Below are 195,083 nucleotides of genomic sequence, written 5' to 3' on the forward strand. Positions count from 1 at the left end.
CGAGCTCGACGACCGCCCACGACAGGGCGGGCAGGCGCAGGCGCGCGATGCCGCCGTCGACCGTGACGCCGGTCAGCGGGACGAGCCCCACGGTGTCTTGCGCCTGCTCGGTGTTGGACGAGAAGCGGTCGCCGCCCTCGGGGACGGCCAGGACCTCGGCGCGGGTGACGCGTCCGCCGCTGAAGCCGCGCAGGGCGACCTCGACGTCGGCGGCCTCGTCGAGACCGCGGTTCGCGAGGAAGAACGCGACCGTGCCGGCCTCCTCGTCGTAGGTCGCGCTGACGTCGACCAGGTCGGCGTCGCCGTACTTCTCGGTGTCGACCTTGTCGCTCGTGACGAGGGTGCGCAGGATCTGCCCGGTCGCGAGCGCCGCCATGCGGGCGAACGGCCAGAAGATCGACTGGCGCCACGCGGGCCCGCCGGCCTCGCTGCGGATCGGCGCGATGACGTTGACGAGCTGCGCCTGGTTCGCGATCTTGACCCGGTCGCCGTGACGCAGCAACGAGTTGAGGAAGGTGCCGACCACGACCGCGTCGGTGACGTTGTACTGGTCCTCGATCAGGCGGGGGTGCTCGCGCCAGCCCTTCGACACGTTGTGCGGCTGGTCGTCCGAATCGAGGCCCGTCTGGTACCAGACGTTCCACTCGTCGAACGAGATGTCGACCTGCTTCGTGTGCTTGCCGGCGGCCTTGACCCCGTCGATGGTCGACACGACCTCCTCGATGAACGCGTCCATGTCGACGGCCGTCGCGAGGAAGCTTTTCGCGTCGCCGTCGTGCTCCTGGTAGTACGCGTGCATCGAGACGTAGTCGACCTCGTCGTACGCGTGCGTGAGGACCTCGTGCTCCCAGGTGCCGAAGGTGGGCATGCCGCGGCCCGAGCTGCCGACCGCGACCAGCTCGATCGAGTCGTCGACGAACTTCATGGCCTTGGCGGCCTCCTGGGCGAGGCGGCCGTACTCGGTGGCGGTCTTGTGGCCGATCTGCCACGGGCCGTCGAGTTCGTTGCCGAGGCACCAGAGCTTGATGTCGAAGGGGTCCTTCGCGCCGTTGGCGATGCGCCGGTCGCTGAGTGCCGTGCCACCGGGGTGGTTGGCGTACTCGACGAGCTCGCGGGCGGCGTCGACGCCGCGGGTGCCGAGGTTGACGGCCTCCATCACCTCGGTGCCGGCGAGCTTCGACCAGGCGACGAACTCGTGCAGGCCGAAGGCGTTGGTCTCGACCGTGTGCCAGGCGCCGTCGAGGCGACGCGGGCGCTGGTCGACCGGCCCGACGCCGTCCTCCCAGTTGTAGCCCGACACGAAGTTGCCGCCGGGGTAGCGGATGACGGTCGCGCCGAGCTCCTTGGTGAGGTCGAGGACGTCCTGACGGAAGCCGTTCTCGTCGGCGGTGGGGTGACCGGGTTCGTAGATGCCGGTGTAGACGCAACGGCCCATGTGCTCGACGAACGAGCCGAACAGGCGGCGCGGGACCGGGCCGATGGTGAACTCGCGGTCGACGGTGATGCGGGCGGTGGACATGGATCTCCTAGGTGAGGGGAACGGCGTGCGTGTGATGGGGACGGGGACGAGGAGGCGCGGTGCGGCAGGGCGGTCGCGTCCGGGGCGGTCGGATCACTGACCCCCGAACCCGGTGGTCGAGATGCCCTTGATGATCTGGCGCTGGAAGAACAGGAACACCAGGATCAGCGGCAGGGCCGCGAGGACCGCTGCGGCCATGTTCTGCGCGTACTGGATGCCGTAGGCGCTCTCGATGGTCTGCAGGCCGACCGGCAGGGTGAGCAGGGACGCGTCGTTCGTGACGATGAACGGCCACAGGAAGTTGTTCCAGGCGCCGATGAACACGAAGATCGACACCGCGCCGAGGATGGGGCGCGACAGCGGCAGCAGGATCGTGAAGAAGACCCGGATGCGCCCGGCGCCGTCGACGCGGGCGGCGTCCTCGAGCTCGATCGGCACCTGGTCGAAGAACTTCTTCAGGACGAAGACCATGGCCGGGGCGATGGCCTGCGGCAGGATGATGCCCCAGTACGTGTCGACCATGTCGAAGGCGAGCATCTGGTAGAACAACGGCACGATCAGCACCTGCGGCGGGATGATGATCGACGCGATCGTCGCGACGTACAGCCACTTCTTGCCCCGGAAGTCCAGGCGCGAGAAGGCGTAGGCGACGAGGGCCGAGGTGGCCACGACGATCAGCGTGATGACGATCGAGGTGAACAGGCTGTTGAACAGCCACACCGGGATGTTGCCCTGTTCGAGCACCCCTCGGTAGGCGTCGAGGGTGAAGCCGCCGGCCGGGATCCAGGTCTGCGGCGTCGCCGCGGCGTCGGTCTCGCTCTTGAACGAGGTCGCGAGCGACCACAGGAACGGCAGCAGCCAGAGGACGGCGAGCACGACCAGGATGACCACGCTGAGGACGGCCATCGGGCCGAACGGCTTCTGGCCGGGCTTGTGGCCCTTCCGGCCGCGGTCGGCCGTGGGGGCGCGCAGGTCGGACGTCGGGGCGAGGGCGGGGGCGGTCATTTCTGGGCTCCCTTGCGGTTGCGGGCCGTGATGCTGAACTGTGCGACCGAGATGACGACGATCACCGCGAAGAAGATGTACGAGATCGCCGACGAGTAGCCGAAGCGGTAGCCGGTGAACCCGGTGTCGAAGATGTACTGCACGGCCGAGCGGGTGCTGCCCGCCGGTCCGCCGGTGGTCATCTGGTAGATCTGGTCGAAGACCTTCAGCGAGGCGAGCACCTGCAGGATGACGATCAGGCCGGTGGTCGGGCCGAGCTGCGGGATGGTGATCGACAGCAGTGACCGCCAGCGTCCGGCGCCGTCGAGCGACGCGGCCTCGTACTGCTGGTCGGGGATGTTCTGCAGGGCGGCGAGGTACAGCAGGAAGTTGAAGCCGACCGTCCACCAGACGGTGGTCGCGACCACGGCGATCATGGCGGTGTCGGGGTCCTGCAGCCAGGCGGGCTGCGGCAGCCCGAGCGTGCCGAGCACGTTGTTGATCGGACCGAGGGTCGGGCTGTAGAGCTGGATCCAGAACAGCGAGACGACCGTCGAGGCGAGCAGGTACGGCAGGAAGAAGCTCAGCCGCCAGAGCCACTGCCCCGGCAGCCCGGTGTTGACGAGGATGGCGAGCACGAGGGCGACGACGACGAGCGGGATCGTGCTGAGCACCGTGAACCACAGGGTGTTGAGCATCGAACGCCACATGTCGCCGTCGGCGAAGGCCTCGGCGTAGTTGGCGACGCCGATCAGCTCGCCGCCCTGGCCGGTCAGGCTCTGGCCGGTGAAGCTCAGGTAGAAGCCGTGCAGCAGCGGCCAGACCAGGAACACCGCGAAGAGCACGGTGAACGGGGCGGCGAACCCCCAGCCGATGCGGTTGTCGGACGGGCCGGTCCGCTTGCGGGAGGCGCGGCTGCGGTCGGTCGCGCGGGCGTCGGACCGCGCGCGTTCGGCGGTGGCCCGGGGGGCCTTGACCGTGGTGGAGGTCACAGATCGACTCCTTCGTCGTCGTGATGGTCGGGTCGTGCGGAGGGGGAGGAGGGCGGTGTCGGGCGGACGGTGCGGCGGTGTCGTGCCGGGGTGAGGGCGTGCACGGTGGTCACACCGGGGCCGGGCGCGACAGCTGGGTGTTCACCCGCGCGACGAACCGCCGCATGCCGTCGGCCGCGTCGTCCTTGGCGAGGATCACCGACTGGATCGAGTCGAGGAAGTACGTCTGGAAGTCCGAGCCCGAGCCCGTGAACCAGGCGGGCGGGTCGTAGTTGAGGTAGTCGGCGGCTTCGGCGTAGTTCGCCTGCGGTCGCAGCTCGGCGTACTCGGGACTCTCGACGATCGGCAGGTAGGCCGGGATGTGCCCGGCCGCGGCCCAGGAGATGGAGTCCTTCAGGATGGTCGAGACCATCTTGTAGACGTCCTCGCGCTTGACGTCGTCGACCTCGCTCTGCCGCGGCAGGACGAACGCGTGCGAGTCGGCGTAGACGGCCGGCGTGCCGAACAGCGTCGGGATGATGCTGCCGTCGAACGGGATGCCCGCGTTCTCGGCGCTCGGGACCTCCCACACGCCGGTGAAGAGCATGCCGCTCTCGCCGCTGACGAACTCGGCGATGCCCGACTGGATGTCGCTGGCCGTGGCCATCGCCGTGCCGTCGGTGAGCTGCTGCATGAACTCGAGCGCGGTCACGGCGGCCTGCTCGTCGTACTCGACCGTCCCGCCCTCTTTCAGCACCATGTCGGCGCCCTGCTGCTTGTAGAAGGTGTAGAACATGCGCCACAGCTGGGCTCCGTCGTTGAGGTATCCCCACGAGGCGCCGTGCTTGCCGGTCACCTGCTGCATGGCGTTCGCGACCTCGAGGAACTGCTCGGGGCTGGTGATCTCGACGAGCTTGCCGTCGGGGCCGAGGGCACCCGCCTGGGCGGCGATGTCGGTGTTGTACAAGAGGATGAACGGGTGCGAGTCGAGCGCGACCGAGTACAGGTCGCCGCCGTTGAAGCCCTTCTTCCAGACCGCCTCGGCGAAGTCCTGTTCGCGGACGCCGTACGACGCGAGCTTCTCGACGTCCCACGGGTCGAGCAGGCCGCCGGGGGCGTAGCCGGGCACGCGCGAGGCGTGCATGATCGCGACGTCGGGCGCGCGCCCACCGGCCGAGGCCATGGCTAGCTTCGTGTAGTACGGGGTGCCCCAGGCGAGCACGGTCTGCGTCGCGTGGAACTCGGGGTTCTGCTCGTTGGCCTGGTCGATCAGCGCCGACATCTTGATGCCGTCACCGCCGCTGAGCAGGTGCCAGAACTTCAACTGCGCGACGTCCGTGCCCGAGCCGGTGACGGCACCGGGCGCACAGCCCGACAGGCCCGTGGCGACGAACGCCCCGCCGACGAGGGCCGCCGAGCCGAGCAACATGCTGCGGCGGCTGAGGCCGCGGGGGGTGGCGGTGCCGGGGGTGGTGCCCGGTCGCGGTACCGGGGTCGTCCGATGGTTCTCGGTCATCTTCACTCCTTTGTGATGTGTGACGAGAACGACTATTCCATCGTTGTAACGGAATCGCAAGGGGCGTGAGTCGGCGAGCCGCGCCTCCTCGCTTCCCGCCTGACGGGCTGCCGGCGGTGCCGGAGCCACACACCGCCACGAAGTACACACGCCGCCACCTTTTTGCGTGGCGCCGTGTTTACTCCGTGGCGGGATGGCGGGATGGCGGGGTGGTGGCGTGGCGGGGTGGCTCGATGGCGGCGTGGCGTGGCGTGGTGTGGCGTGGCGGGTCGGGATCAGGCGCGGGCGCCGCTGCTGGCGCGCACGACGATCTCGTGCGGGATCAGCACCAGCTCGGCCGCGCCCTGGCGGTCGGCGATGCGGGCCGCGAGCAACTCGAGGGTGCGGTCGACGAACAGTCGTTTGTCGAAGGTGACGGTCGTCAGCGGTGGCACGGAGAACCTCCCGTCGACGATGTCGTCGAAGCCGGCCACCGCGACGTCGTCGGGGACGCGCAGGCCCGCCGAGCTCAGCGCGCTGACGGCGCCGATCGCGAGCGAGTCGGTGAAGCAGAAGATCGCGTCGGGCCGGTCGCCGCGATCGATCGCGGCGCGCACGACGGCGAAGGCGTCGGCCGACGTCCATTCGGGGCAGGAGTACTGCAGGGCGCGGTCGACGGGCAGCCCGGCCTCGGCCATGGCCTGCTCGAAGCCGCGGGTGCGGGCGCGGGCCGTCGCCGTGTCGAACTCGCCGGCCGAGTCGCCCAGGGTCGCGATGCGGCGGTGTCCGGCCGAGATCAGGTGGGCCGTCATGTCGCGGGCCGCGGCGACGCTGTCGACCCGCACCTGATCGACGAGGGTCTGCTCGACCTCGCCGATCACGACGACGGGTGGCAGCGAGTCGGTGGCGGCGCCGGTGCCCGTGCCGGCGGACGACAGGGCGCTGGCGTCGAGCGTGATGGGGTTAAGGACGAGGCCGTCGACGAGGTGCTCCTTGCCCCGCGAGAGCAGCTCGCCCTCGCGCTCGGGCCGCGAACCGGTCTGCTCGAGCTGGATCGACCAGCCGCGCTCGTGCGCCTGCTCGACGAACCAGTGCGTCATCTCGGCGCTGTACGGGGTGCTCAGGTCGGGGAAGGCCAGCGCGATCGATCCGGTGCGCCCGGTGCGCAGGCCGCGCGCGCTGAGGTTCGGCACGTAGTCGAGCTCGGCGAGCGCGCTCTCGACCCGCGTGCGGGTGTCGGGTCGCACGAAGACGACGCCGTTGATCACGTTCGAGACGGTCTTCGGCGACACCCCGGCGAGTGCCGCCACGTCCTTCACCGTCGCGCGCATTGTCACAGGCTAGTGGCGGCCACGAGACCCCGGGGCACCACTCAGGCGGAGGCGAGCACCTTCACGATGCGCGGCAGCGAGACGCTCTCGCTCGGGCGCAGGTCTTGGGCGAACAGGCTGAGGCGGAACTCCTCGATCATCCATCGGGCACGGACGAGCGCAGGAGGCGCGGTGTCGGTCGGCGGGAAGGTCCCGCCCGCGGCCTCGTACCGCTCGGTCGCCTGCTGCACCTCGCTCAGCCAGACGCGGTCACGCCCGGGGTTCTCGAGCAGCTTCGCCGTGCGCTTCGTGATGCCCACGAGGTACACCGGCACGCGCTGCAGCTGCTGGAGCCCGGTCTGCGACACGAAGCCCGGACGGATCAGCCGGTCGCGTTGCTGGCGCATGTCGGTCAGTGCGGCGAGGAGGGTCATCGACGTCGCACCCTTCATCGCCTTGTCGGCGTCGCGGGCGGCGGTCAGCGTGCGGGCGACGAGCGAGACGGTCTGGAACATCTGGTCCATGACGGCCCCCGAGACCCGGTCGCGCGTCGAGAGGAACTCTTTCTTGGTCATCACCATGCCGTCGGGCTTGACCCGGAAGAGCACGTCGTCGACGACGGCCACGAGACAGTCCGCGAAGAGCGCCGACGTGTTCTGGTACGGGCTCGTCGCCAGGATGAGCTTCTCGGCGCTCGTCAGGTGCTGCTGCACGTAGGCCACGGGCGACGGGGTCGCCAGCATCAGCAGGCGCCGCACGCCCTTGGGCGTCGCGAGGGCCTGGTCGGCGGGCGTCGCCATCAACGTGATCGAGACCGAGTCGCCGTGGTCGACCAGGGCCGGGTAGGCCCGGATCACCGTGTCGCCGTGGCGGGTGTCGACGACGGCGGGGAGCTCGTCGAAGTCCCACGACGTCAGGCCCTCGCGCTCGATCGAGCTCGTGGGGCGGGGCGCGACCGGCGTGGTGTCGCCACCCGCGCCTCCTCGTCCGCGACCCCGGCCCCGGCCGCGCTCGTCGCGCCCGCCGCCCTGCGTGACGCGCGCGACGCTGTCGCGCGTGGCGTCGCGCAGCCGGTGCTGGAGCGCGTCGAGGTCCTTGTCGGCCCCGACCGTGCGGCCCCGCTCGTCGACCACGGCGTACGTGACCCGCAGGTGCGCGGGCACGCGGTGCAGGTCGAAGTCGTCGGTCGTGACGGGCGTGTAGGTGAGCTTCTTGATCGCCGCGGCCACGGTCGCCGTGAACGGCTCGTCGACGTCGGCCGGTGGTGCGTCGGGCAGCTCGTCCGTGATCTTCGAGGCCCAGTCGGCGGCGGGCACCACGTTCTTGCGGATCTGCTTCGGCAGCGACTTGATGAGCGACGTGACGAGCTCGTCGCGCAACCCCGGCACCTGCCAGTCAAAGCCGACCGGACGGAGGCGCGGCAGCAGCGGCAGCGGAACGATCACGGTCACGCCGTCGTCGTCGGCCCCCGGCTCGAACTTGTAGCGCAGGGTCAACGTCTGGTCGCCCTGCTGCCACGTGCTCGGGAAGCCCTGTTCGTCGACGTCGGGTTCGTCGTCCCCGAGCAGGTCGGCGGCGGTCATGGTGAGCAGGTCGGGGGTGTCGACCTTCGCCTTGCGCCACCAGCCCTCGAAGTCGCGCATGCTGGCGACGTCGGCCGGGATGCGCCGCTGGAAGAACTCGAACGCGGCGTCGCCGTCGACCAGGATGTCGCGCCGACGCGTCCTCTCTTCGACCTCGGTCAGCTCGCGGATCAGCTGTTGGTTCTTCTGCTCGAAGGCCTGGTGCCCCTCCCAGTCGCCCTCGACGAGCGCGTGCCGGATGAACAACTCGCGGGCGTAGGCGGGGTCGATGCGCGAGAACTGGATGCGCCGACGCTCGACGATCGGCACGCCGTAGAGCGTGACGCGCTCGTAGGCGACGACGGCGCCCTGCTTCTTCTCCCAGTGGGGCTCGCCGTAGCTGCGCTTGACCAGGTCGGGTGCGAGCGGTTCGGCCCAGGCCGGGTCGATCGAGCCGGCGACGCGGGCGAACAGGCGGCTGGTCTCGACGAGTTCGGCGGTCATCACGGCCGCCGGTGGCTTCTTCGCGAGGCTGCTGCCCGGGAAGATCAGGAACCTCGTCTGGCGGGCGCCGACGAAGTCCTTCTTCTGCGGGTCGAACAGGCCGATCTGGCTGAGCAGGCCGGCCAGCAGGCTGCGGTGCACGCCATCGGGGTTGGCGCTGCGCTCGCCGATGTGCAGGCCGAGCGGCCGGGCGGCCCGGCTGAGCTGGCGGTAGACGTCCTGCCACTCGCGGATGCGCAGGTAGTTGAGGAACTCGTCGCGGCACAGGCGCTTGAAGGCGTTGCCGCTGAGCTCCTTCTGCTTGTCCTCGAGGTACTCGAACAAGTTGAGCAGGGTGAGGAAGTCGCCCTTGGGGTCGCGGAAGCGCGAGTGCTTCTCGTCGGCCTGGGCGCGTCGTTCGAGCGGGCGCTCGCGAGGGTCCTGGATGCTCAGCGCCGAGACGATGGCGAGCACCTCGCGCGTCGTGCCCTGCGTCTTCGACTCGACGACCATGCGGGCGAGGCGCGGGTCGATCGGCAGCCGCGTGAGCTGCTTGCCGACGCGCGTGATCTGGCCGCCCTGGGTGACGGCGCCGAGCTCGCGCAACAGGTCGAGGCCGTCCTTGATGCCGCGCGAGTCGGGCGGCTGCAGGAAGGGGAACGCGGCGATGTCGCCGAGGTCCAACGAGATCATCTGCAGGATGACCGCGGCGAGGTTGGTCCGCAGGATCTCGGGCTCGGTGAACTCGGGACGCTTCTCGAAGTCGGTCTCGCTGTAGAGGCGGATCGCGATGCCGCTGCTCGTGCGACCGGAGCGACCGGACCGCTGGTTGGCGCTCGCCTGCGAGATGGCCTCGATCGGCAGGCGCTGCACCTTGGCCCGGGTCGAGTAGCGGCTGATGCGGGCCGTGCCGGCGTCGATCACGTACTTGATGCCCGGCACGGTCAGGCTGGTCTCGGCGACGTTGGTCGCGAGGACGATGCGGCGCCGGGTGCCCGCGGTCGTGCTGGGCTGGAAGACCCGGTGCTGATCGGCGGCGCTCAGCCGTCCGTAGAGGGGCAGCACCTCGGTGTACGGGAGGTTGCGGCCCCGGATGCTCTCTTCGGCGTCGCGGATCTCGTTCTCGCCGCTGAGGAAGACGAGGACGTCGCCGCTCGACTCCCGGGCGAGTTCGTCGAGGGCCTCGTTGATGCCTTGGAGGTAGTCCTTGTCGTCGGCGCGCTGCCTGCGGTCGCCCGCCCGCGCCTCCGGCCGGTCGCCCGACCGGCCCGAGGGGCGCTCGTCGTCGTCGAGGTCGCCGTCGTCGTCGCTCGTGGTGTCGTCGGCGACGAGCGGCCGGTAGCGGACCTCGACCGGGTAGGTGCGGCCCGAGACCTCGACGATGGGCGCGTCGCCGAAGTGCTTCGAGAACGACTCGGGGTCGATCGTGGCGCTGGTGATGATCAGCTTGAGGTCGGGGCGTCGGGGCAGCAGCTGCTTGAGGTAGCCGAGCAGGAAGTCGATGGTGAGGCTGCGCTCGTGGGCCTCGTCGATGATGATCGTGTCGTAGCGCTCGAGCTCGCGGTCGAAGTGGATCTCGTTGAGCAGGATGCCGTCGGTCATCAGCTTGATCTGCGTGTCGGCGCCGACCTTGTCGGTGAACCGCACCTGGTAGCCGACCACGCCGCCGACCTCGTCGCCGAGTTCTTCGGCGATGCGTTCGCTGATCGTGCGGGCCGCGATGCGCCGGGGCTGGGTGTGGCCGATCTTGGTGCGACCGAGCTCGAGGCAGATCTTGGGCAGCTGCGTCGTCTTGCCCGAGCCGGTGGCGCCGGCGACGATGACGACCTGGTTGTCACGGATCGCCGCGGCGATGTCGTCGCGCCTCTGACTGACCGGCAGCTCGGCGGGATACGTGATGGTGGGGATCATGAGCCCTCCATCGTAAGCCGCCCGGGCTGGTCGGGGGCCGCGCCGGTCGTGTCGCCCCCGGCGGCGTCTCCGTGTCGGTCCTAGACAGGTCGAGTGGTGAGGGACGAGGAGGCGCCGGTCGGCGACAACCCACGGCGACGGGTCGCCGGCCGGCACGAGCCCGGCGGGGCATGCTCCCCGCACCCGGTGACGCCTTCGCCAGTACAGGAGGCGCGGGCTGGGCGGGTCGTCGGGTGTCGCGTCGTAGGATCGCGGCAGACTGCACGTCAACGGAGACGGAGAAGACACAGATGTCATCAGCACCCAGCCCCCGGGGCCACGCCACCGCGTCGGTCGCGGCCATCCTCGCCGAGTCGGCCGCCCGTCACCCCGACGACGTCGCCGTGATCGTCGGACCCACCTCGACCACCTACGCCGAGCTCTGGCAGCAGACGTTGGCCTACGCCGGCGCCCTCCGCGCCCGCGGCGTCGGCCCCGGCGACCGGGTCGCCATGCTCGTCCCGAACGTCGCGGACTTCCCCCGCGTCTACTACGCGACGCTCGCGCTCGGTGCGGTCGCCGTCCCCGTGCACGCCCTGCTCAAACGGCACGAGATCGAGTACGTGCTGCGCGACAGCGGCTCCCGCCTGCTTGTCTGTGCCGCACCGCTGCTCGGCGAAGGGGGTGCGGGAGGGCAGCTGGCCGGGGTCGACGTCCTCACCGTGCTCGCGCCTCCTGCCGGTCAGGACGAAGAAGCGCCCGACCGACTCGAAGACCTGGCCACGGCCGCCGAACCGCTCGACACCTACGTGCCCCGCGACCCGTTCGACACCGCCACGATCCTCTACACGAGCGGCACCACCGGTCAGCCCAAGGGCGCCGAGGGGTCGCACCTCGCCCTGATCGAGCAGGTCAACACCAACCTGATGACGACGTTCGACATGCACCGCGGCGACGTGCTGCTCGGGGCGCTGCCGCTGTTCCACACGTTCGGGCAGACCTGCACGATGAACACCGGGTTCCGGGTCGGCGCGACCATCGTCATGCTGCCGAAGTTCGACGGCGACGCGGCGCTCGCCGCGATGGTCGAGCACGGCTGCGAGGTGTTCATGGGCGTGCCCACGATGTACATGGCCCTCATCGCCGCCGCCACCCGCAGCGAGGCCCGTCCGCCGCTGCGCTACGCCGTCTCGGGCGGGGCGTCCCTGCCGCTCGCGGTGCTCGAGAAGTTCCAGCAGGTGTACGACGCACCGATCCACGAGGGCTACGGCCTGACCGAGACCTCGCCCGTCGCCACCTTCAACCACGTCGGGGTGCCGCCGCGGCCCGGCACCATCGGCACGCCGATCTGGGGCGTCGACGTCGAGATCGCCGATCAGCACGTCGAGGACTCGATCGTGCTGCTGCCGCACGGCGAGATCGGTGAGCTCGTCATCCGTGGCCACAACCTGATGAACGGCTACCTCGACCGCCCCGACGACACCGCGAAGGCGATCGTCGACGGCTGGTTCCGCACCGGCGACCTCGGCACGAAGGACGACGACGGCTACCTGACGATCGTCGACCGCACGAAGGACATGATCATCCGCAACGGCTACAACGTGTACCCGCGGCAGGTCGAAGAGGTGCTCGCGCAGCACCCCGACGTCACGATGGCGGCCGTCTTCGGCGTGCCGCACGAGCTGCACGGGCAAGAGATCGAGGCGGCCGTCGTCCTGCGCGACGGCGCCACGGCGACGCCCGACGAGCTGGTCGCGTTCGTCTCCGACGAGATCGCGGCCTACAAGTTCCCCCGCGTCGTCCACGTCCTCGACGCCCTGCCCCTCGGGCCCAGCGGCAAGGTGCTCAAGCGCGAGCTCGTCGAGCGCTTCGGGTCGCCGCAGGAGGCGCGCCAGAGCAGCTGACGCCGGGTCGCGTCGACCCCGAGCCCCTCCCGGCCGGGAGCGGTCGCGACCTAGAGTGGAGCCTCGACGAACGTGTCGTGGCCCCCGGCCACGCACGACCGGCCCGTCCCGGCGGGCCCGCCTCATCACGAAGGAGTGACATGAGCGACACCATCACCGCACCCGCCCCGGCCGCCTCCGACGGCCCCGAGATCCACAAGGGCCTGGCCGGCGTCACGGTCGACCGGACGGCGGTCTCGAAGGTCGACGCGGCCAGCAACTCCCTGCTCTACCGCGGCTACCCGGTGCAGCAGCTCGCCGCCGAGCGGGACGTCGAGGACGTCGCCTGGCTGCTGCTGCACGGCGAGCTGCCGACCGCCGACGAACGGCGTGACTTCGACGTCGAACTCCGCGCGCACCGCTCGCTCGCGCCCGGGCTGCAGCACCTGATCGACCTGATCCCGACCTCGGCCCACCCGATGGACGTGGTCCGCACCGCGGTCAGCGCCATCGGGGCCGCCCGGCCCGAACCGACCACGGGTGCGGGTGCCTACGACGTCGCCGACGCCCGTCGACTCGCCACGCACCTGTTCGCCGTGCTGCCCGCCGTCATCGCCTACGACCAGCGGCGCCGCCACGACCTGCCGCCGGTGCCGCCGCGCGACGACCTCGGCTACAGCGCCGACTTCCTGCACCAGGTGTTCGACCGCGAGCCCGACGCGCTCGACGTCGACGCGTTCGACACCTCGATGACCCTCTACGCCGAGCACTCGTTCAACGCCTCCACCTTCACCGCGCGGGTGATCGCCTCGACGCTGTCCGACCTGCACTCGTCGATCGTCGGCGCGATCGGCGCCCTCAAGGGCCCGTTGCACGGCGGCGCGAACGAGGCCGCGCTCGAGCTGCTCGACCGGGTCGGCCCCGCCGACGGGGCCGCGGCCTGGCTCGACGACGCGTTCGCCCGCAAGGAGAAGATCATGGGCTTCGGGCACCGGGTCTACAAGAACGGCGACAGCCGCGTGCCCACGATGGAGGACGCCCTGGGCCGCCTCGTCGACCGGGCCCGCGAGCAGGGCGACGACCGGGTCGACGGGCTCAAGGAGACCTACGACGTCGTCGCCGCGACGGTGTTCGAGCGCAAGGGCCTCAAGCCCAACGTCGACTACCCGTCCGGGCTGGCGTACCACCTGATGGGCTTCGAGACGCCGGTCTTCACGCCGCTCTTCGTCGCGTCGCGCGTCCTCGGCTGGAGCGCCCACGTCATCGAGCAGCGCGAGGCCAACTCGCTGATCCGCCCCCTCAGCGAGTACGACGGCGCACCCCTGAGGGACGTCCCCGCGCGCTGACGCCTACCGTGGCCCGCATGCCGAACCAGCTGCGAGACGCCGTCAGCCCCTACCTCAGGTCGCACGCCGACAACCCGGTCGAGTGGCGCGCCTGGGGGCCGGGGCCGTTCGCCGAGGCCGTCGAGCGGGACGTGCCCGTGATGGTCTCGATCGGCTACTCGACCTGCCACTGGTGCCACGTCATGGCGCGCGAGAGCTTCTCCGACCCCGAGGTCGCGGCGCAACTCTCGGCCGGGTTCGTCTCGGTGAAGGTCGACCGCGAGGAGCACCCCGACGTCGACTCGAGCTACCTGGCCGCCGCGTCGGCCTTCACCGAGGGGCTGGGCTGGCCGCTGACCGTCTTCGTCACGCCCGAGGGTCGTCCGTTCTACGCCGGCACGTACTTCCCGCCGGTGCCCGTGCAGGGTCGACCGTCGTTCCGACAGGTGCTCGACGCCGTCACCGACGCCTGGACCACCAGGCGGACCGAGGTCGACGCGACCGCGTCGGCGGTGCAGGAGGCGCTGGCCGCGGGACCCGCGTCGGTCACCGGCACCGCGCCTCCTGGTCCCGGTGCCGGGGTCGCCCTGCCGGGGCGCCCCGAACTCGCCCACGCCGTCGCCCGGCTCGCCGCCCACGAGGACCGTGAGCACGGAGGTTTCGGCGGGGCCCCGAAGTTCCCGACGGCGCCGGCCCAGCTGGCGCTGCTCGCCCTCGGCGCCGGGGGAGACGACGGTGCGCTCGAACTCGTGTCGCGGACGCTCACCCGGATGGCCGCGTCGTCGCTGCGCGACCCGGTCGAGGGCGGGTTCTTCCGGTACGCGGTGCGCCGAAACTGGTCCGAGCCGCACTACGAGCGCATGCTCTACGACAACGCGCAGCTGCTGCTGGCCTACTCGCGGCTCGCGGTGCTCGACGCGGGCCAGGACGCCACCACCGCCCCGGCCGGCCCGGCCGCTCCTGCCGCCACGGGCACCGCGCCGACGTCGGCAACTCAGGAGATCGACACGCTTCCGGCCCGGGTCGCCGCCGGGGTCGCCGATTTCCTGAGTTCCCGACTGCGCACGGCCGACGGCGCCTTCGGCTCGGCGCAGGACAGCGAGAGCACGATCGACGGCGTCCGTGACGAGGGGGGCTACTACCGGCGGGACGCCGCGGGCCGCGCGGCCCTCGACCCGCCGCCCGTCGACGACAAGGTGCTCACCGGCTGGAACGGCCTGGCGATCGCGGCGCTCGCCGAGGCGGGGGCGCGACACGTCCGGCCCGAGTGGGTCGGGACGGCGCGGGGCGCGGCCGACCTGCTGCTCGCGCGTCACGTGACCGACGACGGTCGTCTGCTGCGCGCCTCCGTCGGGTCGACCGTGTCGGACGCCGTGGCGACCCTCGAGGACCACGGTCTGTTCGCGTCCGGCCTGCTGGCCCTCTCGCTCGCGACGGGCGAGGCCCGGTACGCCGTCGCCGCGCGGTCGTTCGTCGACGCCTGCCTGCTCGACGACGACGACGACCCGAGGATCGTCGCGGCGCCGTCGGGCGGCGACCCGGTGTTGGTCTCGCAGGGCGTGGCCCTGTCGAGCGACCCGAGCGAGGGCGCCTATCCGTCGGGACGCAGTGCGGTCGCGGCGGCCGCGCTCACGCTGCACCAGCTCACCGGGGAGGCGCGCTACCGGTCCGTCGCCGAGCGGCTCGTCGCCGAGGTGGCCGGTTCGGCCCTCGACAACCCGCTCGCGTACGGCGCGGCCTTCGGGCTGCTCGTCGAGCTCGAGGCCCCGCTGATGCAGCTGGTCGTGGTCGAGCCGTCACCGTCGGCCCGCGCCGACGGTGCCGACGACGGTCTCGCCCGGCGCGCGCGGGGCCTCGTCCGTCCCGGCAGCGTCGTCGCCGTGCTGGACGAGGAGGCGCTGGTCGCGTTCGAGCTCGCGGGCTTCGAGTTGTTCGCGGGTCGCTCGGCTCCCGGGCGCGTGCCCACCGCGTACCTGTGCCGCGACTTCGTCTGCCGACTGCCGGTCACGACCGGCGACGACCTCGACGGGCTGCTGCTCGGGGGGTGACGGCACGGCCGCGTCGGTCGCCGAGGCTCAGGCGTCGCACCGGGGGAGGGGCGGCCGTCGGGGCGCCGGAGAGGGGCACCGTGCGGGCTGTCGGATGGGGGAGTCAGGCGGCGGCGGGGACGAGCGGTGCGGCCGGGTCGGCGACCCACTCGGCGAGCGAACCGTCGTACACCGCGACGTCGGGGCGGCCGAGGACGGCGAAGGCGAGGGCGTCGACGCTGGCCGACACCCCCGAGGCGCAGTAGACGACCGTGCGCGGTTCGTCGGGCACGACGGCGAGGCGGTCGCGGAGCACCGGGTCGCGGGCGAGGGTGCCGTCGTCGGCGAGGAGCGTCTCGGCCGGCACGTTGACGCTGCCGGGGATGTGCCCGGCGCGGGTGAGCGGGCTCGACGTGCCGTCGAACTCGTCGCGGGGCGAACCGGAGACGAGCGCTGCTCTCTCGTCGCCCGCCACCACGGACTCGACGAAGGCCTTGTCGACCCAGTGGTCGGGACGTTCGGTCGCGACGAACGGGGCGGGCGTCGGCAGGACGTCACCGAGGTCGTACGGCTTGCCCTGCGCGAGCCACTGCGACCACCCGCCGTCGAGCACCGCCACGGCGTCGTGCCCGTAGGCGCGGAACAGCCACCACAGGCGGGACGCCCAGCGGCCGTCGACCGTGTCGTAGACCACGACGGTGCTGTCGTTCGAGACGCCCAGGGCGGCGACCGCGGCCTGGAAGCGCGCGGCGCCGGGACGGGTGAAGGGCAGGCCCGAGTCGGGGTCGCTGAACTCCGCGACCAGATCGGCCAGGACCGCCCCGGGGACGTGCCCGTCGTGCTCGAACCCGTCCCGGCCGGTGGCGTAGGCGACGGATGCGTGGTCGGTGTCGCCGTCGAGTCCGAGGTCGACGAGAACGGTCGCGTCGACGATCGTCAGGTCGTCGGCCCCGAGGTGGTCGGCCAACCACTGGGTCGAGACGACGGGTGAGGTGAGGACGGGTGCCATGCGGGCCACGCTAACTCCGACAGGTGACATCGGACCCTGAGTCCGCAACGAATCGTCACAGGGTCTGCGCCGGAACAGCCGGGGAGACCGTCACGGGCCCCGACGGACGTGTCAGCGACCGGCCTTCTTCGCGGTGATCACACCGGTGTCGAAGCCCATGAGGTTGAGCCCGCCGTTGAACCGGGCGTGCTCGACCTTCATGCAGCGGTCCATGACGACGGTGAGCCCCTGTTCTTCGCCGTAGCGGGCGGCCTCTTCGTCGTAGATGCCGAGCTGCACCCAGATCGTCTTCGCGCCGATCGCCAGGACGTCGTCGACGACCGACCGGATGTCGGAGGCCTTGCGGAACACGTCGACGACGTCGGGGACCTCGGGCAGCGAGGCCAGGTCGGGGTAGGCCTTCTGGCCGAGGATCGTGTCGGCGCGGGGGTTGACGAAGTAGACGCGCAGATCGGTCGACTGCTGCAGGTACGTGCCGACGAACGAGCTGGACCGGCTGGGGTTCGGTGAGGCGCCGACGACGGCGACGCTCTTCGCCGACCGCAGGATCGCCTGCCGCTCGCGGGCCGACGGCCCGACCCAGGTGCGTTGCGACTTCAGCAGCTTGGCGAGGGGAGACGACGAGGGCAGCTCGCAGGTCAGCCCGTTGGTCAGCTGCGTGGTGACGGTGTCGGTCACGTCGGGTCACTCGCCTTTCGTCGCCGCGGCCAGCGCCTGGTCGAGGTCGTGGATGATGTCGTCGGGGTCTTCGATGCCGACACTGATGCGCACCGAGCCGGGCAGCACGCCCGCGTCGACGAGCTGCTGCTCGCTGAGCTGGGCGTGGGTGGTCGAGCCCGGGTGGATGACGAGCGTCTTCGCGTCGCCGATGTTGGCGAGGTGGCTGGCGAGCTCGACCGACTCGATGAAGGTCTTGCCGGCCGGACGACCGCCCTTCAGCTCGAAGGTGAAGACCGAGCCGGGGCCCTTCGGCAGGTACTTCGCCGCACGCTCGTGGTGCGGGTGCCCGGGCAGCCCGGCCCAGCGGACGCGCTCGATGCGCGGGTCGGCGTCGAGCCACTCGGCGACCTGGCGGGCGTTGTCGACGTGGGCCTGCATGCGGAACGGCAGGGTCTCGACGCCCTGGGCGAGCAGGAAGGCCGAGTGGGGAGCGAGGGCCGGCCCGATGTCGCGCAGCTGCTCGGCGCGCAACCGGGTGAGGAAGGCGTACTCGCCGAAGTTGCCGGACCAGTTCAGCCCGCCGTAGCTCGGCACGGGCTGGTCGAAGAGCGGGAAGCGCTCGCTGTCCCAGTCGAAGCGCCCGGACTCGACGACGACGCCGCCGAGGGTGGTGCCGTGCCCGCCGAGGAACTTCGTGGCCGAGTGCACGACGACGTCGGCACCCCACTCGATCGGCCGGTTGAGGTAGGGCGTGGCGATGGTCGAGTCGACGATCAACGGCAGGCCGTGCGCGTGGGCGACGTCGGCGAGGCGCTCGAGGTCGGCGACCTCGCCGGACGGGTTGGCGACCGTCTCGACGAACACCAGCTTCGTCTCGGGTCGGATCGCGGCGGCGTAGTCCGCCGGGTCGGAGGACTGCACGAAGGTCGTCTCGACGCCGAAGCGACGCAGCGTGACGTCGAGCTGGGTGATCGACCCGCCGTAGAGGTTCGCGCTGGCGACGATGTGGTCGCCCGCGCCGGCCAGCGAGGCGAAGGTGACGAACTGGGCGCTGAGCCCGCTCGCCGTGGCGACGGCACCGAGGCCGCCCTCGAGGCTGGCGACGCGCTCCTCGAAGGAGGCGGTGGTCGGGTTGGCGAGGCGGCTGTAGATGTTGCCGTACTTCTGCAGGGCGAACCGCGCCGCCGCGTCGTCCGTGTCGTCGAACACGAAGGCGCTGGTCTGGTAGATGGGCAGCGCCCGCGCTCCCGTCGCCGCGTCGGGGATGTTGCCCGCGTGGATCGCCCGCGTGCGGAAGCCGTACTCACGATCTGCCATGCCCCCACGCTAGCCGCTGGGCGTCACGCGGGGACCCGGGACGTCACACGGCGGAACACGGCCGACCCGCGCCTCCTACGGGGGAGGAGACGTCGGTCAGCCGCGGGCCACGACCCGGGCGTAGACCTCGACGGCGTCGTCGGCGTGCTGCGCCGCGCGATCGCGCTCGGCCACCATGACGGCGCTCGCCGCGCCGAGGGCGTCCGGTTCGCGCACCAGCCGGCGGACTTCGTCGACGATGCCGTCGACGTCGGGCGTCGGGGTGACGAAGCCACCGCCGGACGGCACCACCTCGGCGAGGTCGGGGTCGCAGTACAGGACGGGCAGTCCCGTCGCCATCGCCTCGAGCATCACCATGGGCTGGTTGTCGAAGTCGACCGAGCTCGAGACGAGCAGGTGGCTCCGGCGCATCGCGGCGAGCACCTCGGCGTGGGGGACGGCTCCGTGCAGCGTCACGGGCCCGCCCAGCCGCTCGAGCGCGCGCCGCTCGGGGCCGTCGCCGTACACGTCCACCCGCACAGCCGACCCGAGTCGGAGCGCGGCCTCGACCAGCGCCGCGGGCCTCTTCTCTCGCGAGAGGCGCCCCACCCAGACGACGGTCACCGTCTCGCCGGGGACGAGGAGGCGCGGGGCGGGTTCACCGATCGCCGCCAGCACCGACGGCTCGAGTCCGTTCGAGGACACGCTGACCGGGGTCGTCACGCCCTGGGCGACGAGCTTGCGGGCGAAGTGGGCCGAGGGGACGAAGACGTGGGCGCTGGCCCGGGACTGGGCGAGCATGAGCCGCCACATCCGGCGGGCCGAGACGGTCGCGGTGTACGGCGTCCCGGGCTCGACCCGGAGCCCCCGCCGGCTCACGTGTCGGGCGTGGAGGGCGCCGAGCAGTGCCGTCGTCACCGCGGGCAGGGGCAGGGCGTGAGCCGTGTAGACGTCGACCCGGCCGTGCATCGTGTGGACGACGGGCAGACCGAGCGACCGGGCCGCCGTGATGGCGCCCAGGGCGGCGAACATCTCGGAGTGCGTGTGCACCACCTCGATGCGACGGTCGACGAACTCGCGGCGCAGCCGGTCGGCGACGCGGCGCGGCGACCAGGCGAACGGGTAGCCGTCGGGGCGGAACCACCTCGCCACCGGCAGCGCGACCACCCCGGCGTCGTCGGACGGCCCGGCCAGGGGGCAGAACACCGTGACCTCGTGTCCGGCGGCCGCGAGGGCCTCGGCGAGCGCCTTCACCGCGGTCTGCACCCCGCCGAGCGTGGGCGGGTAGTAGTCGGTCACGAGAGCGATGCGCACGGTCCGATCCTAGGGACCGATCCGTCTAGCATTCGGGCATGGACTCCTACCTCGTCACCGGTGCCAGCGGGTTCGTGGGGGGTCACGTCGTCCGCGACCTGCGCCGCCGTGGCCACGACGTCGTCGCGGCGGGCCGTCGGGCCGACCGGCTGCCGACCGGGGGCGAGACCTTCGTGGGCGACCTCGACGACCTGGCCCGCGCCTCCCACCGGGTCGACGTCGTCGTGCACTGCGCGGCGCTCTCGTCGCCGTGGGGTCGCCGGACCGAGTTCGAGCACGCCAACGTGACCGGCACGGCGCGCGTGCTCGACTTCGCCCGGCGGGTGGGCGCTCGGCGTCTCGTGCACCTGTCGTCGCCGGGGATCTACGCGGCACCCCGCGACCGGGTGGGCATCCGCGAGGACGAGGTCGACGCGCGACGCCCCATGAACGAGTACATCCGCTCCAAGCTCGCGGCCGAGGCGTTGTTGTCGGCCGCCGCCGCCCGGTCGGACGCGCCCGAGATCGTCGTGCTGAGGCCGCGCGGCATCGTCGGGCCGGGCGACCCGAGCCTCGTCCCGCGCCTGCTGCGCGTCCACGCCCGGGTCGGGGTGCCGCTGATGCGGGGCGGCCGCGGGCTCGTCGATCTGACGTCGGTCGAGAACGTCGCACTCGCGATCCGGCTGGCGGCCACGGCCGAGGGGGTGCACGGTGAGGCGTTCAACGTCACGAACGGCGATCCCCGTCCCTTCGGCGAGGTCCTCGAGCAGCTGCTGCGCGGCCTCGACCTGCCCCTGCGGGGCCGCCCCGTCCCGGCGCGGGCCGCCTACGCCCTCGCCGGCGCGCTCGAGGGCGTCTGCTCGGTGCTGCCGGGGCGCCCCGAGCCGCCGATGACCCGGTACACCGTCACGACCATCGCGCACTCGCAGACCCTGGACATCTCGAAGGCGCGGCGACTGCTCGGCTACGAGCCCGAGGTGACCCTCGACGAGAGCCTCGCGGGGTACGCGCGTGCGTGACCGCGACGCACCGGGGGCCGACGCGCCAGGGGGCGACGTGCCGGGGGCCGACGCGCCCGACTCGACGGCGACCCGCCTCGAGTACTTCGCCTGCGGCGAGACCGGCCACGACATGGGCCTGCTGACGCGGGGAGGCGCCCGGGGGCGACGGGTCTTCCCGTCGGGGGCGTTCCTCTGGACGTCCGCCACCCGGCGGGTCCTCTTCGACACCGGCTACGCCCCGCTGCCCTGGCGGGCCGGGCCCGCGGCCTGGGCGTACCGGCGCCTCCTGCCGCCGACCGTGCCCGCCGGCGCCACGATCGCCGAACAGGTCGACCCCGCCACGGTCACCCACGTCGTGCTGTCGCACCTGCACCCCGACCACGTCGGCGGCCTGCGGTCCTTCCCGCACGCGACGCTCGTCCTCAGCGAGGGTCTGGCCCGCACCCTCGGCCGGCCGCGGCTGCGCGACGGCGTGCTGCGCCGTCTGCTGCCCGACGGGTTCGACGTCGGCCGGGCGACGGTGGTGTCCGACTTCGCCGAGGGGCCGTTCGGGCTGCGCGTCGCCGACCCCTTCGACGACGACCGCTACCTGCTCGTCGACCTGCCGGGTCACGCCCGGGGTCACCTGGGAGCCCTCGTCGAGGGGCGGGTCGTGCTCGCCGGCGACGCGGCCTGGGGACGTGACCTGCTGGGCCAGGAGGCCCGCCTCCGTGCGGTGCCCCGCCTGGTGGCCCACGACGGTGCCGCACAGGCCCGCACGGCCCGGTCGCTCCTGGCGGCCGAACGGTCCGGCGCGCGGTTGCTGCTCGCCCACGACCCGCACCCGACCCGGACGGACCTACTCTGAGGAGCGCACCGGCGGGGGTCCGGTGCGCGTCGACACGAGGGGGACGACCATGAAGAACTGCCAGATCGCCGGTTGGGGCACCTATCTGCCCGACGAGGTGGTGACCTTCGGGTCCCAGACCCGGTACCGGATCGCCGACCACACCTCGCAGCTCGACATGCTCGCGGCGGCCGCCGAACAGGCCCTCGAGCGTGCGGGCCTGCGCCCTGACGACGTCGACTGCGTCATCGCGGCCTGCGCCGCCGGCGTCCAGCCCATCCCGTGCACCGCCGCACTGGTCATGGAGCGGGTCGCACCGGGCGCGGCGGCCGCGGCGTTCGACGTCAACTCGACCTGCACCAGCTTCGTCACGGCCGTCGACGTCGCCTCCCGCTACCTGGCCGACGGCGAGTACGAGAACGTGCTGATCGTCTCGGGCGACGTCGGCTCGAGGTTCCTCGACCCCGGCCAGCGCGAGAGCTTCGAGTTGTTCTCGGACGCGGCGGCCGCGGTGGTCCTCACCCGCGGCGCCGACGATCCCGAGGGGCCGGGCGTCATCGCGAGCCTGCAGCGCACCTGGCCGGAGCACGCGCACGACACCGAGCTCCGCGGCGGGCTGTCGCGGCACCCGGCGCAGGCCTACGCCGACGGCGACCCGAGGGACTACCTCTTCGACATGAACGGTCGGCGGGCGCTCATGGGGATGCTCGCCGTGCTGCCGGGCTTCTTCGCGTCGTTCTTCGAGAAGGCCGGCCTCGGCCTCGACGACGTCGACCTCGTGGTGCCGCACCAGGCGAGCGGAGCGCTGGGCATCGCCATGCGCCGGCTCGGCATGGCGCCCGGGACGTACGTCGACGCCGTGGCCGAGTACGGCAACATGGTCTCGGCGTCCGTGCCGTACACGCTGGCCCGCTGTCTCGACGACGGCCGCCTGGGTCGCGGCGACACCGTCCTGCTCTGCGGCACGGCGGCCGGTCTCACCGCGAACGCACTCGCCCTGCGGCTCTAGGCGACGGCGACGGCCGGGCCCCCGCGTCTACTTCCAGCTGGGGATCCAGTAGTGCAACCGGATGAACTCCCAGTCCTCGAGCTGCGCCGTCCACAAGGGGTAGAAGAAGACCGACACGGCGACGGCGACGACGACCACGATCGCCGTGACGCCGATGCCGCTCAGTCGACGGGACCGATCGTCGGTGCGTCGTCCGAGGACGATGCCGAGCACCGCGGCCAGGCCGAGCACGAGGTAGGGCTCGAACGCGATCGTGTAGAACTGGAACACCGTCCGGTCGGTGAACGCCAGCCACGGCAGGTAGGCCGCCGCGACGCCGACGAGGATCGCCCCGTACCGCCATTCGCGGTACCGCGCGACGCGGTAGACGAGGTAGAGGCAGGCCGCGACCGCCGCGTACCAGATCAGCGGGTTCGCGACCGAGGTGATCGCCTCGCCGCACCGGGCCACGTCGCAGCCACCCTGGCCCTCGTCGAACCCCTGGTAGTACATGCTCGTCGGCCGCAGCATCAGCAGCCAGGTGAGCGGGTTCGCCTGGTAGGCGTGGGGGGTGTGCAGACCGACGTTGAACCCGTAGACGCCCGCCTGGTAGTGCCAGAAGTTCTGCACGACGTCGGGCACCCACGCCAGGGCGCCCGTCCACCGCGTGCCGCCGTCCTCGACCCAGCTGCGGTAGTAACCGCCCGACGTCACGAACCAACCGGTCCAGCTCGCCAGGTAGGCCACCACGGCGACGGGCACGGTCAGCAGGAAGCTCACCGGTGCCTGCTTGAAGAGCGTGCCGGACAGCCAGAACTCCACGCCGGCCCGGCGGCGCGCCACCATGTCGACGATCACCGTGTAGACCGCGAAGAACGCCAGGAAGTACAGGCCGTTCCACTTGACGGCCGTCGCCAGTCCGCAGAGGAGGCCGGCCGTGACGAGCCAGGGACGCGCCCACAGGGCAGGGCCCCAGGCGATGTCGCGACCGGCACCGCGCCTCCTCGCCCGCCAGGCCTCGAGCCGCCGGGCGCTCTGCCGGCGGTCCAGCAGCACCGCCCCGAAGGCCAGCAGGCCGAAGAACATCACGAAGTTGTCGAGCAGGGCCACCCGTGACATGACGATCGCGTGCCCGTCGATCGCGAGGAAGAACCCCGCCAGCGTGCCGAGCAGCGTCGACCGCAGCAGCAGCGACCCGATGACCGCGACCAGGGCGACGGCGAGGATGCCCACGACGGCCGTGCTGATGCGCCAGCTCGCCGGGTTCTCCGGGCCGACCGCCGCCATGCCGAGGCCGATCAGCCACTTGCCGAGGGGTGGGTGCGCCACGAACGACGGTGCGGCGAGGAACCCGTCGACCCCGCCGGCGGCGAAGGTCGGGTCGTAGTCGGCCGGCCACGACCCCTCGTAGCCGAGGTTGAACAGCGACCAGGCGTCCTTGACGTAGTACGTCTCGTCGAACACGAGCGTCGCGGGCGAGTTGAGGTGCCACAGCCGCAGCACCGCGGCCAGCAGCGTGACCGCGAGCGGGCCCGCCCAGGCCCAGACGCGCCTCCTGACCGGGGTGCGCAGCACGCGACCCCACCAGGCGTCCAGCCGGGTCGGGGGAGCCTCGCGGGCGTGGGCCGCGCTCGCGTCCTCGACCGGCGTGCCGACGTCCGGGACGATCGCCCGGCCGGCGAGCGGACCGGCCGGCACGAGGGCCGGCTCGCCCGCCACCGGACGGGCAGGAGGCGCGGTGTCGGTCTCGACGAGCGCGTCGAATTCGCGCTCGGGCCCGGTCGTCATCGGGCCATCGTAAGTGGGCGGTCCGGGGCCGGGGGACAATGGGCGGGTGATCGTGCTCGCCGCCACCCCCATCGGAAACCTCGGCGACGCCAGCCGCCGCCTGATCGAGACGCTCTCGAACGCCGAGGTCGTCGCCGCCGAGGACACGCGCACCGCGATCCACCTCATGCGTGCCCTGGGCGTCGAGAACCGCCCCCGCCTGATCGCCCTGCACGAGCACAACGAGCGCGAGAAGGCGGGCGAGATCGTCGAGCTGGCCCGCTCCTCCGACGTGGTCGTGCTCACCGACGCCGGCATGCCCGCCATCAGCGACCCCGGGTTCCCGCTCGTCGAGGCGGCCGCGGCCGCGGGAGTCACCGTCACGGCGATCCCCGGCCCGTCCGCGGTGCTCACCGCGCTCGCCGTCTCGGGGCTGCCCACCGACCGCTTCAGCTTCGAGGGCTTCCTTCCGCGGAAGCAGGGCGACCGGCTGCGCGTGCTGGGCGCGCTCGCCGACGAGCGGCGCACCATGGTGTTCTTCGAGTCGCCGCACCGCCTGGCCGATTCGCTCGGTGACCTCGTGACGGCCCTCGGGGCCTCGCGTCGCGTCGTCGTCTGCCGCGAGCTGACCAAACTGCACGAAGAGGTGCGCCGCGGCAGCGCGGCCGAGCTCGCCGAGTGGGCGGCCGAAGGCGTCCGAGGCGAGATCTGCCTCGTGGTCGAGGGCGCCCCCGAGCGCGTCGTCGACCTCGCCGCCGGGCTCGTGCAGGTGCAGGCCCTCGTCGCCGACGGCACCCGCCTCAAAGAGGCCACCGCCGACGTGGCCGCCGCCACGGGTCTGTCGAGGCGCGACCTCTACCAGGCCGCCCTCGCCGCCCGCCCGCCCCGCGCGTAGGGCGTGGCGTACCCCGCCCAGCCCGGCGGGTGCAAGCTCGGAGGAGGCGCGTGCCCGGCGGAGGCGCGGCCCACCACGAGCAGGAGGTACGACATGAAGGCGGTCCGTTTCGAGCAGTACGGCGACATCGACGAGCTGAAGGTCGAGCAGGTGGCGAAGCCCGAGGCGGGTGCCGGCCAGGTCGTGGTCGCCGTCAAGGCGGCGGGCCTGAACCCCGGTGAGGCGGCCATCCGCGCCGGACTGATGCACGACGCGTTCCCCGCGGCGTTCCCGTCGGGGCAGGGGACCGACTTCGCCGGCGTGGTCGACGAGGTCGGCGCGGGCGTCGACGAGTGGTCCGTCGGTGACGAGGTCGTCGGGTGGGCGAACCGGTCCTCGCACGCCGAGTTCGTCGTCGTCGACCACGACGAACTCGTGGCGAAGCCCGAGAACGTGCCGTGGGAGGTCGCGGGCAGCATCAGCGTGACCGGACCCACCGCCTACGCCGCGCTGCGTGCCGTGCAGGCCACCGAGGGCGACACGATCGTCGTCTCCGCCGCGGCCGGCGGCGTCGGCGTGATGGTGTCGCAGCTCGCCGTCCTCGGCGGGCTCACCGTGATCGGCACGGCGAGCGAGCGCAACCACGACTTCCTGCGGCAGCTCGGCGTCACGCCCGTGGAGTACGGCGACGGCGTCGTCGACCGCATCCGCGAGGCCGCCCCCCAGGGCGTGGACGCGTTCGTGGACTGCTTCGGCCAGGGAAACGTCGGGTACGCCCTCGAGCTCGGCGTCGCGCCGCAGCGCATCGACACGATCATCGACTTCGCTGCCGTCGAGCAGCACGGCGTCAAGGCCGAGGGCAGCGCCCAGGCGACGTCGCAGGCCGTGCTGTCCGAGCTGCTCGAGCTGATCTCGACCAACAAGATCATGGTGCCGATCGACGGGATCTTCCCCCTCGACGACGTCAAGGACGCCTACCGCGACCTCGAGGACGGCCACGCCCGGGGCAAGTACGTGCTCGGCATGGACGTCGTCGAGTACCCGGGCGAGCACGCCGGCGAGCGGGCCGGCTCCGACGACCGCACCGAGGAGCACGACGCGACCTGACCGGTCGACGCGACCCGCGCCTCCTCGTCCCCGACGGCGGACGCAGGAGGCGCGGGTCGCGTCATCACGTCGGTGCCCCCACCTAAGATGGTCCCCATGCCCGCCGGCGACTCCTTCTTCATCGCAACGCCCATCTTCTACGTCAACGACGTGCCGCACATCGGTCACGCCTACACCGAGGTCGCAGCCGACGTGCTCGCCCGGTGGCACCGTCAGCGGGGTGACGACGCCTGGCTGCTGACCGGCACCGACGAGCACGGTCAGAAGATCCTGCGCACCGCCACGAGCCACGGCGTGACTCCGCAAGAGTGGGCCGACAAGCTCGTCACCGAGTCCTGGAAGCCCCTGCTGAAGACCGTCGACATCGCCAACGACGACTTCATCCGCACGACCGACGCCCGCCACGAGGCCGGCGTGCAGAAGTTCCTGCAGAAGCTCTACGACGACGGCTTCATCTACCAGGGCGAGTTCGAGGGCTTCTACTGCGTCGGCTGCGAAGAGTACAAGCAGCCGAGCGACCTGGTGCCCGGCACCGGCGCCTACGAGGGCGAGCAGGTCTGCGCGATCCACAGCATCCCGGTCGAGGTGCTGCAAGAGAGCAACTACTTCTTCCGCATGAGCGACTTCGAGCAGCGACTGCTCGACCTCTACGAGGCCCAGCCCGACTTCGTGCAGCCCGACTCGGTGCGCAACGAGGTCGTCTCGTTCGTCAAGCAGGGTCTGCGCGACCTCTCGATCTCGCGACAGAGCTTCGACTGGGGCGTCAAGGTGCCCTGGGACGAGAAGCACGTCGTCTACGTGTGGTTCGACGCCCTGCTCAACTACGTCACGGCGATCGGCTACGGCGTCGACGACGACGAGTTCCAGCGGCGCTGGCCGGCGGTGCAGCTCGTCGGGAAAGACATCGTGCGGTTCCACGCCGTCATCTGGCCCGCCATGCTCATGGCGGCCGGGCTGCCGGTGCCGAAGAACGTCTTCGGTCACGGCTGGCTGCTGGTCGGCGGCGAGAAGATGTCGAAGTCGAAGCTCACGGGCATCGCCCCGCAGCAGATCACCGACGTCTTCGGGGCCGACGCGTTCCGCTACTACTTCATGCGCGCCATCACCTTCGGCCAGGACGGCAACTTCAGCTGGGAAGACATCGCGGCCCGCTACCAGGCCGAGCTGGCCAACGGGTTCGGCAACCTGGCCTCGCGCGTCGTGGCCATGATCACCCGGTACTTCGACGGCACCGTCCCCGTCGCCGGCGACCTGACCGAGGCCGACCTCGCCGTGCGCGAGACCGAGCTGCGCGTCACGGCCGAGGCCGACGCGGCGATCGACCGCTTCGCCATCAACGAGGCCTTGGCCTCCATCTGGCAGCTCGTCGACCAGCTGAACGGCTACATCACCGAGCAAGAGCCCTGGGCCATCGCGAAGGACTCGTCGCAGCGCGAGCGTCTCGCGACCGTCCTCGCCACGGCCCTGCGGGGTCTCGGCACCCTCACCGTGCTGCTGTCGCCCTTCATCCCGACGGCCACGCACACCCTGTGGCAGTCGATCGGCCAGGGCGAGCTGACCAGCCAGCCCGTCGACCGGGCGGCCGAGTGGTCCAGCGCTCCCGAGGTCCAGCCGCTCGCCGCCGGACTCTTCCCGCGCATCGAACAGCCCGAGCCCGCGGCATGAGCGACGACACGTCAGGTGACGGCGTGACCGGCGGCCCGGGCGGCGGAGGCGCGACCGCAGGTGGCCCGGCGGCGCACGTCCGACACCGCTCGTCGGGCGCGGACGGCCAGAAGCGCGACCTGACCTACCCCGCGCCTCCTCAGCCCCTCGTCGTCCCGGTCTACGACAACCACACGCACCTCGAGATCGCCGACGGCGTCGGAGACGACGGTGACGGCCCCCTCGACTACCGCGAGCACCTCGACCGGGCCTCGGCCGTCGGCGTCCGCGGCGTCGTGCAGGTCGGCACCGACCTCGAGACGTCCCGCTGGTCGGCCGAGATCGCCAGCCGCGAGCCCCGCGTGCTCGCCGCCGTCGCGATCCACCCGAACGAGGCGCCGGCCCTCGCCGCCGCGGGCACCCTCGACGACGCCCTCACCGAGCTCGACGGGCTCGCCGCCCGCCCACGCGTCCGCGCCGTCGGCGAGACCGGCCTCGACTTCTTCCGCACCGGCGACGACGGTCGCGCGGCCCAGCTCGAGGCCTTCCGCGGCCACATCGAGATCGCCAAGCGCCACGGCCTGGCGCTGCAGATCCACGACCGCGACGCCCACGACGACGTGGTCGACCTGCTGCTCGAGGTGGGCGCTCCCGAACGCACCGTGTTCCACTGCTTCAGCGGCGGGCCCGAGCTGGCGAGCATCCTCGCCGAGAACGGCTGGTACGCGTCCTTCGCCGGCACGGTGACGTTCAAGAACGCCCAGCCCCTGCGTGACGCCCTGGTGCAGCTGCCTCGCAGCCTGATCATGGTCGAGACCGACGCGCCCTACCTGACGCCGGTGCCCTACCGTGGTCGGCCCAACGCGCCGTACCTCATCCCGTTCACGCTGCGGTCGATGGCCGAGACGATCGGCACCGACGTGTCGATGCTCGCCGCCCAGATCTCGTCGACGACCGAGCTCGTCTACGGCACCTGGGACAGCGAACCCGTGACGGTCGAGGGCTGATGTCGCGCGCCACCCTGCTCGGCCCCGCCGAGATCCGCGACCTCGCCGATCTGCTGGGCGTGCAGCCGACCAAGAAGCTCGGGCAGAACTTCGTCCACGACGCCAACACCGTGCGCCGCATCGTTGCCGCGTCGGGCGTCTCGGCCGGCATGACCGTCGTCGAGATCGGCCCCGGTCTCGGCTCGCTCACCCTCGGCCTGCTCGAGGCGGGTGCCAAGGTGGTGGCCGTCGAGATCGACAAGCGCCTCGCCGAGCAGTTGCCGAAGACCGTCGCACAGCTGCAGCCGGCGGCCGACCTCACCGTCGTGGTCGACGACGCCCTGCGCGTGACGACCCTGCCCGACGAGCCCACCCACCTCGTGGCGAACCTGCCGTACAACGTCAGCGTGCCGGTGCTGCTGCACTTCCTCGAACACTTCGGCGGGCTCGAGCACGGGCTCGTCATGGTGCAGTCCGAGGTCGGTCTGCGTCTCGCCGCCGAGCCCGGCTCGAAGGTCTACGGCGGCCCGAGCATCAAGGCCGCGTGGTACGGCGAATTCCGTGCCGCGGGTCAGGTCAGCCGCCAGGTGTTCTGGCCGGTGCCCAACGTCGACAGCATCCTCGTCGCCTTCGACCGCAAGCCGGCCCGGGGCAGCGAACTCGAACGTCGGGCGACGTTCGCCCTCGTCGACGCCGCGTTCCAGCAGCGTCGCAAGATGCTGCGCCAGTCGCTGTCGTCCCTCTACGGTTCGTCCGCCGCGGCGTCCGAGGCCCTCGAGCGAGCCGGTCTCGCTCCGACGCAGCGGGGCGAGCAACTCACCGTCGACGACTTCCTCGCCGTTGCCCGGGTCAGCGATGTCGACGCCCTCGCCGGGGCGTCCGTCGCCGCCGTGCTGCACGCCGACGAGGGCGAGGCCCACGAGGGCGAGGCCCACGAGGGCGAGGCCGACTGAGCCGTGCCCCGACGCAAGAACGGCTCCGGCGGCGTGCCACCCGGCACGGGCGGGGTCGGGCGTGGGCGCGACGAACAGCGGCTCAGCGACGCCCGACTCGGGTCGGGCACGGGGCGCAGTGCGGCCGAGTGGTTCGCGCTGCTCGACGCCGCGGGGGCGGCGCGACTGTCCCACGATCAGATCTCGCGCCTCCTGGTCGACGAGTTCGAGGTCGTGCCGTGGTGGGCCGAGGGGATCACGGTGCGCTACGAACAAGAACACGGCGTCGAGCCGCCGGGGCGTCAGCCCGACGGCAGCTACGCGGTCACCGTCGGCCGCAGCCTTAGGGGTGCACCGCTCGAACTGTTCGACCTCGCCGTCGACCGGTTCGCCCGGTACGCCGGCGGCCCGCCCGAGGTCGTCGCCCGGTCCGCGACGCGTCCGACCGCAGACTGGACCCTCGCGCACGGGGACACGCTGCGCCTCCGGGTGGTGTCGACCGCCGGTCCGAAGTGCTCGGTGTCGTTGACGCAGGGCAGCTTGCGCCTGCCCGAACGGGTGCAGCCCGTGAAAGAGGGGTTGACGCGGGCCTTCGGCGTCATGAGTGATCGCCAGAACTGACTAGGTTGGACGCATGACGTCCGTGGCCGCCCCGACCGTGGTCCACACGCGTGCACCGGGCAAGATCAACGTCTTCCTCGCCGTCGGCGACCTGCAGGACGACGGCTACCACGACCTCGCGACCGCCTACCAGGCCGTGTCGCTCTACGAAGACGTGCGCGCGCGTCACGCCGACGGCTTCACGGTCAGCGTCGCGGGCGGTCCGTCGATCGACGTGTCGGGCGTGCCCACCGACGGGTCCAACCTGGCGATCAAGGCCGCCCGCCTGCTGGCCGAGACGACCGGCTACACGGGCGGCGTCGCACTGACCGTCGACAAGGCGGTGCCCGTGGCCGGCGGCATGGGGGGCGGTTCGGCCGACGCCGCCGCCACGCTGCTCGCGTGCGACACCCTCTGGGGCACCGGCGTCGGTCGTGACGAACTCCTGCGGCTCTCGGCCCGACTCGGGGCCGACGTCCCGTTCGCCTTCGCCGGGGGCACCGCGATCGGCACCGGCCGCGGCGACGAACTCAGCCCGGCCCTGGCGAAGGGGCAGTTCCAGTGGGTCCTGGCCGTGGCCGACGTCGGCCTCTCGACGCCCCGCGTCTACGACGAACTCGACGCCCACCGGCTGCGGCACCAGGGCGAGATCCGGTCGGTGCGGCACCCCGTCGTCGACGCCGGCGTCCTGCAGGCCCTCCGCGCGGGTGACCCGGGTATGCTCGCCGACGCCATGCACAACGACCTCCAGGCGCCCGCCCTGCACCTCCAGCCGGGCCTGGCCGACGTCCTCGAGCTCGGCGAGGGAAACGGCGCCCTGGCGGGCATCGTGTCGGGTTCCGGCCCGACCGTGGCGTTCCTCGCGCCCGACCTCGACGGCGCCCTCGAACTCCAGATCGCCCTGAGCGCCGCCCGCCTCACGGTGGTGCGCGCGACGGGTCCCGTGCACGGCGCCCGCGTCGTCACCGATTGACTCGTTCGCCGCGGGCCCCGAGACCCTAAGAAGTCGCCGAGACCCCCGCGCGCGCACGGGGGTCTCGGCGACTTCGCGGGGTCTCGGTGACTCGCGGGGGTCTCGCGGGCTCAGCGCTCGTACTTGAGCACGTTCGTGCGGGTGAGGTGCCACTCGTCGGCGACGTGGAAGCCCTTCGCGGCGAGGTCGGCGGTGACGCGGGGGCGCCAGTCCTGCTTGTCGCTCGTGATCAGCCAGACGACGTCGAGGTCGTCGGTGCGGTCGATGACGTCCTCGAGCGGGTGCTGGACCTCCCACAGGCCGCCGGTCTCGGCCGCGGGGGTCTCGAGCGTGAAGTCGGACATGCCCTCGAACGCCGCGGGGTAGGTGTTCTCGATGATGCGCGACGTGGCCTTCGGGTGTCGACGCACGGGGCCGAAGACGACGCCCTCGGTCGTTCCGGCGGGCTCGAGGGCGCGCTGCTCGGCGACGAGGTCGGCCACCTGGTTCCAGGCGGCGGAGTCCTTCGCCTCGGGCTGTCGCTGACGCTCCCAGGTCGGGGCGGTGAGCACCAGGGCGAGCAGCAGCACGAGCGCGATGACCCGCCGCCAGGGGATGGCGGCCACCGCGACGGCCATCATGATCGCGACCGCCGGGGTGCCGAAGGTCAGGTAGCGCGGCGAGTAGAGCGGTTCGGTCACGAGCGAGACGCCCACGAGGCCGACCGTGGGCACGATCATCCAGGGCAGGACGACCTCGGCGAGACCCCGGGCGCGGGGCACGAGACCGGCGGCCACGACGACCAGGCTGGCGACCACGAGCATCCAGCCGAAGACGGCGAAACGGTCGTTCTGGTAGAACCACTGCGTCGCCAGCACCTGGTTGATCGTGGCGAAGCTCGGTCGGTCGAGCCAGCCGACCTGGCCGCTCTGCTCGGACGTGAAGTACACGACGGGCAGGCTCGCGAGACCGGCGACGGCCGCGCCGGCGAACCAGCCGAGGAACGAGCCGCGCGCGCCGTGCGGTCCGCCGACGAGCGGGGGCGGGGCCGCGGCGTCGTGCGACCGCGCCACCGACCCGGAGGAGGCGCGGAGGCGGCGCTCCCGTCGCCACTGCACCAGCATGGTGACGCCGTGCCCCACCACGACGAAGGCCACGTACAGGAAGAACAGCACCGAGACGACGGCAAGCACCGCGTAGAGGACCCACCAGCGCACCGCCGACGCCCGGGTGCGGGTCTCGCCCACCTGGGCGGTGCGGCGCGCGGCGGTGACGAGCACGAGGGTCAGGACGACGGCGAACATCGCCGAGAAGGCGTACGAACGGCCCTCGCCGCCCATCCAGGTCACGCGGGGGATCAGGCAGAACAGCAGGCCGGCGACCACGGCCGTCCGGCGGTCGGCCAGGGTGCGCGCCAACACGACCGTGAACGCGGCCGCCAGCCCGGTGACGATCGTGCTGGGCACGCGCAGCGACACGGGTGAGTACGGGAACACGTCGAACCAGAGGTGCATGAACGCGTAGTAGGTGGCGTGCACCAGGTCGACGGTCTGGACCATCTGCCAGAGCTGGCCCCAGCTGCGGGTCGCCGAGATGACCGTCGCGGCCTCGTCGTACCAGACCGAGGGCACCCACAGGAAGGCACCCGAGATCACCGCGGCCAGCAGCCCGATCAGCAGGGCGTCGAGGTGACGCCAGTGCCGGAGGCGCGCGAGGGTCGTGCCCCGACCGGTGTCGGACGTCGTGGGTACAGTGGGCGCGGTCGAACGACGGTCGGCCGGATTCAGGAGGTTCGTCATGTCGTCTCTTCCCCCTCTCGGCGGATCTCGCGCGCGACACGGTGGTGACGCGCACGGGGCGGCCGTGCGCGACGGTGGCGTGCACGGTGCCGACGTGCGCGACGGCGGACACGGCGGCGACCCCGCCGAGGGCGAACGCTACTCGCGAAGCGTGCGCCTGCCGGGGTTCGGTCTGGGCTCCCAGGGGCGCCTGGCGGCGTCGAGGGTGCTGGTGGTCGGGGCCGGCGGGCTGGGCGCGCCGGTCATCCAATATCTCGCAGCCTCGGGTGTGGGAACCCTGGGAATCGTCGACGACGATGCCGTCGATCTGTCGAACCTACAACGCCAGGTGCTGTTCCGCCCCGACCAGCTGGGCTTCCCGAAGGCCCGTGCCGCCGCCGACTGGGTGCGCGCCGCGAACCCCGACGTGACCGTCGTCGCCCACCCGTTCCGCCTGAGCGAACGCACCGCCGACCTGCTCGACGACTACGACCTCGTGGTCGACGGCAGCGACTCGTTCGACACCTGCTACCTCGTGGCCGACGCCGCGGCCGCCCGTGGCCTGCCGGTCGTCTGGGGCAGCGTCAACCGCTGGGACGGCCAGTTCAGCGTCTTCTGGGACGACGCCCCCGACGGCCGGGCGGTCGACTACCGCGACCTCCACCCCGCCCCGCCCGCCTCGGGCTGGGACGAGTCCTGTGCCGACGTCGGCGTGCTGGGGCCGCTGTGCGGCACGGTGGGCACGGGCATGGCGAGCGAGGTCGTCAAGCTGCTGACCGGTCTGGGCGAGCCGTTGCTCGGCCGGGTCGTGACCGTCGACGCCCTGGGCGGCACGTGGCGCGAGAGCCGGTTGGCCCGTGCCCCGCACCGGGTCGAGGCCCGGGCCACGGTGAACGACGCGCGCCGCGCCTCCTCGTCCTCGGTCCCGGGGACGTCGGCGACCACCACCGAGGCACCGGTGCGCGGCCGTCGCGTCGGCCCCGACGTCGACGCCGACGAGCTGTCGACCCTGCTCGGGGCGCGCGCGGCCGGCGACGCCGATTTCACCTTGCTCGACGTGCGCGAGGTCGACGAGCACGACTTCGCCCACATCACCGGTGACGTGCAGGCTCCCGGGTACGGCACGCGCACCCGTCAGCGGCCGGAGCTCGACCCGGCGCAGCGGGTGGTCGTCTACTGCGCCCGAGGTCCCCGGGCCCGCGCCGCGGCCGACCTGCTGGCGGGCGAGGGCTTCGACGTGTCGGTGCTGCACGGCGGCATGCTCGGGTGGCAGCTCGCGCAGGGGGCGCCCACGCGGCCCTAGGTGGGCTGCCGTCAGCCGCCGGCGAAGGGCGGCATGACGTCGATCACCGTGCCGTCGGGGACGAGCTGCTCGCGGTCGCGCGTGGTCAGGCCGTCGACGAGGAACGAGCAGCGCAGCAGCACGTCGCGGAAGTCCGCGGCCGACACGCCCTCGACCGGGCGGACCTCGGTCAGCAGGCGTCCGATGGTCGGGCGTTCGCCCGCGGGCACCTCGACGCGCTGGTCGTCGCGGCCCACGGCGGTGCGGGCGGCGGCGAAGAACCGCAGCGTCGCCGAGACGGGGGTCGAGGCGGCCTCGCCGACGGTGGGGGCGGGGTTCGTGGTCGTCATCTCAGCCTCCGATGGCGCTCATGGTGCGTTCGGGCTGGACGAAGTCCGGGTCGTCGATGCCGTGGCCCGATGGCTTGGCCCACATGGCACCGCGCCAGGCGTCGGCCAGTTCGAGGTCGCTCGCCCCGCTGCGCAGCAGGTCGCGCAGGCCGGTCTCGCCGCCGCTGAAGAGGCAGCTGCGGATGCCGCCCTCGGCAGTCATGCGAGTGCGTCGGCAGTCGGCGCAGAACGGTTCGCTGACCGAGGCGATGATGCCGACCCGCCCGGTCAGGCCGGCGTCGTCGCCGCGGCCGACGGCGTCGAACAGCTCGGCGGGGGCGCCGTCACGCAGGACGTCGGCGGGGCTGAGGTCGAAGCGCGTGGCGATCAGCGAGTGGATGTCCCGAGAGGTGACGAAGGAGGCGCGGTCCCAGCTGCGGTCGGCGTCCAACGGCATCTGCTCGATGAAGCGCAGCTCGTGGCCGCCGCGCAGGGCCCAGGCGAGCAGGTCGGGCGCCTCGTGGTCGTTGATGCCCGGCAGCAGCACCGCGTTGATCTTGACCGGGGTGAGGCCTGCCGCCGCCGCGGCGTCGACCCCGGCGAGCACCTTGTCGAGGAACGGTCGACGCGAGACCTTCATGAACGTCTCGGCGTGCAGCGAGTCGAGCGACACGTTGACCCGGTCGAGGCCGGCGTCGGCGAGGGCCTGGGCGCGGTGAGCCAGGCCGATGGCGTTCGTGGTGAGCGACACCTCGGGCCGCGGGTCGATCGCGGCGACCCGTCGCACGATGTCGATCAGGTCGGCACGCAGCAGCGGCTCGCCACCGGTGAAGCGCACCTGCCGGATGCCGAGGTCACGGACGCCGATGCCGACCAGCCGCACGATCTCGTCGGCGTCCAGCGCCTGTTCACGGGGGAGCGCCGGCAGGCCCTCGGCCGGCATGCAGTACGTGCAGCGCAGGTTGCACTTGTCGGTCAGCGAGACCCGCAGATCGGTCGCGGTCCGACCGAAGCGGTCGAGCAGTCCGGGTGCCACGTCGTTCGTCGGCCGCGGGGGCAGCAGGGCGTCGGCGGAGGCCCGGCCGGGCATGGTGGGCAGTCCGAGCGAGACGGTCATCCGTCGAGGTTAAGCCCGCGAGGCCGAACGTGCGGTGTCCGGGGGAGGCGACCCGCGCCTCCGTTCGCTCACCGGCGCACGGCGCCCGGCGTCGGAGGCTCGTTCGACGACGTCCGCCGGGGGCGCGCGTCCGCGCATTCGGAACTAGGCTCGCTCTCATGACGCAGATACGGATCAAGGATGCCGCGGCGTTCCTCGGCGTGAGCGACGACACGGTGCGTCGCTGGATCGACCTCGGACTGCTCGAGAGCGTGAAGGACGACGCCGGGCGCGGCGTGGTCGACGGCCTCGCGCTCGCGACGCTCGCCCGGAAGAACGCCGTCCTGCCCGCCGACCCGTCCGAGGTGGGGCGCTCGGCACGCAACCGCCTGGTGGGCGTCGTCACCGAGATCACGGCGGACCGGGTCATGGCCCAGGTCGAACTGCAGTGCGGACCCCACCGCATCGTCTCGCTGATGAGCAGCGAGGCCGTCCGCGAGCTGGGCCTCGAGCCCGGCTCGGTGGCCATCGCCGTCGTCAAGGCCACGACGGTCATCATCGAGACCCCCGGCGGGAAGGCCTGACCCATGAGAAGAATCCCCTCGAACGTCACGACGCTCGCCGGAACCCTCGCGGTGGCGACGGCCCTCGCCCTGACGGGCTGCTCGGGTGCGAGCGTCGATCCGGCGACCAGCGCGACCCCGACGGCCGCCGGCTCGGCGCTCGACGGGTCGATCACCGTCTACGCCGCTGCCTCGCTCAAGACCACGTTCACCGAGTTGGCCGACGAGTTCGAGGAGGCCCACCCCGGCACGACCGTCGAGCTGACCTTCGCGGGGTCGTCCGATCTCGTCACGCAGATCACCGAGGGCGCCCCCGCGGACGTCTTCGCCTCGGCCGACGAGAAAAACATGGCCGAGCTGACCGACGCCGGTCTCGTCGACCCGTCGGCGTCCGAGGACTTCGCCACGAACGTCCTCACCATCGCCGTGCCGCCGTCGAACCCTGCCAGGGTCTCCGACTTCGCCGACCTCGCGAAGCCCGACGTGAAGACCGTGATCTGCGCGGCCCAGGTGCCCTGCGGGGCGGCCACGAAGACCGTCGAGGAGGCCACCGGCGTCACGATCTCGCCGGTCAGCGAGGAGTCGTCGGTGACCGACGTGCTCGGCAAGGTCACCTCGGGTGAGGCCGACGCCGGGCTGGTCTACGTCACCGACGTCGAGGGCGCCGGCGACGACGTCGAGGGCATCGACTTCCCCGAGGCGGACCAGGCCGTCAACACCTACCCGATCGCCCCCGTGGTCGACACGTCGAACCCGGAGGTGGCCGAGGCGTTCGTCGCCTTCGTCACCGGCGAGGTCGGGCAGGGCGTGCTGCGGTCCGCCGGCTTCGGCAGTCCGTGACCTCGACCGTCAGGCCCGGGCCCTCCGCCCGCCTCCTCCGTCGACGTCGCCGGGCGTACGCGAGCGTCCCGGCCTGGGTCGCGGTGGTCGCGGTGCTCGGTGCCGCCTTCGTGCTGCTGCCTCTCGTCGCCATGGTGTCTAGGGTCGACTGGGCCGAGTTCGTGCCGCTGGTCACGTCCGAGTCCTCGGTCGCCGCGTTCTGGCTCAGCCTCCGCACCTCGGTCGCGGCCACCCTGATCTGCGTCGTGCTGGGCGTCCCGATGGCCGTCGTGCTGGCCCGCACCGAGTTCCGCGGCCAGAAGGTCCTGCGGTCGCTCGTGCTGCTGCCGCTGGTGCTACCGCCCGTCGTCGGGGGCATCGCGTTGCTCTACACCTTCGGGCGCCGCGGCCTGCTCGGCCAGACCTTCGACGCGCTCGGCGTCACCATCGCGTTCTCGACGACGGCGGTCGTGCTGGCCCAGACCTTCGTCGCCCTCCCCTTCCTGGTGCTGAGCCTCGAGGGCGCCCTCCGCACGGTGGGCACGCGCTACGAGGCCGTCGCCTCGACCCTGGGGGCGCGACCCACGACCGTGCTGCGGCGGGTCACCCTGCCGCTCGTGCTGCCCGCCCTCGTCTCGGGAGCCGTGTTGTCGTTCGCACGCGCCCTCGGCGAGTTCGGGGCGACGCTGACCTTCGCCGGGTCGCTGCAGGGCGTCACGCGCACCCTGCCGCTCGAGATCTACCTGCAACGCGAGACCGACCCCGACGCCGCCGTGGCGCTGTCGCTCGTGCTCGTCCTCGTGGCGGTCGTCGTCGTCGCCCTCGCGCATCAGGCCGGCCAGTCCTCCGGTGCCGCCACGAGGAGGCGCGGGTCGTGACGCTCGAGTTCGCGGCGGTCGTCGAGGACCGCGGCTTCGACGTCGAGTTGACCGTCGCCGAGGGCGAGACGGTGGCCGTCCTCGGCCCGAACGGTGCGGGCAAGTCGACGCTGCTGGCGTTGATCGCGGGCCTGCTGCGACCCGACCACGGCACGGCCCGGCTGGGTGGCCACGTGCTCTTCGACGTCGACGACCGAGGGCGGGGGCCTGCGCTGCGCCCGCACGAGCGTGGCGTCTCGATGCTCGCGCAGGACGCCCTGCTCTTCCCCCACCTCAGTGCCCTCGACAACGTCGCGTTCGGCCCGCGCAGCGCCGGCGTGCGGCGCCGCGAGGCCGGCCGACGTGCCGCCGACTGGCTCGCCCGGGTCGACGCGACGGGGCTCGCCGACCGCCGGCCGGCGCAGCTCTCGGGCGGCCAGGCGCAGCGCGTCGCCGTCGCTCGCGCCCTGGCGGCGGGTCCCGACCTGCTTCTGCTCGACGAGCCGATGGCCGCCCTGGACGTGTCGGTCGCTCCCGCCCTGCGACGGACCCTCCGCGACGTCCTGGCCGACCGCACGGCGATCGTCGTCACGCACGACGTCCTCGACGCCTTCACCCTGGCCGACCGGGTCGTCGTGCTCGAGGGCGGTCGGGTCGTCGACGCCGGACCGACGCACGACGTCCTCGAACGCCCGACCACGCCGTTCGCGGCCGGGCTCGCGGGCCTCGACCTGTTGACCGGCACGGCTCACGGGGGAGGCGTCCGGCTGGAGGACGGCACCCTGCTGACCGCCCGGTCCGCCGACGGGCTCCCGGCGGGTGCGGCGGGCGCGGCGGCCGCGGTGGCCGTGCGACCGAGCGCCGTGCGCGTGTCGACCGGGTCCCCTGCGAGTCCGACGCCGTCCGAGAACGTCCTCGACGTCGTCGTCACGGACCTCGAGCCCCGCGGGGACGTCGTCCGGGTCCGGGCCGGCGACGTGTCGGCCGACGTCCCGCCCGGCCTGGTCGCCGGCCTCGACCTCGTGCCGGGCAGCGCCGTCCGGTTCTCGTTCGACGCCGGGGACGCCGTCGCCTACCTGGTCTGAGCGGGCCCGGGGGCCGACGAGGGGGCGGACCGTCGGCGGCCGACGACCCGACGCAGCCGGTCGACGTCGTGCCCGACGGCGTCGAGCAACCGGTCGGTGAAGCCGGGGCCGGCCCGCCAGAGCGTCACGAGCAGGATGACGAGCACGGCCGAGGCGAGCGACGCCCGCTGCAGCGCCATGCCCGGCTCGAGTTGCCGGACGAGCAGGGCGAGCGGGATCGCCAGCCACTCCACCCGCCCGGTCAGCGCGACGAACGGCACGAGCAGCAGCGCGTACCAGGGGTAGCGCGGGCTGACCGTGACGAGCGTGACGCCGATCATCACGAGCTGTCCGAGCCACGGGTCGTGTGCCGGGGTCCTGACCCACACGAGCACCGCCGTGACGCCGACGATCAGCACGGCGACCGGTGTCGTCCACGCGTCCGGCATGAAGGCCGACAGGAACACGAAGCGCGACCCGTCCTCGTAGCCCTCTTCGGTCAGATAGCCCGGCAGGTACCCGAGCACGCCCCACCCGGTCATGGCGACGTAGGGAACGTAGAGCACGGCGAAGGTGACGACGGAGGCGCTGATCACCTTCCAGGGCTGCCCGCGCAGCAGGGCGGGTGCCGCGATCACCGGGATCAACTTGGTCGCGATCGCGGCCCCGAGCGCGATGCCGCCGCGGAGACGTCGACCGGTCGCGACGAGCAACGACGCGGCGACCACGAGCACGGCGCCCAGGAGGTCGACGTGGGAGTTCGTGACGCCCTCGCCGACCACGAGCGGGCACCAGCCCCACAGCGCGGCCCAGCGGGGGTCGAGACCGCGACGGCGCAGGGTCGCCAGCAGGGCCAGGGTCGTCCCCAGCACGAGCACGAAGCCCATGGCCTGCAGCGGGAAGAACCCGGCGTCGGGACCGACCACGGCCGAGACCGCCCAGAAGTACAGCTCGGCCATCGGCGGGTAGATGGTCGGCACGTCGGGCCGGTTGATCAACGTGCAGACGACGTCACCGGTCTGGCTGTCGTAGGCGCGGTGCACCTGGCGGTCGGGCTCGCCGCAGCGTTCGCCGATCGTGCCGTCGTCGCGGGTGAACGGCGTCGACTCGGGGAAGATCCACGCCGGTCTCAGGTCGCGCAACTCGCCCGCGTCGGGCGTGTACTCGTACGGCGAGACGCCGGCGGTCTGCACGATGCCGTCCCAGGCGTAGCGCGCCGGGTCGGTGCTCGTGTTGGGCACGCCGGTCAGACCCGCCCCGCCGACCAGGGCCGTGCCCGCCACGACGAGAGCGGTGACGTGTCGCACGGGCACCCGTCGCAGCAGCACCACCGCCAGGGCGAACAGCGCCCAGCACACGGCGGTCCAGACGACGAAGTCGGTCCGCAGTTCTTTCATGAGGAACCCGACGTTCACGACTCCCCAGGCGATCGCCCCGGCCAATCCGAGGACGGCCACGGCCGCGAACACAGTACGCACGCCCCCAGTCTGGCCGAATCGGCCCTGGGAGTCGTGCACATCGGAGATGATGAGCCACATGAGACGACCGACACCATGAGGCGCCTGCTGTACGAGGCGCGCCGCGCCGCCTCGTCGCCGAACCGCAACGCCCGGTCGGCGACCGTCTTCGGTCGCCTCCTCGGCGCCGCGTTCGTCATCTGCCTGCTGACCGGGCTCTACAGCCACTTCCTGCAGGAACCGCTCGACGGGATGCGGTTCCCGACGAGCCCCGTCTGGCTCTACCAGGTGAGCCAGGGCATCCACATCACCGCCGGGATCGCCTGCATCCCCCTGCTGCTGGCGAAGCTGCACTCGGTGTTCCCGCAGCTCTTCCAGCACCCGCCGATCAAGCACCCGGTCGACGTGCTCGAGCGCGCCTCCATCGCCCTGTTCGTCGCGGCGACGATCCTGCAGCTCGTCACCGGCCTGCTGAACACGTACCAGTACTACCCGTGGCCGTTCCCGTTCAAGCAGGTGCACTTCGCCCTGTCGTTCGTCATCATCGGCTCGCTCGCCGTCCACATCGCGGTGAAGCTGCCGCTGATCACCCGCTACTGGCGGGCGCGTGACAGCTACGACGCCGAGGGGCGTTTCGTCGAGCCGTCGGCCGAGCTCGACGAGGCCCGTGCCGCGTTCGTGGGTGAGACCGAGGCGACCGCCGAGCTCGCCCGCTTCCGTGCCGTGCGCGACGCCGACGGGACGCGACGCGACCGTGATCCGCAGGCCGCACCTCCTGCTCCCGCCCGGGGCCTCACCGGCCGCGTGACGCGCTGGATCGACTCCGCGCACGACGTCGACCGCGAGCCGGGTCGCGCCCGGGTGTCGCGCCGTGGCTTCTTCACCGCCGCCGGCGTCGCCACCGGGGGAGTCGTCGCGCTGACGGCCGGGCAGTCCTTCGCCCCCTTCTCGCCGCTCAACGCCTTCGCTCCGCGGCAGCGCGGGCTCGGACCGAACGACCTGCCGATCAACCGCACGGCCGCCGCGGCCCAGGTGCTCGAGACGGCCATGGACCCCGACTGGCGGCTCGACGTCGTCGTCGGCGGCGTCGCGACCTCGTTCACGCTCGACACCCTGCGCGGGTTCGACGGGGCCGACGAGCGCCTGCCGATCGCCTGCGTCGAGGGCTGGAGCCAGACCGGCGCCTGGCGCGGGGTCCGCCTCGTCGACCTGCTGGCCGCCGCCGGAGCCCCGACCGACCACCGTCTGCGGCTCACCAGCCTCGAGAAGAAGGGTGGCTACCGCGTGACCGAGATGGGCCCCGAGTACGCCTCCGACCCGCGCACCCTCGTCGCCCTCGAGCTGAACGGCGAGCCGCTCAGCATCGACCACGGCTACCCGGCGCGCATGATCGCCCCGGGGCGCCCCGGCGTGCTGCAGACCAAGTGGCTCAGCTCGATCGAGGTGCTCTCGTGACCGCGCGCGTCCCCTCGGCCGCGTCGAGCGCAGGAGGCGCGGGCACGTCGCGCACCGTCCGCGTCGTGCGGGGGGTGCTGATCGCCCTCGGCATCGCCCTGATCGGCCTCGGCGGCTGGGTGCTCACCGACACGGTCAACCCGAACCGGTACGGCGGCCTGCTGCTCTGGCTGGTCGGCTCGGTCGTCGTCCACGACGCCGTGCTCGCCCCCGTCGTGGCCGTCGTCTCGCTGGTCGTGCGACGGACCGGGCGTCGCGTCCGACCTGCCGTCCTCTGGATCGTGCAGGGCGCGGTCGTCGTCGGGGCGATCCTCTCGCTGATCGTGGTGCCCGAGATCGTCGCGAAGACGAAGGGCCCGAAGAACGACACGGTGCTGCCGTTCGACTACGGCCTGCGCCTGGCCGTGCTCTGGCTCGTGATCGCGGCGGTGGCCGCCGGCCTCGTGGCGCTCTACCTGGCGCGCAGGCGGCAGAAGGTGCGTCCGTCGACCGACCAGGTCTGAGCGACTCGCAGGCCCGACCGCTTGGCGTGGCGGTGCAGGGCCTCGCGGCCGACCTCGGCCCAGGGGAAGGTCGCGCTGGCGTGCCCCTGGTCGTCGACCACGTGGGCTTCGTAGCTGTCGTCCAGCGACGCCTCGGGGGCGGTCTCGACGACGATCGAGCCGGTCGCCGTGAGGATCTCGGCGCAGCGGGTCAGCAGCGCCGTCGGGTCGCCGCCGATGCCGACGTTGCCGTCGAGCAGCAGGGCGAGGTTCCACTGGCCCTCGCGGGGCAGCGGGTCGAAGACCGAACCGCCGGCCACGGGCAGGCCGGCCTCGCGGGCCATCGCGACGGCCGTGGGCGAGACGTCCAGGCCGAGCACGGTCAGGCCGCGGTCGACGGCGGCACGCACCATGCGGGCGGGCCCGCAGCCGATGTCGAGCACCGGGCCGGTCTCGTCGTCGAGGGTCGTGAGGTCGGCGGCGTCGGCGTCGGCGCTCCAGCGCGCGACGTCGAACGCTTCGTCGGCGTCGCCCGCGGCAGGGGGCGACGCCGGGCGTCCGGCACCGCCGGTCACGCGGACGAGTTGCAGGAGTCCTTCGTGACGCAGGGCGCGGGCGTACGGCTCCGCGCCTCCTGATCCAAAGGTGGCGGGTCGGTCGGGGGCGATGGTCACGAGGTGACCCCTTCTGTGGCGGGATCGGTCGTGCGGGCGACGCCGTTCGTGGTGGTGGTGGCAGTGGCCTCGGCGTGCCGCAGGGCCGCCGCGAACCGGCTGTCGGGTGCTGTGGCCGCGACGAGGCGGGCGTCGTCGATGGTGTCGACGTCGACGAGTTCGGGCAGCATGCGCACGCTGAGGCCGGCGTCGGCGAGCCGACGGAGCTGGTGGGCGCCCGTGTCGTCCCGCGACATCGGCACGCCGCGCAGCAGGTCGCCGGTCGGTCGGGCGAGGCCCAGGGCCCAGAATCCGCCGTCGTTCGCCGGCCCGAACCAGGCGTCGACGTCGTCGGTCCACGCGTCGAAGACGGGTGCGAGGGCCTCGACCGTCACCTGGGGGGTGTCCATGCCGATCAGCACGGTCTTCGCGTCGACCTCGTCGAAGAGGGCGCCGAGGCGCGCGTCGAGGTCGCCACCGATCTGAGGGATCACATCGAAGTCTTCGGAGCCGACGGGCCTCCGGTTGCCGTCGAACAGCAACACGCGCCGCGTGGCCGGCAGGCGGCGAGCCACGTCGAGGGTGTCCTGGATGGCGGCGGCGGCCACGTCGGCGGCCTGCTCGAGGCTGAGCGGGGGGTGCAGGCGCGTCTTGACCTTGCCCGGGATCGTCTCCTTCGCGATCACCACGAGGGTCGTCATCGGCCGACCTCCCGCAGCAGGCGGGACATGTCCTTGATCGCGACGGACGTGCCGCGGATGGTGCCGGTCACCTTGCTCCGGCCGACCCGGGGCGAGTACGGGGCGTCCTGCTCGACGATGCGCCAGCCGGCCTCGCTGGCGCGCAGCACCATCTCGAGCGGGTAGCCGCTGCGGCGGTCCTTCAGGTCGAGGTCGAGCAGTGCCCGGCGCCGGGCCACGCGCATGGGGCCGAGGTCGTGCAGGGCGACGCCGCTGGCGCGCCGCATGAGGTGCGAGAGGGCGAGGTTGGCGAGGCGGGCGTGCACCGGCCAGGCGCCCCGGGTGGTCGGGCGGCGACGGCCGAGGACGAGATCGGCGTCACCGGCCATCACGGGGGCGGCGAGGGCGACGAGGTCGGCGGGGTCCATCGAGGCGTCGGCGTCGCAGAACGCCACGTAGTCGGCCGTGGCCGCCTCGAGACCGGCGTGGGCGGCGCTGCCGAAGCCGCGCCGCGCCTCCTGCACGACGGTCGCGCCGTGCTCGGCGGCGACGCGGGCGGAGTCGTCGGTCGAGCCGTTGTCGACGACGATGGCGTGCCAGCCCTCGGGCAGGCGGCCGAGCACCCACGGCAACGCGCCTTCTTCGTCGAGACAGGGAAGCACGACGTCGACTCGGGGGCTGCTCATCCTGTCGACTGTACGGATGCGATCCCATGAAGGTGATGGGAACGGGCGGCCCGCGCCCCGAACGGGGGGAGCGGCCCCTCCCGCCTACCGGACGACCGCGGCGCGCAGCGGGGCCGTGGCGAACTCGTGCATGCCCTGCTCGAAGGTCACGCTGGGTCGCCAGCCCAGCTCGCCCTGCAACCGGGCCGACGACGCGGTGACGTGCCTCACGTCGCCCGCACGGTACTCGCCCGTGACGACGGGCACGGGACCACCGGCCTCGCGGGCCAGGGCCTCGGCCATCTCGCCGATGGTGTGCACCGTGCCGCTGCCGACGTTGAACGCTCGGAACGTGTCGGTCGGCTGGTCGGCCGTCCACTCGAGGGCCGCGAGGTTGGCGGACGCGATGTCGCGGACGTGGACGAAGTCGCGCCGTTGGGCACCGTCCTCGAAGACGCGAGGTGCCTCGCCGCGTTCGAGCGCCGAGCGGAAGAGCGAGGCCACGCCGGCGTAGGGCGTGTTCTGCGGCATGCCCGGACCGTAGACGTTGTGGTAGCGCAGGGCGGCGGCCCGACCGCCAGTGCTGCGTGCCCACGAGGTCGACAGGTGTTCCTGGGTCAGCTTCGTGATGGCGTAGACGTTGCGGGGGTCGAGCGGGGCCTCCTCGCCGATCAGCTGCGGCTCGAGCAGCTCACCCGCCTCGTCACGCGGGTCGAAGACGCCGGCGTCGAGGTCGGCGATCCGGCGGGGGGCCGGGCGCTCGGTCGCGCCGGACGAGGTGCGGTAGCTGCCCTCGCCGTAGACGACCATCGACGAGGCCACGACGAGGCGGTCGACGCCGGCGCGGTCCATCGCCGCGAGCACGACGGCCGTGCCGAGCTCGTTCGTCGAGACGTAGTCGGGCGCGTCCTGGAAGTCCACGCCGAGCCCGACCTTGGCCGCCTGGTGGCAGACCGCGTCGACGCCCACGAGTGCCCGGTCGACGGTCTCGGCGTCCCGCACGTCGCCGTGCACGAAGTCGACGCGCGGGTCGACCGTCGGCTCGCCGCCGTGCACGTCGGGCCGCAGCGAGTCGAGCACGCGCACCCGCCAGCCGCCCTCGAGCGCGAGGTCGACGATCGCCGACCCGATGAAGCCGGCCCCGCCGGTGACGAGCAGCAGGCCGGGAGCGTCGGCGGACGCAGCGGGGGCAGCTGACGAGGAGGCGCGGGCCGCGTTCACAGCGCGGCCTTCCGAGCCGAGACGGGCCGCGAGAGCACCTCGGCCACCGCCTCGGGCGGCATCAGCTCGCGCGGCGAGTAGTCGTCGGGCATCGCGGCGACGATCGACTCGATGGCCGCGACGATGCGCGGCTGGGCGGCCGCGAGCCGTTCGAAGACGAGCGAGGCGCTCACCGCGTCGGCGTCGGGCGCGTCGCCCTCGGCCGGGGCCAGACCGGCGTCGCTGTCGGTCACGTACGAGAGGTTGACGGCCCCCATGCCGAGTTCGAGGGTGAGCGGGATCTCGGGGTACATCGTCATGTTGACCGTGTGCGCCCCCGCGGCACGGAACCAGAGGGACTCGGCCCTGGTCGAGAACCGCGGCCCCTGGATCACGACGCAGGTGCCGGTCGGGGCGAACGGCTCGCCCTGCGCCTCGAGGGCCGCGATCGCGGCGGCCCGGAGCGCGGGGTCGAACGGGTCGGCGGCGATCAGGTGCTGCACGTGCCCCTCGACGTCGAAGAACGTGTCGCGGCGTCCCCAGGTGCGGTCGATGAACTGGTCGGTGACGACCATCGTGCCCGGGGCGACGTCGGGGCTGACCCCGCCGACCGCCGAGGACGACACGATGGCCTTCGCGCCGAGCGACGCGAGCGCCCACACATTGGCCCGGTAGTCGATCAGGTGCGGCGCGACCGCGTGGCCCGCGCCGTGCCGGGTGAGGAACGCCACCCGCTTGCCGCCCAGCTCGCCGATCGTCACCTCGCTCGAGGTCGGGCCGTAGGGAGTCTCGACGACGTGCCGGGTCGCCTCGCCCTCGGCGAAGAGCGAGTACAACCCCGATCCGCCGATGACGGCGACGTCGACGGGCGGCGGCCCCGAGGAGGCGCGGGTGGGCTGAGGGACGTCGGTCTCGGTCGCGGGGTCGGTCACCCCCGATACGCTACTGACCATCGCCCGAGAGGAACCGCGTGCGCACCATCGAGACCCACCTCGCCGAGGTCACGGCCGTCGTCGAGGCCGCCGTGCGGGCCCGACCGGTCGATGCACTCGTGGTCAGCCCCGAGGCGCTCGCCTCGCACTCCGACCGGTACCGCGACCGGGTGCTCGCCGTCGACGTCGTCGCCCCGATCGACCTGCCGCCCTTCGCCAACTCGCAGATGGACGGCTACGCCGTCTCGACCGCCGGGCTCGACCCGGCCGGTCCCACCAGCTTCCGGGTCGCGGCGCGCATCCCCGCCGGCCGGGCCGCCCCCGACCTGGTCGCCGGCACCGCCGCCCCGATCATGACCGGTGCGGCCGTCCCCGCCGGCGCCGACGCGATCGTGCCCATCGAGAAGGTCTCGCCCGACGCGTTCCCTCCCGTCGGGGTCGACGCCGTCGTCGAGGTGCCGGCCGGCGTCTCCGCCGGGGCCTTCGTCCGGGCCGCGGGCAGCGACGTCGTCGCGGGTTCCGTGCTGTTCGCGGCCGGGACGCGACTGACGCCCGCTCGGTGGGGCGTGCTCGCCGCTGCCGGGATCGACGCGGTCGAGGTACGGAGCCGCCCGCGCCTCCTGCTGGTCTCCACCGGCGAAGAGCTCGCCGCACCCGGTGCCCCGCTCGGGCCCGGCCAGATCCACGACGCGAACGGCGTCGCGCTGGCCGCCGCGATCGCCGAGGTCGGCGTGATCGTCACGACCGCCCGGGTGACCGACGACGCGGCTGCCCTGCTCGCCGTCGTCGCCCGCCACGCCGACGAGGTCGACCTCGTGCTGACGAGCGGCGGGGTGAGCGCCGGCGCCTACGAAGTCGTGCGCGACGCGTTCGAGGGCTCGGGCGTCAGCTTCGGCTCGGTGGCGATGCAGCCCGGCGGGCCGCAGGGCTGGGGCAGCGTCCTCGTGCGCGATCGCGAGCTGCCCGTCGTCTGCTTCCCCGGCAACCCCGTCAGCTCACTCGTGTCGTTCGAGGCCTTCCTGCGTCCCGCGCTGGGCGGCGTCACGGGGGTCGGCCTGCCCCGACGGCGGTGGACCGTGCCCATGGCGCACCCCCTGGACTCGCCGGTCGGCAAGCACCAGCTGCGTCGCGGGCGGGTCGACGTCGACGGGCGCGCCCACGTCGTCGGCGGGCCCAGCTCGCACCTGCTCGCCGCCCACGCCGAGGCCACCGTGCTCGTCTCCGTCCCCGTCGGGGTCGACCGCGTCGACGAGGGCGACCGGGTCGAGGTCTGGGCGCTCGACGACTCCGCCCCCCACGAGAAGGCCGACCGATGACCGAGAACCCGCCGCCCGACGTGCCGCTGTCCGACACCCCGTTGGCCGACACTCCGCGGGCGGACACCGCGCTGTCCGACGCCCCGCTCTCGCACGTCCGCGACGACGGCACCGCGCACATGGTCGACGTGACCGGCAAGACCGAGACGAAGCGCGTCGCGACGGCCCAGGCCGTGCTGACCACGCGGCCCGACGTGATCGCGCGACTGGTCGACGGCTCGCTGCCCAAGGGTGAGGCACTCGGCACCGCCCGCATCGCCGGCATCCTGGCCGCCAAGCAGACTCCGACGCTCATCCCGCTCTGCCACCCGTTGCCGCTCGGCGCGATCACCGTCGACTTCGAGACCGCGGAGGCGCAGGTCACCGTGATCGCGCGCGTCTCGACCCGCGGGGTCACCGGGGTCGAGATGGAGGCCCTGACCGCCGCGTCGGTCGCGGCCCTCACCCTCTTCGACATGATCAAGGCGGTCGACGCGCTCGCCGTCATCGGCGAAATCAAGGTGCTCGACAAGCAGGGCGGCAAGTCGGGGGACTGGTCGCGATGAGCGACGCCACCGTCGCTCCGGGTCCCACCGTGCCGGACGGCCCGACCCCCTCGGGCTCGTCCGACCGGCGCCGGGCCGTCGTCGTCGTCGCCTCGACCCGCGCGGCCGCCGGCACGGCCGACGACACGACCGGCCCCGTCATCCGCGACTGGTTCGCGGGGCGCGGCTGGCTGGTCGAGGGTCCCGTCGTCGTGGCCGACGGCGAACCGGTCGGCGCGGTGCTCGAGGCGGCGCTCGAGTGGGGCGTCGACGCCGTCGTCACCACCGGTGGCACGGGCGTCTCGCCGACCGACGCGACGCCCGAGATGACCCTGCCCCTGCTCGACCGCGAGCTGCCCGGCATCGCCGAAGAGCTCAGGAGGCGCGGCGCGGCCTCGACGCCCCTGGCCGTCCTCTCCCGTGGGCTCGCGGGCGTGGCCGGCGGCACCTTCGTCGTCAACCTGCCCGGTTCGCGCGGCGGGGTGCGCGACGGGCTCGCCGTCCTCGAGGACGTCCTCGACCACGTGGTCGACCAGTTGCACGGGGTCGACCACGCCCAGAACCGCCATCCCAGTCCCGAGGGGGCCGCATGACCGCCGACGATCCGACCCTCCTGCCCGGCGGGGAGTCCGCCCGGGAGGCCGGCGCCACCCCGGTCTCCGGCGTGCCGACCGCACCCGCCGCCGCACCCGCCTCCGAGCGCGTGCTGCTCGCCCGCGTCGTCGACGTGACCGTGTCGGTGGCCGAGTGCTCCGCGCTCGTGACGAGCCGCGCCTCCGGGGCGGTCGTGACGTTCGAGGGGGTCGTGCGCGACCACGACGAGGGGCGTGGCGTCGAGGCGCTGCACTACGAGGCGCACCCGACCGCGACCGAGGTGATCCGTGAGGTCGCGCTGGCCGTGGCCGAGGCACACCCCGAGGTCGCGATCGCGGTCGAGCACCGGTACGGCGACCTCGTCGTGGGCGACGTCGCCCTGGCCTGCGCCGTGTCGTCGGCCCACCGCGCCGAGGCGTTCGCGGCCTGCGCCGCCCTCGTCGACGAGGTCAAGGCCCGCACCCCGATCTGGAAGCGCCAGGAGTTCACCGACGGCTCGGACGAGTGGGTGGCGTCGCTGGGCTGACACCGGCCGTGCGCCGCCGAGTCGGCCGCCCGGCCCGGGCCGTCTACGCTTCTGTGGTGGCTCATCTACTCGGCGCAGAAAACCTCCGTCTCGAATTCCCGACCAAGGTCGTCCTCGACGGGGTGACCCTCGGCATCGACGAGGGCTCCCGCATCGGTGTCGTCGGCCGCAACGGCGACGGCAAGTCGACGCTCATGTCGGTGCTCGCCGGCCGGCTCGAACCGGACGACGGCCGCGTGACGACCCGCCGCGGCCTGACGATCGGCATGCTCGACCAGCGCGACGTGCTCCCCGAGGGCGCCACGGTCGGCAGCCTGATCGTCGGCGACCGCGACGAGCACGAATGGGCCGGCGACGCGCGCATCCGCGACGTCATCTCGGGCCTCGCCACCGACATCCCGTGGGAGGCGCGGGTCGAGGACCTCTCGGGCGGCCAGCGTCGACGCGTGGCCCTCGCCACGCTGCTGGTCGGCGACTGGGACGTCCTGTTCCTCGACGAGCCCACCAACCACCTCGACGTCGAGGGCGTCGCGTGGCTGGCCCAGCACCTCTCACGCCGCTGGTCGCCCAACTCGGGCGCCCTCGTCGTCGTGACCCACGACCGGTGGTTCCTCGACGAGGTCTCGACCGACACGTGGGAGGTCCACGACGGCATCGTCGAGCCCTTCGAAGGGGGTTACGCGGCGTACGTGCTGCAGCGGGTCGAGCGCGACCGCATGGCGTCGGCCTCCGAGTCCAAGCGCCAGAACCTGATGCGCAAAGAGCTCGCCTGGCTGCGACGCGGCGCCCCGGCGCGCTCGACCAAGCCCAAGTTCCGCATCGACGCGGCCAACGAGCTGATCGCGGACGAGCCGCCCGTGCGCGACGCGGTCCAGCTGTCGCAGATGGCGACCGCGCGACTCGGCAAGGACGTCGTCGACCTCGTCGAGGTCGGTGTCTCGTTCGGTGACAAGCGCGTCCTGCAGGACGTCGAGTGGCGCATCGCTCCCGGCGAGCGCACCGGCGTCCTCGGAGTCAACGGCGCCGGCAAGTCGACGCTGCTCAAGGTCGTCACCGGGGCCATCACGCCCACCGAGGGGCGCGTCAAGCAGGGCAAGACGGTCAAGTTCGCGATCCTCGACCAGCAGCTCGCCGACCTGCACGAGGTCGCCCACGAGCGGGTCAACGACGTCATCGGGCGACAGCGCACCTCGTACGTCACCGGCGGCAAGGAGATGACGCCCGGGCAGCTGCTCGAGCGCCTCGGCTTCACCAGTGCCCAGCTGCAGACGCCGATCAAGGACCTGTCCGGTGGCCAGAAGCGCCGCCTGCAGTTCCTGCTCATCCTGCTGAACGAGCCGAACGTGCTGATCCTCGACGAGCCCACCAACGACCTCGACACCGACATGCTCGCCGCGATGGAGGACCTCCTCGACGGTTGGCCCGGCACCCTGCTCGTCGTCTCGCACGACCGGTACCTGCTCGAGCGCGTGACCGACCAGCAGTACGCCGTGCTCGAGGGCCGCTTCCGGCACCTGCCCGGCGGTGTCGACCAGTACCTCCAGCTGCGTCGCGAGGCGACCCAGAACCAAGGAGGCGCGACCGACCGCCCGACGGCCGTCCAGGGGGCCTCGGCGTCGGTCGCGGCCTCGGCCGCCGCCTCGGGCCTGTCGGGAGCCGAGAAGCGCAACGCCGAGAAAGAGCTCGGCTCGATCGACCGCAAGCTCGCCAAGGCCGCGGGCGAGCGCGAGACCCTGTTGGCCCAGTTCGCCTCGTTCGACCAGTCCGACTTCGACGGCCTGGCCGCGTTGCAGGCGAAGCTGACGGCGCTCGACCACAAGACGGGCGAACTCGAGGTGCGCTGGCTCGAGCTGAGCGAGCTGCTGGCGTAGGGGGCCGGGCCGACGTGCTCCGTCGGTCGCCCGACTCAGCCGCCGAGCGTCAGGCTCAGCGTGCGCAGCAGGTCGGTCAACCGGAGGCGGTCGTCGTCGCTGAGGTCGCTGAGCAGGGCGTCCTCGGCCGTGACGAGTCGTTCGATCGCGGCGTCGACGGCGCGGCGCCCCTCGGGCGTCATCGTGACCAGGATGCCCCGGCCGTCGTTCGGGTCGGTGCGGCGTTCGACCAGGCCCCGCGCGACCAGCCGGTCGATGCGGTTGGTCATCGCGCCGCTCGAGACGAGGGTCTGCTGCAGCAGCGTCTTGGGGCTCAGCTGGTAGGAGCCGCCGGCCCGACGCAGCGCCGAGAGCACGTCGAACTCCCACGACTCGAGGGCGCTGGCGTGGAAGGCCTCGCGTCGCGCCCGGTCGAGGTGCTTCGAGAGCCGACCCACGCGCGAGAGCACGTGGAGCGGCGCGAAGTCGAGGTCGGGTCGCTCGTGGCGCCACGCCTCGACGATCCGGTCGACCTCGTCCTGCTCGGGCATCCGCCCATCATGCCCGAGGCCGTCCTCGGACGCGGGAGGCGCGGTGCGGCCCGGCGGGCACGTCACCCCTCGCGGTCACCTCGGTCGAGTCGCGGTCTGGCAGAATGGTCCGGCGCGCACGCGCGGTCCGCCATGGTGTAACGGCAGCACGACAGCCTTTGGAGCTGTTAGGTCTAGGTTCGAATCCTGGTGGCGGAGCCCCGAGCGTCGCAGGTCGCGGTCGGCTCGTCGGTCCCGTCCCGCTCCCGATCGTGGGCGCCCCGGCGTCCGCCTGACGACGAGGACTCCCGTCATGTCGAAGACCGACTCCCTGCCGCCCCTCCTCCGTGCCGCCCTGCTCGGCGTCCTCAGCGGATCACGTTCGGCGACGCCACTCGCCGTCCTGGCCCTGAACCACGACGCCCGGGAGGCGCGAGGCCCCTGGCAGCGCTGGCGCCTGTTCCGCTCACCCCTCGGTCGTGGTGCCCTGGTGGCCGCGGGCGTGGGTGAGCTCGTCGGCGACAAGCTGCCGGCCACGCCGAGTCGGGTCGGTGCCGGCCCGCTGTTCGGTCGCGCGGTCTCCGGTGCCGCCGCGGGGATCGCGATGGCCGGCACCGGCCGTCGGGGCACCCCTGTGGCCGCAGCGCTCGCCGGGGCGTCCGGCGCCCTCGTCGGCAGCTGGTTCTTCTACCGGGCACGGAAGGCCGTCGTCGAGAAGACCGGGTTGCCCGACGTCGCCGTCGCGCTCGTCGAGGACGTCGTCGCGGTCTCGGGCTCGGTCGCCGTCGTCCGCTCCCGCTGACTCCTCCCCACCTCGTCTCGGCCTCGGCGACGTCCCCACGCCGGGCGGGTGACCCGCGGCCGCGTCGCCTCCCGTGGGAGGATCGGCGGTGATCACGCGCCACCCCTCACCAAGGAGCACCATGCCCGAACGCCAGCTCGCCGTCGTCGTCCTCGCCGCAGGGCAGGGCACCCGCATGAAGTCCTCGACCCCGAAGGTCCTGCACCGCCTGGCCGGGCTGCCGCTGATCCAGCACGTGCTCGAGAGCGCCGGCGCGCTCCGGCCCGACCACCTCGTCGCCGTGGTGCGGCACGAGCGCGACCTGGTCGTCGCGAGCGTGCTCGACACCGCCCCGCACGCGCTCGTCGTCGACCAGGACGACGTCCCCGGCACCGGTCGAGCCGTCGAACAAGCGGTGGAGGCGCTGCCCGCCGAGTTCACCGGCGACGTCGTGGTCGTCAGCGCCGACGTGCCCTTCCTCGACCACGCGACGCTCACCGCCCTGCTCGACCAGCACCGTGCCGCCTCCGCCTCGGCGACGCTGCTGAGCGCCGTGCTGCCCGACGCCACCGGCTACGGGCGGGTCGTCCGCCGCGAGTCGGGCGACGTCGACCGCATCGTCGAGCACAAGGACGCCACCGACGACGAACGTGCCGTGCGCGAGATCAACTCGGGCACCTACGTGTTCACGGTCGCCGCCCTGCGCACCCACCTGCCCCGCATCGGGTCGGCCAACGCGCAGAACGAGAAGTACGTCACCGACATGGTCGGCCTGCTCACCGGGGCCGGCGAGGTCGTCGCCGCCCGGGCGATCGACGAGACCTGGCGCCTCGAGGGCATCAACGACCGCGTGCAGCTCGCCGCCGCGGCCCGTCGCCTGAACGACCGCATCGTCGAGCACTGGCAGCGCGAGGGCGTCTCGATCGTCGACCCGCAGACCACCTGGATCGACCGCGACGTCTCCCTCAGCCCCGACGTCGAACTGCTGCCGGGCACCCAGCTCCGCGGGGCGACGTACATCGCCCCGGGCGCGGTCGTCGGGCCCGACACCACCCTCGTCGACACCGAGGTGGGCGAGGGGGCGACCGTCAAGCGCACGGACGCGACGCTCGCCGTCATCGGTGCCCGCGCCTCCGTGGGCCCGTTCGCGTACCTGCGGCCCAACACCCTGCTCTCGGCCGACGGCAAGATCGGCACGTTCGTCGAGACCAAGAACGTGCAGATCGGCGCCGGGTCGAAGGTGCCGCACCTCAGCTACGTGGGCGACACCGAGGTGGGCGAGGGGTCGAACATCGGCGCCGGCACCATCACGGCCAACTACGACGGGGTGAACAAGCACCGCACCGAGGTCGGGTCGCACGTCCGCACCGGGTCGCACAACGTCTTCGTCGCCCCCGTTAGGATTGGCGACGGAGCGTACACAGGCGCCGGAACGATCGTCCGCAAAGACGTGCCGGCCGGTGCCCTGGCCTTGAGCATCGCTCCACAGCGCAATGCGAGCGGATGGGTCGAGGCGAACCGCCCCGGCTCGGCGGCTGCCGAGGCCGCCGCTCGCGCCGAACGAACGACCGACTGAACCCGGTCGGGTTGGCCCCTCGGGGCCGGAGAGCGAGTGACGTGTCCGGAATCAAGATCACCGGCGAGAACCGACTCGTTCTGATCTCGGGGCGTGCGCACCCCGAACTGGCCAACCAGATCGCCGCCGAGCTCGGCAGCGAACTGATCCCGACCGACGCCCGCACCTTCGCGAACGGCGAGCTCTACGCCCGCTTCGACGAGAGCGTCCGTGGCTCGGACGCCTTCGTCATCCAGTCCCACTCGGCGCCGATCAACGAATGGCTGATGGAACAGCTGATCATGGTCGACGCGCTGAAGCGGGCCTCGGCCAAGCGCATCACCGTCGTGGCGCCGTTCTACCCGTACGCCCGGCAAGACAAGAAGGGTCGTGGCCGCGAGCCGATCTCGGCCCGGCTCGTCGCCGACCTCTTCAAGGCAGCGGGCGCGCACCGCATCATGAGCGTCGACCTGCACGCGCCGCAGATCCAGGGCTTCTTCGACGGCCCGGTCGACCACCTCTTCGCCATGCCCGTGCTGCTCGAACACTTCCGCGCCAAGCTCGACAACACCACCCTCACCGTGGTCTCGCCCGACATGGGCCGCGTCCGCGTCGCCGACATCTGGAGCGAGAAGCTCGACGCCCCCCTGGCGATCATCCACAAGCGTCGTGACCCGCTGGTGCCGAACCAGGTCACCGTCCACGAGATCGTCGGCGACGTCTCGGGTCGCGTGTGCCTGCTGGTCGACGACCTGATCGACACCGGTCGCACCATCGTCAAGGCCGCCGAGGCGCTCAAGGCCGCCGGCGCGATCGGCGTCGTGGTCGCCGCGACCCACGCGGTCTTCAGCGACCCCGCCCCCGAGATCCTCAACAGCGAGTTCATCGACTCGGTCGTCGTCACCGACACCCTGCCGCTCACCGAGCACCAGAAGTTCGACAAGCTCGAGATCCTGCCCATCGCCCCGCTGATCGCCCGGGCCATCCACGAGGTCTTCGACAACGGCTCGGTCACCTCGATGTTCGACGGCGCCGCCTAGCCCCACCCGCCCGTCGCGGCGTCGCGCGCCCGGCGCCCGACGGCGCGACCTCGTCCGCCCGGGCGCCCGACGGCGCGACCTCGCCCCCCGCTCGAGCGTCCGACGGCGCGGCCTCGCCCCCCGCCCGGGCGCCCGACGGCGCGACCTCGCTCCCCCCGCGCGCGCGCCCGGCGGCCCCGCCGTGACCGCACTCCCACCCCGGGCTTCTCCGCCGGCCCCGCCCCGCCCTACCCCGCCCGCTCGTCTGCGGTCGGCAACTCCGGAGTTCGGCTGCGCCGCGCCTCCTGCGGGCCGCTCCGGTGGTCGTTCTCCCGAGTTGCCGACGTGGGCGGGGTGACGTCGGGCTGCGAGGGGCGTGACCCGGCCCGGTCCGGCACGTCCCGGCCCTGCCCGCCCCTGCCCGTCCCGGCCCCGCCCCGCCCCGCCCGGCCCTGCCCGCTCGTCTGCGGTCGGCAACTCCGGAGTTCGGCTGCGCCGCGCCTCCTGCGGGCCGTTCCGGTGGTCGTTCTCCTGAGCTGCCGACGTGGGCGGGGTGACGTCGGGCTGCGAGGGGCGTGACCCGGCCCGGTCCGGCACGGCCCCGCCTGGCACGGCCCTGCCCGCTCGTCTGCGGTCGGCAACTCGGGAGTTCGGTTGCGTCGCGCCTCCTGCGGGCCGTTCCGGTGGTCGTTCACCTGAGTTGCCGACGTGGGCGGGGTGACGTCGGGCTGCGAGGGGCGTGACCCGGCCCGGTCCGGCAGGCACGGTCCAGCACGTCCCGGTGGCGGTGGCGGTGGCGGTAATGGTCGGGTTCGGCTCGCGATGCCGCTCGTCTGCGGTCGGCAACTCCGGAGTTCGGTTGCGCCGCGCCTCCTGCGGGCCGTTCCGGTGGTCGTTCTCCCGAGTTGCCGACGGAGAAGGCGCGACCTCGCGAAGAGCCGAGGTCCCCTCCGGCGGGCGACGAACGGGCGTGCCCGCCGACGCCGGCCGCCGCAGCGGCACCGCATCGACGGGCACGCCCGTCAGAACGCAGGAGGCGCGGTGAGCGCCCCCCTGGCGCTCGTCAGTGGGTCGACGGCTCCGTCTCGATCTCGGAGCGGTCGCCCGACCAGAGGGTGTGGAACGTGCCCTCCTCGTCGACGCGCTGATAGGTGTGGGCGCCGAAGAAGTCGCGCTGTCCCTGGATGAGCGAGGCGGGCAGACGTTCGGACGCGAGCGAGTCGTAGTACGACAGCGCCGAAGCGAACCCGGGCACGGGGATGCCCGAGAGGGCGGCCTTGGCGACGACGCGGCGCCAGGCCTCTTCGCCGTCGCGGACGGCCGCGGCGAAGTAGTCGTCCTCGAGCAGGGTCGCGATCGACGCGTCCTTCTCGTAGGCGTCGACGATGCGGTTGAGGAACTGTGCGCGGATGATGCAGCCGCCGCGCCAGATCTTGGCGATGGCGCCCTTGTCGATGTCCCAGTCGTACTCGTCGGCACCGGCGATGATGGCGTCGAAGCCCTGGGCGTAGGCGACGATCTTCGAGGCGTAGAGCGCCTTCTGCACGTCGTCCTCGAAGCCGTCGCCGGCCTCCTGGATCGTGGGTCGCCCCTGCAGGGTCTTCTGCACCGCCGTGCGCTGGGCGGGCTTCGACGACACGGCGCGGGCGAAGACGGCCTCGGCGATGCCGCCGACCGGCACGCCCAACCCGACGCTGTTCTGAACGGTCCAGACGCCCGTGCCCTTCGAGCCGGCCTGGTCGACGATGGAGTCGACGAGCGGGCCGTCGGTCTTGGCGTCGGTCTGGCGCAGCACCTCGGCCGTGATCTCGATCAGGTACGACTCGAGCTCGCCCTTGTTCCACTCCTCGAAGACCGAGGCGATGGCGGCGGGCTCGTGGCCGCCGACCCGGCGCAGCAGGTCGTACGACTCGGCGATGAGTTGCATGTCGGCGTACTCGATGCCGTTGTGGATCATCTTGACGAAGTGGCCCGCGCCGTCGGCTCCGACGTGCGTGACACAGGGTTCGCCCTCTGCGACCGCCGCGATCGACGCCAGGATCGGGCCGAGCGTCTCGTAGGCCTCCTTCGAGCCGCCGGGCATGATGGACGGACCCTTCAGGGCCCCCTCCTCGCCGCCCGAGATGCCGGCACCCACGAAGTTGAGTCCGCGCTCCTTGAGGGCGGCCTCGCGCCGGCGCGTGTCCTGGAAGTTCGCGTTGCCGCCGTCGACGATGATGTCGCCCTCGTCGAACACGTCGGCGAGCTGGTCGATGACGGCGTCGGTGCCGCGACCGGCCTGCACCATGATGATCGCGGTGCGCGGCTTCTGCAGCGAGGCCGCGAAGTCCTCGATCGACTTCGAGGGGACGAACCCCGCGTCGCCGTGCTCGTCCATCAGGGTGTCGGTGCGTTCGGGGGAACGGTTGTAGACCGCGACCGTGTTGCCTTCGCGGCTGGCGAGGTTGCGAGCCAGGTTCGAGCCCATGACGGCCAGGCCGACGACTCCGATGTTCGCCTTGGCGGTGGACTGCGCTGCTTCTCCGTGTTCGGTCACGGTGCCTCCTTCTCGGTCGATGGTGATCGCAGACTATGCCTCGGTGCCGAGCGTCCGACAGGCACCGTCCGTACCCCTCCCGGACGGCTCGCCTAGGGTTGACGCGACCGTGTTCCCGATCGAAGGCCGTCCGTGACCGACCAGCCCCACCCCGCTCCCTTCCCACCCGTCGTCGTGATGGGGGTCTCCGGATCGGGCAAGTCGACCGTGGGCGAGCTGCTGGCAGAGACCCTCGGCATCCCGTTCGTCGACGCCGACGACCTGCACCCCGAGGCGAACCGCCGCAAGATGGCCGAGGGGCACCCGCTCGACGACGACGACCGGTGGCCGTGGCTCCGCATCGTCGCCGACCGCATCACCGCCGCGGGCGACGACTCGGTCGTCGTGGCCTGCTCGTCGTTGAAGAGGGCGTACCGCGACGTCCTGCGCGAAGGCGACCCGCGCCTCCGGTTCGTGCACCTGACCGGCGTGCGCGACCTCGTCGCCCGTCGCCAGCGGGAGCGCAAGGGGCACTTCATGCCGCCCGGGCTGATGGAGTCGCAGTTCGCCACCCTCGAGCCGCTGGCCGACGACGAGGCCGGGTTCGAGGTCGACGTGCGTCCCGGCCCGGACGACGTCGTGGCGACGGTCGTGGCCCATCTCGAGGCCGTGCGACGAGGCGAGCTCGAACACTGACCGTGCGCCCTCGGGGGCGGACGAACCAACTGACCGTGCGCCCTCGCGGGCGGACGGACCAGAGGAGGCGCGGGTTGGCGACACGCCCGGCCGACGTGTAACCTGGGCAGCTGAACCTCGGCGAGGGGTGCTCCGGCACCCGTGATCGACGCGGTAGGCAGGCGCTCGGTGCTCAGGCACCACTCGTGCAGCGGTGATCGTCCTTCGGGCGGCGCCCCTCGGGTTGCGGGTCCTTCCTCACGCGATGCGCGTTCGAGTTGACACCGACCACACACCCCCGGGCCGTCCGCGGCCCCTGCAAGGAGACGACATGTCCGACCAGAACACCCTCAGCGCCCTCGTGCGCACCAGCTTCGGCAAGGGCGCGGCCCGCAAGATCCGCGCGAACGACCAGATCCCCGCGGTCATCTACGGCCACGGCACCGACCCCCAGCACGTCACGCTGCCCGGTCACGAGACCATGCTGATCACGCGTCGCGCCAACGCCGTCATCACGCTCGACATCGAGGGCACGAACCAGCTCGCCCTCGTCAAGGACATCCAGCGCGACCCGGTCAAGCAGACCATCGAGCACATCGACCTGATCGTCGTCCGCCAGGGCGAGAAGGTCACCGTCCAGGTCCCCGTGCACGTCGAGGGCGAGTCGGCTCCCGGCACGATCCACGTCGTCGAGCTCAACGTCGTCGAGCTCGAGGTCGAGGCCACGCACATCCCGCAGAGCGTCGTCGTCTCGATCGAGGGCCTCGAAGAGGGCGCCCAGATCTCGGCCGCCGACCTCGCCCTGCCCAAGGGCGCCACCCTGGTCAGCGAGCCCGAGACCCTCGTGCTCGCCGTCTCGGTGCCCCAGCTCGACCTGACGACCGACGCGGTCTCCGACGAGGACGGCGAGGCCGCCGAGGCCGAGGGCGACGTCGACTCCATCGAGGACGAAGAGCGCTCCGAGTAACACGGCACACCCCGAACACCCTGCCGGCGCAGATCCACTGAGAGAACGACGACCACGACGATGGCACTCGACGACCAGTGGCTCGTGGTCGGGCTCGGCAACCCCGGGCCCGGCTACGCCGGCAACAGGCACAACGTGGGGCAGATGGTGTTGGCCGAACTGGCCGACCGTCTGTCCGCCGGCTTCAAGAACCACCGCACGAACGCGACGGTCGCCGAGGGGCGTACCGCTCCCGGCGGCCCTCGCTTCGTGTTGGCCAAGCCCGCCACGTACATGAACGTCTCGGGCGGTCCGACGCAGGCGCTCCTGCGGTACTACGACCTCGACGTGTCGCGGCTGATCGTCGTCCACGACGAGCTCGACATCGACTTCGACGTCGTCCGGCTGAAGCACGGTGGTGGCCACGGCGGCCACAACGGCATCCGCGACATCATCGCCGCCACCGGCTCGAACGAGTTCACCCGGGTGCGGGTCGGCATCGGCCGTCCCCCCGGCAGGCAACCCGCCGCCGACTTCGTCCTCAAGGACTTCTCGTCCACCGAGCGCAAAGAGCTGCCGTTCCTGATCGGTGACGCGGCCGACGCCGTCGAGATGATCGCGACCGACGGGCTCACGGCAGCCCAGCTGAAGTTCCACACCGCGAAGAGCTGACCGGCTCGCCGCACGCCGACCGCCGCGGGCCCGGGGCCGGTGTCGCCGTCAGCGAACCCCGGCCGCGGTGTCGGTGGTGCCGCGTAACATCGTGCGGGTGATACTCGCGGGCTTGATCCAGGCGCTCTCGCGCGCCTCCACCTTCTCTGCCGCCCTCGACCGGGCCGCACGCAGCACCGACTTCTCGGTCGTCGACGGCCTCCGCGTCCCGTTGCTCGCGGGGCTGCTCGACCGTCGCGAGGGTCCGCAGGCGATGCTGGTCGTCACCGCCACGGGCCGCGAGTCCGAGGCGGTCCGGGGGTCGCTCGACAGTTACCTGCCCGACGCCGAGATCATCGAGTTCCCGGCGTGGGAGACCCTGCCGCACGAACGCCTCAGCCCCAGCGCCGAGACGGTCGGCAAGCGCATCCACGCCCTGCGACGCCTCGCCACGTGGCAGCGCGAGGCGGCCGAGGCGCCCGGCTCCGTGCGGCCGATCGTCGTCGTCGCGGGCGTGCGTGCCGCGCTCCAGCCGCTCAGTGACAACCTCGTCGAGCTCGACCCCGTGCGTCTCACGGTCGGCGAACGCGGGCACGACCTCTCGGGCATCGCCGTGCACCTCGTCGATCTGGCGTACGCCCGGGTCGACATGGTCACCCGTCGGGGCGAGTTCGCCGTCCGCGGTGGCATCCTCGACGTCTTCCCCCCCACGGCCGAGCACCCCGTCCGCGTCGACTTCTTCGGCGACGAGGTCGATCAGATCCGTCGCTTCTCGGTGGCCGACCAGCGCAGCCTCGACGGCGAGGTCCCCTCGGTCGAGCTGCCGCCGAGCCGCGAGATGCTGCTGACCGAGGCGGTCCGCCAACGGGCACGAGAGATGCAGCACGAGTTCCCCAGCCTCTCCCAGATGCTCGCGAAGATCGCCGAGGGCATCCCGGTCGAGGGCATGGAGAGCCTGGCGCCCGCGCTCGTGCACCGGCTGGTGCCGGTGACGCACTATCTGCCGGCCGGCGCCTCCGTCGTCGTCCTCTCGCCCGAGCGGGTGGTGTCGCGCGCGCAGAGTCTGGCCGAGACCAACCGCGAGTTCCTGTCGGCCGCCTGGAACGCCGCGACCGCCGGTGCCGAAGCGCCGATCGACCTCGACTCGGGCGACTTCCTCAGCCTCCGCGACCTGCGCGAGGCGGCCGGCGACAGGTCCTGGTTCACGATGAGCGGCTTCGACTCGGGCGAGGTCCTGTCCGACGACGAGGCCGTCGCGTCGGCCGGTGACTACGTGCGGGTCGACGCCGCCGTCGTGCCGAGCTTCAGCGGCCACGCCGAGGGAGCCCTCGAGCACGTCGTCGAGCGCGTGCGTGACGGCTGGTCCGTCGTCGTCACGGCACGCGGCGTGGGCCTCGTCGAACGGGCCCGCGACGTGCTCGCCGAGCGCGAGGTCGCCGCCCGACTCGAAGAGAACCTGCCCGACAGGCTCGAACCCGGCGTCGTCCATCTCGTGGCCGGTGGCGTCGAGGCCGGATTCGAGCTGTTCGAGTCCAAGATCGCCGTCCTCGGCGAGTCCGACTTCTACGGCCGTTCGGCCAACTACGACTCGCGCCAGGTCAAGAAGCTCGCCACCCGACGCAAGAACGTCGTCGACCCCTTGCAGCTCAAGCCGGGCGACGTCGTCGTGCACTCGACCCACGGCATCGGCAAGTTCCTCGAACTCACGAGTCGCGAGGTGTCGAGCGGCGGGAAGAACGCCGTCAAGCACTCCCGCGAGTACCTCGTCCTCGAGTACGCACCCTCGAAGCGCGGCTATCCCGGCGACAAGCTCTACGTCCCGACCGATCAGCTCGACCTGCTCAGCCGTTACGTGGGTGGTGAAGCCCCGTCGCTCAGCAAGATGGGCGGCGGTGACTGGGCGGCCGCCAAGGGCAAGGCGCGCAAGGCCGTCCGCGACATCGCCGTCGAGCTCGTCAAGCTGTACTCGGCCCGCATGGCGAGCAAGGGTCACGCGTTCCCACCCGACACCCCCTGGCAGCGCGAGCTCGAAGAGGCCTTCCCGTTCGCCGAGACCCCCGACCAGCTCACGACCATCGACGAGATCAAGGCCGACATGGAGCGCCCGATCCCGATGGACCGCCTGCTCTCGGGTGACGTCGGCTACGGCAAGACCGAGGTGGCCGTCCGTGCCGCGTTCAAGGCGATCCAGGACGGGAAACAGGTCGTGATGCTCGTGCCGACGACCCTGCTCGTGAAGCAGCACTTCGACACGTTCACCGACCGCTTCGCCGGGTTCCCCGTGCACCTCCGCAGCCTGAGCCGGTTCCAGACCGCGAAGGAGTCGAAAGAGACGATCGCCGGGCTCGGTGACGGCACGGTCGACATGGTCATCGGCACGCACCGGCTGCTCAGCGAGAGCATCTCGTACAAGGACGTGGGCCTCGTCATCATCGACGAAGAGCAGCGTTTCGGCGTCGAGCACAAGGACGCCCTCAAGAAGCTCAAGACGAACGTGGACATCCTGGCCATGTCGGCGACCCCGATCCCGCGGTCGCTCGAGATGGCCGTGACGGGCATCCGCGAGATGTCGACCCTGGCCACGCCGCCCGAGGACCGCCACCCGATCCTCACCTTCGTCGGCCCCGAGAGCGACCGCCAGAAAGCCGCGGCGATCCGGCGCGAGTTGCTGCGCGAGGGACAGGTGTTCTACGTGCACAACCGCGTGTCGAGCATCAACCGCATCGCGGCGCAGATCGCCGAGCTGGTGCCCGAGGCCCGCGTCGCCGTCGCCCACGGTCAGATGGCCGAGTCGACGCTCGAGCAGGTCATGGTCGACTTCTGGGAGCGCAAGTTCGACGTCCTCGTCTCGACCACCATCATCGAGACCGGCCTCGACATCGCCAACGCGAACACGTTGATCATCGACCGGGCCGACAAGTACGGCCTGAGTCAGTTGCACCAGCTCCGAGGTCGCGTCGGCCGAGGCCGGGAGCGCGGCTACGCGTACTTCCTCTACGACGCCGACAAGCCGCTCAGCGAGACCGCGCAAGACCGGCTCGAGACGATCGCCGCCAACAACGAGCTCGGCGCGGGCATGCAGGTCGCCCTGAAAGACCTCGAGATCCGCGGCGCCGGCAACCTGCTCGGCGGCGAGCAGTCCGGGCACATCGCCGGTGTCGGCTTCGACCTGTACCTGCGCATGATCGGCGAGGCCGTCAGCTCGTTCCGCGGCGACGTCGCCGAGGGACAGACCGAGCTGCGCCTCGAACTGCCGGTCGACGCCCACGTGCCCGAAGAGTACGTCGAGAGCGAGCGACTGCGCCTCGAGGCCTACCAGAAGCTCTCGACGGCGAGTTCGCCCACCTCGACCGACGAGCAGATCGATTCGGTGCTCGACGAGCTCACCGACCGCTACGGCGAGCCCCCGGCGCCCGTGCTGGCCCTCATCGAGGTCTCGCGTCTGCGCCGTGCGGCCCAGAAGGCCGGGCTCAGCGAGGTGGTCGTCATGGGCAGCAACCTGCGCGTCGCGGGCATCGACCTGCCCGACAGCATGCAGGTGCGCCTGCAGCGCATGTACCCGGGTGCGCGGTGGTTCGCGCAGGCGAACGCCGTCAGCGTGCCCTTGCCGCGCGCTCACGGGCAGTCGCCGAGCGACGACGAGCTGATCGTCTGGGTCGAGCAGCTGCTGTCGGCGATCTACTCCGCCCCGGTCGCCCGTCCGGCGACCGACACGGCCGCGGCGAACTGACCGTGTCGGCCCGGCGGGCGGGCGGCGCCCCGGACGACCAGGCGCGGGGCGGCCTCGAGCCCGGGGCAGGTGTCCGGCTCGACGAGCTCGTCGGCGTGGTCGACGCCCTCCTCGCCGACGAGGGCGGGTGCGCCTGGAACAGGGCGCAGACCCCTCGATCCCTCGTGACCTATCTCGTCGAAGAGACCTATGAGCTCGTCGAGGCGATCGAGGACGGCACCGTGGACGACCTCCGGGAAGAGCTCGGGGACGTGCTCTACCAGGTGGTCTTGCACAGCGCTCTGGCTGCGCGCGCCTCCTCGGGGTCGTTCGAACTCGCCGACGTCGTCCGCGACGTCGCCGAGAAGGTCGTCCGGCGTCATCCTCACGTGTTCGGGGCGGACCGGGCCGACGGCGTCGACGACATCGTCCGTCTCTGGTCGGCGGCGAAGGCGGTCGAGAAGTCGCAGCGGACGAGTGCCTACGACGGTGTCCCGGTCGGGCAGCCGGCTCTCGCCCGGGCTCAGAAGCTCGACGCGCGTCGGGCCTCCGCGGGCGCGGCACGGCCTGCGTCGGATCATGCGCCGACGGTGACGTCGGGCACGGACGTCCCCGTCGCCCGGGCCGAGTCGAGTGAGCTCGCGTGGGGCAGGGCGCTGCTCGCCCGGGTCGACGAGGCCACCGATCACGGCATCGACGCCGAGCGTGCCCTCCGGGCGGCCGTGCGCGAACGCGAGACACTGCTTCGGCGAGATGAGGCGGGACCAGCCCGAGAAGGACGGGCCGAGGGGTGACGGGCCCGAGGGGAACGGGCCGAGAACGGATCGTCCGAGAACGGATCGTCCGAGCACGGGGCGTCTGACGCAGCCCCGGTCGAGCAGGTGCCCCCTCAACCCGAATGAGGGGGCACCTCGGCGTCGCCTGCTCAACCCGAATGAGCGGCGAGGCCGGCGCTCGTCCACCAGCGGATCGGCCCGAGGGGCAGCGACCCGGCGGAGATCGAGTGTTGTCCTCAATGTAGAGGGTGATTGCTGACATGTCAAAAGACGACATGTCGGTCTACTCGTCGTCCGGTTCGACGGTGTTCGGCGGGGCAGCGAGACCGTCGATCGGCCGACCGGTCGGCCACGGCAGACGTCTGTTATGGTCCACTACGACGACGGCGACCGCGCAGGGCGAGTACGACTCGTCGGCACGAAGGAGCGGCACCATGCCTCGCAAGCCTGACCCCACCCGCAAGCCCGAACTGCTCGGTCAGATCCTCGAGCACCTCCGGGGTCGCTCCCTCGCCACCGTGTCCTTCCGAACCCTTGCCGAGGCCCTCGGGGTCAGCACGTACGTCTTCGTCTACCACTTCGGCAACCGGGCCGAGCTCGTCGCCGAGATCGTCCGTGCCGTCGTCGCCCGCAACGACGGACTGCTCGCGGTCGCGGTCTCCGAGCTCGATCGTGAGGCGTTCGGCAAACACCTGGCGAAGGTCTGGCACGACGTCTCCACCGAACGGGGACGCGACCTGCATCGCCTCGAGCTCGAGGCGGCCCTGCTCGAGACCGTGGCGGGCGAGGCCGATGGCACTGCGCGCGGGACCGTCGGCCGGTGGGTCGACCACGTCGCCGACTGGCTCTCGGCGAACGGAGTCGCGGCAGCCGAGGCCAAGGTCGCGGCGCGGGTCTTCGTCGACGCGTTCTTCGGTCTGCAGTACGACGCCATCGTCTCGGGTGACGGGCGTCGAGCGTCTGCGGCCTACAAGGAGTCGGTCGAGACCCTGGTCTCTCGCGTTCCTCGCGACTGACCCAGCCTGGCGTGGGTCTCGGTCGGGGTCTCCGGTGAGGCGGAGCCGGGCCGAACGCATGGCGCCCGACCCGGCCCGGGCCCTCACCGCAGGGAAGGGAGGGCCTCGAGGTGTGACCGGCACGCAACCCGATTCGCGCCGACCACCCGAGAAAACCATAACGTAGAATGTGACATGCCTGCAAATCGGCACGACCTCGGGGGCTCGGCGTCTCTGGGATGATGTCCTCATGCCGACCCCCGTCAACCCGCCGCGCGGCATGCGCGACCACCTGCCCGCCGACAAGAGGCGCCGCGAGGGCGTCCTCTCGGTCATCCGGGGCGTCTACCGCTCCTACGGCTTCGACGAGATCGAGACCCCCGTCGTCGAAGAGAGCTCGCGCCTCCATTCGGGTCTGGGGGGCGACAACGAGAAGCAGGTCTTCGCCGTGCTCCGGCGCGGCCTCGACCTCGACGACCTGCGGTCGGCCGAGAGCGTGCTCGGACTCGCCGATCTGGGGCTCCGTTTCGACCTCACGGTGCCGCTCGCACGCTTCTACGCGTCACACCGAGCCGAGCTCCCGACGGTCTTCCGCTCCGTGCAGATCGCTCCGGTGTGGCGGGCCGAGCGTCCGCAGAGGGGGCGCTACCGCCAGTTCGTCCAGTGCGACATCGACGTCCTGGGCGAGGCCGGGCCCCTGGCCGAGATCGAACTGATCCAGGCCACGACCGCCGTGCTCGACGCCCTCGGTCTCACCGGGACGACGATCCGCGTGAACGACCGCCGCATCCTGCTGGCGATGCTCGCGCACTGGGCCGTGCCCGAGGCGCTCACCGACCAGGCGCTGATCGTCGTCGACAAGCTCGACAAGATCGGCGTCGACGGAGTCGTGGCCGAACTCGTCGACCTCGGCGTCACCACTCCCGGTCTCGGCGAGGCGCTCACCCAGCTGGCCGACGCGTCCTGGGCCACCGGCGAGGCCGACGACGCTCCGTGGCTCGACCGCGCGGCCTTCGCCGACCTGGTCGCGCTGCGCGAGGCACTGCCGGGATCGACCCTCGAGTTCGATCCGACCCTGGTCCGTGGCATGGGCTACTACACGGGCACGATCTTCGAGATCGCCCACCCCGACGTGCCCTACTCGCTCGGCGGTGGCGGTCGCTACGACGGCATGATCGGCCGCTTCCTCGGCAGCGACGTGCCCGCGGCCGGTTTCTCACTGGGATTCGAACGCCTCGTCGACCTGGTGACGCTCGAGGCCGACGGCGACGAGGGTCTCGCGCTGGTCTACGACAAGAAGGTCGAACCGGTCGAGCTGCTCGCCCTCCAGCGTGCGCTCCTGGCGGGCGGTGAGCGACGCGTACGCCTCGAGAAGAAGGCCAAGAACTTCACCAACCAGCTCGACGGCCTGGCGGCGGCGGGCTTCGGCCGGTTCGTGACCGTGCGCGGGGGCGAGTCGGTCGCCGACCTCGAGGTCCGCACGATCGGCTGACCGCCTCCCACCGCTCCTCGCCACGAACCAGAGCAGGAGGCGCGGCTAAGCTGGGCCGCGGACCTCGCGTCCCCAGACGAACGACTACTAAGGAGCTCTCCAGTGGCAGCAATCGACGCCGTAGGCGCCCGCGAAATCCTCGACTCGCGGGGCAACCCCACCGTCGAGGTCGAGGTCTTGCTCGAGGACGGCACGGTGTCGCGTGCGGCCGTCCCCTCGGGTGCATCGACCGGGGCCTTCGAGGCCTACGAGCTGCGTGACGGCGACAAGAGCCGTTACCTCGGCAAGGGCGTGCTCAAGGCCGTCGCCGCCGTCATCGACGAGATCGGCCCCGAGGTCGAGGGTCTCGACGCCACGGACCAGCGCCTGATCGACCAGGCCATGATCGAGCTCGACGGCACCGACAACAAGAAGCGCCTCGGCGCGAACGCCATCCTCGGCGTCTCGCTGGCCGTGGCCCGTGCGGCGGCCGACTCGGCCGACCTGCCCCTGTTCCGCTACCTCGGCGGGCCGAACGCGCACACGCTGCCCGTCCCGATGCTCAACGTGATCAACGGCGGTTCGCACGCCGACAGCAACGTCGACATCCAGGAGTTCATGATCCTGCCGGTCGGCGCGTCCTCGTTCGCCGAGGCGCTGCAGTGGGGTGCCGAGACGTACCACGCCCTCAAGAGCGAGCTCAAGGCCAAGGGCCTCTCGACCGGGCTGGGCGACGAGGGTGGCTTCGCGCCGAACCTGGACAGCAACCGCGCCGCGCTCGACCTGCTGGTCGAGGCCATCACCAAGGCCGGCTTCACCCCCGGCAAGGACCTCGCCCTGGGACTCGACGTGGCGTCGAGCGAGTTCTACTCCGACGGCAGCTACACCTTCGAGGGCGAGAAGCGCGACTCGGCCTTCCTCGCGAACTACTACGCCGACCTCGTCGCGTCGTACCCCCTCGTCACCATCGAGGACCCGCTCGACGAGGACGACTGGGAGGGCTGGGCCCACCTGACGAGCGAGATCGGCTCGAAGACGCAGATCGTCGGTGACGACCTCTTCGTCACGAACCCCGAGCGCCTCGCCAAGGGCATCAAGGCCGGCGCCGCCAACTCGATCCTCGTCAAGGTCAACCAGATCGGCACGCTGACCGAATCGCTCGACGCGGTGGCGCTCGCCCAGCGCAGCGGCTACACGACCGTCCTCTCGCACCGTTCGGGTGAGACCGAGGACACCACGATCGCCGACCTCGCCGTCGCGACCGACGCGGGCCAGATCAAGACCGGCGCACCCGCCCGCAGCGAGCGCGTCGCGAAGTACAACCAGCTCCTCCGCATCGAGGAAGAACTCGGCGACGCCGCGGTCTACGCCGGGTACAGCGCTTTCCCGCGCTTCTCCGCCTGACGCGACCCGCGCCTCCTCGGGGCCCGTCCTGCTCGTGCGGGGCGGGCCTCCGTCGTTCCCCAGAGACGTCGTTTAGGCTCGTCGCATGCCCCGTGAGACCGCGAACCGCCGTGTGCCGGTGACCCTGCCGACCGGCGAGACGCCGACGGGCCACTGGCTGCGCTCCATCCGGTTCTCGGGATTCAGCGTGCTCATGCTGGTCATCCTCGTCATGTTCGTCGTCATCCTCGCCCCCTCGCTGCGCACCCTGATCCAGCAGCAGCAGCAGATCGCCGCCCTTCAGGACGACGTCCGGCAGCAAGAGCAGTCCGTCGACGAGTTGAAAGAGGACGTCGCGCGGTGGAGCGACCCGGCGTACATCGAGGCGCAGGCGCGTGATCGCCTGCTCTACGTCTATCCCGGCGAGTACAGCTACCTCGTGATGGGCGACGACGCGGCTCAGACCTCCGGCACGGCTCCGGGCACCGGTACGACGATCAGCGATTCGCTGCAGACGCCCCAGGTCGACTGGGTGGCGGCCATGACGGCCTCGGTGCTCGACGCCGGCCTGAGCGACGAACCCGCGACCGAACTCGTGGCCCCCGACATCAGCGGCAGCCAGGTGCCCGCCCCGACCTCCGAGCAGACAGGTGGCACGCCGTGACCACGCCCCCCTTCGACCCCGTCACCGACCACGACGTCCGCGTCGTGACGGCCCAGCTCGGGCGTCCCGCGCGCGACGTGATCGGCATCGCCGCGCGCTGCGTCTGCGGTGCACCCACCGTCGTGGCGACGAGACCTCGTCTGACCGACGGCACGCCCTTCCCGACGCTGTACTACCTGTGCCACCCCGGTGCCACGGCTGCCGTGTCGACCCTCGAGGCCACCGGGGTGATGGCCGAGTTCACCGACCTCCTCGACTCCGACCCCGCACTACGGAGCCGGTACCAGGCCGCACACGAGGCCTACCTGGCCGACCGTGAGGGCATCGAGCACGTCGACGAGATCGATCACGTCACGGCGGGCGGCATGCCCGAGCGGATCAAGTGCCTGCACGCCCTCGTCGGCCACTCGTTGGCCGCCGGGCCGGGCGTCAATCCGTTCGGAGACCTCGCCCTCGAGCGCGCGTCGTGGAGTCCCGACGTGTGCCGGTGCCCCGACTTCCTGGCCGACGACCAACCGTCCGTCGCCGCTTCCGCGATCCGCGGGGGAGCCTGACGCGCGTGCGCCGTTCCGGGGGGTTCGTGGTGGCGATCGTGCTGGGGGCCCTGGTCGCCGCCGTCGTGCCGGCGTCGGCCGCGTCGGCCGATCAGGTGCGAGACGCCGAGTACTGGCTGGCCGACTACGGCATCCAGCGGGCGTGGCAGACGACACGTGGTGCGGGGACGACCGTGGCGGTGATCGACACCGGTGTCGATTCGTCGGTGCGTGAACTCCAGGGCGCCGTCGTCGGCGGCACGGACGTCTCGGGGCTCGGCTCGCCCGACGGCCAGACGCCGGTCGGCGAGGACCCCAACCACGGCACGCTGGTCGGATCGATGGTCGCGGGCCGCGGCACCGGGTCGGGCGACGGTGTGATCGGTGTCGCGCCCGAGGCCGACCTGCTCTCGGTGTCGGTGGGCTTCGGCTCGACGGCCGTGGACTCCGACGACCAGATCGCCCGCGCCGTGCGCTGGGCGGTCGATGCCGGGGCGGACGTCATCAACATGTCCCTCACCCGCAACACGCTCGACTGGCCGACCAGTTGGGACGACGCCTTCCTCTACGCCATGCAGCACGACGTCGTCGTCGTCGCGGCGGCCGGCAACCGCGGCAGCGGGACGACCGAGGTGGGTGCACCGGCGACGATGCCGGGCGTCCTGACCGTCGCCGGGGTGGACCGGCAAGGAACGGCGAGCTTCGACGCGTCGAGTCAGGGCATCACGATCGGCGTGGCCGCTCCCAGCGAAGACCTGGTGGGTGTCGGTCCCGGCGACGTCCACTACAGCTGGAGCGGCACGAGCGGGGCCACCCCCCTCGTCGCGGGCATCGTCGCGCTCGTGCGCAGTGCCCACCCCGAGCTCGACGCCGACGACGTCATCAACCGAGTGGTGGCGACGGCCACCCCGAAGGGCACCACGACCCCCGACCCCCTGTACGGCTACGGGCTCGTCGACGCCGCGGCGGCCGTCACCGCCTCGGTGCCGACGGTCGCCGAGAACCCGATGGGCGACCTGGCCGAGTGGATCAGGGTGCACCGGCGAGCGGACGTGCCGGCGCCGTCGGCGCAGGCGTCGAACCCGGCCGTGGAGGCGCCCGTACCGACGCCGGTGACCGATCCGGGTCAGCCGTTGGCGGTCCTGCTGCCCACCGTCGAGACCATGAGGTCCACGGGCATCCCCTTGATCGTGTTCACGGTCTTCGGCGGAGCGGCCGTGCTCGTCGCCGTCGGCGCGGTCCGCCAGTTCAGGCGTGCGCGGCGGTCGGGGTAAGGTCGTCTGCGACACCCCCACCTCAAGGAGACATTCGCCGTGCCCAAAATCCTGATCGTCGGCGGCGGCTACGCCGGTTTCTACACCGCCTGGAAGCTCGAGAAATGGCTGCGCGCGGGTGAGGCCGAGGTCACGATCGTCGACCCGTTGCCCTACATGACGTACCAGCCGTTCCTGCCCGAGGTGGCCGCCGGCTCGATCGAGCCGCGCCACGCGGTCGTCGCCCTCCGACGCCACCTCAAGAAGACGAACGTCGTCACGGCGAAGGTCACCGGCGTGGACCACGCTTCGCGGACCGCCACCATCACGCCCGAGGTGGGCGACGCCTGGACGATGCAGTACGACCAGATCGTCATGACGGCCGGTGCCGTGTCCCGCACCTTCCCGATCCCGGGCGTGGCCGACGAGGCCATCGGCCTCAAGACCATCGAAGAGGCCGCCGCGATCCGCGACAAGGTGCTCACGAACTTCCAGAAGGCGGCGAACCTGCCGGCCGGTCCCGAGCGAGACCGTCTGCTCACGGTCGTCGTCGTCGGCGGCGGCTTCGCCGGCATCGAGGTCTTCGCAGAACTGCGCAGCTTCGCCAGCGACCTGCTCAAGAACTACCCCGACCTCACCATCGACGACACGCACTTCCACCTCGTCGAGGCGATGGGCCGCATCATGCCCGAGGTCTCGCTCGAGACGAGCCACTGGGTGCTCAAGAACCTCGCCGAACGCGCCGCCACGGTCCACCTCGACACGCAGCTGCAGTCGGCGGTCGGCGGCAAGATCGAACTCTCCACCGGTGAGTCGTTCGAGTCCGACCTCATCGTCTGGACGGCCGGCGTCATGGCCAACCCGATGGTCCGCGGCACCGACTTCCCGCTCGAGCAGCGCGGACGCATCACCGTCAAGGCCGACCTGCGCATCGTCGACGGCGAGACCGTCGTCCCCGACGCCTGGGCCTGTGGCGACGTCGCCGCCACCCCCGACCTCACCGGGAAGGGCGTGGGCGGGTTCTGCGTCCCGAACGCCCAGCACGCCGTCCGCATGGGCAAGCGCCTCGCGAAGAACATCGTCGCGTCGCTCCGCGGTGAGGGGCTCGTCGACTACAAGCACGAGAACCTCGGTGCCGTCGCCGGCCTCGGTCTGAACGTCGGGGTCTTCCAGAGCGGCAAGTTCGCCATGAAGGGTTTCCCGGCCTGGGCCGCCCACCGTGGGTACCACGGCATGGCCATGCCGTCGTTCGAGCGCAAGTTCCGCGTCGTGGGCGGCTGGTGGAACAACTTCTGGTTGGGGCGCGACATCGTGTCGCTCGACAACCGTGAGCGTCCCCGCGCGGCCTTCGAAGAGTTCGCCTCGCGTCCCAAGCCGGCCGTCGAGACGCCCGCCGAGGCGACCGCTCCCGCATCCGTCGGTGCCGGCCAGCCCGCCGGCGAGGCCGGTCCCGCGTACGCGAACCCGGTCGAGGACGACGGCACGGCGAAGAAGGGCACGGCCGAAGGGGTCGAGGCCGCTGCGAAGGCTCCTCGCAAGACCCCCGCCCGCAAGCCCGCCGCCAAGAAGACGGCGACCGGCGAGACCGCGGCAACCGACGGAGCAACCGCCTCCGAGTGACCCTCGAGCACGTTCGAGACGCCCGCCCGCTGCCTGCAGCGTGGCGGGCGTCCGCGTCTCGTAGGCTGGTCGTTCGGGCCCCCGTAGCCCAATCGGCAGAGGCAGGCGACTTAAAATCGCTTCAGTCAGGGTTCGAGTCCCTGCGGGGGCACCTGCAACCTGTGGCTGCACGGGGCACCTGCCCCCGAGGTGGCACGAGGACCTGTGCCCTGAGGCTGGGGGCCCGCCCGCGCCTCCGTCCCCTTGTGGAACGCAGCCTCTCGTCGTCGACCCCGCCCGCGCCTCCTGATCTCGGCCGCGCCTGTCGCCCCGCCGCGACCTGATGCGTCAGCCCCCGCCTCTTCAGCGTCGCGCCTCGCAGGCGCCTCGGCGCGCGTCGGCAACTCAGGAGATCGGCATGCTGGTGCGCGCGCAGCGCCCGCCGCGGTGTCGTTCTGCTGAGTTGTCGTCTGCGGTCGGGGCTCTGTCCGCCGGCCGGGACAACCGTCTCGCCCGCTTCGCCGCGCCGCTCCCGCCCCGGCCGCCTCGCCTCGCCTCGCCTCGCCTGGCCTCGCCTCGCCTCGCCTGGCCTCGCCTCGCCTGGCCTGGCTTGGCCTCGCCATGCTCTGCCTGCGGGTCGTCGGCAACTCAGGAGATCGGCACCTTCGCGGGGCAGGCGAGCCTGTTCGTGCGTCGTCCACCTGACGTGCCGACGACGGCCGTCGCAAGAGGCGCGGCGCGATCCAGGACTGCAGTCGGGGGCATCGCAGTCAGGGGGGTGGCAGTCGGCAGGATCACCGTCGGCCGGACCGCAGTCGGCGGTCTGGCGCCCGGCCGGGCCACGGCACGCGTGGCCACCGCCAAGGGGCGCGTCGGGTCAGGCGTCGTCGGGAGTGATCTCGACGAACGACGTCCAGAGCCACACGGCGAGGCAGAGCCCTGCCGTGACGGCGGCGGCCACGACCGCCCCTCCGACGGGGAACGACGACGAACCGCCCGTCAGCACGGCGGCCGCCGCAGCCACGCCGACCACGCTGAGTCCGACGTGCAGCGGGCGCGACCAGGCCCAGATCCGCCGACCCGGCAGGGAGCTCAGGGGGACGAGTGCCAGCACGAGGGACCCGAGCCCGGTCAGGCAGACCGTCGCGCTCGTCTCGAGGGCCAGCTCGGTGACGAACCCCCCGGTGGCGGGCAAGGCCCCGTGGACGGCCCAGGCCGCGGCCGACACGGCCACCAGGGTGACGACCTGGACGAGCGCCAGCAGCCCTGCCTCGCGATCGTCCACCGCGTCGGTGCGGCCGTGGCGCGCCGGCGACCGCGGTGCTGCGGCGAGGCTGCCGACGAGCACCACGCCGAGCACGAGGGGCGGGTCGAGGCCGAGCAGCCGCGTGACCGCGCACGCGACGACGGCGACGAGAAGGAGGCGCGGTGACATGCGGACGTGCCCCTCGCGTTCTCGGGCACGCCCCATCAGCCGGGTGGGGACGACGACGACGAGCAGGTTGACCAGGGCGACCCCGATGACGATCCCGGCGAACAGGCGCGCGTAGCGGACCTCGTCGTCGAGGCCGGCCGCCAGCGCGACCACGGCGGCTCCGGCGGTGACGGTCAATGCGGCGGCGAGGCGGGGGTCGAGCGTGGCGGTCGAGAACGAGGTGGGGAGCTCGCGGCGACGATTGCGGCCGGTGAGCCGTGGGCCACGAGGCGCCAGTCGGCCCCTGAGTGCCGTGGCCAGCAGTCGTGCCGGGGCGACGACGAGCAGCACGAACGCGGCTGCCAGGCCGAGAGCGAGCAACCACCCCGTGCCGCCCATCGTCTGGCCGAGCGAGGGCAGGTCGCGGCCGAAGGTCGTCGCGACGGCCCAGGAGTCGGTCGTCGGCGTGGCCGCCTCGGGCCGGCCCCCGCCGCCGTCGCCCGGTGTGCCTCCCGAGCCGTCTCCGGGCACCGTCCCCCCGGGCGTCCCGGGAGTCGGCTCGGTCGGGACGGCAGGACCCCCGGACGCGCCGGGCCCCGGTGTCGGTGCCGGTGCGGCCGAGGACGACGGAGGCGCGGGTTGCGCGGCCGACGACGTCACCGTGATCGAGATGCCCGCGCTGGGCGGCCCGACGTTCACCGACGAGTCGATCTGGGCGGCCTGGACCACGTGCTCTCCGTCGGAGAGAGCGGCGTCGGAGGACGTGCAGCCCCATGCGCCGTCGGCGACGGTGGCCTGGCAGACGGGGGTGCTGTCGACGTAGGCGGTGACGGTCGCGCCGTCTTCTCCCGTCCCCGAGAAGGTGAGGGGTTGCGTGGCGAACCGTTCGCCGGCCCGGGGCGAGAGGACGGCCGGCGCGGCGGGTGGGTCGCGGTCGATCGTGACGGTGACGCCGGTGGAGGTCGAGGACCGGGGCACGGCGGGAACGGATCCCGAGGACTGGGACGCGGTGACCGTGTACCGGCCGGTCGGCCAGGTCGTCGACGGGAGCACCGCCGACCAGGCCCCGGATGCGTCGGCCGTCACCGAGACCGACGCCGCGCCTCCGTCGAGGGTCACGCGGGCACCCGCGAAGGCGGTGCCCGCGACCTTGCCGCCGACGGCGGGTCCGCCCTGGACCGTCGGCGGACCGAGCACCGAGAACGGAGCGCTGATCGCGTCGCCGACCACGGCCGAGTTCGTGACGTCGCGGACCGTGAGGGTCTGGTCGGCACCGTCCTCGAGTGTCACCGTGCACGACCAGGGGACGCCGGTCGTGCCTCCGGTGGGCAGGGTGACCTCGCAGAGGGCCCGACTGGGGACGCGGGGGTCGAGCACCCTCACGGTGGCTCCGGACGTGCCCGTGCCGCCGACCACGACGGTGTTCACGTCCTGATCGCCGACGTCGCGGATGGTCGGTGTGACCGGAACGGGACCGGGCTGGCCGTTCGACGGGACGGGTGTGGGTGTACCCGAGGGGTTGCCCGCGGCATGGGCGCCGACGCCGACCCACAGGACCAGCGAGAGACCGAGCACGACCGCCGCGAGGGTCGACACGATGCGTCGCCCGCGTCGCGGCACGACCAGGAGCCGTTCGTCGACCGAGGTCGACGGACGCGTCGGATGCAGGGTCGGCGACTCGAACACTGTCACCCATTCAGCACGTTCTCGGGGTACAAGTCAATCCGTTGCGCGGGGGAGACGCCCGGACGAGTGCCGGTCGGGAGTCTGCTCCGAGATCTCCCGACGGGCAGGGAGCCCACATGCAGCGCATTTATAGTGTCCAACGGGCTCCCGACGACCCGACCCAGGTCGCGGGCGACCATCCGGCGCCCGCCGTCATCGGTCCACCACCTAGGAGTGACACGTCATGCAACCGGCCACGATCGGCATCTTGGTAGCAGCAGGGATCATCGTCCTGCTCGCGGTCATCATCGGCATCTACCTCTGGGCCACCTACAACTCGTTGGTGACCCTGAAGGTGCGCGTCGACGAGGCGTGGAGCGACATCACGATCCAGCTCAAACGCCGGGCCGACCTGATCCCCAACATCATCGAGGCGGTCAAGGGATACGCCTCGCACGAGTCGTCGGTGTTCCAGAACGTGACAGCGGCCCGTGCCGAGACCATCGGGGCCGGCACACCGGCCGAGGCATCGGCTGCCGAGGGGCACATGCAGACCGCCCTGAAGAGCATCTTCGCCGTGGCCGAGGCCTACCCACAGCTCCAGGCGAGCCAGAACTTCTTGCAGTTGCAGTCCGAGTTGGTCGACACCGAGGACAAGATCCAGGCCGCCCGCCGCTTCTACAACGGCGGCGTTCGCGAGTTCAACACCAAGAACCGCGTCTTCCCCAACTCCCTCTTCGCCAAGCGGCTGGGTTTCAGCGAGCGGGACTTCTTCGAGGTCTCCGAGCCGTCGGCGATCGCCGAACCGCCGCGCGTCCAGTTCTGATCCAGCCCGAGTCGTCCTCGACACCGTGTACTCCGCGATCTCGCGCAACAAGCGCAACACCGTCTTCATCGTCCTGATCTTCCTGGTGATCGTCGGGGCTCTCGGGTTCGCCGCGAGCGCCATCTGGAACAACGGGTCGATCGGTTTCCTGGTGCTCGGCGGTGCCGCGGTGTACGCCGTGATCCAGTACTTCGCGGCCAGCGGGCAGGCACTCTCGATGAGCAACGCCCAGCAGGTCGACGGTGTGACGGCTCCGCGGCTGTACCGCACGGTCGAGAACCTCAGCATCACGATGGGCATGCCGATGCCCAAGGTCTACGTCGTGGTCGATCCGGCTCCCAACGCCTTCGCCACGGGGCGCGACCCGGAACACGCCGTGGTCGCCGCCACGACCGGCCTGCTCGAGATCATGGACGACAGCGAGCTCCAGGGCGTGATGGCTCACGAGCTCGGCCACGTGAAGAACTACGACATCCGTGTGTCGACGATGGTGTTCGGCCTCGTCGTGGCCGTGGGATTCCTCGCCGACATCCTGTTGCGCATGTCGTTCTTCAGCGCGTTGTCCGGGGGGAACCGCAACTCGAACAACAACGGTGGGGGCGGCGGGAACCCGGTCTTCCTGGTGCTCGGTCTGGTGGCCATGATCATCGCGCCTCTCGCCGCCGCGGGTGTCCAGGCGGCCGTCTCGCGTCAGCGCGAGTACCTCGCCGATGCCACCGGGGCGTTGACGACGCGGTACCCCGAAGGTCTCGCCCGAGCCCTCGAGAAGCTCGGTGCCCAGGGGCGGCCCATGCGGCAGCAGAACACCTCGATGTCGCACCTCTGGATCAGTGATCCGATGAAGCCCGGCATGATGGACCGACTCTTCAGCACGCACCCTCCGCTCGCCGATCGCATCCAGCGTCTGCGACAGAACGCGGGGACCTTCTAGTCGAGGCGGCGGACCGCGACGTCGGCGTCTGACTCGGCGTGGCCGGCCAGGGGCGCTCGGAGGGCTCCTGCCAGGTCCCCGCGGTCGGCGACCTCGACCGCGCCCAACCCTTGCCAGGCGGCTGCTCGGCGCAGCGTCGTCGCGAGCCGCTCGACGTCGATGGGGAGGTCGCGCTCGCGCCACGCCGACTGCACCCGCAGGACGCCCGCCTGACGATCGCTCTTGAGGTCGACCCGCCCCACGAGCTGGTCGTCTTGCAGGACGGGCAGCACGTAGTAGCCGTGCACTCGCTTCTCGCGGGGGGTGTAGATCTCGATGCGATAGCGGAAGCCGAAGAGGCGCTCCGCCCGGGGCCGGTACCAGACCACGGGGTCGAACGGCGACAGCACGGCGTCGGCCTCGAGCCGACGGGGTACGCGGGCGTCACGGTGCAGCCACGCGGTCGCACCCCAGCCCGGCACGACCACGGGCTCGACGACTCCTTCGTCGTGCAACTCGCGCAGGGCGGGCACGACGTCGGCGACCTTGAGGCGGAAGTAGTCGACGAGGTCGGCGGCCGTCGCCACCCCGGAGGCGCGGGCCGCGTGGGCGACGAGGCGCCGGTGGGCCTCGTGACGGTCGACGTCGACGGCCAGGATCTCGGCCGGCAGCACCTGTTCGGGAAGTGCGTAGACGCGCTCGAATCGACGGCGACCGGCGCTGACCAGGGCGCCGGTGCGGAACAGCGATTCGAGACCGCGCTTCACGTCGCCCCACCCCCACCACGGGCCCGTCCGGTCGGGCTGGGGGAAGAGGGCGGCGTCGGCCTCGACCAGGCTGGCAGGCAGAGGCCCCTTGTCACGGATCTCGTCGAGCAGCCAGCGTTCCATGCGCGGACTCGTGGACAGCCACGACGAGGCGTCCCCCCGCCACTTCACGTCGTAGTCGCGCATGCGCCACCGCAACAGGGGCCAGGTCGACACCGGGACGATGGCCGCCTCGTGGGCCCAGTACTCGACGTACCGCCCGCGGGGAGCGAAGGTGAGACGGTCGAGGGTCGCGCGGTCGTACGCGCCCAGGCGTGCGAACGCGGGCAGGTAGTGGCTGCGCTCGAACACGTTCACCGAGTCGATCTGCAGCAGTCCGAGACGATCGACGAGGCCGTTCAACTGCCGCGTCCCCGGGCGGGCGTGGCCACCGACGGGCCTCCCGAAGCCCTGGGCCGCCAGGGCGACACGACGGGCCTGGGCGGGGGAGAGCTGCTGACGTGGCACGCGGACGACTGTAGCCACGGCCACCGACAGGCGCCGCGCCTCCTGCCGTCGACTGGTCCCCGTCGACACATGCGCGCAACGGCATGTGGAGGGGTAGGTGACCGGCCCCGCAGGGCCATAAACTGACGCGATGATCTGGCGGAACCGCCCCACGCGCGGCGACGAGGTGCTGGGTGACGCGACGAGCGGTCGCGCGGCCGGTGTCGTCGCCGATCCGTCGGTGCCGCGGGGCATGGTCATCGCCGGGGCCTGGTCCTGGCGCATCCTGCTGATCGTGGCCGTGGCCGGCGTGTTCATCTGGCTGGTCACCCAGCTGCGGGTCATCGTCATCCCCTTCCTGGTGGCCCTGCTGATCTCCGCCCTGCTCGTCCCGCTGTCGGGGTGGTTGCAGCGGCACGGCTGGCCCAAGAGGCTGGCGGTCGTGTCGGTCCTGGTCGGGTTCCTCGTCTCGGTCTCCGGACTCCTGCTGCTCGTCGTGCTCCAGATCGTCGACGGCTGGCCCTCGTTGCGCGATCGGTCGATCGCTTCGTACGGCGACTTCAAGGCCTTCCTGCTCACCTCGCCCTTGCACCTGACCGAGGCGCAGATCAACGGGTACGTGTCCGACGCCGTCGCGGCCGTCCAGCAAGACAGCCAGCCGCTCGTGCGCGGTGCCCTCTCGGTCGGGTCGACGGCGGGGCACGTGGGTGCGGGGCTCGTGCTCGGGCTCTTCGCGACGATCTTCCTGCTCATCGGAGGGGCCGAGATCTGGCGATGGGTCGTCAGGCTCTTCCCCCGCGTCTCGCGTCCGGCGATCGACGGGGCGGGCCGTGCCGGGTGGCTCACGCTGACGAACTTCGTCAAGGTGCAGATCTTCGTCGCGTTCGTCGACGCCGTGGGCATCGGCTTGGGGGCGTTCTTCCTCGGCCTGCCCCTGGTGGCGCCGATCGCGATCGCGGTGTTCCTCGGGTCGTTCGTTCCCGTCGTCGGCGCCGTCGCGACCGGGGCCGTCGCCGTCGTCATCGCCCTCGTCTACAACGGCTGGGTCGTGGCCCTGCTCATGCTCGCCGTGGTGATCCTCGTGCAGCAGATCGAGGGGCACCTGCTGCAGCCGTTCGTCATGGGCAGCGCCGTCAAGGTGCACCCGTTGGCCGTCGTCTTCGCCGTCGCGGCCGGCACCCTGGTCGCCGGGATCCCCGGCGCCCTCTTCGCGGTCCCGTTCGTGGCCGTGCTGAACGTCATGATCACCTACGTCGCGAGGGGCACGTGGCGAGAGAAGCCGCGACCCGTCGAGCACGACGTCACGCAGCCCGGAGGCCTCACCGATGTCTGAACGCACCCTGGCCGGTCCCACCCTCGTCGAGATCGAGGAGGCGCGCGATCGCGTCTCGCAGGTCGTCCGCGTCACCCCGATGGAGACCTCGCACTACCTCGCCGAGGTGCTCGGCTCGCGGGTGCACCTCAAGTGCGAGAACCTGCAGCGCACCGGGTCGTACAAGATCCGAGGCGCCTACAACCGCCTGACCCAGTTGAGCGACGACGAGAAGGAGCGCGGGGTCGTCGCCGCCTCGGCCGGCAACCATGCGCAGGGCGTCGCCCTGGCGGCCCGTGAACTCGGCATCGTGGCCACGATCTTCATGCCCGTCGGCGTGGCCCTGCCCAAGCTCCAGGCGACCCGGCACTACGGCGCCGACGTCGTCCTCCGAGGGCACACGGTCGAGCAGTCGCTGCGAGCCGCGCAAGAGTTCGCCGACACGACCGGCGCCGTCTTCATCCCCCCGTTCGACCACGCCGACGTCGTCGCGGGCCAGGGCACGCTCGGGCTCGAGATCCTCGAACAGGTGCCCGACGTCGACACCGTGATCGTGCCCGTCGGCGGGGGTGGGCTGGCAGCCGGTGTGGCCAGTGCCCTGAAGCAGAGCGCGGCACGCATCGGGCGCGACGTCCGCATCATCGGCGTGCAGGCGGCCAACGCCGCCCCCTACGCCGTCTCGATGAAACTCGGCGTCCGGACCGACATCGACGCCCAGCCCACGATCGCCGACGGCATCGCCGTGGCGAAACCCGGCGTGCTCAACTTCGAGATCATCCGCGACACGGTCGACGAGATCGTCACGGTCAGCGACGACGACACGGCCCGGGCGATGCTCGTGCTGCTCGAGCGTGCGAAGCTCGTCGTCGAGGCCGCGGGTGCCGTGGGCATCGCGGCCATCCTCACCGAGCAGGTGCGCGACCTCGGCACGACCGTGGTGATCCTCAGCGGCGGCAACATCGACCCGCTGATGATGGAGCGCGTGATCGGTCGTGGCCTCGCGGCCGCCGCCCGCTACGTCAAGCTGCGCATCGGCATGCCCGACCGCCCCGGCCAGCTGACCCGCGTCAGCGAGGTGCTGTCCGACGCCAACGCGAACGTGGTCGAGGTGCTGCACACCCGCCACGGTCGCGGGCTCCAGATCAGCGAGGTCGAGCTCGAACTCAGCGTCGAGACGCGCGGCCCCGACCACGTCGAAGAGGTGCTGCAGCGGCTCCGCGACGCCGGGTACGAGCCCAACGTCGACTTCTGAGCCGCCCCTCCCCGACGTGACGCGTTCCTCCTGACGTGACGCGCGCCTCCTGACGTGACCTGCGCCTCCTGACCCGGCCCGTACCTCCTGATCCGGCCCGCGCCTCCTGACCCGGCCCGCGCCTCCTGACCCGGCCCGTGCCTCCTGCGGGCTCGTGTCCCGGTCGGCAAGTCAGGAGAACGACGACCCGCAGGGCGCGGGACGGGCGTTCCGCACGTCGTCCTCCGGAGTCGCCGACACCCGCGTCGGCAGTCGCCGCCAGCAGGCCCCGGGGACGACGAAGGCCCCCGCTCCGATCGAGCGGGGGCCTTCGAGTCGGTCGACCTACGGCTGGTAGGTCTCGACGTTCGTGATCGAGACCGAGATCTCTTTGCCGTTCGGGGCGGTGTAGCTGGTCGTCGTGCCGACCTTCAGGCCGTTGATGGCCTGTCCCAGCGGGCTGGTCTCGCTGTAGACCGACAGGTCGCTGCCCGCGGCGATGATCTCGCGGTTGCCGAGCAGGAACGTGCTCTCGTCGCCGGCGATGGTCGCCGTGACGACGGTGCCGGGGCCGACGATGCCGTCGGCGGCCGTCGAGTCGCCGACCGTCGCGTGCTTCAGCAGGTTGATGAGCGTGCGGATGCGCGCCTCCATCTTGCCCTGCTCGTCCTTGGCCGCGTGGTAGCCGCCGTTCTCCTTCAGGTCGCCCTCTTCGCGGGCGGCCTCGATGCGTGACGCGATCTCGCGACGTCCCTCGCCGCTGAGGGTGTCGAGCTCGGCCTGCAGACGGTCGTGGGCGTCCGTCGTGAGCCAGGTGGTCTCGTTGTCAGTGCTCATGGTGTCTCCGTTTCGTGCGGCGGCCGAACCCGGTCGGGCGTATCGAGCCGAGGAGGCGCGGTGCCGGGAGCCGGGGCGAGGTCGCCCACCGAAAAAAGGAGACCGGCCGAGTGGCCGGTCTCGTCGTGCGATTTCGAGCAGTCTAGGGAAGCCAGCACCGGTAGATCAAGCCCGTGACCGCCCGTTCCGACGTCGCGAGCGAGGTCGTGTAGGTCACCGAACGCCGCTCGGAGGCGGGCAGGTGCACGATCTTCCAGCCGACGACCGCGAAGCCGCTGTTCTGGGCCTCGACCGCACAGTCGACGGCCTCGCCCGCGTCCGCGGTGACCGTGTACTGGACCTCGACGGCCCGGTCGGAGGTGACCTGGTAGCCCACGTCGGCGGATTCGAGCTTCGACGAGGTCCCGTCGAAGGCGGCGAAGACGACCCACGCCGCGAAGACGACGACGAAGGCGACGGCGACGGACAGGCCCACGACGAGGCGTCTGCGCCGACCCCGCGGCGAACGCCCGTACCGTGCGTCGAGGCGCGACGAGGGCGAGGTGACACGGGGCGTGGACGTCACGCGGATCTCCGTCCGATTAAGCTGTCCCCAGGGTAGCAACGTCTGCCCGGCACACATTGCGAGGAAGAATTGACCCTGCGCCTGCTGGCGGTCCACGCCCACCCCGACGACGAGTCCAGCAAGGGCTCGGCGACCTACGCCTACTACCGCAGCCTCGGCGTCGACGTCCTCGTCGTCAGCTGCACCGGCGGCGAGCAGGGGTCGATCCTCAACGAGCAGCTCGAGGCCCGTGCTCACGCCGAGCGCGACATCGCGGGCCTGCGCGTGCACGAGATGGCGGCCGCCCAGGCGGCCATGGGCATCGAGCACCTCTGGCTCGGCTACGCCGACTCGGGGCTTCCGGCCGAGGGAGAATCGGTCGCGGTGAACTCGTTCTCGACCATCCCGCTCGAGATCAGCGCCGAGCCGCTCGTCGCGATCATCCGCCGGTTCAAGCCGCAGGTTCTGGTGACCTACGACGAGAACGGCGGGTACCCGCACCCCGACCACATCCGCACGCACGAGATCTCGATGGCGGCCCACCGCGACGCCGCCGACCCCGAGCGTTACCCGGCGACCGGCGACGCCTGGCAGATCGACAAGGTGTACTACGACCGCATGTTCAGTGCCGGACGCATCGGCGCGATGATCACGCACCTGCGCGAGAGCGACCCCGAGTCGCCCCTCATCGAGTCGTTGACCGAGATGCTGGCCCGCTTCAGCGACCGTCCCGACCTGGCCACGACCCGCGTGCCGGTCTCCGACTTCTTCCCCGTGCGCGACGCCGCCCTCCGGTCGCATGCCAGTCAGGTGCCGCTCGACAGCGCTTTCTTCTTCTGGCCTCACGACCTGCAGGTGGCCGCCTGGCCCACCGAGGACTTCCAGCTGGTCGAGTCGAACGTCGAGTCCGACGTGCCCGAGGACGACCTGTTCGCGGGCGTCGTCGACCCCGACACCGGCCTCGTCGGAGTGCAGCGATGAGCGCGCTCTCCGACTCGGTGCTCACGGTCACGACCCGTCTGCTCGCCCAGCCGCAGACGCCCGATCCGACCCTGCCGCCGTCGACCATCCCCGACGAGGCGGTCACGCCCGGCGTCTGGGGTTTCGTCGCCATCGCGTTCGTCGCGATCGCGACGGTGCTGATCGTCGTCGACATGACCCGTCGGGTCCGACGCACCCGCTACCGAGGCGAGGTGCGCGAGCGCATCCAGGCCGAGCGTGACGAGGCGACCCTGGCCGCCGCGGCTCTCGACGACGAAGAACTCCCCGGAGACGCCGACCGACGGGCTCGCCCCGTCGAGGGCGACCTCGACGACGACGCCGACCGCAGGAGGCGCGAGGGCGACTCGTGACCGACGCGACCGGTGCCGGGGCGGCGACCCGCGCCTCCTCGGCTCGGGTGACCTCGCCCTAGAAGGTCGGTGGGTCCAGGGCCACGAGCAGGATGCCCGTCCAGTGGCAGAGGTACGCCAGCACCGTCATGGTGTGGAACAGCTCGTGGAATCCGAAGTGCCCCGGTACGGGGTTCGGCCTCTTGATTCCGTAGAACACGGCGCCCGCGATGTAGAGGGCGCCGCCGACCAACACGAGCACCATCATCGCGACGTTCGCGTCGAGCAGGTCGACGATGAAGCCCAACGCGCCGACACCCAGCAAGACGTAGAGCGGCACGTACAACCAGCGTGGCGCGTTCAGGAAGAACACCCTGAAGAGGATGCCCAGCACGGCGCCCGTCCAGACGAGCACGAGCAGCGTGACGCCCTTGGACGGCGGCAGGGCGATGACCGCGATCGGCGTGTAGGTGCCGGCGATCAGCAGGAAGATGTTGGCGTGGTCGAGGCGCTTCAGGAAGCGTTTCGCGTTCGGGCTCCACGGGAAGCGGTGGTAGGTCGCCGAGATGCCGAAGAGCAGGAGCGACGTGGTCATGAACACGGCACAGGCCCAGGTCGCCGCCACGCCCTGCGCGAGGACCAGGAGCACCACTCCGGTCGCGATCGCGACCGGGAAGGTGGCCGCATGGATCCAGCCGCGCCAACTCGGTTTGCGCTCGATGCCGGGGTAGGCGAGGGCGTCGTCGAGCAACGGCAGGTTCGGGATGTCGGCCCCGTCGGATCGATCGGCCCGGTCGACCTCGTCGGCCTGGAGGCCCGCGCGATCTCCGTCGGTGTGGCTGCTCATGGGGCCGAGCCTAGGGGAGCGTCCGAGAAGGCGGGCTGAGAATCGTTTGCTCTGTGGAGGGCCCGCCGTGGGCTACCGTAGCCCTGTGAAAAAGCGCCGTCCTTCTCCCCTCGCCAGGGGAGTCCTGTACGGCCTCTACCAGAACCGCATCCGCCGCAGCCTCGACGGTCAAGAGTTGCCGCACCACGTCGCCATGATCGTCGACGGCAACCGGCGCTGGGCCAAGCAGCGCATGCTCGAGACCGCCGCCCACGGGCACCGCGCGGGTGCGGCGAAGATCAGCGAGTTCCTCACCTGGTGCGACGACCTCGGCATCAAGGTGGTCACGCTGTACCTGCTCTCCGCCGACAACCTCGGCAACCGCCAGTCCGACGAGTTGACCGAGCTCTTCGGCATCATCGGCGACGTCGCCGACGAGCTCTCGCGTCAGCGGGACTGGCGCGTGCAGCACGTCGGCGCGACGGACGACCTGCCGCCGGCGCTCTGCTCGGCCCTCCGCGAGGCCCAGGCCCGGACCGCCGACAAGACGGGGCTCCACGTGAACCTCGCCGTCGGCTACGGCGGGCGCCGCGAGATCGCCGACGCCATGCGCAGCATCGTGCGGGCGCACGACGCGGCGGGCGGCACGCTCGACGCCCTGGCCGAGGTGCTCACCCCCGAGCTCATCGCCGACCACCTCTACACCGGCGGCCAACCCGACCCCGACCTCGTCATCCGCACGTCGGGCGAACAACGGTTGAGCGACTTCATGCTGTGGCAGAGCGCCCACAGCGAGTTCTACTTCGTCGAGGCCTTCTACCCCGACCTGCGCGAGGTCGACTTCCTGCGTGCCGTGCGCGACTTCGCCCTCCGGCACCGCCGCTACGGCAGCTGATCGGGGCGCGGCTGCCGGCTCGGTGACCGAGCTGGTGTCGGCAACTCCGGAGTTCGGCTGCACCGCGCCTCCTGACGGGGTTCGGGTGTGTCGTTCTCCTGAGTTGCCGACGGCCTGATCGACGGGCGCGGGCGGGGGCGCGAGCGTGGGCGCAAGCGCTGGCGCCGGTGCGGGGTGGGCGGGAGCGGGCTGGTGTCGGCAACTCCGGAGACGGGCTGCACCGCGCCTCCTGAGGGGCGTCGGGTGTGCCGTTCTCCTGAGTTGCCAACGGCTCGCCGACGGCCGCGCACGCGCCTGCGCCGACGACGGGACGAGGAGGCGCGGGTCGGCGAACCACGGACAGCACTACGGTGGACCAGTCACCGCCGCCTAGGAGAACACCGTGAAGACCATCGACGACCTCGCCTCGGGTTTCACCGACGAACCCGGATACTTCGACTTCGCGAAGTGGGGACCCATCTCGAGTGCCGTCGCCGACGAGCAGCGCTCGCTGGTCGAGGTGCAGGCCCGGGCCCGCTTCGGGTCTGAGATCGCCCTGACCGAGCAGGCGGGGCGCGTCGGACGGGCGATCTCGTCGATCGTCGGCTTCGCAACCGACCACGTCGTCTTCCAGCCGAACACGAGCGCGGGACTCACCCACACGCTGTTCGGTCTGACCGGACAGGTGCTGATGTCGCCGCGGGACTACCCGAGCATGCCCATCGCGGCGACGCGATCGGCCGAGGCGCTGCGCGTGCTCGAGCCGGTCTGGATGGACCTCGACCACGACGTCGTGACGCCGGCCGTGGTGCAGCGCCACCTCACCGACTCGGTCACCGCCGTCGCCGTCAGCCTGGTGGACTACCGCACGGGGTACCTGGTGGACCTCGAGGGCATCCGCCAGGTGATCGGCGACCGGTTGCTGATCGTCGACGCGATCCAGGGGTTCGGCGTGGTCGACGCGCCCTACGCCGTGGCCGACGTCGTCGCGTCGGGCGGCCAGAAGTGGGTCCGGGCCGGGTGGGGAACGGGGTTCCTGGCCTTGAGCGATCGGGCCCTTTCGGCCTTGACCCCGGTGTTCAGCGGTGTCGCCGGCAGCGACCTGGCCCTCGGCGGTTCGTACCACGAACGGCAGCCGACCCGTCCGGGTGCCGCGGCCTTCCAGCTGACGAACCCCGACCCCATCGCCCAGGCGCGGTTCGCCACGGCGCTCGAGGACCTCGCCGACGTGGGCGTCGCCGCCGTCTCGCGAGCCGTGGCCGAGCGGGCCACCCGGGTGATCGACCTCGCCGACGAGTTCGCCGTGCCCGTGGTCTCACCCCGCGACGAGGCGGAGCGCGCCGGCATCGTCGTGCTCGAGCCGGCCCTCGACCAGATGACGACGCTGACGGCCGCATTGATCAATCACGGGGTCACGGCGACCGTCCGCGACACGACCGTCCGGCTGAGCGTGCACGTGTCCACGGGCGACGAGTCGTTCGAGATGCTGCGGGGCGCGTTCACCTCGTTCGGCACGACCGTCTTCTACTAGGCGGGTCCGCCCTGCGGGGTGGGGCTCGGCACCCAGCACCCTCGACCGCCACATGAGGGTCGTTCACCTGATCGTCACACGACACGGTGGCGTCGATGATGCGGATGTCGGAGGCGCGTCGTAGGTTCGTCACATCGGGCAAGGAGCCCGATCGAGACGGCCACGAACGTTCGCCTCGCAACTGCTCCGCGGCCGTCTCTGCCGAAGGTACCCGGGTGCCCAGCCGCCCGAGGACGGAGTGGTCGTGACCGCGTCGAACATCACCTCAACCGAACGCAACACCGCATCAGCCACGGGGGGTGACCAGGCGGTCGCCCAGCGCACCTACGTGCTCGACACCTCGGTGCTGCTGTCCGATCCGCAGGCTCTCTTCCGCTTCGCCGAACACGACGTGGTGCTGCCCGTCGTCGTCGTCAGCGAACTCGAGGGCAAACGTCACGACCCCGAACTGGGCTACTTCGCGCGTCAGGCCCTGCGCCTCCTCGACGACCTCCGCGTGAAGCACGACCGTCTCGACTTCCCGGTGGCCGTGGGCGACGGGGGTTCGCTGCGAGTCGAGCTGAACCACTCGAACATGTCGGTCCTGCCCTCGGGCCTGCAGTTGAACGACGCCGACTCGCGCATCCTCGCCGTCGCGTCGAACCTCGCCGCCGACGGGCTGGCCGTCACGGTGGTGTCGAAAGACCTGCCCCTCCGGGTGAAGGCCGCATCCATCGGGCTCGCCGCCGAAGAGTACCGGGCCGAGCAGGTCGTCGACAGCGGGTACACCGGGCAGGCCTCGATCGACGTCTCGAGCGAGCAGATGGCCTCGTTCTACGAGTCCGAGAAGATCTCCGCTCGATCGCTCGCGGACGTCCCCGTGAACACCGGGGTGGTCCTGCACTCGGATCGTGGTTCGGCGCTGGCGCGGGTGTTCGCCCGCGGCGAGGCACGTCTCGTCCGCGGCGATCGCGACGTCTTCGGGCTGCACGGCCGCTCGGCCGAGCAGCGTCTCGCGATCGACCTGCTGCTCGACCCCGAGGTGGGCATCGTGTCGCTGGGCGGCAGTGCCGGCACGGGCAAATCGGCCCTCGCGCTCTGCGCCGGCCTCGAGGCCGTGCTCGAGAAGCAACAGCACAAGAAGATCATGGTCTTCCGCCCGCTCTACGCGGTGGGCGGCCAAGACCTGGGGTTCCTCCCGGGCGATGCCGGCGAGAAGATGAACCCCTGGGCGCAGGCCGTCTTCGACACGCTCGGGGCCATCGTGTCCCAGAACGTCCTCGACGAGGTGGTCGAGCGGGGCATCCTCGAGGTGCTGCCCCTGACGCACATCCGGGGACGATCGCTGCACGACGCGTTCGTGATCGTCGACGAGGCCCAGTCCCTCGAGCGCAACGTGCTGCTGACCGTGCTCAGTCGCATCGGCCAGAACTCGCGGGTGGTGCTGACCCACGACGTGGCGCAGCGCGACAACCTGCGCGTCGGCCGGCACGACGGGGTCGCCTCGGTCATCGAGACGCTCAAGGGCCACCCGCTGTTCGGCCACGTGACGCTGACCCGCTCCGAGCGGTCCGCGATCGCAGCCCTCGTCACCGAGATGCTCGAGTCGAACGACCTGATCTAGCAGGGACCGCAGGAGGCGCTGGTCACCCGACCCGCGCCTCCTGCCGGCTCGGGCGGTACGGGGTGCGCTCGGGGTGAGCGGGGCAGGGGTGGCGAGCCGCGCGCGGCGTCGGCAACTCCCGAGATCGGCGCGCTGACGGTTGCCAGCGCCGCACCTGGACCTCGTTCTCCGGAGTCACCCGCGGTGCTCGGGGTCTCGTCGTGCTCTGCCGTCCGCGACGGGCCCTTGCGGGGCGTTCCGAACGCCGCGGGGCTGCGGCCTGCCGAGTCGGCAACTCAGCACGTCGGCAGGGTTCGAGGGCGGATGGAGGTTCGCGGGCCTCATTCTCCGGACTTGCCCACACGGGTGGGCCGGGCAGGGCGGGCCGGGGCCGGCCCGGCCGCCGACAGGAGCAGCTTCGGACGGAGGCAAGGGCCTCCGGCGTGGTGGATGCCGGGGAGCCCGTGTGCCGGTGAACCCCTGAGCCGCGTGCGGAACGCCCCGGCCCCAGCTCGTGCGACGTCCTTCTTCTCCACCGGTGGGCTCTCACGCACCGCCGAGGAGGCGCGGGCCGCGTCACCCTGTCGGCATGCAGCAGATCGCGACCCACGTCAGGAATGCCGGCGGCGTGCTCCACAAGCGGGATCTCGTCGCCCTCGGAGCCACCGACCGGATGCTCACCGCAGCCGTCCGCTTCGGGCACGTGGATCGGGCCCGCCGAGGCTGGTACACGACGTTCCCGCCGGGTGACGTGAGGCACGAGGCCGTGCGCATCGGGGGCAGGTTGACCGGGGCGTCGCTTCTGGCCCTGCTCGGGGCGTGGATGTGGACGGCTGGTCCCACCGTCAGCGTCGTGGTGCCCCCGGGGGCGTCACGACTTCGGCCACGGCGTGGCGCGACGGTCCGGTGGCGGTCCGACGGGCGAGTGCCCCCTCGTCCGTCACCAGGGACAACGCCCCGTCACCCCGACGACGACGACCACGCGGTGGACGACGCACACCGGGCGGCCTGGGCGGTGCCCCTTCGAACCGCGCTGGTGGACGCCGTCGTGGCCGCACCTCTCGACGAGGCGGTCGCCCTGCTGGACTGGGCGCTGTCCAGCGGTCACTTCTCGGTCGTCGGACTGCACGAGGCCTTCGCGGAGGCTCCGGCCGACGTGAGGGGCATCGTCGACTGGGCCGATGCCCGGAGCGAGAGCTTGCTCGAGAGCGTCATGCGGGTGACCTTCGCCCGTCTGGGGCACCGGGTCGAATCCCAGACCCGAGTCGGCTCGGGGGACCGTCGCCGCATCGACGTCGTCGTCGACGGCGTCGTCGCTCTCGAACTCGACGGCCGCAGCTGGCACGGCGACACGTTCGACGCGGATCGTCTGAAGGACCTGGCCATCACGATCCAGGGTCGGACCGCCCTTCGAGCCAGTTACGAGATGGTGCGCGACCATCGACCGCTCGTCATCGAGGCCGTCCACGCGGTGCTCGAAGACGCCCGACGGCCTCGACGCCGTCTCGTCGTGCCCCGCGGACGTGCCCGCCGCCCTGGTGTCCGGCGCACACGGGGGCGACGACCGTGGCATCTGGTTCGACCGGCTCGGGAGCGCGTCTCGCCTTGGGGTCCACCTGGGCCGGTGACGGCTTCGACTTCGGGAGCGACATGACCTCGTCCGACGGTCCGGAGGACGGGACGATGTCGTCGGACGAACCCCGCTCGTCGGATGGACCCCGCTCGTCGGACGGGGGAGCGCCTCGACTCAGTGGCGGGCCGCTGCCGGAGCGCACACAGGCTCGCGAAGCAGTCGCCGTGGCTGCGCTGTCGGCGGTCGCGGTTGCTGCCGCGGCTGCCACGTCTCATGCCGTTCCGCTCTCGGGCGCGGGCGCCGACGCGGGGACGGTGACGCTCGTCGGCTTTCTCGGAGTCGCGGCCGTGACACCGGCCCTGGTCCGGATCGACCTCGCCGAACGTCGACTGCCCAACGTCCTCGTCGGAGTGGCCGCGGGTGCGTGGGGGATGTCGACGGCTCTACGCGTCGCCGGGGGTGACTCCGCCGAGGCGGCGACGAGCCTGGCCCTCGCCCTGGCCGCGGCCGGGTTCGGTCTGCTGGCCGCCCTTGCGGGTGGCCTGGGCATGGGGGACGTCAAGCTCGGGGCCGTCCTGACCGGGCTCCTGTCCACGGGTGACCCGACGGCTCTGCTGGGTTTCTGGGGCCTCGCCGGAACTCTGGCCATCGGCGTGGCCGGCATTCGGACGTTCCGCACGAGGCGGCGACGGTCACGCTCGCATCCGGCGGCGGACTCGGCACGCGCCGGTCGGGGTGTCCCCTTCGGGCCATGCCTGCTCGCGGCGTTCTGGTGTGTGGTGGTCGTCCGTTCGGGCAGCGTCGGCATCGATGCCGTCGTGACGCTTCTGTGAGGACCGTGCCGCGGTCCAGCCACGGCCACACGACGAGGACGAGGACGAGCACGAGAAGTGGCCGTGACGCCGAGGAGGTGCGTGTCCGTCTCCCACGGGCGCGCACCTCCTCGACGTGCTGCGGGCGCGACGACCGGTCGGGACGCCCGGGTCGGCGACGCCCCGGTCGGGACGCCCCGGTCGGGGACGCCCCGGTCGGCGACGCCCGACGGGCTGCCGCCGGGGGCGGCGACCCGGGCTCGGTGCCGCACGTTGGACGCAGCCCGGCAGGGTGGGGCAGGGCGCCCCGCCGGCCGGGGCCCAGCCCGGCAGGGTGGGGCAGGGCGCCCCGTCGCGCTGGGCTCAGCCCGGGTGGGTCATGCTGAGCACGTCGAGGGCGGTGTCGAGCTGCTGCTCGGTGACCTCGCCCCGCTCGACGAACCCGAGATCGACGACGGCCTCGCGAACGGTGAGCTTCTGGGCCACCGCGTGCTTGGCCACCTTCGCCGCGGCCTCGTAGCCGATGACCCGGTTGAGCGGCGTCACGATCGAGGGAGACGACTCGGCGAGGGCACGGGCGTGCTCCACGTTGGCCTCGAGCCCGTCGACGGTCTTGTCGGCCAGGGCACGGGTGGCGTTCGAGAGCAGGCGGATCGACTCGAGCAGCGCCGTGCCCATCACGGGGATCGCCACGTTGAGCTCGAAGGCTCCGGACGCGCCGGCCCAGGCGATCGTCGCGTCGTTGCCGATCACGCGTGCCGAGACCATGAGCACGGCCTCGGGGATGACCGGGTTGACCTTGCCGGGCATGATCGACGAACCGGGCTGCAGATCGGGGATGTGCAGCTCGCCGAGGCCCGCGTTGGGACCCGAGCCCATCCACCGGATGTCGTTGTTGATCTTCGTGAGGCTCACGGCGAGCACTCGCAAGGCACCGGAGGCCTCGACGAGCGCGTCGCGCGCCCCCTGCGCCTCGAAGTGGTCGAGCGCCTCGGTGACGGGCAGGCCGCTGTCGTCCGCGAGGACGGCGATGACCCGTTGCGGGAAGCCCTGGGGCGTGTTGATGCCGGTGCCGGTGGCCGTTCCGCCCAGGGGCACCTCGGCCACGCGGGGCAAGGCGCTCTGCACCCGTTCGATCGCGAGACGGATCTGCCGTGCGTAGCCGCCGAACTCTTGACCGAGCGTGACCGGAGTGGCGTCCATGAGGTGGGTGCGCCCGGCCTTCACCACGTCGGCCCAGGCCGAGGCCTTCTTCTCGAGGGCGATCGCCAGGTGGTCGAGGGCGGGGATCAGGTCGTGCAGCAGCGCACCCGTGACGGCGACGTGCACGGAGGTCGGGAAGACGTCGTTCGACGACTGCGATGCGTTGACGTGGTCGTTGGGGTGGACGGCGACGCCGTCGACCGTTCCGGCGAGGGTCGCGAGCACCTCGTTCATGTTCATGTTCGAGGACGTGCCGCTGCCGGTCTGGTAGACGTCGACCGGGAACTGGTCGTGATGGCTGCCACCGATGATCTGGTCGGCGGCCGAGACGATCGCGGCGGCGACGGGTCGGTCGATGATGCCCATCTCGCCGTTCACCAGGGCGGCTGCCCGCTTGATGCGAGCGAGCGCCACGATCTGCGCCGGCTCGAGTCCGGCCCCGCTGATGGGGAAGTTCTCGACGGCACGCTGCGTCTGGGCACGGTAGAGGGCCGATGCGGGCACCCGCACCTCGCCCATCGTGTCGTGCTCGATGCGGTACTCGGTCTCGGATGTGGTCACGACGTCGTGGTCCTTTCCTCGGGCCCTGCCGGGCTGCTGCGCCCGTCGAGGGCGCGGGGCGTCGGAGCGTTCGCCCCGACTCGGTTCAGAGTCGGCCGACGACGACCGAAGGGTCGACCCGCCCGTTGGCGAGGTCGTAGTTCGCGCCGACCACGGCCAACTTACCGTCCGCGACGGCGGACGCGATGAGGGCGGACCGGTCGACGAGCGTGCGGACGGACGCCTCGATGTGCAGCTGGCCGACCGTGCGGGGGTCGAGGTCGGCACCGTTCTCGAGGTCGATCTGCGCCCGCTCGACCGACGGCATGATCATGTCGATCAGCCCACCCAGGAACTCCGACCCGGGGGCGGCGTCGGAACCGATCGAGTCGATGGCCGAGGCGACGGCACCGCAGCTGTCGTGGCCGAGGACCACGATGAGGGGGACGTGGAGCACCGAGACGGCGAATTCGAGCGAGGCGATGACGGTGTCGCCGACCACCTGGCCGGCGTTGCGGACGACGAAGAGGTCACCGAGGCCGACGTCGAAGATGATCTCGGCGGCGAGTCGCGAGTCGGCACAGCCGAAGAGGGCGGCCACCGGTTCTTGTCCGGCGGCGAGGGACGAGCGGCGGTCGCTGTCCTGGTGAGGGTGGTGCGGTGCCCCGTCGACGAAGCGGTGGTTGCCCTCCACCATGCGGCTCCACGCGGTACCGGGAGCCGAATCCTCGATGGGGTGGGTCGTCGGAACGTCCGCCGAGGCGGAACCGGAGGGGGAGCTGGAGGCTGAAGGGGTGTCGGCGGGGTCGTGTCGGGTCACGTCATTCGCTTTCTTGGCTGGAGATCTGTTCGGCCAGGGAGGTGGCCAGGACGTCGAACTCGGCGTCGTCGGCCGTGCCGTACAGCACGTACGAGCTGCGGTCGACCGTCGTGGTCAGGGCGTAGGCGTAGTTGCCCGGGTCGTCGGCGTCACGCCGGTCGTAGACGTCCCAGGTGAGACCGCCGATCGACCGGGTCGACGTCGCCGCCGCGTTCTGCACCTGCAGGCTGACCCAGGTCGGGTTGGCGTCGATGCCCTGTTCGAGGCCGATGAACTGCTGGGCGGGCGTGATCAGCCCCACGTACCAGGTCGGCACGTCGTCGCGGGTCGTGGACCGGACCTCGGCGGCGTTCGAGCTCCAGCCGTCGGGCAGCGGAGGCGCGGCCAGGGGGGCGTCGACGCTCGCCTGGGCCTGTGAGGCGACCTGGACGTAGTCGATCTCTTGCCGGTTCACGGTGCCGCTCGGGCGGACCACGACGAGCACCAGGAAGAGCACGATGCCGAGCGAGGCGACGATCGACAGGGTCAGGTTGATCGCCGTCTGGTTCGCGTAGTGCTTGCGCGTGTTCTCGGCCTTGCGCGCCGCGGTCTCGTCGGGGGTCTCGGGCCGGCCGAGCTCGGCGACGACGCGGGGCTCCCGAGGGCGTCGCGGGCCCCGGGGGCCGCCGTCGGAGGGGGAGGTCATTCGGCGGACACCTGGCGGCGGGCCGCCTCGAGGCGCTCACGCGCCCCCATCAGCCATTCTTCGCAGCGCCGGGCGAGTGCCTCGCCGCGTTCCCAGAGGGCCAGCGAGCGTTCGAGGGTCGATGCGCCCTGCTCGAGTTCGTTCACGACGGACACGAGCTCGTCGCGGGCCTGCTCGTAGCTGAGCGAGGAGACGTCGGGCGGGGTGCTGGTCGGGGTGGTGTCCACGGGACGATCCTAACGAGGGGTGGTGACGGAGGTCGTGACGGACGCCACGGGCGAGGACTCGCTCGCCGCAGCGGAGCCTGGGGAGGAGGCGCCGGTGCTGACGGCGCCCACCGCGCCTCCGTCGGTGGTCACGACGAGCCGCGTCTCGGCGGGGGCCTCGTCGGGGGACCGCAGGACGCTGCCCGACGGCAGCTGGACGATCGCGTAGCCGCGACGCAGCGTGCCCTGCGGCGACAGCGCGCGCAGCTGTGCCGTCAGCTCGGAGACCCGGGTGTGCGCCCTCTCGACGGCCCGCCCGACGAGTTCTTCACCCCGGGCCACCGCCCGGACGACCTCGTCGGCCCGGACGTCGACGAGGGTCTGGGGTGAGGCGAGCACGGGCCGGCTGCGGATCTGTTCGAGGCGGTCGATCTCGGTGGCGACCAGCGACGTCAGCCGCACGCCGATGCGGGTGCGCGCCTGTTGGACGCGTGACAGTTCTTCTGTCACGTCGGGGACCACCCGCTTGGCGGCGTCGGTGGGCGTGGACGCGCGCAGGTCGGCGACGTCGTCGAGCAGCGGCCGGTCGGCCTCGTGTCCGATGGCGCTGACGACCGGCGTGGTGCAGGCCGAGACGGCGCGGACGAGTCCTTCGTCGCTGAAGCCGAGCAGGTTCTGGAAGTCGCCGCCGCCTCGGGCGACGATGATGACGTCGACCTCGTCGTCGGCGTCGAGACGCTGGATCGCCGCCGTGACCTCGCCGACCATGCGGTCGCCCTGCACCGCCGCGTGCACCACCCGGAACGAGACCGAGGGCCATCGCAGCTGGGCGTTGCGCAAGACGTCCTTCTCGGCGTCGCTGTCCTTGCCGGTGACGAGGCCGATGCACCCGGGGAGGAACGGCAGGGCCCGTTTGCGTTCGGGGGAGAAGAGCCCCTCGGCCGTGAGCTGGCGGCGGAGGCGTTCGAGACGTTCGAGGAGGTCGCCGATCCCCACGTGGCGCATGTCGAAGACCTGCATCGTGAGGCTGCCGCCCTTGACCCAGTAGTTCGGCTTGACGGCGGCGATGACGCGGTCGCCCTGCTTGAGGTCGGCGGGCACGCGCGACTTCACGCTGGACCAGATGGAGAACGACACGGTGGCGTCCTGTTCGAGGTCGCGGAGCTTGCCGTAGACGTTGCCCCCGGAGACGTTCCACTGGGTGATCTCGCCCTCGACCCAGGCCGTGCCGAGGCGGTCGATCCAGTCGCGCACCTTGCTCGCGAGGAGCCCGACGGGCCACGGGGACTCGGCGGTGGGGGGAGGGGGAACGATCGTCATGGAGCTCCGTTCGAGGGGTGGTCGACACCGGCAGGACGAGCGACGGCCAGGGGCGATCGATCGATCGCGCTGCCGCTCCCAGTACGCGACCAGTCCGGCACACCTAGACTCGTCGGGTGAGCCACATCTCCAACGGCGCCCTCGCCATCGACCTGCCGACACCGCGTGTTCCTGCGGTGCGGAACAGGCTAAAGGATACCCCCGTCAACGGACGCAAGCGGGTGCTGCTCGCAGCACCTCGCGGGTACTGCGCCGGCGTCGACCGAGCCGTCATCGCGGTCGAGAAGGCGCTCGAGCACTACGGCGCCCCCGTCTACGTCCGCAAGCAGATCGTCCACAACGTGCACGTCGTCGCGACCCTCGAGAGCCAGGGTGCGATCTTCGTCGACGAGGTCGACGAGGTTCCCCAGGGGTCGCACATCGTCTTCAGCGCGCACGGCGTCTCGCCGGCCGTCGTGAAGGGTGCGGCCGACCGCGAGTTGCAGGCCATCGACGCGACCTGCCCCCTCGTCACCAAGGTCCACCGCGAGGCCGTGCGCTTCGGCAACCAGGGCCGGCACATCATCCTGATCGGCCACGCCGGGCACGAAGAGGTCGAGGGCACGATGGGTCACGCGGCCGACCGCACGACCCTCGTGCAGAACCCGGCCGAGGTCGACGACCTCGTCGTCGCCGATCCCGACAACCTCGTCTGGCTGTCCCAGACCACCCTCAGCGTCGACGAGACGATGGAGACCGTGCGTCGTCTGCGCGAGCGCTTCCCGACCATCCAGAACCCCCCGAGCGACGACATCTGCTACGCCACGCAGAACCGCCAGGTCGCGATCAAGAAGGTCGCCCAGGGTGCCGATCTCGTCATCGTCGTCGGCTCGGCGAACAGCTCGAACAGCGTGCGTCTCGTCGAGGTCGCCCTCGAGCACGGGGCCAAGGCCGCTTACCGCGTGGACTACACGAACGAGATCAAGCAGGAGTGGCTCGACGGTGTCGAGACGGTCGGCGTCACCTCCGGCGCGTCGGTGCCCGAGGTCCTCGTGGACGAGGTGCTGGCCGACCTGTCCGACGCCGGCTACGTCGACGTCCAAGAGGTCGTCACGGCCGAAGAAGACCTGATGTTCTCGCTGCCCAAAGAGCTGCGCAAAGACGCGACGGGCCAGGTCGACGCCCGCGGCCTCGGCGGTCGCACCCGATGACCGACGACCGTCCGAAGCCGCGCTACGGCGAGTACGCGCCCGAGGGCTGGGTGAATCCCGTCACGGCCGAGGCCGACACCACCGAGGAGGCGCGGGTCGCCGGTCAGGACGCGCGGCCCGCCATCTCGACCGACGTGCGCCCTGGTGACGAGACCCGCACCGCGCCTCCTGCGCTCTCGACCGGGCGGCGCATCGACCGGGTGGCAACGTTCGCCCTGATCGGGCTGGGCGCCTTCGGGGCCATCCAGGCGATCGCCCGCGTGCCCGGCTACGCGACGACGCAGCTCGCCCAGTTCGAGACGTTCGGGCTCGACCTCTCGGGGTTCGGCTCGTCGGCCGCGCTGCAGACCTTCGGTGTCGTCATGGCCGTGCTGGCCGTGGCGTTGTTCACCGTCTCGACCTGGTGGACCCTCCGGCGGCTGCGCGCGGGGCGTCTCGGATTCGTCGTGCCCCTCGTCGCCGGTGTCGTCTTCGGTCTCGTGCAGGGGTTCGGAGCGGCGGCCATCCTGATGGGCGACCCGGCCTTCGCCGAGGCGATGCAGAGCTTCACGAACGACTACTTCTCGGGATCGAACTGACCCTCGCCGCACGCCTCGACGACGAAGCCCCCGAGCACTCGCTCGGGGGCTTCGTCGTGCGACCAGGAGGCGCGGGTCAGCTCGCCGACTGACCGTACGACCCGAGCTGCTTCGTCGCCTCGACGACGCGGGCGGCCATGGCGCTCTCGGCGACCTTGCCCCAGGCGCGGGGGTCGTACTGCTTCTTGTTGCCGACCTCGCCGTCGACCTTGAGGAAGCCGTCGTAGTTCTTCAGCACGGTGTCGGCGATGGATCGGCTGAAGGCGTACTGCGTGTCGGTGTCGAGGTTCATCTTGACGACTCCGTTCGAGACGGCCTCGGCGATCTCGGCGTCGGACGACCCCGAGCCACCGTGGAAGACGAGTTCGAGGGGCTTCGCGGCCGTGCCGAACTTCTCTTGGATGCCCTGCTGGATCTCGCCCAGCAGTTCGGGACGGAGCTTGACGTTGCCCGGCTTGTACACGCCGTGCACGTTGCCGAAGGTGAGGGCGGCGATGTAGCGGCCGTGCTCGCCGAGGCCGAGCGCCTCGACCACGCGGGTGACGTCACCCACCGTGGTGTAGAGCGCGTCGTTGGTGCCCTCGTGCTGCACACCGTCTTCTTCGCCGCCGACGACGCCGATCTCGACCTCGAGGATGGCGTTGATCGCCTTGGTGCGCTTCAGCACGTCCTGCGCGATCGAGATGTTCTCGTCGAGCGGGACGGCCGAACCGTCCCACATGTGCGACTGGAACAGCGGGTTGCGTCCGGCCCGGACCTCTTCTTCGGAGGCGGCGATCAGCGGCAGCACGAAGCCGTCGAGGGCGTCCTTCGGGCAGTGGTCGGTGTGCAGTGCGACGGTCACCGGGTAGTTCTTCGCGACCTCGGTCGCGAACTTGGCGAAGGCGATGGCCCCCGCGGCACGGTTCTTGACGGTGTGGCCGGCGAAGTAGTCGGCGCCGCCGGTGGTGACCTGGATGATGCCGTCGCTGCCCGCCTCGGTGAGACCCTGCAACACCGAGTTGATCGTCTGCGACGACGAGACGTTGACGGCGGGGTAGGCGAAGCCCTTGTTCTTCGCCTTGTCGAGCATCTCGGCGTACTGCTCGGGGGTTGCGACGGGCATTGAATCTCCTTCGATCACGACTGGTGGCTCGTCCACCCTAGTCAGCGCACGTCTGTTCGTCCTGGTCGCCGGAGCCCGGTCGGGAGGCGCGGCGCGGGTAAGATCCGGAGCATGGCTGACACGGATTCCGGAACCCTCTACTCGCACCCCGACCGCAACCTCGGCATGGAACTGGTGCGGGCCACCGAGGCGGCCGCGATCCGCTCGGCGCCGTTCATCGGCAAGGGCGACAAGAACGCCGCCGACAAGGCCGCGGTCGACGCCATGCGCAAGTTCCTCGGCACGGTGGCGTTCGACGGCGTGGTCGTGATCGGCGAGGGCGAGAAGGACGAAGCCCCGATGCTCTTCAACGGCGAGCACGTCGGCAACGGCTTCGGCCCGGCCTGCGACATCGCCGTCGACCCGATCGACGGCACCAGCCTCACCGCGGCGGGACGCATGAACGCCCTCTCGGTGATCGCCGTCAGCGACCGCGGCAGCATGTACGACCCCAGCGCCGTCTTCTACATGGACAAGATCGTCACCGGCCCCGAGGGCCGCGGCATCATCGACCTCGACCGTCCGATCGGCGAGAACATCACCGCCCTGGCGGCGGCCAAGGGCATCGCCGTCGAGGACATGCAGATCGCCGTGCTCGACCGTCCCCGTCACGCGGACCTCATCGCCGAGATCCGGGCCGTGGGCGCGTCGACCCGCCTGCTGCTCGACGGCGACGTGGCCGGCGGCATCAACGCCGCTCGTCCCGACTCGCGCATCGACATGTGCGTCGGCGTCGGTGGCACGCCCGAGGGCATCATCACGGCCTGTGCGGTGAAGGCCCTCGACGGCCTGATCCTGGCCCGTCTCGCCCCGAAGGACGACGCCGAGCGCCAGAAGGCGATCGACGCGGGTCACGACCTCGACCGCGTCCTGGACCAGGACGACCTCGTCACGGGCGACAACGCGTACTTCGTCGCCACGGGTGTCACCGACGGTGCACTCGTCGCGGGCGTCACGCGCAAGCAGGGCATGATCCGGACCTCGAGCATCGTGCTGCGTTCGCACTCGGGCACCATCCGCCGGGTCGAGGCCGACCACCTCGTGTCGAAGTGGTACGGCGAGAAGGCCTGACCTCCACGCCACCTCACGACACGACGAACGCCCGGCCTCGGCCGGGCGTTCGTCGCGTCGGGGGTCAGTCGCGGTCGGTGCTGCCCTCGCCCAGGGCCGACGCGAGCTCGGGGGCGGTGAGCTCTCGGGGTGACTCCTCGACGGTCGTCGGGGTCGCGAGGACCTTGGACTCGTCGAGCATGCTGAGCCGCCGGGCCGACGGGAGGACCGTTCGCTCGAGCGAACCGACGAAGCGGTTGTAGTCGGTGACGCCGGCGCGCAGCGACCGGCCGAGCTTGTCCACGTGACCGGCCATGGTCGACAGCCGCCCGTAGAGCTCGCGGCTGAGGTCGAATAGTTCTTTGGCCTCGGCGGTGACGACGTCCTGTTGCCAGCTGAACGCGACGGTCTTGAGCACGGACCAGAGGGTCACGGGCGAGGCGAGGGCGACGCGCTTCTGGAAGGCGTAGTCCATCAGGGCCGGGTCGGCCTCGAGGGCGGACGACACGAGCGACTCGCTCGGGATGAACGCGATGACGAGCTCGGGCGAGGACTCGAGCCCGGCCCAGTAGGTCTTGCCCGCCAGGGCGTCGACGTGGGCCCGCAGTGCCTTGACGTGCTGCCGGACCAGCTGGTCGCGTCGTGCGCCCTCGTCGCCCGTGGCGGATGCGGGGATGGCGCTCGCCTCGAGGTAGGCGGAGAACGGCACCTTGGCGTCGACCGCGATGTTCTTGCCACCGGGGAGGTGCACCACCATGTCGGGCCGGCCGGAGCCGGCGTCCGACGAGATCGACGTCTGCACGTCGAAGTCGACGCGCTCGACGAGGCCGGCGGCCTGCACGACGTTGCGCAACTGGGTCTCGCCCCAGACGCCGCGCGTGCTGTTCGACTTCAGCGCGGAGGCGAGCGACTCGGCCGTCCCGCGGAGCCGTTCACCCGATTCGGCGGCGGTGCGCAGCTGCTCGCTGAGGGCGCCGTATTGGAGGGTCCGTTCGGCTTCGAGTTCGGCCACCTTCTGCTGGACGGCCTGCAGGCTCTCGGCCACCGGGCTGAGCGCGACGAGCACCTGGCCGTCGGTGCGCGCCCTCTCGGCCTCGGCGATGCGGACGTCGCGGAGGCGGTCCTGGAACTCGCGGAGGCGGTCTTCTTGCTGCGCGATCTGTCGACGGTACTGGTCGTCCTGGCCCTCGAGGCGCTCGCGCGACGCGTCGGCCACGGCGCGGGCAGCGGCGAGGTCGGACGACAGGCGTGCCGTCGCCTCGGCCGCGCGGGTGCGGGCGACGAGTGCGCCGACGGCGACGCCGAGGACGAGACCGAGCAGCAGGGCGAGGAACAGCGCGAGCGGAAGGGGCATGGCGGAAGTGTGGCAGCGGCCACCGACACCGACCGGGAGTCGACGCGGTGGGGTCGGGGATGCCCGACGCGCCTCACGGCGTCGGGCTGGCGTGGGAGAGGCGCCTAGCCGAAGGCCATCGGGAGTCGGTCGGCCCGGGGCACGGCGGGCGCCGTCGGCGCCCCGGCCGGCTGCAGCACCTTCACCTTGACCGAGGCGATCGTCGCGAGCTCGCCGAGGTCGGAGGCGCCGTGGAACAGCGCGGCGTGGGCGACGATGGCCGCGCAGGCCTCGGCGTCGGCGAGGGCGTCGTGGTGCGAGAAGGCGTCGAACCCGGCGGCCGTCGCGGCGACCGGAAGCCGGTACGAGTCGAGCGAGTAGGTCTTGCGGGCGACCTGCAGGCTGCAGAGGTACGACCACGGGGGAGGGGTGAGCCCGGTGGCCGCGCAGGCGGCCTTGATGACGCCCATGTCGAAACCGGCGTTGTGGGCGACGAAGACGTCGTCGCCGGCGAAGTCGGCGAGCAGCTCGAACTGCTCGGCCCAGCCGAAGGCGCCGACCACGTCGCTCGCGACGATGCCGTGGATGCGGGTGTTCCACTCGGAGAACTCGTCGTGCCCGGCCGGTGGCTGGATCAGCCAGCCGACCTTGTCGACGACGACCCCGTCGCGGACCTTGACGAGGCCGACGGAGCAGGCACTGGCGCTGCTCGAGTTCGCGGTCTCGAAGTCGATCGCGGTGAAGTCGATGGGCATTGACTCATGCTCTCACGCGCCTCCGACACCGCCTCCCCAGGCACGGTCGGATGCCGTTCCGTCCCCAGCCGGCGCGACGCCGACGGCACGGCTCGGCAGGCCCGGTACGCTTGACCCTCGTGGCTCTCACTATCGCGATCGTCGGACTGCCCAACGTCGGCAAGTCCACCCTGTTCAACGCCCTGACCAAGAACCAGGTGCTGGCGGCGAACTATCCGTTCGCGACCATCGAGCCCAACGTGGGCATCGTCAACCTGCCCGACCCGCGCCTCCAGGTGTTGGCCGGTCTCTTCGGCAGCGAGAAGATCCTGCCCGCACCGGTGTCGTTCGTCGACATCGCCGGCATCGTCAAGGGGGCGAGCGAGGGCGAGGGGCTCGGCAACAAGTTCCTGGCGAACATCCGCGAGGCCGACGCCATCGCCGAGGTCGTGCGTGGCTTCGACGACCCCGACGTCGTGCACGTCGACGGCAAGGTCGACCCCGAGAGCGACATGGGCACGATCAACACCGAGTTGATCCTCGCCGACCTCGAGACGGTCGAGAAGGCGCTCGTCCGGTACGAGAAAGAGCTGCGGCTGAAGCGCGTCGAGCCGATCGTGCACGAGACGGCCGTGGCCGCCAAGGAGGCGCTCGAGCGCGGGGAGGCGCTCTCGGCCACGAGCATCGACCTCGAGCCGATCCGCGAACTCGGGTTGCTCACCGCGAAGCCCTTCATCTACGTCTTCAACGTCGACGAGGCCGTCCTCACCGACGAGGCGCGCAAGGCCGAACTGCAGGCCCTGGTCTCGCCGGCCGAGGCGATCTTCCTCGATGCGCAGGTCGAGTCCGAGCTGATCGGCCTCGACGACGAGGACGCCGCCGAGCTGCTCGCGTCGCTCGGCCAGGACGAGTCCGGTCTCGACCAGCTCGCCCGCATCGGGTTCGAGACGCTCGGGCTGCAGACCTACCTGACGGCGGGCCCGAAAGAGACCCGCGCCTGGACGATCGGCAAGGGCTGGAAGGCCCCGCAGGCCGCCGGCGTCATCCACACCGACTTCGAGAAGGGCTTCATCAAGGCCGAGGTCATCTCGTTCGACGACCTCGTCGAGACCGGCTCCATCGCCGAGGCCCGTTCGGCCGGCAAGGCCCGCATCGAGGGCAAAGAGTACGTCATGCAGGACGGCGACGTGGTGGAGTTCCGCTTCAACAACTGACCCTCCGGCTCGGGGGCGAGCGCCACTCATCTACTCTCAAGCATGAGCCAAACGGATTCCACGCCCACCGGCACCACCTCCGGCGCCCCCGCACTGCTGCGCCTCGGCGTCCTGGCCACCTCGCGCAAGCCCGACGAGCGGCGCCTGCCGATCCACCCCGCCCACCTCGACCGCATCGACGCCGATCTGCGCGCGAACATGACCCTCGAGCGCGGCTACGGCCTGCGCTTCGGCATCCCCGACGCCGACCTCGAGCCCCTCGTCGCGATGGCCGACCGCGAGCAGATCGTCGCGGACAGCGACGTCGTCCTGCTGCCCAAGCCCCAGGCCGCCGACCTCGAGGGCCTGCGCGACGGTCAGACCCTCTGGGGCTGGCCGCACTGCGTCCAGGACCGCGAGATCACCCAGCTCGCCATCGACAAACGGCTCACCCTGATCGCGTGGGAGGCCATGAACCACTGGCAGTCCGACGGCGGCTACGGCCTGCACGTCTTCCACAAGAACAACGAGCTCGCCGGCTACTGCTCGGTGCTGCACGCCCTCCAGCTCTGCGGCTCGACCGGCGACTACGGCCGTCGCCTCAGCGCCGTCGTCATCGGCTTCGGCGCCACCGCCCGCGGCGCCGTCACGGCCCTCAACGCCCACGGCATCCACGACGTGCGTGTCCTGACGAACCGCAACATCGCCGCCGTCGGCTCGCCGATCCCGTCGGTCAGCATCTTCCAGTTCGAACACGACCCCGAGACACCCGGCGCCAGCACCGTCAACACCCCCGACGGGCCGGTCGCCCTCGCCCCGTTCCTCGCCGCCGCCGACATCGTCGTCAACTGCACCCTCCAGGACCCGAACGCCCCGCTCACCTACCTCCGCGAGACCGACCTCGACGCCTTCCGCCCCGGCAGCCTCATCGTCGACGTCTCGGTGGACGAGGGCATGGGCTTCGACTGGGCCCGCGCCACGACCTTCGCCGAGCCGCTGGTCACCGTGGGCGCCACCACGAACTACTACGCCGTCGACCACAGCCCCTCGCTGCTCTGGAACTCCACGACGTGGGAGATCAGCGAAGCCCTCCTGCCCTTCCTGCGCACCGTCATGGAGGGGCCGACCTCGTGGGCGGCGTCCGACACCATCCGCCGCGCCGTCGAGATCGCGGAGGGGCGGGTCGAGAACGCGGCGATCCTCGAGTTCCAGCACCGCGCCTCCTCGTACCCGCACGCACCGCTCGACTAGCGCAGGCAGGCAGGACGGCAGGCAGGCCGGGTGGCCTCGGCGGAACCGGGCGTTCGTGAACGCCCGTTCACCACGAAGCCGCCCGTCCGTCGGGCGGCTCAGACCGCAGGAGGCGCGGCGAGGGCCGCCAGGACGCGCTCGGCCCCGAAGTCCCATGCCCCGTCGACGTCGCCGCCCAGCTGGAAGCCGCCGTTGAGCTCCATGATGACGAAGCCCGCGACCCACGCCGTGAGGGTGCGGGCGGCGTCGAGGGCTCGCTCCGGCCCGACGAGCTGTTCGCCGACCCGGAGGGCGGCAGCGCTCGCCGCGGCGCCGAACTCGCGTCGCGCGGTGGGGACGCCGGGCCCGGGCGTCATGACCAGTTGGAACGCAGCCGGGCGTTCGTGGCCGAAGGCGCGGAAGGCGTCGAGCACCTCGCGGGCCGACCCCGCCCCGTCGAGCCGCGCGGCCAGGTCGGTGAGGGTGGCCTCCGCGACCGACCGCAGCAGCGCCTCCCGGTTCTCGACCCGCTTGTAGAGCGAGGGGGCGCGGACGCCGACCCGTGCCGCCACGGCGGCCATCGTCAGGCCGGAGGGGCCGTCGGCCTCGAGCAGCTCGCGGGCGGCGAGGAGGATGGCGTCGAGCGAGGTGCGGTCCGGTGTGGGCATCCGTCGAGTATAGCTATTGACAATAGCCATGATGGCTAAGTACCGTAGCCATCATGGAACTCGCACCCTCACTCCACCGCATCGGCAACGACATCGTCGCCGCCTACCTCGTCGTCACGCCCGAGGGCGTGACCGTGATCGACGCCGGCCTGCCTGGCCTCTGGTCCGAACTCGTCACCGAACTCGCCTCGGTCGGACGCACCCTCGACGACGTGAAGGGCGTCGTCCTCACCCACGGCGACTCCGACCACGTCGGCTTCGCCGAACGGCTGCGCCGCGACCATGGGGTGCCCGTGTACGTCCACGCGGCCGACGCCTCGCGGGCGAAGGGCGGACCGAAGCCGAAGAACGGCATGCCTCCCATGAAGCTCGGCCCCCTGCTGGGCTTCGCCGGGTACAGCCTGCGCAAGGGCGGGGCGAAGACCGCCTGGCTCACCGAGGTCGTCGAGGTGCACGGCGGCGAGACGCTCGACCTGCCGGGCTCACCCCGGATCATCCCGATGCCCGGACACTCCGAGGGCAGCATCGCCGTCTTCGTCCCGGGCGTCGACGCCGTCTTCGTGGGTGACGCCCTGACCACGCGACACGTGACGACCGGCCACGTCGGGCCCGCACCGGCTCCGTTCACCGACGAGCCCGAGCAGGCGCTGGCGTCGCTCGACGCCCTGCTCGACACCGGTGCCACCTGGGTGCTGCCCGGCCACGGCGCCCCCTGGGACGGTGGCGTGGCCGCGGCCGTCACCGCCGTCCGCGCCGCCGCCCGCTGACCCGACGGACCAGAACGGGCGAGTTCGGGGGACCCGGGCGTCGTCGACCGCCCGGATGCCGCGAAGTCGCCCGTCATCGCCGTGGGCGTCGGTCCGCACCGACCGGACGTCGTCGCCGCGCGCCGCCGATCGCCGACGCGTCGGCCCGGGCTCAGACCCCGACCGGCACCTCCGCCGGCGTCACCCGCACCAGCACCGCCTTCGACACGGGCGTGTTGCTGCCGATCGACGCGCTGTCGAGGGGCACGAGCACGTTCGCCTCGGGGAAGTACGCGGCGGCGCACCCGCGGGCCGTGGGGTAGGCGACGATGCGGTAGTCGCGGAGCACCCGCTCGACGTCGTCGGCCCAGACCGTCGACACGTCGACCTTCTGGCCGTCGACGAGCCCGAGGTCGTCGAGGTCGAGCGGGTTGACGAACACCACGTGCCGACCCTTCTTGATGCCGCGGTAGCGGTCGTTGAGGCTGTAGATCGTGGTGTTGTACTGGTCGTGCGAGCGCAGCGTCTGCAGCAGCAGCGTGCCCTCGGGGCGTTCGACGTGCTCGAGGTCGTTGACCGTGATCATCGCCTTGCCGACCTTCGTCGCGAACGTGCGCGAGTCGCGCGGCCCGTTCGGCAGCACGAAGCCGTCGCGGCTGCGGACCCGCTCGCTGTAGCGCTCGAAGCCCGGCACGACCCGGCTGATGTGGTCGCGCAACGTGTCGTAGTCGTCCTCGAAGCCCTTCCAGTCGATCTCGAGGTCGGCCCGGTCGCCGAGCGTCGCCCGCGCCAGGCGACTCACGATCGCGACCTCGCTGAGCAGGTCGGGCGCGACCGGCGGCACCTGGCCGTGGCTGCCGTGCACCGAGCACACGGTGTCCTCGACCGAGACGAACTGCGGCCCGGCCGCCTGCACGTCGATCTCGGTGCGGCCGAGCGTCGGCAGGATGAGCGCCTCGGCGCCGACCACGGCGTGCGAGCGGTTCAGCTTCGTCGACACCTGGACGGTCATGTCGGTCCCGCGCATCGCGGCCTCGGCGAGCTGGGTGTCCGAGATCGCGGCCACGAGGTTGCCGCCCATGCCCATCCAGAACTTGATCCGCCCCTCCTGCATGGCCTTGATGCCCTTGAGGGCGTCGACGCCGTGCTCGCGCGGCGGGTCGAAGCGGAACTCCTTCTGCAGGGCGTCGAGGAACTCGTCCGAGACCTGCTCCCAGATGCCCATCGTGCGGTCACCCTGCACGTTGCTGTGCCCGCGGATCGGCGAGGCGCCGGCGCCCGGCTTGCCGATGTTGCCGCGCAGGAGCAGCAGGTTGATGATCTCCTTGATGGTGTCGACGGCCTTGCGGTGCTGCGTGATGCCCATCGCCCAGGTGATGATCACCCGGTCCGAGGCCAGGTAACGGTCGGCCAGCTCGTCGATCTCGGCGCGGTCGAGCCCGGTCGCGAGCAGCACCTCGTCGTCGTCGACCTGCGCGATGTGCTCGCGGAAGGCCTCGAGCCCGACGGTGTGCTCGGCCAGGAACTCGTGGTCGAGCACCGTGCCGGGGGCGGCGTCCTCGGCCTCGAGGACGCGCTTGGCGACGGCCTGCAGCAGCGCCATGTCGCCGCCGAGCCGGATCTGCAGGAACTGGTCGGCGATCTCGGTGCCGCGACCTGCGACGCCCCGCGGCAGCTGCGGGTTCTTGTAGCGACGCAGGCCGGCCTCGGGCAGCGGGTTGACCGCGACGATCTTCGCTCCCTTCAGCTTGGCGTCCTCGAGGGCCGTCAGCATGCGCGGGTGGTTCGTGCCCGGGTTCTGGCCCAGGATGACGATCAGGTCGGCCTGTTCGAAGTCGTCGTAGGCGATGGTCGACTTGCCGATGCCGACCACCTCGGCCATGGCGAGGCTCGTCGACTCGTGGCACATGTTCGAGCAGTCGGGCAGGTTGTTGGTGCCGAAGGCGCGCACGAACAGCTGGTACGCGAACGCCGCCTCGTTCGAGGTGCGGCCCGAGGTGTAGAACGACGCCTCGTCCGGGCTGTCGAGGGACCTCAGCTTGTCGCCGACGATGCGGAACGCCTCGTCCCACGACACCTCGCGGTAATGGTCGCTGCCGGCGGGCTTGTGCACGGGCTTCGTGAGGCGGCCCTGCATGCCGAGCCAGTACTCGGTCTTGTCGAGCAGGTCGGTCACCGAGTGCTCGGCCCAGAACGTGTCGGGCACGAGCACCGGGTTGGCCTCCCAGGTGACCGCCTTGGCGCCGTTCTCGCAGAACTCGGCCACCTTGCGGTGGTTCGGGTCGGGCCAGGCGCAGCTCATGCAGTCGAAGCCGTCCTTCTGGTTCAGCGACGTCATGAGCTTGACGGTGCGGGCCAGCCCGAGCTGCTTGATGGCCGGGTCCATCGAGTGCAGCACGCCGGGCACGCCGGCGGCCCACTCGCGCGGGGGGCCGACCTCGATGTCGGCGTCGGTCACGTCGGAGACGGGCGGTTTCTCGGTCACGGTCTGGTTCCGATCGTCAGGGGGACGGGCGAGGAGGCGCGCGTCGCGCCACCGGGGGAGTCGAGGGAGGACGAGGAGGCGCGGGCCGCCTCGCCGGGGACGCCTGCGTCGGCCGCGGGCTCGGTCCCGTCGGGCTCGCCGAGTCGGTCGGGCCGTGAGTACACGACCATGGACCGCCCGCGGAGGAACCCCACGATCGTGACGCCGAGCTCGGTCGCGAGGTCGACGGCGAGCGAGGACGGCGCCGACACGGCGGCGAGCACCGGGATGCCGGCCATCGAGGCCTTCTGTGTCAGCTCGAACGAGGCGCGACCCGAGACCATCAGGACGGTCCCGGTCAACGGCAGCCGCGCCTCCTTGACGGCCCAGCCGACGACCTTGTCGACGGCGTTGTGCCGGCCGACGTCCTCGCGCAGCACGAGCAGCTCGCCGGTGCGGCCGTCGAAGAGCGCCGCGGCGTGCAGCCCGCCGGTCTTCTCGAACACGTCCTGACCCTCGCGGAGGCGGTCGGGGAAGGTGGCGAGCAGTGCGGGGTCGACGACGAGGGGGTCGTGCAGCACGTCATGCTGCGACGTCGTGCGGACGGCGTCGATCGAGGCCTTGCCGCACAGCCCGCACGAGCTGGTCGTGTAGAACGCCCGCTCGAGGCTCGGGTCGGGCGCCGGCACCCCGGGCGCGAGCGTGACGTCGAGCACGTTGTACGTGTTGAGCCCCTCGGCGGTGGCCCCGGCGCAGTAGCGGGCGGCGAAGAACTCGTCACCGGTCGAGATGACGGCCTCGGACACGAGGAACCCCGCGGCCAGGTCGAAGTCGTGACCGGGTGTGCGCATGGTGATGGCGAGCGACGTGCCGCCGACGCGGATCTCGAGGGGTTCCTCGACCGCGAGGGTGTCCATGGTCTTGCGGACGCCGGCGCTGCCGTCGTCACCGACCGTGATGCGGGTCACCGGTTTGCGGGACGTGATGCGTGCCATGGGTCAGGTCTACCCCTCGAACCCCGGAATCGAAAGCCGGCGGGGTCCGCGCCTCACCACGGGAGGCCGAGCGAGGGGACGACGTCGCCCGCCCGCGCCCCGCCCTCGGGCACGACGAGCAGCCCGTCGGCGTCGGCCAGGCCGCGCAGCATCGCGGACGACTGACGCTCGGTCGGGACGGCACCGTCCGGCGTCACCCGGTACGCCTGCACGAGCGCCCCGGGTCGGGGGTGAGCGACGTCGACGGCGAGCGTGACGGACCCGGGAGGCGCGGGTCGCCTGCCGAGGAGGCCGTCGACCACCGCGGTCCCCACGACCACGAGCCCCACGTACGCGGCCATCGGGTTGCCGGGCAGACACAGGTAGAGCGTCCCGCCCCGCCGACCGACGACCAGGGGCTGCCCCGGACGCATGGCGAGACCGTCGATGATCAACTCGGCGCCCAGCCGGTCGAGGGCGGCGCGCACGTGGTCGGTCGGGCCGTGGGCGGTGCCGCCCGTCGTCACCACGAGGCGACTGCCCGGGCGGTCGAGCGCGGCGACGGTGGCGTCGAGGTCGTCGGCCACGCGCGTCGTCGTCGCGGGCGCCGTCCCGAGGGCCTCGAGGAGGCGCGGCACCGGCACCGAGAACACGTCACGGACCGTGCCACGCGCGGGCACGCCCTCGGCGACGACCTCGTCTCCGAGCACGGCCACGGCGACCGACGGCCGCACGACCACGGACACGGCGTCGTGCCCGCCGAGGGCCAGCACGGCCACGCGGGGCGGGGTGAGGAGGGTGCCTGCGGCGAGCAGAGCGTCGCCGAGGTCGATCTCCTCCCCGGCCCGACGGACGTGCGACGGGCGGTGCGGGTCGTCGTCGGCCGTGAGGACGTCGTCGGCGACGTGCCCGGACTCCGAGCGCAGCACGCGGTCGGTCCCGGTCGGCACGACGGCCCCCGTGGTCACCGGTCGGGCGATCCCGGGGGGCAACTCCTCGGCATCGTCGGCGACCCGGCCCGCGACGATCGACGGGCCGAGGCGCCACGGGCCCTCCCCGGCGACCGCCCAGCCGTCCATCGCCGAGACGTCGGAGCCGGGCACGCGCGCGAGGCTCGTGACGTCGTCCGCCACCGTGCGACCGACCGCGTCGGCGAGCACGACGGTCTCGAGGTCGCGGGGCAGGGCCCGTCCGACGTCGGCCGCCTCGGCGCGGGCGACCCGCCAGTCGGCCCGCCGGATCGTCACGCCGGGTCGGCCGTGGCCAGCGCGGTTGCGGTCGCGACGGCCCGGTCGAGCTCGGCCCGGGAGCCGCCGGCAAGTCCTGCGGCGTAACCGACGAGGAACGTCGTCAGCGGAGCAGCCGGGCGCGCGACGCCGTGCGCCGCGTCGCGGGCGAGGTCGAGCACCTCGGGGATGTCGACCACGAAGTCGTCGGGCAGGCCGAGGGCCCGGACGAGTCGTGCGGCCCAGGCGTCGAGTTCGGCAGGTGTGTCGGTCATGGTCGACACTCAACCAGTCGCGTCGGGCCCGCGCCGGACGACACCCAGGCGGTCGGCGTCGTCCACGGTGTCGACGTCGGCGCAGAGCTCGTCGGGCACGGGCACCTCGAGCAGGTCGAGCCCGTCGAGCAGACGGCGCAGCGAGAGGTCGGTGAGGGGGCCGTCGGCCCGCAGCCCTCGGAGTCGCGTCCGCAGGGCGTCGGTCCGGTAGAGAGCGAGCAGTGGCTGACGTCGCCCGTCCGAGTCGACGGCGAGCCGACCGTCCCGGTGTTCGTCGTCCTCGGCGCCGCCGGCGAGGAGGGTCGCCACGGCCTCGGGCGCCCGCGGCAGGTCGCAGGCCAGCACGAGTGCCCACGGTGCCGGGTCGCCGACCACGTCGAGACCGGCCGCGAGGGCGGCGACCGGCCCGGACCAGGCAGGCTCTTCACGGGTCAGCAGGGCTCCGGCGGGCGGCACCCGACCGTCGCGCAGGCCGACCACGACGAGGCTGCGGGCCCCGACCGAGGCCTCGACGGCCCGGTCGAGCAACGTCGCGTCGCCGCTGGTGAACCCGGTCTTGTCGGCGCCGTGCACCCGGGAGGCGCGACCCCCGGCGAGCAGGACGGCGTCGAACACGAGGCTCACGATCACCCGCGCGGTCCGGTCGCGGCGAGCCGGGCGGCCAGCGTGCCTTCGTCGGGGACGAACCAGACGTGCCGCCCACGGTTGGACTCCCGCACCCAGTCACGGAACGCGGCGCTCGCCGCCTCGTGGCGTCCGACGTCGCCCAGCACCACCAACTGCACGCGATAGTCCACGAGCTTCTGGGCGAACTCGCCCGCCCGGCGGGTGCTCAAGTCGAAGAAGGTCGGGTCGAGACGGGCGACCGGCACGACGAGGACCGACGCGTCCGCCCCGAACGCCTCGCCGACGAGGTCGACGGCGTCCGTCTCGGTCGACAGCCGCGGCCCGGCCGCGTCGACGTGCAGGACGCGATGGGGGCCGTGGTCGTCGATGCGCATGCCCACAGGCTAGGCGCAAGGAGGCGCGGTGCCGGTCGGACCGGCACCGCGCCTCCTGAGGGCCTGGCGGGCGTCAGCTCGCGGCGACCTGCTGGTCTCGCTTCGGCAGCACCCAGCCCGGGCGCACGAAGTGGCAGGTGTAGCCGAAGGGGTCCTTCTCGAGGTAGTCCTGGTGTTCTTCTTCGGCTTCCCAGAAGTCGCCGGCGGCGGTGACCTCGGTGACGACGGTGCCCGGCCAGATGCCCGACGCGTCGACGTCGGCGATGGTGTCGAGGGCCGTCGCCCGCTGCTCGTCGTTCGTGTAGAAGATCGCCGAGCGGTAGCTGTCGCCGACGTCGTTGCCCTGGCGGTCCTTCGTCGACGGGTCGTGGATCTGGAAGAAGAACTCGAGGATCTCGCGGTACGAGGTCAGGCCCGGGTCGAAGACGATCTCGACGGCCTCGGCGTGACCGCGGTGGTTGCGGTACGTCGCGTTCGGCACGCTGCCGCCCGAGTAGCCGACACGGGTCGAGACGATGCCCGGTCGGCGGCGCAGCAGCTGCTGGGCGCCCCAGAAGCAACCGCCGGCGAGGATCGCGGTCTCGGTCGTGCCGCTGGGGGCGGGGGTGGATTCGGGGGAGAAGAGCGTCATGTAGGCACCGTATCCTTCGGTTTCGAGTGAGGCGTAGGGGACGAAGCGGAGAGCCGCCGAGTTGATGCAGTAGCGCAGCCCGCCGGTGGCGGTGGGGCCGTCGCGGAAGACATGGCCGAGGTGGCTGTCGCCGGCGGTGGAGCGCACCTCGGTGCGCTTGAAGAACAAGCCCTCGCGCTTCTCGACGACGTGCTCGGCGTCGATGGGGCGCGTGAAGCTCGGCCAGCCGGTGCGGCTGTCGAACTTGTCGACCGAGGCGAACAGGGGCTCGCCCGACACCACGTCGACGTAGATGCCCGCGTCCTTCGAGTCCCAGAACTCGTTGCGGAACGCGGGTTCGGTGCCGCCGCCCTGGGTCACCCGGCGCTGGGTCGAGGTGAGGCGGGCGACCGCCTCGGGGTCTTTCCGGTACTGGTCCGACATGATGCCTCCTGTTCGTCGGCGTCGGTGCGATCGGATGGGTCGGGTGCCCGCGGTCACGTCGATGCCTCCGACGACAACAACCGGGCGGCGCCGCGTGTTCCGTCGGCCTGCGAGGATCGACGCATGAGCCTGATCCGACTGAACGACGTGACCGTCCGCTTCGACGGCACCCCGGTGGTGCGCGAGGCGTTCTTCCGCCTCGACGAGAAGGAGCGCGTGGGGATCGTCGGTCGCAACGGCAGCGGCAAGTCCACGCTGCTCAAGCTGATGCTCGACCAGGTGCAGCCCGACGAGGGCACGGTCACGCTCGAGCAGGGCGTCCGGGTCGGGTACTTCTCGCAGTTCTCCGAGCTCGACGGCACGCAGACGATCGTCGAGGTGCTGACCGGGCTCTTCGCCCACGAGAGGGCGATCGAGGCCGACCTGGCGCAGATCGACGCCGACATCGCCGTGGTCGCGATGGACCCCGACGGCGGGGACGCCCTCGACCAGCTGATCCACCGGCAGTCCGAGCTGTTCGCCGAGATGGACCGGGTCGACGGCTGGGAGTACCCGCGCCGCATCGACACCGCCCTGAGCGTGCTCGGCTTCAGCGACGCGCACCGCACCAGCCCGATCGACGACCTCAGTGGTGGTTGGCGCAACCGGGCGGCCCTGGCGAAGATCGTCCTCGAGGACCCCGACGTGCTGCTGCTCGACGAGCCCACGAACTTCCTCGACGTGGCCGGCGTCGAGTGGCTCGAGTCGTGGTTCCGCGACTTCCACGGCGCGGCCGTGGTCGTCTCGCACGACCGCAGCTTCCTCGACGCGGTCGTCACCCGCATCGTCGAGGTCGAGAACTTCCACCTGCACGACTACCCGGGCGACTTCGCCGAGTACGTCGTCCAGAAGCAGTTCCGGTTGAAGAGCCTCGAGCAGCAGTTCGTGCACGAGTCCGAGCTGCTCGCGTTCGAGGCCGAGGGCATCTCGGACCGCCGCGACGCCGCCAAGGCCGCCAAGCGCCAGGACGGCGGCGACCTGCTCAAGCAGCTGGCCAAGGTGAAGAAGTCGCGGGCACCGCGCCCCGTCGACCAGATCATCACCGAGATCTACTCGGGGCTGCACGTCAAGGACGTCCTCTGCCGGGTCGACGGCCTCGGCAAGGCCCGCGACGACCGCACGCTCTTCGACGACCTCACCTTCGAGCTGCGGCGCGGCGACCGCCTGGTGATCACGGGGGCGAACGGCAGCGGGAAGAGCACGCTGCTGCGGGTGCTGACCGGCGAGGAACGCGCGGACGCCGGTCGGGCCGCGTGGGCGGGCGGGGTCAAGGTGGTCTCGTACGACCAGGTGCTCGCCGAACTCGACGACGACGACACCGTCACGCACTCGGTCAACGCGATGCCCGACAGCCTCGCCCTCACCGCGATGCGGAAGTCGGTCGGGCGGTTCCTCGCCATGTTCCAGTTCAGCGAGGCCGATCTCAAGAAGCGCATCGGGGCGCTCTCGGGTGGTCAGCGGGCCCGCGTCGCGATGGCGCAGTGCCTGCTCTCGGGGGCCTCGGTGCTGCTGCTCGACGAGCCCACCAACCACCTCGACGTGCCGAGCGCCCAGGTGATGGAGCGGGCGTTGCAGCACTTCCCCGGGGCGGTCGTCGTGGTCAGCCACGACCGGTTCTTCGCCGACAAGGTCGCCACCCGTCGGTTGGTGTTCGGGGCGGACGCCGAGCGACCCGAGCGGGTGACCGTCACCGCGGCCTGACCCGTGGGGTGCGAGGGGTGAGCCCCACCGGCGGGCGTTGGGGGCTCAGCCCTCGGTCGTGAGCGGCCCGACGACGTCGGCGACGCTCGAGACGACGAGCCCGTCGGCGCCCTGGTCGAGGGCGGTGTGCGCCGCGTCGAGGTCGGGCACGATGTGGCCGTACACGGGCTTGCCGGTCGCCGCGAGGGTCGACCAGGTGTCGGCCGGGGCCGACCAGTCGAGGCCGAGCAGGCTCCAGGAGCCGGAGGTGCGGGTCAGCAGCTCGGGATCGCCCGCCAGCTCGTCGGCGTAGTAGTACCCCCAGGTCTCGCACCCCCGCGCGCTGGCGAGGTCGCCCCACTCGGTCTGCGTGCAGTAGCCCTTGCCGACCAGTGTCTGCGTGAGGTCGGCCGTGCCGAGCTGGGTCCGCGCGATCTCGAACAGCTCGGGGTAGAAGTCGGCCCCGACGTACTTCGGGTCGACGAACAGGGCGTGGTCACGGCCGAACTCGCGCACGAACTCGTCGAAGCGGGCGTAGGGCTGGTCCGACTGCCCGGGGTCGGTCGTCCCGGCCGCCGAGATGCGGTACCGCTGCACCTCGCTCCAGGTGTGCTCGGCGGCGACGAAGCCGGACGTGCCCGAGGTGCGGTCGAGGGTCTCGTCGTGCAGCCCGAACCACACTCCGTCCGACGTCCGGGAGAGCGACATCTCGAGCGCGTCGACCCCGGCCGCGACCGACTGCCGATAGGCGTACAGCGACATCTCGGGCCAGTCACGTGATCCGCCGCGGTGCGCGACGGTGGCGGGACGCGCGGCCCGCAGGGCGTCGACCGGTCGAGGAGGCGCGGTCGGCGTGACCTGCGCCTCCCCGGTCACGCGCGCGGTCCGTAAGGCCACGCCGGCCCCCACGGCACCGAGGACGGCCACGCCGCCCACGCCGAGCAACACGGTGCGTCGGTCGACGCGGGCTCGCGGACGCGGGGAGGAGGGCATGAGCCCATCTTGGGGGTCCCCGATCGCGGTCCGTGACGTGGCCGGCCGGGATCACCCGGCGTTCGCCCGGGTCAGTCGGCCGCGTACTCGTCGAGTGCGGGCAGCGGGCGACCGTCGTGGTCCCACATCGCCTGGTTCTCCCACGCGTTGCCCGAGGTCGGGTCGTCCGGGTCCCACCCGGCACCGTCGACCGCGGTCCACGCGGGTTCCCACGCGACCACGCCGATTCCGCGGCCGCCCGGGGCCGAGGCCACGACGTCCTGGATCGCGCGGAAGTTCGCGGCCTGCCCCTCGGGCGTCGCGGGGTAGCCGGCGACCAGCTGCGACGGGGCGACGACGACGTTCTCCCAGGTGTGGTCGGGGTCGTCCTCGAGCGTCCACGGGTACGAGGTCTCGACGATGAGCACGCCGCGGTCGTAGCGCGCCGAGAGCGTCGTGACCGCCTGCTGCATGCCCGACAGCCCGCCGTGCCAGTAGCCGTAGTACGAGAGGCCGATCAGGTCGAACGGCACCCCGCGTGAGGTCGCCTCGTCGAACCACCAGGTCAGGCCGTCGATCCCGTCGTCGATGTTCGTCAGGTGCAGCACGACCTGCGTCGTCGGCGAGACCTCCTTCACCGCCGTCGCTCCGGCCGTGAGGAACATCGCCAGGTTGCTCCACTGCGCGCCGCTGACGCCGTCGCTCGGGTCGACGTCCCAGGTCTGGCCCAGCGGCCAGACCATGCCGGGGTTGATCTCGTTGCCGACCTGCACGGCGTCCGGGGTGATGCCCTCGTCGGCGAGGGCGTCGAGCACGCTGCGGGTGTGGTCGTGGATCTTCGTGGCGACCTCGGGCGCGCTCAGCCCGAGCCAGGCCTTCGGCATGGTCTGGGCGCCCGGGTCGGTCCAGCGGTCGCTGTAGTGGAAGTCCACGAGCAGCTGCATGCCCGCCGCCTTCACCCGCGCAGCCATCGCGACGACGTCGTCCTGGTCGTTGTAGCCGTCGGTCGGATCGACCCAGACCTTCAGCCGAACCATGTTCGCGCCGTGGTCGGCGAGCTGCTGCACGGCATCCGTCGGACGACCGGCGGCGTCGAGGTAGACGGCTCCGCGGTCCTCGTTGCGGGGCAGGCCCGAGAGGTCGGCCCCGCGGACGTCACGGGTGACACGGCCGGGCGTGAAGGTCACGTCGTCGATGCTCGCCCAGGCACCCGCGGCGCCCGACGTGGTGAGCGTGGGCGTGCACTGGCTGTGCGTCACCTCGGCCGAGACCGACAGGTGCAGCCAGCCGTCGTCGGACTCGGTCGAGGGGACGACCGTCGTGCCCGCGGCGTCCGTGCTCGAGCCGGTGCCGCACCCGGTCAGCGAGAGCGTGCTCGTGGCGAGCCCGCCACCGCTCTTCACCCACGCCGAGAAGGTCCACCAGCCGGGCGTGACCTTCTTGAGCTTCTGGCTGGTCGTGGCCGTGCCGACCGTCGACAGCACGTGCGTCAGGCGCGTGGCCGAGTCGTGCCCACCCGTCTCGAGCGTCGTGGTGCCCTTCCCCTTCGAGACCCAGCCCGCCGCGCCCTGCTCGAAGCCGGGGTCCTGCACGACGACCGGGCGGGGGATCGCGCTGCCGGGGGCCGCGGTCGCGGGGGCTCCCGACAGCAGGCCGGCTCCCAGGGCCGTCATGGCGAGGGCGGCACCGACGACGAGACCGCGCCGGCCCCTCCGGTCGATGCGGGGCCGTGGTGTGCTGGTGGGTCGTGTCATCGTGTCGTCCTCCTTGACGATCGGTGTGGCGGGGGGCTGCGGTGCCGGGTGGGGCTCTCGAGGGGTGGGGTGCAGGAGGCGCGGTGCCGGTCCCGACGCCGGCACCGCGCCTCCTCGGGTCGCCTCGCGGCTCAGCCGCGCGGGCGGCTCACGACGCGGACCGCCCCGGCGGGCACGACGACGCGGCCGTCGACGGCGTCGCCGGTGATCAGCTCGGTGCCGCGACCGACCTCGACGTCGGTCGCGGCCCCGGCGTGGTTGACCAGGAAGGTGAAGTCGGCGTCGTCCCCGTGGCGCACGACGACCTCGAGCCCGTCGGGGTGCTCGACCGGCAGCGGCACGCCGGCGTCGTCGAGCACCGACTGGACGAGTCCCTCGAGGTCGGCGCCCGTCGTGCGCGTCGAGACGTACCAGGCCGATCCGTCGCCGTGGGTGTGACGGGTGACCGCCGGACCTCCCGCCGCGGGGCCGTCGACGTAGCTCGCGATCGCCACGGCACCTTCGAGCACGATGTCGTCGGACCAGCCGGTGCCGGTCGTCCCGTCGTCGAGCGTGACGACCTGGTCGGCGTACAGGGGCAGGAACTCGGGCACCGAGAGACCGAGCACCTCGCGCAGGGCGCCGGGAGCTCCGCCGGCGTGGACGGTGTCGTTCTCGTCGACGACGCCCGAGAAGTACGACGCGACGAAGGTGCCGCCCCCGCGGACGAACGCGCCGAGGGCGTCGGTGGTGTGCCGGTCGGCCAGGTACAGCGACGGCGCGAGCACGAGGTCGTAGCCCGACAGGTCGTCGTGCGGGTGACGGAAGTCCACCGTCACGCCGAGGTGCCACAGGGCCGAGTACCAGGCGACGACGCGCTCGCGGTGCTGGAGTTCGACCGACGGCCGCCATTCGAGGTCGTGGGCCCAGAACGACTCGACGTCCCAGAGGATCGCGACCCGCGCCTCCACGCGGCTGCCGCGGACGGCCGCGAGGCGGCCCAGGTCGGCGCCGAAGTCGACGACCTCGCGCCAGGTGCGGGTCGAGGTGCCGGCGTGCGGCAGCATCGCGGAGTGGAACTTCTCGGCGCCGTACCGTGACGCCCGGAACTGGAAGAACAGGATCGCGTCGGCGCCACGGGCCAGGTGACTCGCCGCGTTGCGGGCGAGTTCACCGGGACGCTTGGCGATGTTGCGCGGCTGCCAGTTGACGGCCGAGGTCGAGTGCTCCATGAGCATCCACGGCGCACCGCCGGCGAGCGAGCGGGTGAGGTCGGCGTCCATCGCCAGCAGCACGTGGTTGTCGTGGCGTTCGGCCACCAGGTAGTGGTCGTTCGCGACCACGTCGACCTCGCGGGCCCACGTCCAGTAGTCGATCGACGGGCAGTTGGTGGCCATGAAGTTCGTCGTGACCGGGAGGTGCGGTGCGTGTCGCTTGATCGCGTCGCGTTCGGCGGTGAAGCAGGCCAGCAGGGCGTCCGAGGTGAACCGGGCGAAGTCGAGGCGCGAGGTCTGGTTGACGACCGTGGCCGAGGTGCGCGGGGCGTCGATCTCGTCCCACTCGCCGTAGGTCTGGCCCCAGAACCGGGTGCCCCAGGCCTCGTTGAGCGCGTCGAGGGTGACGTACTTCTCCTCGAGCCAGGTGCGGAAGGCGAGCACCGAGTGGGGGCCGTAGTCCTCGCTGATCGGGGCGCCGTACTCGTTGTGGACGTGCCAGAGCACCACCGCGGGGTGGTTCGCGTAGCGCTCGGCCAGCCGCTCGGTGATCGCCAGGGCCGCGCGGCGGTAGTCGGGGCTGCTCGGGCTGACCATGCCGCGGGAGCCGCGGCCGAGGGTGACGCCGTCCCGCGTGACCGGGTGGGAGTCGGGGTAGGCCTTCCAGAACCAGGCCGGGGGGACGGTCGTCGGGGTGGCCAGGTCGACGTCGATGTCGGCGTCGTGCAGCAGACCGAGGATGTCGTCGAGGAAGCCGAAGTCGTACTCGCCCTCACGGGGTTCGAGCAGCGCCCACGAGAAGATGCCGACGCTGACCAGGTTGACGCCCGCCTGCTTCATCAGGGCGATGTCCTCGAGCCAGACCTCGCGCGGCCACTGTTCGGGGTTGTAGTCCCCGCCGTAGCGCAGGTCGGCGCGGCCGGGCAGCCAGGTCGTGGTGGCCTGGGGCGTGGGCCGGGCGTCGAGCTCGAGTGACATGCGGTGATCTCCTTTGACTGTGTGCGCTCCCAGTTGTAACACACCGGCATCGACCGTCGGAAGGGTTCGTAACGGTGTTGACAAGCCAAAAGGCCTGTGCGTAACTGTAACCGCTCACAGGCACAGCGACGTGGTTCTCCGAAGCTCGCGCTGTCCCGCCCCACCACAGCTCTTGCTTTCCTCAAGGAGGACGAATGCGCAGCTCATTCCGCCGTCTCGGTGTCGCCACGGTCGCGACCGCCGCCCTACTGCTCACCGCCGGGTGCACCGGTGCCGGGGGAGGCGCGGCCGACGACGGCCCCGTCGAACTCAGCTACTGGGCCTGGGCCCCGAACCTCGACAAGGTCGTCGACCTCTGGAACCAGGACAACCCCGACATCCAGGTCACCGTCAACAAGCAGGACGGCGGAGACCCGGCCATCACCAAGCTGCTCACGGCCATCAAGGCCGGCAGCGGTGCTCCGGACCTGATCCAGGCCGAGTACCAGAAGATCCCGACCCTCGTGTCCTCGGACGCTCTCGCCGACATCTCGGACCAGGGTGCCGCCGACCTCGAGGGCGACTTCTCGGAGGGCACCTGGTCGTCCGTCACCCTCGGCGGCGACGGCGTCTACGCCATCCCGCAGGACTCCGGCCCGATGATGGCCTACTACCGCACCGACGTCCTCGACCAGTACGGCCTGAGCGTCCCCACCACGTGGGACGAGTACGCCGACGTCGCCACGAAGCTCCACGCCGCCGACCCGACCAAGTACCTCGGCACCTTCTCGGCCAACGACGCCGGCTGGTTCGCCGGCCTCGCGCAGCAGGCCGGCGCCTCGTGGTGGTCCATCGACGGCGACAGCTGGGGCGTCGACATCGAGGGCGGCCCGACGGAGAAGGTCGCCTCGTACTGGGGCGGGCTCGTCGAGAGCGGTGCCGTCGACAACAAGCCGATGTACACGCCCGAGTGGAACGCCGGTCTGAACGACGGCAGCCAGGTCGGTTGGATCAGCTCGGTCTGGGCCCCCGGCGTGCTGGGCGGCAACGCCCCCGACACCGCCGGCAAGTGGACCGCGGCCCCGCTGCCGCAGTGGGACGCCTCGAAGCCCGCGGACGGCAACTGGGGTGGCTCGACCACGGCCGTCACGACCCAGTCCGAGCACAAGGAGGCGGCGGTCGAGTTCGCGACCTGGCTCAACACCGACCCCACGGCGGTGGCGGCGCTCGCCGACGTCGCCGGCGTCTACCCGGCCGCGACCGACGCCGCGAAGGACGCGCTGACCACCAGCCCCGAGTTCTTCAGCCAGCAGGACGACTTCTACGACATCGCGGCCGAGGCGTCCGAGTCGGTGAACCCGTTCACCTACGGTCCCAACGTCAACGTGGCCTTCAGCGCCTACAACGACGAGTTCGCCAAGGCCGCCGACGCGAAGACCCAGGCGGCGTTCGAGGACGCGGTCACGGCCATGCAGAAGATCACCGTCGACGACCTGACCAAGAGCGGTTTCTCGGTCGAGTAGCGACATCGGGCGGGGCGGTCGGGGTCGCCCCGCCCGCCCCGTCACCCCTCCGTCACACCCGTCTCGACCCAAGGACCCGGCATGGCCGACACCCTCACCCCCCTCAGCCCCCGCACCGACGGCGCCGGCACCCCGCCGTCGTCGACCGGTCGCGAGGCGCCCCGGCTCGCGACGCGCAAGGGCAACGGAAGCTTCCGCACCCGGGTGCTGACGCCCTACGCGATGCTCGCCCCCGGCATCGTGCTCTTCGTGCTGTTCATGGCGGCGCCCATCGTCTACACGCTGTTCCTCAGCTTCCAGAAGAAGCAGGTCGTCGGCCTCGGGCTCGGTTCGGGCGGCGACAGCCAGGTGTTCGCCGGCTTCGAGAACTACGTCGGTTCGCTCACCGACCCCGAGTTCGCCGCCAGCGTCGGGCGGGTCCTGCTCTACGGCGTCGTGCTGATCCCGTGCATGCTCGGTCTCGCGCTGCTCTTCGCCCTGCTGCTCGACTCGAAGCGCACCCGGGCCACGGCGTTCTCGCGTGTGTCGATCTTCATGCCCTACGCCGTGCCCGCCGTGATCAGTTCGCTGCTGTGGGGCTTCTTGTACCTGCCCGCCGTGAGCCCCTTCTACTACGTGTTCGACCGGCTGGGCTGGGACGTCGACGGCGTGCTCGGCTCGGGCACCGTCCTGTTCGCGATCGCCAACATCGCCCTGTGGGGTGGCGTCGGCTTCAACATGATCGTCATCTACACCTCGCTCAAGGCCGTGCCGACCGACGTCTACGAGGCCGCCCGCCTCGACGGCGCCAGCGAGGTGCAGATCGCCCTGCGCATCAAGATCCCCATGGTGGCTCCCGCGCTCGTCATGACCGCGCTCTTCTCGATGGTGGCCACCCTGCAGGTGTTCGCCGAGCCGACCACCCTGCGTCCGCTCACGAACAGCCTGTCGACCAGCTGGTCGCCGCTCATGCTCGTCTACCGCGACGCGTTCACCCGCGACGACATCTACTCGGCGGCGGCGACCTCGGTCGTCATCGCGCTCGCCACCTTCATCGTCAGCTTCTTCTTCCTCCGGGTCGTCCAGAAGCGCGCGTTCGGCCAGGAGGACTGACCATGACCACGATCGACCTCGACGGCTCCCGCGACGCGGCGGCCCCGGTGCCCGACCCGACCCGCGCCTCCTCGACGGGCCGCGGAGCCTCGGGCAAGGTGCCGCGCGACCCGGCCGCCCCGCGCCTGCACGCCGAACGGCCGAGCGTCGTCTCGACGGTGCTGCTGCTGATCGGCGCCGTCTACTGCCTGTTCCCGGTGCTCTGGGTCGTCATGGCCTCGACCAAGGACGGCGGCGAGCTCTTCTCGACCTTCACGCTCGCGCCGAGCGGTCACCTGCTCGACAACGTCGTCGCCCTCACGCAGTACCGCGACGGCCTGTTCTGGCGGTGGATGCTCAACACGGCCCTCTACGCCGGCATCGGTGCGATCGCGTCGACGTTCGTCTCGGCGCTCTCGGGCTACGTGCTCGCGAAGTTCGAGTTCCCCGGCAAGAAGGTCGTCTTCAACGTGCTGCTGATGGGCGTGCTCGTGCCCGGCGTCATCCTGGCGATCCCGCAGTACTTCCTGCTGGCGAACGTCGGCCTGACGAACACCTTCTGGGGCGTGCTGCTGCCGCAGATCATCAGCCCCTACGGCATCTACCTCGCCCGCATCTACGCCGCGGCCGCCGTGCCGACCGACGTGATCGAGGCCGCGCGCACCGAGGGGGCCCGTGAGATGGGCATCTTCGGTCGCATCGCGGTCCCGATGCTGCTGCCGGGACTCGTGACGATCTTCCTGTTCCAGTTCGTCGCCATCTGGAACAACTTCATGCTGCCGTACATCATGCTCGGCGACGACTCGCTGTTCCCGTTGACGGTCGGCCTCAACGGCCTGCTCAACCAGGGGGCGTCGGCGCCGGCGCTCTACACGCTCGTCATCACCGGGGCGTTGCTGTCGGTCATCCCGCTGATCGCCATCTTCCTGGTGCTGCAGCGCTTCTGGAAGGTCGACCTCGCCGCCGGCGCGGTCAAGTAGTGCCGGCGGGCCCGGCGCCGGCGGCACCCTATGCTGGCCGCGTGAGCAGCGCGACGGGTCGGGGACGACCGACCATCGACGACGTCGCGACGGCGGCGGGCGTCTCGCGGGGCACCGTCTCGCGGGCGCTCAACGGCGGCCGGTGGGTCAGCCCCGAGGCCAAGACCGCCGTCGAGGCGGCCATCAAGGCCACCGGGTACCGCGTCAACCCGCATGCGCGCAGCCTCGCGACGAACCGCACCGGCTCGGTCGCCTTCCTGCTCACCGAGGACCACCAGCAGCTCTTCGAGGACCCCAACTTCTCGATCCTGCTGCGCGGGGCCGCCGCGGCCCTCGCCGACCGCGACGTCTCGCTCGTGCTGATCATGGCCGGGTCGCCGGCCGAACAGCAGCGGGCGCTGGCGTACATCGGCGCCGGCCACGTCGACGGCGTCCTGCTCGTCTCGGCACACAGCGGCGGCCGCCTGCTGACGGACGTCGTCGAGTCGGGGGTGCCGGCGATCGCCTGTGGCATCCCGCTCGGACACGAGAAGAAGATGGGCTGGGTCGCGGCCGACGACCGTGAGGGTGCCCGCGAGATGGTGGCCTACCTCCGCGGTCTCGGGCGTCGCCGCATCGCCACCATCACGGGCCCCGCCGACACCCCCGGCGGCATCACCCGGCTCGAGGGCTACCGCGCCGAGCTGGGTGGCGACCTCGACGAGTCGCTCGTGCGTCACGGCGACTACGGGCGCGAGAGCGGTCGCGTCGCGATGGCCTCGCTGCTCGCCGACCACCCCGACGTCGACGCCGTGTTCGCGGGCAACGACCGCATGGCCGCCGGGGCGATCGACGCCCTGCGGGCCGCCGGCCGTCGGGTGCCCGAGGACGTCGCCGTGGCCGGGTTCGACGACTCCCGCGTCGCGACCGAGACGACACCGGCGCTGACGACCATGCGTCAGCCGTTCGACCGCATCAGCAACGAGATGGTGCGCCTGCTGCTGCAGGTGATCGACGGCGAGAAGCCCGCCGCGATGACGTTGCCGACCGAGCTGGTGGTGCGCGCGTCCGCCTGACGCGACCCGCGCCTCCTGCGGTGTCCTCCCCGGCGCCGGACGGCGGCGCGCGCGTAGGGTCGGCGGCATGACCGATCTCGACGGAGCCGTGGTGCTCGTGGCCGGCGCGTCCGGCGGACTCGGCGTGCGTGTCGCCGCGATGCTCGAGGACGAAGGGGCCGTCGTCGTCCGTGCGGCCCGACGCCCCGAGTCGCTGTCGGGTACCGGCGCCTACCTCGCCGACCTGCGCGACCGGTCGGGAGGCGCGGCGCTGGTCCGGTCGGCGCTCGACGAGCACGGACGCCTCGACGGCGTCGTGGTGGCCGCGGGCGTCGTCGCCTTCGGAGCGGCGAAGGACCTCGACGACGACACGCTCGACGAACTCGTCGAGACGAACGCTCTCGGGCCCATCCGTCTGGTGCGCGCCGCGCACGCCGCCCTCGCGGAGTCCGCGGCGGCCGGTCGCGAACCCTTCGTCGTGACGATCAGCGGCGTCGTGTCCGAGGCCGCGACCGTGGGGATGGCCGCCTACTCGGCGTCCAAGGCGGCCCTGGCGTCCTTCGCGTCGGCCGCCGGACGCGAGTACCGGCGAGACGGCATCCGCGTGCTCGACGCGCGCCCGGGGCACACCGACACCGGCCTCGCCACGCGGGCGGTCGCCGGGACGGCGCCGGCGTTCGGTGCGGCCCTCGACCCGGACGCGGTGGCCGAGCGCATCGTGCGCGCGATCGTCGACGGCGAGAAGGACCTGCCCAGCTCGGCGTTCTCGAGCTGATCCACGACCGGCCCGACGCTGCTGCTAGCTGAACTCGTCGCCGACCAGGCGCAACAGGTCGGCGAGCTGGGCCTGCTGGGCTGGCGAGAGAGAGTGCAACCTGGCGCTCTCGGCATCGACCAAGCTCAGCATGGCGGCGTCGACCCGAGCGATGCCGTCCTCGGTCACGCGCACCAGCACACCGCGGCCGTCGCTCGGGTCGCCGTGACGTTCGACGAGGCCGCGCTCGACCAGACGGTCGAGTCGGTTCGTCATGGTGCCGCTCGTGACCATGGTCGCCGTGACGAGGTGCTTCGGGCTGAGCTGGAAGGGGTCACCGGCCCGACGCAGGGCCGAGAGCACGTCGAACTCCCAGATCTCGAGGCCCGCGTGGGCGAACGCCTCGCTGCGGATGCGGTCGAGGCGCCGCGACAGGCGGCGGAGGCGCGAGAAGACGTCGAGGGGTGCGAAGTCGATGTCGGGGCGCTCGCGGGCCCAGGCGTCGATGATCAGGTCGACTTCGTCGTTCGTGGCCACGGTGCTGCGTTCCCATCGGTCGGTTTCGGACTCCTCATCTTCGTCCACCTGCCGGTGAATCGTCCGCACGGGTCGCCGGAGCGACCTCGACGACGCGCTACTGGTACGTCACCAGGTCGGGCGTCGGCGACACGTCGGCCATGGTCTGCTCGGGGGAGAGCATCGGGGTGTCCTCGTCGTAGAAGTTCTTCCAGCCCCAGGCGACCCCGGCCGGAGCGCCGTCGTGCAGCGTGCGCCAGGTGGCCTGCTTGTCGGGCTGCGAGCCCTGGCCGTCGGCGTGGATCAGCGTGGCCAGCTCGGGTCGGGACGTGTCGATCGACGCCCGGTCGCGCAGCATGTCGAGACGGAACTGGTGCAGGACGAACATCTTCGGCGGCAGACCCTTCGAGGCCACGAGGTCGGCCAGCCAGGTCGACACGGCGTTCACCTCGCTCGCCTCGACGCCGCCGATCTGGCGCAACGGCACCTGGTCGGCCTCGAGGCGCCATTCGGGGTCGAGCGCCAAGCCGACGTTCGGCCGCGACAGGAGCGACTCGTAGCGCTTCGCCTGGCTGAGGAAGTCCGCCCGACCCGGCTGCAGGTCGATCACCACGTACTGTCCGGCGGCGGCCGCTGCGTCCACGTAGGGCTCGATGCTCTCGACCGACAGCTCGTTCGAGTAGTCGCCGTCGTCCCCCGCGGCACCGGCGGCGACCGTCGCGATGACCTCGAGCATCGGCACCACGGGACGGTCGCTCGCCGCGTCGTAGCTCGCCGCGACGTCGGCGGCGCGCTGCACGGTCGCGGCGACGTCCTGCTCGCCGAGCACGCCGAGCGCCCCGGTGCCGGGAGCGCCGTAGAGCGCCACGAACCGTCGGTCGGGGAAGAACCGCTGGCCGCCGCCGGGCAGCTGTGCCCCGGACCGGGCCGCCGCGACCGACCACCCGGGGTCGCGCACCGCCGTGAACGTCGACCCGATCAACACCGTGTCGGTCGTCGTCGAGGCGTGCAGTGCGTCGATCGCCTCACCGGAGGACTGCAGGTCGACGACCCCGTCGGGCAGGGCCTGCACCTCGGCACCCGCGGCCCGTGCGGTGGCCGTGGCCGCGACGTCGTCGCCCCCTGCCACGACGGCGAGGACGTCGTCGAGGGGCGTCGCCGCGTCGGGCACGTCGACCGAGGAGGCGGTGGTCGCGATCTCGACTCCCGCCCCGTCGATCGCCCCCACGTCGCCCACCGCCAGCACCGTCTCGACACCGAGCCGGTCGAGCTCGGCCGCCAGGACGGACGGCCCGCTCGACGGGCCGCCGCTCGACGGGCCGCCGGACGGCGACCCGGTCGAGGTGCCCGCCGGGGCGAGCAGCATCGGCACGCCCAGTCGAGCGGCCTCGTCGGCCGCCTCGGCCTGGCCTGCCTGGTCGCCGTCCGGGGCGACGACGGCCACCGGACTCGACGCGAACATCGCCCGGCTGGCCTCGACGGCCCTCTCGGGGGCGGTGGCGGCGCCGACCACGGTGACCCGCGCCTCCTGTTCGTGGGTGACGAGGGCCGTGCGCCCGTCGGCGTCGTCGGTCGACGTGGACGTGCAGCCGGTCGCGGCGAGCAGGGCCACGGTGGCGAGCGACGCCGCCACGGTCAAGCGGATGGGGCGGGAGGGGACACGGGATCGGCGGGTACGGGAAAGCACCGATCCACGGTAACCGCGACCGCCGACACGGGTGCGCCGACGGCTCAGCTCAGGACGTCCTTGGTGGTGAAGCGGCCGAGCGCCAGGGCACCGAAGACCACGACGTAGCCGGCCTGCAGCAGGGCGTTGGCGCCGAACGAGTCCCACGAGACCGGGTCGCGCATCAGGTCGGCGAATCCCAGCCAGTGGTGCGTGAACAGCCAGGGGTCCAGGACGTCCAGTTGCGGCAGCGCATCGACGATCTGGGCGACGGTCGAGAGCACGATCGTGGCCGCCATGGCCCCGACGGGCACGCTCGTCAGCGTCGAGGCGAACAGGCCGATGGCGCTCAGGCCGAGCAACGACATCGTGACGTAGAGCGCCATCAGCAGCAGCCTCAGGGCGTACTCGCCCAGGCCGATCGTCTGCCCGGAGAGCAGGGTGACCGGCCCGACCGGGAACAGCGCGGCCCCGGCGATCGCCCCGAACACGACCACCACGAGCGTGGCGGCGAGGCAGAACGCCGCGGCCGCCGCGAACTTGACGAGCAGGAGGCGCACCCGGCCCACCGGCGTCACCAGCAGGTACCGCAGGGTGCCGAGGCTCGCCTCGCCCGCGATCGTGTCGCCCGCGACGACCCCCACGGTCAGCGGGAGGAAGAGCGGGATCGCCACCGTCAGGGCGGTGAGCGAGACGAAGAGGCCGTTCTGCGTGATGTCGCCGAGGAAGGCCGGCCCTCGACCACTGCCGCCGTCGGACGACGTGACCCGGACGGCGACGGCGAGCAGCACCGGGATCAGGGCCAGCGCGGCGAGCAGCGCGATCGTGCGGACGCGGCGGAAGAGCACCGCCAGTTCGCTTCCCAGCAGGGCGAGACCCAGACCGCCCCGCGTGCGGTCGGCGGGCAGGACGGCGTCGGGACGCGAGTCCCTGGGGTCAGCCGGCGACATCGAAGCCCTCCCCGGTCAGGTCGACGAAGCGGTCCTCGAGGCTGGCCCCGGCCACCTCGAATCCGCGCACGCGCACGTCCGCGGCGACGAGGGCGACGACGATCGACTCGGGCGAGAGCCCCTCGACGGCGAGCTCGGCCTCCACGCTCACCGAACCGCCTGCGGTCGCGGGCGTCGCGTCCGGCCGGGCCCGCGCCTCCGGGGCGAGCCCCAGGCGCACGAGGACGTCGCGGGCGGCGTCCGGGTCGGGCGTGAGCAGGCGGACCCGGTGCGTGCCGAGCGCGCGCAGGTCGTCGAGCGTGCCCTGGGTCAGCAGCCGACCGGCGCTCATCACGCCGATGTGCGTGCACATCTGCTCGACCTCGCTGAGCAGGTGACTCGAGACGAAGACGGTCGTGCCCTCGTCGGCGAGGGAGCGGATGAGGGTGCGGACCTCGCGCGTGCCCTGCGGGTCGAGGCCGTTGCTGGGCTCGTCGAGCACCAGCAGGTCTCGGGGCATGAGAAGGGCGTTCGCGATGCCGAGGCGCTGCTTCATGCCGAGCGAGTACGCGTGGGCCTTCTTCGAGGCGGCGTGACCGAGCCCGACGCGGTCGAGGGCGGCGTCGACCCGGGCACGGCGCGTGGCGGGCGGGGCCGAGCGGTCACCCGAGTCGAGGCGGTGCAGGTTCGCCCGGCCCGACAGGAACGGATAGAACGCCGGACCCTCGACGAGCGCGCCGACGCGGGGCAGGACGCGGCGCAGGTCGTCGGGCATGGACCCGCCGAGCACCCGGATGTCGCCACTCGACGCCGCGGTTAGCCCCAGCAACATGCGGATCGTGCTGGTCTTGCCCGAGCCGTTCGGTCCGAGGAACCCGTAGACGCTGCCGTGGGGGACCGCGAGGTCGACGCCGTCGACGGCACGCTGACGCCCGAACTGCTTCGTCAGACCCGTCGTCTCGACGGCGAACGCCCCTCGGGACGCGTCACCGTCGGTCGACGCCGGGACGGTGGCGGTGTCGTGGCTCACCGGCCGGAGGTCACTGACCGGCGACGGCGGCCTGCAGCGTCGAGGCGTCGACCGCCCCGGCGAAGACCCGGCCGTCGTCGGTGAGCAGGACCGAGACCAGCGAGGTCTCGAGCACGCGACCGCCGTCGACCTTCGTCGTGAGCTGGTCGAGCAACCCCGTGGTGTCGGCGTCGGCCGACGAGGTGCCGTCGGTCGACCCCGCCGCCGGGGTGACCCCGACGATCGTGCTCCACCCGGAGCCGATCACGGTCTTCTCGGCGTGCGCCGCGTCACCGTGCGACCGTCCGGAGGCGCCGGTCGGCACGGTCACGTCGGTCACGGTCGCGTCCGCCGGCGGAGTGAACGCGAAGACGGACGCCGCAGGGGCGCCGAAGTCGACCGAGGTGAACCCGGCCGACAGGGCCGGGTCGCTCTGCCCCTTCGCGGCGACGACGACCTTGAGCGGGACGCCGGTCTCGGCGTCGACGGTGAGGGTCGCACTCGCGACGAGCGTCGAGGAGTCCTTCGGGGTCAGGACGACCCGGTACGCGTCCCGTCCGGCCACCCTGACGTCGGAGTCGGCCGTGACGGTCGTCGTGGGCTCGACCGACGACAGGACGAGGTCGGCCAGTTCGGCCGGGGTCTGCGGGACGGAGGTGCCGTCGGGCAGGGCGCTCGGCTTCTCGGTGGTCCCCTGGGCGGGCAGCGTCGCGTGCGTCGCTTCCTTCGTCTTCGAGTCGTACGCCCAGACGCTCGATCCGTCACGGATGACGTCGCGCTCGGCGAGCTGGTCGATCACCTGGACGCGCTGCTTCGAGGCGCCGTCGGCGTACACCTTGGCGATGTGACTGCCGGTCAGCAGTTCGAGGGCGCCGGCGGCGTCGGACGACGACCCGCCGCCCGTGGCCTGGGCCGACACGTCGGGGAGCCCGAGGTCGGAGGTCTGCTCGATCGTGCCCGAGTAGGACGCCTCCGAGCTCGAGGCGGCGAGGGCCAGCACCTGCTGCGGCGTCTTGTCGGGCAGGTCGACGTCGGCCGTGGCCGAGACGGCGGGGACCACGATGCTCGCGGCGATGACGGCCACGGGGACGGCGGCGGCGGTGGCCCAGCGGGTGGACTTCTTCATGACGATCGCGACCTCTCACGCCGGGCCCCGAGCGGGTCGGCGATTGGGCAGGAGACTACGCGCGAAGCCTGGAGATCGCTGTCACCGTGACCCACATCGGCTCGACGTCGAGCGAAGTGGGGATCAGAGTTCGACGACCTCGAACTCGAGCAGGTCGGCACCGGTGGCGACGGGGCCGCGCGGAGCCTCTCCCGATCCGGCGGGACGGGCGTGGGCGGCCTTCGCGCCGTCGGCCGACCAGGCCGCGAAGTCCTCTTCGCTGCGCCAGGTCGTCACGACGAAGTAGCGGTCGTCGCCCTTGACGGGACGCAGCAGCTGGAATCCCTCGAACCCCTCCGCTCCGTCGACCGAGTGCTTGCGCGCGGCGAAGCGCTTCTCGAGCTCGGCGCCCGAGCCTGCGGGGACGTGGATGGCGTTGATCTTGACGACGGACACGACGGTGCCTTTCGGTGGAGGTGCTGGGGGTGTGAGGGGACGGCAGGAGGTGCGGTGACGGTGTGCGGGACGGCCGCGCGTCAGGCGGTCTTCATGACGTTGGCCGTGAAGCCCTGCACCCGCTCGGCGAGGCCGACCGACCGGCGGGCGATCTGCTCGGGCGGGTTGAGGTGCGGGGGAGCGACCCGGATCAGCAGCGAGCAGGCGAGGTCCTCGCAGATGTAGGTGCCGAGCGTGTTGCCGTTCAGTCCGGCCTCGCCGGCCTTGGGAGCGGTGAAGAGGCGCACCTGCGTGGCCGGCTGGGGCGAGTGGCAGAGCGAGCACATGGCGGCGATGCCGGGGCGCAGCGAGCTGCTCGACGACCGGACGACGAGACCGACGGGCCGGCCGTCCATCCAGTGGACGATGTAGCCCCGGTGGTGGGCCTGGGGGTCACGCCAGCCCAGGAACTCCCGGTCCTCCCAGAGCATCTCGTGCAGTCCGGGGATCGGGAGGCGGTCGAGGTCGCCCGGCAGGGCGTTGACGAACGACTCGCGGATGTCGTTCTCGGTCAGCGGCTTCATGTTCTCCCTCGTGCCGTCGGGTCTCGTCAGCCTACGCGTCGGTCTAGCGTGGGCGCGTGACCATCCCCGGGGCCGACCGTGAGCAGGTCGTCACCCGACGACTGCGGGCCGCGGGCTGCGTCTTCGCCGAGGACGAGGCGCGGCTGCTGCTCGACGAGGCCGCCGACGGCGAGGCGCTCGAGACGATGGTCGCCGACCGCGTCGCAGGCCGACCGCTCGAGCAGGTCCTCGGCTGGGCGGCCTTCGCCGGGCGACGGGTCGTCGTCGAGCCCGGCGTCTTCGTGCCCCGCCGCCGGACCGAGCTGGTCCTGCGGCAGGCCGAGGTGGCGCTCGCCGAGGCGGGTGCCGCGGGGGGTCTCGCCACCGGTCCCCTCGCCGTGCTCGAGCTCTGCTGCGGCGCCGCCGCCGTCGCGACCGTGCTCGCCGCCGAGCACCCCGGTCTCGACCTCTGGGCCACCGACCTCGACCCGGCCGCCGTGCACTGCGCCCGTCGCAACCTCGACGGAAGGGGAACCGTCGTCCGGGGAGACCTGTTCGACGGGCTGCCCCCGTCGCTGCGCGGCCGGTTCCGGGTGATCGCGGCGAACGCGCCCTACGTGCCGACCGGGGCGATCTCGTCCCTGCCGCCCGAGGCGCGCCTCCACGAGTCGTCGCTCGCCCTCGACGGCGGGGCCGACGGGCTCGACCTCCACCGACGGATCGCCGCCGAGGTCGCCGACTGGCTGGCGCCCGGCGGCACCCTGGTCCTCGAGACGAGCGGACGTCAGGCGGCCGACACACAGGAGGCGCTGGTCGCCGCGGGTCTCCGGGCCCGGGTCGTCCGCGACCACGAGATCGACGGCACGGTCGTCGTCGCCGTCGCGGCCTAGACGGACCGGCGACGGCGGGGGCGACCGCGGCTCAGAGGTCGGCCGGCGAGACCCAGTCGACGACGGGGGACTCGGGGGTGCCCGAGATCTGGCAGGTCCACTCGGTGGCGGGGCGACCGTCGGCGAGGTGGCCCATCGTGACGGTGGCGATCGCGCCGACGTCGCTGTCGCGGACGTCGTCGGCCTCGTAGGCCCAGACGTCGCCCAGGTACGGCAGGTCGGGGTACTGCTGACCGACCGCCGTGACGCACGCGTGCCACGCGGGGGGCGCCTCCTGGGCCTGGGCCGTGGAGGGAGCGGGCGGCTCGGTCGTCGGCAGCGCGGTGGCGTCGGGCAGGGCCGTCGCGTCGTCCGAGGCCGTCGGCGTGGGCGTGACCGACGCGGTGCTCGTCGGGCTCGGCGACGAGGCCGGCTCGCCGCCGGCGCACCCGGACACGAGCAGCACGAGGGCGAGACCCGCGGTGGCCAGGGCCGGCGCGGCGGATCGGGGGGACGGGCGGAGGCGGAGGCTGCGGGGCACGAGGGCTCCTCGAGGTGGGTGCGACACGGCGGGGTGTTGCACAGGGTAGCGAGTGGCCGGGCCGCCCACCACGCGGGACGCTGAGCCGACACGGAGGTTCGCCCGGCAGGCTGGTCGGATGACCGACACGGACAACCGCGAAAAGACCGCACTCGAACAGGCCATCAGCAAGGGCCAGGCGGGTGAGGGCGACATGAACAGCGTGCTCGCCGAGTTCGTCAACGCCCAGGTCGTCGTCGCCACGGCCACCGACGCGCAAGAGTCGCTGAACGACCTGCAGCCCGTTCTCTTCGACCGCGAGGGCGTGCCGATGCTGGCCGCCTTCACCCACGTCGACATGATCGGCGAACAGGTCAAGGGCGTGGCCGAGTTCTCGGCGACCCTCCCGGCTGCCGAGCTCGTGCAGGCCATCCCGGCCGAGACCGGCCTCGTCGTCAACCCGGGCAACCGCGAGGGCTTCGAGATGCTGCCCGAGGGCGTCGCCCAGCTGGCGGACGACGTGCGCAAGCTCGTCGCCGAGCACGAGGCCGCGGGTTCGCCCGAGCCGGGGCAGCCCTCGCGCACCGTCTGACGCCTCCCGCGACGACCTCCCGGCGCCCCGACCCCACCCGGTCGGGGCGCCGATCGTCGTCAGGGCGACCGAAATCGCGTGCACACCCGAAACCTGCGCGTCACACGACGACGCTAGGCTGACGCCACAACCGAACATCGGGCCACGAACACGTCGCGGGAGAGCTCCGGTGCGCAGAGACTGCGCCGACCGGGCACCGAAGGAGCAAGCTCCCCGCCAATCTCTCAGGTACGCGTACCGCGACGGACTGGCCACTCTGAAAAGCAGGAGGCGCGAGGCGGTCGACAGACCTCTCGCCGGTCCTCGCCCACGGTGAAAACCGGCCCCGGCCGGTGAAGCTCTCAGGCCCATGACAGAGGGGGAGCCCCGCCCGGCGCACCGCCGGGCAGGGCTGCCCCGTCGTGCGCCATCCGCACGGCACCGTTCCCGGCCGAGACACCTGGCGGCCGGTCCGTCCCTCTCAGGAGCACCGATGTCCGACGCAGCCTCGAACCTTCCCGCCGCCCCCGGGCCCGACGACGACGACCTCCGCGGTGCCGAGGCGTCCGCCGTGCTCGACGGCGACGTCGTCCTCTCCGACGACGGCACCGAGGGCATCGCCACGGGGCCGGGCGGCGACCCCGACCTGAGCGGTTCCGACGAACCCGACGAGCGCTTCAGTCCGCTGCACGAGGTGCACGTCGCCGCCGGCGCCGTGTTCACCGACTTCGCGGGCTGGCAGATGCCCGTCCGCTACGACTCCGACCTCGCCGAGCACCACGCCGTCCGCACCGCCGCCGGGCTCTTCGACCTCTCGCACATGGCCGAGATCGCCGTCGTCGGGCCGGACGCCGGCGCCTTCCTCGACCACGCCCTGGCCGGCACGCTCTCGACCATCGCCGTCGGGCGGGCGAAGTACTCGCTCCTGCTGGCCGCCGAGGGCGGGATCGTCGACGACCTCGTCGTCTACCGCCTCGACGAGCACGACTACCTCGTGGTGGCCAACGCGGGAAACCGCGAGGTGGCGTTCGCGGCCCTCGCGACCCGCGCCTCCGGGTTCGACGTCACGGTCGACGACGAGAGCGACGACACCGCGCTGATCGCGGTCCAGGGGCCCGAGAGCGAGGGCGTGCTCGACGAACTCGTCACGGCCGACCGCCTCCAGCCCGACGCCCCGCTGTCGACGCTGCGTTACTACCGCGTGCTGCAGGCCACCTTCGACGACGCCCCCGTGCTGATCGCGCGCACCGGGTACACCGGCGAGGACGGCTTCGAGCTCTACGTCGACCCCGAGACCGCCCCGTCGCTGTGGGCCGCGATCGCCGAGGCCGGCGGACCCCGAGGGCTCGTCCCCGCGGGGCTGGCCAGCCGCGACACGCTCCGCCTCGAGGCCGGCATGCCGCTTTACGGCCACGAGCTCGGCCTCGACGTCCGCCCCGACCAGGCGGGGCTCGGCCGGGTCGTCGACACCTCGAAGGACTTCGTCGGGCGCTCGAACGTCGAGCCCACCGCCGGCGCCCGCGTCCTCGTCGGACTGACGCTCACCGGGCGTCGGGCGGCGCGGGCGGGCTACCCGGTCGTCACCGACGACGGCACCGTCGTCGGCGAGGTCACGAGCGGCGCGCTGTCGCCCACCCTCGGCCACCCGGTGGCCATGGCCTACGTCGACCCCGACGTCGTCGACCGCGGTCCCGCACTGGCCGTCGACGTCCGCGGCACCGCCGTCGCCGCCACCGTCGTCCCGCTGCCCTTCTACAAGCGCTCCTAGGCACCCCCTCCCTCGAAAGGACCGGCCATGACCGATCTCACCGCACTGAAGTACACCGCCGAGCACGAGTGGCTCCTGATCGACGGCGACACCGCCACCGTGGGCATCACCGACTACGCGGCCGACAAGCTGGGCGACGTCGTCTACGTCGACCTTCCCGCCGAGGGCACCGAGGTCGAGACCGGCACGGTGGTCGGCGAGATCGAGTCGACGAAGTCGGTCGGCGAGCTCTTCGCCCCCGCGCTCGGCACCGTGCTCGAGGCCAACCAGGCCGTCGTCGACAGCCCCGACCTCGTCAACAGCGACCCGTTCGGCGAGGGCTGGCTCATCAAGATCACCCTGTCGTCGACCGACGGCCAGGGCCTGCTCTCGCGCGACGAGTACGTCGCGCTGACCGCCGAATGAGCGCCGGGCAGACGGGCGGGTCCGTCTTCGGCGGCTGGTCCGACCAGGTCGCCACCGGCTTCGTCGACCGCCACGTCGGCACCACGCCGGGTGACCAGGCGACGATGCTCGCCGCCGTGGGGCACGACAGCGTCGAGTCGCTCGTCGCGGCCGCCGTGCCCGACGCGATCCACGCCGCGGCCGTCGAGGGCAGCGTGCTGCCCGAGCCGATCGGCGAAGAAGAGGCGCTCGCCGAGCTGCGCGCCCTGGCGGGGCGCAACCGCGTCTCGCGCAGCCTCCTCGGTCTCGGGTACTACGACACCGTCACCCCGGCCGTCATCCAGCGCAACGTGCTCGAGAACCCCAGCTGGTACACCGCGTACACGCCGTACCAGCCCGAGATCTCGCAGGGTCGACTCGAGGCCCTCATCAACTTCCAGACGATGGTGGCCGAGCTGACCGGGCTCACGACGGCCAACGCGTCGATGCTCGACGAGGGCACGGCCGTCGTCGAGGGCATGCTGCTGGCCCGCCGGGCGTCGAAGGCGAAGACCGACGTCTTCGTCGTCGACAGCGACACCTTCCCGCAGACCAAGGCCCTGCTCGCCGGCCGCGCCGAGGCCGTCGGGATCGAACTCGTCGAGCTCGACCTCTCGGTGCTCGACCCCGCCGAGTTGCCCGAGTCGTTCGGCCTCTTCGTGCAGTACCCCGCGGCGTCCGGGTCCGTCTGGAGCCCTCGCGCCGTCGTCGAGGCGGTCCACGCCCAGGGCGGCCTGGCCGTCGTCGCCGCCGACCTGCTTGCGCTCACGCTGATCGAGGCACCCGGCGAGTTCGGGGCGGACGTCGCCGTCGGCACGAGCCAGCGGTTCGGCGTGCCGATGGGCTTCGGCGGCCCGCACGCGGGCTACATGGCCGTCCGCACCGGACTCGAGCGTCAGCTGCCCGGTCGCCTGGTCGGGGTCTCGCAGGACGCCGTCGGCCAGCCCGCCTACCGCCTCAGCCTGCAGACCCGCGAGCAGCACATCCGCCGCGAGAAGGCCACGTCGAACATCTGCACCGCGCAGGTGCTGCTCGCCGTGATGGCGTCGATGTACGCGGTCTACCACGGCCCCTGGGGGCTGCGGCACATCGCGACGCGCGTGCACGGCCACGCCTCCGACCTGGCGGCCGCGATCGGGGCGAGCGAGCTCGAGCTCGAGCGGGACTCGTTCTTCGACACCCTCCAGGTCTTCGTCCCGGGTCGGGCGGCCGAGATCGTCGCCGCGGCCCACGATCGGGGCTACCTGCTGCACGCCGTCGACGACGACTGCGTCCGTCTCTCGTTCGACGAGACCACGACGGCCGACGACGTCCGGGCCGTCGCCGAGGTGCTCGGCGTCGACCTGCTCGACGGCGCCGCGCCCTCGGGCCTGCAGGAGGCGCTGCTGCGGACGAGCGACTACCTCACGCACCCGGTCTTCCGCACCCACCGCAGCGAGACCAGCATGATGCGCTACCTCAAGCACCTCGCCGACAAGGACTACGCGCTCGACCGCGGCATGATCCCGCTCGGCAGCTGCACGATGAAGCTCAACGCGGCGACCGAGATGGCCGCGGTCACCTGGCCCGAGTTCGCCGGCGTACACCCGTTCGCCCCGGCGGACGACGTGGCGGGTTACCTCGACCTGATAGGCCAGCTCGAAGGGTGGCTGGCCGAGGTCACGGGCTACGACACCGTCTCGCTGCAGCCCAACGCCGGCAGCCAGGGCGAGCTGGCCGGTCTGCTCGCGATCCGCGGCTACCACCTGTCGAACGGCGACGTCGAGCGCACGGTCTGCCTGATCCCGCAGAGCGCGCACGGCACCAACGCGGCCAGCGCGGTGCTCGCGGGCATGCGCGTCGTCGTGGTCGCCTGCGACGAGGGCGGCAACGTCGACCTCGACGACCTGCGGGCCAAGGTCGAGCAGCACGCGGCCCAGCTCGCGGCGCTGATGATCACCTACCCGTCGACGCACGGCGTGTACGAGCACGACATCGTCGCCCTCACCGACGCGGTGCACGCGGCCGGCGGCCAGGTCTACGTGGACGGGGCGAACCTCAACGCCCTGCTCGGCGTGGCTCGGTTCGGCGACTTCGGCGGCGACGTCTCGCACCTCAACCTGCACAAGACCTTCTGCATCCCGCACGGTGGCGGCGGTCCGGGCGTGGGTCCTGTCGCGGCCAAGGCCCACCTCGCACCGTTCCTGCCCGGCCACCCGATGGCCCAGCAGGCCGACCGCCGAACCGGGGCCGCCCCCGCGGCCGACGGCGACCGCCTCGCCCACGCCGGTGTGCCGGTGTCGAGCGCTCCGTACGGGTCGCCGAGCATCCTGCCGATCAGCTGGGCCTACGTGCGCATGATGGGCACCGAGGGCCTCACCCGGGCGACCGGGGCGGCCGTCCTGGCGGCCAACTACGTCGCCGCCCGCCTGCGCGAGCACTTCCCGGTGCTGTACGCGGGCGAGAACGGCCTCGTGGCGCACGAGTGCATCCTCGACCTGCGACCGTTGCGCGACGCGACCGGGGTCACCGTCGACGACGTGGCCAAACGCCTCATCGACTACGGCTTCCACGCCCCGACCATGTCGTTCCCCGTCGCGGGCACCCTCATGGTCGAGCCGACCGAGAGCGAGGACCTGGCCGAGATCGACCGCTTCGTCGATGCCATGATCGCGATCAAGGGCGAGGCCGACGAGGTGGCCTCCGGTCGGTACACCGCCGAGTCGAGCCCGTTGCGCGGGGCGCCGCACACGGCCGAGTCGGTCGTGGTCGGCGAGTGGACCGCCGAGTACGGGCGCGAAGAGGCCGTGTACCCGGTCCGCTCGCTCGTGCGCGGCAAGTACTGGCCGCCGGTGCGTCGGATCGACCAGGCCTACGGTGACCGCAACCTGTTCTGCAACTGCCCGCCGGCCGAGGCGTTCGCCTAGGCCACGGCCCGCTCCACGGACGGGAAACCGTCACCGCCCGATCCCGTCGGGCGGTGACGGTTTCCTCTGGGTCCCTCGGACGTCGGCCGCCGAGTGTCGCGGAGGGCGTTCACGTAGCGGCGACCGTCCCGATCGACGCCCGGGGGACAGCTCACGCTGTGTGGCTAGCTCGGATCGCCGTGACCCGTGCGTCCATCAGACTCGCCCCCCGGACGGGTGTCAAGACCCGGTTCCGGCCGTGGCGGTCCGGTTCGGCCCACCCGGGGTGTCAGGACGGGAGGCCGAAGAGCGCCGGGAAGGTCGTGGCGGCCCACGGGTAGCCCACGAAGACGGCCGCGTCCATCAGGACGTGCGCGACGACGAGCGGCAGCACCCGGCCGAAGCGCACGTAGAGCCAGCCGAACGCGACGCCCATGACGACGTTGCCCACGAACGCGCCGAACCCCTGGTAGAGGTGGTAGCTGCCCCGCAGCAGGGCCGCCGTCACGATGATCGACCAGGTCCGCCAGCCGAGGTCGCGGAGGCGCGCGAACAGGTACGCGACGACGATCACCTCTTCCGTCACGCCGGCCCGCAGGGCCGAGAGCAGCAGCACGGGGACGGTCCACCAGTGCTCGCCGAGGTTCGTCGGCACCACCGTGACGGTGAGGTCGAGGGCTTTGCCCGCGAGGTAGAGGCCGATGCCCGGGATGCCGATCGCGAGGGCCAGGCCAACGCCACCGAGGGTGTCCCGGCCGGCGCGCGAGAAGTCGACGCCGAGCCGACCCAGGTGTGGCCGCTCCTCGCGCCACAGCAGGAAGGCCACGAGCAGCACCGGCACGAGGTCGACCGCCACGCCGAGCACCTGGTAGGCGAGGTCGAAGAACTCGCGACTGCTGAGCGGCGAGTTCAGCGTGGCGGTCTGCTGCGACAGCGCGGTCTGCTGGGTGAGCCGGTTCACGATCGAGAGCACCGAGTACACGGCCGACGCGCCGAGCGAGAGACCGAGGACGATCGCGATCTCGACCCGGAGGCGCGCTCGGGTCATCCGTGCCGGGCGCGGTGCGAGGTCATCGGGTGGTGTCGCGGCGGGGGTGGGGTCGTGGGGGCGGCTCACGGGGGCGATCGTACGGGACCGGCGTGGGTGGGCCGACCCGCGCCTCCTGCCGTGGCGGAGAACAATACCTGCCAGGTGGCGGATTTCTCGCAGCCGATTCATGCGAACTTCAGGCCTCACGCGCAACGAACTGCATGCCGACGCAACGATCCGGCGAGTTGGTTTCCGTCGTGTAACCGTTGTCGTCGGGGTTTGGTGATGCCCGAACGGGATGCCTAGGCTCACACCATCCAACGCGGCACGGCCCCTGGGCACAGTGCTGCGTCCTTTCCCGCATCAGGAGGAACATTGAAGAAGACGCGCATGGGCCTGTCGGCCGTCGCCGTCGTGGGGACGGCAGCACTCGTCCTCACCGGTTGCGCCAGCGGCAGCGGGGACGACAACTCGTCGTCCGGTGACGCTTCCGCGATCATCAAGACGAACGGCACCGAGCCCGAAAACCCGCTCGTCCCGTCGAACACCACCGAGACCGGCGGTGGCCGCATCGTCACCTCGATCTTCGCCGGTCTGGTCAGCTACAACGCCGACGGCACCACCAAGAACGAGGTCGCCGAGAGCATCGAGAGCGACGACGCCACCGTGTGGACCGTCACCCTCAAGGACGGCTGGAAGTTCACCGACGGCACCGACGTCACGAGCGAGTCGTTCACGAAGGCCTGGAACTGGGCCGCCAGCTTCGACAACGTCGCGAACTCGTCCGGCAGCTCGTTCTTCGAGAACTTCAAGGGCTACAGCGACACCGCGCAGAGCGACCTCGACCTCACCGTCGAGAGCCCGACCGAGTTCACGGTCACGCTCAACACCCCCGAGGCCGACTTCCCCCTGCGCCTCGGCTACTCGGCCTACTCGCCGCTGCCGGAATCGTTCTACGCCGACCCCGCCGCGTTCGGTGAGAACCCGGTCGGCAACGGTCCGTACATGCTCGACGGTGAAGGCGCCTGGACGCACAACCAGGGCATCAAGCTCAAGACGAACCCCGACTACGACGGCAACCGCAAGCCGAAGAACGGCGGGCTCGACATCAACTTCTACACCTCGCTCGACTCGGCCTACGCCGACGTGCAGGGTGGCAACCTCGACGTGCTCGACCAGATCGGCCCGGCGGCGTTCCAGACGTACCAGAGCGACTTCCCCGACACGAACGTCAACCAGCCCGCCGCGGTCTTCCAGGGCATGACGATCCCGCAGTACCTCGCGCACTTCGGCGACGACGAAGAGGGCAACCTGCGTCGTCAGGCCATCTCGATGTCCATCAACCGCGACGACGTCACGAAGGTCATCTTCCAGGGCACGCGGACGCCGGCCAAGGACTTCACCTCGCCCGTCATCCCCGGTTACACCGACAAGCTCGAGGGCGAGAGCGTCCTCTCGTTCGACGCCGACAAGGCCAAGGACCTCTGGGACCAGGCCGACGCGATCTCGCCCTACGGCGACACCACGTTCACCATCGGCTACAACTCCGACGGTGGACACCAGGAGTGGGTGGACGCGGTCACCGCGAACATCTCGAAAACGCTGGGCATCAAGGCCGAGGGCAAGCCCTACCCGACCTTCGCCGAGTTCCGCACCGACGCCTCGGGTGGTGCCATGACCGGCGCCTTCCGTTCGGGCTGGCAGGCCGACTACCCGTCGCTGTACAACTTCCTGTACCCGACGATGGCCACGAGCGGCAGCTCGAACGACGGCAAGTACTCGAACCCCGAGTTCGACGACCTGCTCGCCGAGGGCAGCGCGGCGAGCGACGTCGACGACGCGAACGCCTCGTACCAGAAGGCTCAGGAGGTCCTGCTCAAGGACCTGCCGATCATCCCGCTGTGGTATGCGAACGTCAACGGCGTCTGGGCCGACACGGTGAGCAACGTCGAGTACGGCTGGGACTCCGTGCCGATCTACGAGAACATCACCAAGTAACCAAGTAAGGTCGTCGCTCACGCGCTCGACCGACGCTCGAGGGGGTCCGGGCAGTGTTCGCACTGTCCGGGCCCCTTCGGCGGGCCCACCCACCCCTCCCTCCACACGATTGCGATAACGATGCACGCGCAGACGTCCGAGGAAGCCTGATGCTCTGGTACACCGGACGCCGGCTCCTCCAACTGATCCCCGTCTTCTTCGGGGCGACGTTCCTCATCTACTTCATGGTCTTCGCGCTGCCCGGTGACCCCGTGGCGGCGCTGTTCGGTGACAAGACCCCGTCGCCGGCCGTCATCGAGGCCATCCGCGCCGAGTACAACCTCGACCAGCCGTTCATCGTGCAGTACCTGCTGTACATCGGCGGCCTCTTCACCGGCGACCTCGGCACGACCTTCTCCGGTCGTCCCGTGGTCGACGAGCTGATCCGGGCGTTCCCCATCACGTTCCGACTCGCGATGCTCGCCCTGCTCTTCGAGGCCGTCGCCGGCATCGTCGTCGGTCTGATCGCGGGCCTCCGCAAGGGCAAGCTCTTCGACACGAGCGCCCTCGTCGTCAGCCTGTTGCTGATCTCGGTGCCGACGTTCGTCATCGGCTTCCTGCTGCAGTACGTCTTCGGCATCCAGCTCGGCCTGTTCCGCACGACGGTCAGCTCTCAGGCGCCGTGGGACGAACTGGTCCTGCCGGCCATCGTGCTCGCCTCGGTGTCGTTCGCGTACATCGTGCGGCTGACCCGCGCCTCCGTGTCCGAGAACTCGAGCGCCGACTTCGTGCGCACCGCCTCGGCCAAGGGGCTCACCCGTGGCCGCGTCGTCACCGTGCACATCCTGCGCAACTCGCTCGTCCCCGTCGTCACCTATCTCGGTGTCGACATCGGTTCGCTGATGGTCGGTGCCATCGTCACCGAGGGAATCTTCAACATCCAGGGCGTCGGCGGCACCGTCTACCGAGCGATCACGCTCGGCGAGGGCCCCACCGTCGTCTCGTTCGTCGCCGTGATGGTGATCATCTTCATGATCGCCAACCTCCTCGTCGACCTGCTGTACGCCCTTCTCGACCCGAGGATCCGCTATGCCAAGTAACGACTCGTCGGCGTTGTCCGCCGACCACTTCGTCGCCGATCTCGACGAGACGCCCGTCAAGGCCGTCGACGCGATCGACGAGTCCGAGAAACCCCGCAGCAGCTGGAACGACGCGTGGGACGCCATGAAGCGTCGCCCGACGTTCTGGATCGCGGCGTTCCTCATCGTCGTCGTCATCGTGGTGGCGCTCTTCCCCGGGCTGTTCACCAGCGTCTCGCCGACCGCCGCCGACCTGCCCCGGAGCAACGAGGGTCCGTCGGCCGGCCATCTGCTCGGTTTCACGTTCCAGGGCACCGACGTGTTCGCCCGCATCGTCTGGGGCACCCGTGCCTCGCTGACCGTCGGTCTGATCGCGACGATCATCGTCACCGTCGTCGGCATCGTGATCGGCTCGCTGGCCGGCTTCTACGGCGGATGGCTCGACGCGGTCGTCTCGCGCATCGGCGACATCTTCTTCGCGATCCCCACCGTCCTCGGTGCCATCGTGCTGATGTCGATCCTGCCGACTCGGACGCCGCTCACCGTTGCTCTCGTGCTGTCGGTGTTCGCCTGGCCCCAGATCGCGCGTGTCATGCGCGGTTCGGTCCTCAGCGCCCGGGCCGCCGACTACGTGACGGCCTCGGCCGCGCTCGGGGTGTCCCGCTTCCGCATCCTGGTCCGGCACGTCGTGCCGAACGCCATCACCCCGGTCATCGTCGTGGCGACCGTCTCGCTCGGAACGTTCATCGTGGCCGAGGCGACGCTGTCGTTCCTCGGCATCGGGCTGCCGCCGAGCACCATGTCCTGGGGCAACGACATCAACGCGGCCCGCAACTCGCTCCGTGTCGCGCCGATGCCCCTGTTCTGGCCCGCGGCGGCGCTGTCCGTGACGGTGCTGTCGTTCCTCCTCATGGGCGACGTCGTGCGCGACGCCCTCGACCCGAAGGCGAGGGCACGTCGATGACCGACACCTCAACCCGACCCGAGACGGCCGGCACCGCGTCGTCGTCGACGCCCCTGCTCGAGATCAAGGGCCTGAAGATCGGCTTCAAGACGCAGGCCGGGTACGTCGACGCCGTGCGCGGGGTCGACCTGACGATCCGCCAGGGCGAGAGCCTCGCGATCGTGGGCGAGTCCGGCTCGGGCAAGTCGACGACCGCCACGTCGATCATCGACCTGCTGCCCGGCACGGGTGAAGTCACGGGTGGCCAGATCCTCTTCGAGGGCAAGGACCTCACGAAGGTCAGCGCGTCCGAGATGCAGGCCATCCGCGGTCGCGACATCGGCTACGTGCCGCAGGACCCCATGTCGAACCTCAACCCCGTGTGGAGCATCGGCTTCCAGGTCGAGGAGGCCATCCGGGCGAACGGCGTCGCGACGGGCAAGCAGGCCGTGCGCCAGCGAGCCGTCGACGTCCTGAAAGAGGCCGGACTCAACGACGCGGGCGACCGCCTCAAGCAGTTCCCGCACCAGTTCTCGGGCGGCATGCGCCAGCGTGTGCTCATCGGGATCGGCCTGTCGTCGCGGCCCAAGCTCCTGATCGCGGACGAGCCCACCTCGGCCCTCGACGTGACCGTCCAGCGACGCATCCTCGACCACCTCGAGACCCTGACCCGCGACTACGGCACCTCGGTGCTCTTCATCACGCACGACCTCGGCCTCGCCGCCGAACGGGCCGAGAAGCTCGTCGTCATGTACAAGGGTCGCGTCGTCGAGTCGGGGCCTTCCCAGGAGATCCTCGCCAACCCTCAGCACCCCTACACGCAGCGACTCGTCGCCGCCGCTCCTTCGCTGGCCAGCCAGCGCATCCAGTCGAGCATCGCGCCCACGCACTCCCACGGGCTCGCGATCTCCGACGAAGGCGCCGACGACGCCGAGCTCATCGCTCGCGCCCGTCAGCGCGAGGAGGCCGGCAAGAAGGACTCCGAGTACATCTCGGTGACGAACCTGTCCAAGGTCTACAAGATCCGTCAGGGCGGGTTCAAGACCACCGATCTGCGGGCCGTCGACGACGTGTCGTTCTCGATCCCGCGGGGCACGACCATGGCGCTCGTGGGCGAGTCCGGCTCGGGCAAGTCGACCGTGGCCAAGCTCGTCCTCCAGCTCGAGTCGATCACGTCGGGCACCGTGTCGGTCGACGGGCAGAGCGTCGGAGCCCTGAAGGGCCGAGACCTCTTCGACTTCCGTCGTCGGGTCCAGCCGGTCTTCCAGGACCCCTACGGTTCGCTCGACCCCATGTACAGCGTGGGCAACACGATCGCCGAACCGCTCGTCACGCACGGCATCGGCGACCGGTCCAGTCGTCAGGCCCGCGTCCGCGAGTTGCTCGATCAGGTGTCCCTGCCCGCGTCGACGGTCAACCGGTACCCGAACGAGCTCTCCGGTGGTCAGCGCCAGCGCATCGCCGTCGCTCGGGCGCTCGCGCTCAAGCCCGACGTCATCGTCCTCGACGAGGCGGTCTCGGCCCTGGACGTCCTCGTCCAGGGGCAGATCCTCGACCTGCTCACCGACCTGCAGACCGAACTCGGGCTGACCTACCTCTTCATCACGCACGACCTCGCCGTCGTCCGCCTCATCGCGGACAACGTCAGCGTCATGCAGAAGGGTCGCGTCGTCGAGGCGGGCACGACCGACGACATCTTCGCGAACCCGGCCCAGCAGTACACGCGCGAACTGCTCGAAGCGATCCCCGGCGCGAACTTCGAGTTCGGCCGCTGAGTCGTTCCGCGACCACGAAGGGCCCCGCCGGACGGCGGGGCCCTTCGTGGTCGCGGACGTCGGTCGGCGTCAGGCGCTGTAGGTGAAGTTCCAGGTCTTGGACCCCGAGTAGTACGTGCAGGCCGACGTGATCGTGAGTCCGGTCTGGCGGTACGTCTTGGCCCCGGCGTTGCAGGCGTTCAGGGACGAGTAACCGGGTGAGGTGCTGGCGACCGCCGCTTGTGCGGCAGCAGGGGCGGCGACGGCGCCGGCGACGAGGCCGAGACCCAACAACACGGATGCGATGCGCTTGTTCATGGTGTCCTCCGTTCGGTGGGCGAGTGGCCCAGGACTCCACGCTCCCACCGGCACCAAAAGGTGACAAGAGGTCATGTGGAGGACCGGAAGCGTCCCCCTCGCCCTCGGGAAACCCTCGGCGGAGGGGTCCCTTTACCACGTGCCGTAGACTGTCTTCGCCGGGCTCTGACCCGACCACTTCCCCCTCTCTCTTCTCGTAAGGAATACATCCATGGCGACTGCCATCCGCAGCGACCTGCGCAACGTGGCGATCGTGGCCCACGTCGACCACGGCAAGACGACCCTCGTCGACGCCATGCTCAAGCAGACCAACTCGTTCGACGCGCACTTCGACACCGAAGACCGCATGATGGACGGCAACGAGCTCGAGCGTGAGAAGGGCATCACGATCCTCGCGAAGAACACCTCGGTGCTCTACAACGGTGCCCACGCGACCGACGGCCCGATCACCATCAACGTGATCGACACCCCCGGCCACGCCGACTTCGGCGGTGAGGTCGAGCGCGGCCTGTCGATGGTCGACGGCGTCGTGCTGCTCGTCGACGCGTCCGAGGGCCCGCTGCCCCAGACGCGCTTCGTGCTCCGCAAGGCCCTCGCGGCCAAGCTGCCCGTCATCCTGCTGGTCAACAAGACCGACCGTCCCGACGCGCGCATCGACGAGGTCGTCGCCGAGAGCCAGGACCTCCTGCTCGGCCTCGCCAGCGACCTGAGCGAAGAGGTCGACGACCTCGACCTCGACGCCATCCTCAACGTGCCCGTCGTCTACGCCTCGGGTCGCAACGGCGCCGCGTCGACGAACAAGCCCGACGACGGCTCGCTGCCCGACAACCCCGACCTCGAGCCCCTCTTCGAGGCGATCCTCACCCACGTGCCGGCGCCGCGCTACGACGACGAGCACCCCCTGCAGGCGCACGTCACGAACCTGGACGCCTCGCCGTTCCTCGGTCGTCTCGCGCTCCTCCGCGTCTTCCACGGCACCCTGCAGAAGGGCCAGACGGTCGCCTGGGTCAAGTCCGACGGCTCGGTCCAGAACGCACGCATCACCGAGCTGTTGATCACGAAGGCCCTCAGCCGCTATCCCGCCGAGAGCGCAGGCCCCGGTGACATCGTCGCCGTCGCCGGCTTCGACACCATCACCATCGGCGAGACGCTGTCCGACCCGGACGACGTCCGCCCGCTGCCGACCATCACGGTCGACGACCCGGCCATCTCGATGACCATCGGCACGAACACCTCGCCCATCATCGGCAAGGTCAAGGGCCACAAGCTGACCGCCCGCATGGTGAAGGACCGCCTCGACCGCGAACTGGTCGGAAACGTCTCGCTCAAGGTCCTCGACGTCGGACGCCCCGACGCGTGGGAGGTCCAGGGCCGCGGCGAGCTCGCGCTGGCCATCCTCGTCGAGCAGATGCGTCGCGAGGGCTTCGAGCTCACCGTCGGCAAGCCCCAGGTCGTCACGCGTCGTGACGAGAACGGCAAGCTGCAAGAGCCGTTCGAGCACATGACCATCGACGTGCCCGACGAGTACCTCGGTGCCGTCACGCAGCTCATGGCCGCCCGCAAGGGCCGCATGGAGAACATGGCGAACCACGGCTCGGGCTGGGTGCGCATGGAGTTCATCGTCCCCTCGCGCGGCCTGATCGGCTTCCGCACGCAGTTCCTCACCGACACGCGCGGCACCGGCATCGCCAACGGCATCAGCCACGGCTACGGCCCCTGGGCCGGCGAGATCTCGACCCGCACCAACGGCTCGATCATCGCCGACCGCTCGGGCGTCGTCACGCCCTTCGCGATCATCAACCTGCAAGAGCGCATGTCGTTCTTCGTGCAGCCGACCGAAGAGGTCTACGAGGGCATGGTGGTGGGCGAGAACTCGCGCGCCGACGACATGGACGTCAACATCACCAAAGAGAAGAAGCTGACCAACATGCGTCAGTCGACGGCCGACAACTTCGAGTCGATGACGCCCTCCAAGGTGCTGTCCCTCGAAGAAGCCCTCGAGTTCGCCGGTGACGACGAGTGCGTCGAGGTCACCCCCGACGCCATCCGCATCCGCAAGGTCGAGCTCGACGCGTCGGCTCGCCAGCGCAGCACCGCTCGCCTGAAGAAGCAGAACGCGTAAGCGGCACCGCTCCACAGCACCATCCGCCGAGGAGGCGGTCCGCACCACCGCGGGCCGCCTCCTTCGTGCATGGTCGGCACGTTCTGCGCCGGTCCCCAGCGGCCACCGTTAACCTCGCGGAGTGCTGATCCAGAAGACGACCCTCGCCCGCTCTGCCGCCACGCTCGCGCTGGCGGCCGGCCTCGTGGCCGGCCTCACCGCCTGCGGTGAGGGCTCGCCCGTCGACAACATCGTGGGCGGCGCGGTCGACAGCGGCATCGAAGACCTCAAGGGCACCGCGCAGAAGGCCGTCGAGGACGCGGCAGGCGAGGCGCTGAACGGTGCAGGCATCACGACCGACGGCACCCTGCCCGCGAGCTTCCCGGCCGAGGTGCCGCTCGTCCCGGGGACGACCCGTGGTGGGGGAGCAGGTCCCGACGGCACCGGATGGGTCGCCCAGATCACCGTCTCGGGGGCCGACCAGTTCGCCGTCGCCCAGCAGCAGCTCGAGGCCGCCGGCTACACGGCCTCGGGGGTCGACACCGACGCCGAGAGCGGCTTCGGCACCTTCACCGGCTCCGCGTACCGCGTCGTGCTCACCGTCTCGACCGACAGCGAGGGTCAGGCGATCGCCACGTACGTCGTCACGTCCGTCTGACCACCCGCGGTGAGCGCCTCGGTCCCGGCGGGTCCCGATCCGTCGGGAGTCGCGTCAGCCGAAGAGCGTCTCGCCGACCCAGCCGTCGCGTGACGCCCCGGGCGGCACGGCGTAGATCGCCGACCCGACGTGCTTGACGTACTCGTTCATCCGGTCGTTCCCGGACAGCGCCTGTTGGATCGGCACGTACTGCCGCCGCGGGTCGCGGTTAAAGGCGATGAAGAACAGCCCGGCGTTCAGGCGGCCGAGTTCGTCGTTGCCGTCGACGAAGTTGTACCCGCGGCGCAGCAGCGTGGCCCCGTCGTTGTTCCGGGGGTGTGCCAACGCGACGTGCGAGTCGGGTGCGATGGCCGGCCCGCCACCGGTCGAGGCGGCGACGGCGAAGTCGGGGGCGGTGAACTCGGTCCCGCCCGAGAGCGGGGCCCCTTCGCCCTTGTCGCGGCCGACGACCGTCTGCTGCTCGGACAGGGAGGCGTGGTCCCAGGTCTCGATCGTCATGCGGATCTTGCGCGCGACCAGGTACGACCCGCCGTCCATCCACGCCGCACCGTCGGACGCGGTCGCCCAGACGCCGTCGTCCACCGCGGCGACGTCCTCGGCCTTGACGTTGGCCGTCCCGTCCTTGAAGCCGAAGAGGTTGCGGGGCGTCATCTGGCCCCGGGTCGTCGACGAGGTGCGACCGAAGCCCAGCTGGGACCACCGCAAGGAGGCGCGGCCGAAGGCGATCCGCGAGAGGTTGCGGATGGCGTGCACCGCGACCTGCGGGTCGTCGCTGCAGGCCTGGACGCAGAGGTCGCCGCCGCTCGCGGCCGCGACGAGCTGGTCGCCCGAGAAGTGCGGCAGGTCGACGAGGGCCGGAGGCCGCTTCGAGGCGAGCCCGAAGCGGTCGGTGCCGTCGGCGGTGGTGAACAGGGTCGGCCCGAAGCCGATCGTGACCGTGAGTCCGGCGGCGGGCAAGCCCGTGGCCTCGCCCGTGTCGTCCGGCGGAGCCAGGAGGCTGCCGCCCGTGGCACCGGTGGGGCTCACGTCGAGTCCGGCGGTCAGGCGCGAGGCCGCGTAGCTCCAGTCCTTCAACAGTTCGACGAGCTCGGTGCGCGTGACGCCGTCCGCGACGTCGAACGACGCGAAGTGCAGGCGGTCCTGGGCAGCCGTCACGATGCCCGACTGGTGGTCACCGAAGAACGGGTACGACGCCGAGGCCCCGGACGACCCGCCGGCGTGCGCCTGCACGGCGCGGTCGGTGCCGATCCCGACCCCGAGGCCCAGGACGCCGGCCCCGACGCCCGTGCCGACGAGCCCCAGAAGACCGCGGCGCGAGAGGCCGCCTCCGTCCGTCACCGTCAGGCGACCAGTGCCGAGGTCAGCTTGCTGAGCGGCTCGCTGAGGGCGTTGACGGCGTCCGACAGCTTCTTCTTGTCGGCGTCGGTCAGGTCGGTGTACGACGGGTAGCCCGCGTCGAGGCTGCCGTGACCGGCGAGCAGCGTCTCGACCTTCGTCAGCTGCGCGTCGATGGAGGTCGCCAGCTCGGGGTCCTTCTGGTCGACGACGTCGCGCACGCCGTCGAACGCCACCCGGGCACCCTCGAGGTTGCCCTGGAAGTCGTAGAGGTCGGTGTGCGACCAGATCTCTTCCTCGCCGGTGATCTTGCCGGTGGCCACCTCATCCATCAGGCCGACCGCACCGTTGGCGATCGTGTCGATGCCGACCGTGAAGTCGCTCGCCGTGACCTCGTCGTAGAGGTCCTTCGTGTCGCTCGTCAGCAGGTCGGCGTAGTGCGTGCGTTCGTCGGCCGTCAGGGGGACGTACGCCGCCCCTCCGTTCTCTGGCGCCGCGGGCTGCCAGAGGTCCTTCTCGATGCGGTGCCAGCCGGTCCACTCGGTGCCGGGTTCGACGTCGGCCTCGCGGAAGTCGATCTTCGGGTCGAGGTCGCCGAAGGACTCGGCCACGGGCTCGATGCGCTCGTAGTGTGCCCGTGCGGAGGGGTAGAGCGACCGTGCCTTCTCGTCGTCGCCGACGGTGTAGGCGGCGAGGAACTCGTCGGTGGCCGTGACGAGCTGCCCGGTCTGGTCCTTGACGTAGCCGACGTAGGCCGTCGCCGCGGCGTCGATCTGCTGCTTCTCGCTGCCCGTGGCCTCGACGGCCGTGCCCGAGTCGGTCACCGTGAAGGAGGCGCGCACGCCTTCTCCGACGAGCCCCGGGACGCAGGCGGTGTAGTACTCGCCGGCCGGCACCGAGACGGTCATCGAGCCCGACGTGCCGGGGCCGATGTTCTCCTTCTCGCTGATGATGCGGAGACCGTCCTCGGCGAGTAGTTCGAACTCGCTGTTGTCGCTGCCGGAGTTCGTCATGGTGAACGTCACGGGGCCGCTCGGCACCGAGGTCGTCGACAACGAGCAGGAGTCGTCGGAGCCGTCGACGGTCACCGCGGTGGCCGACGAGGAGCCGGCGGGGGAGTTCGCGACGCACCCGGTCAGGGCCAGTGCGAGCGCGGCGACGCCCGAGGCGACGGCGAGGGGGCGGAGGGGGCTGGCGATCATCGGGATGCTCCTGCGGTGCGGGGGGACGGGGTGGTCGGGGCGGCGGAGGTGCCGCGGGTCGTGGACGGGTCGGACGTGCTCGGGGCGCCGGGGCGTCGGCGGCGGGTCGCACGCACGAAGAAGGGGACGACGACGGCCAGGTAGGCGAGCCAGACGATCACCTGCAGCCAGCTGGGTGTCGGCGTGAAGTTGACGAGCCCTTGGAGCAGGGTGCCGTACCAGCTGGTCGGCGGCACGGCCGCGCTCACGTCGAAGGCCAGGGAGGCGCGGCCCGGCAGCACGGACGCCTCCTGCAGGTCGCCCACCCCGTAGGCGAGGACGCCCGCCGCGACGACGACGAGGAAGTAGCCGGTCACCCGGAAGAACCGGGCGACGTCGAGGCGGACCACGCCGCGGTAGATCGCCACCTGGATCGCGACCGCCGTGAGGATGCCGAGCAGGGCGCCCACGAGGGGTGTCGCGCCGCCGCCGGTCGACTGCACGGTGGCCCAGACGAAGAGTGCGGTCTCGATGCCCTCGCGCCCGACCGAGAGGAAGGCCAGGGCGACGATCGCCCCGGCACCGCCGACGAGCGCCCGGTCGAGGCCGGATTCGAGCTCGCCGCGCAGGCCCCGCGCGGTCCGGGCCATCCAGAAGACCATCCAGGTGACGAAGCCCACGGCCACGATCGAGAGTCCGCCGCCGATGATCTCCTGGGCCTGGAAGGTGAGCCCGTAGGTGCCGAAGGTCAGCACGGCGCCGAGTCCGAGGGAGAGGGCGACCGCGGCGCCGACGCCCAGCCAGAGGCGGGGGAGGACGTCACGTCGGCCGACCTTGACCACGTAGGCGATGAGGATGCCGACCACGAGAGCGGCCTCGAGGCCCTCCCGGAGTCCGATGAGGTAGTTGGCGAGCACGGGGACGGCTTTCTCGGAGGGGAGTGGAGCTCGTCGTCGAGCAGGGGCGGGAGTGGGCTCACGGTGCACTGCGCCGAACGGTGCCGAGACGGGACCGAACGGGCCGGTATGGTTAGGCTAACCTCACTAAGGGCACCCTGAGCCAGACCGACAGTAGTGCGGCGCGGCATATCCTGTCCAGTGATGAACTCCTCCGCCTCGCCGACGCCCGCGTCGCCCTCGACCGCCGGTGACCCGCGGCTCGAGCGCGTGCTCTTCGTCCACGCCCACCCCGACGACGAGACCATCACCACGGGTGGCACGATCGCCGCGCTGGTCGAGGCCGGTGCCGCCGTCACCGTGGTGACCTGCACCCGGGGTGAACTGGGCGAGGTCATCCCCGACGACCTCGCCGCCCTGCGAGACGACCAGGCCGCCCTCGCCGTCCACCGCGAGGGCGAGATCGCCGCCGCCGTGCACGACCTCGGCGTCGACGACCATCGGTTCCTCGGTTCGCCCGGAGCCCGCACGCCCGGCCTCCCCGAACGGGCCTACCGCGACAGCGGCATGGTGTGGCGGTCCGACGGCGTGGCCGGGCCGACGCCGGACCTGCACCCCGCCGCCTTCTGCGCCGCCGAGTTCGGCGAGGTCGTCAGCGACCTATCGGCCGTCGTGCAGTCCGTGCGCCCGACCGCCGTCATCAGCTACGACGAGGACGGCGGCTACCACCACCCCGACCACGTCCGGGCCAACCGGGTCGCCGTGCGCGCCGCGCGCCTCGTCGGCGTGCCGTACTTCGCGATCGTGGCCGGCGCCGAGTCGGCCGAGGGCGCCGAGGCCGAGGCCCTCGCCACCGACGACACCGTGCTGACGATGGACGCACGGCACGTCGCACCCCGCAAGCTCGCGGCGCTGCGGGACCACCGCAGCCAGGTCGAGGTGGTCGACCTCCCGGGCGGCCGGGCCGGCATCCGCTTCCCCCACGGGGCCGTCGAGCCCGTGACGGTCCGTGAGTCGTTCCGCTTCGTGCCCGAGCCGACGGACGACCGGGGCGCCTCCGAGATGGCGCAGATGACGACGGGCGGTCGCGTCGCCGCACTCGTGCTGGCGCTCGCCGCCGGGGCCGTGTTTGGCACCATCGGCACCGTGATGCACCAGTCGACGATCACCGTCGCCGGTTCGCCGGTGTGGTCCGGGCTCGTCCTCGCGCTACTGATGAGCCTCGCGCTCCTCGCCGGTCTCCGCTCGGTCTTCGGTTCGCGGGCCATGGCCGGCGCCGCCGCCGTCGGACTGCTCGGGGCACTCGTGGTCCTGTGGCAGGCGAGTCCGGGCGGATCGATCCTCGTGCCCGACAACACGCCCGCCCTGGTCTGGCTCGGCGGCGTGTTCCTCATCTGCCTCGTGGTGCTCGGGTGGCCGCGGTTGCGAGGCCCGGTCGCCGGGGGGCCGACGTCGCCCGGCGACTCGACCCGCGCCTCCTCGGTCGAGGCACAGCCGGCAGACGATAGGCTGGACGCCCTGCCCGACGCGAAGGGAACCCCCCAGACGTGACGTACGTGATCGCACTTCCCTGTGTCGATGTCAAAGACCGTGCCTGCATCGACGAGTGCCCCGTCGACTGCATCTACGAGGGCGAACGCTCGCTCTACATCCACCCCGACGAATGCGTCGACTGCGGTGCCTGCGAGCCGGTGTGCCCCGTCGAGGCCATCTACTACGAAGACGACCTGCCCGACAAGTGGGCCGAGTACTACAAGGCCAACGTCGAGTTCTTCGACGAGATCGGTTCGCCCGGTGGCGCGGCCAAGGTCGGCGTCATCGCCAAGGACCACCCCGTCATCTCGGCGCTGCCCCCTCAGGGCGCCGGCGCCTAGGTCGGCTTCCGTGGCGCTCGACCTGCCCGAGTTCCCCTGGGACGCCCTGGTGCCGTACGCGGCGACCGCCCGGCGTCACCCCGGTGGCATCGTCGACCTCAGCGTCGGCTCGCCCGTCGACCCGACCCCCGACGTCGTCCGCGAGGCCCTCGCGATCGCGACCGACGCCCACTCGTACCCGCAGGTCGCCGGCACCCCGGCCCTGCGGTCGGCCATCGCCGAGTGGTACGAGCGGCGCCGCGGAGTGACCGGCCTCGGTGACGCCCACGTGCTGCCGACCATCGGCTCGAAAGAACTCATCGCCGGCATGGCGCTCTGGCTCGGCATCGGTGCGGGCGACACGGTGGTCTACCCGACCAACGCCTACCCGACCTACGCGCTCGGTGCGGCTCTCGTCGGCGCGACGGCCCTCGCCTCCGACGACCCGGCCGAGTGGCCCGCCTCGACGAAGCTGGTCTGGCTGAACAGCCCGGGCAACCCCGACGGAGCCGTCCTCGGCGTCGAGGCCCTGCGCGCCGCCGTCGCCCGTGCGCGCGAACTCGGGGCCGTGATCGCGGGCGACGAGTGCTACGCCGAACTCGGCTGGACGGGCGAATGGGCCGATCACCCCACGCCCTGCATCCTCGACCCCCGCATCGTGGGTGACGACCTCCGTGGCGTCGTCTCGGTGTACTCGCTCAGCAAGCAGTCCAACCTCGCCGGGTACCGCGCGGGCTTCGTCGCGGGCTGCGACCACGTCCTCGGGCAGCTGCTCGCCGTGCGCAAGCACGCCGGCCTGATGCCGCCGGCCCCGGTGCAACAGGCCATGGTGGTCGCGCTGGCCGACGAGGCCCACGTGGTCGAGCAGAAGGCGCGGTACGCGGCCCGCCGGGCGCGCCTCCTTCCCGCTCTCGAAGGGGCAGGGTTCCGCATCGACCGCAGCGAGGCCGGGCTCTACCTCTGGGCCACGCGGGACGAGGACGCCTGGGTCACGGTCTCCTGGCTGGCCGAGCGCGGTGTGCTCGTCGCCCCTGGGTCGTTCTACGGGCCGGCCGGCGATCGTCACGTCCGCGTGGCGCTCACGACGACCGACGAGCGCATCGACGCCGCCGTGGGGCGCCTCGGCAGCTGACCGCTAGGCTGACCGGGTGACTGACACTGCCAACGACGCCCAGAAGGCCACGCTGCAGTTCCCGGGGGGAACAGCCGAGTTCCCGATCGTCGCGAGCACCGAAGGTGCCTCGTCGATCGACATCTCGACGTTCACCAAGCAGACCGGTTACACGACCCTCGACACGGGATTCGTGAACACCTCCAATGCCCGAAGCACGATCACCTACATCGACGGTGATCAGGGCATCCTGCGCTACCGGGGCTACCCGATCGAACAAGTCGCCGAGAACTCGACCTACCTCGAGACGGCCTGGCTGTTGATCTACGGCGAACTGCCCACCCCCGACCAGCTCGCCGACTTCGACGCGCGCATCCGGCGGCACACGCTGCTGCACGAAGACCTGCGTCGCTTCTTCGACGCCCTGCCGCACAACGCCCACCCCATGTCGGTGCTGTCGAGCGCGGTCGGTGCCCTGTCGACGTTCTACGAAGACAGCATGAGCGTGCACGACCCCGAGCAGGTCGAGCTGCAGACCGTGCGACTGCTGGCCAAGCTGCCGGTCATCGCGGCCTACGCGCACAAGAAGAGCCTCGGCCAGGCGTTCCTCTACCCTGACAACTCGCTCAGCTTCGTCGACAACTTCCTCAAGCTGAACTTCGGCACGATGGCCGAGCCGTACGAGGTGAACCCCGTCCTGTCGAAGGCGCTCGAGCGCCTGCTCATCCTCCACGAGGACCACGAACAGAACGCGTCGACCTCGACCGTGCGTCTCGTCGGCTCGACGCAGGCCAACATGTTCTCGTCGATCTCGGCCGGCATCAGCGCCCTCTACGGGCCGCTGCACGGCGGGGCCAACGAGGCCGTCCTCAAGATGCTCGCCGAGATCCGCGACAGCGGCCAGGGCGTCGAACGCTTCGTCGAGCGGGTCAAGAACAAAGAGGCCGGCGTCAAGCTGATGGGCTTCGGGCACCGCGTCTACAAGAACTACGACCCGCGCGCCAAACTGGTCAAAGAGAGCGCCACCGAGGTGCTCGAGTCGCTCGGCGTGAAGGACGACCTGCTCGACATCGCGATGGAGCTCGAGGGCATCGCCCTGGCCGACGACTACTTCGTCGAGCGCAAGCTCTACCCGAACGTCGACTTCTACACGGGCGTCATCTACAAGGCGATGGGGTTCCCGCCGCGCATGTTCACCGTGCTCTTCGCGATCGGGCGCCTGCCCGGCTGGATCGCCCACTGGCGCGAGATGAACACCGACCCGACGACCAAGATCGGCCGCCCCCAGCAGTTGTACCTGGGCGCGACCGAGCGCGACTGGCCGCAGCGCTGACCCGTCGGGGCGATCGGCTGCCACACCGGTAGATGGGCACCATGCCAGGCGATGACCCGGCGTGGTGCCCATCTTCCGGCGTTGCGGGGGCGTGGTGCTGCTGCCCCGCCCGGCTACGCGTGCAGCTGCGAGTTCAGCGTGATGCCGTGGCCCTTGCGGGGCAGCACCTCGACGGCGCCGGTCAGCGAGTTGCGTCGGAAGAGCAGCCCGGGCTGGCCCGAGAGCTCGACCGCCTTGACGGTCTGCGGTGAGCCGTCGTTGGTGGGGGTGCCGCCCACGACGACGACCTTGGTGCCCGCCGTCACGTAGAGACCGGCCTCGACGACGGTGTCGTCGCCGATCGCGATGCCGATGCCGGCGTTGGCGCCGAGCAGGGCACGGGCACCGATGGTGACCCGCTGGGTGCCGCCGCCCGACAGCGTGCCCATGATCGAGGCGCCACCACCGATGTCGGACCCGTCACCGACGACGACGCCCTGCGAGATGCGGCCCTCGACCATGGACGACCCGAGGGTGCCGGCGTTGAAGTTCACGAAGCCCTCGTGCATGACCGTGGTGCCCGGGGCTAGGTGCGCACCGAGCCGCACCCGCGAGGCGTCGGCGATGCGGACTCGGTCGGGTGAGACGTAGTCGAGCATGCGCGGGAACTTGTCGATGCCGGTCGCGACGATGCCCGCACGCTGCAGCGTCGGACGCAGGCGCCCGAAGTCGTCGGGGTGGACCGGCCCGGCGTTGGTCCAGGTGACGATCGGCAGGTGCGCGAACACGCCGTCGAGGTTGATCGTGTTGGGCTTCACCAGCAGGTGGCTGAGCAGGTGCAGGCGGAGGTACGCGTCGGGGGTGGACGCAGGAGGCGCGCTCAGGTCGATCTCGACGGTCACCGGGACGAGGTCCACCGCGCGGCGCTCGTCGGGCCCGGCGGCGTCGGCCAGCTCGCCCGGGACGATCTCGGGGTCGCGGTCGGCCGGCAGGGTGCCGAGCCGGGGGGAGGGGAACCAGGTGTCGAGCGTGGTGCCGTCGTGCGAGACGGTCGCGAGGCCGTACCCGTAGGCGCGGGTCGGGGCGGTGGCGGTGGCGTCGGAAGTCATGGACCCGAGCGTATCGGCAGCCGCCGACGACCCGGTTGGAGGCGACCCGTGCCGTCGGCCCGTAAACTCGCCCGCATGGCACCGATCGACCTCTCCGTCTCGCCCGTCGACGTCACGAGGCAGCTCTGCGACATCCGGTCCGAGTCGGGCGACGAACGTCGCGTCGCCGACGAGATCTGGGCCACGCTCGAGGACTGCGACCACCTCGAGCTGTTCCGCGACGGTGACGCGATCGTCGCTCGGACACGGCTGGGCCGGGACTCGCGGGTCGTGATCGCCGGTCACGTCGACACCGTGCCCGTCAACGACAACGTCCCCACGCGCTACGAGACCGAGGGCGACGTCGAGTACCTGTGGGGCCGGGGGACGGTCGACATGAAGGCGGGCTGCGCCGTCCACCTCCGACTCGCGGTCGAGCTGACCGAACCGAACGTCGACGTCACGTGGGTCTGGTACGACCACGAAGAGGTCTCCGACGCGCTGAACGGTCTGGGACGCCTCGCACGCCTCCGGCCCGACCTGCTGGCCGGCGACTTCGCCGTCCTCGGCGAACCGAGCAACAGCGGGGTCGAGGGCGGCTGCAACGGCAACCTGCGCGCCGAGATCCGCACCTTCGGCGCCCGGTCGCACAGCGCGCGGTCGTGGGTGGGCGACAACGCCATCCACAAGGCCGCGCCTATCCTCGACGTGCTGGCGGCCTACGAGGCGCGCGAGGTCGAGGTCGACGGGCTCGTCTACCGCGAGGGCCTCAACGCCGTCGGCATCACGGGTGGCGTGGCCGGCAACGTCATCCCCGACGAGTGCATGGTGCACGTCAACTACCGCTTCGCCCCGAGCCGCAGCGCCGACGAGGCCGTCGCCCACGTGCGCGAACTCTTCGAGGGCTTCGACGTCACGATCGTCGACCTCGCCCCCGGTGCCCGGCCCGGCCTGGACGCCCCGCTGGCGCAGCAGTTCCTGCGCGCCGTCGGCGGCGAGGCCAAGCCCAAGTACGGCTGGACGGACGTCGCGCGCTTCTCCGCCCTCGGCGTGCCCGCCGTCAACTACGGTCCCGGCGACCCGATGCTGGCCCACCACGACGACGAGCGCGTGCCCGTGCAGCAGATCCTCGACAACGAGCGCGGACTGCGGGCGTGGCTGACGAACTGACCGTCGACGAGGCGAGCCGCGCCTCCTCGTCCCCGCTCCCGAGTCACGCCCCCCGACGACCGATCTCGCCGTCGAGGAGTCTCGTGCTGCGCTACCGCCTCACGCCGTGGTGGGCGCGCGTGCTCGTGGTGTTCGTGCTGTCACGCGTCGTCAGCACGGTCGCCCTGCTCACCTTCGCCGGCGCCCAGCAGGCCAACGCGTGGACCCTCGCGAGCCCCGACTACGGCAGCTTCGCCACCATCTGGGACGGTCACTGGTACTACATCATCGCCGTGGTGGGGTACCCGAGCGACCTGCCGATCACCGGCGACGGTCACGTGGGCGAGAACGCCTGGGCGTTCATGCCCGTCTACCCGTTCGTCGTCCGTGGGCTGATGGCCCTGACCGGCCTGCCCTTCGCGACGCTCGCGGTCGTCGTGTCGGTCGCCTGCGCCGCGGGGACGGCTCTGCTGTTCTACCGCCTCATGCGGCACTCGCTGTCCGAGTCGACCTCTTTGTTCGCGGTCGTCCTGTTCTGTGTGGCGCCCCTGTCGCCGCTGCTGCAGGTGGCCTACGCCGAGTCGATGTTCCTGCTGCTGCTCTGCGCGAGCCTGCTCCTGCTGGTGCGGCGACAGTACCTGGCGATGCTGCCGGTCGTGCTGGTCATGTCGTTCACGCGGCCAGGGGCGCTTCCGCTCGCCCTCGCGATCGGACTGCACGGGCTGTTGCGGTGGTGGCGGCGGCACGACGACCCCTTCCCGGTGCGCGAGCGGGTCCGTGTGGCGGCGGTCGCCGCGACCACGGCCGTGTTCGGCGTCGCCTGGCTCGTCGTCGCCGGAGCGGTGACCGGCGTGCCGGGTGCCTACACCGAGACCGAGCTCGCCTGGCGGGCGCCGTACATCGGCTACGGGCCGCTGGTGCCGTTCACCCCCTGGGTCGACGGGGCGAACTGGTGGTTTCCGGGTGGTTCCGGCATCGCCTTGCTCGTCCTGTCGGTCCTCGCCTTCACGGCCCTGATGCTGTCGCCGTGGGCGCGCAGGACGAGTGTCGACCTGAGGCTCTGGGGTGTCGCCTACGCGCTCTACCTGCTGGCCGTGTTCTTCCCGCAGTCCAGCACCTTCCGGCTGTTGATGCCGCTCTTCCCGTTGCTGGGCGTGCTCGCGGTGCCACGGTCGAAGGTCTACCGAGTGCTGCTCGTCGCCGTGTTCGTGGCCGCCCAGTGGGTGTGGCTCTACTACTGCTGGTGGGTGAACGGGTACGACTGGACGCCGCCGTGATCGGTGGTCGAACGGCGTCGTTTAGGTCGGGGGCTGGAAATCACGGATAATGGGTCCAGCATCTTGCGAAAGGGGACTATCTGATGGCAGCCATGAAGCCGAGGACCGGCGACGGGCCTATGGAAGCCGTTAAGGAGGGCCGTCTCATCATCGTGCGTGTTCCGCTCGAGGGTGGGGGACGCCTCGTGGTGTCGGTCAACGACGACGAAGCCAAAGAGTTGCACGACGCCCTCGCCGGCGTCGTGAGCGCCTAGTCGGCTACCTCCTTAATAGCCCCGGACGCCCCGCCCGTCGCACCTGCGACGCGCGGGGCGTTCGTGCGCGTGCCCGCCGTCCGCTGCCCGCCCCCTGCGCTCGCGTGCGTCGCCGGGCGCGAGCGTCTCAGCGCTTGACGAGCGAGAGCAGGCCGTCGCCCGCGGTCGAGAGCGAACTGATCACGGCCGGTGAGGTCGACACCTCGGTCAGCAAGGTGCGGAAGCCCGTGGTCGTGGCGTCGCGGACGGCAGGATTGGCCACCCTGCCGTGCCAGAGCGCGTGCGCGACGAGGACGAGTCCGCCGGGACGGGCGAGTCGCAGGCCGTGCTCGACGTACTCGATGACCGAACCGGGGTCGGCGTCGACGAAGACGATGTCGTACGAGTTCTCGTTCATGCGAGGCAGCACGTCGGCTGCGCGGCCTGCGATCAGGCGGAACCGGCTGGCCGGGACCCCCGCCTGCAGGTAGGCGTCACGGGCGGCCTGCTGGTGCTCGATCTCACGGTCGATGGTCGTCAGGACGGCACCGGGGGCGCCCGAGAGCAGCCAGAGCCCGCTCACGCCCAGGCCCGTGCCGACCTCGATGATCGACGAGGCGTTCGAGGCGGCGGCGACGACCGCGAGCTGGGCACCGACCGCCGGTGAGACGGCTTCGACGCCGACCTCGAGCGAATGCTGTCGAGCCTCGGCGATCGCGTCGCTCTCGGTGACGAGTTCTTCCGCGAACTTCCAACTTGACTCTATCTGCGACACACCCACTCCTCGAAAGGCCAACTCTAGGGGGTTCCCCGAGTCGTCACCGGTTAGTCTGCATGCGTGTCCATGTTCGGTCTGACGTTCGACAAGCTGCTCATCATCGGTGTGCTCGCGGTCTTCCTGCTCGGTCCCGAACGGCTGCCCGGTTACGCCTCGAAGCTCGCCCAGCTCGTCCGGACGGTGCGGGACATGGCCAACGGCGCGAAGACCCGCATGCGCGACGAGATGGGCCCCGAGTTCGACGACGTCGAGTGGCAGAAGCTCGACCCGCGCCAGTACGATCCGCGTCGCATCATCCGCGACGCGCTGCTGGACGGCACGGACGCCGCTCCCAAGCCTTCGGCGCCGAGCATGGCGACGGCCGGTGCCGCAGCCGCGGCGGTGTCCGCAGGGTTGCCCGGGGGCCGCTCCTCCGCTCAGGTCGTGCCCTTGGCGACGGGCGAGGTGCCGCCCTACGACTCCGAGGCGACCTGACGCTCTTGCCGCGCCGCGCCTCCTGATCCGGCGGACGGTCGCCCCTCCGGCCTCGTGCACGGTTGCCCCGGCGACGGGTCAGACGCCTCCGTGCAGCGCCGCCACGCGGGAGGCCTCGGCGCGGAGGGCGTCGACGACCCGCCGGACGGAGGGGCGCTCGGCCCGGTCGCGCCGCATCACGGCCGACACCCAGCGCACTGCCCGGATGCTCTCGAGGGGCACGAGCACCATGTCGTCACGGGCGTCCTTGGCCGTGAAGCGCGGCAGCACGGCGATGCCGAGGCCGGCTCCGACGAGCGACTCGGTCACCTTGGTGTCGCTGAAGCGTTGGGCGACACGGACGGGGCTGCCGGTCACCCGCTCGATCTCGCGGTAGACCCACTCGAACGGGAAGTCGTGCGGCACGCCGATCCAGTTCTCTCCCTCGAGGTCGCCGGGCGCGAGCGAGGCGCGACCGGCCAGTCGGTGGTCGGCGGGCAGGGCGATGTCGAGGGGTTCGGTCAGCAGCGGGACGGTGACGAGTCCACGGCCGGGCCAGGGCTTGTCGTCGGACGAGTGCGCGACGACGACGTCGTGGTCGGCGGCCAGTTCGGGGAACTCACGGATCGACGGGTCGTGGTCGCTCGCGACGACCACCAGGCCCGGGGTCTCGGCCACCGTGCGCAGCAGGCCCGGCAGCAGCATCTGCCCGCCCGTGGGAAAGGTGGCCAGCGTGACCTCGCCCTGGGGGGTCGCGACGAAGTCGTCCCAGACCGCCTGGGCGCGTTCGAGTGCGACGGCGACGTCGGTGGCCGTCTGGGCCAGCACGCGCCCGGAGCCGGTGAGCACGATGCCGCGTCCCACCCGCTCGGTCAGTGCGACCCCTGCTTCGCGCTCGAGCACCTTGAGCTGCTGCGAGACGGCGCTCGGGGTGCGGTGGGTGGCCCGGGCGACGGCGGCCACGCTGCCTCGTTCGGCGAGTTCGCGGAGGAGTTCGAGGCGCTTGACATCCATGTAGCAAAACTACTCTGTTTCGGTAGAAACGTGAGATTGATCTACCGCTTCCCGAGGCGCATCATTGAAGAGTCCCCGGAGCGCGTCGTAGCGCTCCCGAGCTCCGGTCGACCTGGTCCCGGGCTCGGTGGCGAATCCATCCCACCACGCAGAACCGCGCGCCGAACCGCGCCAGAAAGAGTCCCCCATGCTCACCGGAATCATCGTCCTCATCATCGCCGCAGTCGTCGGAATCGCCGGCTCGCTCGTCTCGGTCGCCCGCGACGGCTTCCGCGCCATCCCGACCAAGACCTACAACCGCTGGTCGTAGTCGACTTCGCGGTGACAGGCTCGTCTCCCTCCTGAGCGTGCCGTCACCGCGTGTGCCGCCCCTGTGCTGGGGTGCGGCACGAGCACGTCGCCGCCCGCGGGCGAGACGCTGTGACGAAAGGGCACCTCGCCACGCGAGGTGCCCTTTCTGCGGTTCCGGGAGTCGGGCCGGAGGTCAGCTGACGCTGAGTCCGAGCTTGCGGCCCGCCAGACCGCGTGCCCGCACGGCCAGTCGGCCCGCCAAGTCGTCGATGGCCGCGGCCGCGGGATCGTCGGGAGCGGCGAGCACGACCGGGACGCCGTCGTCACCGCCCTGCCGCAGGCCCAGGCTCAGCGGCACGCTGGCGAGCAACGGCACCTCGGCCTCTTGCCCGGTCGACAGCCGGCGTGCCGTCTCGGCGCCACCGCCCGACCCGAAGAGCTCGAGCACGCTGCCGTCGGACTGCGGCAGGCCCGCCATGTTCTCGACCACCCCGAGCAACCGCTGACCCGTCTGGCGCGCCACGAGCCCGCTGCGCTCGGCGACGTCGGCGGCGGCCGGTTGGGGCGTCGTGACGACCAGCACCTCGGCGTGCGGCAGCAACTGCCCCACCGAGATGGCGACGTCGCCCGTGCCGGGAGGCAGGTCGAGCAGCAGGACGTCGAGGTCGCCGAAGTACACGTCGGTGAGGAACTGCTGGATCGTGCGGTGCAGCATCGGACCCCGCCAGGCGACCGCCGTCGAGGCGTCGTCGACGAACATGCCGATCGAGATGACCTTCACGCCGTGGGCCACGGGGGGCAGGATCATGGCGTCGACGCGGGTCGGCTTGACGGACGCGCCGTCGGGGCCGACGAGGCCCAGCAACCCGGGGATGCTGAAGCCGTAGACGTCGGCGTCGACGATGCCGACCGCCAGGCCGCGGGCCGCGAGGGCGACGGCGAGGTTCGCGGTGACGGTGGACTTGCCGACACCGCCCTTGCCGCTCGTGACGGCGTACACCCGGGTCAGCGTGTCGGGCCCGAACTGCATGCCCCGCGCCGCCCGGCCCGCCCGGAGCTTCTCGGTGAGGGCGTGTCGTTCGTCCTTGGTCATGACGGTCACGTCGACGGTGACGGCGGTGACGCCGGCCACCGAGGCGGTGGCCTCGCGGACGTCGCGTTCGATCGTGTCGGCGGCGGGACAGCCCACGATCGTGAGCTTCACGGCCACCGTCGCCGCGCCTCCTGCGTCGACGGCGACGTCGCCGATCATGTCGAGCTCGGTGACGGGCTTGCGGATCTCGGGGTCGAGCACGCGGCCGAGCGCACGGCGGACGTCGTCCGGCGTCGGCACCGGCGGCCGGGGTGCCGGTGCCGGCTCAGCCACGGTGCCCGTCGCGCCGGGCGTCGCGTCGCGAGGGGGACGAGGAGGCGCGGGTCGCCTCGACCCCGGAGGGCTCGTCGTCGTCGCGTCGGTCGAGCTCGTCGAGCAGCGAGCGCAGCTCGGCCCGGATGAAGTCCTTGCTCGCCATGTCGCGGATCGCGATGCGGAGGGCGACGACCTCGCGGGCCAGGTACTCGGTGTCGGCCAGGTTGCGCTCGGCGCGCTGGCGGTCCTGTTCGAACTGCACACGGTCGCGGTCGTCCTGACGGTTCTGCGCGAGCAGGATCAGGGGAGCGGCGTACGACGCCTGCAGCGAGAGGATCAGCGTCAGGGCCGTGAATCCGATGGCGGCGCTGTCGAACCGGATGTCGACGGGAGCGACCGTGTTGTAGATCATCCAGACGACGCAGAACAGGGTGAGGGCGATCAGGAAGTAGGGCGTGCCCATGCCGCGGGCGATGGACTCGGTGGCCCGGCCGAAACGGTCGCTGCTGACCCGCTTCCGCCCGGGCAGGACCCTGGTGCGCAGACCCTTCGGAGCGTCGAGGCGGACGTCGTTGCGGTTATCGCGGGCCATCGTCGCTCCTCGTGCTCTGACCGATCGCCGGGCGACGGGCGCGACCACGCGGTCGGCTCGCGGTCAGGGGTTGGTCGGGGTCCTGACTGCGCCAGTCGTCGGGCAGCACGTGGTCGAGCACGTCGTCGATGGTGACGACGCCGACCAGGCGGTGGGCCGAATCGACGACGGGCACCGAGACGAGGTTGTAGGTCGCCATGACCCGCGTGACCTCGAGGGCCGTCGCGTCGACGCGGACCGGCTCGGTGGTCTGGTCGAGGATCGTGCCCAGGCGCTCGTTCGGCGGGTAGCGGAGCATCCGCTGGAAGTGCACCATGCCGAGGAACCGGCCGGTGGGCGGCTCGTAGGGTGGCAGGACCACGCAGACGGCCGCGCCGAGCGCGGGCGCCAGCTCGTGGCGACGGATGAGGGCCAGGCCCTCGGCGACGGTCGCGTCGGCCGAGACGATGACGGGCTCGGTCGTCATGAGGCCGCCGGCGGTGTCGGAGTCGTAGCTGAGCAGCATGCGCACGTCGTCGGCCTCGTCGGGCTCCATCAACGTGAGGAGCTGCTCGGTGCGCTCGTCGGGCAGCTGGGCGATGAGGTCGGCCGCGTCGTCGGGCTGCATCTGGTCGAGGACGCTCGCCGCGCGGTGGTCGTCGAGGCCCGTGAAGATCTCGACCTGCTCGGCCTCGGGCAGCTCTTCGAGCACGTCGGCGAGACGGTCGTCGGACAGTTCACCGGCGACCTCGAGCCGCCGTTCGGGCGTGAGGTCGAGCAGGGTGTTCGCCAGGTCGGCGGGCACGAGGTCGGAGTACGCGGCGATGAGGTGCTCGGCGCTCTGCGCCTCGCCCGGGCCGGCCTCTTCGACCACGTCGTCCCACGCCGCGAACGCCGTGGGCGGTTTGACGAACGGGGACGGCGACGTCTTGGGCTTGCGCAGGAAGAGCTGGCCGACCTCCCAGTCGCCCTCGCTCACCTCGTCGATCGCCACGTCCTCGATCGTGGCGTGGCCCCCACCGTGCCGGAACGACACCCGACGACCGAGCAGGTCGGCGATGACCCGGGTCTCGCCGCCCCGCTGTTCGAAGCGGCGGAGGGTGATGACGCCGTTCGTGATGATCTGGCCCGAGCCGATGCTCGTGACGCGGCCGATGCCGACGAAGACCCGGCGCTTGCCGGGCACCTCGACGACGAGCCCCACCACGCGGGGCGCCCCGGTGCGGCGGTAGACCACCAGCACGTCGCGCACCTTGCCGACCTTGTCGCCCGCGGGGTCGAAGACGGAGCAACCGGCCAGGCGGGCGACGAAGACTCTGGTTGCACTCACGCGTCCAATTTAGTCGCTCGCACCGTCGCCGCCGACGGGGGCTCGGCAGGGGCACCGTGTTTAATGCAGGGATGACGAACCCGGGCCCCGTGGGGCGACGCCCGCCGATGGTTCCCACCCTGCCGCGGGGTGACGTGCTCGGCACCTACGACACGTATCCCGAGGCCCAGCGCGTGGTCGACCGGTTGTCGCAGGCCGAGTTCCCGATCAAGCAGCTGGCGATCATCGGCAACGACCTCAAGACCGTCGAACGCGTCACCGGTCGGTTGAGCTACGGGCGTGCCGCGCTGGCGGGGGCCGTGACCGGACTCTGGCTCGGCGTCTTCTTCGGGCTCGTCATGCTCGTCTTCGCGACCGAGACCGCCACCGCCGCCACCGTCGGGGCGGCCGCCCTGCTCGGTGCGGGCTTCGGCATGCTCTACGGCATCGTCAGCTTCGCGGTCACGCGTCGTCGCCGCGACTTCACCTCGACGCACCAGGTGCTCGCCTCGAACTACCAGATCGTGGTCGACCCCGTGGTCTCCGGTCGGGCGCACGAGATCCTCGCCCGTCCCGAGACCCCGCGCCGCTGACGTACCCTGGTGTCGACATGGCACCCCGCGACCCCTCCACGACGGCCACCCGGGCCGAGCGCTTCGCGCGTGGTTGGCTGACCGCCGGCGCCTCGACCCTGGTCGCGGCCTTCTCCCACGTGGCGGGCGGCGGCATGCAACCCGGCGTGCTCGGCGTGGTCCTCGCCCTGGCCGTGGCCGTGCCCGTCTCGATCGCCCTGGCCGGCGTGCATCTCTCGACCGTGCGGCTGGCGGTCGCGGTAGCGCTCAGCCAGGTCGCGTTCCACCTGCTCTTCTCGCTCGGTGCCGAGGGCGTCGGCGGAGCCTCCGCCACGGGCGGCCACCACGCGGCGCTCGTGATCTCGACGGCCGCCGACGGGTCGGTGTCCGGCGCGGTCGCGGGTGCCATGGTCATGGGCGGCCCCACCATGTGGCTGGCCCACGCCCTCGCGGCCGTGGTCACCATCGTCGCCCTCCGGCGGGGTGAGGGTGCGGCGTGGGCCATCGTCCGACTGGCCGTCCGCGGTCTGACCGTCGCGCGCCTCCTGACGGCCGGACACCGACCCGAGGTGCCCGTCGTCCGACGCCCCCCGACCCCGACCGGCGTCCCCCCGCGTCCGCCCGGACGACGACACCTCACGGCCCGGCCCCGCCGCGGTCCGCCCTGCCCTGCCTGACCCCTCACGCCGTCGACTCCGTCGTCGGTGAACCCGTCGTGCGCGCCCCGCGCCGTCGGGCCCCATCGTCATGCACCGCAGACCGATCGCCCTCGCGATCGAGAGGACCGGATCCATGAACCGCACCACCGTCCCCGCATCCGTCACGACCCGCCGTCCCCGGTCGTCCGTCGTCGTCGCCCGGTCGGCCGCCGCCCTCGGCGCGGCCGCCCTGCTCGCGCTGGCCGCGCCCCTCGCGGCCTCGGCCCACGTCCACGTCGAGCCCGGCCAGGCCGAGGCCGGCTCGTACGAGACGCTGACCTTCAAGGTGCCGAACGAGTCCGCGACCGCCGGCACCGTCGGGCTGGTCGTCGACCTGCCCACCGACACCCCGTTCACCTCGGTGTCCTACGAGCCCCTTCCGGGGTGGACCACCGAGGTCACCACCAGCACGCTGCCCGAGCCTGTCGAGCTCGACGGCGCGACGATCACCGAGGCGCCGACCCAGGTGACCTGGACGGCCCAGGGCGACACGCAGATCGCCCCGGGACAGTTCCAGCAGTTCGTCATCTCGGCCGGTGCGGTGCCCGACACCGGGTCGATCGCCCTTCCGGCCCACCAGCGCTACTCGGACGGCACGGTCGTCGACTGGGCCGACGCGACGCCGGCCTCGGGAGAAGAGCCCGAGCACCCCGCACCGACCCTCTACGTCAACGACGCCCCGCCGGCGGACGAGCACGCCGGACACGAGACGGACGACGACACGACGACCGCGGGTCTGAGCACCTCCGGCGACTCCGCGTCGGGTTCCGGTGACGCAGCGGTCGGACCGCTCGCGATCGGCCTCGGCATCGGCGGACTCGCCCTCGGTGCGCTGGCACTCGTCGTCTCGGTCGTGGCGCTGACCCGTCGGCCCCGGGCGACGGCGTCCGGTGCCTCGACGAGCGGTCGGGTGGACGCGTGACGGCCGCGCGCCTGCGGGCACCGCGCCTCCTCGGCGTCCTCGCGATCGCCGGCCTCGGCGTCGCGACCGGCACCCTCGCCCTCGCCCTCGTGCCGGCGGGCCCGGCCGCTGCGCACGACTACGTCGTGAGCAGCACGCCCGCCGCCGGCTCGACCGTCGACTCGTCCCCGTCGACCGTGTCGATCACGTTCAACGACGTGATCCTCGACCTCTCGGGGACGGGCAGCTCGAACGTGCTCGAGGTGACCGACGCCGCGGGCCTGCACTACGAGGACGGCTGCTCGACCACCTCGGGGCCCACCCTCACGACCGGCGTCGCGCTCGGTGCGCCCGGGGCCTACACGATGACCTACCAGGCGGTCTCGGCCGACGGTCACACCGTGTCGGACGCCGTCCCGTTCACCTACGCACCCGCCGCGGGCACGGCCGAGGGGGTCGGCTCGCCGACCCGTCCGAGCTGCGGCAGTGCAGGAGGCGCGGGTGGGGCATCCGGCGCGCCCACCGGTGACGAGACCGACGCGGCCTCGCCCTCGGCGTCGCCCGAGCCCGAGATGACGACCCTGGCGACCCCGGGTGACGACACCGTGGCGACGCCGTCGGCCACGTCCGGGTCGGGCTCGGTCAACGCCGGTCTCGTCATCGGCATCGCGGTCGCGATCGTCGTGCTGGCCGCCGCCGGTGTGGTCGTGGCGATCGTCACCGGTCGGCGGAGGGACGGGACGCCCGCCGAGGCCGATGCCGACGACCCGTCGGTGCCGGACGGCGACGAGTCGTCCGACGGGCGATGACCGTGCCTCGCTGACCGGCGCGTGGACGGACGAAGGGCCCCGGGTGCGATGCACCCGGGGCCCTTCGGCGTCGGACCTCAGTCGCGCGAGATCCACGCCTCGACGTCGGCGACCGTTCGGGGGATGCCGACCGACAGGTTCTCGGCGCCGTCGGCCGTCACGAGGATGTCGTCCTCGATGCGGACGCCGATGCCGCGGAACTCTTCGGGGACGGTGAGGTCGTCGGGCTGGAAGTACAGGCCGGGCTCGATCGTGAACACCATGCCGGGCTCGAGGACGCCGTCGAGGTAGAGGTCGCGGCGGGCGGCGGCGCAGTCGTGCACGTCGATGCCGAGGTGGTGGCTCGTGCCGTGCACCATGTAGCGGCGGTGGTACTGGTGGTCGGGCTTCAGCGACTCGTCGGCGGAGACCGGCAGGAAGCCCCATTCGGCCGTGCGTTCGGCGATGACCTTCATGGCCGTCGCGTGGATCTCGCGGAACGCGATGCCCGGGCGCACGATCGCGAACGCCGCGTCGGCCGCCTCGAGCACGGCCTCGTAGACCAGGCGCTGCACGTCGGTGAACCGGCCCGAGACGGGCAGTGTGCGGGTGATGTCGGCCGTGTAGAGGCTGTCGAGCTCGATGCCGGCGTCGATCAGGATGAGGTCGCCGTCGCGCACGACACCGTCGTTGCGGGTCCAGTGCAGGACGCAGGCGTGGTCGCCCGACGCGGCGATCGTGTCGTAGCCGACCGTGTTGCCGTCGGCGCGGGCGCGGCGGTTGAAGGTGCCCTCGACGAGGCGTTCGCCGCGCGGATGCGCGACGATGTCGTCGAAGTCGGCGATCACGTCGGTGAATCCCTTTCCCGTCACCGTCACCGCCTGGCGCATCTGGGCGACCTCGTACGCGTCCTTGACGAGCCGGAGCTCGCTCAGGTCACGGGCGAGATCGGCGGAGGTCGCCCGCCCGGGGGCGCCGTCGCCGTCGGGTGTCACCTCGCCCGCAGCCGCCGAGGCGGGGGACTGCTCGGCTGCGGCCTCGACGACGGCGTCGAGACGACGGGTCAGGTCGGGGTCGGCTTCGCGGACGACGAGGGTCTCGGCGTCGACCGTGCCGACCACGGCCTCGAAGTCGGCCAGGTCGCGCGTGGCCAGACCCAGGTCGGCGGCGACCTGTGTCAACGAGGGGCGGGGGCCGATCCAGAACTCGCCGATCTCGGGGTTGGCGTAGAACTCGTCCGAGTCGCGGCCGGCGCTCGCACGCAGGTACAGGGTGGCGTCGTGCCCGTCGGCCGTGGGCTCGAGCACGAGCACCGAACCGGGCACGGTGTCCGAACCCCAGCCCGTCAGGTGCGAGAACGCCGAGTGTGCACGGAAGGGGTAGTCGCAGTCGTTCGAGCGGACCTTGGCGGAGCCGGCCGGCACGACCAGGCGGGTGCCCGGGTGCAGCACGGACAGCCGCGCGCGGCGGTCGGCGGCGAACGGCGCCTGCTCTCGCGGCTCGGGCAGGACGTCGGGGCGGTCGGCCCACTGCGACGAGATGTAGTCCTTGAACGTGTCCGACCCGGGGGTGGTGGAGCGGTTGGTGGTCGCGCGCGGCGCCTTCTGATCTGCCATGCCCACCATTGTCCCGCCAAACGGGCCGGACGCCCAGTCGGCGGGGTCAGGCTCCCGTGCGACTGAGCTGCGCGACGACCGGACGATGGTCGCTGCCGGCGTCGTCGAGCTCGGTCACGACCCGGAACCCGGTCGGCAGCCACTGCTCGGTCGCCATGACGTGGTCGATCGGGGCGCCGAGGAGGGGAGGGACGTCGGTCGGCCAGGTGCCCACCCCGGCGTTGGCGGTCGCCTCGGCGGTGTCACGGCAGGCGCCGAGGGCTCCACCGTCGGAGCCGAGCCCGGCCATGTGGTCCAGCGTGGCGTTGAAGTCGCCTGCCATGATCACGTCACCCGACCGGCAGACGTCGGCGAGGTAGCCGAGGCCGGCACGCCACTGCCCCATGTTGTCGGGCGTCGGCGAGACGGGGTGCGCGGCGACGATGGTAGGCCCCTCGCCCGACACGGGCGTCGCGACGACCGTCGGGAGCACGGGCGTCGTGCGCGCGTCGGTGGTGCCGTCGTCGCCGACCGCGACCTGGTATTCGCCGAGCGCGGCGCTGATCAGCAGGGTCGTCGAGCGACCGCTCGCGATCTGGTCGTACGCCACCGTGTGCACCCACATGGGTTTGCCGGCGGCACCCATGGCCTCGGCGACGGCGACGCCGACCTCCTGCCGCGTCTCGGGGAGGGCGATCACGTCGGCGCCGACCTCGGTGGCGAGGGCGACCACGGCGTCGGCCCCGGTCGCCGCGCCGAGCGTGTTCCACGACAGGACGGTGACGTCGGTGGGCGTCTTCTCGACGAAGTCGGTGCGGCCGAGGCCTCGAGCCGTCACCACGCCGGCCGAGAGGACGCCGAACACGAGCAGCAGCACGGCCGCACTCGCCGTCAACGACCGGATCGGTCGGGCGATCAGGCCGAGCACGAGCAACAGCACCGTCAGGACGATCGCCACGGCCGCGGCGACCAGGCGGAACGACACCACCTGAGCGACCGGGAAGACGCGCTGCAGCCCGACGGCTTGGGGCCAGAGGGCGGCCACCAGCACGGCGGCGACGGCGAGGACGAAGACGAGGGCGACGAGACGACGGATCATGGCCCCTGGAGCCTAGGGGAACCCCCGACCGCAGGTCGGGCGCCGCACGGACGGCTCGGAAGCGCGCCGCCTACGATGGGGGGATGCCCACGCGCCTGGTCGACCTGCACACTCACTCGAGCGTGTCGGACGGCACCGAGGCGCCCGCGGCGTTGATCGCGTCGGCCGTGCGGGCGGGGCTCGACACCGTCGCCCTGACCGACCACGACAGCACCGCCGGGTGGTCCGAGGCCTCGGCCGCCGTCGCCGGGACGGGACTCACCCTCGTCCCCGGCATGGAGCTCAGCACCCGGCTCGGCTTGAACAGCGTGCACATGCTCGGCTACCTCTTCGACCCCGCGCACCCGGGTCTGGTCGCCGAGACGGCACGCCTCCGCGACAGCCGTCTGCACCGCGCCGAGCGCATCGTCGAGCGCATCGCCGCCGACTACGACCTCACCTGGGGCGACGTCCTCGCCCAGGCCAGTTCGGGGGCGACGCTGGGCCGGCCTCACATCGCCGACGCCCTCGTCGCGAAGGGCTACGCACCCGACCGCAGTGCCGCCTTCGCGGGGATCCTGCACTGGCGGTCCGGGTACTACGAACCCCACGAGGCACCCAGCCCCCTGATCGGCGTCCGCCTGATCCGCGAGGCCGGGGGAGTCCCCGTCATCGCCCACCCCGCGACCCGGGGGCGCGAGCCCAACGTCTCGAGCGAGGGCTTCGAGGCCCTGGTCGACGCCGGCCTGCTCGGCGTCGAGATCGACCACCGCGAGAACACCACGGCGGGCAAAGCGCGACTGCTCGAGCTCGCCCGGCGGTACGACCTCATCGTGACCGGCTCGAGCGACTACCACGGCGACGGCAAGCCCAACCGTCTGGGCGAGAACGCCACGGCTCCCGAGCAACTCGACCGGATCGTCGACGCGGCGACCGGGTGGGTGCCCGTCCGGGGCTGAGTCGACCCGCGCCTCCTCGTCCGGGACGGTGACGTGCCGGATGCACGAGACCCCCTCGCCGCGGACGGTCGAGGGGGTCTCGTGCTGGGTCGGTCGTCAGCCTTGGGGCTGTGACGACGAGTCGCCGGCGGGACGACGGCGACGGTTGCGGCTGCGCTTGCGCGGGGCCTCACCCGAGCCCTCACCGGCCGGAGCGGTCGCGTCGGACGCCTGTGCGGCGCCGCGGCCCGTGGCCGAGGGCTCACCCGAGGTGCGCACGGGAGCGTCGCCGCGACCGCGTCCACGGCCCCTGTCCCGGTCGCCCTGGGGGCCGCCGGTGCGCTCGCGCGAGCCGGCCGAACCCGCCTTGACCGCCGACAGGGAGGTCGCGCGCAGACGCCCCTTGGTGCCGGCGGGGATGTCGAGGTCGGCGAAGAGGTGCGGGCTCGACGAGTAGGTCTCGACCGGTTCGGGCTGACCCATGTCGAGCGCCCGGTTGATCAGGGCCCATTTGTGCAGGTCGTCCCAGTCGACGAACGTGACGGCGATGCCGGTCTTGCCCGCACGTCCGGTGCGGCCGGCGCGGTGCAGGTACGTGTCGTGGTCGTCGGGCACGGTGTGGTTGATCACGTGCGTGACGTCGTTCACGTCGATGCCGCGGGCCGCGACGTCGGTCGCGATCAGGATGTCCTTCTTGCCCGCCTTGAAGGCGGCCATGGCGCGCTCGCGTTGCTCTTGGTTGAGGTCGCCGTGGACGGCGGCCGCGTTGAAGCCGCGATCGTTCAGCTCTTCGACGAGCTTGGCGGCCGCGCGCTTGGTGCGGGTGAAGACGACGGTCTTGCCACGGCCCTCGGCCTGGAGGATGCGCGCGATCACCTCGTCCTTGTCGAGCGAGTGGGCGCGGTAGACCACGTGCTTGATGTTCGCCTGCGTGAGGCCCTCGTCGGGGTCGGTCGCGCGGATGTGGATGGGCTTCGACATGAAGCGGCGGGCCAGCGCCACGATGGGGCCGGGCATCGTCGCCGAGAACAACATGGTGTGACGCGTGGCCGGGACCTGCTGGAAGATCTTCTCGATGTCGCTGAGGAAGCCCAGGTCGAGCATCTTGTCGGCCTCGTCGAGCACGACCTCTTGCACCTCTTTGAGGTTCAGGAGGCGCTGGCCGGCCAGGTCGAGGAGGCGACCGGGGGTGCCCACGACGATCTGCGCGCCGGCCTTGAGCTGCTCGACCTGGCCCTCGTAGGCCTTGCCGCCGTAGATGCTGACGATCTTGGTGGCACGGTTCGAGGTGGCGACCTCGAGGTCGTCGGCCACCTGGACGCAGAGTTCGCGGGTGGGGACGACGACGAGCACCTTGACGCCGGGAGTCGGGTCGAGGCCGATCCGCTGGATGATCGGGAGGCCGAAGCCGAAGGTCTTGCCGGTACCCGTCTTGGCCTGGCCGATGATGTCTTGGCCGGCGAGGGCGAGGGGGATGGTCTGGGTCTGGATGGGGAAAGGTTCGAGGATCCCCTTCGACGCCAGAGCGTCGACCATGTCGGGGTCGATCGCGAGGTCAGTGAATGTCAAAGTGTTGCCCTGTCTCATATAGGGGGATGCGAGGAGTTTAGCCCGTCGCGACGGGCGGCCCCTCGGACCCCGTAAGATGTCGGCGTGGTGTCCTGGCCCGGTCGAGGTGCGAAACGCGGCGTCCCGTCCCTGCAGTGGCCGCGGCCCGCGGCGAAGCCGACCCCCGCGGCGCGTGTCGAGCTCGACCAGTTCACCCCCGACCTGTTGGTCTTCCTGGGGCACGCGGCCTACCTCGAGCTCGCGCTGTTCGAGACGCTCGGGCGCTCGTCGGCGTTCGCCCCCGACGTCCGCGCGAAAGAGACCACCGGTCGCATCGCCGAGTCGACGTTGGCACGACACCGTGGCCTGGTGGCCGAGATCGAACGATCGGGGCACGACGCCACCGAGTCGATGGAGCCCCACATCGCCGCGATCGACGAGTTCCGGGCCCGGACCGAAGGCACGGACTGGTACGAGGCGATCCTCGCGAACTACGTCGCGGCCGGCCTGCTCAACGACGTGTTCGTCCGGTTGGCGGCCGGGCTGCAGGCCGACCACCACAAGCGCATCGTGGCGGTTCTCAAGGCGCACGACGACGCACCGCTCGTCGTGCGAGAGCTCTCGGCGGCCATCGAGGCCGACCCGCGCCTCGCGTCGCGACTGGCCCTCTGGGGGCGCAGGCTGGTGGGCGACACCCTGTTGGTCGCGCGTGCTGCCGTCTCGGCGTCGCACGTGTCGGCGGACGACGAGCGTCTCGAGCCGGTCTTCACCGAACTCATCGCCGCGCACACCCGCCGCATGGACGCCCTGGGCCTCACCGCCTGAACAGATTCCGAGGCTTGGCTGATTCCAGAGGATCGCCTACGGGCAGATCCGTCAGGGGTCGCCGACCGACCTCTCAGCAGAGGCGTTCGACCGGACGTGCCGTGTCAGGAGGCGGAGCGGACCAGACGGGCGAAGTGCTCACTGTCGCGTGCCCGGCGACGGACGGCTGCGACGCGGCAGACGAGGACCGCGACGACGGCCGGGAGGACGAGCCCCACGACCCAGATCCAGCCGCCGTCGGCCGGCCACCCCGCCCAGGTGAGCGCCTCCCACACGATCGCGGCCACGACGGCACCGGAGGCCGGCGCGAGCAGCACTCCGCGGGTGTCCGCGTCGGGCAGCGCGTAGTGGAAGACGAATCCGAGGACGGCGCCGCCCAGGACGACGAAGAGGAGTTCCACGGCTAGCTGACGAAGCCGACTTTGCGGCTCTCTTCGCTGCCGACCTCGACGTAGGCGAGCGACGCGGTGGGGACCAGGTAGGTCTTGCCCTTGGAGTCGGCGAGGGTGACGTACGACTTGCCGCCGTCGAGCGCGTCGCCGACGACCTTCTCGACCTCGTCGGCGGTCTGCGCCGTCTCGAAGCTGATCTCACGGGGGCTGTTGGTGATGCCGATGCGAATGTCCACGTGGTCACGATAACCGACCTCGCCGCCCCGGCTCTGCACGTTCACTGTCGGCGCACAGGAGGTCGCCTCCCGGGCCGTCGCCCACCCGTCGGGCCGGCCTCGATGTCGGTGCGAGCCGGTAGCGTCGGGACATGGCCTCGACCGTCTCCCCGCCCCTCCCGGGCCCGACGCGAGCCGTGGCGCCGACGGCTCTCGACGACTCCCAGCGAGCAGTGCTCGACCTCCCTCACGGGCGGTCGGCGGCCGTCCTGGGGGCCCCGGGCTCGGGCAAGACCCGCACGCTCGTCGAGTTCGTGGTGGACCGGGTCGAGGTGCGCGGGTGGGGGCCGACGGCCGTGATGGCACTCGCGCCGACGCGGTCGACGGCCACGACGCTGCGCGACGTGATCGCGTCGAGGCTCACCGTCCCCACTCCGGGCCCCCTGGCCCGCACCGTCTCGTCGCTCGCGTTCGACGTGGTCGGCCATGCGGCACGACTCGTCGGCCTCCCCGCACCGACCCTGCTGACCGGCGGCGATCAGGACAGCATCGTCCGAGCCCTCCTCGAAGGGCACGAACTCGACGGCACGGGCCCGTCCTGGCCCGACGGGCTCGGTCCGACCGTCCGTCGGCTCCGCGGGTTCCGGACGGAATTGCGCGAGGTCCTCATGCGGTCGACCGAGCACCGCATCGGGTCCGAGGGGCTCCGACGCGCCGCCGAGCTGGCCGGCCGGCCCGAATGGGCGGCGGTGGCCGACTTCCGCGACGAGTACCTGGGCGTGCTCAACGCGGCCCGGGGACGGCACCTCGACTCGGCCGACCTCGTCGACTACGCCGTCGCCGCCCTCGACCGGGGCGAGACCTCCCCGGCCGTCGACGGGCTGCGGGTCGTCCTCGTCGACGACGCGCAAGAAGCGACCGAGTCGACGGTGGCCCTGCTGCGGGCACTGACCCGGCGGGGCGTCGCCGTGGTCGCGTTCGGCGACCCCGACCTGTCGACCAGCGCCTTCCGGGGCGGCACGCCCGACGTGCTCGGTCGTCTCGGCCCCCGGCTCGACCTGCCCGACGTCGAGACGCTCTACCTCTCGACGGCGCACCGCCACCAGCCGCCTCTGCGGGATCTCGTCCAGCGCGTCACCTCCCGGATCGGGACGGCCGGGGCCGGTCGGCAGCACGGCGCCGTGGCCGCGCCGGTGGCCGAGCCCTCCGAGGTCGGCGACCGGCCCGACTCGCCGGTGCCCCCGATCGTCACCGTCCGGGCCGACAGCCCGACCCACGAAGTGGCGTCGGTGGCCCGGCTCCTGCGCGAGCACCACCTGGTCCGCGGGGTGCCGTGGTCACGCATGATGGTCGTCGTCCGCAGCGGCGGGCAGGTGGCGGGCGTCGCGCGGGGGCTCCAGCTCGCCGAGGTGCCGACCCGCACCTCCGTCGCCGGACGTGCTGTGCGCGACGAGCACGCGGCACGTCACCTGTTGCTCGCCGCTTCCGTGGCCGTCGGACGGGACGAGCTCACCGTCGACCTCGCGACCGAGTTGCTGCTGGGTCCTCTCGCAGGCTTCGATCCGCTCTCGCTGCGCCGCCTGAGGCTGGCCCTGCGCGCCGACGAACTCGGGGCGGGCGGCATCCGCTCGGCCGACGACCTCCTCGTCGAAGCCCTCGAGGGGGCCGGCCGGTTCGTCACGATCGACTCGAGGTTCGCCGCCCGCGCCGGGCGTTTCTCGACCAGTCTCGACGCGGCTCGTCGCGCAGCCGCGACCGGTGCGAGCATCGAGGAAGTGCTCTGGGGTCTGTGGGAGCGCAGCGGACTCGCGGCCGAGTGGTCGGCGCAGAGCGACGGTCACGGCATCGTCGCCGCCGAGGCCGACCGTCACCTCGACGGCGTCGTCGCACTGTTCACGGCCGCCAAGCGCTTCGTCGAACGCACCCCCGAGGCGCCGGCCGGGGCCTTCCTCGACTCGTTGCTCGGGGCCGAGGTACCCGAAGACACGCTCTCGCCGCAGGCGACGGCCGAGACGGTGCTGGTCTGTTCTCCGTCGAACGCCGTGGGAGTCGAGGTCGACGTGGTCGTCGCAGCGCGGCTGCAGGACGGCGTGTGGCCGAACCTCCGCATCCGCGGCGGGTTGCTCGCGCCGGACGAACTCGTCGCCCTGGCCGAGCGCGGGCTGCTCCGCGGCGGTCCGTCCGAGAACCCCGACGACGAGCCGGCCGCCCCCTCCGACGCGCGGGCCGTGGTGCTGTCCGACGAGTTGCGCATGTTCGCCCTCACGGTGTCACGCGCCACCCGGCAGGTCGTGCTCTCGTGCACCTCGAACGACGACGAGGGCCCCTCCCCGTTCTTCCGGCTGCTGCCGGACGGCTGCCCGGAAGCCCCCGCCGGGCACCCCCTGTCGCTGCGCGGGCTCGTGGGGCACCTCCGGCACGTGCTCGTCTCGTCGCCTCACGGCCCACGGGCCGACGACGCGGTCGAGGCATTGGCCCGACTCGCCGGCGAGGGCGTGGCCGGGGCGTCGCCGGACGACTGGTACGGCCTGCTCGACCCGACCACCGTCGAACCGCTCATCGACCTCGACGACCCCGAGGCCCACGTGCCCGTGTCGCCGTCGCAACTCGGGTCGTTCGAAGAATGCCCCCTGCACTGGTTCGTCGACCGGTTCGGCGGCTCCCCTCCCAACGCGGCGATGGGTCTCGGCACGGTGCTGCACGACGTCATGGAGCACGCCGACGGCACGGACGTCGATTCGCTCTGGCGGGCGGTCGAGGGGCGCTGGCCCGAGCTCGAGTTCGAGTCGGCGTGGATCGCCGAGTCCGAGAAACGCCGGGCTCGCGACATGACCGAGAGCCTCTCTGCCTACCTGCGGGACTTCGAGGCGTCCGGTGGCAGTCTGCTCGGAGCCGAGTCGACCTTCACCCTCGACATCGGGCCGGCTCGTCTGCGGGGGTCGATCGACCGGGTCGAGCGGACCGCCGAGGGCGCCGCCGTCATCGTCGACCTCAAGACGGGGCGGTCGGCCCCGACGTCGTCCCAGGCCGTGGCCGAGCACCCGCAGCTGGGCAGCTACCAGGTCGCCCTCGCCGACGGTGCGGTCGAGGCCGTGCCCGAGGGCACGCCCCCCGGTGGGGCCAAACTCGTCATCGTGTCGTCGGGCGTCCGGGGCAAGCTCTACCGAGAGCCGGCCCAGGGGGCATTCGACGACGACCGACTCGCGGCCTTCCGGGCACGGGTCGTCGACGCGGCCGAGCACATGGCGGGCCGGGTGTTCGTCGCCCGCCTCGACGACCACTGCGAGGGCCGCCACGGCGGATCGTGCCGCATCCATGTGGTGGGCGAGGTGAGCGGCTCGTGACGGCCGTGGGCCGGGCCCCCGGCACGGCTGGCGCAGCGGGTGCGGGCGACGGGAGCGGCGTGGGCGTCGCGACCCGCGCCTCCTCGTCCCTGCTCGGAGCGGCCGAGATCGCCGAGGCACTCGGGCTGCCCACCCCGACCCCCGAACAACAGGCCGTCATCGAGGCCCCGCTCGAGCCCGCCCTCGTCGTGGCGGGCGCCGGCAGCGGCAAGACCGAGACCATGGCCAACCGCGTGGTGTGGCTGCTCGCCAACCGCCTCGTCGGCGTCTCGCAGGTGCTCGGCCTGACCTTCACCCGCAAGGCCGCCGGCGAGCTCGGTGAGCGCATCGAGCGGCGCATCGCCCAGCTCGGGGCGGTCGGACTGCTCGGCGACGAGGTGGATCCGTTCGACGTGCCCACCGTGTCGACCTACAACGCGTTCGCCAACGCGATCTTCCGCGACAACGCGCTGCGGGTGGGGCGCGAGAGCGAGTCCCAGGTGCTCGGCGACGCGTCGGCCTGGCAGCTGGCGCGCTCACTCGTCGTGGCCAGCCACGACGAGCGCCTGGCCGGGCTCGGCCGCAGCGTCGACGGCATCACCGAGGCCGTCCTCCGCCTGAGCCACGCCCTGAGCGAGAACGTCACCGAGCCCGAGCCCGTGGCGCGCCTGGCCGACCGGTTCCTCGACCTCGCGAGTCTGCCGTCGACGAAGGGCAGCGCCTACAAGTCCGTCGTCGACGCCGTCGGCGCGGTGTCGGCCCTCCCTCCGCTGCTCGACCTCGCCGCGGCCTTCGCCGACGAGAAGGCCCGTCGCGGCCTCGTCGAGTACTCCGACCAGGTGTCCTTGGCCCTCGAGGTCTGCGACACGGCGCCGAGCGTCGTGGCCGAACTGCGCGACCGCTACCGCGTCGTGCTCCTCGACGAATACCAGGACACCAGCGTCGTGCAGACCACCTTGCTGTCCCGCCTCTTCGAGGGCACCGGGGTCATGGCGGTCGGCGACCCCCACCAGTCGATCTACGGGTTCCGGGGTGCCAGCGCCGCGAACCTCGGACGGTTCCCGGAGGACTTCGGAGCCCGTCCCGACGCCGTCTTCAGCCTCTCGACCAGTTGGCGCAACGCGTCGCGCGTTCTCGACGCCGCCAACACCGTCGTGGCCGAGCTCGCGCGGTCCGCCGGTGCGGTCGTCGGCGAGCTGAACCCCCGGCCGGGTGCACCAGAGGGTCGCGTCGAACTGCTCTTCGACCAGACGTTGCCCGGTGAGGCCGACCAGGTCGCGGCGTGGCTCCAGCAAGAGTTGGCCGTCCCGACGGTCGTCGACGGCGAACCGGCCCGCCGGACGGCGGCGTTGCTCTTCCGGTCGAAGAAGACCATGCCCGTCTTCGTCGAGGCACTGGCCGCGCGCGGGGTCGAGTACCACGTGCTCGGTGTCGGCGGTCTCCTGCAACGTCCCGAGGTCGTCGACCTCGTGTCCTGCCTCCGGGTGCTGCACGACCCGTCGGCCGGTTCCGAGGCGATCCGCCTGATGGCCGGGGCCCGATGGCGGATCGGCGTGCGAGACATCGCGCGGTTGCGCGACGTCGCCTCGTGGCTCTTCTCGCACGACCACGCCCAACAGCGCCTCGACGACGACGTCGCCGCCGGGTTCCGGGCGTCGGTCGCCGCTGGCGAGCACGGGTCCGTCGTCGACGCCCTGGACTTCGTGGCCACGGCACCCGTGACCCATCGTCAACTCGCCGAGTTCAGCGACGAGGGCCTCGTGCGCCTGCGGCGGTTGGGCTCGCAGCTCGCGTTCCTCCGGGGCCGCACCGGGCTCGACCTCGTCGACCTCGTCACGCTGGTCGAGCACGAGATGCTGCTCGACGTCGAGGTGGCGGCGGTCACCGGGGCGCCCTCGGGCGGTGCCTGGTTGCAGGCCTTCGAGGACGAACTGGCCGGGTACGTCGCGACCGACGAGAACGCCGGGCTCGGGGGCTTCCTGTCGTGGCTGGCGGCAGCCGAGCGTCGTGACGACATGGGGCCGCGATCCGAGCAAGCCGAGCGGGGTACCGTCCAACTGCTGACCATCCACGGGTCCAAGGGGCTCGAATGGGACGTCGTGGCCGTGCCCCGCTTGGTCGAGGGAGAATTGCCCGGCACGTCCCGCGAGGGTGTGGGGTGGCTCGGTTTCGGCGAACTGCCGTACGAGTTCCGTGGCGACGCCGCCGAGCTGCCCGTGCTCGGCTGGCGGGGCGTCGCCGACCAGAAAGAGTTCGACCAGTCGCTGAAGGCGTTCAAGGACGAGCTCGTCGTCCGGCACCAGGCCGAAGAGCGGCGGCTGGCCTACGTCGCGCTCACCCGTGCCCGTGACGCCCTGCTCGTGAGCGGTTCCTTCTGGACGAGCGCCGTGCGCCCTCGCCCGGCGAGCCGGTTCGTCGTCGAGCTGGCCGAAAGAGCACTCGTGCCGATCGAAGACCTGCCCGAGCGGCCCGACGACGACGAGAACCCCCTGGCTGCGGCATCCCGCGAGCTCAGCTGGCCGCTCGACCCCCTGGGTCAGCGCCGCGCGGTCGTCGAGGACGCCGCGTCACGGGTCACCGCGGCCCTGGACCGGCGCTCACGTGACGAGCCCACCGACGAGGAGCGACCAGGGCCCCGATCGAGATGGTCGTCCGACATCGAGCTGCTGCTGCTCGAGCGCGATGCCGCGCGAGCAGGCGCCGGGGCGGTTCCCCTGCCCCAGCGCATCCCCGCCTCTCGGTTCAAGGACTACGTCGACGATCCCGCCGCGGTCGCAGCCGCCCTCCGTCGTCCCCTGCCCGAACGGCCTTACCGGGCCACCCGCCTCGGCACGCTGTTCCACGAGTGGGTGGAAGAGCGCTTCCGGCCGACGGGCCGTGCCGAGACCCTCGACGCCTGGGGTGACGAGAGCGATCTGGACGACGAACGGGTCGGCTCGTCCGGGTCCGGGCCGATCGACCCCGACGACGCGAGGCGGTTCGAACAGCTGGTCGCGACCTTCGAGCGCTCGCCCTGGGCGTCCCTCGAACCGACCGACGTCGAGCTCGAGATCCACCTCCCCCTCGGCAGTCGCACCATCATCTGCAAGATCGATGCCGTGTTCGAACGAGACGGCCGGTTCGAGGTCGTCGACTGGAAGACCGGCAAGGCACCCACCGACGACGCCGATCTCGAGCTCAAGCAGCTGCAACTGGCGCTCTACCGCGAGGCCTACGCCCGGTTCACCGGCACCCCGGCCGAGAAGATCGACGCGGTGTTCTACTTCGTGGCCGACGACGTGGTGCTGCGGCCCCGACACGTGGCCGACCGCGGTGAACTGGTCGAGCTCTGGCAGCGGGTCGAGGCGGCGTCTCAGACGTGACGGCGCTCGGTCGCCTCGAGCAGGTCCTCGACGCCGTCGACATCGAGGGCGGCGGTCGAGCCCGAGCCGATGCCGGCCCGCCGATCTCCGGGCAACGAGTCGACGAGCTTCGTCATCATCTCGACGGCGTCGTCGACGACCGACGTGTTTTTGGTGCCGGTGCCGTGCAGCAGCCACTTCGCCAGGTCGAGTTCGCGGTAGAGGGTCGCCCGGTGCCTCAGCTGGTGGTCGCTCGTGCCGCGGGCGATGTTGTAGGCCTCGAACGCCGCGTCGACCGCCGTCGGGCTGGGGGCGCCGAGCAACCAGGCCAGGTCGCGGGCGGGGTCGCCGACCTGCAGCTCGTGCCAGCCGAGCACGCCGCTGACGGTGTCGCCGAGGACGAGCACCGAACCGGCGTCGAGGGAGCCGTTGACGACCGTCGGCTGGAATTGCCACAGCACGGAGTCCTGGATGGCGGCCTCCCACCGCTCGAGCAGTGCGGCCGGCAGCAGGCGCGTCGAAGCCGCGCGGTCGACGAGTGCCGCCGACGACCTCATCGCCTCGAACGGGGTGTGACTGGTCAGGCCGGCGTCGGTCACGAAGCTCGTCGGCAGCGAGTGGATCGCCGCCACCGCACGACCCAGGGCAGTGGGCAGGTCGCTCGTCGCGGTCAGTCGCGAGATCGACAGGTGCTCGCCGGGGACGACGTCGTAGACGATGCCGCGCGTGCGACCGATGGGCGCCTGGCCGCGGTAGGCGGGCACGTCGAACGAGAGCCGTCCGCGAACGCCGGCGCTCAGCGCGCGCAGGGCGACGAGATCGGCCGACTGCTCGGCCTCGGCTCGTTGCGACCGGGGGACACGGACGATGCAGTGCTCTCCGGCACGGCCGTCGACGAGTGCGGAGTCGAAGTCGCCACCCGTCTCGCTGCCGTGGCGTGACGCGCGCGTGACGTCCAGGTCCGCGACGGCGGCCGTGGCCAGCGCGGCTAGAGTGAGATGAGATCTGGCCATGCCCTCAGGGTAGGCCGCCGCACGCGATGCCCTGCCGTGCGCCACGCTGTCAACTCGCGATGATTGGTCGTCCGATGTCCTCGCCACTCACGTCCCGGCTCCCGTTGTCCCGCCACCAGGTCGACCGTGACTACCTCACCCGCGAGCGCGCCGGCGTCGTCGACGAACTGCTCGCCTCCGCGGCCACCCGTGTGCTGCCGGTCTGGCGGGGACGCACCCTCATGGCGTCGCCGGATTCCCTGGCTCTGCTGCCGGCCTCGTCGGTCCCGCCGGCCGACGACTACGTCTACCTCGGCGTCTCGAAAGACCCTTCGGCCGCCGAACCCGTGGGCACGCCCGTCCTGGCGGCACTCCTCGACGACGAACGCGCGAAGTCGATCGCGGCCGACGACTCGGCCTGGGGCAGTCCGCGAGTGTCGGGCACGGCGTTGAGCGCGCGCGACGCCGGCCTGGCCGTCGAGGCCGTCGCCGTGGCGAACTGGCACGACTCCCACCGGTTCTCGCCGCGGACCGGTCGGCGTCTGGTCACCCACAAGGCGGGCTGGGTGCGCCGCGACCCGGACGACGGCCACGAGATCTTCCCCCGGACCGACCCCGCGATCATCGTCGGCGTGACCGATGCCGACGACCGCCTCCTGCTCGGTTCGAACGCCCTGTGGGAGCAGAACCGTTACTCGTTGCTGGCGGGTTTCGTCGAGCCCGGCGAATCGCTCGAACACGCCGTGCAGCGTGAGATCTTCGAGGAGTCCGGCATCAACGTCGTGTCGCCCCGCTACCTGGGCTCGCAGCCCTGGCCGTTCCCGGCGAGCCTCATGCTCGGTTTCCGGGCCGAGGTCGACACCGATGATCCCGGCACGCTCACCCCCGACGGGGCCGAGATCCTCGACCTGCGCTGGTTCAGCCGGGACGAGCTGGTCGCGGGCCTCGGTGAGATCGTCCTGCCGGGGCGCACGTCCATCGCCCGTGCGATCATCGAGGACTGGTTCGGCGGCGAGATCGACCAGTGAGCGAGGCCGCCGACCTGATCGCGGGGCTCGACGAGCAGCAGCGCCGGGCGGCGTCCAAGCTGCTGGGTCCCGTGTGCCTGCTCGCGGGGGCCGGGACGGGCAAGACCCGCGCCATCACGCACCGCATCGCCTACGGGGTCGCCACGGGTGTCTACGCGCCGAACCGCGTGATGGCGCTGACCTTCACCTCACGGGCGGCCGCCGAACTGCGTGGTCGGTTGCGTCACCTGGGTGCCGGGGGAGTCTCGGCGCGCACCTTCCACGCCTCGGCCCTGTCCCAGCTGTCCTATTTCTGGCCGCAGACGATGGGCGGTCAGATGCCGCGCCTCCTCGACAGCAAGGCCAAGGCCCTCGCCCACGCCGCCGAGTCGTTGCGTCTCAAGATCGACACGGCGGCCTTGCGAGACCTCGCGGCCGAGATCGAGTGGCGCAAGGTCTCGCGGCTCACCCTCGAGGACTACGCGAAGGCCTTGCCGGGCAGGTCGCTGCCGCCCTCGATCAGCGTCGAGAAGGCCGTCGACCTGCACCGTGCCTACGAGGCCGTCAAGGACGAACGGCGCCAGCTCGACTTCGAGGACGTCCTGCTCGCGACGGTCGGCATGCTCGAACTCGAGCCGCGCGTGGCCCAGCAGGTGCACGAGCAGTACCGCTTCTTCGTCGTGGACGAGTACCAGGACGTCTCGCCGCTGCAGCAAGACCTGCTCGACCTCTGGCTCGGCGGTCGGAACGACCTCTGCGTCGTCGGCGACGCCAGCCAGACCATCTACTCGTTCGCGGGCGCGTCGTCGGACTACCTGCTCGGGTTCGGCGCGCGCTACGACGACGCCACGGTCGTCCGTCTCGAGCAGAACTACCGATCGTCGCGGCAGATCGTCGACACGGCCAACCAGCTCATGCGGGGTCGGCCGGGCGCGTTGCACCTCCACCCGGCCGTCGAGACGACGGGGCCCGTGCCACCCGTGACCGAGTACGCCAGCGACTCGGCCGAGGCCCGGGGCATCGCCGAGACGATCGCCGACGAGATCCGCTCGGGCGTCGCCCCGGAAGAGATCGCCGTCCTGTACCGGGTCAACGTCCAGGCCGCGGCGATCGAGCGCGCACTCGCCGACGTCGGCGTGTCGACCCGCATCCACGGTGCGACGCGGTTCTTCGAGCTGCGCGAGGTGAAAGAGGCCCTGATGATGATGAAGGGCGCGGCGGTCAGCATCGTGGGCGAGCCGCTCTTCAAGACCGTCAGTGACGTCCTGCGGTCGCTCGGCTGGACGCAGGACGCTCCCGACCAGAGAGGGGCGATCCGCGACCGGTGGGAGTCCTTGAACACGATCATGGGCCTGGCCGAGGCGTCGGCGCCCGGAACGACCCTCCGCCAGTTCGTCGACGAGCTCTTCGCCCGCCAGGCCGGGCAACACGAGCCGACGATGGCCGCGGTCACCCTGGCGACGTTGCACTCGGCCAAGGGGCTCGAATGGCGCAGCGTGTACCTGATCGGACTGAGCGAGGGCCTCGTCCCCATCAGCTACGCGAAGGACGACGCGGCGATCGACGAGGAACGCCGCCTCTTGTACGTCGGCGTCACGAGGGCGCGTGAGCGGCTGCGGCTGTCGTGGAGCCGATCGGGGCAGGGCCGCGGCGGCGAACGGCGCGCGAGCCGGTTCGTGGAAGAGCTGCGCACCCGCACTCCGGGTGGGGCGCCACGTTCGCGCGAGTGACGAGACCTTCGGCGATCGAGATCGACTCGACCTCGGAGTCGTCCGGTGTGCCGGCTGCACCGCTCAGACGCGACCACAGACGACGGGCGGCTCTCGTGGCGACCTCGTGGACGGACAGCAGCGGAGGCGCGGTGAGGGGACGAGCGCTCAGCTGACCGGCGATCGCGGGCCAGGCGTGGTCGGCCTCACCGGCGCGGAGGTCGAGACACCGGGCGCAGGCCGTCGCGCCGGGCACCGTCACGGGCCCGATCCGCGCATGACGATCGCCCAGTCGCACGACGAGGTGCGTCAGGTCGGACCGCACCCACTCTCGGACCACTCCGGGGTCGACGACGTGCCCGCCGACCAGGACGCCGGTGGTGTTCCTCGGCGGCGGCAGGTCGGCGTGGGCCCGACGGACGTCGGCCCCGCAGGAGCCCAGGAGGCGCGCGACGGCATCGGCCACCGGGCCCGGCCCACCGACGAGGACGGACGGTGGGACGATCGGCTGGGTGTCGCCGTCCAGCGCGGGCCGCAAGCGCTCGACCGAGGCCTCGACCGCGGCGCGGTCGAGACCGAGATGGGCGACGAGGGTGGGCAGCCCGCCTGCGCCGTGGCCCGCGGCGACGGCGGCGACCACGCGTTCGTCGAGCCTGCTGACCGGACTCAGGACGAGCGTCGGGCGATCGACGCCGACCTGGAGGGTCGACGGATCACGCCAGACGACGGGTGTTCGGGGATCGAGGACGAGAGGCATCGTCCGATCATGCCGTGGAGCCGGGGTGGATCAGAGGTTGTCCACAGGCGACCGCGGATCGACGTGACGCGAGGTCTCAGGACCGGGGTGCGTCCGGGTCGGGCCCCGAATCGCCCGGCTCGGTCGCCGATCCGTCGTCACCCTCGCGGGGACGATCGTCGGTGGTGTCGTCGAGCAGGTCCTGGATCGCCTGGTCGACGTCGTCGAAGGCGGGCTCGTTCGACGTCAGTCGAGCCACGAGGGCCTGGGGGTCGTCGACGTCGGCGCTGGTGGGCACGATGTCGGGATGCGACCAGAGGTCGTCTCGACGTTCGGCCCCGACGGCGTCGGACACGGTCTGCCAGAGGACGGCCGCCTCGCGGAGTCGTCGCGGTCGCAGTTCGAGGCCGACCAGGGTGGAGAAGGCCGACTCGGCAGGCCCACCGGCGGCACGACGCCGGCGCACCGTCTCGGCGATCGCCGCGGACTTCGGGAGGCGCGCCGTGGCCTGGGCGGTCACGACGTCGACCCAGCCCTCGATCAGGGCGAGCGTCGTCTCGAGGCGGGCGAGGGCGGCGAGCTGCTCGTCGGTCTTCGGGGGGATGAGGGCACCGCTCTTCATCGCCTCTTGCAACTCGCCGGGGCTCGAGGGATCGAAGTCGACCGCGAGCTCTTCGAGCCGGGACGTGTCGATGCGGATGCCCTGGGCGAACTCGCGGATGGACGAGATGAGATGCAGCCGCAGCCATCGCGCGTGGCGGAACAGGCGGGCGTGGGCGAGCTCGCGCACCGCGAGGTAGAGCTGCACCTGGTCGGCCTCGATGTCGAGACCCTCGCCGAAGGCGGCGACGTTCTGGGGGAGCAGCACGGCCTGCTGCTCGTCGAGCAGGGGGATGCCGACGTCACCACCGGACACGACCTCGGTCGAGAGCTGACCCACGACCTGGCCGAGCTGCATGGCGAAGAGCGTGCCCCCGACGCTCCGCATGACCTTGCTGGCCCCGGCGAGCATCGAGCGCATCTCTTCGGGAGCCTGTTCGCTGAGCACACCGGTGAGCGAGTCGGCGATCGACGTGGCCACGGGCTCGGCGAGCTGGCTCCACACGGGCATGGTCAGGCGGGCCCACTCGGCCCGGGTCACCAAGCGCGGCGTGGCGGTGAGCTCGGCCACGAACGTGACGTCGTCGAGCCACAGCGCGGCGACGTGGAAGGCCTGCTCGAGGGCGGCGGTCTCGGCGGCGGTCGGTGCGACGGCGGTCTGGGTGCCCACGGCGGTCGCCTGCTCGGTGGCGATCGACCAGTCGATGCCGTCACCGCTGCTGTTGACGGCGTTCTGCAGTTGGCTCATGAGTCGAGCCACGAAAGCCGGGTCGTCGGGCAGCCCCGCGGCCCCGGCGAGCTGTGACGGATCGATCTCGGAACCGCCGGAAAGGAACTGCCGCAGCATGTCACGGAACTCGTCCTCAGGCCCGCGCGGCGAATCATCGGTCATGCTGACTACGCTAGCTGCTGGCCGCACGAAGATCCTGGGATTCGGCCACCGCCCCGGGGCCGACGCTCCGCTCGTGGCGAACGCGACCCGCGCCTCCCCGGCCGATCCCGAAAGGACCCTCCGTGGCCTTCTTCACGCCCCCGCGCACCTCCCCGTCGTCCGCTCGCCGTGCGGGTCGGGTCGGCTGGCCCCTCCTGGGCGTGGCCGTCGTCTCGGCGGTCGTCCTGAGCCTGCTGCCGGGGCCGTACCTGATCGAGCAGCCCGGCCCGGTGTTCGACACCCTGGGCAGCGCCGAGTACGAGGGCTCGTCCCAGCCGCTCATCACCGTCTCGGGCCACGAGACCTATCCCACCAGCGGCACGCTCGACCTGCTGACCGTCAGCGTCCAGGGCAACCTGGACGTCCGGCCGGGGTGGGTCGACGTCGTCCGTGCCTGGGCGGATCGCAGCCGTTCGGTCATCCCGGTCGAGGCCGTGTACCCGTCGGGGGTGTCGAACGACCAGGTCGACGAGCAGAACGCCGTGGACATGCAGAACTCGCAGAAGTCCGCGATCGCCGCGGCGCTGATCCACGAGGGGTACGCCATCCCCAGCGCCGTGACGGTCAGCCAGGTCTCCCAGGGCAGCCCGGCCGAAGGCGTCCTGCGCGAGGGCGACGTCCTGGTGAGCGTCAACGGGACGAGTCTCGCCACCGATGCGGACGTGGACGTCCTCCGCGGCCTCGTCGCGGCGAACGGCGCGTCGACGCCCGCCGAGGTCGTCGTCGACCGGGCGGGGACGAGCGTGACCGAGGAGGTCACCCCGCAAGAGGTCGACGGCACGCCGCTGCTCGGGGTCGGGGTCAGCGTGGACTACACGTATCCCTTCGACGTGACCCTGAAGCTCGACCAGGTCGGCGGGCCGAGCGCCGGCATGATGTTCGCGCTCGGGATCATCGACAAGACGACTCCGGGCGAGCTCACCGGCGGCGAGAAGGTCGCGGGCACGGGGACGATCACGGGGTCGGGCGAGGTCGGAGCCATCGGGGGCATCCGACAGAAGCTCTACGGTGCCCGTGACGCCGGGGCGACCGTCTTCCTCGCACCGTCCACGAACTGCTCCGAGGTCGTCGGGAACGTGCCTTCCGGGTTGGACGTCTACTCCGTCGAGACCTTGGACGACGCGGTGACGGCGCTCGAGACGGTCGCGGGCGGGGGCGACACGTCGTCGCTGCCCACCTGTACGGCCGGTCGATAGGGTTCGTGCAGCCCACGCAAAGCTGAGAAGGGGACGCTGAGGCGGCCAGGCTCGACACGTAGGATGGCCGTCCACGTCCCCGTCAGCCAGGAGCACACCCTTGACGTCACCCGCATCGTCGCGAACCGCACGACGCTCGCCCCGATTGCCCGTCCTGGTCACGGTGGCCGTCCTCGCCGCCCTGGTCATCGCCTTCTTCATCTTCTCGTCGCTGCTGACGGACTACCTCTGGTACCAGCAGCTCGGGTTCACGGGGGTGCTGACGACGCAGTGGATCGCACGCCTCGTGATGTTCGCGGTGGGCTTCGTGGCCATGGCGGTGCCGGTCTACGTCAGCATCGAAGTGGCTTTCCGGTTCCGCCCCGTGTACGCCAAGTTGAACTCGCAGCTCGATCGCTACCAGCAGGTCATCGAGCCCCTTCGACGTGCCGTCGTCATCGGCGTCCCCGCCGTGCTCGGCCTCTTCGCCGGCATCGCCACGTCGACGCAGTGGCAGACCGTCCTCGAGTGGATCAACCGCACCCCCTTCGGGCGGACCGACGCGCAGTTCGGGCTCGACATCGGGTTCTACGTCTTCGAGCTGCCGCTCTACCAGGCAGCGGTCGGCTTCGCCTCGGCCGTCGTCCTCATCGCCGGCATCGCCGCCGTCGCGACCAGCTACCTCTACGGGGCCCTGCGCTTCACCGGGCGCGAGGTGCGCATCTCCAAGGTCGCGCGCATCCAGCTGGCCGTCACCGCCGCCGTCTACCTCCTGCTGCAGGGCGTCAGCCTCTGGCTCGACCAGTACGCGACGCTCTCCGACGGCACCAACAAGTTGCTCACGGGTGCCACGTACACCGACGTCAACGCGGGCATCCCCGGCAAGCAGATCCTCGCCGGGATCGCCGTCGTCGTCGCGATCCTGTTCATCGTGACCGCGATCGTCGGGCGCTGGCGCCTGCCGGTGATCGGCACGGCCGCGCTCATCATCATCAGCATCATCGTCGGTGGCATCTACCCCTGGATCGTCCAGCGGTTCACGGTGGAGCCCAGCGAACGGACGGTCGAGTCGCCGTACATCGAGCGCAACATCCAGGCGACGCGTGAGGCCTACGGCGTGGCCGACGTCGAGGAGCAGACCTACGACGCCAAGTCCGACGCCGAGGCCGGGGCCCTGGCCGGCGATGCCGTCACCACCGCCAACATCCGCATCATCGACCCCGCGCTCGTGACCGACGCCTTCGCCCAGCTGCAGCAGTACCGCCAGTACTACAGCTTCCCCGAGCAGCTCGCGGTCGACCGGTACACGATCGACGGCAACGTGCAGGACACGGTCATCGCCGTGCGCGAGCTGAACACCTCGCAGCTCGGCAACTCGGCGACCCCCTACAACACGACCTTCGTCTACACCCACGGCTACGGCGTGGTGGCGGCGTACGGCAACCAGCGGTCCGCGGACGGCCAGCCCGTCTTCCTCGAGTCCGGCATCCCCGTGACGGGCGCCCTCGGCGACGCCGGGGACTACGAGCCGCGGATCTACTTCGGCCAGGAGTCGCCGACCTACTCGATCGTGGGTGGCGACGGCGGCAACGACATCGAGCTCGACTACCCGTCGGGCAGCAACGACAACGGCACGAACGAGACGACGACCTTCGAGGGCAACGGTGGGCCCAAGCTCGACAACGTCTTCAAGAAGCTCATCTACGCCATCAAGTTCCAGTCCGAGCAGATCTTCCTGTCGGACGCCGTGAACGACCAGTCGCAGATCCTCTACGACCGCGACCCCACCGAACGCGTCCAGAAGGTGGCTCCCTACCTCACGATCGACAGCGCGCCGTACCCCTCCGTCGTCGACGGCAAGGTCGTCTGGATCGTCGACGGATACACGACGACGAACGAGTACCCGTACTCGAAGCCGCAGGCGTTGTCGGACGCGATCGCCGACACGTACAACGACCGCCCGGTGTACGCGTCGAACAACATCAACTACATCCGCAACTCGGTGAAGGCCACGGTCGACGCCTACGACGGTTCGGTCAAGCTCTACGCGTGGGACACCAGCGACCCGATCCTGCAGACGTACGACAAGATCTTCCCGTCGACGTTGTCACCCCTGAGCGACATGTCCGCCGAGCTGCTCCAGCACGTGCGCTACCCGCAGGACATGTTCAAGGTGCAGCGGGCGATCCTCGGGACGTACCACGTGACGGACGCCGACTCGTTCTACTCGAGCGACGACGCGTGGGTCACGCCCAACGAACCGACGAGCAACGCGCAGAACCCGCCGTTGCAGCCTCCGTACTACCTGACGCTGCAGTTGCCCGACCAAGACCCGGCGTTCTCGATCTACTCGACGTACATCCCGCAGCAGTCCGGTGAGAACGCCCGCAACGTGTTGACGGGCTACTTGGCGGCGAACGCCGATGCCGGGTCGACGCCGGGCGAGATCTCGTCGGACTACGGCAAGCTCACATTGCTGGCCCTGCCACGCACCGACACGTTGCCCGGCCCCGGGCAGGTGCAGAACAACTTCAACACCGACACCGCCGTGGCGAACCAACTCGCACTGCTCACCCGGGGTGACACGAGCGTCGTCCGAGGCAACCTGCTGACCCTGCCGGTCGGCGGCGGTCTGCTCTACGTGCAGCCGATCTACGTGAAGTCGAACTCCGAGACGTCGTACCCCGTCCTGCAGCGCATCCTGGTGTCGTTCGGCGACAAGATCGCCTTCGAGGACACCCTCGACGGCGCCCTCGACTCGCTCTTCGGTGGCAACTCGGGTGCGACGGCCGGAGACAACGGCGTACCGACCACGGGTGAGGGAACCGACGGCACCGGAACCGGCACGGACACCGGCGACGGGGCGACGGACGGGGGAGCGGCGACGCCTGACACCGGGTCGGGCACCGACAACGCGGCGCTCGACCAGGCCCTGGCCGACGCACAGCAGGCTCTGACGGACCGCGCCGCGGCCTACGCCGAGAACAACTTGGTGGCGGCGGCGGAGGCCGACACGCGCCTCCAGACGGCCCTTGAGGACGCAGTCGCAGCCAGCGGTCAGTAGTCACGCGACAGGCACGACGACGAACCCCCTTCCGGCACGCCGGGAGGGGGTTCGTCGTCGAGGGGGCGCGAGGTGGTGGTCGCCTCCGGGGGCTCGATTGGACGGCGTCCGAATGCCGTGCTAGTGTTTCTTCTTGTGCCGCGGGGTGGAGCAGTTCGGTAGCTCGCTGGGCTCATAACCCAGAGGTCGTAGGTTCAAATCCTGCCCCCGCAACAAGAAAGAAGAAAGCCCCGGTCATCGACCGGGGCTTTCTTCGTGTGGTCACGCCTCGGCCTGCTCTGTGCCGCCGGGGCGGATCATGCCAAGGTTGAGGCATGTCGAGACTCCGGGTGGTCCTCGCCCCCGATGCGTTCAAAGGCAGCCTGGACGCGTCCGAGGCTGCGGCCGCCCTCGCCGCAGGGTGGTCCCGGTCACGACCCGACGACGAGATCGTCGCGCTGCCCCTCGCCGACGGCGGAGAAGGCACCCTCGATGCATTCGAGCGGGCCGTCCCCGGAAGCATCCGCCACGAGGTCGTCGTCGACGGCCCCGACGGCCGTCCCGTCGATGCCCCCTGGCTGGCGTTGCCCGACGGCACGGCCGTCGTCGAACTCGCCTCGTCCTGTGGACTCGGCCTCTTGTCGTCACCCGCGCCGCACGACGCCACCACCCGCGGCCTGGGCGACGTCATCCGCGCGGCCGTCGACGCCGGCGCCGTGCGGTTGCTCGTCGGCCTCGGGGGCAGTGGGTCGACGGACGGGGGAGCAGGTGCTCTGACGGCCCTCGGTGCTCGGATCGTCGATTCCCTGGGCGAGCCCGTCGGTCCGGGCAACCACGGTCTCACCACGGCTGCCCGGGTCGATCTCTCGGGTCTGATCGCCCTCCCACCGGACGGCGTGGTGTTGCTGGTCGACGTCGACAGCCCCTTGCTCGGACCCTGGGGAGCAGCTGCCGTGTTCGGGCCGCAGAAGGGAGCCTCGGCCGACGACGTCCTCGCGCTCGAACGGGGTCTCGAGCGTTTCGCGAGCCTCGTCGACGTCGATCCCCTGACCGCCGGTGCGGGGGCCGCGGGCGGAACGGGCTTCGGTCTGCTCGCCTGGGGTGCCCGTCTGCAGCCCGGGGCCGTCGCCGTCGCCGAGGCCGTCCGCCTCTCCGAAGCCCTGGCCCTGGGGGACGTCGTCGTCACCGGAGAAGGGCGTTTCGACGGTCAGACCGCCGCCGGCAAGACCGTGTCGCTCGTGCGGCGGATGGCCGACGCGGCCGGAGTCCCGGTCGTCCTCGTCGCCGGTTCCGTCGAAGCCCCCGACGACGGTTTCGCCGACGTCGTGTCGACCACGGAACTGGCGGGCGACGTCCTCGAGTCGACGACCCGCGCCTCCTTCTGGCTGGGCGAGGCGGCCGCGCTGGCGGCCGGGCGGTGGGCACGATGAGCACCGGCAGCACGATGAGCACCGGCAGCACCGGCAGCACCGGCAGCACCGGCAGCACCGGCAGCGCGTCCGACGTCGTCGTCGCAGTGGTCCAGACCGCTCCCGGTGACGACCCGGAGCGCAACCTGCGGACGATCACGGACCTCGCCGAGGAGGCGGCTCGACGGGGCGCGCGGGTGGCCGTCTTCCCCGAGTACTCGTCGTACTTCTCGGCCGAACTGGGGCCGTCGTACCTCGAGGCCGCGGAGTCCACGGACGGGCCGTTCGTCAGCCATCTGACCGGACTGGCGGATCGTCTCGGCCTCGTGCTCGTCGCCGGTCTGGTCGCCGTCTCGCCCGATCCGGCGCGGTTCGAGAACCTGCTCGTGGCCGTGGCGCCCGATCGGGGCGTCGTCGCCACCTATTCGAAGCAGCACCTCTACGACGCGTTCGGCGGGCAGGAGTCCCGGTGGATCGTGCCGGGCCCGTTGGCCGTCGCCGCGACCTTCGAGGTCGGCGGGCTCGTCTTCGGCCTGCAGACCTGCTACGACCTGCGGTTCCCCGAGGTCACCCGGACGCTCGTCGACGCCGGGGCCGACGTGGTCCTCATGCCGGCCGAGTGGGTGCGCGGACCGCTCAAGCAGCACCACTGGACGACCCTGCTGACGGCCCGGGCACTCGAGAACACCGTGTACGTCGCCGCGGCGGACCACGCACCCCCCGTCGGCGTCGGCTGCAGCACGATCGTCGATCCGACGGGCGTGGCTCTCGCCTCGGTCGGCGACGAGGTCGACGTCATGGCGCTCGGCAGGGTCTCGGCCGACCGGATCGCTGCCGTGCGCCGGACGAACCCGTCGCTGGCCCTGCGTCGGTACGACGTGGTCCCGCGCGGTCGGGACGACGTTTCGCCCGCGGGGAGTGGCTCAGACCGAGAGTGACGCGAGCTGGGCCGAGGCCTGCTCGAGCACCTCGATGCGCTTGCAGAAGGCGAACCGAATGAGGGATGACTGCTCCGCGGCGAGCACCGGGTGGCAGAAGGCGCTGATCGGCAGCCCGACGACGCCGGCCAGCTCGGGGAGCCGCCGGCACAGGTCGGAGGCGTCGTCGAAGCCCAGGGGAGCGGCGTCGGCGACCACGAAGTACGACCCGTGGCTCGCCCGCACGGCGAACCCGGCACGACGCAGCCCGTCGGACAGGACGTCGCGTTTGTGGGCCAGTGTGCGTGCGACGCCCTCGAAGTAGGAGTCGGGGAGTCCGAGCCCGACGGCGATCGCGGGCTGGAAGACCGAGCCGTTCACGAAGGTCAGGTACTGCTTGACGGCCACGATCCGGTCGACGAGGTCCGCCGGACCGGTCAGCCAACCGATCTTCCACCCGGTCGTGTTGAAGGTCTTGCCGCCCGACGAGATGCTGATCGTCCGGGCCGCCGCGCCGGGCAGGGTGGCGAACGGCACGTGGACCGCACCGTCGAAGAGCAGGTGCTCGTAGACCTCGTCGGTGACGACGAGCGCGTCGTGCTCGACGGCGAGCTCGAGCAGGAGGCGCCGGGTCGCGTCGTCGAGGACGCTGCCCGTGGGATTGTGCGGATCGTTCAGCACGACGAGCCGGGTGCGCGGTCCGAAGGCCCGGCGCAGTTCGTCCGGGTCGACCGTCGAGTCCGGCCCGCGGAGAGGCACGGTGACGTGGACGCCGCCCGCGAGCCCGATGACGGCCCCGTACGCGTCGTAGAACGGTTCGAGCGTCACCACCTCGTCGCCCCGGTCGACGAACGCCAGGATCGTCGCCGCCAGCGCCTCGGTCGCCCCCGCGGTCACGAGCACCTCGCGCCGCGGATCGACGTCGAGGCCGTAGAACCGCCGCTGATGGGATGCGACCGCCTCGAGCAGGACGGGCATGCCCCGGCCCGGCGGGTACTGGTTGAGGCCGGCGCGCAGGGCCTCGTGCGCCGCGTCGAGGACCTCGACCGGGCCGTCCTCGTCCGGGAAGCCCTGCCCGAGGTTGATGCTGTCGGTGGCTGTCGCGAGGGCCGACATCTCGGCGAAGATCGTCGGGGCGAGTCGGCCCGCGCCGTCGAGGAGCATCGCGCCGCTCGCCGCGCGTTGCCAGGGTGCTGGAGGAGTCATGATCCCGTCACCGTATCTCCGCGGGACGGGTGCCGGGGTGGCCCTGTCCAGCCGCCGCATAAGCTGGGTGCAGTCCGCTCACAGGCTCGCCGTATGATCCGCCCAGCTTGGGCGACCAGGCTGTCAGGGCTTGGAAGGAGCACCATGACCGAC

General features: G+C 71.6%; 170 protein-coding genes, 3 tRNA genes, 1 pseudogene and 2 riboswitches. Of the genes and pseudogenes, 99 read left to right on the forward strand and 75 right to left on the reverse strand.

What is annotated here, in order from left to right; genetic code table 11:
• The 6 genes from ASE87_RS13060 to hrpA form a co-directional block, all read right to left on the reverse strand.
• Positions 1-1,519 (reverse strand): alpha-N-arabinofuranosidase (locus ASE87_RS13060; RefSeq protein ID WP_056229656.1); only part of this gene is annotated, 1,519 nt, incomplete at its 3' end.
• A gap of 93 nt (positions 1,520-1,612) precedes the next feature.
• Positions 1,613-2,524 carry a carbohydrate ABC transporter permease gene (locus ASE87_RS13065; protein ID WP_056229067.1) on the reverse strand — a complete coding sequence of 304 codons (912 nt, stop codon included), beginning with the start codon at positions 2,522-2,524 and terminating at the stop codon, positions 1,613-1,615.
• On the reverse strand, positions 2,521-3,378 hold the full coding sequence (locus ASE87_RS13070) for a carbohydrate ABC transporter permease (protein WP_056229659.1): 858 nt from the start codon (positions 3,376-3,378) through the stop codon (positions 2,521-2,523). The genes ASE87_RS13065 and ASE87_RS13070 overlap by 4 nt, the downstream gene beginning before the upstream one ends.
• A gap of 226 nt (positions 3,379-3,604) precedes the next feature.
• Entirely contained in the window at positions 3,605-4,990 is a 1,386-nt protein-coding gene (locus ASE87_RS13075; protein ID WP_082452683.1) for an extracellular solute-binding protein, read from the reverse strand.
• 275 nt (positions 4,991-5,265) lie between these two features.
• Positions 5,266-6,300, reverse strand: a complete 1,035-nt coding sequence (locus ASE87_RS13080) for a LacI family DNA-binding transcriptional regulator (RefSeq protein ID WP_056229070.1) — start codon at positions 6,298-6,300, stop codon at positions 5,266-5,268.
• A 41-nt stretch (positions 6,301-6,341) separates the two neighbouring features.
• Positions 6,342-10,235 carry an ATP-dependent RNA helicase HrpA gene (gene hrpA / locus ASE87_RS13085; protein ID WP_056229072.1) on the reverse strand — a complete coding sequence of 1,298 codons (3,894 nt, stop codon included), beginning with the start codon at positions 10,233-10,235 and terminating at the stop codon, positions 6,342-6,344.
• Positions 10,236-10,525: 290 nt separating this feature from the next.
• Between hrpA and ASE87_RS13090 the strand changes: the two genes are divergently transcribed.
• The 3 genes from ASE87_RS13090 to ASE87_RS13100 all read left to right on the forward strand — a co-directional run bounded on the left by ASE87_RS13090 (position 10,526) and on the right by ASE87_RS13100 (position 15,470).
• On the forward strand, positions 10,526-12,118 hold the full coding sequence (locus tag ASE87_RS13090; protein WP_056229075.1) for a long-chain fatty acid--CoA ligase: 1,593 nt from the start codon (positions 10,526-10,528) through the stop codon (positions 12,116-12,118).
• A 140-nt stretch (positions 12,119-12,258) separates the two neighbouring features.
• Entirely contained in the window at positions 12,259-13,443 is a 1,185-nt protein-coding gene (locus ASE87_RS13095) for a bifunctional 2-methylcitrate synthase/citrate synthase (protein WP_056229078.1), read from the forward strand.
• A gap of 17 nt (positions 13,444-13,460) precedes the next feature.
• Entirely contained in the window at positions 13,461-15,470 is a 2,010-nt protein-coding gene (locus tag ASE87_RS13100; RefSeq protein WP_056229081.1) for a thioredoxin domain-containing protein, read from the forward strand.
• 103 nt (positions 15,471-15,573) lie between these two features.
• Here ASE87_RS13100 and ASE87_RS13105 read toward each other — a convergent pair whose 3' ends face one another.
• The 4 genes from ASE87_RS13105 to ASE87_RS13120 all read right to left on the reverse strand — a co-directional run bounded on the left by ASE87_RS13105 (position 15,574) and on the right by ASE87_RS13120 (position 19,728).
• Positions 15,574-16,458: a sulfurtransferase gene (locus tag ASE87_RS13105; protein WP_056229083.1), complete on the reverse strand. Its 885-nt coding sequence runs from the start codon at positions 16,456-16,458 to the stop codon at positions 15,574-15,576.
• A 111-nt stretch (positions 16,459-16,569) separates the two neighbouring features.
• The gene (locus ASE87_RS13110; RefSeq protein ID WP_043593450.1) at positions 16,570-17,136 is read right to left on the reverse strand and encodes a CoA-binding protein; all 567 of its coding nucleotides are present in this window, start codon (positions 17,134-17,136) and stop codon (positions 16,570-16,572) included.
• Positions 17,137-17,142: 6 nt separating this feature from the next.
• Positions 17,143-18,435 (reverse strand): O-acetylhomoserine aminocarboxypropyltransferase/cysteine synthase family protein, encoded by a 1,293-nt coding sequence (locus tag ASE87_RS13115; RefSeq protein WP_056229086.1) that lies wholly within the window; start codon positions 18,433-18,435, stop codon positions 17,143-17,145.
• 96 nt (positions 18,436-18,531) lie between these two features.
• Positions 18,532-19,728: a glycosyltransferase gene (locus ASE87_RS13120; protein ID WP_056229088.1), complete on the reverse strand. Its 1,197-nt coding sequence runs from the start codon at positions 19,726-19,728 to the stop codon at positions 18,532-18,534.
• Between the two features lie 38 nt (positions 19,729-19,766).
• Between ASE87_RS13120 and ASE87_RS13125 the strand changes: the two genes are divergently transcribed.
• Genes ASE87_RS13125 through ASE87_RS13135 form a run of 3 tightly spaced genes read left to right on the forward strand, consistent with a single transcriptional unit; the run spans position 19,767 to position 22,543 of the window.
• Positions 19,767-20,726, forward strand: a complete 960-nt coding sequence (locus ASE87_RS13125; RefSeq protein WP_056229090.1) for an NAD(P)-dependent oxidoreductase — start codon at positions 19,767-19,769, stop codon at positions 20,724-20,726.
• Positions 20,719-21,555 (forward strand): MBL fold metallo-hydrolase, encoded by an 837-nt coding sequence (locus ASE87_RS13130; RefSeq protein WP_056229093.1) that lies wholly within the window; start codon positions 20,719-20,721, stop codon positions 21,553-21,555. The genes ASE87_RS13125 and ASE87_RS13130 overlap by 8 nt, the downstream gene beginning before the upstream one ends.
• A 49-nt stretch (positions 21,556-21,604) precedes the next feature.
• Positions 21,605-22,543, forward strand: coding sequence for a 3-oxoacyl-[acyl-carrier-protein] synthase III C-terminal domain-containing protein (locus tag ASE87_RS13135; RefSeq protein ID WP_056229098.1), 939 nt, complete (start codon positions 21,605-21,607; stop codon positions 22,541-22,543).
• 27 nt (positions 22,544-22,570) lie between these two features.
• On the opposite strand, the gene ASE87_RS13140 is transcribed toward ASE87_RS13135, so the two are convergent.
• Complete coding sequence (locus tag ASE87_RS13140; protein ID WP_082452608.1) at positions 22,571-24,310, reverse strand: dolichyl-phosphate-mannose--protein mannosyltransferase; 1,740 nt, start codon at positions 24,308-24,310, stop codon at positions 22,571-22,573.
• 46 nt (positions 24,311-24,356) lie between these two features.
• Between ASE87_RS13140 and rsmI the strand changes: the two genes are divergently transcribed.
• The 7 genes from rsmI to ASE87_RS13175 all read left to right on the forward strand — a co-directional run bounded on the left by rsmI (position 24,357) and on the right by ASE87_RS13175 (position 31,405).
• Entirely contained in the window at positions 24,357-25,184 is an 828-nt protein-coding gene (gene rsmI, locus ASE87_RS13145) for a 16S rRNA (cytidine(1402)-2'-O)-methyltransferase (RefSeq protein WP_056229101.1), read from the forward strand.
• 93 nt (positions 25,185-25,277) lie between these two features.
• The gene (locus ASE87_RS13150; protein WP_082452609.1) at positions 25,278-26,270 is read left to right on the forward strand and encodes an NADP-dependent oxidoreductase; all 993 of its coding nucleotides are present in this window, start codon (positions 25,278-25,280) and stop codon (positions 26,268-26,270) included.
• 96 nt (positions 26,271-26,366) lie between these two features.
• The gene (gene metG, locus ASE87_RS13155) at positions 26,367-27,935 is read left to right on the forward strand and encodes a methionine--tRNA ligase (protein WP_043593487.1); all 1,569 of its coding nucleotides are present in this window, start codon (positions 26,367-26,369) and stop codon (positions 27,933-27,935) included.
• Entirely contained in the window at positions 27,932-28,921 is a 990-nt protein-coding gene (locus ASE87_RS13160; protein WP_082452610.1) for a TatD family hydrolase, read from the forward strand. Before metG ends, ASE87_RS13160 begins: the two co-directional genes overlap by 4 nt.
• Positions 28,921-29,853: a 16S rRNA (adenine(1518)-N(6)/adenine(1519)-N(6))-dimethyltransferase RsmA gene (gene rsmA / locus ASE87_RS13165; RefSeq protein WP_082452611.1), complete on the forward strand. Its 933-nt coding sequence runs from the start codon at positions 28,921-28,923 to the stop codon at positions 29,851-29,853. Before ASE87_RS13160 ends, rsmA begins: the two co-directional genes overlap by 1 nt.
• A gap of 3 nt (positions 29,854-29,856) precedes the next feature.
• Positions 29,857-30,453 carry a hypothetical protein gene (locus ASE87_RS13170; protein WP_056229103.1) on the forward strand — a complete coding sequence of 199 codons (597 nt, stop codon included), beginning with the start codon at positions 29,857-29,859 and terminating at the stop codon, positions 30,451-30,453.
• A gap of 13 nt (positions 30,454-30,466) precedes the next feature.
• Positions 30,467-31,405, forward strand: a complete 939-nt coding sequence (locus ASE87_RS13175) for a 4-(cytidine 5'-diphospho)-2-C-methyl-D-erythritol kinase (protein WP_056229106.1) — start codon at positions 30,467-30,469, stop codon at positions 31,403-31,405.
• A gap of 110 nt (positions 31,406-31,515) precedes the next feature.
• Here ASE87_RS13175 and ASE87_RS13180 read toward each other — a convergent pair whose 3' ends face one another.
• Entirely contained in the window at positions 31,516-33,183 is a 1,668-nt protein-coding gene (locus tag ASE87_RS13180) for a glycosyltransferase family 39 protein (protein ID WP_056229109.1), read from the reverse strand.
• Between ASE87_RS13180 and ASE87_RS13185 the strand changes: the two genes are divergently transcribed.
• Positions 33,182-34,465: a ThiF family adenylyltransferase gene (locus tag ASE87_RS13185; protein WP_082452612.1), complete on the forward strand. Its 1,284-nt coding sequence runs from the start codon at positions 33,182-33,184 to the stop codon at positions 34,463-34,465. The two genes, ASE87_RS13180 and ASE87_RS13185, sit on opposite strands and share 2 nt — an antisense overlap.
• A gap of 11 nt (positions 34,466-34,476) precedes the next feature.
• Here ASE87_RS13185 and ASE87_RS13190 read toward each other — a convergent pair whose 3' ends face one another.
• Positions 34,477-34,794 carry a MoaD/ThiS family protein gene (locus ASE87_RS13190; RefSeq protein ID WP_056229115.1) on the reverse strand — a complete coding sequence of 106 codons (318 nt, stop codon included), beginning with the start codon at positions 34,792-34,794 and terminating at the stop codon, positions 34,477-34,479.
• A 1-nt stretch (position 34,795) separates the two neighbouring features.
• Positions 34,796-35,890: a GTP 3',8-cyclase MoaA gene (gene moaA, locus ASE87_RS13195; RefSeq protein ID WP_369814013.1), complete on the reverse strand. Its 1,095-nt coding sequence runs from the start codon at positions 35,888-35,890 to the stop codon at positions 34,796-34,798.
• Between the two features lie 158 nt (positions 35,891-36,048).
• Here moaA and ASE87_RS13200 point away from each other — a divergent pair, with 158 nt between their 5' ends.
• The 4 genes from ASE87_RS13200 to ASE87_RS13215 are packed head-to-tail and all read left to right on the forward strand — an operon-like array spanning position 36,049 to position 39,193.
• Positions 36,049-36,453, forward strand: a complete 405-nt coding sequence (locus ASE87_RS13200; protein ID WP_043593466.1) for a molybdopterin-binding protein — start codon at positions 36,049-36,051, stop codon at positions 36,451-36,453.
• Between the two features lie 3 nt (positions 36,454-36,456).
• Complete coding sequence (gene modA, locus ASE87_RS13205) at positions 36,457-37,272, forward strand: molybdate ABC transporter substrate-binding protein (protein ID WP_056229118.1); 816 nt, start codon at positions 36,457-36,459, stop codon at positions 37,270-37,272.
• Positions 37,269-38,129: an ABC transporter permease gene (locus ASE87_RS13210; protein ID WP_056229122.1), complete on the forward strand. Its 861-nt coding sequence runs from the start codon at positions 37,269-37,271 to the stop codon at positions 38,127-38,129. Before modA ends, ASE87_RS13210 begins: the two co-directional genes overlap by 4 nt.
• Entirely contained in the window at positions 38,126-39,193 is a 1,068-nt protein-coding gene (locus ASE87_RS13215; RefSeq protein ID WP_056229125.1) for a sulfate/molybdate ABC transporter ATP-binding protein, read from the forward strand. The genes ASE87_RS13210 and ASE87_RS13215 overlap by 4 nt, the downstream gene beginning before the upstream one ends.
• Here ASE87_RS13215 and ASE87_RS13220 read toward each other — a convergent pair.
• A complete protein-coding gene (locus tag ASE87_RS13220) occupies positions 39,181-40,650 on the reverse strand; it encodes a glycosyltransferase 87 family protein (protein WP_162235888.1) in 1,470 nt (489 codons plus the stop codon). The genes ASE87_RS13215 and ASE87_RS13220 overlap by 13 nt on opposite strands.
• Before the next feature lie 75 nt (positions 40,651-40,725).
• Between ASE87_RS13220 and ASE87_RS13225 the strand changes: the two genes are divergently transcribed.
• A complete protein-coding gene (locus ASE87_RS13225) occupies positions 40,726-42,084 on the forward strand; it encodes a molybdopterin-dependent oxidoreductase (RefSeq protein ID WP_056229132.1) in 1,359 nt (452 codons plus the stop codon).
• Entirely contained in the window at positions 42,081-42,587 is a 507-nt protein-coding gene (locus ASE87_RS13230) for a hypothetical protein (protein ID WP_056229135.1), read from the forward strand. Before ASE87_RS13225 ends, ASE87_RS13230 begins: the two co-directional genes overlap by 4 nt.
• Here ASE87_RS13230 and ASE87_RS13235 read toward each other — a convergent pair.
• The 5 genes from ASE87_RS13235 to ASE87_RS13255 form a co-directional block, all read right to left on the reverse strand.
• Positions 42,536-43,240 (reverse strand): bifunctional 2-polyprenyl-6-hydroxyphenol methylase/3-demethylubiquinol 3-O-methyltransferase UbiG, encoded by a 705-nt coding sequence (locus tag ASE87_RS13235; protein WP_082452614.1) that lies wholly within the window; start codon positions 43,238-43,240, stop codon positions 42,536-42,538. The genes ASE87_RS13230 and ASE87_RS13235 overlap by 52 nt on opposite strands.
• Positions 43,237-43,920, reverse strand: coding sequence for a DUF2064 domain-containing protein (locus ASE87_RS13240; protein WP_056229137.1), 684 nt, complete (start codon positions 43,918-43,920; stop codon positions 43,237-43,239). Before ASE87_RS13240 ends, ASE87_RS13235 begins: the two co-directional genes overlap by 4 nt.
• On the reverse strand, positions 43,917-44,585 hold the full coding sequence (locus tag ASE87_RS13245) for a glycosyltransferase family 2 protein (RefSeq protein WP_043596396.1): 669 nt from the start codon (positions 44,583-44,585) through the stop codon (positions 43,917-43,919). The genes ASE87_RS13240 and ASE87_RS13245 overlap by 4 nt, the downstream gene beginning before the upstream one ends.
• 84 nt (positions 44,586-44,669) lie before the next feature.
• Positions 44,670-45,725 (reverse strand): NAD(P)-dependent oxidoreductase, encoded by a 1,056-nt coding sequence (locus tag ASE87_RS13250; RefSeq protein ID WP_056229675.1) that lies wholly within the window; start codon positions 45,723-45,725, stop codon positions 44,670-44,672.
• A 56-nt stretch (positions 45,726-45,781) separates the two neighbouring features.
• Positions 45,782-46,696 (reverse strand): MTAP family purine nucleoside phosphorylase, encoded by a 915-nt coding sequence (locus ASE87_RS13255; RefSeq protein WP_231567157.1) that lies wholly within the window; start codon positions 46,694-46,696, stop codon positions 45,782-45,784.
• Positions 46,697-46,734: 38 nt separating this feature from the next.
• Between ASE87_RS13255 and glp the strand changes: the two genes are divergently transcribed.
• The 5 genes from glp to ASE87_RS13280 are packed head-to-tail and all read left to right on the forward strand — an operon-like array spanning position 46,735 to position 51,527.
• Positions 46,735-48,012 carry a gephyrin-like molybdotransferase Glp gene (gene glp, locus ASE87_RS13260; RefSeq protein ID WP_056229142.1) on the forward strand — a complete coding sequence of 426 codons (1,278 nt, stop codon included), beginning with the start codon at positions 46,735-46,737 and terminating at the stop codon, positions 48,010-48,012.
• Complete coding sequence (gene moaC, locus ASE87_RS13265; protein ID WP_082452615.1) at positions 48,009-48,557, forward strand: cyclic pyranopterin monophosphate synthase MoaC; 549 nt, start codon at positions 48,009-48,011, stop codon at positions 48,555-48,557. The genes glp and moaC overlap by 4 nt, the downstream gene beginning before the upstream one ends.
• Positions 48,554-49,129, forward strand: a complete 576-nt coding sequence (locus tag ASE87_RS13270; protein ID WP_082452616.1) for a molybdenum cofactor biosynthesis protein B — start codon at positions 48,554-48,556, stop codon at positions 49,127-49,129. Before moaC ends, ASE87_RS13270 begins: the two co-directional genes overlap by 4 nt.
• Complete coding sequence (locus tag ASE87_RS13275) at positions 49,126-49,656, forward strand: molybdenum cofactor biosynthesis protein MoaE (protein WP_082452617.1); 531 nt, start codon at positions 49,126-49,128, stop codon at positions 49,654-49,656. Before ASE87_RS13270 ends, ASE87_RS13275 begins: the two co-directional genes overlap by 4 nt.
• A gap of 56 nt (positions 49,657-49,712) precedes the next feature.
• Positions 49,713-51,527, forward strand: a complete 1,815-nt coding sequence (locus ASE87_RS13280; protein ID WP_043596398.1) for an ABC-F family ATP-binding cassette domain-containing protein — start codon at positions 49,713-49,715, stop codon at positions 51,525-51,527.
• 35 nt (positions 51,528-51,562) lie between these two features.
• Here ASE87_RS13280 and ASE87_RS13285 read toward each other — a convergent pair whose 3' ends face one another.
• Positions 51,563-52,057, reverse strand: coding sequence for a MarR family winged helix-turn-helix transcriptional regulator (locus ASE87_RS13285; protein WP_043596399.1), 495 nt, complete (start codon positions 52,055-52,057; stop codon positions 51,563-51,565).
• Between the two features lie 126 nt (positions 52,058-52,183).
• Between ASE87_RS13285 and ASE87_RS13290 the strand changes: the two genes are divergently transcribed.
• The 4 genes from ASE87_RS13290 to ASE87_RS13305 all read left to right on the forward strand — a co-directional run bounded on the left by ASE87_RS13290 (position 52,184) and on the right by ASE87_RS13305 (position 55,412).
• Positions 52,184-52,255 (forward strand) — tRNA-Gln (locus ASE87_RS13290).
• A 94-nt stretch (positions 52,256-52,349) separates the two neighbouring features.
• Positions 52,350-52,838, forward strand: coding sequence for a DUF4126 family protein (locus tag ASE87_RS13295; protein WP_056229145.1), 489 nt, complete (start codon positions 52,350-52,352; stop codon positions 52,836-52,838).
• A gap of 121 nt (positions 52,839-52,959) precedes the next feature.
• Positions 52,960-54,393 carry a bifunctional UDP-N-acetylglucosamine diphosphorylase/glucosamine-1-phosphate N-acetyltransferase GlmU gene (gene glmU, locus ASE87_RS13300; protein ID WP_043596402.1) on the forward strand — a complete coding sequence of 478 codons (1,434 nt, stop codon included), beginning with the start codon at positions 52,960-52,962 and terminating at the stop codon, positions 54,391-54,393.
• Between the two features lie 41 nt (positions 54,394-54,434).
• Positions 54,435-55,412 carry a ribose-phosphate diphosphokinase gene (locus ASE87_RS13305; protein ID WP_055974200.1) on the forward strand — a complete coding sequence of 326 codons (978 nt, stop codon included), beginning with the start codon at positions 54,435-54,437 and terminating at the stop codon, positions 55,410-55,412.
• A gap of 1,042 nt (positions 55,413-56,454) precedes the next feature.
• On the opposite strand, the gene gndA is transcribed toward ASE87_RS13305, so the two are convergent.
• Positions 56,455-57,858, reverse strand: a complete 1,404-nt coding sequence (gene gndA / locus ASE87_RS13310; protein ID WP_056229686.1) for an NADP-dependent phosphogluconate dehydrogenase — start codon at positions 57,856-57,858, stop codon at positions 56,455-56,457.
• Between the two features lie 201 nt (positions 57,859-58,059).
• Between gndA and ASE87_RS13315 the strand changes: the two genes are divergently transcribed.
• The 13 genes from ASE87_RS13315 to ASE87_RS13375 all read left to right on the forward strand — a co-directional run bounded on the left by ASE87_RS13315 (position 58,060) and on the right by ASE87_RS13375 (position 72,733).
• Positions 58,060-58,602, forward strand: coding sequence for a gluconokinase (locus tag ASE87_RS13315; protein WP_235472299.1), 543 nt, complete (start codon positions 58,060-58,062; stop codon positions 58,600-58,602).
• A gap of 310 nt (positions 58,603-58,912) precedes the next feature.
• On the forward strand, positions 58,913-59,548 hold the full coding sequence (locus tag ASE87_RS13320; RefSeq protein WP_043597793.1) for a 50S ribosomal protein L25/general stress protein Ctc: 636 nt from the start codon (positions 58,913-58,915) through the stop codon (positions 59,546-59,548).
• Between the two features lie 60 nt (positions 59,549-59,608).
• Positions 59,609-60,199 (forward strand): aminoacyl-tRNA hydrolase, encoded by a 591-nt coding sequence (gene pth / locus ASE87_RS13325; RefSeq protein WP_043597796.1) that lies wholly within the window; start codon positions 59,609-59,611, stop codon positions 60,197-60,199.
• Positions 60,200-60,296: 97 nt separating this feature from the next.
• Positions 60,297-63,908 (forward strand): transcription-repair coupling factor, encoded by a 3,612-nt coding sequence (gene mfd, locus ASE87_RS13330; protein WP_056229688.1) that lies wholly within the window; start codon positions 60,297-60,299, stop codon positions 63,906-63,908.
• A 2-nt stretch (positions 63,909-63,910) separates the two neighbouring features.
• Positions 63,911-64,681 (forward strand): MazG nucleotide pyrophosphohydrolase domain-containing protein, encoded by a 771-nt coding sequence (locus tag ASE87_RS13335; protein ID WP_056229148.1) that lies wholly within the window; start codon positions 63,911-63,913, stop codon positions 64,679-64,681.
• A gap of 416 nt (positions 64,682-65,097) precedes the next feature.
• Positions 65,098-65,679 (forward strand): TetR/AcrR family transcriptional regulator, encoded by a 582-nt coding sequence (locus ASE87_RS13340; protein ID WP_043597881.1) that lies wholly within the window; start codon positions 65,098-65,100, stop codon positions 65,677-65,679.
• Between the two features lie 229 nt (positions 65,680-65,908).
• Positions 65,909-67,150: a histidine--tRNA ligase gene (gene hisS / locus ASE87_RS13345; protein ID WP_043597799.1), complete on the forward strand. Its 1,242-nt coding sequence runs from the start codon at positions 65,909-65,911 to the stop codon at positions 67,148-67,150.
• A 102-nt stretch (positions 67,151-67,252) separates the two neighbouring features.
• Complete coding sequence (gene eno, locus ASE87_RS13350; protein WP_043597801.1) at positions 67,253-68,533, forward strand: phosphopyruvate hydratase; 1,281 nt, start codon at positions 67,253-67,255, stop codon at positions 68,531-68,533.
• Positions 68,534-68,618: 85 nt separating this feature from the next.
• Positions 68,619-69,176, forward strand: a complete 558-nt coding sequence (locus tag ASE87_RS13355; protein ID WP_056229150.1) for a septum formation initiator family protein — start codon at positions 68,619-68,621, stop codon at positions 69,174-69,176.
• Positions 69,173-69,730: a DUF501 domain-containing protein gene (locus tag ASE87_RS13360; RefSeq protein ID WP_056229153.1), complete on the forward strand. Its 558-nt coding sequence runs from the start codon at positions 69,173-69,175 to the stop codon at positions 69,728-69,730. The genes ASE87_RS13355 and ASE87_RS13360 overlap by 4 nt, the downstream gene beginning before the upstream one ends.
• A gap of 5 nt (positions 69,731-69,735) precedes the next feature.
• Positions 69,736-70,983, forward strand: a complete 1,248-nt coding sequence (locus ASE87_RS13365) for a S8 family serine peptidase (RefSeq protein WP_235472300.1) — start codon at positions 69,736-69,738, stop codon at positions 70,981-70,983.
• A 39-nt stretch (positions 70,984-71,022) separates the two neighbouring features.
• Complete coding sequence (locus ASE87_RS13370) at positions 71,023-72,582, forward strand: NAD(P)/FAD-dependent oxidoreductase (protein ID WP_056229155.1); 1,560 nt, start codon at positions 71,023-71,025, stop codon at positions 72,580-72,582.
• A gap of 77 nt (positions 72,583-72,659) precedes the next feature.
• Positions 72,660-72,733, forward strand: a tRNA-Leu gene (locus tag ASE87_RS13375).
• Between the two features lie 705 nt (positions 72,734-73,438).
• Here ASE87_RS13375 and ASE87_RS13380 read toward each other — a convergent pair.
• The gene (locus ASE87_RS13380) at positions 73,439-75,667 is read right to left on the reverse strand and encodes an Ig-like domain-containing protein (RefSeq protein WP_157489883.1); all 2,229 of its coding nucleotides are present in this window, start codon (positions 75,665-75,667) and stop codon (positions 73,439-73,441) included.
• 217 nt (positions 75,668-75,884) lie between these two features.
• Here ASE87_RS13380 and ASE87_RS13385 point away from each other — a divergent pair, with 217 nt between their 5' ends.
• Both ASE87_RS13385 and ASE87_RS13390 read left to right on the forward strand, forming a co-directional pair.
• Positions 75,885-76,466, forward strand: coding sequence for a LemA family protein (locus ASE87_RS13385; RefSeq protein ID WP_043597810.1), 582 nt, complete (start codon positions 75,885-75,887; stop codon positions 76,464-76,466).
• 25 nt (positions 76,467-76,491) lie between these two features.
• Positions 76,492-77,397 (forward strand): M48 family metalloprotease, encoded by a 906-nt coding sequence (locus tag ASE87_RS13390; RefSeq protein ID WP_043597813.1) that lies wholly within the window; start codon positions 76,492-76,494, stop codon positions 77,395-77,397.
• Here ASE87_RS13390 and ASE87_RS13395 read toward each other — a convergent pair.
• Positions 77,394-78,650, reverse strand: coding sequence for a winged helix-turn-helix domain-containing protein (locus ASE87_RS13395; RefSeq protein ID WP_056229160.1), 1,257 nt, complete (start codon positions 78,648-78,650; stop codon positions 77,394-77,396). The two genes, ASE87_RS13390 and ASE87_RS13395, sit on opposite strands and share 4 nt — an antisense overlap.
• Positions 78,651-78,780: 130 nt before the next feature.
• Between ASE87_RS13395 and ASE87_RS13400 the strand changes: the two genes are divergently transcribed.
• Together ASE87_RS13400 and ilvA are read left to right on the forward strand one after the other, a co-directional pair.
• Positions 78,781-79,962: an AI-2E family transporter gene (locus ASE87_RS13400; protein WP_082452619.1), complete on the forward strand. Its 1,182-nt coding sequence runs from the start codon at positions 78,781-78,783 to the stop codon at positions 79,960-79,962.
• Positions 79,955-81,193: a threonine ammonia-lyase gene (gene ilvA, locus ASE87_RS13405; protein WP_056229163.1), complete on the forward strand. Its 1,239-nt coding sequence runs from the start codon at positions 79,955-79,957 to the stop codon at positions 81,191-81,193. Before ASE87_RS13400 ends, ilvA begins: the two co-directional genes overlap by 8 nt.
• A 324-nt stretch (positions 81,194-81,517) precedes the next feature.
• Here ilvA and greA read toward each other — a convergent pair whose 3' ends face one another.
• Complete coding sequence (greA, locus tag ASE87_RS13410; protein ID WP_056229165.1) at positions 81,518-82,009, reverse strand: transcription elongation factor GreA; 492 nt, start codon at positions 82,007-82,009, stop codon at positions 81,518-81,520.
• A 142-nt stretch (positions 82,010-82,151) separates the two neighbouring features.
• Complete coding sequence (locus ASE87_RS16385) at positions 82,152-82,631, reverse strand: DUF4307 domain-containing protein (protein WP_255350957.1); 480 nt, start codon at positions 82,629-82,631, stop codon at positions 82,152-82,154.
• A 12-nt stretch (positions 82,632-82,643) separates the two neighbouring features.
• Between ASE87_RS16385 and mca the strand changes: the two genes are divergently transcribed.
• Both mca and ASE87_RS13425 read left to right on the forward strand, forming a co-directional pair.
• Positions 82,644-83,534 (forward strand): mycothiol conjugate amidase Mca, encoded by an 891-nt coding sequence (gene mca / locus ASE87_RS13420; RefSeq protein ID WP_200925475.1) that lies wholly within the window; start codon positions 82,644-82,646, stop codon positions 83,532-83,534.
• Entirely contained in the window at positions 83,531-83,905 is a 375-nt protein-coding gene (locus ASE87_RS13425) for a hypothetical protein (RefSeq protein WP_137847380.1), read from the forward strand. The genes mca and ASE87_RS13425 overlap by 4 nt, the downstream gene beginning before the upstream one ends.
• Positions 83,906-83,963: 58 nt before the next feature.
• On the opposite strand, the gene ASE87_RS13430 is transcribed toward ASE87_RS13425, so the two are convergent.
• Entirely contained in the window at positions 83,964-84,731 is a 768-nt protein-coding gene (locus ASE87_RS13430; protein WP_082452621.1) for a hemolysin III family protein, read from the reverse strand.
• An 85-nt stretch (positions 84,732-84,816) separates the two neighbouring features.
• Here ASE87_RS13430 and ASE87_RS13435 point away from each other — a divergent pair, with 85 nt between their 5' ends.
• The 3 genes from ASE87_RS13435 to ASE87_RS13445 all read left to right on the forward strand — a co-directional run bounded on the left by ASE87_RS13435 (position 84,817) and on the right by ASE87_RS13445 (position 88,718).
• Entirely contained in the window at positions 84,817-85,605 is a 789-nt protein-coding gene (locus ASE87_RS13435) for an isoprenyl transferase (RefSeq protein ID WP_043597826.1), read from the forward strand.
• 382 nt (positions 85,606-85,987) lie between these two features.
• Entirely contained in the window at positions 85,988-87,115 is a 1,128-nt protein-coding gene (locus tag ASE87_RS13440) for an aminotransferase class V-fold PLP-dependent enzyme (RefSeq protein WP_056229169.1), read from the forward strand.
• Between the two features lie 259 nt (positions 87,116-87,374).
• Entirely contained in the window at positions 87,375-88,718 is a 1,344-nt protein-coding gene (locus tag ASE87_RS13445) for a PhoH family protein (protein WP_056229699.1), read from the forward strand.
• Positions 88,719-89,637: 919 nt separating this feature from the next.
• Here ASE87_RS13445 and ASE87_RS16180 read toward each other — a convergent pair.
• The gene (locus ASE87_RS16180; RefSeq protein ID WP_157489885.1) at positions 89,638-90,165 is read right to left on the reverse strand and encodes a hypothetical protein; all 528 of its coding nucleotides are present in this window, start codon (positions 90,163-90,165) and stop codon (positions 89,638-89,640) included.
• A gap of 329 nt (positions 90,166-90,494) precedes the next feature.
• Here ASE87_RS16180 and ASE87_RS13455 point away from each other — a divergent pair, with 329 nt between their 5' ends.
• Positions 90,495-91,103, forward strand: coding sequence for a hypothetical protein (locus ASE87_RS13455; RefSeq protein WP_157489887.1), 609 nt, complete (start codon positions 90,495-90,497; stop codon positions 91,101-91,103).
• Between the two features lie 342 nt (positions 91,104-91,445).
• On the opposite strand, the gene ASE87_RS13460 is transcribed toward ASE87_RS13455, so the two are convergent.
• From ASE87_RS13460 to xseA, 5 genes are all read right to left on the reverse strand, one after another.
• On the reverse strand, positions 91,446-92,846 hold the full coding sequence (locus ASE87_RS13460; protein ID WP_171007274.1) for a class II fumarate hydratase: 1,401 nt from the start codon (positions 92,844-92,846) through the stop codon (positions 91,446-91,448).
• An 85-nt stretch (positions 92,847-92,931) separates the two neighbouring features.
• Positions 92,932-93,522 (reverse strand): carbonic anhydrase, encoded by a 591-nt coding sequence (locus ASE87_RS13465; protein WP_056229177.1) that lies wholly within the window; start codon positions 93,520-93,522, stop codon positions 92,932-92,934.
• A 124-nt stretch (positions 93,523-93,646) separates the two neighbouring features.
• Entirely contained in the window at positions 93,647-94,330 is a 684-nt protein-coding gene (locus ASE87_RS13470; RefSeq protein WP_043597837.1) for a DUF4245 domain-containing protein, read from the reverse strand.
• Positions 94,327-94,557 carry an exodeoxyribonuclease VII small subunit gene (locus ASE87_RS13475; RefSeq protein WP_043597840.1) on the reverse strand — a complete coding sequence of 77 codons (231 nt, stop codon included), beginning with the start codon at positions 94,555-94,557 and terminating at the stop codon, positions 94,327-94,329. The genes ASE87_RS13470 and ASE87_RS13475 overlap by 4 nt, the downstream gene beginning before the upstream one ends.
• 9 nt (positions 94,558-94,566) lie before the next feature.
• Entirely contained in the window at positions 94,567-95,856 is a 1,290-nt protein-coding gene (gene xseA, locus ASE87_RS13480) for an exodeoxyribonuclease VII large subunit (protein ID WP_056229182.1), read from the reverse strand.
• 116 nt (positions 95,857-95,972) lie between these two features.
• On the opposite strand from xseA, the gene ASE87_RS13485 reads away from it, so the two are divergent.
• A complete protein-coding gene (locus tag ASE87_RS13485; protein ID WP_082060238.1) occupies positions 95,973-97,046 on the forward strand; it encodes a 4-hydroxy-3-methylbut-2-enyl diphosphate reductase in 1,074 nt (357 codons plus the stop codon).
• The gene (locus ASE87_RS13490) at positions 97,043-97,624 is read left to right on the forward strand and encodes a DUF6264 family protein (RefSeq protein WP_056229184.1); all 582 of its coding nucleotides are present in this window, start codon (positions 97,043-97,045) and stop codon (positions 97,622-97,624) included. The genes ASE87_RS13485 and ASE87_RS13490 overlap by 4 nt, the downstream gene beginning before the upstream one ends.
• Before the next feature lie 76 nt (positions 97,625-97,700).
• On the opposite strand, the gene fbaA is transcribed toward ASE87_RS13490, so the two are convergent.
• Positions 97,701-98,729: a class II fructose-bisphosphate aldolase gene (gene fbaA / locus ASE87_RS13495; RefSeq protein ID WP_043597847.1), complete on the reverse strand. Its 1,029-nt coding sequence runs from the start codon at positions 98,727-98,729 to the stop codon at positions 97,701-97,703.
• 111 nt (positions 98,730-98,840) lie between these two features.
• On the opposite strand from fbaA, the gene glpX reads away from it, so the two are divergent.
• Entirely contained in the window at positions 98,841-99,839 is a 999-nt protein-coding gene (gene glpX / locus ASE87_RS13500; protein ID WP_043597850.1) for a class II fructose-bisphosphatase, read from the forward strand.
• 64 nt (positions 99,840-99,903) lie between these two features.
• Here the strand turns inward: glpX and ASE87_RS13505 are convergent, their stop codons facing one another.
• Together ASE87_RS13505 and ASE87_RS13510 are read right to left on the reverse strand one after the other, a co-directional pair.
• Entirely contained in the window at positions 99,904-101,172 is a 1,269-nt protein-coding gene (locus tag ASE87_RS13505; protein WP_056229187.1) for a DNA recombination protein RmuC, read from the reverse strand.
• Between the two features lie 104 nt (positions 101,173-101,276).
• On the reverse strand, positions 101,277-101,906 hold the full coding sequence (locus ASE87_RS13510; RefSeq protein ID WP_056229191.1) for an exonuclease domain-containing protein: 630 nt from the start codon (positions 101,904-101,906) through the stop codon (positions 101,277-101,279).
• A 119-nt stretch (positions 101,907-102,025) separates the two neighbouring features.
• Here ASE87_RS13510 and ychF point away from each other — a divergent pair, with 119 nt between their 5' ends.
• Together ychF and ASE87_RS13520 are read left to right on the forward strand one after the other, a co-directional pair.
• Positions 102,026-103,099 carry a redox-regulated ATPase YchF gene (gene ychF / locus ASE87_RS13515; protein WP_043597911.1) on the forward strand — a complete coding sequence of 358 codons (1,074 nt, stop codon included), beginning with the start codon at positions 102,026-102,028 and terminating at the stop codon, positions 103,097-103,099.
• 42 nt (positions 103,100-103,141) lie between these two features.
• Entirely contained in the window at positions 103,142-104,329 is a 1,188-nt protein-coding gene (locus tag ASE87_RS13520; protein WP_056229194.1) for a N(5)-(carboxyethyl)ornithine synthase, read from the forward strand.
• Positions 104,330-104,427: 98 nt separating this feature from the next.
• Here the strand turns inward: ASE87_RS13520 and ASE87_RS13525 are convergent, their stop codons facing one another.
• Complete coding sequence (locus ASE87_RS13525) at positions 104,428-104,976, reverse strand: TetR/AcrR family transcriptional regulator (protein ID WP_056229196.1); 549 nt, start codon at positions 104,974-104,976, stop codon at positions 104,428-104,430.
• A 53-nt stretch (positions 104,977-105,029) separates the two neighbouring features.
• Here ASE87_RS13525 and ASE87_RS13530 point away from each other — a divergent pair, with 53 nt between their 5' ends.
• A complete protein-coding gene (locus ASE87_RS13530; protein WP_056229199.1) occupies positions 105,030-105,743 on the forward strand; it encodes an MBL fold metallo-hydrolase in 714 nt (237 codons plus the stop codon).
• A 151-nt stretch (positions 105,744-105,894) separates the two neighbouring features.
• Here the strand turns inward: ASE87_RS13530 and ASE87_RS13535 are convergent, their stop codons facing one another.
• The 7 genes from ASE87_RS13535 to ASE87_RS15870 all read right to left on the reverse strand — a co-directional run bounded on the left by ASE87_RS13535 (position 105,895) and on the right by ASE87_RS15870 (position 112,716).
• Positions 105,895-108,207, reverse strand: a complete 2,313-nt coding sequence (locus ASE87_RS13535; RefSeq protein WP_056229203.1) for an FdhF/YdeP family oxidoreductase — start codon at positions 108,205-108,207, stop codon at positions 105,895-105,897.
• Entirely contained in the window at positions 108,204-109,181 is a 978-nt protein-coding gene (fdhD, locus tag ASE87_RS13540) for a formate dehydrogenase accessory sulfurtransferase FdhD (RefSeq protein ID WP_082452625.1), read from the reverse strand. The genes ASE87_RS13535 and fdhD overlap by 4 nt, the downstream gene beginning before the upstream one ends.
• 53 nt (positions 109,182-109,234) lie before the next feature.
• Positions 109,235-110,407: a molybdopterin molybdotransferase MoeA gene (locus tag ASE87_RS13545; RefSeq protein WP_056229206.1), complete on the reverse strand. Its 1,173-nt coding sequence runs from the start codon at positions 110,405-110,407 to the stop codon at positions 109,235-109,237.
• A complete protein-coding gene (locus ASE87_RS13550; protein WP_043596044.1) occupies positions 110,404-110,661 on the reverse strand; it encodes a DUF6457 domain-containing protein in 258 nt (85 codons plus the stop codon). The genes ASE87_RS13545 and ASE87_RS13550 overlap by 4 nt, the downstream gene beginning before the upstream one ends.
• 9 nt (positions 110,662-110,670) lie before the next feature.
• Positions 110,671-111,276, reverse strand: a complete 606-nt coding sequence (locus tag ASE87_RS13555; RefSeq protein WP_162235890.1) for a molybdenum cofactor guanylyltransferase — start codon at positions 111,274-111,276, stop codon at positions 110,671-110,673.
• Between the two features lie 11 nt (positions 111,277-111,287).
• On the reverse strand, positions 111,288-111,662 hold the full coding sequence (locus tag ASE87_RS13560) for a DUF4180 domain-containing protein (protein ID WP_056229212.1): 375 nt from the start codon (positions 111,660-111,662) through the stop codon (positions 111,288-111,290).
• A 73-nt stretch (positions 111,663-111,735) separates the two neighbouring features.
• Positions 111,736-112,716 (reverse strand): bifunctional methionine sulfoxide reductase B/A protein, encoded by a 981-nt coding sequence (locus tag ASE87_RS15870; protein ID WP_082452627.1) that lies wholly within the window; start codon positions 112,714-112,716, stop codon positions 111,736-111,738.
• Positions 112,717-112,839: 123 nt separating this feature from the next.
• Between ASE87_RS15870 and ASE87_RS13570 the strand changes: the two genes are divergently transcribed.
• On the forward strand, positions 112,840-114,456 hold the full coding sequence (locus ASE87_RS13570) for an ABC-F family ATP-binding cassette domain-containing protein (RefSeq protein ID WP_056229216.1): 1,617 nt from the start codon (positions 112,840-112,842) through the stop codon (positions 114,454-114,456).
• 45 nt (positions 114,457-114,501) lie between these two features.
• On the opposite strand, the gene ASE87_RS13575 is transcribed toward ASE87_RS13570, so the two are convergent.
• The 3 genes from ASE87_RS13575 to ASE87_RS13585 all read right to left on the reverse strand — a co-directional run bounded on the left by ASE87_RS13575 (position 114,502) and on the right by ASE87_RS13585 (position 119,332).
• Positions 114,502-115,428, reverse strand: a complete 927-nt coding sequence (locus ASE87_RS13575) for a glycerophosphodiester phosphodiesterase family protein (protein WP_056229217.1) — start codon at positions 115,426-115,428, stop codon at positions 114,502-114,504.
• A gap of 71 nt (positions 115,429-115,499) precedes the next feature.
• Entirely contained in the window at positions 115,500-117,161 is a 1,662-nt protein-coding gene (locus ASE87_RS13580; RefSeq protein ID WP_235472302.1) for a glycosyl hydrolase 53 family protein, read from the reverse strand.
• A 131-nt stretch (positions 117,162-117,292) separates the two neighbouring features.
• On the reverse strand, positions 117,293-119,332 hold the full coding sequence (locus ASE87_RS13585; RefSeq protein WP_056229220.1) for a beta-galactosidase: 2,040 nt from the start codon (positions 119,330-119,332) through the stop codon (positions 117,293-117,295).
• Between the two features lie 194 nt (positions 119,333-119,526).
• Here ASE87_RS13585 and ASE87_RS13590 point away from each other — a divergent pair, with 194 nt between their 5' ends.
• The 5 genes from ASE87_RS13590 to ASE87_RS13610 all read left to right on the forward strand — a co-directional run bounded on the left by ASE87_RS13590 (position 119,527) and on the right by ASE87_RS13610 (position 124,694).
• Entirely contained in the window at positions 119,527-120,834 is a 1,308-nt protein-coding gene (locus ASE87_RS13590) for an ABC transporter substrate-binding protein (protein WP_056229223.1), read from the forward strand.
• A gap of 81 nt (positions 120,835-120,915) precedes the next feature.
• The gene (locus ASE87_RS13595; RefSeq protein ID WP_082452628.1) at positions 120,916-121,926 is read left to right on the forward strand and encodes a carbohydrate ABC transporter permease; all 1,011 of its coding nucleotides are present in this window, start codon (positions 120,916-120,918) and stop codon (positions 121,924-121,926) included.
• Positions 121,927-121,928: 2 nt separating this feature from the next.
• Positions 121,929-122,885, forward strand: coding sequence for a carbohydrate ABC transporter permease (locus tag ASE87_RS13600; RefSeq protein ID WP_082060081.1), 957 nt, complete (start codon positions 121,929-121,931; stop codon positions 122,883-122,885).
• Positions 122,886-122,926: 41 nt separating this feature from the next.
• A complete protein-coding gene (locus tag ASE87_RS13605; protein ID WP_043596035.1) occupies positions 122,927-123,940 on the forward strand; it encodes a LacI family DNA-binding transcriptional regulator in 1,014 nt (337 codons plus the stop codon).
• A 67-nt stretch (positions 123,941-124,007) separates the two neighbouring features.
• Positions 124,008-124,694, forward strand: a complete 687-nt coding sequence (locus ASE87_RS13610; RefSeq protein ID WP_082452629.1) for an SDR family NAD(P)-dependent oxidoreductase — start codon at positions 124,008-124,010, stop codon at positions 124,692-124,694.
• A 24-nt stretch (positions 124,695-124,718) separates the two neighbouring features.
• Here the strand turns inward: ASE87_RS13610 and ASE87_RS13615 are convergent, their stop codons facing one another.
• From ASE87_RS13615 to ASE87_RS13645, 7 genes are all read right to left on the reverse strand, one after another.
• Complete coding sequence (locus tag ASE87_RS13615) at positions 124,719-125,210, reverse strand: MarR family winged helix-turn-helix transcriptional regulator (RefSeq protein ID WP_043596034.1); 492 nt, start codon at positions 125,208-125,210, stop codon at positions 124,719-124,721.
• A 97-nt stretch (positions 125,211-125,307) separates the two neighbouring features.
• Positions 125,308-126,876, reverse strand: a complete 1,569-nt coding sequence (locus ASE87_RS13620) for a hypothetical protein (protein WP_157489889.1) — start codon at positions 126,874-126,876, stop codon at positions 125,308-125,310.
• 44 nt (positions 126,877-126,920) lie between these two features.
• Positions 126,921-127,805 carry an ABC transporter permease gene (locus ASE87_RS13625; protein ID WP_056229227.1) on the reverse strand — a complete coding sequence of 295 codons (885 nt, stop codon included), beginning with the start codon at positions 127,803-127,805 and terminating at the stop codon, positions 126,921-126,923.
• On the reverse strand, positions 127,792-128,814 hold the full coding sequence (locus ASE87_RS13630; RefSeq protein WP_056229230.1) for an ABC transporter ATP-binding protein: 1,023 nt from the start codon (positions 128,812-128,814) through the stop codon (positions 127,792-127,794). The genes ASE87_RS13625 and ASE87_RS13630 overlap by 14 nt, the downstream gene beginning before the upstream one ends.
• Before the next feature lie 10 nt (positions 128,815-128,824).
• Complete coding sequence (locus ASE87_RS13635; protein WP_056229233.1) at positions 128,825-129,919, reverse strand: sigma-E factor regulatory protein RseB domain-containing protein; 1,095 nt, start codon at positions 129,917-129,919, stop codon at positions 128,825-128,827.
• Positions 129,920-130,042: 123 nt separating this feature from the next.
• The gene (locus ASE87_RS13640; protein ID WP_056229235.1) at positions 130,043-130,354 is read right to left on the reverse strand and encodes an antibiotic biosynthesis monooxygenase; all 312 of its coding nucleotides are present in this window, start codon (positions 130,352-130,354) and stop codon (positions 130,043-130,045) included.
• Between the two features lie 80 nt (positions 130,355-130,434).
• On the reverse strand, positions 130,435-130,917 hold the full coding sequence (locus ASE87_RS13645) for an FBP domain-containing protein (protein WP_056229238.1): 483 nt from the start codon (positions 130,915-130,917) through the stop codon (positions 130,435-130,437).
• A 56-nt stretch (positions 130,918-130,973) separates the two neighbouring features.
• Between ASE87_RS13645 and ASE87_RS13650 the strand changes: the two genes are divergently transcribed.
• Positions 130,974-131,786 carry a putative protein N(5)-glutamine methyltransferase gene (locus tag ASE87_RS13650; protein WP_235472303.1) on the forward strand — a complete coding sequence of 271 codons (813 nt, stop codon included), beginning with the start codon at positions 130,974-130,976 and terminating at the stop codon, positions 131,784-131,786.
• A 31-nt stretch (positions 131,787-131,817) separates the two neighbouring features.
• Here the strand turns inward: ASE87_RS13650 and ASE87_RS13655 are convergent, their stop codons facing one another.
• On the reverse strand, positions 131,818-132,306 hold the full coding sequence (locus tag ASE87_RS13655; RefSeq protein ID WP_056229241.1) for a hypothetical protein: 489 nt from the start codon (positions 132,304-132,306) through the stop codon (positions 131,818-131,820).
• Between the two features lie 118 nt (positions 132,307-132,424).
• Between ASE87_RS13655 and ASE87_RS13660 the strand changes: the two genes are divergently transcribed.
• The 4 genes from ASE87_RS13660 to gcvP all read left to right on the forward strand — a co-directional run bounded on the left by ASE87_RS13660 (position 132,425) and on the right by gcvP (position 137,953).
• Positions 132,425-132,877 (forward strand): SseB family protein, encoded by a 453-nt coding sequence (locus tag ASE87_RS13660; protein WP_043595479.1) that lies wholly within the window; start codon positions 132,425-132,427, stop codon positions 132,875-132,877.
• A 146-nt stretch (positions 132,878-133,023) separates the two neighbouring features.
• A riboswitch (glycine riboswitch) is annotated at positions 133,024-133,127 on the forward strand.
• Between the two features lies 1 nt (position 133,128).
• A riboswitch (glycine riboswitch) is annotated at positions 133,129-133,240 on the forward strand.
• Between the two features lie 262 nt (positions 133,241-133,502).
• Entirely contained in the window at positions 133,503-134,624 is a 1,122-nt protein-coding gene (gene gcvT, locus ASE87_RS13665; protein WP_056229713.1) for a glycine cleavage system aminomethyltransferase GcvT, read from the forward strand.
• A 27-nt stretch (positions 134,625-134,651) separates the two neighbouring features.
• On the forward strand, positions 134,652-135,029 hold the full coding sequence (gene gcvH, locus ASE87_RS13670) for a glycine cleavage system protein GcvH (protein ID WP_043595477.1): 378 nt from the start codon (positions 134,652-134,654) through the stop codon (positions 135,027-135,029).
• Positions 135,026-137,953 (forward strand): aminomethyl-transferring glycine dehydrogenase, encoded by a 2,928-nt coding sequence (gcvP, locus tag ASE87_RS13675; RefSeq protein WP_082452631.1) that lies wholly within the window; start codon positions 135,026-135,028, stop codon positions 137,951-137,953. The genes gcvH and gcvP overlap by 4 nt, the downstream gene beginning before the upstream one ends.
• A gap of 268 nt (positions 137,954-138,221) precedes the next feature.
• Here gcvP and ASE87_RS13680 read toward each other — a convergent pair whose 3' ends face one another.
• Positions 138,222-138,980 carry a CPBP family intramembrane glutamic endopeptidase gene (locus ASE87_RS13680; protein ID WP_043595475.1) on the reverse strand — a complete coding sequence of 253 codons (759 nt, stop codon included), beginning with the start codon at positions 138,978-138,980 and terminating at the stop codon, positions 138,222-138,224.
• 357 nt (positions 138,981-139,337) lie between these two features.
• Between ASE87_RS13680 and ASE87_RS13685 the strand changes: the two genes are divergently transcribed.
• The 4 genes from ASE87_RS13685 to ASE87_RS13700 all read left to right on the forward strand — a co-directional run bounded on the left by ASE87_RS13685 (position 139,338) and on the right by ASE87_RS13700 (position 144,736).
• Positions 139,338-140,960, forward strand: a complete 1,623-nt coding sequence (locus ASE87_RS13685) for an ABC transporter substrate-binding protein (RefSeq protein ID WP_056229244.1) — start codon at positions 139,338-139,340, stop codon at positions 140,958-140,960.
• 149 nt (positions 140,961-141,109) lie between these two features.
• Positions 141,110-142,039 (forward strand): ABC transporter permease, encoded by a 930-nt coding sequence (locus tag ASE87_RS13690; protein ID WP_043595472.1) that lies wholly within the window; start codon positions 141,110-141,112, stop codon positions 142,037-142,039.
• A complete protein-coding gene (locus tag ASE87_RS13695; protein ID WP_043595470.1) occupies positions 142,029-142,982 on the forward strand; it encodes an ABC transporter permease in 954 nt (317 codons plus the stop codon). The genes ASE87_RS13690 and ASE87_RS13695 overlap by 11 nt, the downstream gene beginning before the upstream one ends.
• Positions 142,979-144,736 (forward strand): ABC transporter ATP-binding protein, encoded by a 1,758-nt coding sequence (locus tag ASE87_RS13700; protein WP_043595469.1) that lies wholly within the window; start codon positions 142,979-142,981, stop codon positions 144,734-144,736. The genes ASE87_RS13695 and ASE87_RS13700 overlap by 4 nt, the downstream gene beginning before the upstream one ends.
• A gap of 69 nt (positions 144,737-144,805) precedes the next feature.
• On the opposite strand, the gene ASE87_RS13705 is transcribed toward ASE87_RS13700, so the two are convergent.
• Positions 144,806-145,033 (reverse strand): hypothetical protein, encoded by a 228-nt coding sequence (locus tag ASE87_RS13705; protein WP_056229247.1) that lies wholly within the window; start codon positions 145,031-145,033, stop codon positions 144,806-144,808.
• Positions 145,034-145,244: 211 nt separating this feature from the next.
• Here ASE87_RS13705 and typA point away from each other — a divergent pair, with 211 nt between their 5' ends.
• Entirely contained in the window at positions 145,245-147,155 is a 1,911-nt protein-coding gene (gene typA / locus ASE87_RS13710) for a translational GTPase TypA (protein WP_043595466.1), read from the forward strand.
• A 121-nt stretch (positions 147,156-147,276) separates the two neighbouring features.
• Complete coding sequence (locus tag ASE87_RS13715) at positions 147,277-147,792, forward strand: hypothetical protein (RefSeq protein ID WP_137848249.1); 516 nt, start codon at positions 147,277-147,279, stop codon at positions 147,790-147,792.
• A gap of 54 nt (positions 147,793-147,846) precedes the next feature.
• Here ASE87_RS13715 and efeB read toward each other — a convergent pair whose 3' ends face one another.
• Genes efeB through efeU form a run of 3 tightly spaced genes read right to left on the reverse strand, consistent with a single transcriptional unit; the run spans position 147,847 to position 151,225 of the window.
• On the reverse strand, positions 147,847-149,136 hold the full coding sequence (gene efeB / locus ASE87_RS13720) for an iron uptake transporter deferrochelatase/peroxidase subunit (protein WP_056229250.1): 1,290 nt from the start codon (positions 149,134-149,136) through the stop codon (positions 147,847-147,849).
• Positions 149,133-150,329, reverse strand: coding sequence for an iron uptake system protein EfeO (gene efeO, locus ASE87_RS13725; RefSeq protein ID WP_056229252.1), 1,197 nt, complete (start codon positions 150,327-150,329; stop codon positions 149,133-149,135). Before efeO ends, efeB begins: the two co-directional genes overlap by 4 nt.
• Entirely contained in the window at positions 150,326-151,225 is a 900-nt protein-coding gene (gene efeU, locus ASE87_RS13730) for an iron uptake transporter permease EfeU (RefSeq protein ID WP_056229255.1), read from the reverse strand. The genes efeO and efeU overlap by 4 nt, the downstream gene beginning before the upstream one ends.
• 183 nt (positions 151,226-151,408) lie before the next feature.
• Here efeU and ASE87_RS13735 point away from each other — a divergent pair, with 183 nt between their 5' ends.
• Genes ASE87_RS13735 through ASE87_RS13750 form a run of 4 tightly spaced genes read left to right on the forward strand, consistent with a single transcriptional unit; the run spans position 151,409 to position 155,501 of the window.
• Positions 151,409-152,755, forward strand: coding sequence for a PIG-L family deacetylase (locus ASE87_RS13735; protein WP_056229257.1), 1,347 nt, complete (start codon positions 151,409-151,411; stop codon positions 152,753-152,755).
• Positions 152,752-153,078: a ferredoxin gene (fdxA, locus tag ASE87_RS13740; RefSeq protein ID WP_043595461.1), complete on the forward strand. Its 327-nt coding sequence runs from the start codon at positions 152,752-152,754 to the stop codon at positions 153,076-153,078. Before ASE87_RS13735 ends, fdxA begins: the two co-directional genes overlap by 4 nt.
• A 10-nt stretch (positions 153,079-153,088) precedes the next feature.
• Positions 153,089-154,189, forward strand: coding sequence for a succinyldiaminopimelate transaminase (dapC, locus tag ASE87_RS13745; protein WP_056229260.1), 1,101 nt, complete (start codon positions 153,089-153,091; stop codon positions 154,187-154,189).
• A 16-nt stretch (positions 154,190-154,205) separates the two neighbouring features.
• A complete protein-coding gene (locus tag ASE87_RS13750; RefSeq protein WP_082060022.1) occupies positions 154,206-155,501 on the forward strand; it encodes a citrate synthase in 1,296 nt (431 codons plus the stop codon).
• 113 nt (positions 155,502-155,614) lie between these two features.
• On the opposite strand, the gene dapD is transcribed toward ASE87_RS13750, so the two are convergent.
• Positions 155,615-156,589 carry a 2,3,4,5-tetrahydropyridine-2,6-dicarboxylate N-succinyltransferase gene (gene dapD, locus ASE87_RS13755; RefSeq protein ID WP_056229267.1) on the reverse strand — a complete coding sequence of 325 codons (975 nt, stop codon included), beginning with the start codon at positions 156,587-156,589 and terminating at the stop codon, positions 155,615-155,617.
• A gap of 75 nt (positions 156,590-156,664) precedes the next feature.
• Between dapD and dapE the strand changes: the two genes are divergently transcribed.
• The 3 genes from dapE (at position 156,665) to ASE87_RS15875 (ending at position 159,248) form a co-directional block, all read left to right on the forward strand.
• On the forward strand, positions 156,665-157,738 hold the full coding sequence (gene dapE, locus ASE87_RS13760) for a succinyl-diaminopimelate desuccinylase (protein WP_056229270.1): 1,074 nt from the start codon (positions 156,665-156,667) through the stop codon (positions 157,736-157,738).
• Positions 157,723-158,994 (forward strand): hypothetical protein, encoded by a 1,272-nt coding sequence (locus tag ASE87_RS13765; protein ID WP_235472305.1) that lies wholly within the window; start codon positions 157,723-157,725, stop codon positions 158,992-158,994. The genes dapE and ASE87_RS13765 overlap by 16 nt, the downstream gene beginning before the upstream one ends.
• A gap of 83 nt (positions 158,995-159,077) precedes the next feature.
• Positions 159,078-159,248: a DUF3117 domain-containing protein gene (locus tag ASE87_RS15875; protein ID WP_071256769.1), complete on the forward strand. Its 171-nt coding sequence runs from the start codon at positions 159,078-159,080 to the stop codon at positions 159,246-159,248.
• A 127-nt stretch (positions 159,249-159,375) separates the two neighbouring features.
• Here ASE87_RS15875 and ASE87_RS13770 read toward each other — a convergent pair whose 3' ends face one another.
• Positions 159,376-160,002, reverse strand: a complete 627-nt coding sequence (locus tag ASE87_RS13770) for an O-methyltransferase (RefSeq protein WP_043595523.1) — start codon at positions 160,000-160,002, stop codon at positions 159,376-159,378.
• 69 nt (positions 160,003-160,071) lie between these two features.
• On the opposite strand from ASE87_RS13770, the gene ASE87_RS13775 reads away from it, so the two are divergent.
• Positions 160,072-160,479 (forward strand): hypothetical protein, encoded by a 408-nt coding sequence (locus tag ASE87_RS13775; protein ID WP_056229273.1) that lies wholly within the window; start codon positions 160,072-160,074, stop codon positions 160,477-160,479.
• A 78-nt stretch (positions 160,480-160,557) separates the two neighbouring features.
• Here the strand turns inward: ASE87_RS13775 and ASE87_RS13780 are convergent, their stop codons facing one another.
• The gene (locus tag ASE87_RS13780; protein ID WP_056048675.1) at positions 160,558-161,472 is read right to left on the reverse strand and encodes a LysR family transcriptional regulator; all 915 of its coding nucleotides are present in this window, start codon (positions 161,470-161,472) and stop codon (positions 160,558-160,560) included.
• Positions 161,473-161,659: 187 nt separating this feature from the next.
• Here ASE87_RS13780 and ASE87_RS16855 point away from each other — a divergent pair, with 187 nt between their 5' ends.
• Complete coding sequence (locus ASE87_RS16855) at positions 161,660-161,782, forward strand: hypothetical protein (protein WP_255349708.1); 123 nt, start codon at positions 161,660-161,662, stop codon at positions 161,780-161,782.
• 174 nt (positions 161,783-161,956) lie between these two features.
• On the opposite strand, the gene ASE87_RS13785 is transcribed toward ASE87_RS16855, so the two are convergent.
• Genes ASE87_RS13785 through ASE87_RS13795 form a run of 3 tightly spaced genes read right to left on the reverse strand, consistent with a single transcriptional unit; the run spans position 161,957 to position 165,012 of the window.
• Positions 161,957-163,129, reverse strand: a complete 1,173-nt coding sequence (locus ASE87_RS13785; protein ID WP_056229276.1) for an Mrp/NBP35 family ATP-binding protein — start codon at positions 163,127-163,129, stop codon at positions 161,957-161,959.
• A complete protein-coding gene (locus ASE87_RS13790) occupies positions 163,122-163,703 on the reverse strand; it encodes a DUF1003 domain-containing protein (protein WP_056229278.1) in 582 nt (193 codons plus the stop codon). Before ASE87_RS13790 ends, ASE87_RS13785 begins: the two co-directional genes overlap by 8 nt.
• Positions 163,690-165,012, reverse strand: coding sequence for a magnesium transporter MgtE N-terminal domain-containing protein (locus ASE87_RS13795; RefSeq protein ID WP_043595448.1), 1,323 nt, complete (start codon positions 165,010-165,012; stop codon positions 163,690-163,692). The genes ASE87_RS13790 and ASE87_RS13795 overlap by 14 nt, the downstream gene beginning before the upstream one ends.
• Before the next feature lie 71 nt (positions 165,013-165,083).
• On the opposite strand from ASE87_RS13795, the gene ASE87_RS13800 reads away from it, so the two are divergent.
• The 4 genes from ASE87_RS13800 (at position 165,084) to ASE87_RS13815 (ending at position 167,971) form a co-directional block, all read left to right on the forward strand.
• Positions 165,084-165,584, forward strand: coding sequence for a general stress protein (locus ASE87_RS13800; RefSeq protein WP_043595447.1), 501 nt, complete (start codon positions 165,084-165,086; stop codon positions 165,582-165,584).
• A 17-nt stretch (positions 165,585-165,601) separates the two neighbouring features.
• Positions 165,602-166,240 (forward strand): hypothetical protein, encoded by a 639-nt coding sequence (locus tag ASE87_RS13805; RefSeq protein ID WP_056229281.1) that lies wholly within the window; start codon positions 165,602-165,604, stop codon positions 166,238-166,240.
• A gap of 115 nt (positions 166,241-166,355) precedes the next feature.
• Complete coding sequence (locus ASE87_RS13810; protein WP_082452687.1) at positions 166,356-167,183, forward strand: YcnI family protein; 828 nt, start codon at positions 166,356-166,358, stop codon at positions 167,181-167,183.
• Positions 167,180-167,971: a copper resistance CopC family protein gene (locus ASE87_RS13815; RefSeq protein WP_235472307.1), complete on the forward strand. Its 792-nt coding sequence runs from the start codon at positions 167,180-167,182 to the stop codon at positions 167,969-167,971. Before ASE87_RS13810 ends, ASE87_RS13815 begins: the two co-directional genes overlap by 4 nt.
• Positions 167,972-168,048: 77 nt before the next feature.
• Here the strand turns inward: ASE87_RS13815 and ASE87_RS13820 are convergent, their stop codons facing one another.
• Positions 168,049-169,566, reverse strand: a complete 1,518-nt coding sequence (locus ASE87_RS13820; RefSeq protein ID WP_043595516.1) for an aminopeptidase P family protein — start codon at positions 169,564-169,566, stop codon at positions 168,049-168,051.
• A 46-nt stretch (positions 169,567-169,612) separates the two neighbouring features.
• A complete protein-coding gene (locus tag ASE87_RS13825; protein ID WP_056229284.1) occupies positions 169,613-170,644 on the reverse strand; it encodes an endonuclease/exonuclease/phosphatase family protein in 1,032 nt (343 codons plus the stop codon).
• A gap of 83 nt (positions 170,645-170,727) precedes the next feature.
• Here ASE87_RS13825 and ASE87_RS13830 point away from each other — a divergent pair, with 83 nt between their 5' ends.
• Positions 170,728-171,582 (forward strand): PHP domain-containing protein, encoded by an 855-nt coding sequence (locus ASE87_RS13830; RefSeq protein WP_043595443.1) that lies wholly within the window; start codon positions 170,728-170,730, stop codon positions 171,580-171,582.
• A gap of 96 nt (positions 171,583-171,678) precedes the next feature.
• Here the strand turns inward: ASE87_RS13830 and ASE87_RS13835 are convergent, their stop codons facing one another.
• A complete protein-coding gene (locus ASE87_RS13835; RefSeq protein WP_043595514.1) occupies positions 171,679-173,130 on the reverse strand; it encodes a DEAD/DEAH box helicase in 1,452 nt (483 codons plus the stop codon).
• A gap of 84 nt (positions 173,131-173,214) precedes the next feature.
• Between ASE87_RS13835 and ASE87_RS13840 the strand changes: the two genes are divergently transcribed.
• The gene (locus ASE87_RS13840) at positions 173,215-173,934 is read left to right on the forward strand and encodes a ferritin-like fold-containing protein (RefSeq protein ID WP_235472309.1); all 720 of its coding nucleotides are present in this window, start codon (positions 173,215-173,217) and stop codon (positions 173,932-173,934) included.
• Positions 173,935-174,038: 104 nt separating this feature from the next.
• Here the strand turns inward: ASE87_RS13840 and ASE87_RS13845 are convergent, their stop codons facing one another.
• Both ASE87_RS13845 and ASE87_RS13850 read right to left on the reverse strand, forming a co-directional pair.
• A complete protein-coding gene (locus tag ASE87_RS13845) occupies positions 174,039-174,335 on the reverse strand; it encodes a hypothetical protein (RefSeq protein WP_056229288.1) in 297 nt (98 codons plus the stop codon).
• A 2-nt stretch (positions 174,336-174,337) separates the two neighbouring features.
• Entirely contained in the window at positions 174,338-174,562 is a 225-nt protein-coding gene (locus tag ASE87_RS13850; RefSeq protein ID WP_043595511.1) for a DUF3107 domain-containing protein, read from the reverse strand.
• A gap of 131 nt (positions 174,563-174,693) precedes the next feature.
• Here ASE87_RS13850 and ASE87_RS13855 point away from each other — a divergent pair, with 131 nt between their 5' ends.
• Both ASE87_RS13855 and ASE87_RS13860 read left to right on the forward strand, forming a co-directional pair.
• A complete protein-coding gene (locus tag ASE87_RS13855) occupies positions 174,694-177,885 on the forward strand; it encodes a UrvD/REP family ATP-dependent DNA helicase (RefSeq protein WP_056229291.1) in 3,192 nt (1,063 codons plus the stop codon).
• Positions 177,886-177,944: 59 nt separating this feature from the next.
• Positions 177,945-181,226: an ATP-dependent DNA helicase gene (locus ASE87_RS13860; protein ID WP_200925477.1), complete on the forward strand. Its 3,282-nt coding sequence runs from the start codon at positions 177,945-177,947 to the stop codon at positions 181,224-181,226.
• Here ASE87_RS13860 and ASE87_RS13865 read toward each other — a convergent pair.
• Positions 181,217-182,218: a phosphotransferase gene (locus ASE87_RS13865; protein ID WP_043595438.1), complete on the reverse strand. Its 1,002-nt coding sequence runs from the start codon at positions 182,216-182,218 to the stop codon at positions 181,217-181,219. The genes ASE87_RS13860 and ASE87_RS13865 overlap by 10 nt on opposite strands.
• 74 nt (positions 182,219-182,292) lie before the next feature.
• Between ASE87_RS13865 and nudC the strand changes: the two genes are divergently transcribed.
• Both nudC and ASE87_RS13875 read left to right on the forward strand, forming a co-directional pair.
• Positions 182,293-183,225 carry an NAD(+) diphosphatase gene (gene nudC / locus ASE87_RS13870; RefSeq protein WP_156155563.1) on the forward strand — a complete coding sequence of 311 codons (933 nt, stop codon included), beginning with the start codon at positions 182,293-182,295 and terminating at the stop codon, positions 183,223-183,225.
• On the forward strand, positions 183,222-184,934 hold the full coding sequence (locus ASE87_RS13875) for an ATP-dependent helicase (RefSeq protein ID WP_056229295.1): 1,713 nt from the start codon (positions 183,222-183,224) through the stop codon (positions 184,932-184,934). The genes nudC and ASE87_RS13875 overlap by 4 nt, the downstream gene beginning before the upstream one ends.
• On the opposite strand, the pseudogene ASE87_RS16930 reads toward ASE87_RS13875, so the two are convergent.
• Positions 184,918-185,670, reverse strand: a pseudogene (locus ASE87_RS16930) (hypothetical protein); the annotation flags it as partial. The gene ASE87_RS13875 and the pseudogene ASE87_RS16930 overlap by 17 nt on opposite strands.
• Before the next feature lie 76 nt (positions 185,671-185,746).
• Complete coding sequence (locus tag ASE87_RS13880) at positions 185,747-187,141, reverse strand: zinc-dependent metalloprotease (RefSeq protein ID WP_056229296.1); 1,395 nt, start codon at positions 187,139-187,141, stop codon at positions 185,747-185,749.
• Positions 187,142-187,263: 122 nt separating this feature from the next.
• Here ASE87_RS13880 and ASE87_RS13885 point away from each other — a divergent pair, with 122 nt between their 5' ends.
• The 5 genes from ASE87_RS13885 to ASE87_RS13905 all read left to right on the forward strand — a co-directional run bounded on the left by ASE87_RS13885 (position 187,264) and on the right by ASE87_RS13905 (position 193,745).
• Positions 187,264-188,376: a PDZ domain-containing protein gene (locus tag ASE87_RS13885; RefSeq protein ID WP_056229300.1), complete on the forward strand. Its 1,113-nt coding sequence runs from the start codon at positions 187,264-187,266 to the stop codon at positions 188,374-188,376.
• A 100-nt stretch (positions 188,377-188,476) separates the two neighbouring features.
• Complete coding sequence (locus ASE87_RS13890; protein ID WP_082452633.1) at positions 188,477-191,419, forward strand: UPF0182 family protein; 2,943 nt, start codon at positions 188,477-188,479, stop codon at positions 191,417-191,419.
• A gap of 139 nt (positions 191,420-191,558) precedes the next feature.
• Positions 191,559-191,632 (forward strand) — tRNA-Met (locus tag ASE87_RS13895).
• A 101-nt stretch (positions 191,633-191,733) separates the two neighbouring features.
• Complete coding sequence (locus ASE87_RS13900; protein WP_056229303.1) at positions 191,734-192,828, forward strand: glycerate kinase; 1,095 nt, start codon at positions 191,734-191,736, stop codon at positions 192,826-192,828.
• Complete coding sequence (locus ASE87_RS13905) at positions 192,825-193,745, forward strand: carbon-nitrogen hydrolase family protein (protein WP_235472311.1); 921 nt, start codon at positions 192,825-192,827, stop codon at positions 193,743-193,745. Before ASE87_RS13900 ends, ASE87_RS13905 begins: the two co-directional genes overlap by 4 nt.
• Here the strand turns inward: ASE87_RS13905 and ASE87_RS13910 are convergent.
• Positions 193,731-194,930 carry an aminotransferase class I/II-fold pyridoxal phosphate-dependent enzyme gene (locus ASE87_RS13910; RefSeq protein ID WP_056229306.1) on the reverse strand — a complete coding sequence of 400 codons (1,200 nt, stop codon included), beginning with the start codon at positions 194,928-194,930 and terminating at the stop codon, positions 193,731-193,733. The genes ASE87_RS13905 and ASE87_RS13910 overlap by 15 nt on opposite strands.
• Between the last annotated feature and the right edge of the window lie 153 nt (positions 194,931-195,083).

Origin of the sequence: Frigoribacterium sp. Leaf44, assembly GCF_001421865.1 — a bacterium.
Lineage (GTDB): Bacteria > Actinomycetota > Actinomycetes > Actinomycetales > Microbacteriaceae > Frigoribacterium.

Bases quoted from the DNA above. Each gene is read 5' to 3' on its own strand.
- ASE87_RS13095 (WP_056229078.1), top strand. From the start codon at position 12,259: ATGAGCGACACCATCACCGCACCCGCCCCGGCCGCCTCCGACGGCCCC.
- ASE87_RS13425 (WP_137847380.1), top strand. From the start codon at position 83,531: ATGAGCGCGCTCTCCGACTCGGTGCTCACGGTCACGACCCGTCTGCTC.
- ASE87_RS13530 (WP_056229199.1), top strand. From the start codon at position 105,030: ATGGAACTCGCACCCTCACTCCACCGCATCGGCAACGACATCGTCGCC.
- ASE87_RS13080 (WP_056229070.1), bottom strand. From the start codon at position 6,300: ATGCGCGCGACGGTGAAGGACGTGGCGGCACTCGCCGGGGTGTCGCCG.
- ASE87_RS13600 (WP_082060081.1), top strand. From the start codon at position 121,929: ATGACCACGATCGACCTCGACGGCTCCCGCGACGCGGCGGCCCCGGTG.
- ASE87_RS13800 (WP_043595447.1), top strand. From the start codon at position 165,084: ATGACGAACCCGGGCCCCGTGGGGCGACGCCCGCCGATGGTTCCCACC.
- glpX (WP_043597850.1), top strand. From the start codon at position 98,841: ATGGCTGACACGGATTCCGGAACCCTCTACTCGCACCCCGACCGCAAC.
- ASE87_RS13270 (WP_082452616.1), top strand. From the start codon at position 48,554: ATGAGCGACGCCACCGTCGCTCCGGGTCCCACCGTGCCGGACGGCCCG.
- ASE87_RS13680 (WP_043595475.1), bottom strand. From the start codon at position 138,980: ATGACCCGAGCGCGCCTCCGGGTCGAGATCGCGATCGTCCTCGGTCTC.
- ASE87_RS13695 (WP_043595470.1), top strand. From the start codon at position 142,029: ATGCCAAGTAACGACTCGTCGGCGTTGTCCGCCGACCACTTCGTCGCC.
- ASE87_RS13065 (WP_056229067.1), bottom strand. From the start codon at position 2,524: ATGACCGCCCCCGCCCTCGCCCCGACGTCCGACCTGCGCGCCCCCACG.
- ASE87_RS13190 (WP_056229115.1), bottom strand. From the start codon at position 34,794: ATGACGACCACGAACCCCGCCCCCACCGTCGGCGAGGCCGCCTCGACC.
- ASE87_RS13900 (WP_056229303.1), top strand. From the start codon at position 191,734: ATGTCGAGACTCCGGGTGGTCCTCGCCCCCGATGCGTTCAAAGGCAGC.
- ASE87_RS13125 (WP_056229090.1), top strand. From the start codon at position 19,767: ATGGACTCCTACCTCGTCACCGGTGCCAGCGGGTTCGTGGGGGGTCAC.
- ASE87_RS13865 (WP_043595438.1), bottom strand. From the start codon at position 182,218: ATGGCCAGATCTCATCTCACTCTAGCCGCGCTGGCCACGGCCGCCGTC.
- ASE87_RS13590 (WP_056229223.1), top strand. From the start codon at position 119,527: ATGCGCAGCTCATTCCGCCGTCTCGGTGTCGCCACGGTCGCGACCGCC.
- ASE87_RS16385 (WP_255350957.1), bottom strand. From the start codon at position 82,631: ATGTGTGCCGGGCAGACGTTGCTACCCTGGGGACAGCTTAATCGGACG.
- ASE87_RS13400 (WP_082452619.1), top strand. From the start codon at position 78,781: ATGATCTGGCGGAACCGCCCCACGCGCGGCGACGAGGTGCTGGGTGAC.
- ASE87_RS13340 (WP_043597881.1), top strand. From the start codon at position 65,098: ATGCCTCGCAAGCCTGACCCCACCCGCAAGCCCGAACTGCTCGGTCAG.
- modA (WP_056229118.1), top strand. From the start codon at position 36,457: ATGAGAAGAATCCCCTCGAACGTCACGACGCTCGCCGGAACCCTCGCG.
- hrpA (WP_056229072.1), bottom strand. From the start codon at position 10,235: ATGATCCCCACCATCACGTATCCCGCCGAGCTGCCGGTCAGTCAGAGG.
- hisS (WP_043597799.1), top strand. From the start codon at position 65,909: ATGCCGACCCCCGTCAACCCGCCGCGCGGCATGCGCGACCACCTGCCC.
- ASE87_RS13880 (WP_056229296.1), bottom strand. From the start codon at position 187,141: ATGACCGATGATTCGCCGCGCGGGCCTGAGGACGAGTTCCGTGACATG.
- xseA (WP_056229182.1), bottom strand. From the start codon at position 95,856: ATGACGATCGTTCCCCCTCCCCCCACCGCCGAGTCCCCGTGGCCCGTC.
- ASE87_RS13295 (WP_056229145.1), top strand. From the start codon at position 52,350: ATGTCGAAGACCGACTCCCTGCCGCCCCTCCTCCGTGCCGCCCTGCTC.
- metG (WP_043593487.1), top strand. From the start codon at position 26,367: ATGCCCGCCGGCGACTCCTTCTTCATCGCAACGCCCATCTTCTACGTC.
- ASE87_RS13385 (WP_043597810.1), top strand. From the start codon at position 75,885: ATGCAACCGGCCACGATCGGCATCTTGGTAGCAGCAGGGATCATCGTC.
- gcvP (WP_082452631.1), top strand. From the start codon at position 135,026: ATGAGCGCCGGGCAGACGGGCGGGTCCGTCTTCGGCGGCTGGTCCGAC.
- ASE87_RS13275 (WP_082452617.1), top strand. From the start codon at position 49,126: ATGACCGCCGACGATCCGACCCTCCTGCCCGGCGGGGAGTCCGCCCGG.
- ASE87_RS13355 (WP_056229150.1), top strand. From the start codon at position 68,619: ATGCCCCGTGAGACCGCGAACCGCCGTGTGCCGGTGACCCTGCCGACC.
- ASE87_RS13550 (WP_043596044.1), bottom strand. From the start codon at position 110,661: ATGACCGACACACCTGCCGAACTCGACGCCTGGGCCGCACGACTCGTC.
- ASE87_RS13820 (WP_043595516.1), bottom strand. From the start codon at position 169,566: ATGGCAGATCAGAAGGCGCCGCGCGCGACCACCAACCGCTCCACCACC.
- ASE87_RS13090 (WP_056229075.1), top strand. From the start codon at position 10,526: ATGTCATCAGCACCCAGCCCCCGGGGCCACGCCACCGCGTCGGTCGCG.
- ASE87_RS13490 (WP_056229184.1), top strand. From the start codon at position 97,043: ATGACCGACGACCGTCCGAAGCCGCGCTACGGCGAGTACGCGCCCGAG.
- ASE87_RS13525 (WP_056229196.1), bottom strand. From the start codon at position 104,976: ATGCCCACACCGGACCGCACCTCGCTCGACGCCATCCTCCTCGCCGCC.
- ASE87_RS13855 (WP_056229291.1), top strand. From the start codon at position 174,694: ATGGCCTCGACCGTCTCCCCGCCCCTCCCGGGCCCGACGCGAGCCGTG.
- gndA (WP_056229686.1), bottom strand. From the start codon at position 57,858: ATGGGCTCGAACCTGGCTCGCAACCTCGCCAGCCGCGAAGGCAACACG.
- ASE87_RS13135 (WP_056229098.1), top strand. From the start codon at position 21,605: ATGAAGAACTGCCAGATCGCCGGTTGGGGCACCTATCTGCCCGACGAG.
- ASE87_RS13430 (WP_082452621.1), bottom strand. From the start codon at position 84,731: ATGAGCAGCCACACCGACGGAGATCGCGCGGGCCTCCAGGCCGACGAG.
- ASE87_RS13320 (WP_043597793.1), top strand. From the start codon at position 58,913: ATGTCCGACCAGAACACCCTCAGCGCCCTCGTGCGCACCAGCTTCGGC.
- ASE87_RS13660 (WP_043595479.1), top strand. From the start codon at position 132,425: ATGACCGACACGGACAACCGCGAAAAGACCGCACTCGAACAGGCCATC.
- greA (WP_056229165.1), bottom strand. From the start codon at position 82,009: ATGAGCACTGACAACGAGACCACCTGGCTCACGACGGACGCCCACGAC.
- ASE87_RS13825 (WP_056229284.1), bottom strand. From the start codon at position 170,644: ATGATCCGTCGTCTCGTCGCCCTCGTCTTCGTCCTCGCCGTCGCCGCC.
- ASE87_RS13610 (WP_082452629.1), top strand. From the start codon at position 124,008: ATGACCGATCTCGACGGAGCCGTGGTGCTCGTGGCCGGCGCGTCCGGC.
- ASE87_RS13790 (WP_056229278.1), bottom strand. From the start codon at position 163,703: ATGGCCCGCGATAACCGCAACGACGTCCGCCTCGACGCTCCGAAGGGT.
- ASE87_RS16855 (WP_255349708.1), top strand. From the start codon at position 161,660: ATGCTCACCGGAATCATCGTCCTCATCATCGCCGCAGTCGTCGGAATC.
- ASE87_RS13625 (WP_056229227.1), bottom strand. From the start codon at position 127,805: ATGTCGCCGGCTGACCCCAGGGACTCGCGTCCCGACGCCGTCCTGCCC.
- ASE87_RS13175 (WP_056229106.1), top strand. From the start codon at position 30,467: ATGACGTCCGTGGCCGCCCCGACCGTGGTCCACACGCGTGCACCGGGC.
- ASE87_RS13505 (WP_056229187.1), bottom strand. From the start codon at position 101,172: ATGCCCCTTCCGCTCGCGCTGTTCCTCGCCCTGCTGCTCGGTCTCGTC.
- ASE87_RS13470 (WP_043597837.1), bottom strand. From the start codon at position 94,330: ATGACCTCCCCCTCCGACGGCGGCCCCCGGGGCCCGCGACGCCCTCGG.
- ASE87_RS13100 (WP_056229081.1), top strand. From the start codon at position 13,461: ATGCCGAACCAGCTGCGAGACGCCGTCAGCCCCTACCTCAGGTCGCAC.
- ASE87_RS13105 (WP_056229083.1), bottom strand. From the start codon at position 16,458: ATGGCACCCGTCCTCACCTCACCCGTCGTCTCGACCCAGTGGTTGGCC.
- ASE87_RS13510 (WP_056229191.1), bottom strand. From the start codon at position 101,906: ATGCCCATCGACTTCACCGCGATCGACTTCGAGACCGCGAACTCGAGC.
- ASE87_RS13240 (WP_056229137.1), bottom strand. From the start codon at position 43,920: ATGACGACCCTCGTGGTGATCGCGAAGGAGACGATCCCGGGCAAGGTC.
- ASE87_RS13560 (WP_056229212.1), bottom strand. From the start codon at position 111,662: ATGCGCATCGACGACCACGGCCCCCATCGCGTCCTGCACGTCGACGCG.
- ASE87_RS13805 (WP_056229281.1), top strand. From the start codon at position 165,602: ATGGCACCCCGCGACCCCTCCACGACGGCCACCCGGGCCGAGCGCTTC.
- ASE87_RS13115 (WP_056229086.1), bottom strand. From the start codon at position 18,435: ATGGCAGATCGTGAGTACGGCTTCCGCACGCGGGCGATCCACGCGGGC.
- ASE87_RS13200 (WP_043593466.1), top strand. From the start codon at position 36,049: ATGACGCAGATACGGATCAAGGATGCCGCGGCGTTCCTCGGCGTGAGC.
- pth (WP_043597796.1), top strand. From the start codon at position 59,609: ATGGCACTCGACGACCAGTGGCTCGTGGTCGGGCTCGGCAACCCCGGG.
- ASE87_RS13595 (WP_082452628.1), top strand. From the start codon at position 120,916: ATGGCCGACACCCTCACCCCCCTCAGCCCCCGCACCGACGGCGCCGGC.
- ASE87_RS13520 (WP_056229194.1), top strand. From the start codon at position 103,142: ATGAGCCAAACGGATTCCACGCCCACCGGCACCACCTCCGGCGCCCCC.
- ASE87_RS13905 (WP_235472311.1), top strand. From the start codon at position 192,825: ATGAGCACCGGCAGCACGATGAGCACCGGCAGCACCGGCAGCACCGGC.
- ASE87_RS15870 (WP_082452627.1), bottom strand. From the start codon at position 112,716: ATGTCGGACCAGTACCGGAAAGACCCCGAGGCGGTCGCCCGCCTCACC.
- ilvA (WP_056229163.1), top strand. From the start codon at position 79,955: ATGTCTGAACGCACCCTGGCCGGTCCCACCCTCGTCGAGATCGAGGAG.
- ASE87_RS13465 (WP_056229177.1), bottom strand. From the start codon at position 93,522: ATGGTGGAGGGCAACCACCGCTTCGTCGACGGGGCACCGCACCACCCT.
- ASE87_RS13910 (WP_056229306.1), bottom strand. From the start codon at position 194,930: ATGACTCCTCCAGCACCCTGGCAACGCGCGGCGAGCGGCGCGATGCTC.
- efeO (WP_056229252.1), bottom strand. From the start codon at position 150,329: ATGATCGCCAGCCCCCTCCGCCCCCTCGCCGTCGCCTCGGGCGTCGCC.
- ASE87_RS13580 (WP_235472302.1), bottom strand. From the start codon at position 117,161: ATGACACGACCCACCAGCACACCACGGCCCCGCATCGACCGGAGGGGC.
- ASE87_RS13225 (WP_056229132.1), top strand. From the start codon at position 40,726: ATGAGGCGCCTGCTGTACGAGGCGCGCCGCGCCGCCTCGTCGCCGAAC.
- ASE87_RS13780 (WP_056048675.1), bottom strand. From the start codon at position 161,472: ATGGATGTCAAGCGCCTCGAACTCCTCCGCGAACTCGCCGAACGAGGC.
- ASE87_RS13705 (WP_056229247.1), bottom strand. From the start codon at position 145,033: ATGAACAAGCGCATCGCATCCGTGTTGTTGGGTCTCGGCCTCGTCGCC.
- ASE87_RS13160 (WP_082452610.1), top strand. From the start codon at position 27,932: ATGAGCGACGACACGTCAGGTGACGGCGTGACCGGCGGCCCGGGCGGC.
- ASE87_RS13180 (WP_056229109.1), bottom strand. From the start codon at position 33,183: ATGACGAACCTCCTGAATCCGGCCGACCGTCGTTCGACCGCGCCCACT.
- ASE87_RS13635 (WP_056229233.1), bottom strand. From the start codon at position 129,919: ATGAAGAAGTCCACCCGCTGGGCCACCGCCGCCGCCGTCCCCGTGGCC.
- ASE87_RS13830 (WP_043595443.1), top strand. From the start codon at position 170,728: ATGCCCACGCGCCTGGTCGACCTGCACACTCACTCGAGCGTGTCGGAC.
- ASE87_RS13700 (WP_043595469.1), top strand. From the start codon at position 142,979: ATGACCGACACCTCAACCCGACCCGAGACGGCCGGCACCGCGTCGTCG.
- ASE87_RS13690 (WP_043595472.1), top strand. From the start codon at position 141,110: ATGCTCTGGTACACCGGACGCCGGCTCCTCCAACTGATCCCCGTCTTC.
- glmU (WP_043596402.1), top strand. From the start codon at position 52,960: ATGCCCGAACGCCAGCTCGCCGTCGTCGTCCTCGCCGCAGGGCAGGGC.
- nudC (WP_156155563.1), top strand. From the start codon at position 182,293: ATGTCCTCGCCACTCACGTCCCGGCTCCCGTTGTCCCGCCACCAGGTC.
- ASE87_RS13075 (WP_082452683.1), bottom strand. From the start codon at position 4,990: ATGACCGAGAACCATCGGACGACCCCGGTACCGCGACCGGGCACCACC.
- fdhD (WP_082452625.1), bottom strand. From the start codon at position 109,181: ATGGCACGCATCACGTCCCGCAAACCGGTGACCCGCATCACGGTCGGT.
- ASE87_RS13140 (WP_082452608.1), bottom strand. From the start codon at position 24,310: ATGACGACCGGGCCCGAGCGCGAATTCGACGCGCTCGTCGAGACCGAC.
- ASE87_RS13575 (WP_056229217.1), bottom strand. From the start codon at position 115,428: ATGCCCTCCTCCCCGCGTCCGCGAGCCCGCGTCGACCGACGCACCGTG.
- moaA (WP_369814013.1), bottom strand. From the start codon at position 35,890: ATGACCGTCTCGCTCGGACTGCCCACCATGCCCGGCCGGGCCTCCGCC.
- ASE87_RS13285 (WP_043596399.1), bottom strand. From the start codon at position 52,057: ATGCCCGAGCAGGACGAGGTCGACCGGATCGTCGAGGCGTGGCGCCAC.
- dapE (WP_056229270.1), top strand. From the start codon at position 156,665: ATGGCACCGATCGACCTCTCCGTCTCGCCCGTCGACGTCACGAGGCAG.
- ASE87_RS13245 (WP_043596396.1), bottom strand. From the start codon at position 44,585: ATGAGCAGCCCCCGAGTCGACGTCGTGCTTCCCTGTCTCGACGAAGAA.
- rsmA (WP_082452611.1), top strand. From the start codon at position 28,921: ATGTCGCGCGCCACCCTGCTCGGCCCCGCCGAGATCCGCGACCTCGCC.
- typA (WP_043595466.1), top strand. From the start codon at position 145,245: ATGGCGACTGCCATCCGCAGCGACCTGCGCAACGTGGCGATCGTGGCC.
- dapD (WP_056229267.1), bottom strand. From the start codon at position 156,589: ATGACTTCCGACGCCACCGCCACCGCCCCGACCCGCGCCTACGGGTAC.
- ASE87_RS13645 (WP_056229238.1), bottom strand. From the start codon at position 130,917: ATGAAGCCGCTGACCGAGAACGACATCCGCGAGTCGTTCGTCAACGCC.
- fbaA (WP_043597847.1), bottom strand. From the start codon at position 98,729: ATGCCCGTCGCAACCCCCGAGCAGTACGCCGAGATGCTCGACAAGGCG.
- ASE87_RS15875 (WP_071256769.1), top strand. From the start codon at position 159,078: ATGGCAGCCATGAAGCCGAGGACCGGCGACGGGCCTATGGAAGCCGTT.
- ASE87_RS13570 (WP_056229216.1), top strand. From the start codon at position 112,840: ATGAGCCTGATCCGACTGAACGACGTGACCGTCCGCTTCGACGGCACC.
- ASE87_RS13585 (WP_056229220.1), bottom strand. From the start codon at position 119,332: ATGTCACTCGAGCTCGACGCCCGGCCCACGCCCCAGGCCACCACGACC.
- ASE87_RS13150 (WP_082452609.1), top strand. From the start codon at position 25,278: ATGAAGGCGGTCCGTTTCGAGCAGTACGGCGACATCGACGAGCTGAAG.
- ASE87_RS13735 (WP_056229257.1), top strand. From the start codon at position 151,409: ATGAACTCCTCCGCCTCGCCGACGCCCGCGTCGCCCTCGACCGCCGGT.
- moaC (WP_082452615.1), top strand. From the start codon at position 48,009: ATGACCGAGAACCCGCCGCCCGACGTGCCGCTGTCCGACACCCCGTTG.
- ASE87_RS13185 (WP_082452612.1), top strand. From the start codon at position 33,182: ATGTCGTCTCTTCCCCCTCTCGGCGGATCTCGCGCGCGACACGGTGGT.
- ASE87_RS13775 (WP_056229273.1), top strand. From the start codon at position 160,072: ATGTTCGGTCTGACGTTCGACAAGCTGCTCATCATCGGTGTGCTCGCG.
- gcvH (WP_043595477.1), top strand. From the start codon at position 134,652: ATGACCGATCTCACCGCACTGAAGTACACCGCCGAGCACGAGTGGCTC.
- ASE87_RS13810 (WP_082452687.1), top strand. From the start codon at position 166,356: ATGAACCGCACCACCGTCCCCGCATCCGTCACGACCCGCCGTCCCCGG.